Source organism: Rathayibacter sp. AC451 (assembly GCF_979253095.1).
In genome coordinates this window covers 3,177,507-3,406,896 of record NZ_CEEDBD010000001.1, presented here as the reverse complement: position 1 = coordinate 3,406,896, position 229,390 = coordinate 3,177,507, and the positions used below count along the sequence as shown (strand labels likewise).

Genomic DNA, 229,390 nt, shown 5'->3' with positions numbered 1-229,390 from the left:
AAGATCACCCCGGTCGGCGGCGCCTCGAGCTCGAGCAGTCGGCGGCGGACATCGGAGGCGAAGTCCTCCGCCTCCTCGTCGATCCCGTCGAAGAACGACTGCGGCACGCCCTCGGAGCGCAGGTACGCGGCGAGGCGCGTGATCGGGTCCTTCGCGACCCACGAGGCGAGCTCGTCGTCGGTGCGGTACTTCGTCGGGTCGTCGCTCGAGGTGTGCGCGCCGATCCGGTACGTGAGCGCCTCGATGAACTGGGGGCCGCCGCCGGAGCGGGCGTCCTGCAGGTGCTTCGCGGTGACGGCGTAGCTGGCGAGCACGTCGTTGCCGTCGATCTGCACGCCGGGGATGCCGAAGCCGGAGGAGCGGAGGTAGAGCGGGCTGCGCGACTGCGTGGCGACGGGCACCGAGATCGCGTAGTGGTTGTTCTGCAGGAAGAAGACCTGGGGGGTCTGATAGCTCGCAGCGAAGACCATCGCCTCGCTGACGTCGCCCTGGCTGGAGGCGCCGTCGCCGAAGTAGACGACGACCGCGGCGTCCTTCTCGGGATCGCCGGTGGCGGTGGCCCCGTCGAAGGTCAGGCCCATCGCGTAGCCGGTGGAGTGCAGGGCCTGCGAGCCGAGCACGAGCGTGTAGAGGTGGAAGTTGCCGTTCGCGGGATCGGCCGGGTCCCATCCCCCGTGCGTCGTGCCGCGCAGCAGCGCGAGGACGTTCAGCAGGTCGATGCCGCGGATCTTGCCCACGACGTGCTCGCGGTAGGAGGGGAACACGTGGTCCTGCGGGCGCATCGCGAACGCGGAGCCGACCTGCGCGGCCTCCTGGCCGTGGCTGGGCACCCAGAGCCCCAGCTGGCCCTGCCGCTGGAGGTTCGCGGCCTCCCGATCGAACCGGCGGACGACCGCCATCTCGCGGTAGAAGGAGCGGTGCTGCTCCTCGCCGACGCCCTCGAGGAACGGCACGTACTCCTCGGCCGCGGGGGTCGGGGCGAACCGCCCGTCCGCGGTGAGGAACTGGACCGTCGGCGACTGGCTGCTGGTGACTACCACCCGACTAACCTATCCGCCTCGCGGGATGGCCCTGGGGGAGGGTCCCCACAATCTCGGACGCCGCCGAGAGGAGCTTCTCGACAGAGCCGGCCTCCCCGATCGAGACGCGGATGCCCTCGGGCGGGAAGGCGCGCACGACGACTCCTGCGCGCTCGAAGACCGCCGCCGCCCGCTCCGTCTCGTCGCGCGTGTCGAACCAGAGGAAGTTCGCCTGCGAGTCGGGAACGGTCCAGCCCTGCTCCAGGAGGGCCCGCTGCACCTCGTCGCGCTGGGCGATGATGCGGTCGACGCGCTCGAGCAGCTCCTCGCGGTGGCGGAGGGAGGCGACGGCGGCCGTCTCGGCGAAGCGCGTGACCGAGAGCGGGATCGCGGTCGAGCGCGCGGCGTCGAGGATGCGGGGGTGCCCGATCGCGTAGCCGACCCGGAGGCCCGCGAGCCCGTAGGCCTTCGAGAAGGTGCGCGCGATCACGAGGTTGGGGTGGCGGCCGAGCAGCGCCGTGCCGTCGACGGCCCGCTCGTCGTCGACGAACTCGGCGTAGGCCTCGTCGAGGAGGACGAGGACGTCGCGCGGGACGCGCTCGAGGAACGCCTCGACGTCGTCCGCGGTGGCGACGGTGCCCGTGGGGTTGTTGGGGCTGCAGACGATGACGAGCCGCGTGCGCTCCGTCACGGCCTGCGCCATCGCGTCGAGGTCGTGCGTGTCGTCGGCGCGCAGCGGGACGCGCACGCTCGTCGCTCCGGCGGTCGTGACGAGCGAGGGGTACGCCTCGAACGAGCGCCACGCGTAGACGACCTCGTCGCCCGCTCCCGCCGCGGCGCTGATGAGCTGCGCGATCACGGCGACGGAGCCCGCTCCGACGATCACCTCGTCGATCCCGACGCCGTACTCCTCGGCGAGCGCCGTCCTCAGCGCGGTGGCCGCCGCGTCCGGGTAGCGGTTGAAGTCCTGCACCGACTGCACCTCGTGCAGGACGGAGGGCAGCGGATCGAACGGGTTCTCGTTCGACGACAGCTTGAACGCGTCGGCGGCGGCCGCTCGGCCCTGGCGGTAGGCCGGAAGGGCGAGGATCTCGGGGCGGAGGCGGACGGGGGGAGCCGGCTGGTCGGTCACCCGCCCATGGTAGGCGGCGGGCCGCACGAGGACGGGAGGGCACACGCACACCACTGCACCTGCGGCAACCACCCTTCCCGGGGGCGGACTCCCGCTTTGTCCCCCGATAAGGTGCCGTTATGCGGACTCGACGGCGAACCGGACGGAGCCGCCCCGGGCGGCGGCGGCCCTCGCGCGTCGCCGCGGCCGTGACGGCGGGTCTGCTGGCGCTGTCTCTCGCCGCCTGCACTCCCCGCTCCGAGGCTCCGTCGCCGGCCCCCACCGTGCGGGAGACGTCGATCGACGTGGCCCCGCCCGCCGACTTCACGGCGGCGAAGGACCGAGCGACCGCCGTGCGCGACGACGTGCTCGCGCTGCTCGCGGCGACCGACTCGGTGGTCGAGGGCTCGGCTCGTGCCGATCTCCTCGCCGCGGTGCCGGCCCTGAACGCCGCTCTCGCCGGCGTCCGGGCCGAGGCGCTCACGACGGCGGCCGACGAGGCGACGGAGGCAGAGCGCGTCGTCGCCGAGCGGGTCCTGGGCCTGGGCGCCGCGACTCTCGCCTCCGGTGCGGGCTCCGGCGCGCGGCGCTCCGCCCTCCGCGAGGCGGTCGCGCAACTCGAGGCCGCGGTCGCCGCGGGCAGCGGGTTCGCCGCACCCGTGAAGGCGCTGCTCGACGCCCGGAACCCGCTCATCCCGCCCCCGGGCGGCGGGGGCCCTCCCCCGCCCCGTACCACGCGGGCGCCCGCGCCGCCTCCTCCCGCACCGGCGCCCACTCCGGAGCAGCCGGCGCCGGAGCAGCCCGCCCCCGAGCAGCCCGCCCCCGAGCAGCCCGCCCCGGAGCCGCCGCCCGCGACGACCGCTCCCGTGGAGCCCGTGCCGCTGCCGACCGCGCCGCCCGCGCCGCAGCCCGAGCCGACCACGACCCGGCCGCCGCTCCCACCGCTGCCCGACTGCAGCACCGACCCGAGGCTGTGCCCTCCCGTCCCCGTCCCGTCCATCGGCGAGACCGAGCGCTGACCGCCCGTGCGGGCGCGCCCCTCTCGCGGGCCCCGGTGGGGACTGGGAGAGTGGAGTCATGCGCAGACTCCTCCTCGGCCTCCTGACCAACGCCGTCGCGATCTGGCTCACCACGCTGGTGGTGTCGGGCGTGCGCGTCGACCCGTACGAGGAGGGGCCCACCGCCGCGATCCTCACGTACCTCCTGGTGGCGGTGATCTTCGGCGTCGTGAACGCCGTGGTGGGCGGTGTGATCCGAGTGGTCGCCTTCCCCCTGTACCTGCTCACGCTCGGTCTGATCTCGTTCCTGGTCAACGGGCTGCTCCTGCTGCTGACCGCGTGGGTCAGCGGGCTGTTCGGCCTCGGACTCGAGGTGGACGGGTTCTGGTGGGGCGTGCTCGGCGCGCTCGTCCTCGCGATCGTCAACTGGTTCATCGGGCTCCTCGTGCGGCCGCTCGCGCGCTCGCGCGAGAGCTGACCGGCACCGTCGTCAGGCGGACTCCGACCCGCGAGTCCGGGGCCGCGCGCCAGAGCGCGAACAGGGCGGCCCCCGCCGCGGCCGGCCGGGGTTCCGCGTCGAGGCCGCGCGCGGTGGCGAGGTAGGAGTCGAGCGCGTGGGCGGGCACCGCGCCCTCCTGCCGCGTGGCGCCCGGGTCGGACGGGCGCTCGATGAGCACGACGCCCGGCTCGAGCGAGCCCGACCGCCCGAAGCCGGCGAGGGCAGGCACCAGGTCGTCCGAGTGCTCGACGGACACCGTCCGCGTGCCCGCGGGCAGGTCGAGGCCCCGGACGGGGCTGCCGAACGCGACCACGTCGTGGACGTCGTAGCGGCCCGACTGCGCCACGCGCGCGGCGACCAGCCCGCCCTGCGAGTGCGCGACGATCGTGACGGGCGCCCCCGGAGGGATGCCCGCCGCCTCCATCGCCGCGAGCGTCCCCCGCACCGAGGTCCCCGCGCCCCCGCTCATCGCCTCGAGGTTCGCCGCCGCTCCGAACGCCTGCCCCGGATCCCCGCTCCAGTCGGTCGTGCCGGAGACGGCGACCAGCCACTCCGCTCCGTAGCGCTCGATCACGACCTGCGGGCCGTCGGGGTCGCTCGGCGGGACGCGGCCGGCGAGCTCGCCCCAGCCGCGCGGCGGGGCCTGCACCGAGCCGAACGGGAGCGGCGGGGGTGCCGCCTCCTCGACGCGCAGCCGCCGCTCGCCCGGCGCCGGGAGGACGCCGAAGAGCGTCCCGAGCACGACGAGCACCCCGCTCGCCGAGCCGACACCGCTGCCGATGAGGTCCTCGGCCGGCGGCCGACCGAGGACCGCCGCGACCGGCGGGGGCACGAGGAGCACTCCGATCTCGGTGCCGAGCCCGATCGACGAGATCAGGGCGCGGATGCCCTCGACCACCAGGGCGTCGCCCAGGAGTGCCCGCACCAGCTCGTCGCGCTCCCGGGCGAGCGCCGACCGGTCGCCACCCGGGAGGAGCGCCTCCGCCGACCCCTGCACCGCCCCGACGACCGCGCCCACCAGGGCCGCCGCGTCCTCGAGGGCGGTCGGCGAACGGTGCTCCGCCGACTCGACCGCCCGCAGCCCCCAGCTCGTCGCGGCGAGCGCCGGTCCGGCGAGGAGCGGCAGGGCCGACGACTCGGCGCCCGCGTAGGACACGACGGCGAGCCCGAGGCTCCGGCGGAGGGTCCCGGCGTCGGCCTCGAGCAGCCGGAGCCGAGCACCGAGGTGCGCCAGCTCGCCCGCGCGCTCGGGCGAGTGCACCGAGACGACGGGTGCGGCGGCGTCGGCGTCGGCCGCGCAGGCGGCCAGGCCCTCCTCCAGGGCCTCGAGGATCCGGCTCCGCTCCTCGAGCTCGAGAGTCTCGACCCGGGCGGTCACGGCGCTCCCAGTGCCAGTGTCTCGGCTGCCGCCTCCGCCGCCGCGAGGCCCCCGAGGAGCTCCGCGGCCCGCTCGGCGTAGCCCCTCGCCGCCGCGTCCTCCCAGTCGGCGTCGGGCAGGAGTCCGCCGCTCTGCGCCCTCAGCACCCCGACCCTGCTCGCGAGAGCCCGGAGCAGCGCTCCCGCCCCCGTCGCGTCCTGCTCGATCACCGTGCTCGCCTCCGCCCTCCACCCCCGCAGTCCGCCCCCGTGGAGAGCATCGCCGCGCCGCACCGCCGCCGGGACGCAGGAGGGCGGGATCGGGGAGGAGGTCCTGGATCGACCGGGTGTGAGGGAGCCCCTGTGCACCAGAATGAGCGGGTGACCCCCCGCCCCTCGCGCCCTCGGCGTTCGCCGTGTGCTTCGTCTGCACCGGCAATATCTGCCGGTCGCCGATGGCCGAGGCGGTGCTCCGGTCCCTGGCCGAGCGGGCGGGCCTCGCGTCGGCCATCGAGATCTCCTCCGCGGGCACCGGCGAGTGGCACCTCGGCGAGCAGGCCGACCACCGGGCTCTCGACGCCCTGCAGCGCAGGGGCCTCGACGGGGAGCGGCACCGCGCGCAGCTCTTCGATCCGGCGCGGTTCGCCGAGTTCGACCTCGTCGTGGCGCTCGACCAGGGCCACGAGCGGGCGCTGCGCTCGTGGGCGCGCACCGACGTCGACCGGCAGAAGGTGCGCCGACTGCTCGCCTTCGAGCCCGGCCTCTCACCGCAGGGCGACGTGCCCGACCCCTACTATTCCGATGCGGCGGCGTTCGACTCGGTGCTCGCGCTCATCGAGCGGGCCTGCGAGTCGCTCTTCGCCCAGATCGAACCGGGGCTGCGCGGCAACCGCACCGTCCTGACCGAGACAGACTCCCGAGAACCGGAAGGCACCACCGCATGACGCTCCCCCTCCAGCCGCTCAGCCCGCTCGACGGCCGCTACAGCTCCGCCGTCTCCTCGCTCGGCGAGTACCTCTCGGAGGCGGGACTGAACCGCGCGCGCGTGCACGTCGAGGTCGAGTGGCTGCTCGCTCTGACCGATCGCCGCCTCTTCGGCTCCGAGCCGGTCGACGCGGCCGCCGCCGAGGAGCTCCGCCGCCGCGCCCGCGACTTCGGCCAGGCCGAGATCGACGAGCTCGCGACGCTCGAGGCCACCACCCGCCACGACGTGAAGGCCGTGGAGTACCTCGTGCGCCATTGGCTCGCCGACCTGGGCCTGGAGCGCATCGCCGAGCTCACCCACTTCGCCGCCACCAGCGAGGACATCAACAACCTCTCCTACGCGATCGTCGTGCGGCAGGCCGTCGGCGAGATCTGGCAGCCCAAGCTCCGCTCGGTCGTCGACTCCCTCCGCGAGCTCGCCGTGCGCTACCGCGACGAGGCCATGCTCAGCCGCACCCACGGCCAGCCCGCCACGCCCACCACAATGGGGAAGGAGTTCGCGGTCTACGCCTACCGCCTCGAGCGGGTGCTCGCGCAGATCGACGCGACGGAGTACCTGGGCAAGTTCAGCGGAGCGACCGGCACCTTCGCCGCGCACCTCGCGAGCGACCCCGACGTCGACTGGGCGGGACTCGCCGAGGAGTTCGTGACGTCCCTCGGACTCGACTTCAACCCGCTCACCACCCAGATCGAGTCGCACGACTGGCAGGCGGAGCTCTACGGCAAGGCCGCCCACGCGAACCGGATCCTGCACAACATCTGCACCGATGTCTGGACCTACATCTCGATGGGCTACTTCCGGCAGATCCCGCAGGCCGGAGCGACGGGCTCGTCGACCATGCCGCACAAGATCAACCCGATCCGGTTCGAGAACGCCGAGGCCAACCTCGAGCTCTCCAGCGCACTGCTCGACTCGCTCGCGCAGACCCTCGTCACCTCGCGCCTGCAGCGCGACCTCACCGACTCGACGACGCAGCGCAACATCGGGGTCGCCTTCGGCCACTCGCTGCTCGCCCTCGACAACATCGCCCGCGGCCTGCTCGAGATCGACCTCGACCCGCGAGCGCTGGCCGCCGACCTCGACAGCAACTGGGAGGTGCTCGCCGAGGCGATCCAGACCGTGATCCGCGCGGAGGTCACCGCCGGGCGCTCGACGATCACCGACCCGTACGCGATGCTCAAGGACCTGACCCGCGGCAAGCGCCTCGGCGCCGAGGACCTCGCGGCGTTCGTCGGCGCGCTCGACATCGGCGACGCCGCCAAGGCGCGCCTGCTGGCGCTGACCCCCGCCGGCTACACGGGTGCGGCCTCGGCCCTGGTCGACCGCCTGGGCTGAGCTCCGCCGCGGGGCGCGCGACCGCGTGTCGGTCGTCGCGCCTAGCGTCGGGGCATGCCCCGATCCGCCGCCCGCGCCTGCTCGATCGACGGATGCGCCTCCCGGGCCGAGGCGGGCGCCCCCGTGGCGCTCTGCCCGGCCCACCTCGGCCTCGCGCACGACTGGGTGGCGCAGGAGGACGGAGTCGTCGACGCCCTGCCGTCGCCGTGCCCGGTCTGCGGGTCCCGCCTCGGCGTGCGCCTGCCCTCGGCGTGGCTGTGCGCCGCGTGCGAGTGGCGGCACGGCGAGGTGCCGGACGGCGAGCTGGGGCCGCCGCGCGTCGAGGTCGTGTACTACATCCGCTTCGGCGAGCGCCTCAAGATCGGCACGAGCGCCAACCCCCGCCAGCGGCTGCACCGGCTGCGGCACGAGGAGCTGCTGGCGTTCGAGCGGGGCGGCCGCCCGCTCGAGCAGGCCCGGCACGCCCGGTTCGCGGCCGAGCGGCTGGAGCGCACCGAGTGGTTCACGCGGAGTCCTGCGCTCGACCGGCACGTCGAGACCGTGCGGGCCGGCGAGCCCGACCCGTGGGCGCTGCACCGCCGGTGGGTGAGCGAGGCACTGGCGCTGCGCACCTGACCCCTTCCCCCGAGCGGACTCCGCTCACCGGCACCACGCGCCGACCAGCAGCGGTCCCCGGATCTCGCGCAGCCGCTCCAGCACCCGATCGGCCAGCGCCGCGGTGACCGACGACGCCTCCAGGTCGAAGGGGCCGAGCGGAGCGAGCCGCCCCGTGCGCACCCGCAGCACCTCCCAGCCCACCGCCCGCAGCGCGCGATCCTTGCGCCGGTCGGCCTCCTCGCGCTTCCCCACGTGCTCGAGCCCGTGCCGCCCCGTGGAGTCGTACTCGATCGCGACGCGCAGCTCGCCGAGGACGATGTCGGGCCACGCCTCGAGGTGGTCGAAGAACGGGCGCGACAGCCGGACCGCCGTGAGCCCCGCCTCGAACTCGAGCCGCTCGGCCAGCAGAGCCCGCAGGCGCGCCTCGACGGCCGACGCGGGAGGAGGCGCGCACCGGCTCGCGAACGGCTCGCCGACCGCGAGAGCGGGCGTCTTCGTGCAGACGGTCCGGCCGGGGGTCGGGCGGCGCGGAGGCACGGGGGCCGGTGGCGGCGCCTCCTCCCCCGCGAGGCGCATCGGAGCCGCCCGTGGCCCCCGCGGGGCCGCCGCCTCGGCGCACTCAGGGCACCAGGACGACAGGCGCCGCTCGCGCCCGGGGCGCATCCGCTGCTCATCGGGAGTCGCGACGAAGACGTGCCCCGCATCGCAGAGCCAGCAGAGGTAGACGTCGGCGGCCGGCGGGATCTGGCTCAGGACGATGCCCTCGTTGTACTCGGGCCGGTACTGCCGCACGAGCACGGGGTACGACCGCCAGGCCTCGCGGTAGGTGCCGACCGCGTAGGGCACCTCCGCTCCGCGCGAGAAGCGCCGCCTCCGCCACCATCGTCCGATCGGTTCCGCCACGGCGGCACGCTAGCCCGCACCTCCGACACGACGACCGCGGGCGCCGGCGTCAGGCTCCGTGCCCGCGGTCCTGCTCGTCGATGTCGGCGATCTCGGCATCGTCGGGCTTGAAGGTGAGGGAGAACATCGCGATCGCGACGAGCACGACGATGAACGTCACCCCGAACGAGATCAGGCCCACGACGATCTCGCGGGTCGAGAGCAGCACGACGCCGCCGACGAAGAGCGCCATGACGGCCGAGAAGCCGATGAGCTCGAGGGGGCGCAGCCGGTCCTTCCGGGTCGGCTGGAAGGTGCGGGGACCGAGGTCGTCGGAGCCGGGCTCGGGGGTGGGGCCTTCGGGGGCGGTCATCGGTCTCCTCCGGTGGTCGGTGTGGAGGGCGCGACGGCGTCGGAGGCGCCTGCCCACTTGAGCGAGAACGCCGCGATCGCGAGGTAGACCCCGACCATCACGGCGTAGGCCCCGAGGAGCCCGACGGAGACGACGGGGTGCGGCGGGAGGACGGCGAACACCGCTCCGAGCAGGAGGGTGCCGGCCCCGACGACCACGGCGTCGCGTGCGGCGAGCCCGCTGCCGCGGCGGCCCGAGACCAGCTCGAAGGTGCCCGCGACGAGCCCCCAGCCCGAGACGAGCGCGATGAGGAGGAGGAGCGAGGGCACCGGCAGGGCGACGAGCGCGAGCACGCCGGCGAGGAGCGTCACTCCGGCCGCCACGAGGGCGGGCGTGCGGGCGGGGCCGACGGACCGGAGCCCGAGGGCCAGCGACGCGGAGCCGGAGAGGAGCGCGAAGCCCCCGAAGACGGCGAGGCCGAGGGACGGGCTGTGGTCGGGCGAGAAGGTGACCACGCAGCCGGCCGCGGCTGCGACGATCGCGCGGCCGAGCACGAGGAGCCAGGAGCGGCTCGCCCTCTCGGCGGTGTCGGCGGCATCGGCCACGATCGAGCCTCTCTGATGGTGCGGTGGGTCGGAGGTCCGCGGGAGGCGAGCGGACCGAGCGACGCCGCCGGGTCCGACGCAGCGGGACCCGCCCGGGGGGAGGATCGAGAACGCGGACGCTGAAGATTTTACGCGTCCCCGGGCGCGGTGGGCGCCGAGAGGCCGTGGGACGGCCGGATGCTCGGCCATCCCGCAGGCGGAAGGGTGCGGGAGCGCTCCCTCAGAGGTTCGGCGCCGGTCTGTTTCGGCAGCGTAAAAAGACCTGAGCACTCCTGCACGGGCTCGTGCCGTCCGGTCCCCCCTCGCTATCGTGGGGCCGACCCCCTTCCGCGTGCGGTCGCGTCTGTCGCGCCGCCCGCTCCCTCACCCCCTCTGGCGCGGGCCGGATCCCCCCACCGCCCCGCCGCCCCACGAACCCTGGAGTTGATGCCGTGAACGGACTGGATCTCGCGATCCTCGCTCAGCGAGCCCGCGATCTGGCCTTCAGCAAGCTGGTAGCCGGCGGCTTCCACCGCTTCGGCAAGGGGTCGCGCATCTGCCTCCCCTTCCGCATCGGTCCCGGCCACGGCCGCCGCATCTCGATCGGCGACAACGTGCTGATCAGCGCGAACTGCATGCTGATGGTCCCCTCCGACGACGCGCCCACCCCGGCGCTGATCATCGGGAACCGCGTCCGGATGAACATGACCGCCATCACGGCGGTCCAGAGCGTGATCATCGAGGACGGCGTGGGCATCGCCCGCGGCGTCTACATCTCGGACCACTCGCACGGGTTCTCGGACCCCGAGAGATTCATCCGCGACCAGCCGGTCGACCGCATCGCCCCGGTGCGCATCGGCCGCGGCGCGTGGCTGGGCGAGAACGCCGTGATCATGCCGGGCGTGACCGTGGGCCGCGGCGCCGTGATCGGCGCCAACGCCGTCGTCCGCGAGGACGTGCCCGACTACTCCGTCGCCGTCGGGGTCCCGGCGCGCGTCATCCGGACCTTCGCGTGAGGACGCCCCCTGTGAGCGATACCACCGTCGTGCGCGACGTGATCTTCACCTTCTCGTACGAGACCTACACGGACGCGGCGGCGCGGGGCATGATGCGCCCGCCGGACCGGATCCTCAGGACGCTCCGCGAGAGCCCTCAAGTCGGCCGCCTCATCGTCGCCAACCCGTTCCGCTTCCTCCCCACGTCGCTGGCGCGCACGGCGCTGCGCAAGGAGGCGCCCTTCCCCGGGACGCCGCTGGAGGTGCTGCACTCGCCGCTGCGGATGCGCAGGACCGATCCGACCGACATCGCCGGACTCGAGCGCGAGTACGCCGCCTACGACCGCGGCCTCGCGAAGCTCGCGGACGAGCTCGAGATGGTGCGCCCCGTCGTGGTCACCACGAGCCCCGTCGTCGCCGGCTTCGCGCCGTTCGAGTGGGCCGAGCACGTGATGTTCTTCGCCCGCGACGACTGGACCACCTCCACCCGCTGGAAGAGCCACTGGCCGGCGTTCCAGGAGGCGTACCGACGGGTCGCGACGAGCGGCCGCTCCGTCACCGCGGTCTCGCAGGAGATCATCGACCGCATCGCGCCGACCGGGCCGCACGCGGTCGTGCCCAACGGAGTGGCTCCGGAGGAGTGGAGCGGACCGGTGCCCGACGCGCCGGAGTGGCTGCAGCGGATCCCAGGTCCCCGCGCCCTCCACGTGGGCACCCTGGACGACCGCCTGGACGTCGAGGGCATCGTCGCGGTCGCGACGGCGCACCCGGACCTGCAGATCGTCCTGATGGGGCCGCAGCCCGACCCCGGGTACCTCACTCCGCTCGCCCGGTTCGGCAACGTCCACCTGCACCACTCCGTCGGGCGGCGCGAGCTCGTGGCGACGATGCGCAACGTGGAGCTCTGCCTGCTCGCGCACCGGCGCACTCCGCTGACCGAGGCGATGAGCCCCCTCAAGCTCTACGAGTACGTCGCGAGCGGCTGCCCGGTCATCTCCGTCGACCTCCCGCCCATCCACGGCATCAGCGACCGCATCAGGATCGTGCCGACGATGGGCGAGTTCGCCGCCGTGATCGACGAGGCCCTGGCGGCCGGTCGCGCCACCGAGGAGGAGCGGATGGGCTGGGTGAACGCCAACTCGTGGGCTGCGCGCCACACGACGGTCCTCGACATCCTCCTCGACCGCGACGGTGCGCGATCGGGTCACGCGTCCGCAGTGTGACCCGATCGGGTGTGCGGGTAAATCCCCCTAGCGGGGGAGGGAGCCGAGTAGCACATCTCGTCGGGCCCTCTATATCGTGGGGGTGGCATCGCCGCCCGCCCGTCCGATCCGCGTCCCGATGCGCGATCGCACCCCAGGACGAGCGGTCTCCGGACGGCCACCCGCCCGCCAGCGTCGAACCCTGACGTCGCCCCCAGCGAACCCGCCCGACACGGGCACCACCCGAACCCGACCAGTACCGCCCCGCAGCGCAGGCCCACCCCCTGCCCTGAGCGCCGCTCCGGCCCGCGCCGGAACCCCCTCCGGTGGTGCGACGGCTCCGAAGAGAGCAGTGGAGCCCCGGCTCCCGCACACCGCGACACCGCCCCACCCCCGCACTGCCGCCACACACAGCATCCTCCGGACGCCGAGCCCAGCAGGCTCCCCCGGTCAGGAGAAGGGTCCCCATGTCACAGTTCCTGTTCGTCTGCTCCGGTGGAGGGCACCTGAAACAGCTCTTCACGCTGGCGTCCCGCTTCGGCATCGATCCCGCTGACCAGCACTGGGTGACCTTCGACAACGGCCTCAGCCGCTCGCTCCTGGAGGACCGCCGGGTCACGTTCAGCCGCTTCGCCGCTCCGCGCGACGCGATGCCGATCGCGCAGAACGCGCTGATGGCGCACAAGATCCTGAACCGCGGCGACTACTCCGCCGTCTTCAGCACCGGATCCAGCCCCGCCGTCTCCTTCATGCCGGAGGCGTCCCTCCGCGGGATCGAGTGCCACTACATCGAGAGTGCGGCCCGCGCCGACGGCCCCTCGATCACCGGCCGCATCGTCTCGCGCTTCCCGGGGGTCAACACCTACTCGCAGTACCCGGTCTGGGCCGATGAGCGCTGGCAGTTCGGCGGTTCGATCTTCGACGCCTTCACCACCGGGCCGATCCGGCCCGTCGAGACGATCGGCAAGGCCGTCATCTCGGTCGGCACCCAGGACCTCTACCCCTTCGACCGGCTGATCGCCGCCGCCGTGCCGCTCCTGACGGGCGCCGACGTGCTCTGGCAGACGGGTCTGGCCGACGTCTCGTCGTACGGCATCGAGGGCCGCGCCAGCGTGCCCTACCACGAGCTGCAGGAGGCCGTCGAGGAGGCCGACGTCGTCATCGCCCACGCCGGCACGGGAGCGGCCGTCACCGCCATCGAGGCGGGCAAGGTGCCGATCCTGGTGCCGCGACTCGTCGCGCGCGGCGAGCACATCGACGACCACCAGATCCAGATCGCCCGCGAGCTCGACCGTCGCGGACTCGCGATCGCCGCGGCACCGGAGGAGCTCACGCCGGAGCTGCTGCTGCGGGCCGCCAGCGCGACCACCGGCCGCGTCGAGGACGTCGCGCCGTTCCGGTTCACTCCCGGCCGTGCGCGCGCTCGGAAGGGCCGGACGGCACCCGTCCTCGGGAGCCGCGCCGCGACGCGCCAGACGACCACCTGACGCGTCGGGGGCGGCACTCCGCTCCTCCGGCACCCATGACGAACGCCCCCGGCCCGCTCGCAGCGGTCGGGGGCGTTCGACGTGGTGCGGGCGCTCAGCCCGCGTTCGCTAGCAGCGCCGTCCAGGCCGTGTCCGCGATGCGGCCCTGGCCCGCGAGGGACGGATGGAAGTGGTCGACGTCCGAGAGGTCCTCGGGCGTGACGTCGAAGTCGTGCAGCGCTCCGCCGTCGTAGACGCAGTTCGCGACCGCCGCGCACGCCTCGGACAGCGCCGTGTTGTACGCGTCGATGGTGGTGTCGACGTTGGCGCGGCGCGCGACGGACTCGGCGTCGTCGTTCGCGGGCTCGTACAGGAGCGAGTTGCAGTTCGAGCTGCCGCTCCAGCGCTCGACGGCCTCGGGGTTCGTGCGCTCGACCTCGAAGAACGAGAGCAGGTCCGGGATGGAGGACACGAACACGGTCGCCTCCGGGGCTCCCGAGGCGAGGGTGGCGAGGCTGGTGTCCACGGCGGCGCGGAACGCCTCCGGGGTCGTGATCTCGCTGCTGCGCTTGCGGCAGACGTCGTTGGCCCCGATCAGGAACAGCACCAGGTCAGGATCGGCCGCGACGACCTTCTCGGCCTGACGCGGCATCTCGGCCGAGGTCGCGCCCTTGGCGGCCACGTTCTCGATGGTCGGCACCGCGCCGACGGCCTCGCCGGCCCGGCGCGCGATGGAGTCGACCGACTCGTCCTCGCCCGTGGCCCACGAGGCGCTCGGGCAGGGCTTGTTCTGACCGCACGCGGCGACCGCCGCCGTCATGGAGTCGCCCATCGCGACGATCGTGCCCGCCTCGAACGGCAGGGCGCCGGCGGGCGCGGGCCCGCTCGACTCCTCGGGCGCCGGCGACGACGTGCAGCCGGCGAGCAGCGCGGCGGCCACGGCGACCGCGGCGACGAGCCGGAGCGGACGGAGGGAGCGGGTCATGCGGCGCCTCCTTCGGCGGCGGGAGCGGGCGCCGGGGTCTTGGGGCCCTTGGGCTTGGGCTTCCTGACCTGCTTCACGAACGCCAGGATCTGGTCGAGGTCGCGGCGGTACGCGGGGATCAGCATCGCCACGGCCAGCGGCACCAGCGAGGCGAGTCCGCCGACGATCAGGTGCAGGATCGCAGGCAGGTCGGTGTACTGGCCCATCATCCACGCGGCCGCGAACATGAACGGCACCACGAGCACCGGGCGAAGGACCGGCACCACGATGTCGGAGCCCGTGATGAAGGTGCCGCGGATCGCCAGGTAGAAGCCCGGGATGAGCAGGGTCAGGGTCGTGAGGCCGTAGAGCAGCGCGAGACCCTCAACGCCGTTCCACCAGATGCCGACGAAGAACGAGCCGATGACGATCGGGCGGGTGACCACGTAGTACACGAGCTGGCGGTGCACGCGGCCGAGCGAGATGTAGATCCAGCCCTGCACGTTGCCGATGCCCTGCGCGATGCCGGCGATCGACAGCAGCGACAGGATCGTCGCCGAGGCGGTCCACTGCGGGCCGAGCAGGAGCTCGACGAGCGGACCCGACAGGGCGGCGAGGACGCCGAACGTCGGCAGCGTGAGGTAGCCGACGACCAGCAGGGCACCGCGGATGTAGCGGCGGTACCGCTCGCCGTCGTCCTGGAGAGAGGACAGCACCGGCAGCGCGACGCGGCCCAGGGGGCCGTTGAGCTGCTGCAGCGGCAGGAGGAAGAGCGAGTAGGCGCGCGAGTACTGGCCGAGGACGCCGTCGCCGAGCTGGCGGCCGATGATGACGTTGTCGAGGTTGCGGGCCGCGTAGTTGAGCAGCTGAACGCCGAAGATGCTGCCGCCGGTGGTGACCAGCGGGACGACCTCGCGCGCGATGCGCGGACGGCCGAACTTGGGCCGCGCGGCGACCCACAGGGCGATGAAGCGGTAGACGAGCGCCCCGCCCTGGAGCACGATCAGCGACCACACGCCCCAGCCGAGGAACGCCGCGATGATCGAGCCCACGACGCCGACGAGCATCGACATGACGTCGATCTTCGCCATGAGGCCGAAGCGCATCTCCTTCTGCACGCGCGCCTGGAGCGGCATGCAGAGGCTGTTGATGAGCAGGGTCGGCGCGACGGCGAGCGTCAGGACGATCAGTCGGTCCTCGTTGTAGAGGGCGGCGATCAGGGGCGCGCAGGCCGCGATCACGATCGTGCCGACGATCCCGAGGGCGACCGACAGCCACAGCACCGAGCGCCAGACCGTGTCGCTCATCTTCTTCGACTGGATGATCGCGCCGGTGAGGCCGAAGTCGCGGACGAGGTCGGCGACGCCGACGATCGCCGTGACCATCGCGAGCAGACCGAAGTCGCTCGGCGCGAGCAGTCGCGCCAGGACGATGGTCGAGAGCATCTGGATCGCGGTCTTGCCCCACAGGCCGCCGAGGGTCTGCATGACGCCGCGGCTCGCCTTGTGCCCGAGGGAGTCGGGCTTCTTCGGCGGCAGGTTCGGCCCGTCGCCGACGGTGGGCGACTGCGCGATGGCGTCGGTGGCGAGGGTCTCGGTCGTGTGGGCGGTGTCGTCGATCGCCGCCTCGATCTGGTCGTCGGTGGCGCGGGGCCGGGCGGAGGAGCCGCCTGCGGGGGTCGACCCCGTCACGCGCGCGTCGTCTCGTCGCGGTTCCATTCGGGTACGCCTCCTCGAGCGATGATCGACCGGGCCTCGAGGCGCGGTCGCAGATAGCCGTAGCAGTAGATGGGGAAGGCCGGCCACAGAGCGGGCCGGCGCACGACGCGCTTCACCAGCGCGGCGATGCCGCCGCCCGCCGGAGCGGGACGGTCGGGCACCAGGCCGGACGCGGCGAGCTGCGCGTTGCCGATGGCGATGCGCACGGTGCGCTTGATCTGGTTGCGCATGCGGCGCGGAGCCTTGACCGAGAAGGAGCGACCCGCAAGGGTCAGCCGCTCCTCGGGAGCGAACAGCTGCTGCACGAACCGGTCGTCGGCGATGATGTCGGGGAACGCGCCGAAACGGCTCCGCCCCTCCTCGGAGAGGCCGTAGATCCCGGAGCCGACCAGTCCGCTCACGCGGTAGTCGGACAGCTCCCAGATCGAGTAGTGCGCGCGGACGGGCCACGACGCACCCTCGGTGTCCACGTGGAACTCCGGTGCGGCGACGAGCGGTCCGCCGGAGCGGGCCAGCTCGTCGCCCAGCGCGACCAGCGTCTGGGCCGAGACGCTCACGTCGGCGTCCACGTAGATCCGCGGGAACACCGTCGCGAGCTCGTCGGCCGCGTTGAGCCCGGCGGTCTTGGAGGCCGTCGAGGTCTCCGCGACGAGGATCCGGGGATCCACGGCGCGGGCGACCTCGGCGGTGCCGTCGGTGCAGCCGTTCGCTCCGACGACGATCTCGAGGCGCCCCTCGGGATCGCCGTCCACGAGCACCCGGAGGAGCCGTCCGATCACCGCCGCCTCGTCGTGCGCGGGCACGACCACGCTGACGCGCATGCTCACGACTCGATGGGAGCGGGTCTGCGCACCACGTGGTCCGACGAGGGGCCGCCGAGGCGGGGCCCGATCGCGGGTCCGTTCTCGGGCTGCGGCCGGGGCCGGACGAAGGCCGACACGTGCCCCGCGTCCTCGGGTGCCAGGCGCCGGCGCGGAGTGCTCCGCGGCGCCTCCGTGAGCGTCCACGCCCCGATGGCGAGGAAGACCCAGAAGAGCATGAACGCCTGGTAGAAACCGAACGCGTCGTAGAAGTACGCCGCGATCGTGTAGCCGATCAGCAGGATCGCGATGGCGAACGCGAGGCTCGCGTACTGCGGCGTGCTGGTCTTCGTGAACGAGTAGCGGAGCAGCATGATGACCGGCACCAGGAACAGCACCGCCAGTCCGATGACGCCGACGGCGCCCGCGTCCATCAGCGTGCCGAGCCACTGGTTGTCGAGGATGAACGCGTTCTTGTCGTCGCCCACCACGATGCGGCTGCCGACGCCGGTGCCGAAGAACGGGTGCTCGCGCACGATCGCCATCGCCGGCTCGAGGTCGGCGAGGCGGCCCGCTCCGGCCATGCCGGCGGACGTGTACTGCGACGCGATGAGGGCCTCGGGGTCGAGGAACGAGCCGATCATGTCGGTCAGGATCTTCGGGATGACGAGGAAGCCCAGGCCCAGCACGGGGATCGCTCCGAGTGCGAGGTACCCGCCGACCTTCGGCCGCAGGATCAGCGTGATGAGGAACATCACGCCGAGGGTGACGATCGCGGTGCGGGACACCGCGGTCACGACGCCCAGCAGCAGCGCGAGGATCGCGCCGTAGTAGACGATGCGGCGGTTGATCTCGTTCAGCGGCCAGCGCGCCCACTTCGAGAGGTAGACCGCGATCGGGATCATCATCGTGAACATGACCGCCAGAGCGATCGGGTGCTGCGACGAGCCGAAGGAGCGGTAGCCGCCCGCGCGGTACGCCTCCTGCTCGGCGCCGAGGCGCTCGAGCGGGAGGAACTGGTCCAGGCGCGTGAAGATGTTCTGCTGCGTGGCGCGCTCGAGGACCGCGAAGAACGCGACGAGGACGGCCGTCCACACGAGGAAGGTCAGGACCCCCTCGACGAGGTGCTCGCTGCGCATCATCAGACGGGCGACGAAGTACACCGACAGCATCAGCACGTCGGTGACGATCGCACCGGCCACGCCGCTGCCGAGGCCGCCCTCGGCGATGAACTCGACGTTCGCCGCGATCGAGAGCAGGCTCGTGCCCACCCAGATCGCGAGGGCCAGCCGAACGCCGCCGGGCGCCAGACGAACGCCGGGTCGATCAGGAGGGCCACGATCGCCGCGACGACCATCAGCACGATCACGAGCCGGTAGGGCTCGAGAGCGAAGCCGATCGGGATCGGGAGGGAGTAGTACCGCACCGGGATGAACATGATCACGCCGAGCAGCACGATGAACGCGCCGGTCCAGTTGAAGACGAGCTTGCGCGTGAGGTAGAGGAACGAGATCCCGAAGAGGGCGGCTCCCGCGATGAGCGGGTTGAGGTAGTACACCGCCGCCACCGCGACCCCCGCCAGGAGCAGGGTCGCGATGGCCGCTCGGATCGTAAAGGTCCGGCGGACGAGGATCTCGCCCGCGTAGGGGTCGTCGTTGCCCGGGATCGGGAGCGGGGCCCCCTTCACCGGCTTCGTTCTCGTGCTGGTGCTCATCTGAGGAGTCCGCGTCAGGTGGCGCTGCGCTTCCCGGAGGAGGCGAGCTCACCCGCCCCGGCGGGGTTCTCGGTGGCCGAGCCGATGGCACCGGCCGAGCGCTGGCCCTCGGGGGCGCCGGTCAGCGCCGGACCGCGGCGGAAGGACTCGCCGCGACGCGGGCTCTGGCGGTTCGCGGTGACGCGCTCCCGCGAGATGCGGATGTTGTAGAGGATGAACGCGAGGGCGATGAACGCGAGGAACACGCCGATGCCGGTGATGGCGATCGGGATGATCGGGTTCGACCCCTCCTGCTCGACGGCCGTGCCCTGGTCGGTGACCGACAGGGTCACGCGCTGCTCGGGAGCGACTCCCGCGGCGTCCTGCTGGGCGCCCACGTAGGCCTGGAAGATCTGCGACGCGGTCTGCGAGATGAGGACGGCGCGGTCGGGGTCGGTCGACTCGCCGACGATCGAGAGGATCGGGAGGCTGAAGCGGCCCGGGTTCTGCTCGGTGCCGGCCGGCTGAGTGGTGCGGCGGACGGCGCTCAGCGCCTCCGTGTCGGTGAGGGGGCCCATGGCCGCCTCGACCTGCGCGCGGATCTCGGATCCGCTGACGAGGTAGGCGTAGATGACCGCCGTGTTGGTGAGGTCGTTCTGCTGGGCCTCGGACTGGCCCTCGGTGATCGGCTCCCCGGGCTCGATCGCCGCGAACGGGTTCTGCGGGCCACCGCCCAGGAGGATCGTGGTGTCGGAGCGGTACGCGGCCTCAGCGCGCGAGACGACCTCCCCGTCCTTGACGGTGTAGCCGGCCACCATCGCGGCCAGCACGGCGACGACGATGCCGAAGGCGAGGAGCCATTTGTAGCTCCAGAGCACTCGAAGATAAAGGGGGACGGACATCTCGGTCTCGACTTCCAGACGGCGAGGTGTGGGACCTCGGGCGACGCGCCGCGTGCTCGGAGGTTGCACTGCTGCTGCAAACGATGGAGCAACGCCTCCGTCCATCACGGCGGTAATGGCGGAACGGTGTGGTGTGGCTGTCGACGTCTGGAGACGAGGACGGACCTGGTGCGTGTGGCGGATCTGAAGGGTGTCGCACGGGGCGACGGCACCGCACGGGGCGGTACCGGGTGGGCTCGACTCGCGCCGTCCTCCGGGCATGCCTGCAAGGGGGTCGGAACGGGCAGAGAACCGGGACCCCGCGAGTGCGGTGCCCCGACACACTCATTGTGACCATAACCCACCGCACAGCGATGCCGGAAGTATTGCGACTGTGTTAAGTCTGGCCGACGTCCGACCCGCCGAGCCGGGTGCGGACTTGCGTTCCTCTCAGATGGACGAGGATGGTAGTCCTTGTTCATTCCTGAGCGCGCCGCCCTCACGACAGGAGACGCATGGATGATGAGCACCAGTGCTCCATGCCTGCCGCAGACCACCACGACCGCCCAGCGACCCGTGAGGACCGCTCCGCGACCCCTGGCGACGGCGCGGCCGACGCTCGTCCCGTGACGGCCCGCGGTACCGAGCCGACGCTGTCGATCCTCTACTCGTTCCCGCACGCCATCGGCTCGCCGGGGATCGGCTGGACCGCCCTGCACCAGGTGCGGGCCCTGGCCGACGCGGGCCACCGCGTCACCGTGGTCGCCGCCTCGATCGCGGCCCCCCTGGGCCCCGTCGCGCGCGCCGTCACCACGCTGACCGTCGGCGGGGTGCGGCTCCCGCACCGCCTCTTCGGGCGCAGCCGCTCGATCGCGCACCACGACCGCGTCACCGCCCGGATCCTCGCCGAGGGCGAGTACGACGTCGTGCACGGCTGGCCGTGGGGCTCGGCCCGGACGTTCGACGAGGCCGTCCGCCGGGGCGTGCCCTCCGTCCGCGAGGCGCCGAACACCCACACCGCGCACGCCTTCGAGGTGGTCATGGAGGAGTACGAGCGGCTGGGCATCACGCCGCCGCCCGGCTCCCCGCACACGTACAACGCGGTGCGGCTGCGCCGCGAGGAGCGGGAGTGGTCCTCGGCCACCGCGATCCTGGTGCCGTCCGCCTCCGTCGAGCAGACCTTCCTCGAGAAGGGCTTCTCCCCGCGCAAGCTCCTGCGCCACCGCTACGGCGCGCTCGTCGACACCGAGCGCGTGATCGATCCGGATCCGCGGGACGACCCCGACCACGTCTTCACGGCGGTCTACATGGGCCGCATCGAGCCGCGGAAGGGCCTGCTCTACGCGCTGCAGGCGTGGCGCGCCTCCCGGGCGAGCGGCGTCGGGCGCTTCCTCGTCTACGGCGACTTCACCCCCGGGTACCGGGACCGCCTGGCGGGCCTGCTCGATCAGCCCTCGGTCGAGCTGCGCGGCTTCACCCCCGACGCGGCGGGCGTGTTCCTCGAGGCCGACGTGCTGGTGCTGCCGACCATCGAGGAGGGCAGCGCGCTCGTGACCTCCGAGGCGCAGGCGGCCGGCTGCGTGCCGCTCGTCTCCTCCGCCGCGGGGGCGAACCTCGAGGACGGCGTGCAGGGACTCGTGCACGAGCCGCGCGATGTGGAGGCGCTGACCGCGCACCTCGACCTGGTCTCCTCCGATCGCGAGCTGCTGGCGAGGATGCGCCGCGCCGCCCTCGCGAACCGCAGCCAGCTGACCTGGGACCGGGCGAGCATCGACCTCGTCGAGGCCTACCGCGCGGCGATCCGGCTCGTGCAGGACGACTCCGCCCCACCCACCGAGCACCCGAGGAACGACCGCCCGTGAGCCCCAGCGACGTCTCGATCATCCTCTGCACCCGCGAGCGGCCGGACATGCTCCGCGAGGCGCTGGCCGCCATCGCCGCGGGCACCGACCCCGCCGTCGAGGTGATCGTGGTCGACTCCGCCTCGACCGACTCCCGCACCCGTGAGGTCGCCCTCGCCGCGGGCGCGCGCTACGTGCGGACGGACGTGAAGGGCCTCTCGATCGCCCGCAACGTCGGCCTCGCGGCGAGCGAGCGCGCGATCCTCGTCTACACCGACGACGACTGCTCGCCGACTCCGGGCTGGATCGAGGCGCTGATCGACGCGTTCGCCGAGCCTCGGGTCACGGTCGCGACCGGCCGGATGCTCGACCACACGCTCGTCGGCACCGACGTGCCGCCGACCGACCGGATCGTCTACCGCACCGCGGTGAGGGGTCTGGACGCCGGCCACGGCGCGGTGATGGCCTTCCGCCGCAGCACGCTGCTCTCGCTCGGCGGCTTCGACGAGGTGCTCGGCGCGGGCCGGTTCCTCGCCGGAGCGGAGGACCTCGACATCTTCTGCCGGGCGCTCAAGGCGGGCGGCACGGCCGTCTTCGTGCCCGACAGCGTCGTGCTGCACGTCAACACGCGCAATCCGTCCGCCTACCGGCGCCTGATGCGGGGCTACGGACTCGGGCTCGGCGCCCTCGTCGGCAAGTGGTGGCGCCTGTCACCGCTGATCGGCGCGCGCCTGACCGCGACGCTGGCCGTCCGCAGCGGGCGCCGACTCCTCCGCTCGGCGAAGCGCCGAGGACGCGGGGCGCGCGACGAGCTCGCAATGCTCGACGGGATCCTGCGCGGCTACCTCCGCTCCCGCCACCTGCGCCTGTCCGGCTCGGTCTTCGTCGACGAGTTCCCGCCGACCCCCCTCCGGCTGCCCGCCGCCGCGAGCACCGCGCCCGACGCCGGGTGAGCACGACGCGCTCGACCGACCCGACTCCGACCCGCCCGCAGGGAGCCCGATCATGACCCGCACCCCCGTCGATCCGGTCGAGCGCACGCAGAGCCCCTGCGCACGCTCGACGAGAAGTTCGTCAGCAACGCCATCGCGTTCGAGGCCGCCCGCCCCGTCGCGACCATGGTCGTCGAGAGCGCGCCCTTCCGCCGCGAGGACGGCTCGCTCGACCGCGAGCTGGTCCTCACCGCGTGGGAGCGGTTCATCGTCGCCTCGCCGGCGCAGCGCCAGCGCCTCGTGCGGGCGCCCCTGGGCCTCTTCACCCCCTCCTGGGTCTTCGCCGACTCCGTCGACGTGCGCGACCACGTGCGCTTCCACCCCGGGGTCGTCGAGTGGGACCCGCGCCGGACGGAGCTGCTGACCGGCCTCTTCAACGGTCCGATGGACCCGAAGGGCCCGCTCTGGGACATCCTCGTCGTCGAGCTCTCGACCGGGCAGCTGGCGTTCCCGATGCGGATCCAGCACGTGATGGGCGACGGCATGTTCGGCCTGATGCTCTTCACGACCTTCACCGAGGAGAAGCCGTACGACGTCGCGCCGTCGGGCGGGCACCCGCTGTGCTTCCCCGACGATCCCCCGGCTCCGCGCGGGCCGCTGGGCCTCGCGATCGCCGCGCGGCGCACCATCGCCTCGTCCTACGACTCCTTCGCCGACGAGTGGGCGGACTGGAAGCGGAAGCCCCTGAAGAAGCGGCTGCGCCGCGTCGGCGGCCGGCTGATCCGCAGCCCCCGCGACGTGTGGATCCGCCGGTCCGGACTCGTCCAGCGCACCGTGAAGCCCAAGGACGCGGCGATCATCACCGTGCCCGTGCAGGCCGCGAAGGCGGCCGCCCGGGGCGCGGGCGGGACGCTCTCGGACCTCACCGTCGCCCTAGGGCTGCACGCGTTCGCCGCGATGCACCCCGAGCGGAGCGAGATCGCGACCCTCGTGCCCATCTCGCCCCAGCGCGACCGCACGGCCGAGAAGCGCAACCACATCACCATGGCGCGCGTCTCGATCCCCGTCGGCCTCGGCCTGCACGAGAGCATCGCCTCGGTGCACGAGCAGATCCAGCAGGCCAGCATCACCGGCGAGTCCGGGATCACCCGCGGAGTCCGCGACTGGCAGGGCTACGCGTCCTACCTGCCCGTCTTCCTCCGCCCGCGCTACTTCGGGCACGCCCTCGTCGAGGCGTTCACCCTGTGGCCCACCACCGAGCCCTCGGACGAGGCGGCGCTCTTCTCGAGCTCCTACCTCAAGCGCCTCGACTTCGCCGTGCAGGTGAGGGCCGACCTCGATTCCCGCGCCTTCGTCGACTCGGTGGTGCGCTCGCTCCACGAGCTCGGCGTGCCGCCGGTCGACTGGCCCGAGGAGGCGCCCGCGGGCGAGCTCCCCGGCACGACCACCACTCCCTCCTCCGAGAACGGAACGACCCGATGAGCCAGGGCGGCGGACCGCTGCGCACCCTCACCAAGGTGCGCACCTACCTGCAGGCCGTGCGCCTGCTGCACTTCCACGCGTACAGCCACGCCGACCAGGTCCCGCGGCTCACGCGCGGTGCCGACGTGTCGTTCGCGCCGAACGTGTCGTTCCGCAACGCCGAGCGGATCACGATCGGCGCCGGCACCCACATCGGCGAGAACTCGCTCGTGTGGGCCGGCAACGCGACCGGCCGCATCACCTTCGGCGAGAAGTGCCTCCTGGCGCCGAACGTCACGGTCACCGCGTCCAACTACGGCATCGTGCAGGGCACCCCGGTGATGGACCAGGCGAAGGTCGAGCGCGACATCGTCATCGGCCGCGACGTGTGGCTCGGAGCGAACGTGGTCGTCACGGCCGGAGTGACGATCGGCGACGGCGCGATCGTGGGCGCCGGAGCGGTGGTCACCAAGGACCTCCCGGCGAACTGCATCGCGGGCGGCGTCCCCGCCAAGGTCATCGGGCAGCGACCGGAGGCGACCGGTGCCTGAGTCGGCGAGCACGACGGGGTCCGCGAGCGCGACCGCCGTCGACACGAGCCTGGCGATCGTCGTCGTCAGCTACAACACCCGCGAGAAGACGCTCGCGTGCCTGGACTCGATCCCCCGCGGCGACGCTCCGACGCCCCGCACGTGATCGTGGTCGACAACGGCTCCGCCGACGGCAGCGCCGAGGCGATCCGCGCGGCGCACCCCGAGGCCACCGTGATCGAGGCGGGCGACAACCTCGGCTTCGCGCGCGGCGTGAACCGCGGAGTCGCGGCCGCGACCGAGCGCTACGTGCTGCTGCTGAACCCGGACACCCTCGTGCTCGACGGCTCGTTCCGCGCGCTGCTCGACTTCGCCGTCGCGAACCCCCGCTACGGGGTCTACGGCGGACGCACCCTGCGACCGGACGGCGCGGTCGATCCGTCCTCGTGCTGGGGCGCCCCGAGCCTGTGGTCGCTCCTGACCTACGCGACCATGCTCTCCACCGCCTTCCGCGGCAACCCGCTCCTGGATCCGGAGTCGCTCGGCCGCTGGCAGCGCGACACGGTCCGCGAGGTGCCGATCATCACCGGCTGCCTGCTCCTGATGGAGCGCGCGCAGTACGAGCGCGTCGGCCGTCTCGACGAGCGCTTCTTCCTCTACGGCGAGGACGCCGAGTTCTCGATTCGCGCCCGCCGTGCGGGTCTGGCACCCGTGATCGTGCCGACCGCCGTGATCGTGCACGACGTCGGAGCCTCCACGCGCGACGCCGCGACCGAGGGCAACTCGGGCCGCAAGATGTGCATGGTGATGGCCGGCAAGGCCACGATGATCCGTCTCGCCTGGAAGCCGCTGCCCGCCCGCGCGGGCATCGCCCTGCTCCAGGCCGGTGCGCTCGTGCGGACGGTTCTCGAGACGGCGACGCGGCGCAAGCGTCGCGCCTGGACCGAGGTCTGGCAGCGCCGCGCCGACTGGCGCGTGGGGTACCCGGAGGCGGAGCGCACGCTCTTCGGCCGCGTCCCCGGCACCGGTGCGGCCACGGAGGCGGCCCGATGATCGCCGGCGGCACCCGCACCCTCCGCTCGCGGCTGCGCACCCGGCTGCGCGGCCTCCTCACGCCCGAGAGCGCCGTGAGCCGACGCCTCGTCGTCGAGGCGGAGCCCGCGTTCCGCACCCGGTACGCGAACCCCTACAACGCGCGCCTCTACACGGCGATGACGGCCGAGGGAGCGCTCGTGCGCGACCTCTCGTGGTTCCGTTTGCTGACCTCGAAGATCGACATCGTCCACCTGCACTGGCCGGACCTCACGTTCCTCAGCGGGATCCGCCGCTACCGCGTCGTCGCCCGCCTGGTCTTCTTCTTCGGCTTCCTCCGCATCGCCCGGCTCCGCGGCACGCGCCTGATCTGGACCGCGCACAACGTGACCTCGCACGAGGAGCGGGCGACCCCGTTCCTGCGGAACTGGTACCGGCGACTGCTGACCGAGAACCTCGACGCGATCATCTGCCTCTCCCAGGAGGGCGTGTCGGCGATCCGCGTCTCGTACCCGGAGCTCGCCCACGTGCCGGCGTTCGTCACCCCGCACGGGCACTACCGCCACGACTACGACTTCTCGCCGAGCCGCGCCGAGGCGCGCGCGGAGCTCGGGCTCGACCCCGACGCCCGCCTCGTGGTGTCGGTGGGCCAGATCCGGCCGTACAAGAACATCCCGACCCTGATCGAGCAGTTCCGCGCCCGAGAGGACGACGGCACGCTGCTCGCGGTCGCCGGCAATCCGGCGCGCGGACCACTGCGCGGAATGATCGAGGAGGCCGTCGGCGGCGACCCCCGCATCCGCCTGGAGCTCGCGTTCCTCAGCGACGAGCGGATCGCGCTCTGGCTGCGCGCGAGCGACCTCGTCGTGCTGCCCTACTCGGCGATCCAGAACTCGGGATCCGCGATCCTGGCCGTCTCGGCCGACCGCCCCGTCCTCGTCCCGGATCTCGGGTCGATGCACGAGCTGGCGGCCCTCGTGGGTCCGGAGTGGGTGCGCCTCTACCGCGGCACGTTCGACCGCTCGGTCCTCGACGAGGCGCTCGAGTGGCTCGACACGCGTGAGGCCCCCGAGCGGGCCGATCTGGCGGAACTCGAGTGGGACGCCATCGCGCGCTCCACGATCGCGGCGTATCGCCTCGTTCTGGGGGTACGGCCTCGGCGTGTCGGTGCGGGATCGGCCCCTGTTCGTCACGAAGTGGAAACCTCGCGCCGCTAACTTAGGCGCTCGAAGCCCACTTCCACTCCTCCGTCCGGCCCCGAACCGGACGGTCGTCGGCCCTCGCTGCCGACGAGGCGCTCACGACCGCCCGACAGCGGCCCGGCGCATCCTCCCCACCCGATGCACCCGGTGCACGCACGCCCACGACCAGCACGACCAGCACTGACAGCACAGTGCGCAGCCCCCTCCACCGCACGACAGCCACTCGCACCGCCCGCCCGGAACGCAGTGACGCGTACGCCGGGGCCGCACCCTCACCGGGGCGGCCCCGGGCCGCCGAACGATCACGAGGTCCTCCTCGCTCCCCGGGCACCGCCCTCGCCCTCACGAGTCGATCGGACGACACCCATGCCCAGAGCAGCCCACTCCCGAACAGCACTGTCCGGACCCGCCCTGTCCAGAACAGCACCGTCCAGAACCTCCCCGCGCGGATCCCTGAGCGCGGCCCTCCTCGCCCTCGTGGTCCTCGTGGCGGCGCTCGTCACCGCTCCCGCTGCCACCGCGGCGGTGCCCGACCGCTGGACGTCCCCGACCGGCACCGGCACCGCCTGCAGCCAGGCCGCGCCGTGCGCCCTCTCCACCGGCGTGCAGAGCGCCCCCGCGGGCAGCACCGTCCGCCTCACGACCGGCACCTACCCCGACGCGACCCTGCGCGGCGGCAAGGCCACCGCGGCCCAGCCCCTCGTCGTCACCGCCGCTCCCGGGGCCTCGCCCGTGCTCACCCGCGTCAAGAGCTACGTGGCGAACATCGTCTGGTCCGAGATCGCCGTGTCGACCACGTTCTACCTCTACGGCGCGAACCAGAGCATCGAGTCCGCCCACTTCGACGGCGGCGGGCTCTTCGTCCGCAACGACGGCGCGGTCGTCCGCGACTCGCTGTTCGAGAACGGCTCCTCCATCGACGGCATCCAGGTCGGCGGAGCGTCCGACGTGCTGATCGAGGGCAACACCGTCCGCGACTACGACCAGGACAAGAACAACGGCCTCCACGCCGACTGCATCCAGGTGTTCGAGAGCACCGGTGTCACCCTCCGCGGCAACACCCTCTCGAACTGCTACAACGCGGGCATCATCTTCTCGCCGGGCGCCGGGGACGGCATGAGCGACATCACCGTCGAGTCGAACTTCGTGCAGAGCTGCGTCGTCAAGACCGCGCAGTGCCGCGGAGGCTCGGCCGCCGACTTCCGCGAGGTCACGGCCAGCGACCTGCTCATCCGCAACAACACCTTCGTCGACGGATCGCTGCGCGTCGGGGGCGCGACGAACACGGTCTTCGACCGCAACATCGTCAGCTACCTGGCCGCGTGCGACAGCCCGATGACGAACACCATCGTGTCGTCGTGGAACACGAAGCTCTGCAAGGCGCCTGCGCTGCTGAACGCGCAGGGCAACATCCAGGGCAGCCCGCGCTTCGTCTCCGAGGACACCGGCGACCTCCGCCTCGTCGACGGCGACGAGGCGCTCGTCGAGGAGCTGGGGATCCACGGCCCCCGCCGCGCGCGACATCGACGGCTCCGCCTTCTCGCGGAACACTGCCGGAGCCCACGCGGCGAAGGCCGGCGGACCCGCGCCGACCCCCTCGGCGACCGCGACGGCGACCGCCGCCCCGACCGCCTCGCCCACGGCGACCGCGACTCCGACCGCGACCCCGACGCCCACGCCGACCTCGACCGTCCCCGTGCCGGTCCCGACGTCGACCACGCCGATCCCGGCCCCGACCGAGGAGCCCGGAGCGACCGAGCCGCCCGCCGTCGACACCACCGCTCCCGAGGTCGCGATCACGTCGCCCGTCTCGGGTGCGGTGATCCGGGGCATCACCACCGCCACGGTGACCGCGACGGACGACACCGCGGTCACGGCTGTCGCCTTCTACCTCGGCAGCCTGAAGGTCGGCGACGCGACGGCCACGACCGGCACCACCTGGGAGCTGACGACGACCACGGCCGGCCTGCGCGGGACCTTCCCGCTCACCGCCCGGGCGACCGACGCCGCCGGCAACACCGGCATCAGCGCTCCGGTCACCATCACGCTCCGCTAGCGCGGCGTCCCGGCGAACGGCCCGGTCCCCTCCCCTGCGGAGCGGGCCGGGCCGTTCGGCGTCCCCCTCCCACGACCCGCTCCGCCCGTCAAGGTCGAGCGCGCAGCGGAGGCGAGCCGTAGCGTCGGAGTCCCGCGGCCGTTCCGAGGACGCGGCGAGAGAGGCCACTGATGAGCGAGAACGAGCAGACCGGTCCCGTCATGGACGGCGCGGAGGACGCGAGCAACGACGAGAAGCTGAGCGGCCTCGTCGAGCAGGTCGACCACGACCACGGAGCAGAGGGCGCGGGCGCCATGGCCGACGAGCTGCGGGAGCGCGCCGACGAGACCGACACGGAGATCGTCGCCGAGGAGGAGTGACGGCACCGCTCCCGCGCCGCACCCTCAGCGCGGGAGCGCCGCCCTCGCCCGGTGCAGGAACACCGCCGTCATGATCGCGCGGGTGCGCGCGGGGGACGCGTCCAGCGGACCCAGGATGCTCTCGATCCGCTCGAGCCGGTCGTAGAGGGTCTGCCTCCCGATGCCCAGGGCCACCGCGGTGGCGGTCTTGCCGCCCCAGAGCGAGGCGTAGGTCTCGAGCGTCGCCAGCAGGTCGGGCCGCTGGGCGAGGAGGGGGCCGAGGAGGTCCTCGACGAAGTCGTCGGCGGCGGGAGCGTCGCGCAGTGTGCTCGCGAAGCGCTCGAGCCGGTGCTGCCGCGCGTCGACGACGCGGCCCGGGAGCGCCCACTCCCGTACTCCCCGCACCTCGGCGAGCTCCCGCGCGAGCGAGCGCTGATCGCCGATGCCGCTGCCCACGCACACGGGCCCCGCTCCCTCGACCCCCTCCAGGAGCACCGCCCGGGCCGCCTCCATCGCCGCCGCGCTCGCGAAGGGCAGCAGGGCCAGCAGTTCGGTGCCCACGACGCTCAGCACCGGCTCCGACTCGGCCACGGCACGCAGCGCGCCGCGCACCTCCTGCAGCGACCGCTCGTCGTGCCCGGCGTCGGCCGACACCCCGAGGTAGCGCTCGCGCCCGCCGGCGCCGAGTCGCTCGAGGAACGCGTCGACCTGGAGGTCCACCGACGGCGGCTGCTCGGTCGCGGTGAGCACGGCAACGAGCTGGGCCGCGAGGCGCTCGGCGATCGCGGGCGGCCGGTGCCGCAGGACCGCGATCGCGAGCACGTCAGGGGCGCGATCCAGCGCGACGGCGACCGGGTGCACGTCCGCGTCGGCGTGCGCCCGGAGGTAGAGGGTGCCCAGCAGGGAGTCGCCCGCCCGAAGGACGCCCGAGAACGCGCCCGCCGTGCGCGTCGTGTCGACGCCGCGGCCGGGCTCGGCCCGCGCGATCGGCTCGCCGGTCGGCGAGACGAGGGAGGCACTCGCTCCGGTCTCCGCGGCGACGACCTGCAGCAGCTCCTCGACGCCCGCTTCGGCGGCGGCAGCCTCGCCGAGCAGACCGGACAATCTGTCCGCCAGGCGCAGACTCCGGAACTTCTGCTCGGTGAGCGCCGTGTTGATGCTCTCGCACACCTGGACGAAGGGGACGCGGCGGGAGAGCGAGAGCACGGGCAGGCCGTGCTCGAGGGCGGCGGCCACGAGCGGTGCCGGCACGGAGGGGAGCCGGGTCGACAGCTCGATGGCGAGGGCCCCGATCCGAGCCGCGACCAGGGATTCCACGTACCGCCGGCACTCCGCCGGATCCTGCTCGAGCGAGAGGTTCACGCCCTCCATGAGCAGGAGCTCCCCGCCCAGGAGGAGCGGCCCCACGTCGAGCTGCTCGCTCGCGTGCGCCCAGCGGATCAGGGAGCGCTGCGCCTGGGGGCCTCCGGCGACCACGACGGGCAGGGCGGCCGACAGGCGGGGGTCGCGGAGCGCATCCGCGAGCAGGTAGGCCATGCAGAACGTCCTCTCGCGTCACGGCGAATTTACACGGGTGCGCGGCGCGCGAAACCGCTCGGGAGCAGAGTGGGCTCATCCGCCGACCGCGTGCACGCTCCCCCGCCGCCCGGCCCCTCCTGCTCCACCTCACTCCGAGAGGACCCGCCATGAGCACCGACGCCCTGCACGGCACCACCGATTCCGAGGAGGCGCTCGCGCCCCTCCCCGACTCCCGGCGCACCGCCCGGATCGACGGCCAGTTCTGGATCTGGGCCGGGGCGAACATCGCCCCGATCAACTGGGTCCTCGGCGCGCTGGGCGTGAACATGGGCCTGGGCCTCTGGGACACCGTCACCGTGCTCGTGCTCGGCAACGTCGTGGGCATGGCCGTCTTCGGCTTCTTCGTGCTGCTGGGCCAGCGCACCGGCGTGACGGGCATGCTGCTGGGCCGGGCGGTCTTCGGCCGCCGCGGGAACTACGCCCCCGCCGCCGTGCAGGCGGTCGTGGTGATCGGATGGTGCGCCATCAACACCTGGATCGTGCTCGACCTCGTGATCGCCCTGCTCGGCTCGGTGGGTCTGGTCGATCCCGAGGCGTCGAACGTCGGCTGGCGGATCGCCGTCGCGGCCGTGATCATGGCGATCCAGGTCGCGATCTCTTTCCTGGGCTACCGCGCGATCGCCGCGTTCGAGCGCTGGACCGTGCCGCCGACCCTGGTGGTCCTCGCGGTGATGTCGATCGTCGCGTGGTTCTTCCTCGACATCGACTGGTCCTACGCCGGACCCGCCGAGGGCGCTCTGACCGGCGGTGACCGCCTGGCCGCGATGTCCATCGTGATGACCGCCATCGGCATCGGCTGGGGCCTCACCTGGCTCGCCTACGCCGGCGACTACTCCCGCTTCGTCAGCCCGCGCGCCTCGCGGCCCAAGCTCTACTTCGCCAGCGTGCTCGGCCAGTTCATCCCGGTCGTCTGGCTCGGCCTGCTCGGCGCGACGCTCGCGACGAAGAACGGCGGCGTGGACCCGGGCGAGCTCATCGTCGACAACTTCGGCGCCCTCGCGATCCCGGTGCTCCTGCTCGTCGTGCACGGCCCCATCGCCACCAACGTCCTCAACATCTACTCGTTCAGCATGGCCACCCAGGCCCTGGACGTGCGCCTGGGCCGCCGCACCCTGAGCCTGATCGTCGGCGTGCTCGCGTTCGCCGCCTCCGTCTTCTTCGTCTTCCAGGACGACCTGGCGACCACGCTCGACGCCTGGCTGGTCGGACTCGTCGGCTGGGTCGCTCCGTGGGGCGCGATCGTGCTCGTGCACTACGCGGTCTTCGAGAAGCGCGTGCGCTCGTTCGGCCACCTCTTCGCCCCGGTCGGCTCGCCGCTGCTCCCGGACGTGCGCTGGCGAGCCCTGCTCTCGTTCGCGATCGGCGCGACGCTGACCTGGATGTTCATGAACGGCTCGGTGCCGGCGCTGCAGGGCCCGGCCGCGACCGCTCTCGGCGGCATCGACGTCTCGTGGCTGGCGGGAGCCGTCTCGGCCGGTCTGGCCTACCTGCTGCTCGGACGCGGCGACGCCGACGAGTGGGTGCAGCGCCGCGAGGCCCTGGAGCGGTCGCCGCGCGCGGCCGAGCCGGTCCTCGGGTAGCCGGCCCCGTCACTCCGCTCCTCTCTTCTCTCTCCTCCACGATCCGCACCACCGCACCACGAACGGAACCGCCATGCCGCTGCTCATCACCGACGCCTCCGTCATCACCATGGACCCGGTCTCGGGTGCCGTGCCGATCACGGCGAGCATCCGCATCGTCGACGACGTGATCGCCGCGATCGGCCCGGGGCTCGCGCCGGAGCCGGGCGACGAGGTGATCGACGGCCGCGACCGCCTGGTCACCCCCGGCTTCGTCAACGCGCACACCCACTCGTGGGAGTACCTCTACAAGGGGCGCTACGACAACCTGCCGCTCGAGCTGTGGATGCTGCTCTCGTACCCGATCCTGGGCGACAGTCGCGTCGCTCCTGACCTGGTGCGGCTGCGCTCGTCGCTGTTCGCGCTCGAGTCGCTGAAGGCGGGCGTGACGACGCTGGTCGACGACGTGCTCGAGAACCCGGATCAGGACGCGGCGCAGCTGGCCGCGGTGTTCGACGCGTACGACGAGATCGGGATCCGGGCGAACATCTCGGGGCATGTGATCAGCAAGCCCTTCTTCGAGACCATGCCGTTCCTCGAGGAGCTGCTGCCGGCCGACGTCCTCGAGTCGGCGCGGGCGGCGTCGCGGCCGACGACCGACGGGTACCTCGCGTTCAGCCGCGAGGCCTTCGCGACCCAGCACGGACGGGGCGGCGGGCGGCTGCGCTACATGGTCGCCCCCTCCGCGCCCCAGCGGGTCGCGCCCGAGCTGCTGGTCGGAGCGACCGAGCTCGCGCTCGAGCACGGCGCGGAGTGCCACATCCACGTCCTCGAGACGAAGACCCAGCTGGTCACCGGGCAGGAGTCGTACGGGGGCACCCTCGTCGAGTACATGGAGCGGATCGGGGCCCTCTCGCCGAACACCACGTTCGCGCACGGCATCTGGCTCACCGACTCCGACATGGACCGCGTCGCCGCCGCCGGGACCTCGATCTCGCACAACCCGCTCTCGAACCTCAAGCTCGGCTCGGGCATCGCACCCTGGCGCGCCCTGCACGACGCCGGAGTGAACCTGGGCCTGGGCACCGACGGCTGCTCGAGCAGCGACTCCCCGCGGATGCTCGACGTGATCAAGGCCGCGGCGCTGCTGCACAAGGTGACCGACCCCGATCTCGCCTCGTGGCCGACGGTCGCCGAGGTGCTGACGGCGGGCACGATCGGGGGCGCACGGAGCGCCGTTCTCGACGGGGTCACCGGCAGCATCGAGGTGGGCAAGCAGGCCGACCTCGTGCTGTTCGACCTCGAGACGCTGAACTTCACACCGCGCCAGCGCCTCGAGAACCAGCTCGTCTACTCCGAGAACGGCTCGTCGATCGACACGGTCATCGTGGCGGGCCGCGTCGTGGTCTCGGGCGGCGAGTCGACCACCGTCGACGAGAGGGCGCTGCGCGCGGATCTGACGGCGCAGCTGGGCGACATCGTCGCGTGGCAGGACTCGCTCGACGCCACCAACGGGGTGCTCACGGAGCCGTTCCACCGGATGTACGAGAGGGCGATGGCGCGCGAGGCGTCGATCGACCGCTTCAGCGGGCGGCGCCTGGTCTGACGCCGCGACCGGACTCCCACCTCCGGCTCGCAGGAACCCGTTCGGCTCGCAGGAATCCCCGGATCCCGCGAGCCGAACGCCGTTCCGCGAGCCCGGGAGGATCGCGCCGGCCGAGGGCGGCTCGACGGCGCGTGCGCCCGTCCGGATCACCTGCTCGCGGCGCCGCTCCGAGCAGCCACGGCGCGTCCGATCGGCCCGCGCCCCGTCAAGGGGGTCAGCGATCCGGAGGAACGCTCATCGGGAACATGCGTTCGAAGGCCGCGATTATGGTCGCTGCAGAAGCGCCGGAGACGTGTCCGGCCGTTGCCCCAGAGGCCCGACGTCCCCGCAGTGCCGCGGATCGGAGCGGTCCTCCGCCCGACCTCGACGCCCAGAAGGACGCCCCGTGCCGACGACCCCCGCGAGCCGCCGCCCGCACCGCTCAGGTGCGGGGCAGGCCGGCGAAGTTCGCGGCGCTGAGCTCCTGCACGGCGGGCAGCTTCGCGAGGATCGCGGACGAGACGGCGTCGCGGTCCGAGAGGACGCGCTCGAGCGCCTCGCCGACGCGTGTCGCGAGCCCGTCGCCGGGCTCGACGCACAGGTAGGGCAGCTCGAACATGGCCATCAGGCCCTCGACCTTGCCCTGCGTGGCGAGGGTGATCGCGGGCACGCCCTTCATCAGGGACATGATCGCGAGGTGCATGCGACCGGTGACGGTCACGGTGGCGCGCTCGGTGAAGCCGCGCACCTCGGCCGGGCTCAGGACGTCCTCGACGAAGGCGACGCCGGTCGTGTCGGGCAGCGCCGCGTAGACCTTGCGGCAGGCCGCGAGGTCGTCGGGACCGTGCTTGATCACGTGCGGCAGCAGCACGACGGCGAGGCCGCGCGCGCGCAGGCCGCCGATGATCTCGACGTACGCGCCGGTCTGATCGGTGTCGATCAGGCCCGAGACGTTGACGATCGCGATGCCGGCGCTCGTGTCGAGGGCGTCGAGCTCGGTGCTCGCCCGCTCGCTGTCGACGGAGCGGGCCGAGAAGACGATGTCCGCGGAGGCCTGCGCGTCGAGTCCGTCGCGTCGGGCGCGCTCGACCGACAGCGGGTCGCGGAGGAAGAGCGTGGTGCCGGCGCGGTCGGCCGCCCGCAGCTCGGCGAGCGCCGCCGGGTGCGCCTTGCCGTTCCAGCTGAAGCCGAGCACGCGAGTGTCGACGCCCGCGGAGGCGGCGCTGCGCGCGACGACCGCGCGGCTGGTCGAGGCGCGGAAGTTGTAGGCGCCGTCCATGATGTCGGCGCCGACGATCGAGACGGACGCGGTGCCCGGGAGCATCGAGCGGAAGCGGCGGAGGTCGCGCACGAAGCTCGGCAGTCCGCCGTAGAGCAGAGTGCCCAGCGAGACGATCTCGACGCGGTCGGCGTGCTCGGCGGGCACGCGGATGTCGCCCGGGTAGCGGGTGATGACCGTGATCGGACCGGCCACGTTCTCGAGGAACGCGCCGACGAGCGCGGCGTCGCCGATGTTGCCGGCACCGGGGGGCGCGATCAGAATCGCGCGACCCTGGGCCGCGGCCTGCGGAGCGCGGCGCGCCCGGCGCAGGCGGGCGGCGTCGACGAAGACGGCCCGGGCGCCGAGCGACAGCACCGCCGGGCTCTTCAGGAGCGGAGCCGTGCGCTTGCGCACGCCTCCGAGGATCGTCCGGACTCGCGAACCCGTTCCGCTCACAGCACTGCCGTTCCCGGCCCCGTCTCGGAGCCGTCCTCGTCCTACGCCGGTGCGGGCGTTCGCCGCTCCGGTTGGTCCAGGCGGGCGCTCGAGCGCTCGTCCCCCAGGGGTGGTCGACCGCCGGGGACGCTCCCGCCGCGCCCAGTGTACGGAGTCGTCCCCCCTTCGGCCGATACGCCTCGCGGCCACGGCCCCTCCTTCCTTTCCCCGCCCCGAGTCCCCGCTCACACCTTCCCCGATTGGACCCCACGCCCATGACTCGAACGCTCAGCGCGACTCTCGCCGCACTGCTGGTCGTGATCGCCGCGTTCTTCGCGGCCGCGCCCAGCTTCGCGGCGGCGAACCGCTACGCCTCCCCCACCGGGACCAGCACGGTCTGCACCGCCGCCGCGCCCTGCTCACTCGTGACCGCGGTGCAGAACGCCGCCCCCGGCGACACCGTGCTGCTCACCTCCGGCACCTACCCGACGGTGACCATCAAGGCCGGGAAGGCGACCGTCGCCGCTCCCGTCGTCGTCATGCCCGCACCCGGCGCCTCGCCGGTGCTCGGGTCGACGAAGGTCTACGCGGCGAACACGGTGTGGAACGACATCTACTCCCGCAGCACCTTCTACACCTACGGCTCGGGCATCACGGTCGACCGCATGCACATCGACGGCTCCGGCATCTTCGTGCGCAGCGCGAACGTGATCGTGCGGAACTCGACCTTCGAGAACGGCTCGTCGATCGACGGCATCCAGGTCGGCGGCACCACCAACGGCCTGATCGAGAACAACCGGGTCCAGAACTACGACCAGAACATCGACAACGGCCTGCACGCCGACTGCATCCAGGTCTTCGAGAGCACCAAGGTGACGCTGCGCGGCAACGTCCTGAAGAACTGCTACAACGCGGGCATCCAGTTCTCGCCGGGCGCCGGCGACGGGATGAGCGACATCACGGTCGAGTCGAACTTCGTCTCGGGCTGCATCGTCGTCACGGCCGACTGCCGCGGAGGCTCCGTGGCCGACTTCCGCGAGGTCACCGCCAGCAACCTCTACATCCGCAACAACACCTTCGAGAACGGCGCGCTGCGCGTGGGCGGAGCGGCGAACACCGTCTTCGACCGCAACATCGTCAGCTACCTCTCCTCCTGCACCAGCCCGATGACGAACACCATCGTCGAGGCGTGGAACACGAAGCTCTGCAAGACGCCCACGCTGCTGAACCAGCAGGGCAACGTGCAGGGCGCCCCGGCCTTCGTCTCCTCCGCCGCGGGCGACCTGCACGTGCTCGACGGCGCGCAGACCCAGATCCCGGGATGGGGCTCGCTGACCGGCGCCCGCACCGACATCGACGGCCAGACCTTCGGCAGCCGCACCGCGGGCGCCGACCAGGTCGGCGGGACCGTCGCTCCGACGCCCAGCGCCACGCCGACCGCGACCGCGACGCCCACGGCCACCCCCACCGCGACGCCGACCGCGACCCCCGTGCCCACCGCGACCGCGACGCCGACGCCGACCGCGACTCCCGCCCCGACCGCGACTGCGACCGCCACTCCGGCGCCGACCGCCACTCCGGCGCCGACCGCGACGCCGACCACCGCCCCGGTGGCCGACCGCACCGCGCCGACCGTCGCGATCGTGTCGCCGACGTCGGGCGCGTCGGTGTCCGGCACGATCGTGCTGGCCGCGCGCGCCTCGGACAACGTGGGCGTCACCGGAGTGAGCTACTGGGTGGGCACGACGAAGCTCGGCGACGCGACCCTCGCCGCCGACGGCACGTGGCAGCTCCCGGTCAACACCGCGGCGTTCGGAGTGGGCACCTACCCGGTGACCGCCAAGGCGACCGACGCGGCGGGCAACTCCACCACGAGCGCGACGATCGCGCTCAAGCGGGTCTGATCCTCCGCTGAGCACGACGAGGGCCCCGGTGCAGTGCACCGGGGCCCTCGTCGTTCCCGCGGGAGCGGGGTCAGTCGGCGAAGATCTCGCCGACCGGCTCGCGCTTCTCGGCCTGGAAGCGGTCCTCCGCCCGGCCGAGCGCCCAGTAGGCCGACAGCGACAGCGAGCGGCGCTCCAGACCCCAGTCGTCCTGGAGGATCCGCCGCAGCTCCTTCATCGCCCCGCGCTCGCCGTGCGCGAAGACGTCGAGCACCCCGGAGGGACGCGGCTCGGCGCGCACGGCCGCGACGAGCGCCCGCCCCGCCTCGAGCACGCCGCGGTGCAGCCAGCGCAGCTCGACCCCGGCGGGAACGGCGAGCGGCTGCTCATCGGCGGCTCCCGGCACCTCGAGCAGCACCAGCCCGCGCGCGTCGGCGGGCACGGCCTCGAGCGCCGCGGCGATCGCGGGGGAGGGCGGAGTCGTCGCCCAGCAGCAGGTGGAACGCGCCGGGCTCCGCGCTCGGCGCCCACGCGCCTCCGGGCCCGTTGAACGCGAGGCGGTCGCCGGGAGCGGCGGAGGCGGCCCACGGGCCCGCCACCCCGTCGTCGCCGTGCACGACGAAGTCGATCGCGAGGCTCCGCCGGTCGAGGTCGACGGAGCGCACGGTGTAGGTGCGGCGGACGGGCAGGTCCTCGGGGGCGAGGGTCGCCCGGAGCGCGTCGAGGTCGTACGGCGGCTCCACGTCGACGCCGGCACGGGGCAGCAGGAGCTTCACGTACTTGTCGGTCGTGGCGAGCGTCGCGGGATCGGCCTCCGCGGCGAACGCGTCGAAGCCGGGTCCGCCCAGGTGCACGCGCACGAGGTGCTCGGTCAGCCGTTGCGTCCGCAGCACGGTCAGCACGTGCTGGGTGCGGACGGGGCGCTCCCCGCGGGGACGGGTGGGAGCGGTCGGGACGGCGGAGGCGGTGGCGTCGGTCATCCCTCCAGCATGCCCGCCGAGCCCGTGAGCCCTCTAGGGATCGGCGCGGAGCGCGCCACGGGCTCACCCGTCGCCGCCCCGCGCCTGGACGCGGACCGCGACCTGCGACTCGACGCCGAGCGGGCTCCGCGCACGCCCCCGCCCCCGTGTCGAGGCGACTCGCCACCGACTCCGGCCGCGAGTGGACGCGGAACGGTCTGGAGGCGCGTCCCGCAGCCCAGTTCGCGTCCAGTCGGCCCGATCCCGGTCGTGGAGGGACGCGCAGCGGGCCGCTCGCGAAGACGGTGGAGGGCCGTACCCTCGTGCCATGCCTGCGTCCCCGACCTCCGCGACCGCGATGCGCAGCTCCACCCCGCGCCTGCAGCCGGACCGCGTCGTCGTGCCCGACGTGCTCCGCGGCGTCGCGATCGTGGCGATGCTCGTGGCGCACGCGATGCCGCTGCTGCCCGCCGTGTCCGCCTCGCGCTCCGCGAGCTTCGTCGCCGGCAACGTGAACGACCTCGCCTCGCCCCTCTTCGCCCTCGTCATGGGCATGTCGGCGTCGATCGTGCTCGCCCGGCCGGGCGCCTCGCCCGCTCGCGTCCTGGTGCAGAACCTGATCCGCGGGGCAGTCCTCGTGGCGCTGGGCCTGTGGCTCGCCACGTGGGGCAGCTGGATCGCGATCGTGCTCGCGTTCCTCGGGATCGTGCTGGTCGTCGGCACGCCGATCCTCCTGCTGTCCTCGCGGGTCGTGGCCGTCGTCGCCGTGGTGCTCGCGGTCGTCGGAGCGCCGGTGAACACCGCGGTCGCCTCGGCCGTCGACCCCGTCCTGCTCGGGCAGCAGTCGCCCCTCGGCTTCGCGGTCCGCTGGGTCTTCCTCGATCCGCACTACCGCGTGACGAGCCTGCTGCCCTTCTTCCTGCTCGGCGCCCTGCTGCTGCGGCACGGGTTCCGCCGCGACCGGCTCCTCGTCGCCCTCGCCGCCGTCGCACTGCCGGCCTACGCGGTGCGGCCGCTGGTCGAGCGTGCGCTCGGCGTCGACTCCGTGTCGGGCAGCCACGCCGACACGCTGCACGATCTGGGCCTGGTGCTTGCCGCCCACGTCGCCGTCGTGCTTCTCGCGACGGTCCGGTCGCCGCGCGCCCGCCCGATCATCGCCGCCGTGTTCACGCCGTTCCGCGCCGTCGGATCGCTCGCCCTCTCGGTCTACGTGCTGCAGGTGGGCGTCGTGGTCGCCCTGCTCGCCTCGGGCGCGGTGCGCGGGGTGCAGGACCCGGCCGGGGCGCTCCTCCTGGTGCTCGGCGTCTGGGCGGTCGGAGTGCTGTGGTGGCGCTTCGTGGGATCGGGGCCGATCGAGTGGGCGACGCGGCTCGTCACGCGGCTCGCGACCGCGTGGATCCGATGAGGGCCGGCGCGCCGCCGTCTCGGCGATCCTCCTGACGCTCGCGGCGACGACGACGGGCTGCTCGACGAGCGAGCCGGTGCCTGCGGCGACCGCACCCGCGTCGGCCTCGGCGCCTGCGTCCCCGGTCGTGCCGCCGATCGGAGCCGCGCTCGACGCCCTCGAGGCCGAGTACGACGCCCGCATCGGGCTCGTCGCCGTCGACACGGGCGACGAGCGGATCCTCGAGCACCGCGCCGACGAGCGCTTCCGCTTCGCCTCCTCGAGCAAGGCCCTCGCGGCCGGCGCGCTGCTCGCGCGCACCGGGCCCGAGGATCTCGCGCGCGTCGTCACCTGGAGCGACGTCGTCGACCACTCCCCCGTCACGGGCCCGGCGACCGCCTCCGGTCTGCCGCTCGGCGAGGTGGCCGAGGCCGCCGTGCGCGTCAGCGACAACACCGCGCACAACGCGGTGCTCGAAGAGCTCGGCGGTCCGGCCGGACTGCAGGAGGCGCTGCGCGGGCTCGGCGACGACGTCACCCGCGTCGACCGCCTCGAGCCCGAGCTGAACACGAGCACCCCCGACGGGCTCGACACGGGCACGGCGCGCTCCCTCTCCGCGGATCTGCGCGCGCTCCTGCTCGGCGGCGCCCTCGATCCCGACGACCGCGACCTGCTCCGCGAGTGGATGAGCGGCAACGCGACCGGGGACGCGCTCGTGCGAGCGGGCGCACCCGCGGGCTGGACCGTCCTCGACAAGTCCGAGGGGCGGGCGGGCTGCGCACCGACCTCGCCCTCGTCGAGCGGCCGGACGCCGCCCCGATCGTGATCGCGGTGCTGACGGAGCGGGACGATCCCGCCCAGGACTACGACGACGCCCTCGTCGCCCGGGCCGCGGCGATCGCCCTCGACGCGCTGGGCTGACCAGGCTCCCCGGCCCCCGCCGCGCCTACCCTGAACCCGTGCCTTCCGCTCTCGCTCCCGCCGCCGGCCTGTCAGCCTCGGCCGTGCTCCTCTTCGGACTGCGGCTGCCCCTCGCGGGCTACCTCGTGCTGGCCGCGAGCCTGCTGCTCGCCCTGGCGATCGACCGCGTCCTCGCCGTCGACCTCTCCCTCATCGCCGCGGGCCTCGTGATCGTCAGCACGATCTCGGTGGAGGCGAACCTCGACTACCCCAACATGGCGCTGATGGGTGTCGTGCTCTCGGCGGCCGTCGCCGTGCCCTGGGCGATCGACCGGTACGGCACGAAGCGGCGGCTCATCCGGTTCCCGATCCGCACCGGGCAGAAGTGGACGCCGCTGGAGAAGTCGTACCTGCCGGCCGTGGTCGTGCTGGGCTGGATCCTGCTGCCGTTCTACTTCATCCGCTCGGGCGCCTATCTCAACTGGCCGGCGATCCACGCTCCGGACGAGATCGCGCGCCTGTTCGTCGGCGTCGGTTTCGTGGGCATCTGGGACGAGCTGTTCTTCATCTGCGTCGTCTTCGCGGTGCTGCGCCGCCACCTCCCGCTGTGGTGGGCCAACATCCTGCAGGCGGTGGTGTTCGTGTCGTTCCTCTGGGAGCTGGGCTACCGCGAGTGGGCGCCGGCGTTCACGATCCCGTTCGCCCTGCTGCAGGGCTGGATCTTCTCGAAGACGAAGTCGCTGACCTACGTGATCTGCGTGCACCTGCTCTTCGACGTCGTGGTGTTCCTGGCGCTGGTGCACGCCCACAACCGCGACTGGCTGCGCTGGTTCGTGTACTGAGCGAGACCCTTCCGGGGGTGGGCCGCCGCCCAGTGTTACGGCGGACGTCACGCGGCCGACGCGAGGCGACGACGATGCTCCATCATCGTCCCGTGCGCCGACGGCGCCCGCTCCGCACCGTCCCGGAAGGACACCAGGCATGATCCGCCTCGAGCAGCTCACCAAGGCCTACGGGCACGGCGACGCCGCCGTCACCGTGCTCGACCGCCTCGACTTCTCGGTCGCGACGGGCGAGATCTTCGCCGTCGTCGGGCCGAGCGGTGCCGGGAAGAGCACGCTCGCAGCGTGCGTGAACCTGCTCGAGCGCCCCACCTCGGGCTCGGTCGTCGTCAACGGGGACGCCCTCTCGCAGTTGTCCGAGCAGGAGCTGCGCGTCGCCCGCCGTCGCATCGGCACCGTCTTCCAGTCCGACGGGCTCTTCAGCCGCCGGACCGCGGCCCAGAACGTCGCCCTGCCGCTCGAGTACCTCGGAGTCACCGCGGCCGAGACGAAGCGCCGCGTCGCCGAGCTCCTCGACCGCGTCGGGCTCTCGGAGCGCGCCGGCCACTACCCGCACCAGCTCTCAGGCGGCCAGCGCCAGCGTGTCGGCATCGCCCGCGCCCTGGCGCTGCGCCCCAGCGTGCTGCTCTCGGACGAGGCCACCTCGGGCCTGGACCCGGCGTCGACCACCGCGATCACGACGCTCCTCAAGGAGCTGCGCGACGACCTGGGGCTCTCGATCCTCTTCATCACCCACGAGATGGAGACGGTGCGCCAGGTCGCCGACTCCGCCGCCCTGCTCGACCACGGCCGCATCGTGGAGTCGGGGCGCCTCGTCGACCTGCTCCGCGACGCCTCCTCGCCGCTGGGCCTGGCCCTGAACCCGCTGCGACCCGCCGCCGCTCCGGCGCCCGGGCTCACCGAGTGGGTGCTCGGCTACGCGCGCCCCGACGTGCCGGCCGACTGGATCGCGCGGCTCGCCGACTCCGTCGGACCGGTGTCACTGCTGGGCGCCGCGATCGAGACCATTGGCGGGCGGGCCGTGGGCCACGCCACCGTGGCGCTGGACGGCGTCGACGAGCGCCGCCTCGTCGACGCGGCCGGCCTGCTCGGGCTCTCAGTCCGTCCCGCTCCCTCCCGCGGCGCCTCCGCTCCGGTCGCCCTCGCCGAGGAGGTCGCGGCATGAGCGCCCTGCACCTCGACAACCGCGTGCCGATCGCCGAGATCCCCGCCCTCGTCCTGCCCGCGCTCGGCGAGACGCTGATCATGGTCGGCATCGTGATGACGATCGTCGTGCTCGTCGGGATCCCGCTCGGGGCCGCCGTGCACAACCTGGCGCCCGGCGGGCTGTTCGAGAACCGCGCCGCGCACCAGACCCTGAGCTGGGTGATCAGCATCGGCCGCTCGCTGCCGTTCCTGATCCTGATGGCGTCGATCATGCCGTTCACCCGGCTGATCACCGGCACCAACATCGGGATCGCGGCCGCCGTCGTGCCGATGTCGATCGCCGGCATCGCGTTCTTCACCCGCATCGTCGAGAACGCGCTGCGGAGCGTGCCGATCGCGCTCACCCGCGTGGCCCGTGCCTCCGGAGCGTCGCGGCTGCAGGTCATCCGCTCGGCGCAGCTCAGCGAGGCGGTGCCGCAGATCATCGGCGGCCTGACCATCAACACCATCGCGATGATCGAGTACTCGGCCATCGCGGGCACGATCGGAGCCGGCGGCATCGGCTACGTCGCGGTCACCTACGGCTACCAGCGGTTCGACAACACGGTGATGCTCGCGACGATCGTGATCCTGGTCGCCACGGTCGCGCTCGTGCAGCTCATGGGCGACGCCCTCGTGCGCGCCACGACGCCGAGCGCCTCGCGCTCGCGGCGTGCCGAGCGCGTCGCCGTCGCGGTCTGACCGCTCCTCCTCCTCTCCCGCCCGGCCCCCGCCGCGGCGTCCTCCCCCGCGCCCGGCTCCCGCCGCCGCGTCCCTCTCCCGCGCCCGGGCACCGGCGCGCGCACCCCTGGAAGGCACTCCCATGAGCACCGAGAACACCCCCGACAGCACCCGCTCGCCCGAGAGCACGCTCGGCTTCGAGTTGAAGAAGAAGCGCCGCTGGCCCTGGATCGCCGGAGGCACGGCCGTCGTGCTGGCCGCCGGCACGGCGATCGCCGTCCCGCTCCTCTCGCCCTCCGTGTCGGCGAACGAGACCGAGGGAGCGACGCTCTACGTCGCCACCGCCGAGGGCAACGCGTCCGAGCAGGCCCTCGTGCAGTTCATCGCCGACGAGGTCGCGCCGGAGTACGGCATCGAGGTCGAGTTCAAGGGCCTCTCGGACAGCAACACCATCAATCGAGCGGTCAGCGAGGGCGAGGTCGCCGCGACCGTCTACCAGCACAAGCTCTGGCTCGGCCAGGTGCTCGAGTCGAACCCCGACTTCGAGGAGGAGGCCGCGACCCCCGTGTTCCGCTGGGGCTTCGGGCTCTGGAGCGACAAGTACGGCGACGTCTCCGAGATCCCCGACGGCGGCACGATCTCGCTCTACTCCGACCCGGCGAACGAAGCGCAGGGCCTGTGGCTGCTGCAGAGCGCCGGCCTGATCACGCTGAAGCCCGGCACCGAGCCCGGCACGGCGACGCAGAACGACATCGCCGAGAACCCCAAGAACCTGAAGTTCACCCTGCTCGACTTCGCGGCCCAGTCGCGCGCGCTGCCGGACCTCGACGCGGCCGTCGGCTACACCGAGTACTACCTCGCCGCCGACATCCCCATCGAGAAGCAGATCTTCGCTCCGACGGCCCCCGACGACTTCGCCGGGCAGCTCACGATCGGCTCCCGCTACGCCGACACGGAGAACATCAAGAAGCTCGTGCAGGCGTTCCAGGACCCGGCGGTGCAAGAGTTCCTGGCGACCGACGAGACGGTGAAGGGCATCCTGCTGCCGCTCGAGGGCTGACGCGGCCCGTCGGCGGTGGCCGACGGAAGCGGAGGGGCGTCCCGGGAGGGGCGCCCCTCCTGTGTGTCAGAGGTCGCGGGCGAAGCAGAGCGAGAACTCGCCGCCGATGTAGTCGCCGAAGAGCGGGATGCCCGTGTAGCCCTCGCGCTCGTAGAAGCGCACGGCGTCCGGCTGCTTCGTGCCGGTCTCGAGCACGAGGCGCGCCGCTCCGAGCCCGGCGGCCAGCTCCTCGAGCCGGCGGAGGACGAGCGTCGCGACCCCGGTTCCGCGCGCGGACGGATCCACGTACATCCGCTTGACCTCGATCGCATCCGGGCCGAGCACCGACTCGGGCAGGGGGCGCAGGCCTCCACAGGCGCGCGCCACCCCGTCGGCGTCGCGGGCCACGACGAACACGGGCACGTCGGCGGCCGACGGCGGCACTCCCGGCTCGTGATCCGTGCTGCCGTAGCGCTCGTCGAGCTCCACGCGCTGAGCGGCGCGCAGGGCGTCGGCGTCGGGGTGGTCGTAGGGGATCGTCTCGAGCTGCCAGATCATGGAGCCTCCGTTCGGCCTTCACCGTAGCGGGGGCGGACGCGCTCAGGCGGCGGGGAAGGCGCGGCGGACCGCCTCGCGCAGGAAGGCGCGGCGCCGGTCGTGCTCGCGCTGCTCCTCCGCGGCGAACGCGGCGTAGACGTTGCTCACCGGTGACCACGCCATCGACATGGCGATGACCATGGCCATCACGTCGAACGGATCGGCCCCCACGGCGACCCGGCCGTCCGACTGCGCCGAGCGGATCGCCTCGAGCTTGCCCTGCTCGCGATCGCGCGCCTCCGACCCCGCTACCAGGTGCCCGGTGGGCCGGCGCTCGAGCCGGGCCCAGGTGGCGAGCCGGATGAGGTCCGGCCTTACGAGGTACTCGTCGTAGAGGCGCACCGCCCAGCCGGCGAGGTCGGACGGGTCGATCGGCACGACGTCGACGATGAGGTCGAGCGACGCCTCGAAGACCGCGTCGAAGAGCAGCTCCTTGCTCGTGAAGTAGGCGTAGAGCTGCGCCTTGTTCGAGGCCGCGACGGCCGCGATGCGGTCGACGCGCGCTCCCGCGATGCCGTGCTCGGCGAACTCGGCGGTCGCCGCGTCCATGATGCGGCGCCGGGTCGCCTCGCCCTTGCCGGTGGCGGGGATCGGAGTCATGCCCGAGATGCTACCAACCGGTCTGTTCTCTGGACTCTTCCCCTGCTACCATTCCGAGAACAAACCAGTTGGTATTTTCGAGGAGCAGGCATGAGAAGCACCCCGGCCTATACCGTGACGGCCACCGCCCCGGCACCCGTCCGCGCGAGCATCGAGCGGAGGGATCTGCGGCACGACGACGTCGCGATCCGGGTGGACTACTGCGGCGTCTGCCACAGCGACCTGCACGCGCTCCACTCGCTCGACGGCTCCGCCGCTCTCGTCCCGGGGCACGAGCTCGTCGGCACGGTGACCGAGGTCGGATCGGCGGTCAGCCGCTTCGCGGTGGGCGACGCCGTCGCGGTCGGCACGATCGTCGACTCCTGCGGCGAGTGCGACCTGTGCACGGCGGGCCAGGAGAACTTCTGCCGCGAGTTCCCGACCCTCGCGTACGGCGGCGTCGACCGCCGCGACGGCTCGAGCACCCAGGGCGGCTGGTCGCGGGAGCAGGTCGTGCGCGAGGGCTTCGTGCACCGCGCACCGGCCGGACTCGACCCGGCCGCGGTCGCTCCGCTGCTCTGCGCCGGCATCACGGTCTGGGAGCCGCTCCGCAGCCGCGGAGTCGGCCCCGGCATCCGGGTCGCCGTGGTCGGGCTCGGCGGGCTCGGGCACCTCGCCGTCAAGCTGGCCCGCGCGCTCGGCGCCGAGGTGACGGTCTTCACGGGCAGCGCGGGCAAGACCGAGGACGCTCTCGCCCTGGGGGCGACGGACGTCGTCGTGTCGCACGACCCCGACGCGATGGCCGCACAACGCGGACGGTTCGACCTCGTGCTCGACACGATCTCGGCGCCGCACGACGTCGCGCCCTACCTGCACGTGCTGGCCCTCGACGGCGCGCTGAGCGTCCTCGGCGCGCTCGGGCCGGTCACGGTCGAGGTCCTCGACCTGCTGATCGGACGCAAGAGCCTGACCTCCGGCGGCAGCGGCGGGCTGCGCGCGACCCAGGAGCTGCTCGACTTCTGCGGCGAGCACGGCATCACGGCCGACGTCGAGGTGCTGCCGTCGACCGGGATCGCCACGGCGCTGGCGCGGCTGGAGGCGAACGACGTGCGCTACCGCTTCGTCCTGGACCTCGCGGATCTCGACGGAGCGTATCTCGACGGAGTGGATCTCGACGGAGCGGCCTGAGGGCACGCGCGCTGACGAGCGTCAGGTGGCCGCGCATCCCCCGATGAAGTCCGTGGTGATCGTCGCCGTCGACCGGGAGCCCGTGCCGATCGCGTCCCCGGCCGGATCGACGGTTCCCGTGAACTCGAACGGGTTCTGGATGCTCCCCGTCGCACGGAACGTGATCGAGGCGCCCGGAGCAAGGTCGACCGTCAGCTCCCACGCGGAGGTGACGCCGGCCGCCACGAGCTGCACCGCCTCCGCGGGGCTGGGGCTCCACGAGACGAGGCGCCGGGACGAGCCGGTGCTGCTGAGGGCCACCGAGGAGCCGGCGGGGAGGGGGACGTCGCCGGCGGTCAGGACGAAGCCGGCGGTGCGGATGCTCGGGATCGGGCACTGACCCGCCAACCGGAAGGCGCCGAGATCCACGACGGGCGTTTCCGAGGCGGAAGCCGCCGGAGCGGCGACGGCCAGCGTCACGACGGGGAGTGCCCACGCGGAGCGGGAGACGAGGGCGCGGCGGGAGAGGGGCACGCACACCACGCTAGGCGCCCGCCTCCGCCCGGCCGCAGCGGCAGAACCCCCCGAGTAGGGCTCGGTCTGACGCGCGCCCGGCGAGACGCCTGTTCAGGGCGCGGAGGCGCTCGACCCCCTTCTGCGTCTCGCCTCGCGAGGCGAGCTTGCGCCATAATGCGCCTATGAGCAAGAAGATTGACGCGGCCCACCAGGCACTGGTAGCAGCCCTCGACAAGCACGCCCGCCTGGTCTCGGACAAGGAGTCGAGCGCCCGCAAGGTCGAGCGCGCCGGCGCCGAGCTGCGCGCTGCGACCAAGGCCTACGCCGCGCTCGTCTCGGCGCGCACCGGCACCGCGAGCCCCTTCGCCGACCTCGCGGACCCGCGCCTGGACCAGCCGACCATCGCGTCGCTCCGGGCCGAGCGCGATGCGATCGCGAAGCGCCTCGCCAAGCACGAGGCGGCCGAAGCCGAGGCGCTCGCGGGCTGACCCGACCGGCGACTCACGAGTCGCCGTGTGCGTTGCCACAGACCCGACGACTCGCGAGTCGTCGTGTTACGACCGTGTTTCGCGTCCCGTGCGCGACGTCCGTACCGTGGTCCCCGGGATCCGCGTCGACGCGGCGTCGTGCGATCGGAGGCCGGTCGCAGCGCCGGCGGTGATCAGCACCGCCCGCGGTCGCAGCACCGTCCGCGGGAAGCACCGCCCGGATCCTCCCCACGGAAGGATCCACACAGCATGTCCCTGCGCACGACGCTCCTCGCGACCACCGCGATCACCGCCTCCGCCCTCCTCCTCGCCGGCTGCTCCGCCTCGGCGGGCGAGAGCGACACCGTCCGCATCGGCGTCGTCGGCGCGAGCGATCCCTACTGGGCCACCTACGAGGAGGCCGCGGCCGACGCCGGGATCGACGTCGAGATCGTCGACTTCAGCGATTACAACCAGCCCAACCCGGCGCTGAGCGAGGGCGAGATCGACCTCAACCAGTTCCAGCACATCGTCTACCTGGCGCAGTACAACACCTCCGCCGACGAGGACCTCGTGCCGATCGGCGCGACCGCGATCTACCCGCTCGGCCTCTACTCCACGCAGTACGACAGCGTCGAGGACATCCCCGAGGGCTCGACCGTCGCGGTCCCCAACGACGAGAGCAACCAGGCCCGAGGCCTGCTCGTGCTCCAGTCGGCCGGCCTGATCGAGCTGAAGGACGGCGGCAGCATCTTCTCGAGCGTCGACGACGTCGACACCGCGAAGTCTAAGGTCGAGGTGACCGCTCTCGAGGCGTCGCTGACCCCGACCTCGCTGCCGGACGTCGCCGCGGCGATCATCAACAACGATTTCATCGAGAACGCGGGCCTGAGCGCGACCGACGCGATCGCGCAGGACGACCCGAGCGACCCCAACGCGCTGCCCTACGTCAACGTGTTCGCGGCCCGCTCCGAGGACGCCGACAACGAGACGTACCAGGAGCTCGTCGACATCTACCAGAGCACGCAGGCCGTGCTCGACGGAGTGTCCGAGCAGTCCGGCGGCACCGCGATCTTCGTGAAGACGCCGGCCGACGAGCTGGAGGCCTCGCTCGAGACCGTCGAGGCGGACACCGCCGCCCAGGGCTGATCCGCCCTCTCCCCGCGACGGGATCCCCAGCTCCGGCGGGGGATCCCGTCCGTCCGCCGGGACACCGGCTCCCCCGCCCTCACCCCTCGAAGGGAGCGCCGTGCCGCTCATCCGCCTCACCGACGTGAGCAAGGTCTACCCGCCCCTCTCCCGCGGTGCCGCCGCCTCGACGGCGGTCGACCGCGTCAGCCTCGACATCGAGGCCGGCGACGTGCACGGCGTGATCGGCTACTCCGGCGCCGGCAAGAGCACCCTCGCGCGGCTCGTCAACGCGCTCGAGCCCGCCACCTCGGGCAGCATCGAGATCGACGGCCGCGACATCGTCGGCCTGCCCGAGCGGGAGCTGCGCCGCATCCGGCTCGGCATCGGCATGATCTTCCAGCAGTTCAACCTGTTCGGCTCGAAGACGGTGTGGCAGAACGTGGCCTACCCGCTGCAGGTCGCCGGCACGCCGCGCGCCGAGCTCAAGGCCCGCGTCGACGAGATGCTGAGCTTCGTCGGCCTCTCGGACAAGGCGCGCAGCCACCCGGAGCAGCTCTCGGGCGGTCAGAAGCAGCGCGTGGGCATCGCCCGCGCACTCGCAGCCTCGCCCCGCATCCTGCTCGCGGACGAGGCGACCAGCGCGCTCGACCCGGACACAACGGGCGAGGTCCTGGCGCTGCTGCGGCGCATCAACGAGGAGCTCGGCGTCACGATCCTCGTCATCACGCACGAGATGGACGTGATCCAGCAGCTCGCGACGAAGGTCGCCGTGATGGAGGCGGGCCGGATCGTCGAGCGCGGCGACGTGTTCGAGGTGTTCTCGGCGCCGCGCGAACCCGTCACCCGGCGCTTCGTCTCGACCGTGGTCCGCTCGGTGCCCTCCCCCGCCGAGGCGGCCGTGCTGCGGCAGCGCCACCGCGGACGGCTCGTCACGCTGTCGTTCTCGGACGGCTCCGCCTCGCAGGGCGAGGTCTTCGCCGACATCGCGGCGGCCGGCGTGCCGCTCGAGCTGGTCTACGGAGGCATCACCGACGTCCGCGGACGCGCTTTCGGCCACCTCACCGTCGCCCTCGACGCGTCGGACGACGTCGTCGATCCCCTCCTCGCCCGCCTCGGCGCTCGCGTCGCCCTCTCGGAGGTGCCCCGATGAACGCCCTGATCGAACTGCTCCCGGAGCTCGCGAAGGCCACCGGCGAGACGCTCTACATCGTCGCGTTCAGCCTGCTCTTCGGCGGGCTCGGCGGCCTGCTGATCGGCCTCGGCCTCGCTCTGACCCGCGGCGGCGCGCTGTTCGCGAACCGCCTCGTGTACGGACTGCTCAACGTGATCGTCAACGTCTTCCGGCCGATCCCGTTCATCATCTTCATCGCCGCCGCGCAGCCGCTCGCGCGCCTCGTGGTCGGCTCCGGCATCGGCACCGACGCGATCATCTTCTCTCTGTCGCTGGCGGCCGCGTTCGGCATCGGTCGCATCGTCGAGCAGAACCTGCTCACCGTGCAGCCCGGCGTGATCGAGGCCGCGCGCTCGGTCGGAGCGAGCCGACTGCGGATCGTGCGCACGGTGCTGCTCCCCGAGGCGCTCGGCCCGCTGATCCTGGGCTACACCTTCGTCTTCGTCGCCATCGTCGACATGTCGGCGGTCGCCGGCTACATCGGCGCGGGAGGCCTGGGCAACTTCGCGATCCAGTACGGCTACCGGCAGTTCGAGCCGGTCGTGACGTGGGGCGCGGTGCTGGTGATCATCGTGATCGTGCAGCTCGTGCAGCTGCTGGGCAACGTGCTGGCGCGGCGGGTGCTGCGGCGCTGACGGGCAAGCGGAGTGACGGGGCCGGTCCGAGTGCGCGGCCCCGCGCCTCGTAGGCTCGTCGCACCATGACCTCCGCCACCGTCCCGACGATCGTCGCCGTGCTGGTGCTCGCGCTGGTGACGACGACGATCGTGGCCGCGCTGCGACTCGAGCGCCCCGGCGCTCAGGCGCTCGCCATCGCGCGGGCGGCGCTGCAGCTCGGACTGCTCAGCCTCGTGCTGCACGGCATCATCGAGGATGCTCGGCTGGTCTCGGCGTTCCTGGTGCTGATGCTCGTCGCGGCGACGTGGACGGTGCGGAAGCGCGCGGGCCTGGGCCGGAGCGGCCTCCGGACCTCCGTCGTCCTGCTCGCCGCGGCGGGACTCCCGCTCGCGGTCGTCGTCGCGACCGGGGCGGTCGGATCGGAGCCGCGCTACCTGCTCGCGACCGGCGGCATCGTCATCGGCGGCGCGATGACCGCCGCCTCGCTGATGGGGCGGCAGCTGCGGGCCGGCCTCGCCGCAGGCACGGAGGAGGTGGAGGGCTGGCTGGCGCTGGGCGCCACTCCGCGCCGCGCGGCCCTGCGGCTGGTGCGCGCGGCGGCCTCGACGGCTCTGATGCCGGCGACGGACCAGACCCGCACCACCGGCCTCGTCACCCTGCCCGGAGCCTTCGTCGGCGCGGTCTTCGCGGGAGCGTCGCCGCTCGAGGCCGCTCGGTTCCAGCTCGTCGTGCTCGCCGCGGCCCTCGCCGCGGGCGCCGTCGTCGCGGCGACGACCGCCCTGCTGTTCGGCGCCCCGCGGCGGCACCCGGAGTAGGACGTGCGGGCTTCTCGAGGCGCGGGGCTCGATACGCGGCGTGCCGCCGCTACTCGACCAGCAGGGAATGCGCGCCGCTGCACACACGCTCTGCGCCGTCCCCTGCTGATCGAGTAGCCCGCGAAGCGGGCGTATCGAGATCCACCCCCTTGGACACGGGGGTCTCGATACGCGGCGTGCCGCCGCTACTCGACCAGCAGGAATGCGCGCCGCCGCGCCCACGCAATGCGCCGTCCCCTGCTGATCGAGTAGCCCGCGCAACGGGCGTATCGAGATCCACCACCACCGCCGGACGACGGAGGGGCCGGGCCACCGGCGGGGAGCTGCAGCTCCTCCGTCGACGGACCGGCCCCTCGAGGCGCGACCGCTAGTAGCGCGGCTTGCGCTCCGGGCGCTCGGTCGAGCGCGACGGACCGGACGGGCGCCCGCCGCGGTCGGCGCCGGCACGGCTCGGACGGCGGTCGGGCTTCAGCTCGATCAGCTGCCCGCTGATGCGGGTGTCGGCGAGGCGGTCGAGCACGTCCTGAGGCAGGTCGGCCGGCAGCTCGACGATCGAGAAGTCCGGGCGGATGTCGATGTGCCCGAAGTCGCCGCGGTTGAGGCCGCCCTCGTTCGCGAGCGCGCCGACGATCTGGCGGGGCTCGACGCGCTGACGACGGCCCACCTCGATCCGGTAGGAGGCGAGGTTGCTGTTCGCCGGGCGCTGGCGGCGCTCGGGGCGCTCGCCCCGGTCACGGTCGAAGCCCCGGTCGCCGCGATCCCCGCGGTCGCGGTCGGGGCGCGGCTCGCGCTCCTCGCGCTCGCGGCGGGCGAAGCGGGGGTCGTCGGGCGAGAGGAGCAGCGGCTCCTCGCCCTGGGCGACGATCGCGAGGGCCGCGGCGACATCCGACTCGACGACGTCGTGGTGCTCGACGTAGTGGCCGATGATGTCGCGGAAGCGCTGCAGGCGCTCGGAGTCGGCGAGCGCCGAGGTGATCGCGTCGTCGAAGCGCGAGAGGCGCGTGACGTTGACGTCCTCGACGCTGGGCATGCGCATCTCGGTGAGCGGCTGACGGGTGGCCTTCTCGATCGCGGCGAGCAGGCGGCGCTCGCGCGGCGTGACGAAGCTGATCGCCGCTCCGCTGCGCCCCGCACGGCCCGTGCGGCCGATGCGGTGCACGTACGACTCGGTGTCGATCGGGATGTCGTAGTTGACGACGTGGCTGATGCGCTCGACGTCGAGACCGCGGGCGGCGACGTCGGTGGCGACGAGGATGTCGAGCTTGCCCGACTTCAGCTGCTCGACGGTGCGCTCGCGCTGGGCCTGGGCGACGTCTCCGCTGATCGCGGCGGCGGTGTAGCCGCGGGCGCGCAGCTTCTCGGCGAGGGTCTCGGTCTCGCTCTTGGTGCGGACGAAGACGATCATCCCCTCGAAGTTCTCGACCTCGAGGATGCGGGTGAGGGCGTCCACCTTCTGCGGGTACGACACCATCAGGTAGCGCTGGGTGGTGTTGACCGAGGTCGTGGTCTTGTTCTTGACCGTGATCTCCTCGGGCTCCTTGAGGTACTTGCCCGAGATGCGGCGGATCTGCGAGGGCATCGTCGCCGAGAACAGCGCGATCTGCTTCTCGACCGGGGTGTCGGCGAGGATCGTCTCGACGTCCTCCGCGAAGCCCATCTTGAGCATCTCGTCGGCCTCGTCGAGCACCAGGTACTTCAGCGCCGAGAGGTCGAGCGTGCCCTTCTCGAGGTGGTCCATGATGCGGCCGGGCGTGCCGACGACGACGTGGACGCCGCGGCGCAGCGCCGAGAGCTGGGTGCCGTAGCCCTGGCCGCCGTAGACGGGGAGCACGTGCACTCCGCGCAGGGCCGAGGCGTAGCGCTCGAACGCCTCGCACACCTGGAGCGCGAGCTCGCGGGTGGGCGCGAGGACGAGGGCCTGCGGGGTCTTCTGCGAGAGGTCGAGCCGGGAGAGGATCGGCAGCGCGAAGGCGGCCGTCTTGCCGGTGCCGGTCTGGGCGACGCCGAGGACGTCGCGGCCGGAGAGGAGGGACGGGATCGTCGCGGCCTGGATCGCCGAGGGCGTCTCGTAGCCGACCTCCTTCAGAGCCTTGAGGACGGGCTCGCTGAGGCCCAGGTCGGAGAAGGTGAGCGAGCGGGGCTCGTCGGAGGGAGCGGAGGCCGCGGCCGCGGGGGCGGCGGGGGCCTCGGAGGTGGTCTGAGCCTCGGGGGCGTTCTGAGCGTCGGACGCGCTCTGAGCCTCGGGGGCGGTATCGGGTGTTTCGGTTGACGCCATAGGGCAACGGTAGGCCGTCGAGGGCCTCCGCGGTGGCCGCATCGCCCGGATCGGCCCGGATCGTAGCCGATCCGGGCCGTTGTGGAGGCGTTTCGGAGGTCCGCGGCGGGAATCCGGCCCGGCGCGTCAGTAGAACTCGACCGTGTCGACGCGGTTGATCAGCTCCTCGCCGTCGAGGAAGCGGGTCGCGTTCCGCGCGAACAGCTCCGCGATCAGCCGGTCCTCGGCCGCGTTCAGCGCCGCGGTGTGCGGGCTGATCAGAACGCCGGGATGCGTCCACAGCGGGCTGTCCTCGGCCAGCGGCTCCTGCGCGACCACGTCGAGGACCGCACAGCCGACCCGGCCGTCGTCCAGCGCCGCGAGGAGCGCCTCCTCGTCGATCACGGTGCCGCGGCCGACGCTGACGAGCGTCGCTCCCGGACGCAGCGCCTCGAAGAAGCCGGCGCCGACCAGCTTCTCGGTCGCGGAGGTGCCGGGAAGAGTCACGACGACCCCGTCGATCCGCTCGGCCACGTCGGCGATCGCCTCGGGCCGCACGATCTCGTCGACGTGCTCGACGGAGTCCTCGTGCCGGCTCGTGCCGATCACCCGGGCGCCGAGGCCTGTCAGCTTCTGCGCGGTGGCGCGGCCGATCGTGCCGAGCCCCACGATCAGGATCGTCTGCTCCGAGATCAGCCCCATCGTCCAGCGCGCGCCCCACTTCTTCCGGCGCTGCAGCTCCTGCAGCCTCGGCAGCGACTTCGCGCCGGCCAGCAGCCCGAACACCGAGAACTCGGCGAGCGGCTGGGAGTGGACGCCCGCGCTCGTCGAGAACGCGATGCGCTCGAGCGCCTCCGCGTCCAGCCCCGCCGCCTTCACCTGCCCGCCGCCGCCCGCGGGCATCGTCTGCACCCAGCGGAGCGACGGGTTCGCGGCCACGGTGCGCGCGAGGGCCGACGGCGACTCGTCCGGGATCCCGTAGAGCACGTCGGCCGAGTCGACGAGCTCGTCGAACGCCGACTGCTGCTCGGGTGTGCGCTCGAAGCCCGGGTCACCCTGGTGGTCGCCGGGGTGCCGCATGGGCGGGAGCAGGCTCTGGTCGGCGACGACGTCGAGGCGCGGCTCGAGCTCGACGATCCGGGCGATCAGCTCGTCGCTGATCGGGGTGGCGGCGACGACGCGGAGGCGGTCGGAGGTCATGGTGGCCCTTCTGCGGAGTGTGCGGGTCGGACAGGAGAGCGGAAAAGGATCCGGAGCGTCCGTCCTCGACGATGCCATGCCCGGCCCGCTGTCCGTGCCTGCTCCGAGCCGACCCTGCGGTTCCGGAACGGGGTGCGCGCAGAACATCAGCTGAGGAGGGGGGTCTGTCGGCTGTCAGCCGTCGGACCCCTCTCTCCGCTGAGGTTCTGCAGCGCACCCGGCCCGACCCGTCCATGCGCACCGAGCTCCCAGGGCGGCCTCAGACGCGGACGAGGACGTAGAGTCGCCTCAGACCCGCAGATGCGGAACCGCTCCGACCTGAGGATCTCCATGCGCCGCATCCGCCCGCTAGCTGCCCTGTCCGCGGTCGTCCTGGCGGGGTCCCTCGCCGGCTGCAGCGCCCAGGAGGCGCCCGGCACCGTCACCGTCTTCGCCGCCGCCTCGCTCACCGCCGCATTCACCGAGCTCGCCGACGGGTTCGAGGCCGCTCACCCCGGCACCGCGGTCGAGCTCTCGTTCGCCGGCTCCTCCGATCTCGCGACCCAGCTCGAGAACGGCGCCCCCGCCGACGTCCTGGCCACGGCCGACACCGCGACGATGCAGCGGGTGAAGGAGGCGGGGCTGACCTCCGCGGACCCCGTCGCGTTCGCGACGAACACCCTCGAGATCGCCGTGCCGCCGGGCAACCCCGCCGGCGTCCGGACCCTCGCCGACCTCACCCGCGCGGGCGTGGCCGTCGTCGTCTGCGCTCCGCAGGTGCCGTGCGGAGCCGCGGCGGACGCGGTCGAGTCGGCCGCCGGGCTGGCCATCGAACCCGTGAGCGAGGAGTCGTCGGTGACCGACGTGCTCGGCAAGGTGCGTTCGGGCGAGGCGGATGCGGGGCTCGTCTACGTCACCGACGTGCGCACCGCGGGCGACGCGGTCGAGGGAGTCCCCTTCGCCGAGGCGGAGCAGGCCGTCACCACGTACCCGATCGCCCCGCTCACGGAGTCGGAGGCGGCAGCCGCGTTCACGGCGTTCGTCACCGGCGACGAGGGCCGCGCCGTGCTCGACGCCGCCGGCTTCGGCGCTCCCTGATCCGGCGCTCCCCGACCCGGCGCTCCCCGACCAGGCGCTCCCTGAGCGCCCGGACCGGCACCCGCCTCAGCGCAGCAGCCGCCGCCCCAGCGCCACCGCCGCGAGCCCGCCGAGCACCCACGGCCCCGCGACCAGCAGCGGATCCAGCACCTGGTGCCGCACGTCCGAGCGGCCGAGCCGCGACGCGATCGGATGCGCCTTCAGCTCGCTCAGCACGCCGGTCTCGGTGATCGGGTCGTCCGGTCGCAGCGTCGCGAGGGAGCGCAGGTGCGCTCCGGTCGCGTCGACCCGGTCGCCCAGCACCAGCAGCAGCCAGTGCGCCGCGCGCCCCTCGCTGAACCGGTCGTAGGCGTAGCGGCGGATCGCTCCGGAGACCCCGTGCAGCGGCTGCGCGGTGCCGAAGACGGGCGGCAGCTCCTCGTGCTCGATGCTCTTCTCGCGGTATTCCCCCGGATCCATCGGCTCGGGCTTGTGCCAGTGCGCCCCGGTCTCGAGGTCGAAGCGCTCGCGCGGGAACGAGGGCCGGTCGGCCGGGTCGAGATCGGCTCCCCAGCCGGGGATGCGGGCGCGCAGCTCCTCGGCGGTCGGCGGCTGGATCGGCTTGTCGGCGGTGTACGGCACGGTGACCTCCTACGGCACCACGACGGTCTTGATGCAGCCGTCGAGCTTGGACGAGAACAGGTGGTACCCCTCGGCGATGTGCTCGAGCGGGATGCGGTGCGTGATCATGTCGCTGGGCTTCAGGTACCCCGCCCGGATGTGCTCGAGCAGGCGCGGCCACTGGCGCTTCACCGGCGCCTGGTTCATCCGGAGCGTGAGGCCCTTGTTCATCGCGTCGCCGAACTTCACCGCGCTGAAGAGGGGGCCGTAGGCGCCCATCACCGAGATCGTGCCACCCTTGCGCACGCCGTCGATCGCCCAGTTGAGCGCGACGGGCGAGCCGCCCTGCAGCTTGAGCTTGGCCGAGGTGACGTGCTGGATCAGGTTTCCGTCCGCCTCCGCGCCGACCGCGTCGATGACCACGTCGGCACCGAGTCCGCCGGTCGTCTTCTTCAGGTGCACGACGATGTCGTCGTGCTCGAGGTAGTTCACCGTCTCGGCGAGCGCGAACTCGCGAGCCTTGGCGAGCCGGTACTCGAGCTGGTCGACGACGATCACGTGGCCGGCGCCCATGAGCCAGGAGGAGCGGGCGGCGGCGAGGCCGACCGGGCCGGCCCCGAGCACCACGACCGTGTCGCCCTCGACGATGTCGCCGAGCTGCGCGCCGAAGTAGCCGGTCGAGAACGCGTCGGTCAGCAGCAGCGCGTCCTCGTCGGGCAGCCACTCCGGGATCACGCTCGGCCCGACGTCGGCGAAGGGCACGCGCACATACTCGGCCTGCCCGCCGTCGTAGCCGCCGGTCGAGTGCGAGTACCCGTAGATGCCGCCGATGGCCGTGGCGTTCGGATTCACGTTGTGGCAGTTGGAGTAGAGGCCGCGCGCGCAGAAGAAGCACGTGCCGCAGTAGATGTTGAACGGCACCATCACGCGGTCGCCGACCTTCAGGTTCTGCACCGACGAGCCGACCTCGTCGACCACTCCGATGAACTCGTGGCCGAAGGTGTGGCCGATCCTCGTGTCGGGCATGAGCCCGTGGTACAAGTGCAGATCGGAGCCGCAGATCGCGGCGAGCGTCACCCGCACGATCGCGTCGTTCGGGTGCTCGATGCGGGGCCGGTCCTTCTCCTCGACACGGATCTTGTACGGACCCCGGTAGGTCATGGCTCGCATGCGTCCTCCTCCTCGACGCCGACAGCCTCCGTCGTGCTCCCGGCCGGGATGAAGGGGGTTGCCAGTGCCCGGCCCTGAGTGGCCGACGCAGCTCGGATCCGCGTCCGCGGTCGTAGACTCCTCCCCATGCCGCAGATCCGGATCCGTGACGCCGCCGCCGCCCTCGGAGTGAGCGACGACACCCTGCGCCGCTGGATCGACAACGGGGTCCTCGAGAGCACGAAGGACGCCTCCGGGCGCCTGGTCGTCGACGGGCTGGCCGTCGCCGAGCTCGCCCGGGCGAACGCGGTGCTGCCGGAGGATCCGTCGCCCGTCGCACGATCGGCCCGCAACCGCTTCGTCGGCATCGTGACGAGCATCGTGATGGACACGGTGATGGCGCAGGTCGAGCTGCAGTGCGGACCGCACCGGGTGGTGTCGCTGATGAGCAGCGAGGCGGTGCGCGAGCTCGGCCTCGAGCCCGGCTCCCCCGCCACGGCGGTGGTGAAGGCGACCACCGTCATCGTCGAGACGCCGCTGCCCCGCACCTGATGCGCACCGGATCCGCGCCGCCGCGCTGGGTCGTGGCGCTCGCCGCGGTCGGCGCGCTGCTGGTCCTGCTTCCGCTCGTCGCGATCCTCGCGCGGGTGGACTGGCCGCGCTTCGTGCCGCTGATCACCTCCGACTCGTCGGTCGCGGCGCTCCTGCTGAGTCTGCGCACGTCGGCCGTGGCGACCCTCCTGTGCGTGCTGCTCGGTGCGCCGATGGCGCTGGTGCTGGCCCGCACGTCGTTCCCGGGGCAGCGCCTCCTGCGCGCGCTCGTGCTGCTGCCGCTGGTGCTGCCTCCGGTCGTCGGCGGACTCGCGCTGCTCTACACCTTCGGCCGGATGGGCCTGCTGGGCGGCGCGCTCGAGGCGGTGGGCGTGCGCATCGCGTTCTCGACGACCGCCGTGGTGCTCGCGCAGACGTTCGTGGCGCTGCCGTTCCTGGTGCTGAGCCTCGAGGGGGCGCTGCGCAGTGCCGGCGCGCGGTACGAGGCGGTGGCCGCGACGCTCGGAGCCTCGCCGGGCACGGTGCTGCGCCGGGTCACGCTGCCGCTGATCCTGCCCGGGCTGGTGTCCGGCGCGATCCTGTCGTTCGCCCGCGCGCTCGGCGAGTTCGGCGCGACGCTCACCTTCGCCGGGAGTCTCGAGGGCGTGACGCGCACCCTGCCGCTCGAGGTCTACCTGCAGCGCGAGAGCGATCCGGATGCCGCGGTCGCGCTGGCCCTCGTGCTCGTGGTCGTCGCGGTGCTGGTGATCGGCCTGGCGTACGGCCGGCGTCCGACGGGGGCCCGCTCGTGACGCTGCGGTTCGACGCGCAGCTGGCCTCGCGCGGGTTCGACGTGGCGCTGACGGTCGCCGAGGGCGAGACCGTGGCGGTGCTCGGGCCCAACGGCGCCGGCAAGTCGACCCTGGTCGAGCTGCTGGCCGGACTCGTGCGCGCCGATTCGGGCAGCGCGCGACTGGGCGACTCCGTCCTCTTCGACTCGCGCGTCTGGACCCCTCCGCACCGCCGCGGAGTCGCCCTGCTCGCGCAGGATCCGCTGCTGTTCCCGCACCTGAGCGTGCGCGAGAACGCCGCGTTCGGCCCCCGCAGCACCGGTGCCGGCCGAGCGGAGTCGCGCGCCCGCGCCGAGCGCCGCCTCGCGGACGTGGACGCACTCCCCCTCGCCGACCGCCGCCCCGCCACCCTCTCGGGCGGGCAGGCCCAGCGGGTGGCGCTCGCCCGGGCCCTCGCGACGGATCCGCGGCTCCTGCTGCTGGACGAGCCGATGGCGGCGCTCGACGTGCGGGTCGCGCCGGTGCTGCGGCGGATGCTCCGCACCGTGCTCGCCGACCGCACCACGATCCTCGTCACCCACGACGTGCTCGACGCGTGGACCCTCGCCGACCGCGTCGTCGTGCTGCACGAGGGCCGCGTCGTCGAGGAGGGGCCGACCGCCGACGTGCTCGAGCGTCCGCGCACCGCCTTCACCGCCGAGCTGTCCGGGCTGTGCCTCGTGCGCGGCGTCCGCACCTCCGGCGGTCTGCGGATCGAGGACGGGCGCGAGATCGCGGGGTACTCGGAGGCGCCGGTCGGGTCCGCCGTGGCCGCCGCGGTGCCTCCCTCCGCGGTGAGGATCGGCGAAGGCGGGCTGCGGGAGGCGATCGTCGACCTGGAGCCGCGGGGCGACGCCGTGCGGGTGCGCGGGCGGCTGCTCGCGGCGGATGTCACTCCGGCCGAGGCGGCGCGGCGCGAGCTGGCGCCGGGGGTCGAGGTCGGCTTCGTGCTGGAACCGGTGGCGCTGTACGCGGTGTGAGCACTCGTCACGAGCCGCGGAGCGCGGCGACGGGTTCGATGCGGGAGGCGCGGCGCGCGGGGACGCTACCGGCGAGCAGTCCGATGAGGGATCCGAGCAGGGTGCCGCCGAAGGCGACGAGGGGGTCGAGCACGGGTGTCCAGTGCTGGGCGAGCGAGACGGCGAGCACCGCCAGCACACCCGCCGCCGCGCCGAGGAGGCCGCCGAGCAGGCCCAGGACGACCGACTCGACGACGAACTGCTGAGCGATCTGCCTTCGGGTGGCGCCGATCGCCCGCCGGAGGCCGATCTCGCCGATCCGCTCCATGACGGAGAGCGTGGTGACGTTCGCGATGCCGACCCCGCCCGCGAGCAGGACGATCACCGAGAGCACGAGGAGCACGAGATCGACGTCGGCGCGGACCTCCCCGGCGAGATCGGACGCACCGCCGGGTGCGGAGACGGCGAGGGAGTCGGGGACGTCGGGGAGCAGTGCGCGCGGGATCTGCGCCGCGAGCTGCGGCCCTGCGCCGATGCCGATCCTCGCCTGGACCTCGCCGGGAGCGCCGAGCGCGAGGTCGGCGCGCGCCGTGCCGGTGGGCAGGACGACGGCGTCGAGGAGCTCCCCCTCGCGCGCACGTCGTCGAAGACCCCGAGGACCGAGTAGCCGACGCCGTCGATCAGGATCGAGGGCTGCGAGTCGAGCCGCCCGACACCGAGCCGCTCCGCGGCGCGGGAGCCGAGGACGACGACGCGGTCGGCGCGGGCGTCGTGCCCGGAGTCGAACATGCGGCCGACCGTGATCCGCCCCTCGAGGGTCTCGATGAGGGCGGAAGACGCCGCGAAGACCCGGGGCGGGGCGACGGCCGGCGCGGAGGGGTCCTCGACCGGCACGGCGGTGACGCTCGCGCCCTCGCGCAGCGGCACCTCGCCGATCAGGGCCGACTCCTCGACCCCGGCGAGCCGGGAGAGGCGCTCGACGGAGTCCCACGGCAGGCGCGCCGTGGCGACGCTCTCCCCGCCTGCGGTGCGGGCCTCGGCGGGCCGGGCCACGACCTGGGTCGCGGCGAACGCGTCGAAGCGGCGGGCCAGCTGCCCGGCCGTGGTCTGGGCGAAGGCCACGGTGGCGACGAGGGCGCCGACGCCGAGGACAGTGCCGAGGAGGGTCATGACCAGGCGACCGGGTCGGGTGCCGAGATCGGACGTGGCCTCGGCGAGGAGGTCGGCGGCGGTGAAGCGGTCGGCGGGCCGGATCGGGCTCACGAGCGGCGTCGCCGACTCCTGGCTCGACGGGCGCCGTCGCCGCGGGAGGAGCCTGCTCATGCCGTCGCCTCCTGCAGCCGGCCGTCGGTGATGCGCACGCTCCGCGGTGCCCGCCGGGCCACCGCCCGGTCGTGGGTGATGACGACGAGGGTGAGCCCCGTGCTCGTGAGGTCCTCGAAGAGGCGCATGACATCGGTCGTGGTGGAGCCGTCGAGACTGCCGGTGGGCTCGTCGGCGAGGAGCAGCCGCGGCCCGACGACGACGGCACGGGCGACGGCCACCCGCTGGCGCTCCCCTCCCGACAGGGTCGTCGGCAGGGAGCCGAGGCGGTGGCCGAGTCCGACCCGCCGCAGGGCGTCCAGAGCGCGGCTCTCCCGCTCCGCCCGGGGCGTGCCGCTGTAGAGCATGGGGAGCACGACGTTCTCGAGGACGGTGCGCCGGGGCATCAGGTGGAAGGCCTGGAAGACGAATCCGATGCGCTGGGCGCGGACCGCCGCGCGCGCGTCCTCGTCGAGATCCCCCGTGAGGGCTCCGTCGAACCGGTACTCGCCGGCAGTGGGACGGTCGAGGAGCCCGAGGATGTTCAGCATCGTCGACTTGCCCGATCCGCTGGGCCCCACGATCGACACGTAGTCGCCCTCGTCGACGGCGAGGTCGACGCCCTCGAGCGCCCGCACCTCGGGCGGACCGGGGAAGGAGCGGGTGACGCCGCGCAGCTCGATCAGAGGAGTGCTCACCGGCCGACCACGACCAGGTCGCCCTCGGCGAGCGCTCCGTCGGAGGGGGAGACCTCGACAGCCCCGGCCGCGGCGAGCCCGGTCGTCACGGAGACGAGCCGGGTGGTCGCGGCGGGATCGCGCGGGTCCCCGTCCACGACCTCCACGCGGCTCTCTCCCCCGGACCGGCGGAGAGGGCCGCTACGGGAACCGAGAGCACCTCCCCCGCCGTCGCGCCGACCGAGATCACGACCTTCACGTTCGTGCCCTTCACCTGCTCGATCTGCTCGGGCGAGAGCGGATCGGGAGTGAGCGTGATCGTCCAGCGCTCGGCGGGGGTCGCTCCCGGCGCCACCGCCGAGACCGCGGCTCGGTGCAGAGCCCCGTCGGGGAGCTCGAACGAGGCCTCCTGCCCCACGGCGACGAGCCGCGCGTCGGCCTCCGCCGCGGATCCGGAGAGCGCCAGCTGCGCTCCCGACACCGTCATCGCGGCCCCGGAGAGCAGAGCGCCGCGCTTCGCCGCGACCGTGTCCACCCGTCGCGGGAGGTCGGTCAGGAACAGCACCTCACCGGCGGGGAGGGCGGGCAGGACGGACTGCCGGGCGCGCGCGAGGTCCTCTTCTGCCCGGGTCACCTGCGACTGCGCCGACTCGACGGCCGCGCGCTGGACACCCGTGTCGGCGACCGTGCCCAGCTGCGCCCGAGTGAGCTCGGCCAGGGCGAGGGCGTCCTGCAGATCGGCGACCTCGTTCCCGTCCTGGGGGTCGGCGGCGCGCGCGGCGTCGAGCTCGCGGCGGGCACTCGCGACCGCGTTGTCGGCCTCGCGCACCGCGACCGCCGACGGTCCGGCCTGCGCCGCGGACAGCTCCTTCCGAGCCGCCGCCAGAGCCTGCTCCGACGAGGCCACCGCCTCCTCCGCGGCACTGACCACTCCGTCCCCGTCCTCGATCGCCGGCGCCGCGTAGCCCGCCTGGGCGTACAGCTGGACGACCGACTCCGCCGCTGCCTCGTCGAACTCCTCGTCGGTCGGATCTCCCGCGTCCAGCCCGATGCTGCGCATCGCCGTCTTGAACTGCACCACGTCGGGCCCGGAGACCCCGAACCGGAGGGTCCGGTACGCCGGCAGCTCGCCGGGCAGCACGATCACCGGGCGACCCGCGACCTCCAGCGCGATCGACAGGGGCGCGAGCTCCGCGCCCGCCTCGGGCACCCGCCCCGTCACCACGGCGGCCCCCTGGATCGTCGTCGTGTCGACGGTCACCTCGACGGGATCGGCGAACGCGACCTCGCCCCGGAGGGACACGTCGGTGCTGAGGGCGCCGAACCCGACCGGCGCCGTGATGAGCCCGGGAGCCGGGGGCGCCGCACCGGCGGCCGCGTCCTCCGGCGAGACGGCGAACCGGCCGATGACCAGGCCCGCGACCAGGCTCACCAGCGCGGCGGCGGCCACGATCCAGAGGAGGCGGTTCCGCGCCACGACCGCGCCGATCCCGGCGAACCGGCCCGGTCGCCGCGCCTCCCCTTCCTCCTGGTCGTCGACCGTCAGGGAGGCGGGCGCGTCGGGCGTCTCGTGGTCGCCCTGCCCCGGGCGTCCGCGCTCGCGCACTCAGTCCCCCTGCTCGGCGTCGGCCTTCAGGGAGTTCAGCTCCGCCTCGTGGTCGGCGATGAACCGCCGCTCCAGCTCGTCCTGGACCTTCTTCTGCTCGGCGCGGTAGTCGGTCTTCTCGCGGCAGTCGAGATCGGCGAGCGCCAGGGCGATCTCCTTCTCGCCGAGCTTCTCCATCTCCGGGTCCGAGTCCTCGATCGGCTCGTCGGACGCCTCGTGGAACGCGCTCACCTCGGCGTCGACCGAGCTCTGCGCGTCGTACTGGACCGCGAACCCGGGGTGCCCGGCCTCGGTCATGCACGACGACCACTCCGCGTTCAGGTCGGCCAGCTCGGGTGCCGTCTGCAGGCTCGAGTAGAACTCGTTCAGTGCGTCCATCAGCGGCTGGTGCTCGCTCGTACGCACCGGATCCCGGGAGTCGAGCTCGTGCTGGGCGGAGCCGTAGCAGCCGGACGCCGCCCAGTCGTACTCGTACGAGCCGTCCTCGCCGGCCTGCTCCTCCGTCACGGGAGGACCGCTCAGGGCCTCCTCGTACGCCGCCCGCTCGGAGTCGGACAGGCCCGCCGTGTAGTCGGCGTTGAGATCGACGTACTCCTCGTCCGCCTCGTCCGGCGCGTCGCGGCCGGGGTAGTCGACCACTCCGTAGCCGTACTGGGCGACCCACTCGCGATCCTCCGGCTCCCACTCCTCGCTGCCGGCGGAGAGGAAGGCGCCGCTCTGCGGGTTCGGCGTGTAGTCGAACCCCTGCTCCTTCATGCACGCCGCGACGAGGTCCTCACGGGCCCGCTCCTGCTCGGCGAACTCCTCCTGCTGCTGCTCCGGGCTCTGATCGGAGCCATAGAGGGCGCCCAGGTACTCGGTCAGCGGCGACGTCTCCTGCGGCGAGTCAGCGCCGTCCGGCGCGGAACACGCGGTCAGCGCCAGGACGGACGCCAGCGGGAGGAGGACGAGAACGGACAGTCGCCGACGGATCACAGGGGGCCTCTTCTGCTCGGGGGGCGTGGACGGCGAGAACCGTAACCCGCGGTGATCGGCGCGTGTCCCGGTGGCGCGGGACGTCCGTTCGCGGCCCTCCCGCCGTGCCACGCCGCCTCCGAGGGGCGGGATCGCGCCAGGAGACAGCGCTCCCTCGCGCCGAGCGCAAGGGGTCCCCTCGCCCGTGGCCCTTGTCGGACCTGCCGCCTACGGTGAGCACATGACCGACTCCCCCGCGCCCGCCCTGCACCACGACGTGCTCGTCATCGGCGGCGGCAACGCCGGGCTCTCGGTGGCCGGGCGGCTGCGGCGCTACGGAGTGTCGGACGTCGCGGTGATCGAGCCGCGGACGACCCACTACTACCAGCCGATGTTCTCGCACGTCGCCGGCGGCACGGCTCCGGCCTCGAAGGCGACCCGTCCGCAGGGCGAGGTGACGCCGAAGGGCGTGACGTGGATCCGGGACCGCGTCGCCACGATCGATCCCGTCGCCAAGACGGTGACGCTCGAGAGCGGGCGCGCGGTCGGCTACGGCCAGCTCGTGGTGTGCCCGGGCATCCGGAAGGACTGGGACGCGGTGCCCGGCCTCGTCGAGGCGATGGAGTCGCCGGTCGGCATCTCGAACTACGAGTACGAGTACGCCCGGAAGGCGTCGAGCGTGCTGCGCGACGTGCGCTCGGGGACCGTCGTCTTCACGCAGCCCAGCGGGCCGGCCACCTGCTCCGGCGCCTCGCAGAAGCCGATGTACCTGGCGTGCGACTACTGGCGGAAGACCGGGGTGCTCGACGACATCCACGTCGTGCTCGTGGTGCCGACGCCGACCCTGTTCGGCATGCCGCTGATCGACGCCGAGCTCGAGCGCAAGGTCGCCGAGTACGGCATCGAGGTGCACTACGACCGCGAGCTCGTCGAGGTCGACGCCGCCTCGCAGACGATCGAGCTGGCGGGCGAGGACCGCCGCACGGCGCTGCTCGGGCCCGACCACTCGACCTCGCTCGAGGGGCTGGAGGGCGACCACCGCGAGACGCTGGCCTACGACGTGCTGCACGTCGTGCCTCCGCAGTCGGCGCCGCCTTTCCTCGAGGGCTCCGGCCTGACCGACGGCGGCTTCGTCGAGGTCGACCCGCTGACCCTGCGCCACGTCCGCTTCCCGGACGTCTGGTCGCTGGGCGACGCCGCCGCGACGACCAACTCGAAGTCGGGCGGCGCGCTGCGCCCGCAGGCGAAGACGCTGGCGAAGAACCTCGTGGCCGCGCGGAAGGGGAAGCCGCTGCCGATGACCTACAACGGCTACTCCGTCTGCCCGTTCGTCGTCTCGCGGAAGACGGTCGTCTTCGCCGAGTTCGACGACCGCTACCGGCCCCAGCCCACGATCCCGTTCTGGAAGGGGCTCGCGAAGGAGCGTCGGGCGACGTTCCTCGCCGACCGGTTCGTGCTGCCGTGGGTGTACTGGAACCTGATCCTGCAGGGGCGGGCGTGAGCTCGGACGCTCCCACCGCCTCGTCGGCGTACACGACGACGGTGGTGCTGGCCGTCACCGGGCTCGTCCTCGCGCTGTTCCCGGGCTTCGACGTCGCGGGACTCGTGCTGAGCATCCTGGCGTTGCGCCGGAGTCGCCGTGACGGCGGTCCTCGCGGGCTGGCCGTCGCGGGGATCATCGTCGCAGCCGTGACGATCGTGCTGTACACGGCCGGAGTGATCGCGCTGGTCGCGGTGTTCGGGAACCTCTTCGCGACGTGCGCGGAGCTGGGGACGGGCGTGCACGTGGTGGGCGGGGTGACCTACACCTGCTCGTGAGGCGCTGCGAGCGGTCCGTCCGGCAGCACTCCATACTCAGCAGGTGGGTGCGGAGCAACGGGCCGAGTGGCGGGAGCTGCGCCGGGAGCGCGAGCGGTTGCGGGCGCGACTGGTGCGGAAGCCTCTCGATCTCGCCGTGCGTTCGGAGCTCGCGGAGTCGTACCGCTCCGACGACCATCTGGACCAGGCCGGCCGCTGGGGCCTGCTGGTCCCCGACGGGTCCACGGAACTCGAGCGGCGGCTCTTCGCCCGGTCCGTCGCCAGGACGGGCGACGCGACCCGGGAGCGGGTCCAGCGGCTGATCCTGCTGCCCGAGGGCCATCTGGGCGTCGAGGAGCAGGCGCTCGTGGCGTTCGAGCAGCTGCTCGAGGAGGAGCGTGCGCTTCTCGAGCGCGAGAGCGCACAGGTGTCATCGAGCGCGAGCGACGGCCTGATCGGGCAGCTCGAATCCGCCGGCGGCATCATGCTCGGGATCCTGGGCTTCCTCGCCGCACTGACCGCCGTGCTCGCCTCGGTGAACGCGTTCCTCGGAGGGGCCGACGCGCGCATGATCACGCGGGTCGGCTTCCTCCTGATGCTGATACCCCTGTCGATCTGGGCTGCGATCTCGACCGCGGTGCGCCTGTCACGACGTCGTTGGCTCCGAGCGGGGGTGACCGCCGCGATCCTCGTGTGCGCGGTGCTCCTCCTCGTCTGGCTCGGCCCCCAGGAGGACGCCCGCTTCCCCTGGGAGGCGGAATAGCGCCGCACCGTAGGGCGCTTTCTGCTGCTCCGGAGCGCTGAGACCCTCACCCGTTCATCGGACGGAGGTGACAGGACGCAGCTGGAAGGGGAACGGCGCCGCAGCGCCGCCCCCTCCGGTCAGAGCGTCAGTCGGCCATCGACACGCCGGTGAAGTCGATCCACCAGCTCTTGGGCTGCTCGAAGCCCTGAACGCGGTCCGACATCGCCCGCGGTGCGGTGTCGTTGACGACGAACATCCAGGCGGCGTCCTCCGTCACCAGGTGGCCGACCTGTGTGAGCAGGGCGGCGCGCTCGGCGTCGTCGGTGGTGACGAGCGCCTGCTGGTAGAGGGCGTCCGCGTCCGGGTTGCAGTAGCCGAAGAAGTTGCCCTCGCAGCCGAACCAGAAGCCGTTCCAGCTCGACGGCTGCTCCAGGCTGAACGCCTGGTTCGCGGCCTGCCAGCCGGTGTCGCCTTCGCCGAGCTGACCGTACATGCCGGCGAAGTCGACCGGTTCGAGCGTCACGCCGATGCCCACCTCGGCGAGCTGGGCCTGGAGGGCCTCGTTCATCGCCTTCGCCTGCATCGATCCGGAGCCCGCGGTGATGTATCCGACCGTCACGTCGACGCCGTCGGGGTAGCCGGCCTCCGCCAGGAGCGACTTCGCCTTCTCGGGGTCGTAGGAGTAGATGTCGTCGGCTTCGTCGTAGTAGAGGCTGGCCGGGGCGAACATCTGGTAGGCGGGAGACGCGGTGCCGTGGAGGAGGTCCTCGGCGATCGACTCGCGGTCGATGGCGTAGTTCATCGCCTGACGGACGCGGATGTCGTCGAAGGGCTTTTCCTCGGGGAAGAGCTGCCACGACCACTCCCAGTCGAAGGAGTTGCCCGTCGTCACGTAGCCGTCGGCCTCCAGGCTCGCGAAGTCGTCGGGCTGCGCGGCCTCGATCCAGTCGACGCGTCCCGAGCGCAGAGCCGCGGTACGGGCGGCGGGGTCGGGGATGAGCTCGACGCTCAACCGGTCGAGCTCGGGCACCTGGCCCCAGTAGTCGTCGTTGCGGACGAACGAGATCGACTGGTTCTCGGCGAGCGAGTCGAAGACGAACGGCCCGGTGCCGACCGGGTTCTTCGCCTGACCGGCCGCTCCCGACTCCTCCAGGCTCGTGGGGCTCGCGAAGTAGACGTTGTAGAGGTCGGCGAGGAAGAAGGCGAACGGCTGGTTCAGGGTGAACGCGACCGTCATGTCGTCGACCTTCTCGACCGAATCGACGAAGTTCAGCACCGTGTAGTACGTGATCAGGACCGGGTCGTAGTTCGGGTCGGATTCGTCGGTGTACCGGTCGATGTTCGCGATGAGGGCGTCCGCGTTCCAGTCGGTGCCGTCGTGGAACGTCACTCCGCCCTGCAGAGCGAACGTGTAGGTGAGGCCGTCCTCCGAGATCTCCCACGACTCTGCGAGCGCCGGTGCGACGCCGGCGGGCGCATCCGGGTCCGAGACGTCGCGCTTGGTCAGACCCTCGTAGACGAGGTTACCGATCAGGCGCTGGCCCTCGTAGCCGGCCGTGGTGATGGCTCCGGTGTCGAGGCTGGGGAAGGCGGCCATCTGCGAGGCGATGATCAGCTCCTGCTCGTCGGCAGCGCTCGCTCCGCCTCCTGAGCAGCCTGCGAGAGCGAGAGCGGACACGGCGAGTGCGGCGACGAGAGCCAGCGGCCGTCGTCCGATCCGGTGGGTGCGGTGCATGGGACTCCTCGGGGTGGGGGTTCGAATGATGCGGGTTCGAGTGGTGAGTGCGGGTCTAGGAGGTTCGGACGGGGTGCCGCGCCGCGAGGAGCTCGCGCGTGTACGGATCCTGCGGGGACGCCAGGACGTCCGCGGTGGGACCGCTTTCGACGGACCGTCCCCGGTTGAGCACGAGGATGTCGTCGCTCATGTGCTCGACGACGGCGAGGTCGTGGCTGATGAAGAAGAGCGCGACGCCCAGGTCGGCCTGGAGCTCGGCGAAGGTGTTGAGGACCTGCGCCTGAACCGACTTGTCGAGCGCGCTGACCGCCTCGTCCGCGACCAGCACCTCGGGTTCGCCGACGATCGCGCGGGCGATCGCGATGCGCTGCGCCTGACCGCCCGAGAGCTCGTGCGGGAACGCGTGCAGATAGTCGGCGGGCAGCGAGACCCGCGACAGGAGGTCCGCGGCGAGTCCGGACCAGGTGCTCCGAGGAAGTCCGTGCGCTGCCATCTGGAACTCCAGCGTCCGGCGCACGGTCATGCTCGGGTTCAACGCGTGCCGCGGGTCCTGCGGCACCAGCTGGATGCGCCGTCGCGCGGCCCGCAGCGCTCGCCGGTCGAGACCGAAGAGGTCATCGGATCCGAGGCGGACAGTACCGGCGTCCGGAGACATGAGCCGCATGACGATGCGCCCCAGGGTCGACTTGCCGCTGCCCGATTCGCCCACGACTCCGAGCGTGCGCCCCTTCTCCGAGTCGGAAGGAGACTCCGTCCAGGGCGGTGAAGGGACCGAAGCGCTTGACGATGCCCCCTGCAGCCAGAACACTCACAGTGCTCCTCCGTTCGCTTCGGCCACGGCGTGCCCGGGCGCGATGTCGACGAGCGGCCCCCAGTCGCGCCGGTGGCGGATGTCGTCGGGAACGACGGCGAGACCGCCCCGCGGAGCGTCGGCCGACGGCTCCGCGGCGAGAAGGGCCCTCGTGTACGGGTGCGCCGGCGCTCCGAGCACCTGCGCGGCGAACCCGAGTTCGACGATCCGGCCTCCGAGCATCACGGCGACGCGGTCCTCCGGCTGGGAGGCGATGAGCGCGGCGATGCCCACGTCGTGGGTGATGAAGAGGATCGCGGTTCCCAGCCGGGCGCGCAGCCCGTCGAGCAGGCGCACGACTCCCACCCCCACCGAGGCGTCGAGGGCGCTCGAGGGCTCGTCGGCGACGATCAGTTCGGGATCGCAGCAGATGGCGATCGCGATGGCGACCCGCTGCCGCATCCCTCCGGAGACCTCGTGCGGGTAGGCGCGCAGGACGCGCTCGGGGTCCGAGATGCTCACGAGTTCGAGCAGTTCGGCCGCCCGCAGCCGCGCCGCGGCCCTGTCGGCGACCGCGCCGTGCTGGAGCAGCGTCTCGGTGATCTGACCGCCGATCCGCCGCATGGGGTCGAGCGAGCTGTTCGGGTCCTGAGGGACGACGCCGATGCGCTCGCCGTGCAGCGCGCGCAGGGACGGTCGGGACGCGTGGAGCAGATCGACACCGTCGAACACTGCGGAACCGCTCACCTGCGCGGACCGTGGCGCCATGCCCGTGATCGTCCGAGCGAAGACGGTCTTCCCGCTGCCGGATTCGCCCAGCAGAACGGTGACCTGCGAACGTTCGAGGCCGAGCCCGACAGAGTCGACGACGGTGGCACGTCCGCGGGCGGCCCGGAACGACACCGAGACGCCGGTCGCGTCGAGCACGAGAGGGACCGTGGTGGGCAGACTGCCGCCCATGGCCGGGCTGCTGATCGTCATGAGTCGGACTCCCGTCCGCTGAGGGCGTCGCGGAGTCCGTCCCCGACGAGCGGGAAGAGCATCGACAGCGCCAGGATCACGACGACGGGTGTCACCGCGAGAGTGGGGTCGGTGTAGATCGCGGCCTGCATCTCCTGCAGGATCGAGCCGAGCTCCGGAGTCGGCGAGGGCACGCCCAGGCCGAGGAACCCGAGTCCGCCGGCGATCGCGATGTTCGCCCCGACCAGCGAGGTCGAGTAGGCCAGCACGGCGGGGAGCACGACCGGGACGATCTGCCGGAGGAGGATCGCTCCGGGACCGGCTCCGCTCGCTCGCGCGGAGAGCACGAAGTCGAGCTCCCGGATCCGCGACACCTCGGTCTCGGCGATCCTCGCGACAGGCGCGATCCAGACGAGCGTCAGGGCGAGCACGAGGGTGCCGAGACCGATGCCCAGGGTGATCGCGAGCAGGAGGGAGAGCAGCACGCCCGGGAACGCGAACAGGATGTCGACTCCGCGCATCAGCACGGTGTTGAGCACCTTGCCGCCCAGACCGGCGAGCGTGCCGATCGCCAGACCGATGAGGGTGGCGATGACGATCGGCAGCACGCCCGCCACGAGCGAGATGCGCGTGCCGTAGACGAGCCGACTGAGCATGTCGCGGCCCTGGGAGTCGGTCCCGAGGACGTGCGCGTCGGAGAAGAACGGCAGGAGCCGCTCTGAGAGCGATCCGGCGAGCGGATCGGCGAAGGGCAGGATCGGCGCGGCGACGGCCACGAGGACGATCAGGCCGAGCACACCGAGCGCGATCTGCGAGCGGACCGGCAGACGGCTGAGCAGCGATCGTCGCCGGAACCGCACCACGAGGGCCGGAGCGGTCGCGGCGGCGCGGGTCGCGGTCATGCGCGGGCCACCCGGATGCGCGGGTCGATCAGTGCATTGACCACGTCGGCGAGGAGGAGGACCAGGACGAAGACGATCGCCACGACGAGCGAGACCGCCTGGATGAGCGTGTAGTCCCTGAGCGCGACCGACTGGACGACGAGGACCCCGACTCCGGGGAGGCTGAAGATGTTCTCGACGAAGAGCGCTCCGCCGAGCATCGAGCCGACCTGGATCCCCAGGACGGTGATCATCGGCGGCAGCGCGTTGTGGTGCGCGTGCACCGCGATCCGGGCGGGCGAGAGTCCTCGGGCCCGCAACGACGGGAGCAGGTCGGTCGACTGCAGGGTCGACAGCGACGTCTTCAACGATCGGGCCATCTGGGCTCCCGGGGCGAGGGCCAGCGCGGTGGCCGGCAGGGCGAGGTGGAGCAGGACGTCGGCAGGTCCTCCGTCGCCCCGCGTGCTGAGGCCGCCGGCGGGGAACACCGGCGCGAGGACCGCGAAGAAGAGCAGGAGGAGCAACGCGACGGTGTACTGGGGTGCCGAGAGGAAGAAGGCCTCGACTCCGTCGACGACGCGCCGGAGGACGCGCGACGGCGAGGTCGCGAGGTTGCCCATGACCAGGGCGATGGCGATCGCGAGCACGCTCGCGACGCCGCCCAGCAGGAGCGTCGTGGTGAGCGCCGGGCCCAGGATCTCGCCGACCGGGCGGCCCTGGCTGTAGGAGTAGCCCAGCTCACCCCGGACGAGCTGTCCGAGCCAGAGGACGAACTGGACGGGGACGGGCTGATCCAGCCCCATGACCGCTCGCAGCTCCTCGCGCTCCTCGGGACTGCTGTCGGTGCCCAGGATCGTCAGGGCCGGGTCGCCCGGGATCGCCCGGACGGCGAAGAAGACCACCGCGGCGACGAAGAGCGCAGTGACCGCGGTGAGGAGCAGGCGTGCGCCGATGAACCGCAGCAACCTGGCATGTCGGGTTTTGTACTCCATAATTGGAAGAGTATCGGGACTACTGTTTCGGACGTATTTCGATTCCGTGAATGCAAGAGGACGACCGTCTGCTCGACAGTCCGCCGCCCGCCGGGTCGTGATACTCAGAATCAGTAGTCCGCGATCGGATTACTCTGGACCCGCGGTCGAGGACGACCGCCCCCTCTCGAAGGAGGCCCCTTGGCTCTACGACACGCGATCCTCGCCGCGCTCTCGCGCGGCGTCCCCCGCACCGGCTACGAACTGAACACGAGCTTCACCGACGACGCCGACCGCGCCTGGCACGCGAGCCCGTCGCAGGTGTACTCGGAACTGACGAAGCTCGAGGGCAAGGGTCTGATCCGGATCAGCGAGCGCACCGAGCGGGGCAGGACCAGCTACGCGATCACCGATGCAGGCCTCGACGAACTGCGCCGCTGGCTCGTCCACGACGAGCCCGACCACAGCATCCGCGACGACTCGATGCTCCGGCTCGTGACCCTGTGGGTGCTCGACGACACGACAGCGGGCTATCTCATCGACGCGGAGGTCTCGTACCAGCGCAAGAGGCAGCTCAGCCTGTCGCACCTGCTCGAGACGTGGGACGCCGTGCGCGAGGACTCCCGAGTCTGGCGGAACAGGCGCGCGCTCTACACGCTGTGGCTCGCCCAGACCGAGTTGACCCTCGGCTGGCTCGACGGCCTGCGTGACGTCCTCCGCAGCAACGAGCCGGTCCCGGCCGTGCTCGAGCGCCACTGGCCGGCGCACCGGTCGACCGATCGGGTCTGACCGGGTCGGTGCGGCCGGCCGCGGCGGCACCTCCGAAGGCGGAGAGGTTCAGACCGCCGCGTTCTCGGGCCGGCCGTAGTGCGGCGTGGTGAGGTGACGGTCCCAGGGCGCATCCGGCGCGAGCAGCTCGCGCCACGGTGCGACCTCGGCGTAGAGCACCCGCAGGGCGTCGAGGCCGTTGACGTGGAGGGCTCGCCCGTCGGTCGAGACGGCGTCCTCCGGCACGGCGACGTCGTAGTTCTTCATCAGCGCGGTGCGCGACGTCGTCTCGACGCAGACGTTGGTCTGCAGTCCGGCGACGACCAGGCGCTGCGCGCCGAGATTGCGGAGGATGTTGTCGAGCTCGGTTCCGAAGAACGCGTCCCAGCGCAGCTTCTGAATGATGATGTCCCCCTGCTGCGGCGCCACGGCGTCCAGGATCTCTGACGCCCAGCCCTCAGGACGAGTGTCGACCGCCGCCGAGACGTCGGGCAGGGTCGCGAGCAGGCGCCTCATGCTGGGCGTCATGTCGGCGCCGTCCGGGCGGCTCACCTGCCGCGTGTAGATCACGGGGACGCCCTGCGCCCGCGCCTCGGCGAGGAGCGCGGCGCACTCCGCGACGACGCGATCGAACTCCCAGATCGGCGGCCAGCCGTAGAGGTCGCGGCGGTCCTGCTCCAGGTACATGTTCTGCATGTCGACCATGACGACAGCGGTCCGAGTGCTCATCGGTCCTCCTTCTCGGGATCTCTCGATCCGTTACTTCTTTTTATACTCCAATAATGGTCTACTGTACTGGTGTTACAGCTTCATTTCGGTCGGAGGACGAGTGCCACATCCCGCGAAGAGCACGGACTCCCGTCGCCGTTGGGCGACGTTCAGCGTTCTGGCCGCCACCGCTGCACTGACGATCCTCGACGTCTCCAAGGTCGGCGTGGCCCTGCCCGCCATCCAGGAGTCGACCGGCGGGTCCGGGAGCACCGTCCAGGTCATGCTCGTGGGCTACACGATCGCCTACGCCGCCTTCCTGCTCCCCTCCGGCCGGATCGGCGACGTGCTCCCCCGCTCGACGGTGTTCCTGGTCGGAGGCCTGGCCTTCGTCGGCGCGAGCGTCGTCTGCGCGCTCGCGCCCGACATCACGTGGCTCGTCACCGGCCGCATCATCCAGGGAGCCGGGGCGGGGATCCTGATGCCGCAGGTCCTCGGCCTCATCCAGCGGCTGTTCCCCGCCGAGGAGCGCACCCGGCCCCTCGCCACCCTCGCCGCGATCCTCTCGGCGACCTCCCTCTTCGGGCCTGTGCTCGCGGGCGTGGTGATGCAGCTCGTCGGTACCGTCGAGGCGTGGCGCGCGCTCTTCTGGATCAACGTCGCGGTCGGCGTCGTGGTGCTGCCCCTCGCTGCCGTCCTCGTGCGGGATCCGGGTGGCGAGCGGCGTTCCGGCTTCGACGGCGTCGGCGTCGCGCTGCTCGTGCCCGCGGTCGTACTGACCATCGCTCCGCTCAGCGCTGTCTCCGAGGCGAACCCGCCGTCGATCTGGACGGCCGGACTCATCACCGCCGGGGTGGGTTTCACGACGCTCTTCGTCCTGCACCTCCGCCGCCGAACCGCCTCGGGACGTCAGGCGCTCGTCGACCCCGGCCTGTTCCGATTCGCGCATCTGGTCCCCGGCGTCGTCGTCTCGGGGTTCCTGCACGCGGCGGGCACCGCCGGAACCCTCATCATCACCATCGGCCTGCAGCAGCTCGCAGGCCTCACTCCCCTGGAGACCGCGCTCTGGATGCTGCCCGCGGCCCTCGCGGCGCTCGCCGGGTCGTGGATCGCCGCGCGCCTCCCCTTCGACACCGGCTACCGGGTCATCGCCTGGGGCGCCGGACTCGGCGCCGTCGGACTCGCACTGGTCGCGACCGCGTTCGGCGTCGCCCCCGCGGCCGCCCTGCCCCTCGCGGTCTGCGCCGTGCTCGTGGTCAACACCTTCGGAGTCGCCGTCGCCGCACCCGCCAACCAGGCGCGCGTGCTCGTCGAGGTCCCGGACTACCGCTCGAGCGTCGCCGGCTCGATGATCCAGTTCTCGCAACGGGTGGGGTCGGCGATCGGGATGGCCCTCGCGCTGATGCTCTACTACGGGGTGGGCGGGACCGAGACCATCGCAGGGCGTCCCACCCTCGGTGCGACGCTCGCCGTACTCCTCACCGCAGGATTCCTCCTCGCCGCGACCGCGATCGCACTGGCCGACCGGTCGCGTCGACCGCAGCCCCGCCCGTCGGCCTCGATACGGCACCCCGCCGAGGCCGCACGGGTCAGGTGATCGCCCGCCCGTCGCCAGTCCAGCGGCACCGTTGGGCGTTTTCTGCTGCTCCGGAGCGCTGAGAGCAGCGAAAGCGTCCGATGGCGGCGAGGAACGCGTGCGGAGGAGCGACCGCAGGGGGCTAGCCCTCCGCGCCGACCCGCGCGGCAGGCGCAGCGGGCACCGTCGCACGCCGGAAGCCGTGCACCGTCAGGTACACGCCGAGGAACAGCTCCCACGCGATCTCGGGCAGTGTCAGCAGGCCCGACCAGACCGAGGTCTGCTCGTAGGCGCCGAAGAGGACGGCGAGGCCCGAGAGCGACATCAGCGGGCCGCCCAGGAGGCCGAGGAGCGCGACCGGCCGCGGCACGAGGTGCGCGCGGTGGAGGAGGAACCCCAGCAGCAGGCCGTTGCCGAGGCCGACGACGAAGCCGGGGCCGAGGAGGAAGGTCGCGTCGTGGACCGCGACCAGCGCCTGGGCGACGGCCCGGGAGGAGTCGGCGTCGGCTCCCGCCTGCGCCTGCCGCAGCTCGACGACCGAGACGACAGCGAGGAGGCCGACGACGATCAGGGCGCACTCCATGATCCGCGCGACGACGTAGGCGAGGGCGGCGGTCTCGTGGTGCCGGCGGAGGACGGGGTAGAGGACGAGCGCCGTGCCGAGGTTGGTGATCACGAGGACGATCTCGCAGACCACTCCGATGAGCACGCGGGTGTCGGCGCCGGGTCCGAGCACGTTGTCGGGGTCGGTGAGGAGCGGCAGATAGAGCACGGCTCCGGCGATGGCCGAGGCGAAGGTGAGGAGGAAGAGGACGCCCGTGAGGCGGGCGGTCCGATCGACGGAGGGCATGGGAGTCCTGTTCCCGGTGGCGAGGCCGACTCGTAGTGTACGGCGTACACCTTCGATCTGGAGGCTAGGTGTAGGGCGTACACTTCGTCAAGAGGCGACGGGAGGAACGCGTGCCCGAGCAGACACCGCAGACCCCCGACGACCGCGCCTGAACCGCGAGACGGTCCTGCGCGCCGGAGTGGAGCTCGCCGACGAGGTCGGGATCGACGGCTTCACGATGCGCACGCTCGCCGAGCGGCTCGAGGTCGTCCCCATGGCCCTCTACAAGCACGTGCAGAACCGCGAGCACCTGCTCGACGGCATGGTCGACCTGGTCTGGAGCGAGGTCGCCCTGCCCGATGCGGCGCGCGGCTGGAAGCCGGCGATGCGCGAGCGCGCCGCGTCCCTCCGCGCCGCCCTGACCCGGCACCGCTGGGCCGTCGGGCTGATGGAGGCGCACGGGCGGCCGGGATCCGAGAACCTGCGCCAGCACGACGCGATGATGGGGTGCCTGCGCGAGAGCGGCTTCTCGTTCCGCACGACCGTCCACGTCACGTCGCTCCTGGACGCGTACGTGTACGGCTTCGCCCTGCAGCAGAAGACGCTCTCGTTCGAGACCCCGGAGGAGTCGGCGGAGGCCGCGGCCGCCACGCACCGCTCCCAGCCGGCCGAGGCCGCGGCGCTGTACCCGTACCTGGTGGAGGTCGTCGTCGAGCTGGCCCGCGAGGGCTACGACTACGACGCCGAGTTCGAGACCGGGCTCGACGTGCTGCTCGACGGGGTCGAGGTGCTGCGGGCGGAGTGGCGGTCGGAGGCGGACCGGTCGGAGCCCGTCCGCCCCTGACGACGTCCGTCCTCAGCGCCCCTGGTCCGGCAGCGCCGCCGTGCCGGTCGCGCGCAGCCGGTCCTTCACGTCCTTTGGGAACTGCGGGCGGCCGTAGAAGTAGCCCTGCGCCCGCTCCGCCTGCAGCGATGCCAGCAGGTCGTGCGCCGTGCGGGTCTCGACGCCCTCGACGATCGAGCCCATGTCCAGATCCGAGACCAGGGCGATCATGGAGCGCAGGATCGTGGAGTGCCGGGGGTTCTGCTCGTCGGCGAGGAACACGCGGTCGATCTTCACGATGCTCAGCGGAACCGTCAGCAGTGCCGCGGCCGCCGCATGCTCCTGGCCGTAGTCGTCGAGCGCGATCGCGATGCCCTCCTCCGTCAGCAGCCGCACCCGGTCGACGACGTCGGCGTCGACGTGGCCGATCGAGGCCTCGGTGAGCTCGAGGCAGAGCTGGATGCCGAGATCGGACGTGCGCAGGGCGCGGACGTGGTCGACGACCTCGTCGCGCAGGAGCTGCTCGGCCTCGATGTTGACGCTGAGGAACGACACCGACGCGTCGATCTCGCGGAACTCGAGCATCGAGGCGACGGCGCGGTCGACGATCTGCACCGTCAGCCGGTCGAGCAGCCCGAGGGAGCGCGCGACGTCGACGAGGGTCAGCGGGCTCAGCGGCGTGCCGTCGCGGCGGGTGAACCGGGCGAGGGCCTCGAAGCCGAGGATGCGGCGCTCGGCGACGTCGATGACCGGCTGGAACGCGACCTCCACCGCCCCCTCCTGCACCGCCGCGCGGATCTCGGACACCAGGTCGGCGCCGTCCGCGTCTCCCGCCCCGCCCCGGCGCTCCTGCTTGGACGCGTACATCCGCTCGTCGGCCTCCTGCATGGTGCGGTCGAAGCTGCCGCCGTCGACGGCGACCGGAGCGCCGATGCTGATGCGCGGGTGGAGCGTGACGCCGCCGACAAGCAGGGGCTGCTCGACGGCGCGCGTGATGCGGAGGGTGACGGAGGCCGCCGTGGCGGAGTCGAGGAGCACGGCGAACTCGTCACCGCCGATGCGCGCGACGACGTCGTCGCTGCGCACGCTCTCGCGGATCCGGCGGCCGACCTCCTCGAGGACGACGTTGCCGGTGGAGTGGCCGTAGGTGTCGTTCACGGCCTTGAACGCGTCGAGGTCCATGAAGAGCATCGCGCGGCGCGACGGGTCGGGGAGCGCGTCGAACTCCTCGTACAGACCGCGGAGGTTCGTCAGCCCGGTCAGCGTGTCGGTCGTCGCGGCGTCGCGCAGGGCTCGCGTGGTGCGGCGGTCGTGGAGCGCCTGGGTGGCGATGTGCGCGAGGGCCAGCAGCGTCCGGTGCTCGAGCGGCGAGAAGCCGTCGGAGTCGGGGCGGCGCGTGAGGACGACGTGGCGGACGCCCGCGCCCGGCGCCGTCACGGGCGCCGACAGCTCGAAGGTCCGGCCCGGCTGCTCCGAGAGGCGGATGCTCGCGGAGGGGATCGCCGAGCGAGCCGCCGCCTGGAGCGTCGCGAAGATCGCCGCCTGGTCGCCCCACGGCAGCGCGAGCGACGCCTCGACGAGTCCGTCGAGCTTGCGCTCCACGCGCGTTCGGCGCAGCTGCTGGCTGACGACGGCGATCGCGAGCGCCACGATCAGCAGCGTGTTCGCCGAGCGGATGTCGAGCCCCACCCCCAGCTCGATCCGCTCGATCCCGGAGGAGAGCCGGGCGCCGTAGGCGAGCGCGACCAGTCCGACGTTCAGGGCGAGCACCACAGCGACGCGGTCCGGGCGCAGGGTCGGAGTCGGAGCATCCGGGACCTCGGCGAGCGTCAGCCGCGCCTGCAGGTACTCCGCCCCGATCGACAGCGCGCCGTACGCGAGCACCGCGGGCACCGCCGCGAGCACCGGCCACCACCCGGTGCCCGGGAAGAGGGAGAGCACCAGGAGGAACGCGCCGCCCGAGAGGCTCGCGAGCCCGGTGAGGTAGGCGATCACCGTCCAGGGCCGTCGCCGGAGCAGCAGGAACACCACCAGCGCCAGGACCCAGAGCAGCAGGGCGCGGGGGTGGGGGACGTCCTGCGCGACGAACGCGAGGACCGAGACTCCGACTCCGAACGTCACCGTGCCGATGCCGGAGGAGAGCTCGAGCCGGAACGACGCCGTGATCCACAGGGCCGCGAGCAGCAGGGCGAAGGGCGGCACCAGCGCCGGCAGGGCGGTGGCGTTGGGCACGAGCAGAACGAGGGTGAGGAGGAGTCCCGCGGCGCCGACTCCGAGGCGGAGGGCGCGGACCCGCCCGGAGAGGCGGGCGGGGGTGCCCTCCGGCAGCACGATCGCGTCGCCTGCGCTCAGTGCGTCACTCACTCGACCCCCCGGGCGTCCCGCCGAGGCGCGGGTCCTCCCACTCTCGCAGACGAGTGCGACGGACCGGACCCCGAGTGCGGGATCCGGACGGCGGGCGCCGTTCAGCCGATCGTGCGGGACGCACTCGTCTTCGACGCGGTCGTGTACCCGGTCTTCGCGCCGGTCACCCGCACGGTGAGCGCCTTGCCCCTGTCGGCGGCGACCGGCGTGTAGGTCGCGGCCGTCGCTCCCGAGATCGCGGTGCCCGCCCGGAGCCACTGGTACGTGAGCACGACGGGCGCCGGTCCCCACGTGCCCGGGACCGCGGTCAGCCTCGAGCCGACCGCCGCGGTGCCGGTGATCGTCGGAGTGGGTGCGGTGAGCGTGCCCGCTACGACCGTCCTCGCGGCACTCGCCTTCGCGACGGTGGTGTAGCCGGCCTTGGTGCCGGTCACCGTGACGCTGATCGCCGCGCCGCGGTCGCCCGCGACCGGGACGTACGTCGATCCGGTGGCGCCCGTGATCACCGTGGTGCCGCGCTTCCACTGGTATGCGTAGGCCACCGGCGCGGGGGCCCACGCTCCGGGCACCGCGGTGAGCGTCGCTCCGACCGCGGCCGTGCCGGTGATCGTCGGAGTCGCGCTCGTGAGCGTCCCGACTGCGACGGCCGCTATGGTGGCGCTGGTCTTGGTCGCGGGCGAGTAGCCGGGCTTCGTGCTCGTCACCGAGACGGTGATCGTGGCGCCGGCGTCGGAGCCGGTGAGCACGTAGGTCGACTTCGTCGCGCCCACGATGTACGTGCCGCCGTTCCTCTTCCACTGGTACGCGAGGGTCGTCCCCGCGTCCCAGGTGCCCGCGTTCGCGGTGAGGGTCGATCCGACCTTGAGCGTGCCGGTGACGGTGGGGGTCGGCATCAGCGTCTGCAGTGCCGGCGTCACGGTCGAGGCGGCGCTGGTCCTCACCACCGGGGTGAGGCCGGACTTCGAGCCGGTGACCGAGACCGTGAGGCTCGCGCCGGCATCCGCGGCGACCAGCGTGTAGGTCGAGGCGGTCGCTCCGGTGATCGCGGCACCACCGCGCTTCCACTGATAGGCCAGGGCGACGGGAGCGGGCGACCATGGGCCGGGGTTCGCCGTGACCGTCCTCCCCACCTGCACGGTGCCCGTGATGGTCGGAGTCGGGCCCGTGATCGCCGTCGTCGTGCCGTTGGTGACGGCCGCGGTGGTCGCGCTCGTCTTGGTTGCGGGCGCGTAGCCGGGCTTGGTGCTCGTCACCGAGACGGTGATCGTGGCGCCCAGATCGGTCGACTTCAGCACGTAGGTGCTGCCGGTCGCGCCGACGAGGTAGGTGCCGCCGTTCTTCTTCCACTGGTAGGCGAGAGTCGTGCCCGCGTCCCAGGTGCCCGGGTTCGCGGTGAGCGTCGAGCCGACGGTGGTGCTGCCGGTGATGGTGGGGGTGGGCATGAGGGTCTGGAGCGGGGCGGGGACGGTCCTGGGGGCGCTGGTGCGCTGGACGGAGCCGTAGCCCGAGCGGTAGGCGTCGACCGTGACGGTGATCGCGGTGCCGCGATCGGCCTCGGTCACCACGTAGGACGTGCTGTAGCCGGAGGGGATGTGCTCGCCGTTGCGCTTCCAGGAGTAGTTGAAGACCTCGGGAGTCGGCGTCCACGTCCCGGTCTGCACAGTCAGGGTCTGCCCGACGGCCGCAGTACCGGCGATGGTCGGAGTCGGCGCAGCGCTGAACCGGAGGTACGGCACGACGAGGGGCGCGCTGTCCACGGTGCGGTCGGCGTAGCCGGTCTTGCGGCCGGTGACCGAGACGGAGACGGAGCCGCCCGCGTGCTCCGTCGTCGGCACGAAGGTCTGCCCCGTCGCGCCCGGGATCGGGTAGCCGCTGCTGTCCTTCCACTGATAGCTCAGGGCGACGGGTGCGGGACCCCAGGTGCCGGCATTCGCGGTGAGCGTCGCCCCGACACCCGCGGTGCCTGTGATCGTCGGAGTCGCGGACGCGAGGGTGCCGACGTTCAAGACCTTGAGAACGAAGTCGCCCTCCTTCCAGCCATCGCCGCCCACCTGGATGAAGTAGGTCCTCCCCGCCGTGGCGCTGAAGGTCGTCTTCGCGTTCGCGCGGATGAAGGGATCGCCGCCGAACTGCATGCTCGGGCCGATGGGGGTGCAGCCGATCGCACCGGTGGGCGCGGAACCGTCCGACGCCCATACCACGCCGACCGAATCGACGAAGCTGTCACGGAGGTCGACCAGGACGGAGCCCGTGGTCGTCGCGGTGAAGCGGTGCCAGATGCTTCCCATCAGCACGCTGTCCCCGCCGTCGCAGCTGTAGGAGGGCTCGCCCCAGTTCGAGTCGACCTTGATCGTCGAACCGGAGACGGTGGCGGGCAGCGCGGGAATCGCGACGGCGTCCGCGGGCGTCGTGCCGGAGACCGGAGCGCTGGCGGTGATCCGCAACTGGACCTTCTGGTCGTCCGTCACCGGTGCACCGTCGTAGAAGTCCCCCACCTGGAAGAGGTACGTCGTTCCGGCCTCCGCCTGCACGTGGTTCTCGCCGCGGTACTCGGTGTCGGTGCAGCTGATGCGCGCGAGCTCGTCGATCGGTCCGGCCTCATAGCTGATGACGTTCGTGTCGTGACCGGCGATCTGGCCGGAGAAGGTCAGCGTCTGACGGGCCGTGGAGGTGTAGGGAGAACCAGACCGACGTGACGACATCGGTGAAGTACTCGCTGTAGTCGGGATCGGTCGTCCGGCAGGTCCCTGGCTCCCCCCGGTTCGAGAGTCGCTCCGGCGTAGGGAAGCCCGGACCCGTAATACGGGAGCGAGGCGATCGTCGTCGCGTTCGCGAGGTCGTCGTTCGCAGGCGGAGCGACGGCGGCGAGCGCCTCCGGAGCGGCCAGTCGACTCTGCGCAGCCGGAGCCGGCGGGGCCCAGTCGTCGGGGTGGGCGACCCCGCCGATCTCGATCGGGTGGGCCGGGTCGGCGGTGGCCGGACCCGCGGACGCGGTGGCCGTCGGGACGAGAGCGGCCCCCAGCGCCAGGGAGGCGGTGAGGGCGAGGGACAGCAGGCGACTACGCATCATCGAGTGGACTCCGGGTGAGAGCGAGGTGGGACGCCGACCACGTCAGGTACCGGGTCGATCCGTGTCCCCCATCGTGGTCGCGTCCTCGGGCCTAGCAAAGGTCCAGTTCGGGGGTAGCCCCCGTAGGGGTTTCAGTGACGCTGACGATTCCGCGGTGATTCGGCGCACGACAGGGTTGCGGAGGCCGAGAACACCCCCTCCGAGGGAGAGCAGTTCTGCTCGGCGGGGGATTCTCGAGCGCGGGACGCGCCCCTCCGAGTGGACGCGGAACGGGCCCGGTGCGCGTCCGGAGCACGGTGAGCGCCCGATCACGGCGGCGCGACGAGCGTCAGGCGCGCTGCAGCGGCAGACGGGCGGCGAGCCGCGCCCCGCCGGCGGACGACGGCGACAGCTCGAGCGTTCCTCCGTACACGGCGAACTGGCGCGACAGGCGGTCGAGGCCGCTCCACTCCGGGTCACCGCCGAGCCCGCGGCCGTCGTCGTCGAGTCGCACGATCACGGCCGGGCGGGCGGCCGCGCAGTCGACGTCCAGGCTCAGGCGCACCGCGCTCGCGCCGCCGTGCTTCAGGGCGTTGGTCAGTGCCTCCTCGACGGTGCGCACGAGCAGGACGCGCTGATCCAGCGGGACGCCGCGCTCCTCGACCTCGAGGTAGCGGTCGTCGATGTCGAGGTCGACCGCGATCTCGACCGGCAGGCGGGCGAAGAGGTCGCGGACCGCCGGCACCAGGCCGTGCTCGATGTCGACGGGGTAGAGCGCGCCGCTCGCGGCCCGCACCTCGCGCTCGCGCAGCTCGTCCAGGCGCGCGGCGATCCCGAGGAGGCGCTCGCGATCGGCGGATGCCTCCGCCACGGCCTGCAGCTCGGCGGTCAGGACCACGAGCGTGTTCTGGAGTCGACCGTGCAGGTTCTGCGCCACCTCGCGCCGCACGCGCAGCTCCTCCTTCTGCAGCGCCTGCACGGCCTGGACCGCCTGGAGGAGCACGCGGGCGTGCTCGCGCTCCTTCTCGCGGACGCGGCGCGCGGTCCGGACGAACAGCAGACCGAAGCCGGTCACCAGGCCGAACACCATCGCTCCGACGACCAGCTCGACGACCAGCGCGTCGAGGGCGGCGAGCGGGTACACGCCGGCGATCACCTGCAGCGTGCAGCGCGCGAGCGCCACGCCGAACGCGACGGCGAGAGCCGCGAGGACGCGGGGGCGGCGCTCGAAGCGCTCGGGCCTGAGGACCGAGAGCACCAGCACCGCGACCGCGACCGCCGTGACGTTGACCAGCACCCGCACGACCACGTCCAGGACCGGCCCGCCCTCCACGCCGCGGGTCGTCTGCGAGAGCATGCCGAGCGCGAAGACCGCCTGCAGCGCCGCGAGGATCGAGAGCACCGTGCCCAGCAGCGCGACGACTCCGACCAGGATCCGGTTGTCCTGACGGACGTCCGCGGGCGTCCGGCGCGTGTCGTCGACGAGGGTCATGCGGTGTGCTCGAGGAACTGCAGTGTCGCCTCGACGCGCGGGTTGCGGGTGCCGTCGGAGCGCAGCCCCAGTCCGGCGTAGAGGGCGTTGACGTGGTTGTCGACCGAGCGGACGGCGATGCCCAGCCGCTCGGCGATCGCCGCGTTGGTCAGACCGGCCGAGAGCCAGGTGAGCACCTCGTACTGGCGGCGGCTGAGCGCGGCGACGGGCGAGTTGCGGCGGGCCGTGCGGGCGGCGACGAGCGCCGGATCGAGGACCGTGCGGCCGTCGGAGGTGGCGCGGATCGCGGTCAGCAGCGCCGGCGTCGAGAGCGAGGACGTCTTCGAGAGGTAGCTCCAGCCGCGTGCCTCCGACCGGTCCAGTCGGAGGAAGCGGTGCATGGCGTCGACGGCCGAGAGCAGGACGAGGGCGAGCTCGGGGTTGCCGGCGCGCAGCTCGCGGCCCAGCTCGATGCCGTCGCCGTCGCCGAGCTCGATGTCGAGGATCGCGACGTCGAGGGCGGCGGGCCGCAGCTTCTCGCGCGCCTCGGCGACCGATCCCGCCTCGACGACGCTGCGCACCCCCGGCACCGTCCGGAGCATCGTGGTCAGCATCTGCCGGAAGAGAGGCTGGTCGTCGACGACGGCCAACCTGGAGATCTCGCACGCCCCCCACGGATGTCACGGGAACATCCTCGCCCATCCCGCGCCCTGCTTCGTCACCCGTTCCAGGGTTGCGGACGGCCGCCGCGGGCCGGGTGCGGTCGTCCGGCGACCGGCTGCCAACCTGGGAGGACCCCTCCGGGCGCTGCAGGAGGGCCGCCGCCCGGCCGGTGTCGACTCGTGGATCGGTGCTCGCGCGACCCGGGCCCGGAGGCGGTGCCTACGCCTGGACGAGCGCCGCCGCCGCAGCGAGACCGAGCACGGTCGCGACGAGCGCCACCGCCCAGGTGCCCAGGCCGTACGCGAGCCCGGCAGCCCACCGCCGCTCGAGGAGCATCCGCGCCGCCTCGACGCTCGCGGTGCTGAAGGTGGTGAATCCGCCCAGGAACCCCGTGCCCACGAGTGTGCGCCACTGCTCGTCGACGGCGCCCGAGAGCGCCAGTCCCGCGAGGATCCCGAGCAGGAGGGAGCCGATCACGTTGATCGCGGAGGTGCCGACGGGCCAGCGCGCGGGAACGAGCGAGCGCGCGACTCCGTCGATCGCGAAGCGGGCCGCGGAGCCGACGCCGCCCGCGAGTGCGACGCCCAGGAAGAGGGCGGGCGGAGTCACTCCGCCGCCTCCGTCGACCGGAGCCGACCCGCCAGGGCGATGCCGAGGACCGCCGCGCCTGTCCCCAGGACGAGGGTGATCGCGGCGACGAGCGCGGCCTCGCCGACGCGGCCCGTCTCGAGCAGCGAGACGGTGTCGAGCGAGAAGGTGCTGTAGGTGGTGAATCCGCCGAGCACGCCCGTGCCCAGGAGCAGGCGCAGGGTGCGGCGGCGGCCCTCGTCGGGTCCGCGCCGGGCGAGCGACTCGAGCAGCACGCCGAGCAGGAAGGCGCCGACGAGGTTCACCGCGATCGTGGCGATCGGCAGCGCGGCCACCGGCGGCAGGGCGAGCGCCATCGCGTACCGGCCGGCGGTCCCGACGGAGCCGCCCGCCGCGACGACGAGGAGGGGACCCGGGCGCAGATGCAGCGGCCGCGTCACTCCGCCAGGTCCCACGGCGCCGGGCGCGAGGCGTCGCGCTCGGCACGGGGCACCACCATCACGGGGCGGTGCTGGCGGTGCGCGAGGTGCACGGCCACGCTGCCGCTGAGGAACTCGGCGATGCTGGCGAGGACGCCCGCGTCGCGGGTGCCGACCACGATCATCCGCGCGTCGGTCTGCTCGGCGACGTCGCTCAGCGCGAGCGCGGGCTCGCCCTCGGACACGCGGAACTCGTGCTCGACGCCGTCGAGGACGGACTCGACCTCGTGCACGAGGCTCGGCGGGGCCGACGGGCGGGCGGGGCCGGAGTCGGTGACGACCCCGACGGGGATGCCGCCGGTCATCGGATCGACGTAGTCGCCGACGAGATAGGGGTCGGGGGCGACGTAGAGCACGAGGAGCGGCGCGCGGAGCTCGCGGGCGAAGCGCGCAGCCGTGCGGAGGACCTCGGGCCGCTGGCCCTCGACGACGCCGACGAGGACGGGCCCGGTGGGGGTGGATTCGGTCATGGACGGCTCCTTCCCTTGCCCGTCCATCCTGGCACCGGCACCGACCCGGTGGGCCGTGATCCTTTCGTTATCAGCGACCCCGGGATTAGACTCGCTCCTCGCCGGTGCCCGACCGGCCCCGCAGGCGTCCCGACGCCCCGCGGATCGACCTGTCAGAGGAGTGCGCGCGCGTGACGAACCCCGACGTTCCCGAGTCCACGGAGCGTCGCGACGGCTCGACCGCCCTGCCCACCCGGCGTGAGGCGCGTGCGGCGGAGGCCGCTGCTGCTGCGGCTGCGGTCACCCCCGCTGCCGCCACCCCCGCTCCCGCCACCCCCGCTCCGATCGCCCCCTCCCCTGCCGCCCGGGCCCGCTCGGCCGCTCCCGCACGCCCGTCGACCCCCGCCCGCCCCGCCTCGAGCACCCCCTCGCTCAGCCGGCGCGCACTCGGCTTCGCGACGTTCTCGATCGTCGGCGGCCTCGTCGCCACCACGGCCATCCCCGCCTACGGCGCCCGGTCGACCGGTGCGGCCACCGGAGGCGGCGCCGTCGCGGACCGGACGGGCCTGCAGAACCTCACCGTCTCCTCCGAAGCGGCCGGCCAGACCGCGGTGCGCGACGCCTTCGCCGCGCCGACGCAGGCGCAGCTGGACGAGGCGAGCCGCCAGGCGGCCGTGCTCTCGAGCTCGAACGGCGGCGAGTTCACCACCGTGCAGACGCGCGCCGTCGGCGACGACTACCCGTGGCCGTACGAGACCATCGACGACGACGGCGGCGGACTCTCCCCGCTGGGCTACTACTACCGCGAGTGCGTCGACTTCGTCGCCTGGCGCCTCAACCGGGACGCCGGCGCGACCGCGGCCCCGTGGACGTACACGTGGGGGAACATCACCCCGATGGGCGGCAGCGCGTGGGAGTGGCCCGACAACTGGGCCGCCAAGGGCTGGGCCACGAGCAGCGTGCCGATCGCGGGCTGCGTCGCGTGGTGGACCTACAACCACGTCTCGTACGTGCAGAAGGTGAACGACGACGGCACCGTGCTCCTCGAGGAGTACAACTACGGCGGCAGGCACAGCTACGTGACGCGCACGTTCCCGACCGCGCAGGTGCCGCTCTTCCTGTACCCGCCGGCGCTGTAGCCCCGGGGGCGCCTTCGAGACGCCAGTCCGGTACGCCTCGGAAGGCGTGCCGCGGACCGGACAGGCATCTCGCGATCAGCGCAGCAGGGTCAGGAGCGCCTCGAAAGCCGGGGTGCGCGGGTCGACGAGGTCGAAGTGGTCGGCTCCGGGCAGTTCCAGCAGCCGCGCCCTCGGGTGCCTCGCGGCGTAGGCGCGGCTGAGCGCGATCGGCACGTCGGAGTCGGCGTCGCCGTGCACGAGCGCCACCGGGACCGGCGGGGTCGGCTGCCGCAGCGGGTCGGCCGCCGCGAGCGGCTCCACGCCGAGGAGCTCGCCGACGGCGTCGTCGCTGAGGTGCAGATCGGCGGCGGCCTGCAGGTCGACGACTCCGGCGAGCGCCACCACGGCGCGCACGGACGGCGACGGATGGGCGGCCTGCGACCACACGGCCAGCTGCCCACCGGCGGAGTGGCCGACCAGGACGGCCCGCGGGTCGCCGCCGAGCAGGACGGGCAGCGCCGCGAGGAGCGCGCGGACGTCGTCGCCCGTGCCCGGCCAGCCGCCGCCGGGATCGCCGACTCGCCGGTACTCCGGCAGCAGCACGTCGTGACCGCGGTCGGCGAGCGCCGCGGCGAGCGGACGCAGATGGGCGCGGTCCCAGCGGGCGCGCCAGAATCCGCCGTGCACCAGGACGACGGCGCCGCGCTCGGGAGCCGTCGGGCGGTAGCGGTCCGCGATCTGCTGCGGCGCGGGTCCGTAGCTCAGCACGGCGTCGGGATCGCGGGCCTCGAGATCGAGCAGATCGGTCACGGTCGCACTCTAGGGCGCCGAGTCGCGACAGGACCGGGGAGGACCACCCCGGATCGCCCCCGCCTCACGGAGGATGGACGGGTGACCGACACCGATCCGATCCTGCCGCGCCGCGTCCTGCCGAGCATCGGAGTCGGCGCCGTCGCCGCCGTGCTCGGCCTGCTCCCCTGGGTCGTCACCGGCATGCGACTGCCGCTGCAGAACCTCTGGGCGACCGAGACGACGGCGATGCCGTTCGCGCTCCTGCCCTTCAGCCAGTACGCGCTGACGCTGATCGTCGCGGTGCTCGTGACCGGCTGGGCGCTCGCCGGCCTCGCCGCGCGCCTCGGGCGGGCGCGGGGGGTGCATCCGGGAGCCGCCGCACTCGGCGTCGCCGTCGTGCAGCTGATCGCGCTCGTGCAGACCGCGGTCGTGGTCGCGGGCGGACTCGCGGAGGGGACGGCCTCGGACGTCTACCTGGCCGCCCTGGTCAGCGGCTCGGTCGCCGCGATCGCCGTCGGCGCGGTCGTGCTGCTGCTGATCGCCACGGCGCCCCGCCCCGGAGCCGCGATCGGGACCTCGCTCGCTGCGGTGGCCGCGGGGAGCTGGGTCACGGGCCTCGTCGCTCCGCTCAGCTCGGGAGGAACCGGTGTGGACCTGACGCTGCTCGACCTGGTGCAGTGGCTGCCCGGGATCCTCGCCGGGGCGGGTCTCGCGTGGTGCGGTCTCACCTCCATCGGCCGGGTCGCCGCGTGGGTGGTGAGCCTGGCCGTCCTCTGGATCGGGCCGACCCTCTTCACGGCGGTGTCGGCGGCGGCCGGCTCGAGGGTGCTCGCGCAGTACCCGCTCGAGATGCTCGACTACGGGCAGCAGGTGTTCCGCACCGCGCTGCTCCTGCCGGCCGTGTCGCTCCGCACGCCGATCACCGCGCTCGTGGTGGGTGCCGTGGGCTTCGTGGTGCTGAGCGCGGTGGAGCGGCGTCGCTCGCAGGCGACCTCGCTGATCGAGTAGCCCTCGGAGAGAGCGTATCGAGATCGACGCCCTTTCCGGACGAGGGTCTCGATACGCCCCTGCGGGGCTGCTCGACCAGCAGAGCGGTTCTCAGGACTCGAACCAGCCCCGGGGGTGGTGGTCGGCCGTCAGCGGCGTGCGCACCCGGGTCGGGCGCGCCCAGCGGACCGCGTTCGCCAGCACCCGCTTGATGTCGGGGTGGTGGTAGACGGGGTAGTCCTGGTCGCCGGGCGAGAAGTAGAACACCTTCCCGAGACCTCGCGTGTAGGTGACTCCCGAGCGGAACACCTCGCCGCCGGTGAACGTCGAGAGGAACACCGTCTCCTCCGGCACCGGGATGTCGAAGTACTCGCCGTACATCTCCTGCTGCGGGATCACGATCGGGCTCGGAACGCCCTGCGCGATCGGATGCGTCGGCGCGATGGTCCAGACCAGCTCCCGGTCCTGGTCGTTGCGCCACTTCAGCGAGCACGTCGTGCCCATCAGCGCCTGGAAGATCTTGGAGTAGTGGCCGGAGTGCAGCACCAGGATCCCCATCCCCTCCTGCACGTGCCGCAGCACGCGCTGCACCACCTCGTCCGACACCTCGCCGTGCGCGATGTGGCCCCACCACAGGAGCACGTCGGTGCGCGCGAGCGCCTCCTCGCTCAGTCCGTGCTCGGGCTCGGGGAGCGTCGCGGTGCGCACCGCGACCTGGTCGCCGAGCGACTCGGCGAGGCCGTCGGCGATCACGCGATGGATGCCCTCGGGGTAGTGCTTCATCACGGTCTCGTCGCCGCGGGTCTCGTGGCGGAACTCGTTCCAGACCAGGACCTCGACGGGACCGGTCGGAGTGGTCGCGGTGGTCGTCTCGGAGAGCGCTCACGCGACCTCCACCTCCTTCTTCTCGGCCGCCGAGCGGTAGATCGCGTCGATCACGCGGCTGCGGTGCAGCGCGTACTCGCCGTAGTGGCCGGAGTAGCGGGGCTCGCCGGCCGCGATCTCGGCTCCCGACGCGATCGCGTCGAGGAACTCGGCGATCACCGAGCGGTGGTGGCCCGACGGCACCGGGATGCTGGGGCGCGAGGTGGTCGGTGCGCCGGCGACCTCGGAGTAGAGCGTGACGGTGCCCTCGGTCGCGTAGTCGGCGACGTGGAGGCGGGCGCCGCCCGCGGATCCGAGGAGCTCGACCTCGATGTCCTCGTCGACCTTGGAGTAGCTGGCCCAGGAGGCGTCGAGCTGGAGGCTGCGCCCGTTGTCCAGACGCAGGAGCGCGCTGGAGAAGTCCTCCACCTCGAAGGCGTGGGTGCCGGTCGCGGCGACTCCGTACGGGCGGCCGCCGCGTCCGGAGCGCCCGATCTCGCCGTACGCGACGGCCGAGACGCTGGTCACCCGCGGCTCGTCGAGCAGGTGCAGGGCGATGTCGAGCACGTGCGAGCCGAGGTCGATCAGCGGACCGCCGCCGGCCAGCGCCTTGCTCGTGAACCAGGAGCCGATGCCGGGGATGCCGGTGCGCCGCTGCCAGCTGGCACGGGCGTGGTAGACGTCGCCGAGCGGAGCGTCGTCGAGGTAGCGGCGCAGATAGGCGACATCCGCGCGGCGGCGGTGGTTGTAGGCGATCTCGAGCACGCGGTCGGCCGCCCGCGCGGCCTCGACCATCTCGGCGGCGAGGTCGGCGGTGGTCGCGAGCGGCTTCTCGCAGAAGACGTGCTTGCCGCTCTCGAGCGCGGCGACCGCGATGGGGTGGTGCAGGTGGTTCGGCACTCCGATCGAGACGACGTCGAGGTCGTCGCGGGCGACGAGGTCCTCCCAGTCGGAGTAGAGGTCGGGGACGTCGCGCGTCGCGCCGAGTTCGCGCAGGCGCGCCTCCTCCTGACCGGCGAGGGCGACGACCCGCGCCCCCGGCAGGGCCTGGAAGGCGTCGAGATGGGTGGTGCCGGCGAAGCCGAGGCCGACGACGCCGACCCGGAGCTCGGGGGTGATCTCTGTCATGCCCGAAGCCTAGTCGAATTGATTCGAGCGCTGGATAAACTCCGTGCGGCAGGCGGAGGAACGACGAGGGTCCGGGGCATGGCGCCGCGGAGGCCCGCGAGCGGACACGGGAGGGGTCCTCAGGGCGGGGCAGGGCCCGTCCCGAGTCCACTCGCGGACCGCCGACGCGGCGAGTGGGCGCGCGATGGGGTCTGCGGAACGAGCAGGGGCCGGTTCGCGTCCACTCGCCCGGCCCCTGCTGATCGAGTAGGTCGCGGAGCGGCCGTACCGAGATCTGCGCGACCTGGGCACGGGGGTCTCGACTCGCGGCCTGCGGCCGCTACTCGACCAGCAGGGTCGGCGGCGGCTGCTCGACCAGCAGGAGGGGCGGAGCCCGCTACTCGACCAGCAGGAGGCCCGCTACGCGTCCGAGCGCAGCAGGCGCACCGCGATGTACTGGCGGCCCGGCAGGTCGATGCGGAAGCGGCCCGAGTACGTGCCCGGCAGCCGCTCCACCGCCATGCCCCACGTGTCGATCACGTCGACGGTGTACGAGACGTCGGGCTCGAGCAGGAAGCGGCGGTAGGTCGGCCGGTCGAAGCCGAAGTAGTACAGGTAGTACTCGCCCTCGACGCCTGCGCGGGGGATGTCCCAGTCGAGCGGGATCGGCTCGAGCCCCGCGGACGGCCCCTCCTCGAGGATGCGATCGAGGAACGCGATGCGAGACGGGCTCGTGCCGCGCAGCTCCCCGCCCTTCGCCCACCAGAGCACGTCGTCGGGGTGCACGTACGTCTCGCCGTGGCCCACGTAGCCGCCGCGCAGCGCCCCCTCCCAGAAGCGGCGCACCAGCTCCTCGCCGGTGATGTTGCCCCAGCCCTGGTCGATGTCGCCCTCGTAGGCGCACTCGTCGATCACGACGGGCTTGCCCCAGCGGCGCCACTCCGTCGTCATCTCGGCGGTCTTGTAGACGTCCTGGCGCTGGATGCTCGCGTGCGTGATCCAGGGCCGGGAGTAGTCGTAGAAGTCGCGGCAGTTGTGGATCGACAGCAGGTGCCGCGAGGGGTCGTCGGCCGTGACGATCCGCGCGAGGCGCTCCCAGTCCTCCTCCGTCTTCTCGAACAGGAGGTCGTACTCGTTGGCGAGCGACCACCAGACGTTCGCGTAGGACGCGAGCCGTGCCACGGCGTACCGCACGTAGCGGTCGTCGGCGACGGCGTCCATGGTCGAGAAGCCCCACCGGTCGTAGGCGTGGAAGAGGATCAGGTCGGCCTCGATGCCGACCTCCCCCAGCTGCTCGACGCGCCGCTCGAGGTGCGCCCAGAACTCCGGCGACGGCCGCTGCCAGTCGAAGCCCTGCTCCGGCGAGCCCTCGAACGGGTAGCGCTCGGGCTCGTTCTCGTTGAAGAGGTACGACTTGGGGAACACGCACATGCGGATCTTGGTGAAGGGCGCCTCGGCGAGGGTCGCGAGCGTGCGCTCCTCGAGCTCGTCGCCCTGGTGCGTCCACGCGTAGGCGGTGGTGCCGATCGGCCGGTGGCGGGTGCCGTCGGCGTGCGCGAAGTGGAAGGACCCCGCGACGCGCACCGGTCCGTGCCGGCCGTCCCGAGCAGCGGTCACCGACACCGAGCCGGTGACGCCGTCGAGCGAGCGGGCGCTGCTGGAGGTGGTCCAGGCGTACTCCCCCACGGCCTCGGGCATCCAGCGCAGGCGGTACACCCCGTCGCCGTCGTAGAACCCCGGCACCCGGACCGAGCCGTCGGGGCCGTCGATCATCGCCGACAGCTCCACGTCGACGAACGGGTTGCCGTGCGACGGGCCGCGCAGCTCGAGCTCGAAGCGCTCGAAGACCGGCACCGACGCCGGTGCGAGCACCGCGGCCGACCCGAGCGGGATCTCCGCCCCCTCGTACGACGCGGAGGGCGGGACGAAGAGCTCCTGCTCGCGGAGGGGAGCGGGCTCCTCGGTGGGGATCGCCGCGATCTCGGCGAGGAGGGCCTCGCGAGCGGCCTCGTCGAGCGACTCCTCCGTGTCGACGACGAGGCCGATCGGATAGCTGTGCAGGGTGTGCAGGATCGACGAGCGCACCAGGCCCGGGAGGTGGCGCTCGACGACGGCGTGCCCGCGGGGGTCGTGCAGGACCTCGTACAGGCGCGTGGCCCGCGAGAAGCGCTCGGTGGTGGTGGCGTGCGGCACGGTCAGCCCTTCACGGCGCCGGCGAAGGCACCCTCGACGAAGTAGCGCTGGAACATCAGGTAGACGATCAGCACGGGGAACACGGACATGATGGTGAAGGCGTTCAGCGGCCCGTAGGAGCTGGTGAACTGCGATTGGAAGCCCTGCAGCGCGAGCGGGATCGTCCACGAGTCCTGGCTCTGCAGGAGCGCCAGAGCGATGGAGTACTCGTTCCAGGTCGAGACGAAGTCGAGGATGAACAGCGCGGCCAGGGCGGGACGGGCCAGCGGCAGGATGATCGTCAGGAACAGGCGCCAGTTGCCGGCTCCGTCGATCCGCGCGCTCTCGTCGATCTCCTCCGGGATCTGACGGAAGAAGCCGTACAGGATGAAGGTCTGGTACGGCAGCCCGAACGCGATGTACGGCAGGATGATGCCGACGTTGGTGCTGAGCAGTCCCAGGCCGTTGATGACCTGGAAGAGCGGGGCGATGGCGACCTGGATCGGCACCATGGCGCCGAGGGCGATGATCCCCATCAGCAGGCGCTGACGGCGGAACCTCATGCGGGCCAGAGCGAAGGCGGCGGCCGCGGAGATGAACAGGCCCACGGGGACCTTGATCAGGGCGATGATCAGGCTGTTCCCGCCGGCGGTCAGCAGGTTGCCCCGGTCCAGCGCCTCGACGTAGTTGCCGAAGTCCGGCGACCACGGCGGGACGAACGCCGGGGTGCTGAAGATGTCGGCCTCGCTCTTGAGCGAGGTGAACACCATGAAGATCAGCGGCACGGCCCAGATCAGGACCGCGAAGACGAGGCCGATCCAGAGACCGGCTCGGACGAAGTCGCGGCCGCCGACGGGGCGCCGTTCGCGTTTCGGCGCCGCGACGAGTCCGGGGGCGCTGGTCGGGATGCTCGTGACGCTCATGAGTTCTTCTCCTGACGTGCCGTCCAGACCATGTACGGGACGACGATGACGAGGGTGATCACGAGCAGGACCGTGGCGATCGCGTTGCCCTGCCCGTACTCGTGGTTGTTGAAGGACTGCTGGAACGACCAGAGCGCGAGCACCTGCGTCTGCTGCGCGGGGCCGCCTCCGGTCATGCCGACGATCAGGTCGAAGACCTTGATCGAGTTGATGATCGTGAGGACCACGACGATGACCGTCGTGGGCCGCAGCGCCGGCAGCGTGACGTTGCGGAACACCTGCCACGCGTTGGCGCCGTCGAGCCGGGCGGCCTCGACGTGGTCGGGCGAGACGCTCTGCAGGCCGGCGAGGAAGAGCACCATGTTCGTGCCCGCGATCTGCCAGACGAACGCCGCGAAGATCGAGTAGAGCGCCAGGTTCTTGTCGCCCAGCCACTGCACCTCGGCGAGCCAGGGCAGGTCGAACAGCTGCGCGAGGTTCACCCCGACGCCGTAGTTCGGGTTGTACATCCAGCGCCACATGTTCGCGATGGCGATCGGAGCGAGGACGCCCGGGATGTAGAACAGCGAGCGGAAGGCGTTGCGCCCGAAGAGCGGGCGGTTGAGCGCCAGGGCCATCACGAGGCCCAGGCCCACCGGGATGAGCAGCGACAGCACGACCCAGATGAGGGTGTTCGAGAAGGCGGTCCAGAAGACGGGGTCCTGGGTGAAGATGCGGACGTAGTTCTGGAAGCCCACGAAGACCTGGGGAGCGCCCTGGAAGCCGGTCCATTCGAAGAAGCTGAGCCGCACGGACTCGAGCGAGGGGCCGACCACGAAGACGAGGTAGGCGGCGAGCGCCGGAGCCAGGAACGGCAGGGCGGCGAGGAAGCCGGTGCCGCCGAGGCGGGCGAGCGTCCGGCGCCGCTTCGGGCGGGGTGGCTCGGACCTCGTCGGCCGGGGGCGGGCGGGGGTGGATGTCGTCATGTCGGACCTCTCGGGCGTCTCGGACACGGGATCACGGGGGCGCCTCGCAGCGCGGGTCGGGCGGAGGAGGCGCGCTGCCGCCTCCGCCCGCTGCGTCACTGCTGGTCGAGGAACTTCTGGAACTCGGCGCCGGCGTCGGCCGGGTCGAGCTCGCCCGTCGCGACCAGGTTCTGGATGCGCCAGTACTCGGTGGTCTGCGACTGGGAGAGGTTCTGGTCGTTGTTCATGTAGACGCCGGTGGCCGCCTCCACGATCGGGGTCCACGAGGCGTCGAACTCGCTCTGGTCCTCGGCCTGCACGTCGACGTTGACCGAGCGGCTGCCGAAGGTCGCGATGAACTTCTGCTGCGCCTCGGGCGAGGTGAGGTAGTCGAGGAACTTCGCGGCCTCGTCGGGGTGCTCGGAGTTCGCCGAGATGTAGTTGTTCTCGTTGAAGCCGTAGATGCGCTCGGTGCCGGTCGGGAAGGCGAAGATGCCCACCGAGTCCTCGCTCATGCCGTTGTCGCGGATCTGCTGGTTGAACCAGTCGCCCTCGATCGCCATCGCCGCCTTGCCGCTGAAGAACAGCGAGCTCGACTCGTCGTTGTTGATCGAGATGAAGCCCGGGTTCACGTAGTCGGCGGTCCAGGTCGCGAACTCGGTGAAGGTGTCGGTGACGCAGGACTCCTCCGACCAGTCGGCCTCACCCGTGACGAGCGCCTGGTAGCCGTCGGCTCCGCACTGGGTCTCGAGCAGGCTGTCCAGCAGGCGCATGACGTGCCAGTTGACGGTGCCGCCGAACTCGAAGGGCGTGATCCCGGCCGCCTTGAGCGCCGCCGCGTCCTCGACGAGCTCGTCGTAGCTGGTGGGAGCCGCGTCGATGCCCGCCTCGGCGAAGAGGTCCTTGTTGTAGAAGACGGCCTCGGTGCGCTGGGTGTAGGGCACCCCGTCGTAGCCGCCGTACTGGGTGACGGTCGAGAGGGTGGTCTCGGAGAAGCGGTCGGCCCAGCCGTACTCGTCGTAGTACTCCTCGAGGTCCAGGCTCGCCCCGGCGTCGATGAACTCGCCGCCGAGGCCCGGTCCGGCCCACGAGAAGAAGACGTCGGGAGCGCCGCTGGTGCCCAGCGTCGTGCGGAGGGCGTCCTTGTGCGCGTCGACGGCCCGCTGCTCCACCTTCACGGTGATGTCGGGGTTGGCCGCCTCGAAGTCGGCGACGATCTCGTCGATCGTCGCGTTGGCGGAGTCGGCGGACTCGGTGAGCTTGAACCAGGTGATCTCGGTGGATCCGTCACCGGCGCCGCCGCCGGCGGAGCATCCGGTGAGGCCGGCCAGGAGGAGGGCACCCGTCACGAAGGCGACGGATCGAGGCAGAGCACGCATCTTCGCGTCCTTTCACTGCGCGACACCGCGGCGATGCGACGTCGACGTCTGGTCCGCCCCGAGCACGATTCGCATCGGCCCAGGCGGTGGATGGGAGATACGTTATCGATAACACATTCGGTCGGCAAGCAGTCCAACCGGTTGACCGGTCACGATCGGATAACGGCTCCGGGACTCGTAGAGTGGGCCGCGGACGAAGCGGAGGGGGTGCCGATGCCTGGAGACGCCTCCTCCCGCGCGCGGCCGAGCATGGCCGACGTCGGACGCCGCGCCGAGGTCTCGGCCCAGACCGTCTCGCGCTTCTTCACCGGCGGCTACGTCGCCCCCGCGACCCGCGAGCGGATCGAGTCGGCCATCGCCGCGCTCGGCTACCGCCACAACCGCGTCGCCCGCAACCTGCGGGTGCAGAGCACCGACACCATCGGCTTCCTGGCGATGGGACCCCTCAACTACGGCAACGCCGAGCTGCTCACCGGAGTGAGCCGCGCCGCCCGCGCTACCGGCCTCTCGCTGATCACCGCGCTCCTGGACACGGATCCCGGGGTGCCGAGCTCGCCCGAGGAGGTGCGGCACGCGGTCGACAAGCTGCTCTCGTTCCAGGTCGACGGCATCATCGTCGGCACGCCGTACGAGGGCCTGGACGAGCTGCTCGACTACATCGCCACGTCGGTCCCCGTCGTGACCCGCTCCGAGCACGACAACGCCTCCGTCGACTCGACCTCCGCCGACTCGTTCGGCGCCGGCTACCTGGGGACGCGCCACCTGCTCGAGCTCGGGCACCGCCGGATCCTGCACCTCGCGGGTCCGCGCGACCGCAACGAGGCGGTCGAGCGGGAGCGCGGGTACCGGGCGGCGCTCGAGGAGGCGGGCGTCCCCGCGCTCGAGGTGCTGCGCTGCCGCGAGTGGGACGCGGGATCGGGCGCCGAGCACGCCCGGACCGTGGACCCGGAGTCGTTCACGGCAGTGTCGGCGGCCAACGACCAGATCGCGCTGGGATTCCTGCAGACGATGGCGGAGCGCGGCCGGATCGCGCCCGACGACTACTCGATCGTGGGCGTCGACGACATGCCCGACTCCGAGTACTTCTCGCCGCCGCTCACCACGATGCACCTCGACCACCAGGCGCTCGGCGAGACGGCGCTGCGGATGCTCGCGGAGCGGATCCGCACGGGCGAGCGCCAGCAGCGCACCTCGGTGTCGGCGCGGCTGGTGGTGCGGCGCTCGACGCGGCGGCTCGCGCGCTGACGGGGCGTGCTGCTGATCGAGCGGTGCGCGCAGCTCCCCTCACCTGCTGATCGAGCAGCCCGCGCAGCGGGCGTATCGAGATCCACCCCCGCTGGACACGAGGGTCTCGATACGCGGCGTGCCGCCGCTACTCGACCAGCGGAAGGGGGCGAAGGGGCAGTCGAGTCGACGCGAAACGGGGTCCGCAGAGCACGCGGGGCCCGTCACGAGTCCAGTCGCGGCCTGCAGGTGCGACGACTGGACGCGAAGCGGGGTCCGACGGATGCGCGCGACCCTGCTCGCGACGACTCGCGCCGCGAGCGACGCCCCCCTCTGCTGATCGAGTAGTCCGCGGAGCGGACGTATCGAGATCCACCCCCGCCGGGCACGGGGGTCTCGATCCGCGGCCTGCGGCCGCTACTCGACCAGCGGAGGGGGGGTCACGGCGGTGGCAGCATGGGGGAATGGGCGCACCCGGGAACGCGATCGACGACGACGAGGTGCTGCGGCGGCTGCCGAAGACGGAGCTGCACTGCCACTTCGCCTCCACCATGAGCGCGGCGCACCTGATCGCGTCGGCCGACCGGTACGGGGTCGAGCTGCCGTCCACCGATCCGGCGACGCTGTTCGACTTCGCGGACCTGCAGGAGTTCCTCGTCGCCTTCCGCGCCGCGCACCGGGTGCTGCGGACTCCGGCCGACCTCGCCACCGTCGCCTACGACGGAGTCCGCGCGGCGGCGGCGCAGGGTCTCCGCTACCGCGAGTACGCGATCAATCCGCAGTACTTCGCCGACGCGCACTACCTGGGCCGGGACGGCCTCGGCTACGCCGACGTGCTCGATCCGATCCTCGACGGGCTGAGGGCCGCCGAGGTCGACCTCGGAGTGGGCTTCCGGATGGTCGTGGCCGTCAACCGGAGGGAGTCGGCGAGCAGCGCCGTCGAGCTCGTCGAGACGGTGGGCCGCCACCCGCGCGAGGAGGTCGTCGCCCTCGGCATGGACGATCTGACGCCCGAAGGCACGGAGGATCCCGGCCGGTTCCGCGAGGCGTTCGCGCTCGCGCGCCGCTCGGGTCTCGCCCTCACCGCCCACGTCGGCGAGACGGACCGGTCCGAGCCCGACTCCGTCCGGATCGCGCTGGACGTGCTGCAGGTCGACCGCATCGACCACGGCTACCGGATCCTCGACGACCCGGCGCTGGTCGAACGGGCGCGAGATTCCGGCATCGGATTCACCACGACCCCGATCTCGACGACGATCTGCTCGGGCTGGACGCTCGATCCGGAGCACCGGATCGCGGCGATGGTGCGCGCCGGACTCCGGGTCACGGTGTCGACGGACGACGCGGTGTTCTTCCGCACCGACATTGTCCGCGAGTACCGCGAGGCCCTCCCAGCGCTGGGCCTCGGGATCGAGGACGCCTGCACGATCGCACGGAACGGAGTGGAGGCGGCGTTCCTCCCTCCGGAGCAGAAGGCGCGGCTGCGGGAAGAGTTCGATGCGGCGATCGCGGGGCTGCTGGGCGAGCGCGAAGGCGACTCGAAGCGCCCCGACCCGCAGAAGTAAGGCTCAGCGCAGCCGATCCGTCGCATCAGCGCGGATCGAGCCCCTCAGCCTTGGTTCTGCTGACGATCCAGCGGCAGGCGTGCCAGCAGGTCCGCGTGCCCGCGCACCCGCACGGCGTCGACGCCCGCGTCGTCGTCGAGCGAGATCAGCAGGATCTCGAGCCCGCGCCAGAAGGCCACGATCTCGCGGGCGAGCACGGGCACGTCCTCGGGCGTCACGCCCGACTCGGCGAGCGCCCGGCGCAGCTCCGGCTGCAGGAATTCGTCGAAGCGGCCGCGCATCGCCCGCCACTCCTCGGCCTGCTCGAACGCGGCGAGCCCGAAGACCTGGAAGAACAGGCGCAGGTACGGGCGGTTGCCGGCCGACGCGAGCGCCTCCCACGCGCGGTCGAGCCGCTCGGCGAGCGGGCGCCCGGGCACGAGCAGCTCGTCGGCCGCGCGCCGCATGTCGGGGAAGCGCCGCGCGGCGGCGACGAGCGCCTCGGACAGCAGCTCGGCGCGGGAGCCGAAGTAGTACAGCAGCATGCGGTTGTTGGAGTCGGCCGCGCGGGCCAGGGCGCGCAGCGAGACGTTCGCCACGCCGTGCTCCAGGATGTGGTCGACGATGCTCTCGAGCAGCAGCGCGCGCCTCGTCGAAGCGGTCGTCATCGCGTCGCTCCCCTCGGCCGGACCCGCGTCAGCGTATCGGCAAGGGGGACGCGGGCGTCGAGCCGTGGTGTATCCATGTGCAGGAGCACGACGCAGCACCGGAGGGGGACGCGATGGCACCGCCTCGCAGGAAGGCCACGCTCGTGGCCGTCGCCGAGCGCGCCGGAGTGTCGCTGAAGACCGCGTCGAACGTCGTCAACGGCACCGGCCGCATGGCCGACGAGACCCGCCAGCGCGTGCGGGCAGCGGTGGACGAGCTGGGCTACACCGTCAACGTCGCCGCGAGGAACCTCACGCGCGGGCGCACCGACTCCGTCACCCTCGCGGTCCCCACGCTCAGGGCCGCCTACCTGGCCGAACTGGCCGAGGTCGTCGTCGACACCGCGCGCCGGAGGGATCTCGTCGTCTACGTGACGACGTATCCGGACGAGGGCCGCACCGGCTCGCGCAGGCTGCTGCAGCAGTTCAACTCGCAGCTCACCGACGGCCTGCTGCTCTCGCTGTCGGAGCACGAGACGCTCGATCGCGAGGCGCTGGACGTGCCGTACCCGCTCGTCTGCCTCGGCTCGCGGAACACCTACGGTCTGACCGATCGGGTGACCACGGACGACGTCGACGACGCCCGCACCGCCACCGCGCACCTGCTCGAGCGGGGCAGCACGTCGATCGCGGTGGTGGGCGCGCACGTGCCGTTCGACGCCGCGAGCATCGGAGCCGCCCGCGAGGGCAACGCGGAGCTGCGGCTGCGCGGCGTGCTCGAGGAGGTGCGGGCGTCGGGACGCGTGCTGGATCCGCGGCTGGTCGGCGTCTCGGGCTACGACTGGACGATCGGCTCGGGGTTCCGCGTGACGCGCGACCTCGTCGAGTCGGGGATCCCGTTCGACGGCCTGGTGTGCCTGAACGACGGCCTCGCCATCGGAGCGGTCTCGGCCCTGCGCGAGGGCGGGCTGCGGATCCCCGAGGACGTCCAGGTCATCGGCTTCGACGACGTCGAGGAGTCGGCGTACCTGAATCCGCCCCTCACGACGATGGACTCGCGGATCGCGTGGATCGCCGAGACGGCGCTGGACCGGCTGATCGCCCGCATCGACCGCGAGGCGGGGCCGACGACGACCGACTACGGCCACTCGCGGGTCATCGAGCGCGCCACGACGAGGCCCGGCGGAAAACGCTTCTTGCGGTCGGAGCATCCCGCGGTCTAGATTCGCCCCCGTGGTACAGCGCTGTACCACGCAGGACCTGCGATGACGGAGGACTCCCTTGACCCGCTCGATCGACCGATCGACCACCCGCCCGGCGACGAGCCCGGCGCTCCGATGGCGGAACGGCGTCCTCGCCGCCGCTCGGGCCTCCCAGCCCGACCACCCGGTGATCTCCGCTCCCGCTGCGATGATCCTCGCCGTCGCCGGTGCTTCCGCCGCGGACTCCCCCGCCGCTGCGCTCCCCCTCTCTGCGGCCGCCGGCGCCTCACGCGCCCTTCCGCAGCCGCTGCGCTGACCTCCTCACCGCTCGCGCTCGGACCCCCGAGCGCGCTCCCTGCCGTCCCCGGACGGGGCGGATCCCACCCCGATCCGCCCGTTCCGACGGCCTCCACGACCCGCCAGACACCCTGCACCCACCACCAGCACCTGCATCACAGACAAGGAACAGACACCGTGCGAACTCTCTCCAAGAAGGTCACGACCGCCGTCGCCGTCGCCCTCCCGCTCGCCCTCGCCCTGACGGCCTGCTCCGGCGGAGGCTCGTCCTCCGGCGGCGACGGCGGAGGGGACGGGGACAACACCCTGACCGTCTGGGCCTGGGACCCGGCGTTCAACATCGCCGCGCTCGAGGAGGCCGAGAAGATCTACCAGAAGGACAACCCCGACTTCTCGCTCGACATCATCGAGACGCCGTGGGAGGACCTGCAGCCCAAGCTCACGACCCTCGCCCAGTCGCGGCAGTACGAGGAGCTGCCCGACATCTTCCTCATGCAGAACAACGCGTTCCAGAAGAACGCGCTCAACTACCCCGAGATCTTCAGCGAGATCTCGACCGACGCCGTCGACTTCTCGGAGTTCCCCGAGGCCGTCACCGCGTACTCCACCGTCGACGGCGTGAACTACGGCGTCCCGTTCGACTCCGGCACCGCGGTCACCGCGCTGCGCACCGACGTCCTCGAGGCGGCCGGGTACACCGTCGCCGACTTCACCGACATCACCTGGGACGAGTTCCTGACCAAGGGCAAGGATGTCCTCGCGAAGACCGGCTCGCCGCTGCTGTCGGGCCAGGCGGGCTCCGCCGACATGATCATGATGATGCTGCAGAGCGCGGGAGCGAGCCTCTTCGACGACGAGGGCATGCCCACGATCAGCGACAACGACGCGCTGCTCAGCGCAATCGACACCTACAAGCAGCTCGTCGAGTCGGGCGTCTTCGTCGAGGTCAACTCGTGGGACGAGTACCTCGGCACCTTCGTGAACGGCTCGGTCGGCGGCACGATCAACGGCATCTGGATCGTCGGATCCATCCAGGCGGCCGAGGACCAGGCCGGCAAGTGGCAGGTCACCAACGTCCCGTCGCTCGACAGCGTCGACGGTGCGACCAACTACACCGCCAACGGCGGATCGTCGTGGACGATCAGCTCGAACGCCGACGTCGACCTCGCGACCGACTTCCTCGCGTCGACCTTCGCCGGCTCGACCGAGCTGTACGACACGATCCTCCCGGCCACCGGCGCCGTCGCCAACTGGCTCCCCGCCGCGTCCTCGGCCGCGTACGAGCAGCCCAGCGAGTACTTCGGCGGACAGCCGATCTTCTCGGAGGTCGCGCAGTTCGGCGCCGAGGTGCCCAGCAACAACACCGGTGCGTACTACTACGAGGGCCGCGACTCCGTCAGCGCGGCGATCACGCAGATCATCGGAGGCGCCGACCCGGCCAAGGCGCTCGAGGAGGCGCAGGCGAACGTCGAGTTCGCGATGAGCTGACCGCAAGGGCCTGCTGAACACGATCCCGCGTGCTCCGCTCGTCCTGATCGCACGATCTGCGGCGTCGCGAATCTCGTCCAATGCCCCGCATTGGCCTTCGATCCGCTCCTTGCAGCTCGCACGATCAGGCCGTGCTCGCGACGGCGGTCTCGTGTCCAGCAGGCCCTCGGCCGGGCCGGGGCGCGAGCCCCGGCCCGGCCCCCTCTCCCCCTCCTCCTGCAGATTGCGAGCACCCCGTGACGACCTCCGCGCCACCGCGCACCCGACCCCGCACTCCTCCGCAGAGGCAGCGCGACTCCCGCCGACCCGTGAGGATGACCGGCGAGCGCCGCCGCAGCCTCACCGGCTGGGCGTTCCTCCTGCCGGCCTCGCTGCTGATCCTGCTGGTCAGCTTCCTGCCGATGGCGCAGGCGTTCCTGCTCTCGCTGCAGACCGGACGCGGCGCGAACCTCTCGTTCGCGCAGCCCTTCTGGCTCAACTACGAGCGGCTGCTGCAGGACGAGATCTTCCGCCTGACGCTGCAGAACACCTTCATCTACCTGCTCATCCAGGTGCCGGTGATGCTGATCATGGCGCTGGTGCTCGCCAACCTGCTCAACGACCGCACGCTGAAGTACAAGACCTTCTGGCGCACCGCGATCTTCCTGCCCTGCGCCGTCTCACTCGTCGCGTACTCGCTGGTGTTCCGCACGATCTTCGCGAACGACGGCTTCGTCAACGACGTGCTGCTGGGAATCGGCCTGATCGACGGCCCGATCAACTGGCTCGGCAACCCCGAGACCGCGCGCTTCGTCATCATCCTCGGACTGCTCTGGCGCTGGACCGGCTACAACATGGTCTTCTACCTGGCGGCCCTGCAGAACGTCGACTACTCGAGCATCGAGGCGGCGAAGATGGACGGCGCGAGCTCGCTGCAGACCTTCTTCCACGTCACGATCCCGCAGCTGAAGCCGATCATCCTGCTCACCGCGATCATGTCGACGAACGGCACCCTGCAGCTCTTCGACGAGTCGTGGGCGCTGACCCGGGGCGGACCGGCGTACACGACCATGTCGATGTCGCACTACCTCTACGAGGTCTCGTTCCTCAAGAACCCGAACTTCGGCTACGCGTCGGCACTGTCCTACGTGATCCTCATCCTCGTCGCGGTCCTCGCGTTCGCCCAGCTGAAAGTCGGTGACAAGCGTGACTGACCCCGCCCGCACCCTCCCCGTGACGGACCCCGTCCTCTCGCTCCCCGAGACGGAGTCCTCTGGGCCCACGACCCCGCCCAAGCGCTCGGTCCCGGTGGCCTCGCGCCTGCGCGCGGTGCCGAAGTACGCGTTCCTGACGGTCTTCGCGATCTTCTCGATCTTCCCGCTGTACTTCATGGCCGTCTCGGCGACCAACACCAGCCAGGACGTGCTCGACTCGCGGATGCTGCCCGGCACGCAGCTGTTCGAGAACTTCGCCAAGCTCTCGGGGCTGCAGGACGTCGGCGGAGCGATGTGGAACTCCGCCACCGTCGCCATCGGCACCACGATCCTCGCCCTGATCGTCTGCTCGATCGCCGGCTACGGCTTCGAGGTCTTCCACTCGCGGGGCAAGGACCTCGTGATGGCGATCCTCCTGATCGCGATCATGATCCCGTTCGCGGCGACCATGATCCCGCTCTTCCAGGTCTTCGCCGAGGTCGGGATGGTCAACTCGCTCGCCGCGGTCATCATCCCGGCGATCTCGACCCCGTTCCTGATCCTGCTGTTCCGCCAGGCGTCGCGCTCGTTCCCCTACGAGATCATCGAGGCCGCCCGGATCGACGGAGTGAGCGAGCTGGGCATCTTCGCCCGCATCTACCTGCCGTCGATGAAGTCGACCTACGCGGCCGCCGCCGTCATCACCTTCATGACCGCCTGGAACAACTTCCTCTGGCCCAAGGTGATCCTGGTCAACAACGACTTCCAGACCATGCCGATGCTGATCTCGAACCTCGCCGCCGGGTACGTGACCGACTACGGAGTGCTGATGCTGGCCGTGCTGCTGGCCTCGGTGCCGACGATGGTCGTCTTCATGATCCTGCAGCGCTCGTTCGCCGAGGGCATCACGGGGGCGATCAAGTGAGCCTCGCGCACGAGGCTCGGCCCGCCGCCCCGGCCGCCCCGGGCTTCGACCCCTCGCGGCTGTCCGACCCGGGCTACTTCGCCGAGAACCGGCGCCCGCCCCACTCCGATCACCGCTGGTTCCGGTCGGTGGACGAGGCCGCGACGGGCGTCAGCTCGTTCGAGCAGTCGCTGAACGGGCTCTGGCGGATCCACTACTCGCCCGACCTCGCGGGCACGGTCCCCGGGTTCGAGCAGCCGGACTTCGACGCTGCCGGCTGGGACACCATCCCGGTCCCCGCGCACATCCAGCTGCACGGCTACGACCGCCCGCAGTACGTGAACACGCAGTACCCGTGGGACGGGCACGAGGACCTCGCGCCCGGGCAGGCTCCGCAGCGCTTCAATCCAGTCGCGTCGTACCGGACGGTGTTCACCCTCGACGCGCCGCCGGCGCCGGGCGAGCGGATCGCGCTGGACGTGCGCGGCGCCGAGAGCGCCATCGCGCTCTGGCTGAACGGCCGCTGGCTCGGCTTCTCGGCCGACAGCTTCTCGCCGGCCGAGTTCGACCTCACCGAGCTGCTGGTCGCGGGCGAGAACGTGCTCGCCGCACAGGTGGTCAAGTGGAGCGCCGGATCGTGGCTCGAGGACCAGGACTTCTTCCGCTTCTCGGGGATCTTCCGCGACGTTGTGCTGCTGCGCCGGCCGCGGACGCACCTCGAGGACCTGCGCGTGAGCACTCTCGTCGAGGACGGGTCGGCCGAGATCGTCGTCGAGCCGAGCCTCGACGGCGAGGGCACGGCGGTCGTCGAGCTCGAGGGAGTCGGAGTGCTGCGGCAGGACGAGGACGGGCGCCACCGCATCCGGCTGGCCGACCCGCGGCTGTGGAGCCCCGAGGACCCGCACCTGCACCGCCTCGTCGTGCGCGTGCACGATGCGGAGGGCGCCGAGACGGAGGTGGTGCCGCAGTCGGTGGGCCTCCGCCGCTTCGCGATCGAGGACGGAGTGCTGAAGCTCAACGGCCGCCGCGTCGTGTTCTTCGGAGTGAACCGGCACGAGTTCGGCGCGAACGGGCGCGTCGTCACGCGCGAGCAGACCGAGGAGGATCTGCGGATCCTCAAGCGCGCGGGCGTGAACGCGATCCGCACCAGCCACTACCCCAACAACTCCTTCTTCTACGAGCTCGCCGACGAGTACGGGTTCCTGGTGGTCGACGAGATGAACCTCGAGACGCACGGGGTGTGGGACCGGGTCCGCTACCTCGATGCTCCGCTCGAGGACGCGGTGCCGGGCGACGACGGCCGCTGGGCCGCCGCGCTGCGCGACCGCGCGACGAGCCTCGTCGAGCGCGACAAGAACCACCCGAGCGTGGTGATGTGGTCGCTGGGCAACGAGTCGTTCGGCGGCAGTGTGCTGCGCGACCTGGCGGACTGGTTCCGCGAGGTCGACGACCGCCCCGTGCACTACGAGGGCGTGCACTGGGACTCCCGCTACCCCGACACGACCGACGTCGTCAGCCAGATGTACACGCCGGCCGCCGAGGTCGAGGAGTACCTGCGCGAGCACCGCGACAAGCCGTTCGTGCTGTGCGAGTACGCGCACGCCATGGGCAACTCCTTCGGCGCGGTCGACCGCTACCTCGACCTGGCCGACCGCGAGCCGCTGTTCCAGGGCGGTTTCATCTGGGACTTCGCGGACCAGGCGATCGCGATGGTCGACCGGCACGGCGTGCCCTTCTTCGGCTACGGGGGCGACCACGGCGAGGCGCCGCACGACGGCGACTTCAGCGGCAACGGCATCCTGTTCGCCGACCGCGCGCCGACGCCGAAGCTGCAGGAGGTCGCGTTCCTCTACCAGCCGTTCCGGATCGAGATGACCCAGGAGGGGATCGCGATCGAGAACCGACTGCTGTCGACTCCGTCGTCGGACTTCGACGCGGTCGTCGTGCTGCGGCGCGAGGGCCGCGTGCTGGCCGAGCAGACGCTCGAGACCGCGGTGCAGCCGGGTGAGCGCGGGGTCCTCGCGAGCCCGGTGCCGGTGCCCGAGCTGCCGGGCGAGTACACGCTCGACGTCGAGCTGCGGCTGGCGTCGTCGACGCGCTGGGCCCCGGCCGGGCACGTCGTGGCCCGCGGCCAGCGCGTGCTCGAGGTGAAGGGTCGACCGCACCCCGAGCGGCACCCGCGGCCCGAGGTCGTCGAGGGCACGCACAACGTGGGCGTGCGCGGCGAGGGCTTCAGCGTCCTCTTCTCGCACCTGCACGGCGGACTGCAGTCGTACCGCTGGGGCGGCGGGCCGGAGGGCGGGCGCGAGCTGCTCGACTCGATGCCGATGCCGTCGTTCTGGCACGCGCCCACGTCGAACGAGCGCGGCTGGGGTGGTCCGTTCGAGGACGGCCAGTGGCTGCTCGCGAGCCGGTACGCCCGTGCGGCGGGCGGGGCGCTGCGGACCGCGCGCGTCTCCTCCGACGACTCGGCCGTCACCGTGGGCTTCACCTACGAGCTGCCGACGACGCCGCGCACCACCTGCGACGTCGACTACCGGGTGACCGGCGACGGGCGGATCGAGGTGACCGTCGCGATGGACGTGCCGGACGGCCTGCCGGATCTGCCCGAGTTCGGGATGCAGTGGACGACGGGCGCCGACGCGCACCGCCTCCGCTGGTACGGCGACGGACCCGACGAGTGCTACTCCGACCGCCGCCTCGGCGCGCGACTGGACGTCTGGGAGAGCGACGTGGCGCGGGAGCTGACCCCTTACCTCAAACCCCAGGAGTCGGGCAGCCGCACCGGGGTGCGCTGGGCCGAGGTGACCGGCGACGACGGCTGGGGGTTGCGTCTCGACTGCGACGGCGGGATGGAGTTCTCGGCGCTGCACTGGACCCCGTTCGAGGTCGAGAACGCGCGGCACCCGAACGAGCTGCCGCCCGTGCAGCGCACGGTGCTGCGGCCGGCGCTGGTGCGGCGCGGAGTGGCGGGCGACGACTCCTGGGGTGCGCGGACGCATCCGGAGTACCTGGTGCGGCCGCGCGACGGCCGTCTGGAGTTCCGCTTCGGAGTGTCGGGGGTGTCGGGAGGCTGACGCGCGGCCCTCGCTCCGCTACGGTGAACCGACTGGTTCAGATCGCCGCTCGTCCCTCAGGGACGGGCGGCGATCGCCGTACTCGACGAAGGGATGCGCATGCCGAAGAGGATCGTTCTGGGAGTGTTCGAGGCGGGGACCCCGCACGTCGGCGGCACCATCAGCTGGTCGCACGAGCGCAGCCGCGACGGCGACTTCCGCGACATCGAGTACTGGATGCGCATGGCGCGGCTGCTGGACGACGCCGGCTTCGACTTCCTCTTCTTCGCGGGCGGCTCCTTCGGCTACTCCTCCCGCCGCGGCGAGCTCTCGACGACGCTCATCGAGGCGGGCATGACCTTCGCGCTCGACGGGGCGTACATCATCCCCGCCCTCGCGGTCGTGACGGAGCGGCTGAACTTCGTGGTCACCTCGACCACCGGAGCCGATCACCCACTGCACGCGGTGCGCAAGTTCTCGACGCTGGACCACGTGACGCGCGGCCGCATCGGCTGGAACATCGTCACCGGCGCCTCCCAGAACACGATGGCCGCGATGCTCGGCCAGCCGATGGTGCCGCACGACGAGCGCTACCGGGCGGCGCAGGAGTACGTCGACGTGACGTACTCGTTCTGGGAGGGCGGGCTCGACGACGACGTCATCGTGCTCGACCACGAGAACGGGGTCTTCGCGGATCCGACCCGGATCCGTCCGGTGTCGTTCGAGGGCGAGTTCTACCGCTCCGAGGGGTACCACACGCTGCCGCCGTCGCCGCAGCGCTCTCCCCTGCTGTTCCAGGCGGGCACCTCTCCCGTGGGCCGGGCGTTCGCGGCGAAGAACGCGGAGTGCGTGTTCGTGCAGGGATCGACGTACGCGAAGGTGGCGTCGGACATCGCGGACATCCGTCGACGGGCCGCCGAGAACGGGCGCGACCCGGCGTCGCTCAAGGTGATGGTGGGGGTGACGGTCGTGGTCGGCGAGACCTCGGAGGACGCGGCGCGGCTCCGGGCCGAGTTCGACGCGCTGCAGACCGACGAGCTGGCCGCCCACTACTACGCGGGCAACACCGGAGTGGACCTGCTGCAGTACGACCCCGACCGCACGCTCGCCGAGCAGCTCGTGCTCGACGACCAGGCGGGGCAGATGGGCACGAGCAACATCGAGCGGTTCCTCCGCCGCCCGGACGGCACGGCGCCGACGGTGCGCGAGATCCTCGACGAGCTCAAGGGCAAGGGCACCCGCGGCTTCGCGGTGACGGGCTCGCCCACCGAGGTGGCCGACGAGCTCGAGCGGATGATGGACGAGACCGACCTCGACGGGATCATGCTCGAGGCGGTGTTCGGCATCGCATCGCTCTCGGACTTCGTGACCCTGGTGCAGCCGGAGCTGCGCCGCCGCGGCCGCCTCGACCCGGAGCCGGTCGGCGCGACCTTCCGCGAGCGCATGCTCGGCACGGGTCCGCACCTGGCTCCCGAGCACCACGCGGCGTCCTTCCGGCCGGCGGGCGCCGAGTAGTCCTGTCCGCAACCGAGGTCGGGAGTGGCCGCTGACGGTCTTCCGGCCCGCGCAGCCGCTCCCGACCTCGGTTGCGAACGCCTCGACCCGCACAACGAAGGCTGAGAGGGTCGATCCTCGCGAGAATCGCCGGATCGGGCCGATGAGCCTTGCTTGCGCGGGTCCGTCACCGGCCTCCTGCCGGGTGGACCGCGCAGAACCTCGGCCGGGAGCGCGGCCCGGCCAGCATGCCGCCCGACGGCCACTCCTGGCCGAGGTTCCGACCGCGGAAGCGGTGCAAGCGGGGTCAGCTGACGCGGATGAGGGTGCGCTGCCAGCCGGAGGAGCCGTCGGGGGCGATGGGGGCGCGCTCCTCGATCTGGAGCTCGCCGTTGGCGTCCGTCGCTCGGACGGCGACGTAGTGCGAGCCGGACTCGGCCTGCCAGTCGACGTACCACTGCACCCAGGTGTCGGTGTTGACCGGGGTCGAGAGGGTGGCGGGCTGCCAGTCGCCGTTGTCGATGCTGACCTCGACCTTGTCGATGCCGACGGTCTGGGCCCACGCCATGCCGGCGATCTTGGTCGGGCCGGCGGGGATGGCCGCGTCGATCCGGGGGGTGTCGATGCGGGCCGACATCTTGATCGGCGCCTCGGCGGAGTAGCCGCGCGGCGTCCAGTAGGCCTCGTCCGCGGCGAAGGTGGTCACCTTCAGCTCGGTCAGCCACTTGGTCGCCGAGACGTAGCCGTAGAGGCCGGGCACGACCATCCGCACCGGGAAGCCGTGCTCCAGGGGCAGAGGCTCGCCGTTCATCGCGACAGCGAGGATCGCGTCGAGACCGTCGTCGGTGAGGGCACCGAGCGGTGTGCTCGCGGTGTAGCCGTCGACGCTCCGGGACAGCACCATGTCGGCGCCGGACTGCACGCCCGCACGGGCGAGCACGTCGCGGATCGGGACTCCGAGCCACTTCGCGTTGCCGACCAGGTTGCCGCCGACCTCGTTCGAGACGCAGGTCAGAGTCACACCGTACTCGTCCAGGCCCATGTCGAGGAGGTCCTGGAAGCTCATCACGACCTCCTCGTCGACCATGCCGGTGATGGTCAGGGTCCAGGTCGACGGATCGATGCTGGGCACGGTCAGTGCGGTGTCGACGCGGTAGAAGTCGGCGTTGGGCGTGTAGAGCGGCGAGAGGCCGTCGATGTCGAGCTCGGCGCCGGCGGGCACGGTGAGAGTGGTGCGCGGACTGGGCAGGCGCAGGGCCTCCCGGACGCCGGCGATGGTGGAGGTGGCGGCGCTGACGACGCGGGCTCCGGCGCCCACGACCACGGCGCCGACGGCGGCGATCAGCGAGACGCGGAGGAAGCCGCGGCGCTCGAGGCCGGCGGAGTGCGCCGGGACCCGGCCCTGCGCCTCCGCGGCGCGGGCCGAGCGCCAGCGGCGCAGACGCGAGGTGAGCAGGTGCAGCACGACGATCGCGACGACGAGGCCGACGACGGTCGGCACGGCCGAGAGCGGAGTCGCTCCGGCGCGGGTGACGATGGCGGCGATCGAGAGGACGCCGGCGAGCACGAGGATCAGCTGGCCGAGCGGCGGGCGGATCAGCTGCAGCACTCCGGCGAGCGCCGAGGCGACGAGGACCGCCACTCCGATCCCGGCGAGCAGGAAGATCTTGTCGTTCTCGCCGAACGTCGTGATCGCGAACTCCTTGAGGGGCCGCGGCACGATGTCGACGACGAAGGAGCCGAGCGCGAGGACGGGGCTGGCCGTCCGGGCGACGGCGAGGGCGACCAGCTCGGCGACCGCGAGGAGGACACCGGCGGTGACGACTCCTGCGAGGGCGGCGAGAAGGAGGAATCGCCTCTGGCGCACGGGTCCCGCTGTCTCGTTCATAGGTGCAGTTTTCGCCCCTGACCTGCCCGTTCGCCGGGTACCCCTGGTTTGGTCACCCGGACCCCGATCCTGTAACGGTTCGGTAACGCTTCACCCGCATCCGCCGGGGATCAGCACCAGTCGAGCGACGCGCCCGCCAGCACCTGATCGGACGCACCCGTCTCGACGTCGATCAGCACCGAGCGGTCGACCACGGTCGATCCGGCGGGGGCGGTGAGCGCCGTCAGGTACTGGCCGTTCGGCGACAGGCAGGTCGCGACGAGGGTCGCGCCCTCGGCCGGGCGGAAGAGCTCGCGCTCGGCGTAGCCGTCGAAGAGGACCACGGCGCTCGACACGTCGAAGGCGCCTCCGGAGCGGTCCGTGACGGTCCGCAGGTAGGAGGAGCCGTCGAGCAGCCGCTCCTCGCTCGACGCCGCACCGTCCGCCCGGGCAGGCAGATCGAGCGGAGCCGTGCGGCCGGTGCGCAGATCCACCACCGCTCCCCCGCCGGGGTCCGACACCACCAGATCGGACGTGCCGGGCACGAACCCGCGCAACTCCGCGTGCTCGCCGAGGACGGTCGGCGCCTCCGCGCCGGCGTCCACGCGCAGGAGCACGCCGTCCTCCGTGAGCGCCGCGAGCGACGTCGATCCGGGCTCGAAGGCCCACTGCGCGATGGTGAGCGGGGCGCCGTCCTCCCCGGCGACGACGGCGGGCTCCGCCTGGGGGTCCGAGACGTCGAGCGTCCGCAGCACCGGTCCGTCGGCCGTCTCGACGGTGTAGCCGATGCGGGGTGCGGAGGAGGAGCCGCGGATCTCGATCGGCACCGAGGGGATCGGGACGGTGCGCCGGGCGCCGGTGACCACGTCGACCGTCTCGAGGAGCACCGTGCCGCCCTCCTCCACCACCGCGGCCAGCACCGTGCCGCTCACGGCGTAGGCCGACACGGAGCTCGACTCGACGAGCACCCGCTCCTCGCCGCCGTCGAGCGGCCGGCCCGTGATGCGATCCGGCCCGTCGGCCGAGGTCTCGAGCGCGAGGATCTCGGGCTCGGCCGTCGTGAACCGCGTCACGAGATCCGACGTCGTTCCGGTGCGGGAGCGGACGTCGGCGATCGACACCGTGTACTCGGTGCCGTAGCGCAGCAGCTCGGTGAAGGCGATGGTGATCTCGGAGCCCACCACCGTCACCTCGGACCCGGCCGCCGGCTCGATCGAGACGCGCTCGGCCACCGAGCCGTCCACCGGCCGGTCGAGCCGCAGGCGCAGCCGCGCCCCGTCGCGCTCGACCACGCCGACGGGGCTCACCTGGACGCTCGTCACCTGCGGTCCCTGGCGCGTGGTCGCCACCGTCAGCGAGGCCACGAGGAGCAGCAGCACCCCCACCGCCGAGCGCAGCACGAGCCGGTAGCGGCGCATCGGCCGGTCCATCGGAGGGGCGCCGTCGGTCGGACGGGGCTCAGTAGACATAGGGCATCGCCGGTTCCGCGATCGGAGTGAGGACATCGGGATCCAGCACGATCGACTCGGCGCTGGTCGCGCTCGGGTTGGTCGCGAACCCGCCGGAGACCTCGAGCCAGGAGTCGACCTCGTACTCCTGCTGCCAGCCCGGCCGGTGCACGGGCACGCCCACCGGCTGCGCGTCGACGGCGCAGCAGGTGACCACGAACCTCGCGACGTAGAACACGTTCTCGGGGTCGTCCTCGTCGGGAGTCACGAAGCCGCTCACCGTGGCCGAGCGGCCCGCGAAGAACTGCTCCGGCTCGCCCTGCGCCAGCAGCGCCGCCCAGTCCTTCACCGAGTAGTCGGCGTACTCGCCGGTCGGCTCGGACGCCTCGATCGCGCCGGTGTTCATCTGCCGGGAGCTCGCCGTGGCGGTGGTCAGCGTCGCCGGCGGCAGCACGAGCAGGGCCACGAGGGCGCCGAGAACGACCGCCGAGCCGCCGACCGCGACGAGGGCGGAGCGGCCCCGGCGGGAGCGGCCGGGCGCCTCGCCCGCTCCGTCGTGCCCGTCGTGCCCGTCGTGCCCGTCGTGCCCGTCGTGCCCCTGCCCGCCCGGCCGCACGACCGCCGTGGCCACCACCACCAGCACCGCCGCGATCACCGCGAGCACGGTCGTGAAGACGAAGTACCGCGGATGGATGTAGAGCCCGAGCCGGCCGGTCGCCGCCAGCCACAGGGTCGCCGCGAGCGCGATCAGACTGAGGACCACGCCCTGCCAGCGCTGCACGAGGCCGGCGAACGCGTCCACGCGCCCGCCCTCACGCGGCAAGGTTCACCGCCAAGCCGAGTGCCGCGGCGCAGAGCGCCACGAGTGCGGTGAGCAGCACCAGCGCCCCCGCTGTGAACGTCGTGCGCAGCAGCGCCAGCATCTTGATGTCGATCATGGGCCCGAAGACGAGGAACGCCACGATCGCGCCGGGCAGGAACGTGCCGCCGAAGGAGAGCACGAAGAACGCGTCGACGTTCGAGCAGACCGAGATGACGAACGCGAGCACCATCAGGGCCAGCACCGACCAGAGCGGATCCGCGCCCAGCGTCGTGAGCAGGTCGCGCGAGACGCCGACCTGGATCAGCCCCGCGATCGCGGCTCCGACGAACAGCGCGGGGAGCATCGCGCTCGTCTCGTCCGCCAGCGTCGAGAGCCCCCGGCGCACCCGGGTCGCTCCCGAGCCGCGCGCCGCGTCGCCCGCGGCGCAGACCGCGCGGAAGACGGGGGTGAGCAGCTCGGTCGGCCGCGGGTGCAGGCTGAGCAGCCACCCGACGAGGTTGGCGATCACGAAGCCGCCGACCACCCGCGAGACGAGGATCCCGTCGGCCCAGCCGAAGGCCTGGTACGTCGTCACGACGGTGATCGGGTTCAGGATCGGCGCGGCGAGCAGGAAGGTCACCGACTCCGACACGCTCAGCCCCTTCGCGACCAGGCCGCGCGCGAGCGGCACGTTGCCGCACTCGCACACCGGCAGCAGCACGCCCAGGAGCGAGATCACGATCCTCCGCGGCAGAGCCCGCCGGGGCAGGACCCGCAGCAGGACGCGCTCGGGGACCCAGAGCTGCACCGCGATCGACAGCAGGATGCCGAGGAAGACGAACGGCAGCGACTCGATCACGATGCTGATCGACAGCGTCGCGAAGTCGCGCGCCGTGTCGGCGAGCGCCGCCTCGGGCGGGGCGACGACGCGCAGCACGAGGAACGCGGTCAGGAGGCCCGCGCCGACGAGCATCCGGGGCGGCCGGGCCCTGGTCCCCGCCCCCGGCGGCGGCGCGGTCAGAACGGTCATCGGCTCCTCCTCGGGACGACGGGCGGGACGGACGGCGGCCGCCGGAGGTGCTCCCCCGACGGCCGCCGTTGTTCAGTGCTGTGCGCTCAGCAGGTGCGCGCGGTGTACGGCGCCGGTGTCGACGTGGTCACGGGCGACCCGTTGACCGTGCCGGTCGCGGTGACCGTCGCGGTGCCGGCGGGGATCGACGCGGCGCGGGTCGTGAACGAGTGCGTCACCGTCTTCCCCGGAGCGACTCCCGTGAACGCCTTCGACCCGAAGGACGAGGCGATGGTCAGACCCGTCGCGACCGTCGAGTCGTTGCGCGCCGTCACGGTCAGCACGACCTTGCCCGAGATGCAGCGCGACGACGTGCTCACCGTGGTCTTCAGCGCCGGGGCGCTCTCCCTCACGATGGCCAGCCGGTACGTCGCCGTGGTGGTGTGGTCCTGGGCGGCGGAGGTGATCACGACGTTCGTGGTCCCCGTCGCGGCCAGGCGCACCGTGCGCAGCTCGGTGTCGTCGATCAGCACGCCGTCCACGCGGACCAGTCCGCTCGCGACGGCCGGGTCGAGGTCGAGCGAGACGCTCGTCGTCGAGGCCGGCACCGTCAGCGTGTAGTCGCGCACACCGGTCGCCAGCGCCGGAGCGAGGGTCCCGACGTCCGACGTCATCTTCGCGAGCTCGGCGTTCGTGCCGAACGAGGTCGACTCGGTCGTGTAGACGCCGAAGACGCCGCCGACGTTGCTCGTCGTGTTGATGCCCTGGAAGCGCACGGTCACGACCGGCACCTTCTGGCCCTTCGCGTCGAGCACGTAGTTGCCGGCGAGGTCGCGCTTGTAGCCGTCCCGCGCGGCGATCCCGTCGAGGACCGCCTTGGGGATCTCGTCGTACTGGATGTACCAGTTCGTCGATCCGGCCGCGCCCGAGACCACCTCGGTCTTGAGCTTCACGCCGTTGAGGAGGACGTCGAAGGTGCGCCCCGCGTCGCCGCCGTAGTAGCGGACACCGAGGTAGTTCTTCGGCAGCGTCGGGTCGACGATCATGTCGTACTGGAACCACGCCTCGGGCGAGCGCTCGCCGTCACGGTAACCCTCTCCCCGCCAGGTCCCGACGCTCGAGCGGTTGTACTTGTAGTTCTTGTCGGCCTCGCTGTTGTTGTTGTCGAACGAGGTGAGCGAGTCGATCGTCGTCTCGTCGGTGCGCAGCTGCTGCTTCTCCTTGAGGATCAGCGCCTGCGCCTCCGGGGAGTCGGGGGCGATCAGCGTGAGGTACGTCGCGTACCGGGCGTCGTAGAGGCTGTAGTACGGCTCGAAGACGCGGGCCGCGGAGGCGGCGTCGACGTTCTTCATGCCGAACCGCATGGTCTCCATGCCGTTGTTGTTCACGGCGTCGGGCAGGCGCACCAGGTTGTCCCGGATGCCGGCCTTCCAGGCGTTCGCGTCGGCGACGGTCACGCTGGCGTTGACCGACTTGTCGGCGACGCCCATCTGCACGAGCACGCCCGCGGGGTAGGAGGCCTCGACGTTGTTCCGGTTCAGCTCGGTCGCGAGCAGCACGGGCCCGTACTTGAAGGCCGCGAAGTTCGCGTTCTCGGTCTCGGCCGAGACGGTCACCTTCGCCGGGAGCTTCCAGGTGAGGGTGTCGCCGGCGGCGACGGGGACGACGACGTAGCCGCCCTCGGTGATCGAGGCGATGCTGCGCGGTGCTCCGTTCACGGTGAGGGTGGGTGCTCCGTCGACCCACGACGGGATGCGCAGGCGCACGGTCGTGCCCTCGGCGACGGCGCCGCCGTCGAGGCCCGCGATCGAGTACGTCGCGGTGTCGGTGTCGGGGATGTCGGCCGTCTGCGTGAGCTTCAGGTTCGACGCCTGCGAGCTGAGGACGGAGGAGCGGAAGAGGTTCACGTAGACCGTGCGCTCGCCCTCGAAGTAGATCGAGTCGCCGAGCTTGGTGAAGCTCTCGATGCCCGATCCGTGGTCGCACCAGAACTCGTCCTGCTCCTTGCCGAAGACCTTGGCGTAGCCGGCGGTCTGGGGCTGGAAGTAGGTGACCATGCCGGTCTCGGGGTTCTGCGAGGCGAGGATGCCGTTGATGTACGCGTCCTCGTAGAAGTCGGCGTACTTGACGTCCTTCGTCACCTGGAACAGCGCCCGGGAGAGCTTGAGCATGTTGTAGATGTTGCAGCCCTCGGACGTCGAGTTCTCGCCGTATCCGGAGGTGCGGCCGCTCGTCGCGTACTGGTACAGCGTGCCCGGGGCGTGGAAGTGCTCGGACTCGCTGTTGCCGCCGTTGGCGTAGGTGTGCGTCTCGTCGACCATGCGGAAGAAGTTCTCCGCGGCTCGGCGGTACATGCCGAGGTCGGCCTTCTCGGCGTCGGTCAGCGTGGCGTACAGCGCCGGGTCGTCGGTGAACACCGTGTAGCGCTTGAGCGCGCCGATCAGCTTGGGGATCGTCGTGTTCGCGTGGAGTCCGTTGAGCACGTCCTCGTTGTTCGCGAGGCGCTCGAACAGGGCCTTCTCGTCGAAGTACTCGGCCGCGCGCTTGTGCTCGGACTTTCCGGTGAGCTCGAAGAGCTTGTAGAGCGCCTCGTTCATCCCGCCGTACTCGGTGCGCAGGAGCAGCGTCGGGTCGGCCTGGCGGCCGCCCCAGTTGCGGATCCAGGTGCCGAAGCCGTCGGCGACCGTGAGGGCCTTGGCCGACACGTCGCGGGGCGCGTACTTCTGGGCGTCGAGGAGGCCCGCGAGCACCTTGTGCAGGTTGTAGAACGGCACGAGCAGTCCGTCGGCGCCCGACGGGAGGTACGACACGGGGAACGGCGAGACGTAGCCCGCGTTGGTCGGGTCCTTGAGGGCGTAGGCGTCCTGGACCTTCTTGAGGCCGTCCACCGAGGCGGTCAGCTTGGCGAGCAGGGACGCCTTCGTGGTCGGGTCCTCGGCGGTCGAGTAGGCCTGCGAGAGCGCCGAGACGTAGTGGCCGAAGAAGTGGCCCTGGAAGCGGACGTTGCTGTCGCGCTCCCATCCGCCGTATCCGGACGTCGTCGTGGGGGCGAGGCCGGCCTCGCGGTAGAAGGAGTAGAGGAAGCGCTCGGGGTCGAGGCTGAGCAGGTACTCGACGGTCTGCTTCTCGCCGTTCTCGAGGTAGGGGTCCTCGACGTCGACGTCGGAGAGACCGGCCTCGAGCAGGTAGATCGAGCTCTCGAGGCCCTCGGGGAGGACCTGGACCGTGAAGGTCTTCGTCACCGGCACGCTGCCACCGTAGCTCGCCGAGCCGGTGAGGGTCACGGAGGAGGGGGTGGAGCCGGTGGGAGGAGTGACGACCGCGTTGCCGCCGTCGATCGCGATCCGCGCGGGGTCCGAGGAGGTCCACGAGAACGTGGAGCCCTTGGCCCCGGTGGTCGGAACCGGGAAGTCGAGGACGGTGCTGGAGGGCAGCGCGACCGCGTCGAGGTCGCTCTTCGCGACCGCGGCGGCGTCGAAGGAGGGGTTCCCCGCCTTGGTGAGCGTCACGACGTCGGTCGTCGTGGCGACTCCGTTGTAGAGGACGTACTCGTCGAGCAGGCCGCGCAGGTGCGCGCCGTTGTACTGCGGGCCGTTGAAGCCGATGGTCTTGGTCGACGTGCCCTCGGAGCCGAGGACGCCGGTCGCGGAGGTGGAGGGCGCGGTCTTGACCGCGCTGGGCTGCTTGACGCCGTTGCGGTAGAAGGCGACCTGCTTGGTGGCCTTGTCGTAGGTGGCGACGACGTGGGTCCAGGTGTTGGTCGGGAAGAAGGAGGCGCGCGGGGACTCGACGGCGACCTTGTAGGGCTGCCCGCTCGAGGGGCCGATCGAGAGCGCGAGCGGAGTGCCGTCGCCCTCGGAGGTGAGGTACCAGCCGTCGGAGTTGTAGGCCGTCTTGTTCCAGGTGAAGACCTGCTCGCCGGTCATCGCGACGCTCGGGTTGTACCAGAACGAGACCGTGAGGTCGGCGGGCTGGAGGGCGGCCGAGGTGCCCAGGCTCACGGCGTTGGAGCCGTCGAAGGCGAAGGCCTGCCCGGAGAGGCCGGGGGCGTAGCCCGCGGTGCCCTTCTGCATGCCCGTGGGGGTGCTGCGGCCGCTCGTGTCGGTCAGGCTGCCGTCGAAGGGCAGCTCGAGCACCTTCTTCGCGTCGAGCGAGGTGCTCGGAGCGGCGTTCGCGGGCGCTCCGACCGACAGGAGTCCTGCGGTGAGCGCCATCACCGCCGCGACTGCGATCGGTGTCCGTCGTCTGGTCGTCATTCGTGGTGCCTCTCGTCGTTGAGATCGTCGTCCGGGCCCCGGGGGAGGCGTCGCGGACGGGGATGAGCCGAATGTTACCGTTAACAATTACTTTTCGGTGAGGTTTCGGCGGACGGGCTGAGGGGGCTCGAACAATGCGCGGCGGGGCGGGCGGATCTCGATACGCCCGCTGCGCGGGCTACTCGATCAGCAGAGGCCACCCCCTGCTGGTCGAGTAGCCCCGCAGGGGCGTATCGAGACCCGCCGGACCCGCCGCGTCAGGCCACGCGCTTCTCCAGCGCCGCCCGGAGGTACGGCGCCGTGCGGCTGCCGTCGGCTCGGGCGATCTCCTCGGGCGCGCCCGTCGCGACGATCGTCCCGCCGGCCCGCCCCGCTCCGGGGCCGAGGTCGATCACGTGGTCGGCGTCGGCGACGATGCGCATGTCGTGCTCCACGACGATCACGGTGTTGCCCGCATCGACGAGGCGCTGCAGGTGCTCCATCAGCCGGTCCGCGTCGGCTGGGTGCAGTCCCGACGTCGGCTCGTCGAGCAGGTAGAGCGTGTCGCCCCGCTGGGCGCGGCGCAGCTCCGAGGCGAGCTTCACCCGCTGCGCCTCGCCGCCCGAGAGCTCCGGGGCCGGCTGGCCCAGCGAGACGTAGCCGAGTCCGACATCGATGAGCGCGTCGAGGTGCCGGGCGACCTCGGTCTCCCCCGCGAACGCCTCCCGGGCCGCCGTGACGCTCAGGGCGAGCACATCGGCGATGCTCCGCCCGTCGAGCGTCACCTCGAGCGTCTCGGGGTTGTAGCGCGTGCCGCCGCAGGTGGTGCACGGCGCCTGCACGGTGGGCAGGAACAGCAGCTCCACCTCCATCACGCCCTCGCCCTTGCAGACCGGGCAGCGGCCGCTGGGCAGGTTGAACGAGAAGCGGCTCGCGCCGAAGCGGCGGCGCTTCGCCTCCGGAGTGGCCGCGAACAGCGCGCGCACCCGGTCGAACAGCCCGGTGTAGGTCGCGACGTTGGAGCGGGAGGTGCGGCCGATCGGGGCCTGCCCGACCTGCACGACGCGACGGAGGCGCTCCGCGGGCCCGGACGCCGCCCCCTGCGTCACCTCGGCGGCCCGGTCGAGCAGCGGATCCTCTCCCGAGCGCTCCTCCGACTCGGCCGGCGGGTCCCCGGCGAGGTCGGAACGCAGGCTCGCGCGCAGCAGATCCGGCAGTGCCTGGTTCACCAGGGTCGACTTGCCCGAGCCGGAGACGCCGGTCACGGCCGTGAGGGCGCCGACCGGGAACGAGACCGCGAGGTCGCGCAGGTTGTTGCGGGTGACTCCGACCAGGTCGATCGACAGCTCGGACGCCCGGCGCTCGCGCAGCGGAGGGACGGCCCCCGGGAACAGGTAGCGGCGCGTGAGGGAGTCGGACGCGTCGCGGAGCCCGTCGAGCGGACCGGAGTAGACGACGCAGCCGCCACCGGTCCCCGCGGCGGGGCCGATGTCGACGATCCAGTCGGCCTCGCGGATCACGTCGAGCGAGTGCTCGACGAAGAAGACCGTGTTGCCGGTGGCGCGGAGCGTGCGGAGGATGCCGAGCAGCGCCTCCGTGTCGGCGGGGTGCAGGCCGGCCGAGGGCTCGTCGAGGACGAACACGACGCCGAACAGGCGCGAGAGCACCTGGGTGGCCAGGCGCATCCGCTGCAGCTCGCCCGAGGACAGGGTCGGCGTCGACCGGTCGAGCGAGAGGTAGCCGAGGCCGAGGTCGATGATCGGCGACATGCGGGCGAGGAGGTCGGCGACGAGACGCTGCGCCGCGAGCCGGGTCTCGGGGGCGAGGACGCGCGCGCCGGTGGGCGTCCAGCCGGGCTCGAGCACGCGCTGGAGGAGGACCTGCAGGTCCTCGAGCGGCAGGGCGGCGAGCTCGGTGATGTCGCGGTCCTCGAAGGTGACGGCGAGCGCCTCGGGCTTCAGCTTGCGGCCGTGGCAGGTGCCGCACGCGACGCTGACGAGGAACTCGGCCGCGCGCTCGCGCATCCGGGCGCTCTTGGAGCCGGCGAAGGTGTCGAGGACGTAGCGCCGCACCCCCAGGAACGTGCTCATGTACCGCGGTTCGACTCCGGCGGCGACGGCGGCGCGCACCTCGGCCGGCCCGCGATCGGTGAAGACGGGGACCTGCGGCGACTCGTCGGTGTGCAGGATCCAGTCGCGGTCCTCCGGAGCGAGCGTGCGCCACGGCACGTCGATGTCGTAGCCGAGCGAGATGAGGCTGTCGCGCAGCTGCTTGCCGTGCCAGGCGGTGGGCCAGGCGGTGAGGGCGCCGTCGCGGATGGTGAGGGAGTCGTCGGGCACCATCAGCTCGTCGGGCACGTCGTAGACCCGGCCGATGCCGTGGCAGGTCGGGCAGGCTCCCTGGACGGTGTTGGCCGAGAAGTCCTCCGCGAGGAGCATCGGCGCCCCCTCCGGATACGTGCCGACGCGCGAGAAGACCATGCGCACGACGCTCGAGAGCGTGGTGGCGCTGCCGAGCGTGGAGCGGGCCGATCCGCCGGTGCGGCGCTGCGGGAGGGCGACGGCGGGCGGGAGTCCGTCGATCGAGTCGACGTCGGGAACGCCGACCTGGTCGATCAGCCGCCTGGCGTAGGGGGCGACCGACTCGAAGTAGCGGCGCTGGGCCTCGGCGTAGAGGGTGCCGAACGCGAGCGAGCTCTTCCCCGATCCCGAGACGCCGGTGAAGGCGACGAGGGCGTCGCGCGGGAGGTCGACGTCGACGCTCTGCAGGTTGTTCTCGCGGGCGCCGCGCACGCGCACCCGGTCGAGGGCGGAGGGGGACGTCGTTCCGGGGGCGGGCATCCGCTCAGCATTCCACCCCCCGATGGGCGCCCGCCGAGCGAGGCGGCGGGGTGCGGGGGATCTCGATACGGCCGCGAGCGGCCTACTCGATCAGCACGACGGCCCGAGTCCGGCCTGCAGCCGGAGTCCGTCGAGCAGCAGGTCGAGCCCGGAGCGGAAGACGTCGAGGTCGTCGTGCGTGGCCATCTCGTCCGCGACCTGATGCGCGAACGGGAACTCCTCGGGATCGAGCGCACGCCAGCGGTCGGCGAACTGCGCCAGGAACTCCAGTCGGCCCAGTCCGCTCTCGAGGAACTCCTTCGGCGGCGGCTGCGCGAGGTCGATCGCGACACCCACGACGTAGCTCACGATCGACGACGCCGCGTGGAAGCGCTGCCGGGGCGTCAGGTCCAGCCGCATCAGCTGCTGGCCGATCCGCTCATGCATCGCCATCGAATTGGGCTGCAGCCCGTTGTTGCGGAGCATGAACTGGCCGAACCACGGCCTGCGGACGAACTCGTCGAAGAGCGCGAGGGCCAGGGCGCGCAGGTTCGCCACGGGGTCGGGGCCGTGGGTGAGCGGCTCGCCGTCCTCGAGGACCCGGCCCATCACCTCCTCGGTCGCCAGGTCGAGCAGCTCGTCGCGGCTCGCCACGTACCAGTAGATGCTCGCGACTCCTCCGCCGAGCCGCGCCGCCAGCGCCCGGAAGGTCAGCGCCGGCTCCCCCGATTCGTCGAGGATCGCGATCGCCTCGGCGAGCACCGTGTCGAGCGAGTGGGACGCCCGCTGGCGACCCCGCGCACGGGCGGGAGCCGCACCGGTGCGCGCGGTCTTCTCGGATCGATCTGCAGGCATGTGTTGCATGTTATCGAACGTCGTTCTATGTTATCGAACGTCGTCCGATACTCGTACGGCGTTCGATTGGAAGGTCCCCATGAGCACCCTCGCCGTCACGCCCACCAAGCCCCCCGTCTACACCTCGTTGCGCGCCGCAGCGCTCCCCCTGGCCGCGCTCTGCCTGGCCTTCTTCGTCGAGATGGTCGACAACACGCTGCTCTCCATCGCCCTGCCCACGATCGGCCGGTCGCTCGACAGCGGCACGGCCGGGCTGCAATGGGTGACGGGCGCCTACTCCCTCACCTTCGGCGGCCTGCTGCTGATCGCCGGCTCGGCCGCCGACCGGTTCGGCCGCCGCCGGGTGCTGCTGAGCGGCCTCGCGGCCTTCGGCCTGATCAGCCTCGCCGTCGTCCTCGTCGCCGACATCGGCCAGCTCATCGCCCTGCGGGCGCTGCTCGGCGGCGCCGCAGCAGCCATGGCCCCGGTCACGATGTCGCTGATCTTCCGCCTCTTCGAGGACGCGACGCTGCGCATGCGCGCGATCACGATCGTGATGATCGTCGGCATGTCCGGATTCGTGCTGGGCCCGATCCTGGGCGGCTCGGTCCTCAGCCACCTCAGCTGGCAGTGGCTCCTGATCGTCAACGCGCCGATCGCCCTCCTCGCCTGGATCGGCGTCCGCGTCGGCGTGCAGGCCGACCGGCGCGCGGATCTCACCTCCGAGCGGCTCGACCTCCCCGGCGCCGCCCTGACCGTCGCGGCCATCGGGCTCGGCTGCTACACCCTCACCAGTGGCGTCCAGGACGGCTGGCTCTCGCTCGCCACCCTCGCCTGCGCCCTCGGCACAGTCGCCGCGATCGTCGGCTTCATCGTCCGGGAGCGGCGCGCGGCCTCGCCGATGATCGACCTCGCGCTCTTCCGGACCGGACCGGTCCGAGGCGCGGCGCTCACCCAGCTCGCGGCCTCGATCGCCTTCGCGAGCGTTTTGTTCGGCCTGATCCTGCACTTCCAGTACGCGTACGGCTGGAGCCCGATGCAGGCCGGCATCGCGAACCTGCCGATCATCGTCACCATGATCGCCGCGACGCCGATCGCCGAGCGGCTCGCCTCGCACCTCGGCCACCGCCTCGCCTGCCTCGTCGGCACTGTCCTGCTCGTCGGCTCGCTCCTCGGCACGGCCTGGGCGGTGGACCACGGCTACCTCGCGATCGCCGCGATGATGATCCTCCTGACGATCGGCCTGCGGACGATTATGACCATCTGCGCGGTCGCCCTCATCGAGGCGATGGACGAGAACCGCACCTCGATCGGCGCCGCCCTCAACGACACCTCCCAGGAGGTCGGCACCAGCATCGGCACGGCCGTCGTCGGCACCCTCATCGCCGCGCTGGTCACGAAGACGCTCCCGTCGGGCGCCTGGAGCTCCGACCTCGTCCAGACCTTCTTCGCCGGCGAGCGGATCGCCTACGTGGCCGTCGCCGTCCTCGTCGGCCTGATCGCGACGATCGGCTCGCTCTCGCTCACCGACTCGCGAGTCACGGAGGAGCCCGCGCCGTCCGAGACCGACCGCACCGCGGAGTGACCCCGGCGGGCGGCAGCGTGTCCGGATCCGCCGTTGACTCCCGCAGGTCGAGCAGGCGCGCAGCGGCGTATCGGGACCCGCGGACACCGGAAGTACAGCGGACGTCGATCTCGATACGGCCGCTCCGCGGCCTACTCGATCAGCAGGGAGCGAGCGGCCGACTCGATCAGCAGGGAGCGAGCGGACTGCTCGATCAGCAGAGAGCGAGCGGACTGCTCGATCAGCAGAGAGCGAGCGGACTGCTCGATCAGCAGAGAGCGAGCGGACTGCTCGATCAGCAGCTCCTGCTGGTCGAGTAGCCGTGCAACGGCGTATCGAGACCCGCATCCACCAGAAGTACAGCGGACGCGGATCTCGATACGGCCGCTCCGCGGCCTACTCGATCAGCAGAGAGCGAGCGGACTGCTCGATCAGCAGGCAGCGCTCAGCAGCGGCGGGCCGCGTAGGGCGCGTCGAGGACGGTGGAGGAGCCTCCGACGGTCACGGTCGCGCTCAGCGAGCCCGCCGCGACCGACGCCGCACGGGTGGTGAACGCGTGGGTCGCGCTCGCTCCGGGAGCCGCGGTCAGCACCGGCGACGTGCCCCAGGCCGAGCGCAGCACGACGCTCGCGGGCGCGGGTCCCGTGTTCTTCACCACTCCGCTCACCACGACCTTGCCGCCGATGCAGCGCGTCGAGGCGGTGAGCGTCGCCGACACGGCCGGCGCCTGCACGACGACCGTCGCCGTGACGCGCACCGCGGTCGAGCTCGACAGCACCTTGCCGGTCGCGTTCCACGCCGTCGATCCGCCGGCGCCCACCCACTGGTTCTCGTTCGCACCGATCGTGCGGACGACTCCGGTCACGGGGTAGCGACCCGGGGTCGACGTGCGCACCGAGGACGTGTCCCAGGTGATCGGCTGCGACGCCGTGCCGCGGCCGTAGGCGAGGACCACGTCGGTCCGGGCGGGCAGCGCGGCGGCGACCGCGTCGGCGGCAGCCTCGGAGGCGACGCTCACGTCGCCCAGATCGGCGCGCACGGCCGACGCCGCATCCGCTTTCCGCACCTCGTCGTACTGCCCCGCGGTCAGCGACACGATGCCGCCGTGCTTGGTCGACGGGGCCATCGAGAAGCCGGGATCCGTGAGCTGGGTCCAGCCCGCATCGAGGTCCGTGGTGACCATCGGCCGGTAGCCGGTCGAGGGGATCACGTCGACGTAGAGGTACCAGCGGTCCTCGTCGTGGTCCTTGAACACCGCGGGCCCTTCGACTCCGCCCGCGTTGCCGCCGGTCCAGACCGCTCCGATCCGGTCCTGGATCGGGGTCCAGGACGCGCTCGGGAGCCACCACTGGGAGGCGGTCGTCGACTCCATGTAGATGCCGCGGCCCGTGCCGTTGTCCTTCGAGATGCGGTACGTCGTGCCGCCGTCCTGGATCAGCGTGGTGTCGATGACGTCGGCTCCGGTGTCGACGAAGGTGCCGCCGTAGGAGTAGGTCTCCTGGGTGAAGTCGGTCGTCGAGCCCCAGAGGATCCGCGACTTCCCCGTACCCGGAGTGTGCGCGGCCGTCGGGTACACCGTCGAGGACCAGTAGAGGACGAACGAGCCGTTGCCCTGCCCGTCGAAGTCGTCGACCCAGGTCGCCTCGGGCGCCCACATCATGCCGGCCTCGAGGGCCCGCTGCCCAGCGTCGTCGAGCGACACGTCGAACCGGCGCAGGTCGCTCCACGACACGAGGTCCGTGGACTCCCAGACGTTCATCGTCACGCTGCCCTGGGTGGTCCAGTAGCACCAGGAGGTGCAGGAGCCGGTGCCGCTGTCGCCGCCGAAGACCCGGAGGTCAGTGGCGATGATGTAGTACTTCTTCGTCTCGGGGTTGTAGGTGAGGTACGGGTCGCGGACGCCGGTCGTGCCGAGGTCGGAGGCGAGGATCGGCTTGCCGCCGTTCAGCGGGTCCCACTTCTCGGGGTCGTCGCCGCGCGAGACGTCGAGGTAGATCTTCTCGGCGTAGCCCTGCGCGTCCTCGAGGAAGTGGACCATCAGGTAGCCGTAGGGGGTGTCGACGCCGACCTGGGGGGCGACGGTGACGGCGACCTGACGGGTGGCGGCGACTCCGCGGATGCTCGCCGTCGCGGTCAGCGTCGTGGTGCGCGCCTGCTGGCCGGCCGCCGGTCGGTCGGCGCTCAGGGTGCGGCCGTCGGCGGCGATCCGCAGGGCGGGGTCGCTGGAGCTCCAGGTCACCGCTCCCCCGTAGTCGGGCAGGTTCGTGGTCGAGTCGTCGACGGTCAGCGGAGCGACTCCGTCGAGCACCGCGGCGGCGAGCGGTGCGAAGGTGCTCGCGTGCAGCTGCGCGTCGGCGGTCGAGACCGAGGCGACCTCGGCTCCGGTGAGCGCCCGGTCGTAGACGCGGAACGTCGACACCTCGCCCTTGTAGAAGGGGTCGGGGTAAGGCGCGCGGCCGATCGTGTTGAGCGACTGGTCCGTCACCGAGGACGGACGCAGCGCGGTCGGGGCCGAGGCCACCCGCTCGCCGTCGACGAAGAAGGAGATCGTGCCGGCGCCGCCGTCGATCACCGAGGTGAGGCTGTACCAGCGGTCGGCGGCGATGCCCGAGGCGCCGCGCGCGTTGTTCTCGGCCCCGCCTCCGTTCGTCGTGATCGCCGTGCGGACGCGGTCGCGGACCGACGCGAACCAGTACTGGCTCGTGCTGTCGCTGCCGATGTTCCAGAGGAAGTGGAAGGTCGAGAGCATCGACGCGTCGGCGCGGGTCTCGACCGTGACGGTCGCCGAGGAGCGGCCGGTCAGCAGGTCGTCGGGCAGCTCGACCCAGGGCGCGGCGCTCGTCTTGGCGCCGCCGGGCAGACGGAGCGACGTGCCGGTCCACAGGGAGTCGGTCCCGTTCACGACGCGCGCGGGCCCCACGGCCGAGGCCGCCGTGTTGGGCACGCTCGCGCCCGTCGCCTGGGTGAAGCGGTACTCCGCGAGCAGTCCCGACTGCGGGATCTGCGAGGGCTCCGCGGCGGCGGCCGGGGGGACGACGAGGCCCGAGAGCAGCACCGCCCCCAGGCCGAGCGTCGCGAGGGCGGCGCGCAGCGGTGCGCGCCTGGTGGTGGTGGGCATGGTGTGCTCCTTCGCACGAGGGGGATCTCGAGACGGCCGCTGCGCGGCCTGCTCGATCAGCAGGGAGAGCCGCTGGTCGAGTAGCCGCGGAGCGGCGTATCGAGACCCACGTAGTCCAGAGGACGGTGATCTCGATACGGCCGCTGCGCGGCCTACTCGATCAGCAGAGGGAGAGGAGGCGGTTCCCTCCCCCGCTGGTCGAGTAGCCGCCGCAGGCGGCGTATCGAGACCCACGTAGTCCAGAGGACGGGGATCTCGATACGGCCGCTGCGCGGCCTACTCGATCAGCAGAGGGAGAGCGGCGCGGCCTAGCCGCAGGTCAGCGCCGGGTACCCGGACTGCACCGTCGCCGTGCGCCCGGAGTCGTCGATCCCGGCCGCCGTGACCGTGGTCGAGCCGGCCGGCAGAGCCGCCTGGCGCGTCGTGAAGCTCGCCGTCGCGGTCTTCCCGCCGCCCAGCGCCGACAGGGTCTTCGTCCCGGACGCCGAGGCGACAGTGACGTCCGCGGGCAGGTCGTCGGAGTTGCGGACCGTGGTGGTCAGCACCGCCTTGCTCGAGATGCACCGCGCCGTGGTGGTCGCCGTGACCGTGAGCGCCGTCGTCGACTCCGGAGCGCCGACCGAGAGGCGGTAGCGCTGGCAATCGTTGTTCAGCACGTCCCACTGGCCGATCAACGTCCCGTCCTGCGCCGAGCAGTTGAACAGGTCGAGCGCCTTGCCGCTGTGCACGGCGCGCAGCTCGACGGTGCCGTCGTTCGCCGGACGCAGGCGCCAGGCGCTCCCGGTGACGCCGCACGCGCCCTGCGTGACGGTCGCGCCGTTCGCGGTGGAGCCTCCGGTGACCGCGAGGCACTTGCCCGCGGCGGTGACCGGGTGCATCTCGACGTCGCCCGCGCCGGTCGGCGTGAACGTGACGCGCTGGCAGGCGGCGCCGGTCCACTCCCGCTGCTGCAGGGCCGCACCGTCGGCGGTCGAGCAGTTCGGCAGGTCGAACGTCTTGCCGGTGGCGAGCGAGCTCACGGCGACCGCTCCGGAGGGTCGCAGCGACCACTCCTGCGCGGCCGCACCCGACGCGGTCGCCTGCCGCACCGAGGTGCCCGACGCCTCGAGCAGTCGGCCGCTCGTGCGCGAGGTCAGCGTCGAGTACCCGCCAGTCCCCGGGTTCACGCTCCACTGCTGGCAGCCGGTCGCGAGCCACGAGGACTGCTGCATCGCGGCGCCCGAGGTGGTCGAGCAGCCGACCGCCCCGAGGGCCTTGCCGCTGCTGGCGTTCACGATGCGCACGAAGCCGTCGCCCGTGCTGTCGAGCTTCCAGTTCGCCCGCGGGGTCGAGCAGGAGCCCTGCACGACGGCGGCTCCGTCGCCGCTCGCGGTCGGCGAGACGGTCGCGCACTGGCCGGTGCTGCGGCTGACGAGCTGCCACGGGGCACCCTCGACGCGGGCCGTGATCGGCGCGTTCTCGCCGCTCGGGACGGGGATCTGCGCGCTGGTGCCGAGCGGAGTCCCGAAGTCGGGCTCGCCCTCGGCGGTCCAGTCGACGATGTGCGCGCGGGCCGAGCGCTGGCGGCTGCAGCCGTCGTTCGGGCCGGGGTTCGCGTGGTACAGGTTCCAGGTCTCGGTGCCGTCGGGCGAGTCGAAGAAGTCGTTGTGCCCGGTGCCGAACTCGCCGTTGGCCTTCGAGAAGACCGGCCCGTCGCTCTTGGTCCAGGAGGAGGCGAGCACGGGGTCGCCGGTGCCGTCGTACTCGAGGGTGCCGAGCTGGTAGTCCTCGGTGCCGCAGAAGCTGGCCGAGTAGACGATCCAGGTGCGGCCGTCCTTCTGCAGCGGGATCGGACCCTCATTCACGGGGATCCCGATCGTCTCCCACGGCTCGACGGGCTGCGAGAGCACGTTCAGCGGGCCGGTCGCGGTCCACGGGTCGGACATCTTCGCGATGAAGTTGCTCTGCAGCCGGTTCGGCTCGGGCGTGAAGGCCGACCAGGTGATGTAGAGCTCGCCGTTCAGCTCGAGGTACGCACCGTCGATGTTCCAGTCGTCGGTCGGGATCGGGCGGCCCTTGTAGGTGTAGGGGCCCATGGGGTCGTCGCCGGCGCTCTCGATGACCTGCAGGTGCTGGCGATCGAAGTTCCCGGCGGTGCCCATCGTGTACATGAGGTACCAGCGGGGCCCGTTCGGCCCGTTCAGGCGCTGCAGCTCCGGAGCCCACATGTTGGCGTTCCGGCCGGGGTCGGTGTCGGTGTAGACGGTGACCGGAGTGGTCGTGCCCAGGCCCGCGAGCGTGGGCGACTTGCGCATCACGACGCGGTTGTCCCACGTCGTGGCGACCATGTAGTAGTTGCCGTCGTGGAACTCGATCGTCGGGTCGGCGGTGTCCGGCTCGATCGGATTGGTGAAGGTCGGCTCGCCGATCGCGGCGGCCGGCGAGGCGGCGAGCAGCGGCAGTGCCACGACGCTCGCGAGCAGGATCAGGAGCCCGGCGGTCAGACGCCGGCGGACGGACGTCAGCACGCGGCCACCTCCCGCGGACAGGTGCTCGGGCGGAACGGGGCAGCGCTCATGGGTGACTCCATCGTCGAGAAGGCGCGATCACGACGGCCCGATCGGAGGGCCGCGGCTCGCTGAGGCGGATCGTCAGGGGCCTCCGGCTGGCGGGATCGACGTCGTCGTCGACGCGTCTCCCGGTGCGGAGTCCCGGCGTTGTTCACGGTAACAGCGGTGCGCGCGGCGGGTCAATGGGGGTGGGGAGAGCACGCGAACGGCCCGCGACACCTGGAGGAGGTGGTCGCGGGCCGATCGATGGTGGAGAGCCGGTCAGCGCGTCGCGCGGGAGCGGCTCACGTGCGTCAGAGGGTCTGCGCGAACGGGTCGAAGTCGACCGGTACCGCGGGCACCGGCGCCGACAGCGTGCTGCCGACCGCGACGAATTCACCGCTCTCGGCCGACTCCTGCGCCGAGAGCATGACGTCCAGCACGTGGAAGCCGAGCTCGCCCGTGGCCACGTGCGGACGGTCCTCGGCGATGGCGCGGACCATGTCGAGCAGCCCGAGACCGCGGCCGACGACCGTGCCCTCCTGCTCGACCTCGGTCCACTCCTGCTCGCCCCAGGCGCCGTCGGCGATCGAGGTCGGGGCCTTCACGAACGCCGTCCGGCCCTCGAACTGGTTCGGGTCGGGGATCACGAGGGACCCCTCCGTGCCGTGGATCTCGAAGACGCCGTGGCGCTCGAGCGCCGAGTCGAAGCTCAGCAGGCTCGACGCCTGCTGGCCCGCGGCGAACGAAGTCAGCACCTGCAGCGACGTGGGCACCTCGACGGGGAACGTCGTGCCGGCGTCGGGACCGGAGCGGATGATGCGCTCCTCGAGCTTCTTGCGCCCGAGGGCCGCCACCCGCTCGACCGGTCCGAAGAGGCTGACGAGGCCGGTGAAGTAGTACGGACCCATGTCGAGCAGCGGGCCGGCGCCCTGGGCGAAGAGGAACGCCGGGCTCGGGTGCCAGAGGTCCGGTCCGACGGTCTGGAACGTGGTGGAGGCGAACATCGGCTCGCCGATGACGCCCTGGGCGATCGCGCGCTTCGCGGTCTGGAAGCCCGGGCCCAGGACGGTGTCCGGCGCGGAGCCGATCCGGAGGCCCTTCTCCGCGGCGTCCTGCAGCAGCTGCGCGGCGGCGGCCCGGTCGAGGCCGAGCGGCTTCTCGCTCCAGACGTGCTTGCCGGCGGCGATCGCGGCGGCCGAGACCTCGATGTGGGCGGCGGGGATCGTCAGATTGACGACGACCTGCACATCGGGGTGCGCGAGGACGTCCTCGGCCGAGCCCCACGCGGGGATGCCGTGCTTCTCGGCCTGGCTCTTCGCCCGGTCGAGGATCAGGTCGCCGACGACGAGCACCTCGACGTCCGGGAACGAGGCCAGGTTCTCGAGGTACGTGTCGCTGATGACTCCGACGCCGATGACGCCGATGCCGATGGGGCCGCTCATGCCGCGTACCCGCCCTTCACGAGGAAGTCGTAGCTCGCCTGGATGTCCGCGAACACGTCGCCGGGGGCGTTGTCGTACTCGATGACGGCGTACTCGATCGACCCTTCGCCCGCCTTCAGCGCCTCGACGAGCGGCACGTCGCCCTCGCCGGGGCGGCGCTGGTCGAGGGTGTCCGAGCCGAACGCGGCGGCGCCCGGAGCGAACGGGTTCTCGGCCGGAGCGACGCCGTCCTTGACGTGCACGGCGACCAGGCGCGAGCCCAGCGTCGAGACCAGCGCGGCGACGTCCTGGCCGCCGGTCAGCGCCCAGAACAGGTCGAGCTCGATCTCGACGCGCTCGTCGGTGATGGAGATGAAGCGCTCGTACGCGGTCTGCCCGTCGAAGGAGGCGATGAACTCCTGCGCGTGGTTGTGGTAGCCGACCTTCAGGCCGAAGGTGGCGGCGATCTCGGCGGCCGTGTTCAGGCGGTCGGCGATGTCGGCGACGCCGTCCTCGGTCAGCCAGCGCTCGACCGGGACGAAGGGATCGATGACGGTCCGGATGCCGATCTGCGCGGCCGCCTCGAAGACGACCTCGGGCGCGGGCGTCGGGATCGATCCGTCCGGGGTCCACAGCTCGTCCGAGAGCAGCGGGGCGTGCCCGGTCGGAGAGGCGAGACCGCTCGCGTCGAGGGCGGCGCGGATCTCGGCGGGGCGGCCCACGAAGTCGAACGCCTCGACGTTCCGGAGGCCGATGGCCGCGAGCTTGTCGAGCGACCCGTGCGGGTCCTCGGAGAACTGCTCGGCCAGCGTGTACAGCTGGACGGAAGCCAGGGGAAGGGTCATGGTCTCTATCGCTTTCGTTCGGAGGGTGGAGCAGCTGGAGAGGGAGGGCCGGTCGTCGCGTGCGTCCCGGGTGCGGCGGTCGTCGCGCACCGGGTGCGGATCGATGTCGTCCTTCCCGGTCTACCGCACTTTCTTGATCGGGAAGATGACGATCGCTCCGATGACCGCCGCGATCGCGCAGACGGAGAACCAGAGGGCGTAGTTGTTGCCGGTCGGATCGCTCACGTAGACCAGGATCCCGCCGACCAGCGGAGCGAGCGTCTGCGGCAGGGCGTTGGCGATGTTGAACACGCCGAGGTCCTTCCCGGAGTCGTCCGGGTTGGGCAGCACGTCGACGACGAGCGCCAGGTCGACGCCCACGTAGATGCCGTAGGCGAGGCCCAGCATCGCCTCGAGGACGTAGAAGGCGCCGACGTCCTGCACGAAGATCAGGGCGAACGTGCCGATCGCGAACAGGGCCGTCGAGCTCCAGACGAACACCTTGCGGCGCCCGATCCGGTCGGACAGCCAGCCGGCGAAGTAGCTGGCCGCGATGAGCGCCACGGTGTAGATGAGCACGCTGGTGGTGATGACCGCGGGGATGTCCCTCTCCTCGACTCCGATGTGGTTGAGGAGGTAGAAGAAGCGGAAGGTCGTGAAGCCGAAGCTCGCGAAGGTGATCAGGAAGCGCGACCACCAGGCCAGCGCGTAGTCGGGGTTCTTCACCGGGCTGACCCAGAAGGTCTCGGCCCAGTCGCGCAGGGTCGCCCTCGGCGGGGCGACGGGCAGCCGCTTGTCGGGCAGCACGACGGCGAAGACGACCATCACGACGATTGCCAGGATCGACGGCGCCACGAACATGACGAGCAGCTGGTCGACGAAGGCCTGCGCCACGTAGGTGCCGCCGAGGATGCCGACGTTCTGCGCGATGCCGAGCGCGGCGGTGACCTTGCCGCGCTGGAACCGGGGCACCTGGTCGGCGATCGTGGCGATGAAGGGCGCGAGCGTCATGTTCGCGCCGAGCTGCGCGAGCGACCAGCCGATCGTCGCGACGAGCAGCGTCGGAGCGAGCGCCATGATGGCGAACGCGGCGGTCATGATGACCGTGCCGGTCACGATCCAGACGCGGCGCCGCCCGAGGCGGCTGGTCGTGCGGTCCGAGAGCCGGCCGAAGACGACGTTGGCGATGGTCGCGAACAGGGCGCCGAACCCGCCGAGCACCGCGGCCGCTCCGGTGGCGCCGTCCTGCGCGATCTCGCCCGCGTCGACGAGCGACTGGATCTTCAGGCCGATGCCGACGATCGCCGGCCCGAGCAGGGCGATGAAGAAGACGAGCTGCGCGGCGAGCAGCCAGAAGACGTAGCCCTTCTTCGCAGGCTCCGTCGGTTCGGGGAACCAGGCGTGGTTCCGCACTGTCGCCGTGGACGTCGTCATGCCCGAGGGCATTCCCGCCGCGGATCCGCTGGAAGTGGTCATGTCCGGTTCCTCTCACCGTCGAGTGCCGACGCCGCGGAGGATCAGGATGCAAAACCTAGCAGCGTGCGGTTTTGAGTATCCCGGGCCGAGGGCTCGTTCGCAAGAGGACGCCGAGAGAGGAACGCGGCCTTCCCCGGGCCGATGGGGGTGCGGATGCGACGACGGCGATCGTGAGGACCGTCGGCTCAGGCCTCCGTGCTGCGCGGAAGGCTCCCCGACCGAGCGGTCACGCCGGGATCCTCCCGCAGCGGGGCTCGCGCCGACGACGGTCGGAGCCGACCCGGCTCCGACTCGACCGCCGGACCCGGATCCGCTGCTCCCGCCGCGATCAGCGGCCCGCGAGCGACCCTCCGATCCCGCCGACGGAGAAGTACCGGTTGAGGAAGGCGAACATGATCACCGGCGGCAGCATCATCACGACGGCGACGGCCATGACGGATCCCCAGTCGGTCGCGTTCTGCTGGAAGAAGGACTGCACGCCCATCGGCAGAGTGAAGGTGTCCGTCGAGCGCAGGAAGACGATCGCCACGAGGTAGTCGTTCCAGGCGAGCAAGAACGTGAAGATCGCGGTCGAGAGAATCCCGGGGAGGGAGTTGCGCAGGACGACGCGGATGAAGCCGCCGAAGACCGAGGCGCCGTCGATCCAGGCCGCTTCCTCGAGCGACATAGGGATGGTGTCGAAGTAGGCCGCCATCATCCACGTGGCGACCGACATCGCGGATCCGACGTAGATGATCGTGATGCCGACGAGGTTGTCGACCAGGCCGAAGTTCGCGAACAGGATGAACAGCGGCACCACCGAGGTGATGACCGGCAGCGACTGCACGACGAACAGCAGCAGCGAGTAGCCGGAGACGAGCTTGCTGCGCCCGCGCGAGAGCACGTAGCCGGCGGGAGCCGCGACTGCGACCGAGATCAGCACCGAGGCCAGCGTCACGGCGACCGAGTTCCCCAGCCAGGTGAGGGTGGCGGTCGTGGTGAAGACGTAGGTGAAGTTCTCGAGGGTGAAGCCGGTTCCGCTCGAGTAGGTTCCCGGTCGGACGGAGAGGATGAGCGTCACGATGATCGGGATGAGGATGATCGCGGTGACGACGAGCAGCAGCGCGAAGCGCCCCCACTTGCCGCGGTCACCTTGCGCAACGGCGGCCTTCTGCCGGCGTGCGGGCGACGGCGCTGCGCGCACGTTCTCGTGCAGGATCGACGTGCTCATTCGATGGCCGACTTTCTGATCTGGCGGTAGAGGACGACGGAGACGATGACGAGGGTGATCGTCATGAGGAAGGCGATCGCGACCCCGGGTCCTGTCTGGAAGTCCTGGAAGACCCTCCGGTACGCGAGGACGACGAGCGAGGTCGTCGCGTCGACCGGGCCACCGCCGGTGAGCAGGTAGATGGTCGGGAAGTCGTTGACGCAGAAGATCGTCATGAGGATCCAGGAGATGTACGTCGACCGGGCGATCAGCGGAAGCGTCATCAGCCGGAACTGCTGCCACTTCGAGGCACCGTCCATCCCCGATGCCTCGTAGACGTTCCCGTCCACAGCCGCCAGCGACGCGGACGTCATCAGCATCATGAACGGGAACGACACCCACACCTTGAAGACGCACACCATCACCGCCGCGAGTGCGGGATCGGCGAGGAAGAGGGGCGTCCCCCAGCCGAGTGCCCGGAAGATCGCGGGGACCGGGGAGTCCGGCGTCGCGACCAGGTAGTTCCAGGCGGTCGCCGAGACGACCACCGGGATGATCCAGGGGAGCAGGAGCAGGACCTTGAAAGTGCCGGCGCCTGGGACCCGCGTCCGCAGCAGGAGCGCGAGGGCCAGCCCGATGACCCACGACCCGAAGACGCCGACCACGGTGAAGACCAGCGTGAAGCCGGCCGCCTTCCAGAACGAGGGCGCCTGGAGCACGTCGGTGAAGTTCGCGAGGCCGACGAAGTCCCCCGTGGCGATCAGGGAGCCGTTGTGCACGGACTGGATCCCGGCGTAGACCACGGGGTAGGCGTTGATCAGCAGGAGCAGGAACACCGACGGTGCGACCAGGAGTACCAGGGTCAGCGCTCCGCGGGAGCGGCGGCGCCGCGGGCGGAGGGGCTGGGAGGCCCCCGCCCGCTCGCGCCGACGCCGGTCGCCGCTCGTTTGAGCGATGACGTGATGCTGGTGGAGGTCATCGTGCTCGCCTACAGCTCGCCGAGCGAGGCACCCAGTGCTTCGAGGGCGACCTGCGGGTCGGTCTGTCCGGCGAGCATGGTCTGCGCGAAGGCGCGCAGACCCTGGCCGCCGTCGATGGACGCGAGTCGCGCGTCGACGAACGAGGACCGGGCGGCGTAGGTCTTGGCGACCGGCTGCCAGTCGTTGATGATCTTCGTCTTCTCGGTGTCCGCCTGGAACTCCGGGAGAGCGGTGAGCGACTTGAGGATGGGCAGGTTCGACTGGAGGTTCTGCTGGAACAGCGGCGTCATGTTCTTGATCCAGTAGGTGAGGAACTCCTCCGATCCCTCCTGGGAGGGGGTGTTCGCGTACATCATCAGGTTGTTCACGAACTGGAGCGTGCCCTGCTCGCCGCTGGGCGAGGCCATCGGCTCGGCGACGACCACGTCGGCGTTCGTGTCGCCGAGGGTCGCGTTCAGCCCCGGGGTGTTGATGCCCATCGCGATCGTGCCGTTCGCCCACTGCGCGGTCAGGTTGTCGGTCGAGTAGCTCGGCGAAGCGGGGTCGATGATGCCCTCCAGCGAGAGCTGGCGGACGAACTCCATCGCCTGGATGTTGCGCTCGTTCACGACGTCGAGCTCGCCGTCGGGGTTGTAGAGACCACCGCCGTTGTTGATCATCATCACGAGCATGCTGTGCAGGCCGATGTTGTTGTTCGCGCCCGCTCCGCTGCCGAAGGCGTAGTGGCCCTGCGCCTTGAGCGCCTGGGCGACGGTGAAGTACTCGTCCCACGTCGTCGGGACGGTGAGGCCGTTCTCGTCGAAGATGCGCTTGTTGTACCACCAGACGCGCATGTCGAGAGCGGAGGGGATCGCCGCGTAGCCGTCGGGGGTGTTGAGACTCTCGACGGTCCCGGGGAGGAAGTCGTCGTAGGTGCCGTCGGCCTTGAACTTCTCGAGCAGATCGTCGGCGTAGGCGATCGCACCCTGCTCGGCGAACTGGAACGCCTGGAAGCCGCCGCCCGTGGACACTGCCGGGCCGGTCCTGGACGCGATGGCCGACGAGAACGTCTGCGAGAAGTTCGACCACTGGATCACCTGGTACTCGGCGGCGGGGAGAGAACCGCTCGGAGCGTAGGACTCGGTGAGTCGCTGAGCGGCCGTGCTGTACTCCGCCGGCCCCCAGGGCATGTCCCAGAACTTCAGGGCATCGGAGGACGAGCTCCCGCCGCCGGACGAGCACGCAGCGAGGGTCGCGAGGGCCGCAGCGCCTCCGGCGACCCCGAGGAAGCCGCGGCGCGAGAAGGCCGAGCTCTGGAAGATGTGTGTTTGCGTCATTGCAATGTCTCCTTGAGTGAGGGGTCGGTGGAAGGCGCGGGGGGCGCGGGTCGGAGCTGGAGCGAGGCGACGACGCGCAGATCCGCCGCGAAGTCCTCGAGGTCACTGGAGGACCCCGCCGTCCGCACGAGATCGACCAGACGGCGCCAGCTAGACCGGTGGGAGGTCTCGTAGCGAGTCGGGAGCACGGTCTGGCCGGTCGGAGTCGTGATCGTCGCCCGGAGCGGCCGAGCCGCCTCGGGCGAGGGGATGCGGGCGTCGACGATCGCGTCGGCACCGACGGCTCGGAGGGAGGCGGATCCTGGGACGGCGTCGGTCACGGTGCAGGTGAGGAGGACGGCGCGACCTGTGCGCAGGCGGCCCCGGACGGTGTATCCGTGCGAGGTGCTGAGCAGGACGACGGCGGACTCGAGCGGCGCGTGCGCGGTGCGGACGAGGGCGAGCTGCTCGAGCAGGGCGTGTCGGAGAGCCGTAGCGGGGGGCACGACGACGCGGGCCTCGAGGAGGGCGCGTGCGTCGAAGCCGATCAGAGCGGACCTGACCTGATGGACACCGGGGTTCCCGGCGAGAGGACGGTCGAGCACGACCGGGAGATCGAGAGCGAGCAGCGGACGGACGTCCTCCGCGACGGGATCGACGACCAGCACGCCTCGAGCGCCGACGTCGCGAGCTCGGAGGACCTCGGCGGTCCATCCCGATGAGCCGTCCACCGCGATCAGGTCCACAGCTCCGCGGCCGAAGGCCAGCGAGACCGGGAGGGACGCGACGACGGCCTCGACCGCTCCCGTCTGGCGCGCAGCACCAGCGGCGGTGAGAGACAGGGCGGTCATACGAGGATCCCCTCCCCCGCCCGGACGCGATCGCCGGCACGGCGAGCGATCTCCAGAGCGAAGCGGAGGTCGTCGATCAACGCGTCCAGCGCGATCCGAGGCGGGGCGCCGTCCACCGCGAGCGCGATCTCGCGCCACTCGCCTTCATAGCCGTTGTGATCAGCGGGAAGGAAGGTCTGCACGACGCCGCCCCGCACGACGGAGGCGGTCCCCGAGCCTGCCTGGACATAGGAGGGAGTGAACTCGATCTCAGCGATCGTGTCGTCGCCGATCGCGGTCAGACGCCAGTCGGGGGCCCAGTTGTCGCTCATCAGCGCATGCAGCTCGATCTGCACCTCGCCTGCCGTCAGCACGATGAGGTAGCCGAACGGCTCCAGCAGCTCGGCCGAGTGCACCGCGATGTCGTCCCAGCCGGGGCCGACCAGTGCGCGGATCAGCGGGAGATCGTGGATCGCGAGACCCATCACCCCGCCCACGAGGTCCTCAGCCGCCTCCTCGGGAGTCCGGATCGAGCCGCCTCCCCCCGTTTCGGGTCGGCCTTCCACCTCGGTGGCGACGTCCTCGAAGCGCGGGTTCGGCGGCAGGACGATCGACGATCGGAGGGTGTGCACGTCACCTACGGCGAGGCGGTCCGACACCGCGAGCCACGCGGGATCGTAGGCGTGCATCGCGCCGACCAGGATCGGCACGCCCGTCTCCGCGCTCACGGCGGCGATCCGCTCCGCCTCCTCGCTCGTCATTGCGAACGGCTTCTCGCAGAGGACCGCCTTCTTCCCGGCGCGGCACGCGGCGATCACCTGCTGGGCGTGGAACCGATGCGGGGAGCAGATGGCCACGACCTCGACCGCGGGGTCGGACAGGAGCTGCTCCACGTCGGTCGTCCAGGCCGCGCCCACTCGAGACGCCACGGCGCGGGCGACCTCGGCGCTCACGTCCATGACGCGCACCACCCGGAAGGTCTCGGTGAGGCGCGCGAGCGCCGGGAGGTGGATCGCCTGCGTGACGGGGCCGGCGCCGAGGATCCCGACGCCGATCACGTGCGGACTCCGTCGACGCGTTCGAGCCCGACGCACGGGCTCGGCGACGGCGCGAGGTCGCTCCTGGGTCTCGGCATCGGTTCTCCTCGTCGTCGAGCGCGCCGGTCGAAAGTTGATCGACCGGTCACGTTTCATGAAACATACATCTGCGTTCAGGTTTAAGCAACGACCGAATACACTGACTGCGGAGGCAGCCGATGACATCGCGTGAGGACCGGGGAACGAAGCCGAGAGGGCCCTACAAGAACGGGCTCAGACGCCGCCGCGAGATCGTCGAAGCGGCGACGGTGGTCTTCGGGCAGTACGGCTACCACGGCGGATCCCTGCGCACCATCGCCGAGATGGTGGGGACGACCCCGGCGACCCTGGTGAGCTACTTCACGAGCAAGGAGCTGCTCCTGGTCGCGGTGCTCGAGAACTGGAACGTCGTCAGCTCGCAGTCCGAGGGCGAGCGAGGGCTCGACTACTTCCGGGCGAACATCCCGCTCATGCGGTACCACGTGGCGCATCCCGGCCTGATCCAGCTGTTCCTCACGATGTCCACCGAGGCGACGCAGGAGGACCACCCGGCACGGCCCTTCATGCGCGCACGCCAGCAGCGCACCCACCGCGTCATGACCGGCGAGCTCCAGCGCCTCGTGGACGACGGGACGGTGGGTCCGCTCTCCCCCGGTCTCATCGAACGCGAGGTCAGGCTGATGATCGGCGTGCTCGACGGCGTCGAGCTCGGCTGGCTCGTCGATCCGGGGATCGACCTCGAAGGCGTCGTCCGCCACCACATCGACGGGGCCATCGCACGGTGGAGCGGTCGCTCCCTGGACGACGTGCGCGACGAGACCGACGCCTACCTGGCAGCGAGAGCTGCGCGGAGCCGGTCCGAGACGGCCGAGGTCCAGGTCGGCTGAGCCCCTCCCGACAGCGGGCCACGGCCTCCTCGGCGCCCCGTCCGCTGCGCTCGGCGCCGCGACCGGGCCGGCGGACGGCGGGCACCGCGCAGTCCTACTCCGCGACCTCGACCGTGAACACCACGTCGTCGGGCAGACTCCGGTGCACCGACAGGTCGGACGTCACCTCGCCCATGAGCGTCAGCGTCGGCACCGAGCTCGTCTCCTCGTAGATGATCGTGAGGCTGTCGGCCGGGTTGTAGTAGACGATGTCGCCCGGCTGGACGTCGGTGAAGAACGGGCCGGTCTCGGTGAGGGGCGCGTCGAGCTCGGTGATGTACTCGATGCCGAGGTTGCGGAACCAGGGCAGCTGCGCGGGGAGCATCGCGAGGAGGTCCTGTGAGACCCGGCTGTCGTTCAGCACAGCCGTGACGACCTCGTCCCCCGCGGTCAGGGTGATCGCGGTCGACCCCGCAGGAGCGTCGGCAGCGGGAGTCGTCGCAGCGGAAGCGGGCTCGGTGGGCGTCGTCGCGTCGGGAGTCGTCGCGCCCGGGCTGGTCGCGGTGGTCGGAGTGGACAGGATGCCGGCCCCCTCGTCCGTCGATCCGGTCGAGCAGGCGGAGAGCAGGGCGACGACTGCGGTCGCGGCGAGGACGGCGGTGATTCTTCTCATGCCACCAGTCGATCCGCACCGCCGGATCCCAGCCAGTCCCGCCCGTGAGGTGCCCCGGCGGGACCCTGCTGCGGGGGGTTAACGGGAGGGACCCCCTCCCGGCCGCCCTGGCGCGTAGCGTCGCTGCCATGGACAGCCACGCCGAGATCAGCGAGTTCCTCACGTCCAGACGCGCCAGGCTCACGCCCGAGGCGGCGGGGCTCCCCGACTTCGGCGGGCGCCGGCGCGTGCCCGGCCTGCGCCGCGAGGAGGTGGCGCTGCTCGCCGGGATGAGCTCGGAGTACTACAAACGCCTCGAACGCGGCAATGCCGCAGGGGTCTCCGAGTCGGTCCTCCAGGGCATCAGCCGGGCCCTGCAGCTGACCGAGGCCGAGCACGAGCACCTCCTCGATCTGGTGCGCGCGGCGAACTCGATCGCGCACCCGATGCAGCGCCGGGCGGCACCGCGGACCACCCGCGTCCGCTCCTCCGTCCAGCAGATGGTCGACGCGATGTCGACCGTGCCGGTCTACGTGCAGAACGGACGGCTGGACTGCGTCCTGACGAACCGGCTCGGCCGCGCGGTGTTCTCGGAGATGTTCGCCGACCAGCAGGCGCCGATGAACGCGGCGCGCTTCGGCTTCCTCGACCCGCGTGCCGAGACGTTCTACCGCGACCTCGCCGACTCGCGACGGCAGTCCGTCGCACTCCTGCGCCGCGAAGCCGGGCGGGACCCCTCCGACCGGCGGCTCACCGCGCTGATCGGCGAGCTCTCGACCCGCAGCGAGACCTTCCGCGGCATCTGGTCCGCACACGACGTCAAGGAGCACCGGACGGGCGTGAAGCGCCTACACCACCCGCTGGTCGGCGACCTGGACCTCGCGTTCGAGTCGATGGACCTCGCCTCGGAGCGCGGCCTGCAGATGATCGTGTTCTCGGCGGCGCCCGGGAGCGCGTCGCACGACGCGCTCACCCTGCTCGGCAGCTGGGCCGGAGAGAGCGATCCCGTCGGCCTCGCCGACACCGCCGCCGGATCGAGCAGAGCGGCGCTCTGATCCGACGGCGGGCGTCTCACGCCGTCTCGGGGAAGTACCCGCCCGCCGGGCCGCGGACGGCGCTCGCGATCAGCTCGGCCGCGCGCTCCCTCGACACCGGGACGACCGGCGCCGCGAGGAGCCAGGCGAGCAGCTCGTCGAACGGCAGCGTCTCCGCCGGCCAGGCCGGCATGTACGGGTCGCAGTAGATCGGGGTCCCGGGCTCGCTGCGCCAGCTCTCCGCGAGACCGCCGGTGTCGAGCGCGTCGTAGCCGAGGGCATCGAGGATCTCCGTGGCCCGCGCCTTCGCTGCGGCGTCCTCCCCCGCGATCGGCAGGGTGCTGCGCTCGGGATCTCCCGCTGCGCGAGCTCCGTTGCCGAGGCTCGCGAAGGTGATGCTGTTGAACGCCTTCACGACGGAGGAGTCGGCCAGGTGCGCCTGGACGAGCTCGCTGGCCGTCGACTCCCGGCCGTCCAGCGCGGCGATCCGGCCGTCGCGCTGCGGGTAGTAGTTCGTGGTGTCCAGCACGATCCTGCCGGCGAGGGCGTCGGCGGGCAGGTCGGTGTGCGCGATGAGCGGGATCGCCGCGATCACCACGTCGGCCTGCTCCGCCGTCTCCCGCACGGTGGCCGCGCGAGCGCGGGGCCCGAGCTGCTCGACGAGTGCGGCGAGGCTCTCGGGCCCGCGGGAGTTGCTGAGGACGACGTCCAGGCCGGCGGAGATCGCGAGACGCGCGAGCGTGCCGCCGATCGCTCCGGAGCCGATGATGCCGAGGGGTGTGCTCATGGTGGTGTCCTTCGTGATGCGGGTCGTCGTGCGGAGTCGCCGGATCAGGCGTCGTGCGAGAGCGACTCGGAGAGCTCCCGGTGCGCGTCGATCTGCTGCTGGACCAGGGCCTGCTTCTGCTCGATCGACGCCGCCGCGTCCGCTCCCGCGACGAAGCGCAGGGGGAGGTCGCCGGAGTCGGAGAGGGTCACGATCGCGCGCGCCAGCTTCGCGGGGTCGCCGGGCTGCTGCCCGTTCATGCCGGAGAAGGCGGCGAGGGTCTGCTCGGTCGCCTCCGCGTAGTCGTCGATCGCGATCTCGGGGTGGATCGTCGAGGACCCCTCCACGAGCAGGTCGGTCCGGAAGAAGCCGGGCACGACGGACATCGTCGAGACGCCGAACTGCGCGACCTCGGGCTGGAGGGACTCCATCCAGCCCTCGAGCGCGAACTTGGAGGCGGCGTACGCCGAGGTGAACCCGCCCCCGACCAGGCCGGCGGTCGAGGTGACCGTGATGATCCGCCCCGACCGCTGTGCGCGGAGGAGGGGCAGGACGGCGCGGGTGACCGAGAGGGCTCCGAAGAAGTTCGTCTCGAACTGCGCGCGCATCTGGGTGTCGCTGAGGGTCTCGAAGAAGCCGGCGTAGAAGTTGCCCGCGTTGTTGACGAGCACGTCCACGCGGCCGAAGCGCTCGACGGCCGCCGCGACGGCCTTCTCGGCGGCGGCGGGATCGGTGATGTCGAGGGCGACTGCGAGGAGGTTCTCGTGCTCGCCGATCGCGGTGCGCACGCGGTCGGCGTCGCGACCGGTCGCGACCACCTCGTGCCCTGCGGCGAGGGCGGCGCGGGCGAGATCGACGCCCAGTCCTCGTCCTGCTCCGGTGATGAACCAGACGTTCGTGTCAGCCATGCTCGTGTGTCCTTCCGTGCGGGCCCGACCGGGGGTCGGCCGGGCGCTGAGGCCAGTCAACGAGGGGCGCGACGGGTCGAGACAGACCCGCTCGTGAGGGTCACCAGCAGGGTCCCCCTGGAACCGACGCCCTGCCGTAGCGTCAGGGCATGGACGCCGCCGCCGAGATCCGCGAGTTCCTCACCACGAGGCGCGCCCGACTGACGCCGGCGCAGGCCGGCCTCCCCGATTACGGCGGTCGGCGGCGCGTTCCCGGGCTGCGCCGCGAGGAGGTCGCCCTCCTCGCGGGGATGAGCGTCGAGTACTACGTCCGCTTCGAGCGCGGGAACGCGCTCGGCGTCTCCGTCGAGATCCTCGACGGGATCGCCCGGGCGCTGCAGCTCGACGCCGCCGAGCGACGGCACCTCGACGACCTCGTGCGGGCCGCGACGGAGGGGGCCCGATCGTCCCGGCGCCGCGCACCGGCGCACGAGCAGCGGGTCGGACCCGGTGTGCAGCGGCTCCTCGACGCGATGACGGGGGTTCCGGCACTGGTGCAGAACGGGCGGATGGACGTCGTCGCGATCAACGCGCTGGGGCGCGCGCTGTTCACGGGGCTGGACGCCCGACCGGGCCGGCCGGCGAACTTCGCGCGATTCCTGTTCCTGGACCTCCGGGCGCGCGACTTCTACCGCGACTGGGACGACTCCGCCAGGCAGATCGTCTCGCTGCTGCGCGCCGAGAGCGGCCGCTCCCCGCGGGACGGCGTCCTGGTCGCGCTGATCGAGGAGCTCCGGGCCGAGAGCGTCGAATTCGGCGGCCTCTGGGCACAGCACGACGTCGACGAGCACGGCACAGGGGCGAAGCGCCTGCGCCACCCGGATGTCGGCGACCTCGACCTCGGCTACGAGGCGCTGCAGCTCACCGGGGATCCGGGCCTGCTGCTCCTGGGCTGGACCGCCGAGCCCGGCAGCGCCTCGGACGACGCTCTGCGGCTCCTCGGCAGCCTGACGGCGACCAGCGCCTCCGCCAGCCGCTGACCCCTCACACGCTCGCTCCCCTCCCTCCGCGTGCGGGCGACCGCGTCCCGCCGAGTCAGAGCGGCTCGCCCGGCGCCGGGGCCGCGGCCCAGCTCGCCAGCAGCCGCAGGCTCTCGGCCGACCGCGAGCCCGGGGCGGCGGAGTAGGCGGCGAGGAGCAGCCCGCGAGCGCTCGTGAGCTCCAGCACCTCACGGTCGAGGTCGAGGTCGCCCACCACCGCGTGGCGCAGCAGCGTCGGCCCTGCGGCGTGCTCGCCGACCTCGCGGGAGGCCCAGAGCCGGCGGAAGCACTCGCTGCGCGTCGAGAGCTCGCCGACCAGGTCGGTCAGCGAGCGGTCGAACGGACGCCGGTCGGCCTCCGCCCGCAGCAGAGCGGCGCACTGCCGCGCGATCCGGTCCCGGTCGCGGAAGAAGACCGGGGCGCGCTCGTCGAGGAAGACGAAGCGTCCGAGATTCGGCCCGGGGCGCTCGAGGGCGGCCGAGAACAGGGCGGCCCCCAGGGCGTTGGTGCCGACCACGTCCAGGCGTCCGTTCTGCACGAGCGCGGGCACGTCGCCCATCGCGTCGAGCAGCTGCTGCACCAGCGGCCGCAGACCGACGGGTCGGGGTGCCGCTCGACGACGCCGGGGCGGCTCGCCCCCGTTGGCGGTGCGGACCAGCTCGAAGAGCCGGTCCCGATCCGGGTCGTCCAGCTGCAGCGCCCGGCAGAGTCCGTCCAGGACGTCCTCCGAGACCCGCCCGACGCGGCCCCGTTCGAGGCGGAGGTAGTACTCGACGCTCAGGCCGGCGAGGAGGGCGACCTCCTCGCGGCGCAGACCGGGGACCCGCCGTCGACCGCCGAAGTCCGGCAGTCCCGCCTGCTCCGGCGAGAGCCGGGTGCGGCGCGAGACCAGGAAGTCCCTGATCTGGATCGGAGTGTCCATGCCGTCGACCGTACGGGCGCCCCGGACGGTCAGAGGGGCCCCGCTGGTGACCCTTCCGGCAGGGACTCCCACCTTCTCGAGCGCCCGGCGGAGAGTGGAGGCGGTCGGCAGGAGCCGGCCCCGTCCCGGCCCGCTCCCCGCACGCCGGCACCGACAGGAAGGACTCACCCATGACCTCCACCCTCACCGGAACCGTCGCCGTCGTCACCGGCGCCTCCAGCGGAATCGGCCGCGCCACCGCCCGCGCACTCGCCGCGGAGGGCGCCTCGGTCGCCGTCCTGGCCCGGAGGAAGGACCGCCTCGACGAGCTCGTCGCCGAGATCGAGGGCCTGGGCGGCACCGCGCTCGCCCTCCCGGCAGACATCGCCGACCGCGCGCAGGTCGACGCCGCGATCGCGACCGTCGTCGAGCGCTTCGGCCGCCTCGACGTGCTCGTCAACAACGCCGGCCTCATGCTGCTGGGCCCCGTCGCCGGCACCGACGTCGAGGAGTGGGAGCGGATGATCGCGATCAACCAGCTCGGCCTGCTCTACACGACGAAGGCGGCCCTCCCCCACCTCCTGGCGGCTGCCGAGGACGACCTGCGCGGTGTCGCGGACATCGTCAACATCTCCTCCATCGCCGGGCGACAGGCCTGGGCCGACTTCGCCGCGTACTCCATGACGAAGTTCGGCGTGTCCGGCTTCAGCGAGGCGCTGCGCCAGGAGGTCACGAAGAAGAACGTGCGCGTCGGACTGCTGCAGCCCGGTGCCGTGGCGACCGAGCTGGTCGCGCAGAACAGCGATCAGATCCAGGAGCAGCTCGCCGCCTCCGACGCGGAGGCGATCCCGGAGCGGCTCCAGCCCGAGGACATCGCCGAGAGCATCCTCTACATGGTCACCCGGAACCGCCGCTCCTCCATCGCCGAGCTGTGGGCCATGCCCACCTCGCAGGCCTGACCTCGAACGGACCCGACAGCATGAAGAACGCACACCTCGGAGGCCTCCGCGTCTCCCGCATCGGCCTCGGCGCCATGACCATGGCCGGCACCTACACGACCGGCGGCGGCCTCGACGACGGCGAGTCGATCCGGACGATCCACCGCGCCCTCGACCTCGGCGTCACCCACATCGACACCGCCGAGATCTACGGACCGTTCCACAGCGAGGAGCTGGTGGGCCGCGCCCTCCGCGGCCGCCGCGACAACGTCGTCGTCGCCACCAAGTTCGGACTCGTCTCGCACTCCGGCGGCGGCCCCGGCACCATCGACAGCAGCGCCGCCAACGTCCGCGCAGCCGTCGAGGGATCCCTCCGGCGCCTGGGCACGGACCACATCGACCTCTACTACCAGCACCGGGTCGACCGCAGCACGCCGATCGAGGAGACCGCGGGAGCCGTCGCCGCGCTGATCGCCGAGGGCAAGGTGCTGCACTTCGGCCTCTCGGAGGCCTCGCCCGAGACGATCCGCCGCGCGCACGCCGTGCAGCCCGTCTCGGCGCTGCAGACCGAGTACTCGCTGTGGACCCGGGACGTGGAGGACGAGATCCTGCCGCTGCTGCGCGAGCTGGGCATCGGCTTCGTCCCCTACTCGCCGCTGGGCCACGGGCTGCTCACCGGGCAGCTGCGCTCGGCCGCCGACCTCCCCGACGGCGACTGGAGGAAGTCCAACCCGCGCTTCACCGGCGAGAACTTCGAGCGCAACCTCGCGCTGGCCGACGAGGTCAGGGCCATCGGAGCCGAGATCGGCGCGACTCCCGCTCAGACGGCGCTCGCCTGGATCCTCACCCGCGGCGACGACATCGCACCGATCCCGGGCACCCGTCGGGTCGCTCGCGTCGAGGAGAACACCGCGGCCGACGCGGTCGAGCTCACTCCGGAGCAGATCACCCGCCTCGAGGAGCTCGAGCCCGCCGCGGGCGCCCGTCACGACGATGCCAACATGGCCTCGATCGACGGCTGAGCGCACGGCCTCCCGCAGACGACGAAGGACGGCCGCCGGGAACCCGACGGCCGTCCTTCCGCGCCCGACCCGAACGGGCGCGGCTGCTCTCACCGCATCACGGGCGCCACTGCTGGTTGGTCCCTCCGTTGCAGGTCCACTGGTTCAGGGCCGCACCGCTGACGGTCGAGCGGTTCTGCACCTCGAGGCAGAGGCCGCTGTGCGCGTTCCGGTAGGTCGAGGTCCCGTCGGCGGCGACGGTGCGCGTCCAGAGCTGGTTGGCTCCGCCGTTGCAGGAGTACTGCGTGGCGGCGGCGCCGTTCTGGGTGCTGAAGCCGTAGACCTCGAGGCACTTGCTGCTGTTCGCGTTCACCAGCGCCACGTTCGTCCCGCGCGGGACAACCCGCCACTGCTGGTTGGCGCCGCCGTTGCAGGTCCACTGGTTCACGGCGGCCCGGTCGCTCTGGCTCGCGCCGAGGACGTCGGCGCAGAGACCGCTGTTCGCGTTCACGAGCCGGGCGTTGCCGGCGAGCTGCCCCTGGGGCACGAGCCGCCACTCCTGCGACTGGTCGGCGACCGAGGCCTGGAGCGTTGCCGGAGATCCTGCCGAGGCCGCCGTGAGGAACAGCGACGTGTTCTGCCGCGACTGGAGCCGGACGTGGGTGCCGTCGACCTGCACGATGTTCCACTGCCCCTCGGCGCGGTCGTCGATCCACTGGCCGATCCTCTGGCCTGTCGTGGCATTGCCGGTCCACACGGTCGCCGCGCGCCCGCCCGCCTTGTTGAGCAGGGTCGTGCCGCCGGCCGGCTTGGCGGTGAGGTGCCAGAGCTGGGTGGCGGGGTTCGCGGCGGAGTCGGCCGCCTCCGCGCGCACGTCCGGCTGGTCGCCGTTGCCGATCACGGCGTCGGTGGTGTTCGAGTTCGTTCCGAGCACCTGCCCGGTTCGTCGGTTGACCAGCTGGTAGTACTCGCCCGCCGAGCGGCCGAAGTCGACATCGGCGTGACGGATCACCGGCTGCTCGGTCGGTCCGCCCCAGGCCGACTGCAGGATGAGAACGCGGCCCGTCTCGCTGTCGTACTGGAGGTTGCGGCTGTAGCCGCCGCCGAGGGGCGTCTGGTACTCGGTCCAGCGGCCGAAGCTCGCGCCGTCGTTCACCCAGACGTTGCCGCTGCCGGCCGCGTTGTAGGCGATCCGCCCGTCGGGCAGGTGCATCAGCACCGGGCTGCCGCCGGTCGACAGCGGCCTGGAGCCCGGGGTGACCGGGAGCTGGCTGATGTCCGTGCCGTCCGGGTCGCCGTCGGCGAAGAACCGCTCGGGATCGTCCGCGATCTTGTACCGGACGTTGTCGCCGCCGCCGAAGTACTCGAAGGTCATGATCCACTTGCCGTCGTTCGTGGGAGCGACGGTGGTCATGCCGGGGCGCGCGAATCCGATGTGCTGCCGGCCGTCGAACGAGAAGCTCGGACCCGAGACGTCCACGACGGGAGCGCTCCAGGACGCCGAGCGGCCGTCCCACGTCTTGTGAGCGAGGATCTGGCTCTGGTCGTCGCGCCCCGTCGCGTTGTCGGAGGTGCCGATCGGCACACCCGTCGCGCGGTCGTAGTCGAGGTAGTCGTTCTCGTCCGAGTAGTAGGCGAGGAGCTTCCCCTGGTGCACGCGCAGGTGCGGCTCCCACAGGGGATCCTGCTGGCGCGTGGCGTTCGCCTGCGAGACGTTGCGGCCGCCGGCACCGGCACTGCCGCCCTGCCAGCCGCCCGCGGCGACGATGTTGACGAACCGCCAGTCGGCGCCCTCGTTGGTGCTCGCGTAGAGGGCGATCGACACATCGCGGCGGTCGCCGTCGTTGTCGGGCACCCACGCGGGGTTCGCCGCCTTCTGCTCGCGGTAGAACTCGTCCTCGCCCGACACGACGGTCGCCAGGAGGAGGGTGCCGGCGGCGATGTCCCCGACGGTCTCGGGCATGACGTAGAAGTAGGGGTTGGTCCAGTTGCTCGAGTACTTGTCCATGGCCGGGTCACTCGAGAGCTCGGCGGGCGAGCCGAGCTCGGTCAGCGGCTGCCACGTGTCGCCGTTGTCGTCGCTCTTGTAGATCGGCATCTTCTCGCCGATCGCGCCGCCGATGGAGTCCGGTGCCGGGTAGTCGACGACGGTCGCCTTCTCGAACGCGGCGACGATCCGCCCGCTCGGCAGCTGGACCGACTTCGGGTACACGATGCAGTTGCCGCGCCCCTTCAGGCACGGCTCGTTCCCGAGCTCGTAGACGACGCCTCCCTGCGGCGTGTACGCCTGGGCCGTGATCGCCGGGCCCGCGAGCAGCGCGGCGGCGACCGCCACGGCTCCGAGCAGCATCCCGGAGCGCCGGGACTTCGTGGTGAACCTCATCGTTCTCGTTCCTTCGGTCGTGGCTGGCGGACGAAGCGGAGCTCGAGTCGTCGCCGGCCCGGTCCTCGCCCCTGAGTCCCTCTGCCGCGCGATGTTGTCGATCACTTCGCGGGGCTTTCGTCGATGTTATCGACAACAGCGCGGGTGAGCGCAAGCCTTCGCGGCACACTGGTTCGGCATCGGCCCGCGGGGCGGCGGCGGAGGGGGAAGTCCATGGCGGAGGAATCGGCACCGGCACGCGAGACCGGTCGCCAGGCGACGATCTACGACGTGGCCCGCGTCGCAGGCGTCTCGCACCAGACCGTCACCCGCTTCCTGCAGGGCTTCGAGGGCATCCGTCCCGCCACCCGCTCCCGCGTCGAGGCGGCACTGGCCGAGCTCGACTACCGACCCAACCTCACCGCGCGCTCGCTGCGCGCCCGCCGTTCGCACCGCATCGGCGCCCTCACCCACGAGATCGACCAGGTCGGGCCGAGCAAGATCCTGCAGGGAGCGAGCACCGCCGCCCGCGAGGCCGGCTACGTGCTCGACATCGTCTCGCTCGACATGGGCGACTCCACCGCGATCGAGGAGGCGCTCGACCTCGTCACGCAGCACGAGCTCGCGGGAGTGCTCGCCCTCGCGTCGACCGACGAGATGACGCGCGCCTTCCGCACCACCCGCTTCCGCGTCCCGGCGCACCTGGCCGTCGAGGAGGACGACGACGCGACCCGCTCACCGTCGCAGCTGACGACCCAGGGATTCCCGGCCCTCGTCGCGCACCTCGCCGACCTCGGGCACCGCGAGATCCTGCACCTGGCAGGCCCCTCCGCCTGGTCGGCCGCCCGCAACCGCCGCAGGGCCTACGAGGCCGCCGTCGCGCAGCACGGCCTGCACTCGACCGGCGTCCTCGAGGGCGACTGGTCGGCGCGCTCCGGCTACGAGCTCATCCGCGCTCTGCCGGACGTCCACGCCACCGCGATCGTGGCGGCGAACGACCAGATGGCGCTCGGCGCGATCCTCGCCCTCGCGGACCGCGGACTGCGGGTGCCCGAGGACGTCAGCGTCACCGGAGTCGACGACATCCCCGAGGCCGCGTACTTCGGACCCCCGCTGACCACGCTCCGCGTCGACTTCCCGGGCCAGGGCCGCTCGGCGCTGGCCGAACTGCTCGCGCTGATCGACGGGACCGTCGCCGCACCGCACGTGACGCTCGCCGCCGAGCTCGTGCAGCGGCGCTCCTCCGGACCCGCTCCCCACTGACCCCGGGCCCTCACGCCCGCCGTCGCGCCGGACCGGAGGAGGAGCGGAGCACCAGCGTGGGGCGCGGCCCCTCGGCGCCGAACTCCGCGGCCGGGTCGTCGATCCGAGCCAGCAGCGCCCGGAGCGCCTCCCGTCCCTGAGCGTCGAAGTCCAGCCGGACGGTGGTCAGCGCGGGCGTGAAGTACGCCGCCTCGGGAGTGTCGTCGACCCCGGTCACGCTGATGTCGCCGGGCACGCGGACACCGCGGGCGTCGAGGGCGTGCAGAGCACCGAGGGCCATCTGGTCGTTGGCCGCGAGGATCGCCGTCGGCAGGTCCTCGAGGGCGGCGACCGCCTCGTGGCCCGAGCGCGCCGACCAGTCCCCGTGCAGGATCCTCGCGGGCGGCAGACCGTGGCGCTCGAGAGCGGCGTGCACGGCGCGCAGCCGGTTCCTCGCCGCCGACCAGGTCTCGGGGCCCGCGATGTGCACGAACTCCTCGTGCCCGAGCCCGACGAGGTGGTCCACGAGCGCTCCGATCCCGGAGTCGGGCCCCTCCCCGTCCGCCTCCGCCTCCGCGGCGATGACCACCGGCACCCCGAAACCGGTGTGCTCGAGCACGTCCCGCACGCTGTCCGTCGAGGCGAACGCCAGCAGTCCCGCGAGATCGTGCCGGGTCAGCAGCTGGAGTGCGCTCTGCACCTCCGCGGTGTCGGCCATGTCGAGGGTCACGACGTCCAGGAGGTACCCCGCCTCGCGGGCCGCCGTCGTCGCGGCCTGGATGATCCGGTTCGGCCCGACCTGGTCCACCGCGTGCGTCAGGGCACCTATCCGCATCGACCGGCCCGAGATGAGCGCACGGGCCGTGAGATTCGGCCGGTAGTGCACGGTCGTCAGGGCGGCCTCGATCTTCTCCTTCGTCGAGGCGCGCATGTCGAGCCCGCGCATGTAGCGGCTCACCGAGGCGTGCGAGACGCCGGCCACCCGGGCGACGTCGTAGATCGTGCCGGTCGTGGGCGCGGGGTCGCTCGTCATGGGGTCCTCATCGGCTCGGTCTTGCTTTTCCCAATGTTGTCGATCACAATCGCTCCTGCCAACTGTTATCGAGAACAGTTCACCACGATGGAGTGCTTCACGTCATGACCGCCGCCCCGCAGTCCCTCCCGCCGCAGATCCTGCTCGGCGTCGCCTACTACCCCGAGTACCACGTCACGGACCGCCTGATCGAGGACCTCGACCTGATGGTCGCGGCCGGCATCACGGTGATCCGGGTGGGCGAGTCCGTCTGGTCGACGTGGGAGCCCAGCGACGGCCGCTTCGAGCTCGAGTGGATGCAGCGGGTGCTCAACGAGGCCCACGAGCGCGGCATCCGGGTGATCCTCGGCACCCCCACCTATGCCGTGCCGCCGTGGCTGCAGACCGCGTACCCCGAGATCGCCGGCGAGCGGCGCACGGGCGAGCGCATCGCCTGGGGCGCCCGCCAGGAGGTCGACTACTCGCACCCCGCGTTCCGCTTCCACGCCGAGCGCGTGATCCGCCGCATCATCGGCCGCTACGCCTCGCACCCCGCGATCATCGGCTACCAGGTCGACAACGAGCCGGGCCTGGAGCTGTTGCACAACCACGGCGTGTTCACCGGCTTCGTGCGCAGCCTCCGCGAGCAGTACGGCGACGTCGAGACCCTGAACCGCGAGTGGGGCCTCACCTACTGGTCCCACCGCATCGACGACTGGAGCGAGCTCTGGCGTCCCGACGGCAACACCTTCCCGCAGTACGACCTCGCGTGGCGCCGCTACCAGTCGGCGGTCACGACCGACTTCATCTCGTGGCAGGCCGGCCTCGTCCGCGAGTACTCCCGCGAGGACCAGTTCGTCACCACCTGCCTCCAGTACCCGCGCCGCGGCGTCGACGAGCGCGCGGTGTTCGAGGCGCTCGACATCGCCGCCGGCAACCCCTACTACGGCATGCAGGACCACCTCGAGATCGGGGTCGAGCACGAGCACCCGAACTACTGGACGACCTCCGGAGTCCCGGGCCTGCTCCGCCAGGCCGACCGCCTCTACGCCTCGCGCCAGCAGCGCTACCTGGTCACCGAGACGAACGCGCAGGCGATCGACACGGCCGACAACAACCTCCCGCCCTACCCGGGCCAGCTGCGCCAGTCGGCCCTCGCGTTCGTCTCGCGCGGCGCCGCGATGATCGAGTACTGGCACTGGCACACGCTGCCCTTCGGCGCCGAGACCTACTGGGGCGGGGTCCTCCCCCACAGCCTCGTCCCGGGCCGCGTCTACTCCGAGGTCTCGACGATCGGACGCGACCTCGCCGCCCTCGGCGACGCGCTCGAGGGCTACGTCCCGGATGCGGACGCCGCCGTGCTCTGGTCGACCTCGAGCCGGTACGCGCTGCAGTTCATGCCTCCGCTCTCGCGCGACGGCCGGCCCGACGAGGAGTCCTACGAGCGGATCGTCGACTCCTTCTCGCGGGGGATCGTCGACGCCGGCGGGCAGTCGCGCTTCCTCCACGTCGAGCAGGCGCGCGACCTCGGCGCCGCGGAGCTCGCGCGCCGCTTCCCCGTGATCGTCGCCGCCGCGCTCTACGTCTGCACCGACGACGACCTCGAGCTGCTGCGCGACTACGCCGCGCTAGGCGGGCACCTCGTCCTGGGTCCGCGCACCGCCTACGGCGACGACGAGGCGCGAGCCCGCATCGAGCGGGCACCCGCCCGCCTCGCGGGACCGGCGCAGGTCGGCTACGAGGAGTTCAGCACCGTGAGCACGCCCGTCCGCGTGACGGGTTCCGCAGCCCTGCCGCTGTCGTCCGCGGCGCACGCCACCCTGTGGATCGACGGACTCCGCTCGACGGGGGCGGTGACGCTCGCGACCTACGAGCACCCGCGGTTCGGCGACTTCCCGGCCGTGACCACCGCGCGCTACGGCCGTGGCGACCTCACGGTCGTCGGGACGATCCCGGACCCGGAGCTCGCCCGGGAGGTCGTGCGCTTCGCACTCCCGGAGCCCGACGCCGTCGTCACGGCGGAGGACCGCGCGGTGACGGTGTCCTCGGGCACCGCCTCCGGATCGCGGTTCACCTTCGTCTTCAACTGGGGCTGGACCCCCCGCACCGCGACGCTGCGGCGAGCGGCGGTCGACGCGCTCTCCGGAGCGGAGCTCGACGCCGGGACGAGCGTCGACCTGGAGCCCTGGGACGTCCGGGTGCTCCGCACCGAGGCAGAGGAGACCGGCCGATGACCACCATGATGGAGCGCCTCGGGACGACCGACGCGCGGCGGCGGCAGTCGCCTCCGACACCCGCGCGTGCGACGCGCGACTGGCGCGGGTGGCAGTTCGTCGGCCCGTTCGCCGCCGTGTTCGTGCTCGTGTTCCTCGCCCCGCTGGCCTACGCGCTCTGGCTGAGCCTGTTCCAGAACCGGATCATCGGCGGCAACAGCTTCGTCGGCCTCGACAACTACGTCGCGGTGCTCTCGGATCCGCAGTTCTGGGACGGCTTCGTCCGGGTCGTAATCGTGCTCCTCGTGCAGGTGCCGGTCATGCTGCTCCTCTCGCTGATCGCGGCCCTCGCCATCGACAGCGCGCGGCTCTACGCGTCGGGGCTGTTCCGGATGGTGATCTTCCTGCCCTACGCGGTGCCGGCCGTCGTCGCCGTGCTGATCTGGGGCTTCCTCTACGGCAACAACTTCGGGCTCACGGCCAACATCAACGACCTGCTCGGGGCCGAGGTGCTGCGACCGCTCTCGAGCCAGTGGATCCTCGCCTCGATCGGCAACATCGTCACCTGGGAGTACATCGGCTACAACATGCTGATCTTCTACTCCGCCCTGAAGACGATCCCCGCCGAGCTCTACGAGGCCGCCGAGATCGACGGGGCCCGGGGCTTCCAGGTCATCACCGCGATCAAGCTGCCCGCCGCCCGCGGCGCGATCGTCATCGCGACGATCTTCTCGATCATCGGCAGCTTCCAGCTCTTCAACGAGCCCAACGTGCTGAAGCCGCTGGCCGAGAACGTGATCTCGTCCTACTTCACTCCGAACATGTACGCCTACAACCTCTCGTTCGCCGGCCAGCAGTTCAACACCGCGGCCACGGTCGCCATCGTCATGGGCGTCATCACCGCCACGATCGCCTACGTCGTGCAGCTGCGCGGCAGCCGGAAGGAAGACCAGTGAGCACCACCCTCCGCACCCTGAACCCGCGGGTCCGCCGCGCCGGCTCGATCAGCCGGCCCCGCAAGTCCGTCGCGCTGACGCTCGTCATGCTGGCGTTCCTCCTCTACGCGCTCGTGCCGCTGCTCTGGCTCGTCATCAACGCGTCGAAGACGCAGGCCGACCTCTTCAGCTCCTTCGGACTCGGCTTCGGCGACAGCTTCGTGCTGGGCGAGAACATCGTCGCGACGTTCGCCTACGACGACGGCATCTTCCTCCGCTGGCTCGGCAACACGCTGCTCTACGTGGTCGTCGGCGCGGGCGGAGCGACTCTGCTCGCCACCCTCGGCGGCTACGGTCTCGCGAAGTTCCGGTTCCCGGGCAAGAAGGCCTATTTCGCGGTCGTGCTGGGCGCGGTCGCCGTGCCGGGCACCGCGCTGGCCGTGCCGACGTTCCTGCTCTTCAGCCAGCTGGGCCTGACGAACACGCCGTGGGCGATCATCCTGCCGTCGCTGATCACGCCGTTCGGGCTGTACCTGGTCTGGGTCTACACGATCGACTCCGTTCCGACCGAGCTGCTCGAGGCCGCCCGGCTGGACGGCGCGACCGAGATGCGCACGTTCTTCACCATCTCGCTGAAGCTGTTGACCCCCGGAGTCGTGACCGTCGCGCTGTTCTCGGTGGTCGCCACCTGGAACAACTACTTCCTGCCCCTGATCATGCTCAGCGACCCGACCTGGTACCCGCTCACCGTGGGTCTGAACCAGTGGAGCTCGCAGGCCAGCGGCGTCTCGGCCGAGCCGATCTACAACCTCGTCATCACCGGCTCCCTGATCACGATCGTCCCGATCGTCGTGATCTTCCTGTTCCTCCAGCGCTTCTGGCAGTCGGGCCTGAGCGCCGGAAGCGTCAAGGGCTGACCCCCCGGTCCGCCCCGCGCACCTGCACCACCCTCCCGCACAGCACTCCCTCCCCACCACGAAGAAGTGAAAGGACCACCATGTTCGAACTCCGCCGAGGCACCCGGAGCCGCGTGCTCGCCGGGCTCGTCGTCGCCGGCATCTCCGCGATGTCCCTCGTCTCCTGCAGCTCCGACTCCGGAACCGGATCCGCCTCCTCTGGGTCGGCCGCCGACCTCGACGCCGCCCTCGAGCGCGGCGGCGAGCTCACCTACTGGACCTGGACGCCCACCGGCGCCGACCAGGCCGCCGCCTTCATGGAGGAGTACCCGAACGTCGAGGTCGAGGTCGTCAACGCCGGCACCGCGACGGACGAGTACACCAAGCTGCAGAACGCGATCAAGGCCGGCTCGGGCGCCCCCGACGTCGCCCAGATCGAGTACTACGCGATGCAGCAGTTCGCCCTGTCGGACGGCCTGCTCGACCTGACGCCCTACGGGCTCGCGGACCTCGAGGAGGACTACACCGCGTCGACGTGGAGCGCCGTCAACCTCAACGGCGGCCTCTACGGCCTCCCGCAGGACTCGGGCCCCATGGTGATGCTCTACAACCAGGCGATCTTCGACCAGTACGGCCTCGCCGTGCCCACCACCTGGGACGAGTACATCGCCGAGGCCGCGAAGCTCACCGCCGCCGACCCGTCGAAGTTCATCACCAACGACGCCGGCGACCCCGGCTTCGCCGACCCGCTGATCTGGCAGGCGGGCGGGCAGCCCTTCACGACCGACGGCACGAACGTCACCATCGACCTGCAGGACGAGGGCTCGAAGAAGTGGGCCGACACGTGGAACGAGCTCCACGAGCCCGGCCTGCTCTCGCCGATCCCGACCTGGTCGGACGACTGGTTCACGGCGCTGGGCAACGGCACGATCGCCACGCTGATCACCGGCGCCTGGATGCCCGGCATCCTCGAGGGCTCCGTGCCCGACGGAGCCGGTGACTGGCGCGTCGCGCCGCTGCCCAGCTACGACGGCTCGGCGGCCACCGCCGAGAACGGCGGCAGCGCGCAGTCGGTCATCGAGCAGACCGATGACCCGGCCCTCGCGGCGGCCTTCCTCCGCTGGCTGAACAACTCCGACGAGAGCATCGGCGTGTTCCTGGACGGCGGCGGATTCCCCTCCACCACCGCTCAGCTGAACGACGACGAGTTCCTGAACGCGACCCCCGAGTACTTCGGCGGCCAGGAGATCAACAAGGTCCTCGTCGACGCCTCCGAGAACGTGGTCGAGGGCTTCGAGTACCTGCCCTTCCAGGTCTACGCGAACAGCGTGTTCCCGGACACCGTCGGCCAGGCCTACGCGAACGGGACCGACCTCAACGCCGGCCTCGAGGCGTGGCAGGAGAACCTCGTGACCTACGGCGCCTCGCAGGGCTTCACCGTCAACGAGTAGCCGCGCTGACGCACGTCGACGCCCCCCTCTCCGCCCGATCGGCGGGCAGGGGGGCGTTCCCACTCCACCACCACCCTTCTTCGAGGGCCCGGTCAGCGGAGCTTCCGTTCATCCGGGCCGCAGACAACCCCTTGACGGATAGCGTCACGGCTGTAGCCGCGGAGCGCTCGTCCAGCAGCTGCAGCCGTGTCCGGCCGAGGCGACGTGCACCGTCGTCGCAGAGGCCTCCTGCGGCGGCAGCAGCGCTCCGACCACCGCTGCTCCCCGCACCATCAGCCCGGAACGCAGCGACGCGTGCAGCCGCGGCACCTCCCTTGTGGAGGGGCCCGGTCCGTGGAGTGTCGAGGCGCCCGCCGCGACGTGCTCCGGGCGCCCCGTCCCCGCAGCACGAGCCGATCGGAAGTCACCCATGGCCAGAGCCACCCCGTCCAACACCCTGCCGCCGCCCGTCCCGAGCGCGGACGCCTTCTCCCTCGGCACCGCGGGTCGCGCGAAGACCACCCTGCTGCGGGCCCTGGCGCTCACCGCCGCGGTGACGATCGCCGTGACGGGTCTGTCCCTCCAGGGCGCTCCGGCCGCCTCGGCCGCCGAGACCGCCTTCGGGCCCGACGGCACGCACTACCCGTCCGACACCCCCGACATCCGCTCCGGGTTCGAGGGCTTCACGGTCGTCGACGTCGCCGCGTCGGGCCCCGCGATCCGCCGGGCGCTCGACGCCCTGAAGCCGGCCGAGATCGCGGCGGGAGCCGTCATCAGGGTCGCTCCCGGGCACATCTCCGACCTGTCCGCGGTCAGCGGCTACCGCAACACCGGCGCCACCAAGGTGCTGGTCACGGCGCGCGACGGCTTCCAGTCGGTCACCGGCGGCGACTGGGCCCTCCGGGCGGTCACCGGCATCACGCTCCTGCGCTTCGACATCGACTCGCTCGATGTGAAGGGCGCCACCCACTCCTCCTTCGCCCGACTGCGCATCAACGAGAACTGGATCGGCCTCGCCGCCTCCGCGAACGTCCCCGTGCGCGACGTCGAGCTCATCGAGGTCGTCGTGCCGCAGTCCATGGTGAAGAGCGGCGACACCGCCCAGATCAAGGCCTTCGCTCCCAACGTGATGAGCGACGTGCTGGTCGAGGGCGCGTACCTCGCCCCGTCCTACTACGTCGACGCGCTGTACGGCGGATCCAACCCGGCGCGACCCCACACCGACACCCTCCAGATCGAGGGCGGCGGAGTGACCGGCCAGGTGACCCTCCGCGACACCGTCGTGTTCAGCTCGAACAACAGCGCCGTCATCATCGGCGGAGTGCGCAACGTCGCGTTCGAGGAGTCGCTCGTCGTCGGCGGCAGCACCACCGTGCAGCGCTACCCCTTCCTGCGGGGCGGCGCCGGAGCCGCGGGGGCGATCAACGGACCGGGCAGCCTCAGTGCCGTCCAGGGCTCGGGCGGCGGCAACGTCGACGCCTCCGACTCGACCCTCATCGGCTCCCTCCAGCCCGTGTGGGACAGCGTCGTGAACACGCGCACGAACATGGCCGGCAAGACGGCGAGGACGGGCGGCTTCACCGTCGACCCGACCCTCTCCTCGACGACCGCCGCCGGTCTCGACGCGATGAGCACGCCGCCCACCACGGCGTACCTCGCCGCGATCTGGGACGACATCGAGGAGCCGAGCACTCCCGAGCCGACCCCGGAGCCGACCGTCGAGCCCACTCCGGCCCCCTCGCCCGAGATCACCCCGGAGCCGACTCCGACCGGGACGCCGACCGAGGCCCCGACCGCGACGCCGACGCCCTCGCCGACCGCTCCCGGGAACGAGGCGCCCGCCGAGGAGGAGGAGCCCGACGAGCCCGCCGCACCGGTCGCCGACACCACGGCGCCGACCGTCGCGATCACCTCGCCGCTGCCCGGCGCCGTCCTGAGCGGCACGACGACCGCCACCGTCAGCGCCACCGACGACACCGAGGTGACCGGCGTGGCGTTCTACATCGGCAGCCTCAAGGTCGGCGACGGCGTCCGGACCACCGGGTCGACCTGGTCGCTGACCACGAGCACGGGAGGCATGCGGGGCACCTTCCCGCTGACCGCCCGGGCGACCGACGCCGCGGGCAACACCACGGCGAGCGCTCCCGTGACCGTGACGCTCAAGTAGCGTCCGCTCTCCCCGACGGGCCGGCCCTCCACCTCGGAGGAGCCGGCCCGTCGTTCATCCGGGGGTGCCGGTCGGCGACGGAGAGGGGCATCGGGTCCTCCTGACGGCGGGATCGGTGGACGGCGGTATCGGGTGATGGCGGGATCGGTCGACGGGATCGGTCGACACGTCGCCGCGATCGTTCCTGGACAGTGTGCGCGGCTCGCCGGACGCGCTCCAGAGGGTTGCGCTCCGCGACACTCGCCCCACGGGCGGGCGCGGGAGCATACTCCCCTGCTCTCGCGCGCTGTCAATGGGCGTTCGCTCGACGGCCATTGTGCCTAGCGTCGGACGCGAGGTCGGCCACCCCGGCCCTCCTCGACCGCCCCCAACCGGTACTCGAGAAGCAAGGAAGTCCCATGATCGACACCACCGCTATCGACAGCATCTACGGCTCGAACGTCTACGGATCGGACGGCGACAAGATCGGCTCCGTCGAGCAGGTCTATCTCGCCGACGACACCGGAACCCCCGTCTGGGCCACCGTCCGCACCGGTCTCTTCGGCACCAAGGAGTCGTTCGTCCCACTCGAGGGCGCCTCGTTCGACGGCGACCGCCTGACCGTCTCCTACGACAAGTCCTTCGTCAAGGACGCGCCGCGCATCGACGCCGACGGCGCCCTCACCGAGGAGGAGGAGGCCGAGCTGTACCGCTACTACAACCTCTCCGGCGCCGCCTCCTACTCCGGCTCGGGCAACGTCGACAGCTCGGCCGGCTACACCGACGGCACGACCGGCACCGGCACCACCGGAGTCGACACGAACGTCGGACGCGACACCTCCGGGCCGACCACCGACGACGCGATGACCCGCTCCGAGGAGCAGCTGCACGTGGGCACCGAGCAGGTCACCACCGGCCGCGCCCGCCTGCGCAAGCACATCGTCACCGAGCGCGAGAGCGTCACCGTCCCCGTCTCGCACGACGAGGTCCGGGTCGTCCGCGAGCCGATCACCGACGCGAACGTCGACTCGGCCACCGCCGGACCCGACCTCAGCGAGGAGGAGCACGAGGTCGTCCTCACCGAGGACCGCGTCGTCGCCGCGAAGGAGACGGTCCCCGTCGAGCGCGTCTCGCTCGGCACCGAGACGGTCACCGAGCAGCAGCAGGTGACCGAGGACGTCCGCCACGAGGAGATCGAGGTCGACGACGACGGCACCACCACGCGCCGCGACCGCGACGGTCTCTGATCCACCCCGCCGGCGGCGGGACCCCCCACCCGCCGCCGGCACCCCGACCCCCTGCGCTCGTGAGGAGCCCCGTGCCCGACAGCCGATCCTCGACCGACCTCCCCCCGGACGACAGCGTGAGCGTGATCCGCTCGGAGGAGCGGCTCAGCGCGACGACCGTCCGCACCGCCACCGAGAGGGTGCGGATCCGCAAGGTCGTCGTCACCGACGAGCGCACGATCACGGTGCAGCTGCGCCGCGAGGAGCTCGTGATCGAGCGCGAGCCGCTCGACGCCCCCCATCAGGCCGACGACTCCGAGCCGCCCGCGCCGATCACGCTCGTGCTCCACGCCGAGCAGCCGGTCCTCACCACCCGCATCGTGCCGACCGAGCGCGTGAGCGTGCTCGTCGACCGGATCGTGCAGATGCGGACCGTGACCGACTCCGTCGACAAGGAGCGCGTCGACGTGCAGACTTCGATCCGCGACCGGCTCGACGGCGACGCGGAGTAGCACCGCCGCTGGCCCGCCCGGGCGCACCGCCGGGGCTCCGCCGTGCGATCTGCAGGGGATCCTCCGCCCACCCCACCGCTCGATCCGGCGGCGAGCGCCTTCCCGCGCGGATCACCTGCAGACCGTGCGAGCACCTGCAGACCGCGCGAGCACCCGCAGACCGCGCGGCTACGGTGGCCGGATGACCCGCACCGAGACCCGCACCCCGTGACGCCCGACAGCTGGTGGGGCGTCGCCCTCGCCGTGCTCGGCGGCCTCGCGCTGGTCTGGTGCGCCCTGCTCGCCGTCCTCTGGATCCAGCAGAGGCGGATGGGCCGCTCGGTCGACTGGCGGGAGGCGCTGCGCCTCGTCCCCGACGTCGTGCGCCTGCTCCGCGCGCTCATCCGGGACGGCACCGTTCCGCGCTCCGTCCGCTGGTCGCTGATCGGGCTGCTGGGCTACCTGCTCCTCCCGATCGATCTGATCCCCGACGTGATCCCGGTGCTGGGGATCGCCGACGACGTGATCGTCGTCGCCCTCGTGCTGCGCTTCGCGATCCGCCGCTCGGGCACCGACGCGATCCGCCGGCACTGGAGCGGGACCCCGGAGGGACTCGCGGGCGTGCTCGCGCTCGCCAGGCCCTAGCTGCTCGGCTCCTCGTCCCCGCGGTGCGCCAGCAGCACCACGATGCGCCGCAGGTGCAGCGCGACGAGCACACCGGGCCCGAGCGCGCTCCCCGCCGCCACCGAGCGCTCGTCGACCGCCTGCACGAGGATCCTGACCGCGCGGACCGCCTCGCCGAGCCGGCGGTGCGCCTCCGGGGTCTCGTCGCCGTGCCGGTCGATCGCGTCGCCGACGGCCCGGCAGGCCTCGGCGAGCGGATGCGTGAGCTCGGCGTCGAACCGCAGGGCGCCCGGCCGGTCCCACATCGTGTCGGCGAGCGCCGCCGTCAGGTCGCGCACGTGGAAGAGGATCGTGTCGAGCGCGGCCAGCCGGGCGTGGTCCGAGCCGGAGTCGCGGCGGTGCAGCAGTGCGCGCGGGTTGCCCTTGCGGCTCTCGTCCGCCTCGACCAGAGCGGCGCGCACGTCCTCCGACGTCGCGGCCAGCTCCTTCCCCGTGCTCGCCCACGACGACTGCTCGGGCGGCCACGGCTCGGCGAGCGCGACGGCCGTGTCGCGCAGCACCCCCGCGAGCCGCTCCTGGAACTCGTCGACGCGCGCCGACGCCGCCTCGCTCGTCAGCCCGGGCACCACGACCAGGTTCACGAGCAGCCCGACGACGACTCCGACCGCCATCTGCACCAGGTAGCCGAGCGAGTAGTCCTCGGCCCGCGCCCCGCCGATGATCAGCACGAACAGCGCCGCCATCGGCACGTACTCCTTGCCGGCGCCGAACCAGCCCGTGCCCGAGACGAGCACGCCGATCCCGACGATCAGCGGGATCGTCCACCAGGTCGGCCCGACCGTCGCGACCACCAGCGCGGCCAGACCGATCCCGGTCGCCAGCCCGGCGAGCGTCTGCAGGCCGGTGCGGGCCGAGCCCATCAGCGTGGGGTACATGCTGACGAGCGCCCCGAGCGGCGCGTAGTAGGGGTACTGCTCGGCCACCCCGGGCACGTGCGGCGCGATCGCCCAGGCGAGGCCGACCGCGACGGCGGTCTTCGCGGCGAGCAGGAGTCGCGGCCCGGCCGTCGCGGCCCGCCACGCCTGCACAGGTCGAGAGGTCATCAGGGGACCCTACGCGAGCGACCCGGGGTAGCGTCGAGGGGTGGAGACGGAGCACGGCGAGGAGCCAGAGGTCGCGGCCGATCACCTGGCTGCGGACCTGCAGTACACCCGTGGCGGCCGGCTCCGAGGACTCCTCGACGCCGCGCTGGGCGGCGGCGTAATCACCGTGTTCGATCTCGTCGTCACCCGCCTGGACACGGGCGGCGTCGTCATCCGCACCGCGGCCGACATCGGCGATCCCCACGACCTGCTCGGTCTGGTGCGGCTCGACCTCGAGACGACGACCACCGCGGAGTTCCTCGAGAAGTGGGGCCCGGGGTGAGTCGGAGGCCCGCGATCCTCGTCCCCGCCCTCGGCGTCCTGCTGCTGACCGCCGGAGTCGTCGTCGCGCTGGCGACTCCGCGCGAGATCTCGTTCGGTTGGTTCGCCTACGCCCCGCTGTCGGACAGCCTCTTCCCGCCGCCGGGGACGCTCCTCGTGCGCTGGGAGCAGCTCGTCGCCGCGGCGCTCGCCGTCCTCGGTCTGCTCGTGCTCGCGTTCTGGGCGGGCACTCGGTGGGCGTCGCGCGGCGGACGCCGTCGCAACGAAGGCTGAACGGCTCAGGATCCACGGATCTCGCGCGGAACGCCCGCTGAGCCTCGCTTCTGCAGGCCCGGAGCGCCGCCCTCAGCTCTCGACGACGGGCAGCTCCGCGCTCGCCACCACAGCGCCGCCGGTCGCGACGATCTCGACGGCGGCCACCGACTCGCGCAGCACCGCCGCGTTCATCTCGCAGTCGATCTCGACCGCGCTGCCGAGGAACGACCCCGAGGCCAGGCGCTCGCCCGAGTCGGTCACCAGGACGAGGTCGAAGCTCTCCCCCGCGGTGAAGCCGGAGGCGCGCAGCACGGTCTCGGTGCCCCAGGTGTGGGCGATGACGGAGCCCTCGACATCGATCGCCGACGACTCCTCGAAGGCGATCGTCTCGACCGCGCCGAGCGTCCCGGGCGGACCCGCGACGGGTCGCTCCTCCGTGCCCTGCAGCGCCGTCGCGCCGAGGGCGCCGATCGCGACGCACGCCGCAGCCGCTCCCACGGCGAGGGCCGCGCGGCGGACGCGGTCGCGCGTCGGCGGCTGGTCCGCGAGGCCGAGCACCCGCGAGCGGAGCGCGGCCGGGGCCTCCGGCTCCTCCCACCCGCCGATCGCTCCGAGGCCCTCGAGCACGACTCCGAAGGAGGCGAGCTCGCGATCGATCGCGGGGTCCTCGGACCGCAGGCGGTCGAGCTCGGCCGCCTCGCCCGCGGACAGCTCGCCCGCGAGAGCCGCGGCGATCAGCTCCTCGCGGCGTCCGCCGGACTGCTCGGTGCCTGTCATGGTCGCTCCTGGTCGGTCGGGTCGGTCGAATCGATGCCGTCGGGCGCCGCGAGGTGGTCGCGGAGCGCCCGCAGCGCGTAGAAGGCGCGGGTGCGCAGGGTCGCCACCGGCACCCCGGTCGCCGCGGACAGCTCGGAGTAGCTCTCGCCGCGGAGGTGGATCGCGACCACGACGGCGCGGTGCGGCTCCGACAGCCGCGCGAGCGCCTCCGCCATCGCGAGCGGATCGAGGGGGTCGCGCTCGTCGCCGGGGACGTCCTCGAGCACGTCCGCCGCGACCAGGCGGGGCAGCCGCTGCATCGAGCGGTGGACGTCGACGACGACGTTCCGCGCGATCGCGAACAACCAGGTGCGCAGGCTGCCGCGCTCGGGCGAGTAGCTCGCCTGCGAGCGCCACGCCCTCAGGAACGTCTCCTGCACGCAGTCCTCGGCGAGTCCGCGGTCGCGCAGCGCGTTCACCGCGAAGCCGAGCAGGGCCGAGCCGTGCGCGTCGAAGGCCTCGGCGAGGTCGAAGCCGGTCCCGGGTCGGAGTCGGGCGACCGGGGCGGGCGCGCGATCGCGGTCGCGGGAGGACCGGGTCATCGCGGGCTCCTCGTGTCGTCGCGCCAGTGGTGCCGCGGATGCCATCGGCACCTCCTCGATCGCGGACCGGTCGGTCCGTCGAGGGAGGTACGTCACTTCAGGACGCGGCGTTCATCCGGAGCGGATCCCGAGTCTACGAAGGATCCCTGAGCCGGATGCACGCCCGCCCGGCTCCGTCCGGGCCAGCCGCGCGATTGGACACGCCCCTCCCTCTCCGGCATCCTGAACGTCATCACGAGACCCGGACCCGTCTCGCCTCCAGCTCCCGGACGACGGCGGACCCCCGCGTCTCCGAGATCGGGACGGGCCTCAGGGTCGAGCACGCGTTTCGGGTACGCCGCTCCGACCGGGCCGTCCCCGGGCGGGGTCGTCCAGGGTCGACCCCGCCCCCCACCCGACGGAGTCAGCGTCGGCGCGCGAACAGCCCGAGGCTGTACGCCAGGAGCAGCAGCGCCATCACTGCTCCGGACGCGACCGCCAGCGCCTCGGCGGCGCCCGTCACCAGCCCGAGCGCACCGAGCACGACGAGCAGCCCGCCCAGCAGCGCGAACATGCGCTCGTGGAACGCCCACGAGAACGGCAGGAAGTGCAGTCCCACGACCAGCGCGATCAGGGCGGGGCGCAGCTCGCCGGCACCCGCCCCCTCGAGCAGGCGCGTGCCTGCGGCGATCAGCGCCAGCTCCCCGGCGACGCACGCGAGGTAGACGGCGATGCCGACGCGGCTCGGAGGGACGAACGGACCGAGATCCCGGGGGCGCACGAAGAGGAACCAGAGCGTCGCGGCGATCACCGCCACCACCCCCACCCGGACGACGAGCGGCAGCGGCCCGGCGGGCGTGTACGAGAAGACGAACACCGCCGCACCGGCCAGCCCGATCAGGGCCCCCGTGCGGCGCGGGTCGGCGAAGACGGGAGGAGCGGTCATCCGGCGAGCCTCGCAGACGCCCGGGCGAGGCGGTAGGCCGGACCGCGCCGCCCTCCGGCGTCCGACCCGGCTGCTACCGTCCTCGACCATGACCCGCATCGCCCTCGAGGGCATCACCCTGCTCGCCGACGACGTGCAGGGGCTCGCCGCCTTCTTCGAGCGCGCGCTGAGCTTCGCCGTCGTCGTGCGGGAGGAGTCGTACGTGCAGCTCGAGAACGAGGGCGTCCGCCTCGCCGTCTTCCACCGCGCCGGTCTCGGCGCGCACACCCGCGACCACCCCTCCTTCCGCGCACCGCGTGGCGGCCAGGCCGTGGAGCTCAACTTCGAGTGCGCGAGCGCGGCCGAGCTCCCGGAGGAGTTCGCCGCGATCGTCGCCGCCGGAGCCGTCGCGATCGCCGAACCGGTGCGTCAGGACTGGGGCCACCTCACCGGCTTCTTCGCCGATCCGGAGGGCAACATCCACTCGCTCTTCGCGGTCCTCCCGTCCGAGGGCTGACGCCTCACCCCGCGTGCCGCCCGCGGCGCCTCGCCGACCCGGGCCGCTCGACGAGCAGCAGCTGCAGCGCCAGCATCGCCAGCACCAGCAGGACGATCACCGGGAGCTCGGCGAACGACCGGGGCTCCTTCTCGAACGTGATCGACGCGGTCGCGCCGCGCTCACCGGAGGGCGCCACGGTCACCACCGTGTGCCCGGGCGACGCCGACACGCTCACCGCCGCATCGGCTCCTCCGACCGTGCCGAAGGTGTCGCGCGCGAGGTCGACGGTCACGGGCGCGGTCAGCCCCGCGGCGCCGCCGCCGAGCTGCGCCGGATCGCTCACCGTCACGGTCATCGTCCGCTCGTCCTCGTGCACGCTGACGAGCGCGCGGCCGTCGATCTCGCCCCAGGTCCGGCCGTCGGCGACGATCCGCTGGGGCTCGTCGCTCCACGTCACCGCGCTCACGGTCCCGCTCGAGCCGTCCCGGACCGCGCCGAGCTGCGCGGTGCTCGCCAGCACGTCGACGTCCGGGTCGAGCGCGTACGCCGCCGTCGCCGCCTCGTCGCTGCCGGGCAGCACGGTCCAGGCGTAGCCCGCGTCCGTCGGGTCGGTGCCGTGGTCGAGGGTCAGCGTGTCGAAGCGGGCGGCCGCCGGGGAGCGGTCCTCGCCCGACCACTCTCCCGACCGGGTCTCGTCGAGGGCGGTGACGGACGCCGGCTCGGGGAACACGTACCCGACCGACTCGCCCGATCCGGTGATCGACGCCCAGCGGGCGGTCGTCGTCGACGAGGAGCCCGCGGCCACCGGAGCACCGTCGACCCGCAGGACCGCGTCCTCGCCCAGCGCGCGGCGGGAGTCCACGGTCGTCTCCACGCGCCGCGGCGCGCCGTCCCAGCCCGTGCCGGTCATCCCCGTCGACGTGATCCCGGAGCCCAGCGCCACGATCTCGTCGTCGAACGCGAACCACGCCTTCTGCGCGACGAGGCCGGTCGCCGGATCGCGGTGCACGAAGGCGGCGACTCCCGCCTCGGACGCCGTCGCGATGCTCCCGGCCGCGGATCCGGGGACGGTCTCGTTCCCGCCGTCTCCGGGCGCGCGCACGATCGTGTCCTCGGTCGTGCCCGGCACCCGGTAGGGGTCCGCCGTGGCCCAGTAGCCGCCGTCGTACTGCTCGGCGGACCCGGAGTAGAGGTACGTCGCCCCGTTCCCGGTGCTCCACCCCGTCCCGTTCTCCCCGCTCAGGGTCTCGAACCCGGCGATGCGCTCGCTCGACATCCCGACCGCGAAGGCCCAGTCGTCGGTGCTGCGGACGAAGCGGTCCATGCCGGTGAAGGACACCGCGCCCGATCCGATCGGGGCCGGCTCGATCGCCGCGTCCTGGAGCACCAGCCGCGCGCGGACCACATCGGCCACTCCGCCCTGGGACTCGACGGTCGCGGCGCGGTCGCCGGCGCACTCGAGCCACGACTTCGCGAGGGCGCGCAGCCTCGACTGCAGAGCGGGCCCGGCGCTGTCGGCCAGCCGGAGCACGGCCGCCTGCACCCGCACCCCCGCCTCGGTGTCCTCCTGGTCGGCGCGGGCGATCTCCCGCCCGCGGACCGTCGACATCAGGGCTCCGCACCACGTCACGGGTCCGAACGCGTCCAGGACGCGATCGTGGATCGTCGACCCGTCCTGGCCGCGGATCGAGAAGGGCGAGCCGTCGAGCACCGAGTGCAGCTCGGCGAGCGTCTCGAGCATCGAGAGGCCGTAGCCCCCGGTGTACGCGAACACGCCGTGCTGCACGAACGAGCCGTCGGCGTGGAAGCCGTCACCGCCCGCAGCCGTCCGCAGCGCCGGCGCGACGGCCTCCACGGCCTCGCCGATCCGGTCCGCCTGCCCGAGCAGCACTGAGCGCAGCGCGAGCACCGAGGCGGACCAGACCCGGTTCGCCCCCGTGCGCTGGACGGAGTCCGAGAAGTGCGCGGCCGCCCCGAGGTACGCCCGCTCCTGCTCGTCCGAGAGGTCGTCGTGCAGCAGGGCCACGAGGTGGTTGAGCTCCCTCGGCACGCCGATCTCGGCCTGCCACCAGTTCGAGTCCGCGACGGTGCCCTCGTTGTAGCGGGTCGCGTGCAGCCGGTCGGCAGTGGCGACGACGTCCCGGATCAGCGCCCGGTCCTCGAAGAGGGACGAGCCGGGGGTCTTCACCGCCCGCGCCAGCACCACCAGGCGCTGGTACGCCCGCCACACCTCGATCATCGACTCCCCCGTCGAGAGGTCGGCCCACGGCTCGGTGCCCGCGGGGTCCAGCGCGGCCCGGTACGAGCGCGCCTGCTCGGCCACCCGTTCCGCCGCCGCCGACAGGTCGCCCACGGCGTCGCTCCCGGGCACCGTCCCGACGAGGCCCGCGACGATCCGCTCGCGCATGGCGTCGAGGTCGACGACCGGAGCGGACGCCGCCGGAGCGGGCGCCGCGGCCGCCGTCGTCGGCGCGAGGGCGAGCACGAGGAGGCCGGCCAGCACCGCCGCGACCGCTCGACGCGCGAGGGACCGGACGGGGTGGAGAGGAGTGCGAGCAGACATGGATCATCCCGGTGACGCCGCCGCGGTCGCCCTCGGGGGCGCGGACCTCGGTGCCCGCGGGCTGCGACGGCGCGTGCGTTCCGAGGGTATGCCGCTTCCACCGCGGGAGCGACTCGGACCCGCCTGCGCGAGGATCGACTCCGTGACCGTGTCGTTCGAGTGCCGCACCCGCTCCTCCCGCTCGCCCGCCGAGCTCTTCGACCTCGCCCGCGACATCGGCGTGCACACGGCCTCGCAGGCCGCCGCCGGCGAGCGGGCGGTGGGCGGAGTCGTCACCGGCCTGATCGGACCGGGCGAGGAGGTGACGTGGCGGGCCCGCCACTTCGGCCTCCCGTTCTCGCTCACGAGCCGCGTCACCGCGTTCGACGCCCCGCACCGCTTCGTCGACGAGCAGGTCCGCGGTCCCTTCGCCCGCTTCCGCCACGAGCACCTCTTCGAGGCGGACGGAGCAGGCTGCGTCATGACCGACCGGATCGAGTTCACCGCGCCGCTCGGCCCCCTCGGCCGGCTCGTCGAGCACACCGTCCTCGCGCGCCACCTGCGCCGCCTCATCGAGGAGCGCGGCCGCTTCCTCGCCGGGTCCGGCTGAGCGCGGGGCGCAGCCCGCACCCCCCGTCCGGAGCCGCCGTGAGAGCGCGACCCCGCCCTGCCGCTCCCCGCCGCACCGCCTGACTATGCTTGTCAGCACCTACGACCCGCGAGCCCTCGCCGGTCGCGGGCTCGCGACTCCGATGCCCGGGGACCGGAGGGGGTGCACATGGCCGACCGGCCCAACCTGCGCCACGTCGCCGCCGTCGCGGGCGTCTCGCACATGACGGTGTCGCGGGTGCTGAGCGGTCATCCCAACATCAAGGAGTCGACCCGGCAGAAGGTCCTCGAGGCGGTCGACGAGCTCAACTACCGGCCCAACATCGCGGCGCGCTCGCTGGTCACCCAGCGCACCGACCGCATCGGCGTGATGGTCGAGAGCGGAGCCGAGTTCGGCCCCTCGAGCACGCTGCGGGCGATCGAGCGCGCGGCCCGCGAGAAGGGCTACTCCATCACCTCGGTGGCCCTGCGCAGCGACGCCGACATGACGGCGGTCGACGCGATCAACCACCTCACCGGACTCGGGATCGACGCGCTCTGCGTCATCGCCCCGCGCTCCTCCTCCGTCGCGACGCTGCGCACCGTCCGGATCGGCGTGCCGACCCTGGTGGTCAAGTCCGACAAGGACCCCAACTTCCTCACCGTCTCGGTCGACCAGCAGGGCGGCATGGCCCAGGCGGTCGACCACCTCGCCTCGCTCGGGCACCGCGACGTGCTGCACATGTCCGGCCCCCTCGACTGGCTCGACGCGCGCGCCAGGGAGCGCGCCTTCCACACCCGCGCGAAGGCGTGGGGCATGCACGAGCGGCCGATCGTCGTGGGCGACTGGACCCCCGACTCCGGCTACGACTTCGCCACGAGCCTGCGCTCGGTCCCCGACTTCACCGCCATGGTCGTCGCGAACGACGAGATGGCGCTCGGAGTGATCCACGGCCTGGTCTCGCGCGGCATCCGGGTGCCCGAGGACGTCAGCATCGTGGGCTTCGACGACCTGCCGACCGCGCGGCACTTCCTCCCTCCGCTCACCACGGTGAAGCAGGACTTCGACAAGCTCGGCTCGACCGTCGCCGAGGTGATCCACGCCCGCATCCGCGGCCAGGAGATCCCGCAGCGCACGCGGATCCCCACCGAGCTGGTCGTGCGCGAGTCGACGGCGCCGCCCCGGTCGTGACCCTTCCGGGACCACCCCGGTCCCCGTGCTCGCGTATCATCGGCGGCACCCATCAGCGTCGAGGCAGGCACTCGCGCGCGACACGAACCGAGGGCGGCACGTGGCAGTTCAGTCGAGGACGACGGAGCGCGGAGCCGTTCCCGTGGTCGAGATGTCGGGCATCACCGTGTCGTTCGCGTCCGGACCGGCCCTCGAGGACGTGCGCTTCCGCCTGTTCCCCGGCGAGATCCACGGCCTCATGGGCGAGAACGGCGCCGGCAAGTCGACGCTGATCAAGACCCTGACCGGCATCCACCGGCCCGAGGCCGGCGTGATCGTGATCGACGGGGTGGAGCGCAGCTTCACCGGCCCCGCCGACGCGAAATCCGCCGGCATCACCGCGGTGTTCCAGGACGAGCGGCTGACCGACAACCTCAGCATCGGCGAGAACATGATGATCGGCCACGAGATCCGCGGCCGCTTCGGCATCTCGTGGTCGCGCACCCATCAGCGCGCCGCCGAGATGCTCGGCGAGCTCGGCCTCGGCGATCTCGATCCGCGGCTCCCCCTCCGCTCGCTCTCGCCGGCAATCCGCCAGCTCGTCGCGATCAGCCGCGCCATGGTCGACCGGCCGCGCGTGCTCGTGCTCGACGAGCCCACCTCGAGCCTGGACCTCGGCGACGTCGCCCGTCTCTTCGCGGTGCTGCGGCGGCTGCGCGACGGAGGCGTCGCGATCCTCTTCGTGTCGCACTTCCTCGAGCAGGTCCTCACGCTGAGCGACCGCCTCACCGTGCTGCGCGACGGCAGCACCGTCGGCGAGTACCCGGCGCACTCCATGGACCGCGCCGAGCTGATCGCCAAGATGATCGGCAAGGACATCGACGCGCTGCGGCAGATCGGCTCCGACCGCCGCGAGCACCGCCGCCAGCCCAGCGGCCCGCCGATCTACCGGGCGTTCGGCCTCGGCCGCCGCGGAGCCGTCGCCCCGACCGATCTGGAGCTGCACCGCGGCGAGATCGTCGGCTTCGCGGGTCTGCGCGGCTCCGGGCGCACCGAGCTGGCGTCGCTGCTCAGCGGCGTCGACCGCGCCGACACCGGCCGCGTGCTGATCGACGGCGAGCCGGCGCTGATCACCGACCCGGGCTCCGGCCTGCGCAACCGCATCGCCCACTCGAGCGAGAACCGCCGCGAGGACGGCATCATCGGCGACCTCTCCCTCCGCGACAACATCGTGCTCGGCATCCAGGCGCTGCGCGGCTGGGCCCACCCCCTCTCAGCGGCCGAGACCGACGACCTCGTCTCGACGTACATCGAGGCGCTCAACATCACGCCGGCCGACCCGGACCTCCCGGTCAAGTACCTCTCCGGAGGCAACCAGCAGAAGGTGGTCCTGGCGCGCTGGCTCGCGACCCGGCCGCGGCTGCTCGTGCTCGACGAGCCCGCCCGCGGCATCGACGTGGCCTCGAAGGTCGAGATCCAGGCCCACATCTCGCAGCTCGCCAAGGAGGGCGTCTCGGTCGTCTACATCTCCTCGGAGCTCGAGGAGGTGGTGCGCCTCAGCGACCGCATCGTCGTGTTCAAGGACCGCGAGAAGATCGGCGAGGTCAGCAACGGCCCGTGGCTGACGGTCGACACGATCGTCGAGATGATCGCGGCCGACGCGGAGCCGGACGCGGACGAGGACGACGGGTACTGAGGCGGGATCCTCCCCTCACTGCGCAGGGTCGCACGGTGATCCGCCATGCCGCAGCGCGCTCGAGCGATGACGGCGCGACCGACTGCAGGCGGAGCTGCGCATCGCACCGCCGTCCTCGGCGGAGCCCGCACAACCGGCTTCGAGAGGGTACAGAGCGGTGGGGCTCGCCGCTCCGCGCGACGTAATTCTGTATACCGATCTGACCGGACACCCAGTGGCGGCGCCGCAGATGGCCCATATTAACGGGGCTGCCAGAAGATGTAGCATGGTTGAAACTTGCCGGAACAGCATTTGGGATACAAACGAGGAGTCCTCGCGGTGACCACCACTCTGGAGCCGCCTCACCCCTCGCCCTGCTGGGAGCTACACATGACTGCTGTATCCCGCACCACCGCTCCGCCCGCTTCAGGCCACACGGTCGCCTCCGTCCTCGACTCCATCGGCTTCACCCGTGCGCAGTTCTGGGTGTTCCTGCTGATCCTGGCCGGGGAGTTCTTCAACACGCTCGAGCAGAACTCGGTGGGCGCCATGGGCAGCCACATCAAGGAGACGCTGCAGATCGGCGACATCCAGCTCACGACGATCAACACCGCCACGGTCATCGGCGGACTGATCGGCCGTGTGCTCGCCGGCTACCTCGCCGACCGCTACGGCCGCCGCTTCTCGCTCAGCCTCAACCTGCTGATCTACACGCTCGGCGGCCTGATCAGCGCCCTCGCGATGAACTACGAGATGCTGCTGGTCAGCCGGCTCATCGTCGGCATCGGCATCGGCGGCGAGTTCATGATCGGCCTCGTCATGCTGTCCGAGATGGTCTCCACCCGCTTCCGCGGCACCGCGATCGGCGCCGTCAACGTCGGCGCCGGTGGGCTGGGCAACTTCCTCTCCTACGGTCTCTTCCTCCTGCTGCTCGGACCGCTGGAGACGCCCCTGGGCGGGCCGGACACGGTCTGGCGCTGGTCGTTCGTGATCCTGGCCGTCCCCGCACTGCTGGTGGTCTTCTACCGCCGCAAGCTGCCGGAGACGCCGCGCTGGCTGCTCTCGCAGGGTCGCACGGAGGATGCCAACCGCTCGCTCGCGATCCTCTCCTCGAACTCGCTCACCCCTACCGGCGCCCGTCCGCCGATCGAGCTGACGCAGGCGGATCTGCCGCCCGTGCAGATGTCCGCCTCCCCCGCCGCGGTCTTCAGCCGTCCCGTGATCCGCCGCACCGCCGCCCTCGGCGTCGCGTCGTGGATGGCTTTCGGCTCGCAGGTGACGCTGAACTTCCTGATGCCCACCCTGCTCGTCGAGCGCGGCTACTCCGTCTCGGAGAGCCTGCTCTACACGATGATCATGAACATCGGATCGCTCCTCGGAGCCACGACTGCCGCCCTCATCGCCGGCCGCGTCGGACGGCGCACCGCAGTGGGCGCCGCAGGAGTGCTGGGGTGTCTCACCGCGCTCGCCTTCGCCGGCTTCGGCAACGGCACCGGGGCGATCCTGGTGCTCGGCGTCCTCTTCCAGTTCTTCACCATGGTCACCAACACCACTCTCGCGACGTGGACCGCGGAGATCTTCCCGACCGCGATCCGCGCCTCCGGAGCCTCGATCGTGAACGGCATCGGCAACATCGCCGGTGCGGTCATGCCGTTCCTCGCTGTCGCACTGTACGGCTCGTTCGCCTTCGCCGGCGTCTTCGGACTCGCCGCCGTGATGTATGCGGTGCTGGTGGTCGCCTCCCGATTCGCCCCGGAGACACGGGGGCGCTCGCTCGAGGACGTCAACGAGAACGCCATCGCCGCCGCCCACTGACCCACACACGCCCCCGGCGCTCCGGCGCCGGGGGCGCGAACCCACAAGGAGCACCATGGACACCCTCACCGTCTCGGCCACCGCCAACGGACTCAACTACCTCCCCGAGTACGTCGCCGACGTCGGCGGCCTCTTCGCCGACCGAGGTCTCTCCGTCACCGCCACGGCGCGCGATCCCTGGACCGGCGTGCTCGACGACCTCGATTCCGGCGCAGCGGACCTCGCCCTCGGCGGTCTCTGGGTGCCCGGGATGTACGCAGGCACGAGTCGGGAGCTGACCGTCGTCGGTCAGCTCAACCACCGCTTCCCCATGACGATCGTCGCCCGCGACGCGCCCGGCCCCGTCGGACTCGACTGGCTCGCCGGCAAGGTGGCCCTCGCCCCGGGCGCCGGTGGCAGCGCGCCGTACGAGTACACCGCCGGCCTGATCCGCGAGGCCGGGCTCGACTCCTCGGCGACCCGCTGGGCCCGCGACCTGTCGACGGCCATGATGCTGGAGCTCTACCGCGGCGGCCTCGGGGACGCGATCGTGCTCGACCTGCTCTCGGCGAAGGAGCTGGTCGCGTCAGGGGGAGGTCGGATCGTGTTCCAGCACCTCGACACGGGCGTGATGCCCAACAGCGTCTACTACACCCGCACCGAGCGGGTCGCGGAGCTCGCCGACCGCACCGAGCGCTTCGTCGACGCGATCGAGACGGCCATGCAGAAGATCACCGCGGGCGAGGCGGGGCCCGAGATCGACGCGGTGCTCGCCGCTCGCTGGCCCGACCGGGATCCGGTGCTGCTGCGCGAAGCGGCCGACGAGATGGCGGCGGGCGGTGTCTGGGACACCACCGTCATCGACGAGGCCGCCTCCGACAGGTGGATGAGGATCCTCGCCGAGGCGGGCCTCGTCACCAGGGCACCCTCGCTCGCGGAGCTCACCGGGACCGCCGTGGTCGGCGCCCGCTGATGACGCTCGTCCTCGCCTCCGAGCAGATCGCCGCACTGCTCCCCGCTGTCGACGTCCTCGGGACCGTCGAGCAGGTGTTCGCCGACCTGGGGTCCGGGATTCTGAGTCAGCCGGCCCCGACAGCACTCCCTGGGGAGGACGACGGACTCGTCCTCCCCATGGCGGCCCGCTCGGACGCCCTCGGACTCGCCGCCGTCAAGCTCATGGCGGACCTGCCTGCGAATGCGGCACGGGGACTCCCCACTCAGCGCTCGACCATCCTGGTCACCTCCCTGCAGACCGGCGAGTGCGTCGCAGTGCTGGACGGTGCGCTGATCACGCGGGCCCGCACCGCCGCTGCATCGGCGGTCGCCACGCGGCACCTCGGGAGGACGGGCAGCCGGATCCTCGGGCTCGTCGGCGCCGGCAACCTGGCCGTCGAGCACGTTCGATCACTGAGCGCGGTCATGGACGTCGACGAGATCGTCGTCTGGTCGAGGTCGGAGGCGACGCTCGACCGGTTCTCGGAGGCGGTCGGGCGGCCGGTGACGCTCGCCGGGTCTCCTCAGGTCGTGGCCGAGCGCTGCGATGTGCTCTGCACGCTCACGCCCTCGATCGACCCGATCGTGCGCGGAGAGTGGCTCCACCCCGGTGAGCACGTGAATGCCGTCGGCGCCCGGCCCCGACCGGAGCATCGCGAGCTCGATTCGGCGGCGATGACGATCGGGACTCTCGTCGTCGACAGTGCGGCGACCGCCCGCGCCAAGTCGGGCGATCTCGTCCGCGCGACCGCCGAGGGCGCGATCGACCCGGTCGCCGAGCTGCGCGAGCTCGGCGACGTCGTCGTCGGAACCGCTCCGGGCCGCACGAGCGTCGAGGAGATCACCGTCTTCGACTCTGTCGGCCTCGCCGCCCAGGACCTCGCCGTCGCGGCAGCACTGATCGACCTCGCGCGCCTGCGCGACGTCGGCACCGAGATCCGCCTCTCGCCCGCGGCGGTGATGGTCTGATGCGCATCGCCGTCGTCAACTGCAACACCACCGAGTCCATGACCGAGACGGCCGCGGCGCGTGCCTGGCTCGCCGTGGGGCCCGGCACCGAGATCGTCCCGGTCACCCCGAGCTGGGGAGTCGCCTCGGCCGAGGGCTGGTACGACAGCTTCCTGAGCGCCGCGGCCGTCCTGCACACCCTCGAGCGCCTCCCCGCCGACATCGACGGCGTCGTGATGGCGGGCTTCGGCGAGCACGGCCGCGAGGGGGCCCGGGAGCTGCTCGACGTCCCCGTCGTCGACATCACCGAGGCCTCCGCGCACCTCGCCATGCTGCTCGGCCGTCGCTACGGAGTGGTCACCACCGTTCGCCGCGCGGTCGGGCAGATCGAGGACAGCCTCACCACCGCCGGACTGATCGCGCACTGCGCTGCGATCGAGGACACCGGGCTGGGCGTCCTCGAGCTCGACGTCGACCCGGAGGCTACCCTCGAGGCGTTCGTGGCCGCGGGCGTGCGCGCCGTCGCCCGCGGCGCCGAGGTGATCTGCCTCGGCTGCGCGGGGATGGCGGGACTCGAGGAGCACGTCAGCGCACGCCTGCCCGTGCCGGTCGTGGACGGTGTCGCCGCCGCGGCCGCCCTCGTCGAGACACTGGTCCGCCACCGTCTGGGCACCAGCCGGATCGACAGTTACGCCCGTCCTCTTCCGAAGGCGCGGAGCTGGCCGGGCGGGTGAGCGTGTTGAATGGAGCGGCCGTCGCTAGGAGGACCCCCATGACCCTCGTCACCCCCGAGGAATCCTTGGCGAGCCAGACCTACCGGTCGCTCCGGAAGCGGATCATCCTCGGCCACTATCCGCAGGGCTCGCGACTCGTCGAAGCGTCGCTCGCCGCCGATCTGCACGTCTCGCGCCTCCCCGTCCGGGAGGCCGTCCCGCAGCTCGCCAACGAGGGCTTCGTGCGCATGTCCCCCCGCCGTTCGACCCGCGTCGCCCAGTGGAGCGAGGAGGACGTGGTCGAGCTCTTCGACGTCCGCCTCAGCCTCGAGACGCTCGCCGCGCGTCTCGCGGCCCGCGCGGTCGCGGCCGGCGCGTCCCTCCAGCCCCTGCTCGAGGCGATCGAGGCCGAGCACCGCGCGCTCGACAGCGAGGACTGGCTCGACGTCGCCGAGACCTCCACCGTCGTGCACGAGGCCGTCGTCGAAGTCGCCGGGAGCGCCCTCCTCGCCTCGCTGATGCGCGCGGTCACGGGCAGGATGACGTGGCTCTTCTACCTCACCAGCGCCCGTGACCAGCGACAGCAGTCGGACGAGCACCACGGTCTCCTCGAGGCGATCCGGTCGGGCAACGACCGCCTCGCGGAGTCCATCGCCTTCACGCACATCGAGAAGGGACGGGCTCCCTCGCTGCTGATGCTGCAGAAGTCCTGACCTCCGCCGGGATCGCGGATCGGAGGGCCGACCCGCAGTCCCCCCTCCTCCCCAGGGTGCCCGCGTCCGATCCGTCCCCCGCTCACCGCCGGGCGGACGAGGATGTCGGTGGTCGCGTGTTGACTCGTGGACATGAGAGAAACTCGAGAAGACGATCCCTCCGAGTCGGCGCTCGCGGAGGTGAGGGAGCGCGGTGATCGCGCCGGCGCGCTCGCGCGCTCCGCGGCACCGGTCCTGCTGGCGGCGGCCGAGGAGCTGCACGCGGGGTACCGGGCGGCACTCGCACACCCGGAGGCGTTCGCCCGGGGCCTGTCGCGCAGCGAGACCGACGAGCTGGTGGAGCGGTCGATCCGAGCGGAGTTCGCAGTCGCACTGGGCGTGTCCGAGCGGGTCGCGTCGCGCGAGCTCGACGAGGCGCAGCTGCTGGTCGAGGAGCTGCCGTGCACGCGGGCCGCGCTGGCCGCAGCGCTCATCCGCTGGGAGGCGGGGCGGCTGATCTGCGCCGTCGCGCAGACCCTGCCCTCCTCCTCCCGGGCGGTCTTCGACGAGCGGGCGGCGGGGCTCGCCGTCTCGATGACCCCCACTCAGCTGCGCCGCGCCGTCGCACGGCTCCGCGAGGAGGTGCACGAGGAGCCCCTCGAGCGGCGGCACGTCCGCGCTCGCGAGGACAGGGCGGTCTGGATCGTGCCCGAGGTCGACGGCATGGCGACCCTGTGCGCGCTCCTCCCGGCACCGGTCGCGCTGGGCGCGTTCGCCCGCCTGGATCGCATCGCACGGACCCTCCGCGACGGCGCCCCCGGGAGCGACGTCCGGCACGCCGACGCCGGCGCGGAGACTGACGAGCGCACGCTCTCGCAGCTGCGGGCCGACGCGCTCGCCGATCTGCTCTGCGACGGCGACGTCTCCGGCACCGCCCCGACCGAGGAGGGGGTCGTCGCCTCACGCGCCTTCGTGCCGGGGGTGCGCGCCGAGGTGCGCCTCACGATCGCCGCGAGCACCGCCGCGGGCCTCGACGACGCTCCGGCCGACCTCGACGGCTACGGACCGATCTCCGCCCGTGCTGCGCGGGAGCTGGTGGGCACGGCGGCCTCCTTCACCCGGGTCCTGGTCGATCCGGTGTCCGGCGGTGTCGCGTCCGTCGGCCGCACCCACCGGGTCCCGCCCGCTCGGATGCGGCTCCACCTGCAGCTGAGGGATCGGACGTGCCGATTCCCGGGCTGCACCCGCTCCGCCGCCACCGCCGAGGCCGACCACACGATCGAATGGCGCCACGGCGGCGAGACCGCGCTCGACAACCTCGCGTCGCTCTGCGTCGCCCACCACCACGTCCGCCACGGCGACCGCTGGACCTACGTCCTGCATCCCGACGGCACCGCCGACTGGACCACTCCCACCGGACGGCGCGTGACCACCCGTCCGGCCCCGGTCCCCGGCGCCGCTCGCGCGTTCTCGGGCGGACCGAGGTTCGAGGACGCCCCGCCGCCGTTCTGACCGGTCGACCCCCGCGACGGCGAGGCGCGACGGCGAGGCGCGACGACGGAGAGAGGCGGCCACGCGAGGCGAGGCGACGGAGGGGCGGCGAGAGGCGGCAGCGGAAAAGCGGCGAGGGGCGGTGGCAGTGAGAGGCGGCGGCGGCGAAGCGGCGAGGGGCGGTGGCGGAGAGAGGCGGTGAGGCGCCGCCGCGGAGAGACGCGGCGAGACGCGGCGGCGGAATCCAGGGGCGAAGTGCGGCAGCGCGACCCGGCAGCGGGGCGCAGGGGTGCAGCGGCGCCGTCGGGAGGAGCGAGCCCGCCGCACCGGGGTACCGGATCGTTACACGGCAGCGCGAGGACGCTGTTGCGTCACAAGTTTTGTTCACGGTAACATCCGAGCAGAGGACGCGATCACTCGGCGTCCACAGCACATCCTGCACTCACTGCACCTCGGGCCGCTAGGCCCGACCACCACCGGGCCTTCGCGCCCACCCCATCCCGGGCGCTCTTCGGCGCGCCCGCGGTCTCAAGGAGGAGACACATGTCCACGAAGAGGCGTATCGGCCAGTTCCTGGGTTTCGCAGCGGTCGGCGCGATGGCGTTCGGCCTCGCAGGCTGCTCCGGCGGCGACTCGGAGGCGGGAGCCGGCGGCGAGGGCGACCTGACCACCATCGGATTCGTGGCCGTCGGCCCCGAGGGCGCGTGGCGCCAGGCGAACGAGACCAACATCGAGGACACGTTCACCGAGGAGGCCGGCTACGAGCTCAAGTACGCCCCCGCCACCAACGGCGACCAGAAGTCCCAGATCGACTCCTTCACGTCGTTCGTCGACGAGGGCGTCGACATCATCCTGCTGTCGGCCACCGAGGGCTCCGGCTGGGAGGACTCGCTCGAGCGCGCTCAGGAGGCCGAGATCCCGGTCATCCTGATCGACCGCGGCATCGAGCCGGACGACTCCGACCTCTACGTCACCCGCATCGCGCCCGACAACATCGCGGTCAGCACCTCGGTCGCCGACTGGGCCACCACGACCTTCCCCGACGGCGCGAACTACTTCACGCTCGAGGGCCCCGCGGGCGTCTCGGTCGTCAACGAGCGCAACGAGGGCTGGGACGAGGTCATCGGCGCCGACTCGAAGTTCGTGAAGCTCGGCGCGCAGACCGCCAACTGGTCGACCGAAGAGGCGAAGAGCGTCTTCGAGACCGTCCTGAAGTCGAACAACAACGACGTCCAGCTCGTCTTCGCCCAGAACGACGAGATGGGCCTCGGCGCCGTCCAGGCCGTCCAGGAGGCCGGCCTCACCCCCGGCACCGACGTCAAGATCGCCACGATCGACGGCACCAAGAACGCGCTGCAGGCCCTGGCCGACGGCGAGCTCAGCTTCGTCGCCGAGTACAACCCGTTGTTCGGCGAGACCGCCCTCGACGCCGTCGAGAAGACGCTGGCCGGCGAGACCGTCGAGTCCTCCATCGTCGTCCCGAGCGAGACCTTCGACTCGCCCGAGGTGGCCGCCGAGGTCCTGCCCGACCGCAAGTTCTAGGGCCCGACCGCAGCCCTAGGGCTCACACCCTCCCCCTGCGGAACACGCGGGGCCCGGACGATCTCCGGGCCCCGCGTCTCCGTCCCTCGGCGTCACCGCTTCCGGTCCGCCCTGCTCGAGAACGGAAGGACGCGACATGACAGGCTCGCCTCCGATCGTCGAGATGAAGAACATCTCGATCAGCTTCCCCGGTGTCAAAGCGCTCGACGGCGTCGACTTCCGCCTCTTCCCGGGCGAGGTCCACACGCTCATGGGCGAGAACGGCGCCGGCAAGTCCACGCTCATCAAGGCCCTGACCGGCGTCTACCGCATCGACAGCGGCGAGATCCTGGTCGGCGGCTCCCCCAAGCGCCTCGGCGGCACCGCCGACGCGCAGGCGGCCGGCATCTCGACGGTGTACCAGGAGGTGAACCTGGTCACGAACCTCTCCATCGGCGAGAACGTAATGCTCGGCTACGAGGTCCGCGGCCCCTTCGGCATCAACTGGAAGGCCACGCACGCGGCGGCGAAGGTCGCCCTCGGCAAGCTCGGGCTCGACCACCTCAACACGCGCCAGTCGCTCTCCTCGCTCTCGATCGCGATGCAGCAGCTGGTCGCGATCAGCCGCTCGACGGTGAGCGACTCGAAGGTCCTCATCCTCGACGAGCCGACCTCGAGCCTGGACGCGAACGAGGTCGAGAACCTCTTCACCGTCATCCGGCGCCTGCGGGCCGAGGGCGTCGCGATCCTCTTCGTCTCGCACTTCCTCGACCAGGTGTACGCGATCAGCGACCGCCTGACCGTGCTGCGCAACGGCACCTTCATCGGCGAGTACCTCACGCCCGATCTCGACCGCACCTCGCTCATCTCGAAGATGATCGGCAAGGACATCGCGGCGCTGCGCTCCCTCGACTCCGAGCGCGAGAACAGCGACCACCTCTACCGCGACGCGCCGCTCTACACGGCCAAGGGGATCGGCCGGAAGGGCTCGATCGAGCCCACCGACCTCACCCTGCACCGCGGAGAGGTCGTCGGATTCGCCGGGCTCCTCGGCTCCGGCCGGACCGAGCTCGCGCGCCTGATCTACGGCGTCGACAAGCCCGAGACGGGCGAGATCACGCTGCACGGCAAGAAGATCGACGTGCCGACGCCCACCGCGGGCCTCGCGCACAAGATCGCGTTCTCGAGCGAGAACCGCCGCGACGAGGGAATCATCCGCGACCTCTCGGTCCGCGAGAACCTGATCCTCGCGGTCCAGGCCAAGCGCGGCTGGGCCCGTCCCCTCTCCAAGAAGGAGAAGGACGACATCGTCGCGAAGTACCTGGTCGAGCTCAACGTCCGCCCGGCCGACCCCGATCGCCCGATCAGCAAGCTCTCCGGTGGCAACCAGCAGAAGGTCCTCCTGGGCCGCTGGCTCGCCACGCACCCCGAGATCCTCATCCTGGACGAGCCCACCCGCGGCATCGACGTCGGCGCCAAGGCCGAGATCCAGGAGAAGGTCGTCGCGCTCGCCGGCGAGGGCGTCGCCGTGATCTTCATCTCCTCCGAGCTCGACGAGGTGGTCCGCCTGAGCGACCGCATCATCGTGCTCAAGGATCACCGGGTCATCGCCGAGATCCTCAACGGACCCGCGGTGACAGCGGAGTCCATCGTCACTACCATCGCCGCAGAGGGAGTCGTCGACGAGGACGTCGTCGTTCTCGAAGGCGCCACGCAGGAGGCCGCATCATGAGCAGCGACACCCGAGCCGGCAGGACCTCGTTCCTGACCGGCCTCATCCGGAGGCAGTGGTTCTGGGGAGCGGTCGCGATCGTCCTCCTCCTGCTGATCAACGTCGTCAAGGACCCGGGCTACCTCGCGGTCTCGATGAGCCCCACCACCGGCTACCTCGTCGGCAACGTCATCGACATCGCCCGAGCGGCGGCTCCGATCCTCATGATCGCCGTCGGCATGTGCCTGGTCGTCGCGACCGGCGGCATCGACCTCTCGGTCGGCTCGATCATGGTCGTCGCCGGAGCCGTCTCGATGGAGTTCCTGAACGCCCAGGGCGCTCCCGACTCCCTCGGCGCCGCGGCCGCCGCCTTCGGCCTCGCGCTGCTCGTCAGCGCAGTGCTCGGAGCGGTCAACGGCGTGCTCGTCTCGGTGGTGGGCCTCCAGCCCTTCATCAGCACGCTCGTCGTGATGCTCGCCGGCCGCGGTCTCGCCAAGGTGATCACCGGCGGCCAGAACACCGCCGCCACCAACGAGCCGTTCCGCTGGCTCGCCAACGGCTACGTCTTCGGCCTCCCGGTCGTCTTCCTCCTGGCGATCGCCATCGTCGTCGCGGTCGGCCTCCTGGTCCGCCGCAGCGCGCTGGGCCTCATGATCGAGGCCATCGGCATGGACGCCAAGGCCGCCCGCCTCGCGGGCATCAACCGCCGCGGCCTCCTCCTCACCGCCTACATCAGCAGCGGCGTGCTGGCCGGAGTGGCGGGCGTGTTCGCCACCGCGAGCGTCATGACCGTCGACACCTCCCGCACCGGGTACCAGCTCGAGCTCGACGCGATCCTCGCGGTCGTCATCGGCGGCACGTCGCTCGCGGGCGGCAAGTTCAACATCGCCGGAGCCGCGGTCGGAGCGATCCTGATCGCGACCCTCGACAAGACCGTGGTCTTCCTCGGCGTCTCCTCCTCCGCGACGCCGGCCTTCAAGGCGATCGTGATCGTCGCTCTCTGCCTCCTGCAGTCCGAGCGCGTCCGCTCCGCCTTCTCCCACCGTCGCGAAGCGCGTCGTCGCGCCCCGCAGAAAGAGGCGATCCCCGCATGAGCGCCCTGCTGACCCGCTCCGCCCCTCCGGCGAGCTCCGAGCGCACGAGCGCCCGGTCCTTCTTCAGCCAGCACCTCGACAAGCTGCCGACCCTCGCGGCGCTCGTCATCTTCGTCGGCATGATCGTCTACGGCGAGGCGGCCTACGGCCGGATCCTCCAGGCGAGCACGCTGTCGAACCTCCTGGTCAACAACGCGCACCTGATCATCCTCGCGGTGGGGCTCACCTTCGTGATCCTGACCGGGGGCATCGACCTCTCGGTCGGCGCCGTGATCGCCTTCAGCAGCGTCAGCGGCGTGCTGCTGATCAACGCCGGCTGGAACCCCTGGATCGTCATGGTCCTGATGATCGTCATCGGCTCCGCGTTCGGCCTGATCTCGGGCATCCTGATCCAGTACTTCGACGTCCAGCCGTTCATCGCGACGCTGGCGATGATGTTCCTGGCGCGGGGGCTCGCCTCGATGCTGAGCACCGTGCCCGAGCGCCTCCCCGAGGACTCGGCGGTGCTCTCGCTCGCGACGCCGATCAAGCTGATCGACGGGCCCAAGGTCAACGACTTCGTCATCAGCCCGGGCGTCGTCATCGCGCTGCTCGTCGTGGCCGGGGCGTTCTTCGTCCTGCACCGCACGCGGCTCGGCCGCACGGTCTACGCGATGGGCGGCTCCGAGCAGTCGGCGGCGCTCATGGGCCTCCCGGTCCTGCGGACCAAGCTCTCGATCTACGTGATCAGCGGCACGCTCGCCGGTCTCGCCGGAGTGGTCTACACGGCCCGCCTCGGCAGCGCCCAGAACATCACCGGCACCGGATGGGAGCTCGACGCGATCGCGGCGACCGTCATCGGCGGCACGCTGCTGACCGGAGGCGTCGGCTTCGTGCTCGGCTCGGTCGTCGGCGCGCTGGTCCTGGGTTTGATGAACGTCCTGATCACCCGCGACGGCGGCATCCCGCCCGAGGCGACCACGATCATCACCGGCGGCATCCTCCTCGTGTTCGTCCTCCTGCAGCGCGCCGTGATGCGGCGCAGCAGGACGTAGCGCGCACCCTCCACGCACCGACTCCGACGGCACCCTCGAGCCCCTCACGGGTCCGGGGGTGCCGTTCGTCGTTGTGCTGCGAGCGCTGCGGATTAGAGTGCGCCGGAGGTGCCCGCACCCCTTCACGTTGACGTCAACATCGTGTTACCGTGAACACGCCGACGTGTGTCGGCCCCCTCCACTCAGCAATGGTGCCGACCTAGGAGCAAGCGCGATGAAGCCCTTCCTACGACCCCTCGTCATGGCGACAGCCGTGGCCCTGGCGGTCCCCCTCCTCTCCTCGCCGCCCGCCCAGGCCGCCGCGAACCCCGAGAACCTCGTCCTGCGCTACCAGCTGACCGAGACCAGCGGCACCGTCGCCGTCGACAGCTCGGGCAGGAACCGCAACGGCACGATCGTCGGCGGAGCGACCCCGGGCGGCGACGCGGGCCTGCGGCTCGACGGCACCGACGACCACGTGAAGCTGCCCGACGACGTCCTCGCCGGGCTGAACTCGATCACCGTCAGCACCGAGGTGCTGGTGCGTCCCGAGCAGACGGGCAACTACTTCGTCTACGGGCTCGGCACCGCCGCGACGAGCAACTCCGGCGCCGGCTACCTCGCCACCCTGGCCGACAACCGGTACCGCACCACGATCACGCCGAGCAACTGGCAGGGTGAGCAGAACGTCGAGACCGCGTCGCCGCTCTCCCGCGGCGTCTGGAAGACCCTCACCTACACGCTCGACGATGCGAGCGACACCGCGCGCCTCTACCTCGACGGCAGCCAGGTCGCCGTGAAGACGGGAGTCACCACGACCCCCGCCTCGATCGGCGGCGGCACGACCACCGCGAACTTCATCGGCCGCTCCAACTACGCCGCCGACCGCACGCTCGCCGGCAGCGTGCGCGACTTCCGCATCTACGACAACGCGCTCACCGCCGCCGAGGTCGCCGCCCTGCAGCCGACCGCGGCGACGAAGGCCGCCCGCGACGCGTCCGCGCTGGCGCTCGGCGACCTCTCGGCCGTCCAGGCGAACCTCGCACTGCCCACGACGGGCGCCAACGGATCCACGATCACGTGGGCCTCGAGCGCTCCGCAGACGATCTCGACGAGCGGAGTCGTCACCCGGCCCGCCGCCTCCGCGGGCAACGCGACCGTCACCCTGACCGCGACGATCACGAGCGGCTCCGAGTCGCGCACGAAGGCGTTCACCGCCACCGTGCTCTCGCAGGCCGGCGACCAGCAGGTCGTCGACGCGGCCGCCGCCGGCCTCGCGATCCCGGACCTCGGCGACGTGCGCGGCAACATCACGATCCCCGCGGCTCCCGCCGGCACGTCGATCAGCTGGACCTCCAGCGACCCGGCCGTGATCTCGACCACCGGAGTCGTCACCCGCCAGTCCGCCGACCGCACCGTCACGCTCCGCGCCACGGTCACCAAGAACTCGGCCACCGCCACGCGCGACCTCGTCGCCACCGTGCGCGCCTCGAAGGAGCTCGGCGCTCTCGAGGGCTACGCCTTCGCGTACTTCACCGGCAACAGCGTCGAGGGCGAGAACATCTTCTTCGCCGCGAGCAAGGGCAACGACGCCCTGGCCTGGGACGAGCTCAACGGCGGGCAGCCGACGCTGACCTCGACGTTCGGCGAGAAGGGCCTGCGCGACCCGTTCCTCCTCCGCTCTCCCGAGGGCGACACCTTCTACCTGATCGCGACCGACCTCTCCATCGGCCGCAACGGCGACTGGGACCGCTCGCAGCGCCAGGGCAGCCGCTACCTCGAGGTCTGGGAGTCGCACGACCTCGTGAACTGGTCCGAGCAGCGCCACGTGCTGGTCTCGCCCGAGACCGCCGGCAACACCTGGGCGCCCGAGGCGCACTGGGACGCGAGCATCGGCGCGTACGTCGTCTACTGGGCCTCGAAGCTCTACGCCGAGAACGACCCGAACCACACCGGCAACGTGAACAACGTCATGATGTACGCCACCACCCGCGATTTCACGACCTTCAGCACCCCGCAGGTCTGGCAGAACACCTCGCGCATCGACTCCACGGTGCTCGAGCAGAACGGCACCTTCCACCGCTTCACGAAGGACGAGGGCGCGAGCGGCACCGGCTGCTCCGACATCATCCAGGAGAAGTCGACGTCGCTCCGCGCGCCGCTCACCGGCTGGACCACCGTCGACAGCTGCATCGGCCGCGACGCCGGCACCGGCGCCGTCGAGGGCCCCACCGCCTTCGCCGCCAACCCCGGCGACGTCAACGGGCAGAAGAACTACCTCTTCGTCGACGAGTACGGCGGACGCGGCTACATCCCGCTGCAGACCGCCGACCTGAACGCGCCGAACTGGCAGGTCGCCCCGGACTACGACCTCCCCGCGAGCCCGCGCCACGGCACGGTGCTCCCGGTGACGGCCACCGAGCTCGCCGCGCTGCGTGCGGCCGAGCCCGCCGGACCGACCCCGGTCACCGCGAACGCGGCCGGCGAGATCCTCCGCTACTCCTTCGACAACGGCTCGGGCACGACGCTCGAGGACGTCTCGGGCAACGACCGCGACGGCACGATCGTCGGCGGCGCGGCCTGGAGGTCCGGCGCCCTCGCGTTCGACGGCGTCGACGACCACGTCGACCTGCCGGACGACGTCCTGGCCGGAGTCGAGGACATCACGATCGAGGCCGAGGTGAAGATCGACCCCGCCCAGGGCACGCCGTACTTCCTCTACGGACTCGGCAACTCGTCGAACAACGCCGGCGACGGCTACCTGTTCACCACGGGCAACGCGTACCGCACGAGCATCGCCTCCGGGAACTACACGACCGAGCAGACCGCGAGCTCCGGCTCGAACCTGCCCCGCGGGCAGTGGGCGAAGCTGACCTACACGCTCTCGAACGGCACCGCCACGATCTACCTGAACGGGGCGAAGGTCGCGACGAAGACCGGAGTCACCACCGTGCCGGCGGACCTCGGCGGCGGACGCACCACGGCGAACCACCTCGGCCGCTCGCTCTACGGCGGCGACAAGCTCTTCACAGGCGAGTACCGCGAGTTCGCGCTCTGGAACCGCGCCCTCACCGAGAGCGAGGTGCTGACCCGCTCCGGGTCGGCCGACCAGATCGCCGGAGTCTCGCTCACCACGCCCGACGTGCTGAAGGTCGCTCCGATCGTCGACTCGGCCGCTCGGACCGTCACCTTCGCGGTGAAGCCCGGCACCGACCGCTCGAAGCTGGCCCCGACGTTCACCACGGCGACCGGCACGACCGCCTCCCCCGCCTCCGGGACCGTGCGCGACCTTCGCACGCCCGTCACCTACACACTGACGGCGGCGGGTGGCGCGACCGCGACCTGGACGATGAAGGCCATCGAGATGAAGAGCCCGGTCATCCCGGGTCTCTACGCCGATCCCAACATCGCGGCGTTCGGCGACACCTTCTACATCTACGCGACGTCCGACGGCTTCCCCGGCTGGGGCGGGAAGACCTTCTACGTCTGGTCGTCCAAGAACCTCGTGGACTGGACGCGCTCCGCGCAGCCGATCCTCACCCTCGACGGCGCGAACGGGAACGTCCCGTGGGCCGTGGGCAACGCCTGGGCGCCGACGATCACCGAGAAGGGCGGGAAGTACTACTTCTACTTCTCGGGCCACAACGCGTCGCTCGACCGCAAGACGATCGGAGTGGCCGTCGCCGACAGCCCCGTCGGCCCGTTCACCGCGCAGCCCACCGCGATGATCACCAACGGCGAGTCCGTGACGTCCGGTCAGGCCATCGACCCGGCCGCGTTCACCGACCCCGCCACCGGCAAGAGCTACCTCTTCTGGGGCAACGGATCGCCCGTCTACGGCGAGCTCTCGGACGACATGCTCTCGATCAAGGCGGGCACCATCAAGCGGATGAGCGGCCTGACCGACTACCGCGAGGGCAGCTTCGTCAACTACCGCCAGGGGCTGTACCACCTCACGTACTCGATCGACGACACCGGATCCGAGAACTACAAGGTGGGCTACGCGACCTCGACGAGCGTCGACGGCCCGTGGACCTACCGCGGTGTGATCCTCGAGAAGAACCCGGCGCTGGGGATCCTCGCCACCGGTCACAACTCGATCGTCAACGTCCCCGGCACGGACGACTGGTACATCGCCTACCACCGCTTCGCCATCCCGGGCGGAGACGGCCAGCACCGCGAGACCACGATCGACCGTGTCACCTTCGACGCGACGACCGGGCTGATGCAGAAGGTGACGCCGACCCTCGAGAGTGTGCCCGCGCAGACGATCACCGACCCGGCGCCGCTGCGAGCGGCGATCACCGGAGCGGCGACCGTCGGCAGCACGCTGACCGCGACCGCCTCCTCCCCCTGGACCGCCACGGCGTACCAGTGGAAGCGCGGCGGGGTGGACATCGCCGGCGCGACCGCGTCGTCGTACGTCCTCACCGCCGCCGACCGCGGCACCGTGGTCTCGGTCGCGGTGACGGCCACGAAGCCCGGCTGGTCGCCGGCCACGGCGACGGCGCAGACCAGCGCGGTCACCGGCACAGCCGGGATCGTCGGGGCGACGACCACGACCAGCACCCGCTGCGTCGCGGGGAAGATCGTGGTCACCGTGACCGCGACCAACCCGAACGCCTTCCCGGTGAAGACGACGATCACCACGGCCCACGGCTCCAAGTCCTTCGCCGAGGTCGGCGCCGGGAAGACCGTCACGGCGGCCTTCACCGCCCGCACGGCGAGCGTCCCTGCCGGTGAGGCCACCACCACCTCGACGGCGTTCGTCGCGGGCAAGCCCGCCTCGGCGACCACCACGACCCCCACCTCCGCGGCCAGCTGCGGCTGACCACGGGATCCGACCGACACACAGAACCGCGGCGGCGACGGCGCCGCCGCGGAGAACGGAGAACACCCGCAATGAACACCCGATCGCTCCTGATCCGCACCACCGCCGGCCTCGCCGGTGGCCTGCTCCTGCTCGGCACCGCCGGGACCGCGATGGCGGCCGAACTCGAGTACGGCAACGACGACGTCGACGTCAACGTCGACATCGCCCCTCTGCCCGGAGGAGGCGCGCTCTCGATGACCGTCGCCGGCACCTCCGCAGAACTGGTCGAGAGCGGCTCCACCGCCGTGATCCGCCAGTTCACCGGCACCCTCCCCACCGTCACGGTGACCGACACCCGCGATCCCGCCGACATCCCCGCCACCCCCGGCTGGTACGTCGTCGGAACCGCGTCCGACTTCACCAACGCCGAGGGCGACGTCATCGGCGCCGAGAACCTCGGCTGGCAGCCGAACGTCATCGACGGAGGCGACACCGGACTCGTCGCCGAGGGCGACCGCGTCGACACCGCGATCGACGAGGGCCCGAACAACGTCGGCCTCGTCGACAAGGAGCTCCTGTTCCTCACGAACGAGTCCGCGGAGGTGGCTCCCACCGGGCCTTTCACCGCGAACGCCGACCTGTTCCTCCGCACCGAGCCCACCGTCGAAGCCGGCGAGTACTCCTCCACCCTCACCCTGTCGCTCTTCGAGTGACCCGTGGGAGGCGCGGCCGGGCATCCGCTCGGCCGCGCCTCCTGTTCTGCACGTGACATCCTGGGATTCTCATGACCGATCAGCGACGATCCTCCCGTCGGCCGCGCGCCGCGCTCCTCGCCCTCCTCGCGCTGGCCCTCGCCGTGCCGACGCTGGCCGCGGCTCCGCCCGCCTCCGCCGAGACCGCCGGCGACGTCTCCTGGGCCATGCGCCCCGCCTCCGGCGGCGAGGCGGACAAGCGCTCGTGGATCGAGCTCGAGCTCGATCCGGGCGCCGAGGTGCAGGAGGAGGCCGCGGTCAGCAATCTCAGCGCTCAGACGGTCACCTTCCGCATCACCGCGGCCGACGGCTACTTCACCGACACCGGCCGCTTCAGCATGCTCCCGTCCTCGGAGCCCTCCGTCGAGGCGGGCACCTGGATCGACGCTCCCGAGTCCGTCACGGTCGACCCGGGCGCGACGGCCGTCGTCCCCTTCACCGTCACCGTTCCCGAGGACGCCGAGCCGGGCGATCACGCCGCCGGCATCGCCGCCTCGATCACCTCCGTCGGCACCGAGGAGGGCGGCGCCTCCGTGGGCGTCGAGAGCCGGGTCGGCTTCCGCGTGATGACCCGCGTGAGCGGAGAGGTCTCCCCCGGCGTCGCCGTCGAGAACGTGCGGAGCGACTACCGCCTCGACTGGAACCCGCTGCACCCCGGCTCCGTGGCCGTCGACGCCGAGATCGTCAACACGGGCAACGTCCGGCTGCTGCTCGACGGCACGGTGAGCGCCGGCGGCGCCTCCGCCCCGCTCGTGCCCGAGGAGGGCACGCAGCAGGAGCTGCTCCCGGGAGACCGCCGCACGGTCTCGGTCGTGCTCGACGGCGTCTGGCCGCTCTTCGCGGTCGGAGTCGACTTCACCGTCGCCCCGACGGTCGTCACCCCATCGGAGGAGCTCGTGGAGATCGCCCCGGTCTCGCAGTCGGCGACCGTGACGGCGATCCCCGTGCCGCAGCTCCTCTCGCTGCTCGGCGTGCTGCTGATCCTCGGCGCCCTGTTCGCCGGCCGCCTCCGCTCGCGCCGCCGCGTCGCGGAGCTCGTCCGCGAGGCCAAGGAGGAGGGCCTGCGCGAGGGCGCGCTGAGCACGAAGGCGTGAGCGCCGAGACATGAGCACCGAAGACGATGCCCGGCGGATCGCGCTCGCGCTGCCCGGCGTCCAGGAGCGCACCTCCTACGGCACGCCCGCCTGGTACGCCGGTCGCTCGATCTTCGCGCGACTGCTCGAGACGCCCGGCGACCTGCTCTGCTGGTGCGCCGATCTCGCCGAGCGCGAGGCGCTGCTGCACCGCGACCCGGAGACGTTCACGACGACTCCGCACTACGACGGGCACGCGAGCGTGATCGTCCGGCTGGAGAGCATTTCGGTCGGGGACCTCGAGCAGGTGCTGCACGAGGCGTTCCGCGCCCGCGCCCCGAAGAGGCTGCTCGCCGACCTCTGAGGGCGGCGTCCTCGCACGAGAGGTCGCCGGCCGCTAGGCGCGGTCGGGTGTGGCGTGTGCCTCCATCACGGCGTGCGCGAGATCGATCGGGACGCCCAGCGGATGCGTCGTGAGCGGCACCGCCAGCCGCTGCCGGTGCGGCCCGACCGCGACGGAGACCGTGGCCTCCTCACCGTCCCGGACCACCGATGTGTAGTGCAGACCGGGCACCTCCTCCGCCATGTTGCTCTCGAGGAGGGCGAGGTCGTAGAGCAGGATCCGCCAGTGCCCGTGCACGGAGGCGTCCGGGTAGCTCGACCAGCTCCTCTCGCTGACGGGCCGGAGATCCAGGTGCGGACGGAGCACCCGGTAGAGCCCGTCGGCGCTGATGAAGGCCGGAACGTCGACGGATCGTCGCGAGGCGAGGGCGAGCCCGGTCGAGTCGTCGGTGAAGGTGATGCCCTCGACGAGGATGCAGCCCTCGACCTGGGAGTCCTCCAGCCGCGTCAGCTCGGCGAGGAGGTCGCCGCGGAACGTCGCACCGCGGGGAAGAGAGGGAACAGCTGACACCTGTGGTGCTCCGATCATCGGTGACCGCCGCCTGCACCGGACGAGGGACGATCCGCCCCACGGTACGGGGTGGCCGCGCCCGGCCGCCTGCGCCGCGGGCCGGTCGGCGCGAGACGACGCGGGCTGTCCGCCACCTGTCGGCGGGCTGTTGACCCCTGCGAAAGGGGTCGCCTAGGCTGGCCGGACCGCCAGGGAAAACGCATTCCAGCACCCTGGTCCATCGATGCCGAGGGATTCAATGCCGAATTCGTTCCTACGTCCGCGCGCGACCTCGTCCGGTCACGCTCCTTCCCGGCGGGCGGTGCGCTCCGGCGTCTGCCTCGCCCTCGTCGCCGGCGTCTCGCTCGCCGCGGCGATCCCCGCCTCGGCCGCGCCGCTCGACGCCGCGTCCGGCAACCCCGTCCTCACCGCGCAGCTCGAGGACCTCGACCGCGGCGTCGTGGCGCTCGCCTCGCCCGACGGAGGGGTCTTCGTCAGCTGGCGCCTGCTGGCGACCGAGGTCACCGGCTCCTCCGACAGCGGCATGGTCGGCGCCGATTTCGCCGTCTTCCGCGGAGCGGAGAAGGTCGGAGTCGTCACCGACAGCACCAACCTGCACGATGCCGACGGCGCTCCAGGCGACGAGTACCGCGTCGTGCCGATCGTCGACGGCGAGCCGGGCGAGCCCAGCGCGCCCGCCACCGCGTCGGCCGATGCCTTCGAGACCCTGCCGCTGCAGAAGCCCGCCGACGGGGTCACTCCGGCCGGCGAGGCGTACACCTACAGCGCCAACGACATGAGCGTCGGCGACATGGACGGCGACGGCGACTACGAGTACGTCGTGAAGTGGTACCCCTCGAACGCCAAGGACGTCTCGCAGAAGGGCTACACCGGGAGCACCTACCTCGACACCTACGAGGCCGACGGCACACTGCTGCACCGCATCGACCTGGGCGTCAACATCCGCTCGGGTGCGCACTACACGCAGTTCATGGTGTCCGACTTCGACGGCGACGGCCGCTCCGAGATCATGACCAAGACGGCACCCGGCACCCGCGTGCTGCCCGGTGGCGACGCCTCCGAGGCCGAGTCGATCACTCTGCTGCCCGAGGACGTCGCGGCCGGCGTCACCGCCGACGACGACTACCGGATGTCCGCCGCCGACTACCGCGAGCACCTCGTCGGGGTCTTCCAGGGCTGGGGCGAGCGCGAGGAGGTGACGAGCGGGCAGTGGCCCGCCACCCTCGAGGAGGCGTTCGGCACCGCTCCGACGCACGAGTACCCGCTCGACCGCGCCGGCGCCGAAGAGCTCGTCGACTACTTCATCGACGTCTACGCACCCAGCCGCAGCGACCGCAACGACCTCACCACCTTCGAGGGCTTCGTGCTCACCGGGCCCGAGTACCTCACCGTGTTCGACGGCGAGACCGGAGCCGAGCTCGAGACCGCGGCCTACGAGCCGGGTCGCGGGGACGACGGCCTGCTCTGGGGCGACTACGCGATGTCGCGCATCGAGCCGGGCAACCGCGTCGACCGCTTCCTCGCGGGAGTCGCGTCGTTCGACGGCGAGACCCAGTCGGCCGTCTTCGCCCGCGGCTACTACACGCGCGCCGTCGTCGTCGCTTACGACTGGGACGGCCGCGAGCTGACCCAGCGCTGGAAGGCCGACAGCGGCCACGTGCCGATGACGAACCCCTTCAACGACGGCCCGCACGGCCGCGAGGGCACGAGCGAGGAGTGGGGCCGCCTGACCACGCAGGGCTTCCACTCGCTCAGCGCGGCCGATGTCGACGGCGACGGGCGCCAGGAGATCGTCTACGGCTCCGCCACCCTCGACGACGACGGCAGCCTGCTCTACAGCTCCTACGACACGCTGCCCGAGGGCAGCGCCGACCCGGGCGTCGAGGCCAAGCTCGGCCACGGCGACGCGATGCACGTCACCGACATCGATCCCGCGAACCCCGGTCTCGAGATCTTCACGGTGCACGAGGGCGGCGCCTACGCCCCCTACGGCTACGCAATGCGCGACGCCGCCACCGGCGAGCTGCTCTTCGGCGGCTACACCGGCAAGGACACCGGTCGCGGCATGATCGGCGACATCGACCCCGCCCTGCCGGGCCAGGAGGTCTGGGCGGTCGGCGAGTTCTCGAGCAGCGGCGAGCCGCTCTCGGACACGCAGCCGGGCACCAACCAGAGCATCCGCTGGGCGGCCGACGTGACCACGCAGATCGTCGCGAGCACGACGATGCAGGACGCCACTCCGGTCACCCCGACGATCGTCACGGGCGACGGCGAGGTGCTGCTCTCGGCCGAGGGCACCGTCACCAACAACGGCACCAAGGGCAACCCGTCGCTGGTCGCGGACGTGCTCGGCGACTGGCGCGAGGAGCTCCTGCTGCCGACCGCCGACTCGAGCGCGATCCGCGTCTACTCGAGCACCGAGGTCACCGACCGCAAGCTGACCACGCTCATGCACGACCCGCAGTACCGGGTCGAGGTCGCGCGCCAGAACACGGCGTACAACCAGCCGTCGTACACCTCGTACGGCCTGGCGAGCGACATCGACTGGTCGACCGTGCCGGTGCTCGCGCAGCCGGGGACCCCGGGGCCGACTCCGGAGCCGACGACCGCGCCGACCACGGAGCCCACCACCGCGCCGACTCCCGGACCGACCGCGGAGCCGACTCCCGAGCCGACGGCGACCGCGCCGGCGCCCGCTCCCGCTCCCGCTCCCGCTCCCGGTGAGCCGACCGCCGCTCCGACGCACACCGCGGCGCCCGGCGCCTCCGGCGGATCGCACTCCGGCACGGGCTCGGGCACCGGTCTGGCCTCGACGGGCGTCGACCTGTCGCTCCTCCCGGCCGGGGTGCTCGCGCTCCTGCTCGGCGGTGCGGCCCTGCTGGTGCACTCCCGCCGCCGCTCCTCGAGCACGGACTGACACCGTGCCCCAGATCGGCATCCGCGACGTCGCCGCCCGCGCCGGCGTCTCGGTGACCACCGCCTCGTACGCGCTGAACCGCCCCGAGCGGGTCTCCAGCGCGGCGATGGCGGCGGTCGCCGACGCGGTCGCCGAGCTGGGGTACATCCCGAACGTGGCGGCGCGGCAGCTGCGGGCGGGCAAGAGCATGGCGGTCGGAATGGCCGTCGTGAACCTGGGCAACCCGTTCTACGCCGAGCTCGCGCTCGGGGCGGAGCACGGCGCCGAGGAGGCGGGCTACTCCCTCGTCCTCGGCGCCACCCAGGACTCGGCCGCGCGCGAGCTGCGCTACCTCGACCTCTTCGCCCGCCAGCGGGTCGACGGGGTGCTGCTCGCTCCGATCGCCTCCTCGCTCGACCACCTCGACGCGTTCGCGCAGCGGGGCGTGCCGGTCGTGCTGGTCGACCAGGTCGACCCGCGGGGCAGGCTGCTGTCGGTCGCGCTCGACGACGTCCTGGGCGGCCGGACGGCGGCCGAGCACCTGCTCGCGAGCGGGTGCCGACGCCTGCTGTTCCTCGGCGGGACCTTCCGGATCCCCCAGGTGCGCGACCGCTTCGAGGGGTTCGTCGAGGCGGTCCGGCCCTCCAGTGCCGCGTTCTCCTCGATCGAGACGGTGTCGATGGGCCCCGGGCTCGGACGCGAGCTGGGCGAGCGGATCCTGGCGATGCCCGCCGACGAGCGGCCCGACGGGATCTTCGCGGCCAACGACGAGCTCGCGCTGGGCGTCATGCAGAGCCTGGTCCGCGGCGGAGTCTCGATCCCGGGCGAGATCGCGATCGTCGGCTACGACGACATCCCGTTCGCCGACGCGGCCGTCGTGCCGCTGACCTCGGTGCGCCAGCCCACCCACCGCATGGGCGAGTGCGCGGCCCAGCTGCTGATCGCGGCGATCCGCGGCGACGCGGACGTGCGGTCGGCGGGCTTCGAGCCCGAGCTGATCGTGCGGGCGTCGACGCGCGCGGTGCGCTGACGCGCACCTCCGCCGCCACCACCCCTCCGAGCGGGCTCGCCGACCTGCCAGGATCGCCGGGCGACCTCTCCCACCGCGACCACCGCGGATCCGCCTCCCCGCACCCTCGAGGAGCTCGGCGCGGGCGTCTGCACCGGTGGCGTGGTCGCACGCCGACGAGCGGCCCCGCGTCCTCCTCGCGACGCGAGCGGATCGAGCGCTGGGCGACGCTCGCGATCTGCCTGCCGGTGGTCGCGGGTGCTCTGGCACTGCTCGCCGTCGGCCGCGCCCGCTGGGCGGCCGCGCTCTGCGGGCTGATCCTGGGCGGGGTGCTCTGGTACCTCCTCCGACGCGCGTCCCGACTGACGGAGCGTCGGCTCAGCGCGCTCCTGCCCGCAGCGGTGCTGTTCTCGGCCCGAGATCACGAGTCGACGAGCGACACGGGGGCGAAGGACCTCACCGACCGTCTCGAGACGCAGGCTCCGCGCTCTGCGTCCTCGATGTACTACGTGCTCTCCGTGAACGACGAGCGGATCGCGGTGTGGACCGACGAGAACCCGCCGCGGCCGCTGGACTTCCTGCTCGTCTCCCCCACGCTCCTGTTCTGGCCCACGCTCCTGTTCTGGCCCACGCTCCTGTTCTGGCCCACGCTCCTGTTCTGGCCCACGCTCCTGTTCTGGCGCGGGCCGCGTACGAGCGCGCGGTCGTGGCCGCCGCCGAGATCACGGCGCGGCTGCCCGGCTGACCCCCGCCGCACGACGTGGCAGGATGCGACGGTGCGCATCCTCGTCCCCGTCGACCGTCCCTGGGAGATCGTGGGCGGCAGTGAGGACGACGGACGGCTGACGGACGTGTCGGTCGCGTTCGACGGCGTCGTGCTGCGGACCATGGAGCGCACCGGGACGCGGTGGGTGCGCGGCGTCGTCCTGGGGACCCGCACGGATCGCGTGAGCACCGCGACGCTGGCCGTCGAGGGCCTGCTGTTCGAGACGACGGTGTTCGCCGGGTCCCGGGCCGAGAACCGCGCGACGATGGAGGCGGTCTCGACGCGGTCGACGACGCTCGCCGCGACCGGAGGCGACTGGGAGCCGCTCGACGTCGACGGCACGACGTTCGCGCTGTCGGCGATCCGCTTCGACGCGGGCTTCGCGGCGAGCGCCGACCTCGGGCCGCGCGTCCTCGCCGCGTGGAGCGCCGATGCCTCCGTGCAGCTGCCCGCGCTGACGCTGGTCGACGCGCCGGTCTGAGCGCGAGCGCGCGGGACGGGCAAGTGACCCAGCGGCGGGGACACGCGGTCACGACGACGAGGACTAACGTCGGGCTCGCCGGCTCCCCGACGTCGCGCGATCACCTGGGATCGCCGCGGACGCACCGTCGGCACCCGAGCGGATCAGGGCCGATCCGCCCGATCGAGCTCGACGTCTGGACCGACCGTGACAGCTGCGCGCACCGCCCTCGCCATCCTCCTCGCGCCCGTGCTGCTGGCGGGAGTCCTCTCGGCCGCCGCGCCCGCTGCCGCGGCGGCACCGCTGCCCGCCTCCTCGACGATCCTGTCGTCGACGGCCCTGGCGACCGACTACTACCGCCCGATGATCACTCTCGCGCCTCCGCTGAGCCTCCCCGGCTGGTCGTGGGCGACCTTCGCGCAGGGCGAGAACGCGCTCTACGCCCAGACCCGCGAGCCGGCCTACCTCGCGGACGGCATGACCTGGGGAGGCCTCACCTCGTGGAAGATCTCGACCTCCGGACTGGATCCCGACGACCTCAAGGCCGGCCAGGTCCACCACTCCCTCAACGCCTCCGATCCGCGCGCCTCGCTGACCTCGATGGACGCCCGGATGGCGCAGGGCCTGGCGACCCTCCCGATCGACCAGTACGACTGGTCGGACGCGCACTTCATGGGCCTCGCCAACTGGGCCTACTGGTCGAAGCGCACGGGCGACCCGGCCTACCTCGACAAGATGGACGCCCTCTACCGGTGGTCGCGCGACGAAGGCGGTCTGAGCGACCGCTGCGCGGGTGCAGCGGTCCCGCAGCCCGGGCTCTTCGACGCCGCGGAGGGACTCTGGTACCGGGACTGCCGGTACGTCGGCGCCACCGACTCCAGCGGCGGCAAGGTCTTCTGGGGACGCGGCAACGCCTGGGTGATGGCCGGCATGGCCGACGTGATCGCAGCGCTGCCCGCCGGAGACTCCCGCGCCGATCCCTACGAGGACATGCTGCGGACGATGGCCGCCCGCATGGTCGGGCTGCAGGGTTCGGACGGACTCTGGCGATCGAGCCTGCTGAACACCGCCCTCTTCCCTGCTCCCGAGACCAGCGTCACCGCGCTCACCGCCTACGCCCTCGCCGCCGGGATCTCGTCCGGGACCCTCGACCGGGCGACGTACCTGCCGTCCGTCACCCGGGCGTGGGAGGGACTGACCACCGTCTCGCTGCAGCCGAGCGGTTTCGTGAGCGGCTGCCAGGCCGTCGGGTTCCAGCCCGCGCGGAACTACACGGCCGCCGCTCCCCGGACCGCGCCGACAGCCGCCTCGACCGGCACTCTGCTCACCGACTCGCCCCCTTCTGCGTGGGAGCGTTCCTGCTCGCCGGGAGCGCGATCGCGGCGCTTAACCCGGGAACGACGCCGACGCCGACACCGACGCCGACGCCGACGCCCACTGCGACCGCGACGGCGACGGCCGCACCCAGCGCCACGCCCTCGGCCACCCCGACGTCGACCGCGCCCGCAGCGCCGGACACCGTCAAGCCGAAGGTCGTCCTGCTCGCTCCGCAGGCGAACGCGACGGTGTCGGGCACGGTCGCACTCACCGCGACGGCGACCGATGCCTCCGGTATCCACAGCATGAGCTTCTACCTCGGCTCGACGGCGATCGGGCGAGGCGTCCCTGGCGCGAACGGCAGCTACACCTACTCGTTCGACTCGAGGGCGTACGCCGACGGCTCGTACCAGATGACCGCCAAGGCGAAGGATCCCGCCCGCAACACGGGTGTCAGCCCGACCGTCCGCTTCACCATCGCCAACGCGGCTCCCACCGCCACGCCGACGCCGACCCGCACACCGACCGCCACGCCCACGCCCACCCGCACGCCGACCGCCACGCCCACGCCGACGCCGACTCTCACGCCCCGGCCGACCGCCACGCCGGCTCCCGGCACCAACGGACCCGGGCGGTACCAGAACACGTCCTCCGCCGTCGCGTACTCGGGCACGTGGACGGCTCTGAGCGCCTCCGCCGACGACGGAGGCGGCTCCGCCTACAGCTCCGAGTCCACCGCATCGGCGACGCTGACGTTCACCGGGACCGGAGTGCAGTGGATCAGCCGGCTCTCGCCGTCCGGTGGGATCAACGAGGTCTTCGTCGACGGCGTGAAGGTCGCCCGGATCGACCGGTACAGCAGCACGACGAAGTACCGGCAGACGGTGTGGACCAGTGCCGCACTGCCCGCCGGAGTGCACACCGTCTCGATCCGGAGCACCGCCGACCGCAATCCCGCGGCCCGGGGACGGACCCTGCTCCTGGACGCGTTCCTGGTCACCGGCTGAGCGCCGGAGCGCACTACTGGTACGTGACCAGGTCCGGCAGCGGCGACACCTCCGCCATGGTCTGGGCGGGGGTGAGCATCGGCAGGTCCTCGTCGTAGAAGTTCTTCCAGCCCCAGGCGAAGTCCTCCGGAGCGTCGCGGTGCAGCGCGTTCCAGGTGGCCTGCTTGTCCGGCTGCGCCCCCTGGCCGTCGACGTGCACGAGGAACTCGAGCTCGGGGCGGTCGCGGCGGATGCTCGAGCGGTCCTGCAGCATCGACGAGCGGAACTGGTGCAGCACGAGCATCTTCGGCGGGAGCCCGGCGTCGCGCACGAGGTCGGCGAGCCACGTCGTGACGCTGTCGACCTCGGCGGCCGAGACGCGGCCGATCTGCACGAGCGGCACCTCGTCGGGGGCGAGCCGCCACTCGGGATCCAGGGCGAGGCCCACGTTCGGCAGCCGCAGGAGCTCCTCGTAGGCGCGGGCCTGCGTCAGGAAGTCGGAGCGGCCCGGCTGCAGGTCGAGCACGACGTACATGCCGGCCGCCGCCGCCGCGTCGATGTAGGGGCGGATGCCGTCGGGCGGCAGCTCGTTGGAGTAGTCGCCGTCGCCGCCCGCACTGCCCGCCGCGACCGTCGTGATGATCTCGAGGCTCGGCACGACCTGCAGCGGAGTGAGCGCGCGGTACGGCTCGGCGACGGTCGCGGCGCGCTCGATGGTCGCCTCCAGGCCCTGCTCGCCGAGGATCCCGAGCACCGGGGCGCCCGGAGTGCCGTAGATCGCGACGAACAGGTGCCCGCCGAACAGGCGCTGCCCGCCGCCCGGCAGCTGCCAGCCGGTCGCGGCGGCCCGGAGGGACCACTCCGGCGCGGTCTGCGCGGCGAGCCCGGCACCCAGCAGCAGGGTCGCCGTCGGGGCGGCCTCGGCCACGGCCGTGACCGCGGCTCCCGAGGCGAGGAGGTCGGCGCCCTCGACGAGCGTCACCGGCACCCCGGCGGCGCGGGCCGTCGCGAGCGCGGGCACGTCGGCGTCGACCGGCTGCGCGAGCGCGAGGACGCCGGTGAGCGGCTCCGCTCGCTCGGGCACGGCGCCGAAGGGCGGCTCGGCCGACGGACCGGGAGCGAACCCGGCGAGGTCGGCGATCGCGAGAGCCGACACCTCGACTCCGGTGGCCTCGGCGATCGCCTCGGGCGTCGCCTCGGTCTGCACGGTCTCGATGTCCGCGGGTGCCGCGACCGAGCCGACGGCGACCACCCGCGAGGTGCCCAGGCGAGCGAGCTCGGCGTCGAGCGGCCCCGGCCCGGGGAAGCGGAGGCGGTCGTGGACGCCGCGGCCGGCGCCACCAGCAGCGGCACGCCCCACGTGATCGCGAGCTGCGCGGCGAGGACCACCGACGTCGGCGCCTCCTCGACGACGACGACCAGCGGGGCGCTCGTGAACAATGCGGCGCTGGTCGCGGCGGCATCCGCGGCGAGCACGACGGGCCCGGCGGGCGCCGCGGTCGTGGTCCGAGGGCGCTGAGCGGTGTCGGACGGCTGCCGCTCGCCGCCGTCGGCGCCGGGGGTGCAGGCGCTCAGCAGCGGCAGGACCGGCAGCGCGGTCAGGCCGAGCACGATGCCGCGCCGCGACAGCGCGCCTCTCGTGCGGGTGCGACGGGCGTCGGATGACATGGCGGTTCCCTCCGGTCCGAGCCGGGCGGCTCGTCAGCGCTCCCCTCTACTCTCGCAGGAGGGTGCGGCAGAGCCGCGCAGGCTCGGACCGGACGGCGCCGGGTCGTGCCTAGACCGTGCGCGGCGCCTTGGCGAGGTTCGCCTCGAGCTCCGCGCTCGACTGGCGCACGCCGTACGCGGGGCGGTCGCGCTCGACGCGCCACGACTCCGACAGCGGAGTGACGGTCACGGTGTCGAAGCCGAGCCGGTCGTAGAGGTCGGTCACGAAGTGCAGCGCCTCGGGGTAGTCGCTCGACGCGACGAGCGCGCGGCGCTGCGGGTCGCCCGCGGGGAAGCCGTCGGTCGTGATGTCGGCGGCCATGATGTGGTTGAACGCCTTCACGATCTTCGACTCCGGCAGGTGCGCCTGCGCCATCTCGGCCGTCGTGGTCTCGCCGCGGTCGAGCGCCTCGATGCGCCCGTCGCGCTCGAAGTAGTAGTTGTTCGTGTCGAGCACGATCTTGCCCGCGAGCGGCGCGACCGGCACCTGGTCGAGGTTCTTCAGCGGCACCGTCACGACGGCGACGTCCGCCGCCTCGGCGGCCTCCTGCGCGGTCGCGGCGCGCGCCTTCGGGCCGAGCTCCGCGATGAGGTCCGCGAGGGTCTCGGGTCCGCGGGAGTTCGCGATCACCACGTCGTCGCCCTGGCCGATGACCGCGCGGGCGATCTGGCTGCCGATGTTGCCTGCTCCGATGATTCCGTAAGTCGTCATACGGGCTTCAACGCGCAGGGTCCGGAGGTGTTCCCGATCCCGGGGATCTTCCACCCGGCACCCAGGGTCAGCGCGAGCGGGCCTCCGCCGACAGCCGCACGGCCAGTGCCGCGAACACCAGGCAGCCCAGCGCCGGCACCACGAGCGGAGCGAGCTGCCACGCCGACACGACGGTCATCAGCAGCCCTCCGGCCAGCAGAGCGGAGCCGCGCACGTCGCGCACCGAGCGCCGCGCCGCCGCGCGGACGAGCGCCCCCCAGCGCTCCCCCGGCTCCCAGTCGGTGGCGGCGACGAGCACCACGACCGCGATCGCGGCGAGCAGCAGGGTGCAGACGACCGCGACCGCGACTCCGCCGGGCAGCACGCCCGACGAGATCAGCACGAGGTCGGCTCCGAGCACCAGCGCGGCCAGCGCGACACCCGCGCCCACCGGCAGCGCCCGGACGAATCCGGCACGCACATCGGCCCACACCAGCGCGAGCCCGGTCGCCTCGGCCAGCACGAAGCGGCGGAGGTGGCGGATGCCCACGGCCAGCGCGAGCGGGATCGTGACGACCCCCAGGGAGACGACCGCGACGATCAGCCCCGTGAACAGGACCTCCGCGAGGAGGGCGAAGCGGTCGGCGGCGCCGGGCCAGCGCAGCCCGCTGCCGTCGGCCGCCGCGCGCCGGGCCGATGCCGTCGCGCGCGAGCGCCGCTTCGACTCCCTCGCTGGAGCGTCATGTCAGCCCTTCAGACCCTGCGTCGCGACCCCGTCGACGAGGAAGCGCTGGAAGATGATGAAGAAGATCAGCACCGGGAGCAGCGCCAGCACCGAGACGGCGATCGTCGCTCCGTAGTCGGACGCCGAGGTCTGGTCGTTGTAGACGCGCAGCGCCAGCGGCAGCGGCTGCTTGTCGGGGGTGTTCAGGTAGAGCAGCGGGCCGAGGAAGTCGTTCCAGCTCCAGATGAACGCGAAGATCGACGACGTGATCAGCGCGGGGCGGATCAGCGGGATCGTGATCGAGCCGAAGATCCGGACGTGGCCGGCCCCGTCGATCCGCGCGGCCTCGTCGAGCTCGCGGGGCAGGTTGCGGATGAACTGCACCATCAGGAAGACGAAGAACGCCTCGGTCGCCAGGAACTTCCCGATCAGCAGCGGCCAGTAGGTGTCCATCATGCCGAGCGTGCGGAAGATCGTGTACTGCGGGATCAGCAGCACGTGCATCGGCAGCAGCAGCGTGCCGATCATCAGCGCGAAGTAGAGCGGACGGCCGCGGAAGTCGAGCCGCGCGAAGGCGTAGGCCGCCATCGACGACGAGATCACGACTCCGATGACCGACCCGACCGCGAGGATCGTGGAGTTGAGGAAGAACTGCCAGAGCGGAACTCCTCCACCCCTGCGAAGACCTTCACGAAGTTGTCGATCGTGGGGTTCTGCGGCAGGAGCGAGGTCTGACCGCCGAACTCGCTGTTCGGCTTGAAGGCCGCGGCGCCCATCCAGACCAGCGGGTAGAGGACGATCGCTGTCAGGGCGATCATCGCGACGATCCAGACGATCGTCGCCGGCTTCGGGCGCTTGCGGGCGGGGCGCCTGCGCGGCGCCGGCTCGGTCAGCACCTGGGTGTCGGCCGAGGGCAGGGTGGTGTCGAACGTGGTCATCGCGTGTCTCCCGAGTAGTGCACCCAGCTCTTCTGAGTCTTGAAGAGGACGAAGGCGAGGATCCCGACGAACAGCAGGAGGACCCAGGCCATCGCGGACGCGTAGCCCATCTGGTTGTTCGTGAACGCACGGGTGTAGAGGTACACCGTGTAGAAGTTGGTCGCTCCGGCGGGGCCGCCGGTGCCGTTGCCGATGATGTACGCCGAGGCGAAGACCTGGAACGCGTTGATCATCTCGAGCAGCAGGTTGAAGAAGATGACCGGCGAGAGCATCGGCAGGGTGACGCTCTTGAACTTGCGCCAGGGTCCCGCGCCGTCCATCATCGCGGCCTCGTAGAGCTCGGCCGGGACCTGCTTGAGACCGGCCAGGAAGATGACCATCGGGGCGCCGAACTGCCACACCGCGAGGATGATCATCATCGGCAGGATGAGGGCCGGCACGCCGACCCAGCCGCCGAAGTCCATGCCGAAGACCTGCAGGCCGGAGTCGACGGGGCCGTCGGTCGAGAACATCGCGCGCCAGACGATCGCGATGCTGACGCTCGCGCCGATCAGCGACGGAGCGTAGAAGGCCGAGCGGAAGAATCCGGTGCCCTTGGCGGAGTAGTTGAGCAGCATCGCGACGAGCAGCGCCGCCGCGAGCTTGACCGGCGTCCCGATGAACACGTACGCGAGGGTCAGCTGCACCGACTGGAGGAACTTCGGGTCGCCGATCAGGCGCTCGAAGTTGGCCAGGCCGACCCACTCCGGCGCCGTGAAGAGGTTGTAGTCCGTGAAGGCGAAGTAGAGGGACATCAGCATCGGGCCGAGCGTGAGCCCGACGAAGCCGATGAGCCAGGGGGACAGGAAGGCGTATCCGGCCAGGGTGTCCCTCTTCGGGCGGCGCCGCGGCCCGTCACCGGCCGGACGAGGAGTGCTCGTCCGGCCGGCGGTGGGCGCGACGCGACCGGCTGCGGCGGTGCCGCTCGGGGTCGACGTCGTCGTCATGAGAGATGCCTTTCCTGGCCGTCTAGGGGATCAGTTGTCGAGCGTGACGGCGGTCTCGTCGAAGAACTGCTGGACCGCCTCGTCGACGCTCACGGCGCCGAGGCCGAGGCTGGTGCCGAGGTCGAGGAAGTTCGCCTCGATGGCGCCGTAGCCGGCGACCGGAGCGGCCGGGGCCTCTCCGATGCGGTCCGAGACCGACTCGAGGTAGTCCGCGACCTGCTTGTCGGGGCCCTCGAGGTTCGCGCCCTCGAGCTGCGCCGACGAGGCCGGGATGCCGAGCGTGGCGCCGAAGATCTCGCCGACCTCGGGGCTGTTGATGAGGAAGTCGAGGAACGTCGCCGCGGCCTCGGGGTGCTCGGTGGCCGAGGAGATCGCCTGCATCAGGCCGACCTTCTGGTAGAGGTCCTTCGACCCCTCGTCCGCGGTGGGCGGAGCGGTCATGACGATCTCGGAGGCTCCCGAGTCGCCGATGTAGCCGCCGAGGAAGTTGCTCCAGCTCATCTCGCTGGAGGCGATGCCGGCGCCGAAGCCGGACTTGGGCAGCAGCTCCTGGAGGCGCGCGGCCGGCACACCGGTCGTGGTGCGCATCTCGTCGCCCTGCTCCCAGAACGCCGCGAGGTCGTCCTCGGAGAAGCCGAGCTCGCCGTCCTCGGTGAACAGCTCCTTGCCCTCGGCGCGCAGCTGCAGCTCGAAGTTCTGGATGCGGCCGGTGTAGTCGGTGCCGCCGTACACGGCGCCGCCGGTCTTCTCGGTGACGTCCGCGACGTAGGCCGCGTAGTCCTCCCAGCTCCCGCCGCCCGCGTAGGGCTCGAGGCCGTTCGCGGTGAGGAGGTCCTGGTTCTGGAAGACCGCCCAGGCGCTGTAGCCGGTGGGGATCGCGTAGGTCGCGCCGTCGAGCTCGCCGGTCGCGAGGAGGTCCTCCGAGATGGTGCTCTCGTCGACGACGCCGCCGAAGTACTCGCTGAGGTCGCCCAGAAGGCCGTTGTCGCCGTACTGGCGGAGGTAGGTGTAGTCGAACTGCATCACGTCGGGGAGTCCGCCGCCGGCGGCCTCGGTCTGGCGCTTCTCCCAGTAGCCGGGGTAGTCCGTGAAGGTGGAGTTGATCGTGATGTTCGGGTACTCCTCCTCGAACAGCGCGATGGCCTGGTCGTAGCGGGCGGCCCGGTCGTCGTTGCCCCAGAAGGTGTAGTCGAGCGTGATCTCCTCGTCGGGGTCGACGGTGGAGGAGCCGGAGGCACCCCCTCCGGAGCATGCCGTCAGGCTGATCGCGGCGGCGGCGGCGATCGCCGCGGCGGCGAGTCGTGTGCGCTTGGTGCTGAACATCATCGTCCTCTCGTGAACTTCCTCGTTCCAGTCCCGGAGCATTCGAGGAGAACCTACCCGACATCTGTCGGGGGTTCGCATCGGCATGTGAAACGTTCCGGGAAAGCGTTTGCCCTACGATAGGTTCGATATCGGATGGACGTCAAGTAGCGGATCCGCGGCACCGTCGCCGCACCGCGGAAGGAGACCCCGATGCCCCAGTTCGACCTGCCCCTCGAGCTCCTCGAGGAGTACGCGCCCGAACTCGCAGAGCCCGAGGGCTTCGCGGAGTTCTGGCGCAGCACCGTGGCCGAGGCCCGCGCCCTCGCGACCGAGCCCGTCCTCGAGCAGGTCGACGCCGGATTCCCGCTGCTGGACACCTTCGACGTCACGTTCTCGGGCTGGGGCGGCCACCCCATCCGCGCCTGGCTGATCCTCCCGCGCGGCATCGAGGGGCCCCTCCCCGCCCTCGTGAGCTACATCGGCTACGGCGGCGGGCGCGGGCACCTCACCGAGTGGACCACCATGAGCGCCGCCGGCTACGCGCACTTCGTGATGGACACCCGCGGCCAGGGCACCGGGCACCGCACCGGCGACACCCCCGACCCCGTCGGCAGCGGACCGCACGCCAACGGCTTCATGACCCAGGGCATCGCCTCGCCCGAGGAGTACTACTACCGTCGCATCTTCACCGACGCGGTGCGCGCGCTCGACGTGCTGCGGGCGCACCCGGCCGTCGATCCGTCGCGCGTCGCGATCTCGGGCGGCAGCCAGGGCGGCGGCATCTGCCTCGCCGTTGCGGGCATCCTCGGGATGCTCGACGAGTCGGACTCCGCGCAGGCCGCGATCATCGACGTGCCGTTCCTCAGCCACATGCGCCACGCCACGCGGATCATCGACACGATGCCCTACGGCGAGATCGTGAAGTACCTGCGGATCCACCGCGGCTCCGAGGAGCGCGTCTTCGCCACCCTCGCCTACTTCGACGGCACGTCCTTCGCCCCGCGCGCGCGGATCCCCGCGATGTTCTCGGTGGGCCTCCTCGACGACATCTGCCCGCCCTCGACGGTCTACGCCTCCTACAACCGCTACACCGGCCCGCGCGAGATGCGGATCTACCCGTACAACGGGCACGAGCAGGGCGAGGCGTTCCAGATCGCGGAGCACATCGCGTTCCTCGGGCGTCAGCTGGGCTGAGGGTCAGGGGGACGCCCGGAGCCGCATCGCAGCGCCGATCCGCTCCTCCAGATCCGAGAGCTCGAGGAGGACGTCGGTGGCGACCCACGCCTGATCGCGAGTCCTCTCGGTGAGCGGGAGGAGGACTCCGGCGTCGACGAGCTGCTTCACGGCGGAGCCGACGCTGGACGCCGCCCGACCGGTGATCGCCCGTGCGCGCACCGTCGTCAGGACGGGGTCGTCGAGGAGCGCGTCGAGCAGGAGCGCCGCCGAGCTCGCTGCGCGCGGAGCGACCTCCCGAGCCCAGAGATCGGGGAGCCGCTCGATCTGCTCGGCGGTGCGGCCCGCCTCCTCCGCTGCGACGAGACCCGCGGTCGCGAGCTCCTGGACGAACGGGGCGAGGGATCCCTGGCGGTACTCGTTCACCAGCGAGAAGTACCGCGATCGCCGAGCCGCGAGCGCGGACGCGATCGGCACGACGACCACGGTCGTCAGACCCCGTCGGCGCAGGATCGCGGTGATCAGCGCCCGGCCGATCCTCCCGTTCCCGTCGGTGAAGGGATGCACCGACTCGAACTGCGCGTGGGCGACGGCCGCCTGGACGATCGGGTCGACGTCGTCCCTGTTGGCGAAGGCGAGCAGATCCGTCATGTACTCGGGCACGGTCCCCGGAGGCGGAGGGACGTGGATCGCGCCGCGGGGCGAGTAGTCGCTCCCGCCGATCCAGTTCTGCATCGTCCGGTAGGCGCCCGCGTACCGTCCGTCCATCGGATCGTCCGCGAGGAGCGTCCCGTGCGCCGCGAGCAGGGCCTCCTCCTCGATCGCGCCGGAGCGGCCCGCACGGTCGACCATCGTCGTCAGCGCCTCCGTCGCGGCCACCATCGACAGCGCTCCCGCGTTCGCACGACTGCCGACCGTCGCCCGCGCGTAGTCCTCCAGGGACGCGTCGACCCGCTCGATCCGCGACGACGAGACGGCCTCCGTGCGCAGCAGGAGCCGGCCGAGTGCTCCGAGACGGGTCCCGTGCCGGGCGTCGAGACCGATGATGGCCCGACGCGCCGCGTCGAGCTCCTGCTGCAGCTCGACTCCGGCGTCCCAGGTCAGCCCGGCGAGGAGCGGCGGGAGCGAGACGACGACCTCGGACAGCGTCCTGTCCGCGCGCGATCCGGCGCGAGCGGCCTGCCGCCACGGCCGCGTCTCGTATCGATGCGCGGGCCACTCGGTCGTCAGTGCCATGGACACGCCCTCTCACAACCCGAACCATCGCGGGAGATGATTCGGGTTGACTCTACAACCCGAATTATCTCGGGCGATGATTCGGGTTGTGGACGCGCCACCGACGCCCGACACTCGTCGTTGTATGACGCCCCGCGTCGGGCACCAGCCGAGTCCTCCGGAGCGTCGGGCACTATCGTGCCCATGACCCGCCAGATCCGCTTCAACGCCTTCGACATGAACTGCGTCGCCCACCAGTCCTCCGGCATGTGGCGCCACCCCCAGGACCAGTCCTGGCGCTACAAGGACCTCTCGTACTGGACGGAGCTCGCGAAGCTCCTCGAGCGCGGAACCTTCGACGGCATCTTCATCGCCGACGTCCTCGGCACCTACGACGTGTACGGAGGCTCCAACGAGGCCGCCATCCGCCACGGCGCGCAGGTCCCCGTCAACGACCCGATCCTGCTCGTGTCGGCGATGGCCGCCGCGACCGAGCACCTCGGCTTCGGCATCACCGCCGGCACCGCCTACGAGCACCCGTACCCGTTCGCGCGCCGCATGTCGACGCTCGACCACCTGACCAAGGGCCGCGTCGGCTGGAACGTCGTCACCGGCTACCTGCCCAGCGCCGCCCGCAACATGGGCCACGAGGACCAGCTCGAGCACGACGACCGCTACGACGTGGCCGACGAGTACCTCGAGGTGCTCTACAAGCTGTGGGAGGGCTCCTGGGAGGACGACGCGGTCATCCGCGACCGCGACTCCGGAGTCTTCACCGACCCGTCGAAGGTGCACGAGATCGGGCACCGCGGCAAGAACTTCACCGTGCCCGGCATCCACCTCTCGGAGCCGTCGCTGCAGCGCACCCCGGTGATCTACCAGGCCGGGGCGTCGCCGCGCGGCATCCGCTTCGCGGCGGGCAACGCGGAGGCGATCTTCGTCGCGTCCTCGACGAAGGCCGGCCTGAAGGCCACGGTCTCGAGGATCCGCGACGCGCTCGAAGCCGCGGGCCGCGACCGCTACTCCGCCAAGATCTACACGCTGCTGACGATCATCACCGCCGAGACGAGCGAGGCCGCGCACGAGAAGCACCGCGACTTCCTCTCGTACACGAGCGAGGAGGGCGCGCTGGTCTTCATGTCGGGCTGGATGGGCATCGACCTCTCGCAGTACGACCTCGACGAGCCGATCGGCAACGTGAAGAGCAACGCGATCCAGTCGGCCGTCGCCAACTTCCAGGAGGCGAACGAGGACGGCAGCGAGTGGAAGGTCCGCGACATCGCCAAGCTCAGCGTGATCGGCGGACTCGGCCCGTTCGTCGTCGGCTCGCCGACGGAGGTGGCGGACCACCTGCAGGAGTGGGTCGAGGACACCGACGTCGACGGCTTCAACCTCGCCTACGCGATCACGCCGGGCACCTTCGAGGACGTCGTGGAGTTCATCGTGCCGGAGCTGCGCCGCCGCGGCGCGTACCCCGACGAGTACGTCGAGGGGAGCCTCCGCAACAAGCTGCACGGGCGCGGCGACCGCCTGCCGTCCGAGCACCTGGGCGCGGGCTTCCGGTACCGGGCGGCGACCCCGGCCTGACCTCCGGGATCACCTCCGGCTCGCGAGAACCCGCGAGCCGGAGGTCTCCCCCGAGCCCGGGGCGCCTCAGTCCGCGTCGCAGCGCAGCACTCCCGCGTCGACCCGCAGCACCGCCGCGCGCACGTGGCTGCGGCGCCGCGAGCGGTCGGCCGGCGCATCGGCCAGCTCGACCCCGTCCCACCCCGGATGGGTGAAGTACACGATCAGCGCCGACTCCGCGTCGAGCGGCACGACGTCGGCGTGGCGCCCCACCACCGGACGCCCGTCGAGCCGCTCCGGCGCCGTCAGGATCAGCCCCTGCCGCTCCCAGCCGCCGACCCCGTTTCGCGAGGAGTGCACGGCCAGCCCGCGCCACTCGTCGGTGATCATCCAGTAGCGCCCGCCGAGCACGAACACCTTCGGCCCCTCGTGCGGCCGGCCGCCGATCGCAAGCCCCTCGACGCGCCACGACTCCGGATCGAACGGGTCGTCCGACACCGCCGCCCACGTCGTCGAGTCCTGCTCCTCGTCCTTGTACCAGAGCCGCCAACGGCCGTCGCCGCACCGGGCGATCGCCGCGTCGATGACCCGGTCCGAGCCGACGTCGATCGTGCCCAGGCGCCGCCACGAGACCAGGTCGTCGCTCGCGAACTGCACGAGCGAGGCGCGGCCGGTCCAGTCCGGGCGCACGCCCTCGATCCAGCTCAGCGTCATCAGGTAGCGGCCGTCGATCCGCACGATGTCGGGCGCCCACTGCGTCGACGGATCCGGGGCGCCGGCGGGATCGAGGCCGTCGACCGTGCCCGCGTACCGCCACGACGCGCCGTCCGCCGACTCCGCGACTCCGATGCGCGTGCCGTGCACCCACTCGACGCCCGGCAGATCGAGGGCGGCCCGGCGCTGCGTGTAGAACAGGCGCCACGAGCCGTCGGGCGCCGGCACGACGACGGGGTCGGTCGGGCCGTCGAGCAGCGGATCCTCGTAGGGGGTGCTGAAGGCGTCGGGGCGCAGCGCCGTCACCAGGCGGCCCCGATCGCGGCGGCCTCGAGCTCGCCGTCGGCGACGAGAACCTGCCAGCGCCAGCGCGCCGAGGAGGCGGGCGGCAGGGTCCAGACCTCGTGGAAGAACGGCGCGGCGCACAGCATCGGCGTGCCCTCGCTGCGCACGAACCACGGAGTCGGCGCCACCGGGTTCTCGGGATCGGCGCGCATCGCGACGGTGACGCCCGCGCCGACCAGCGCGAGCCACTCCTCCGATCGGCCCATCGCCTCGTCGCTCTCGCCGTGCGGAGCGAGCACGCGGGCGCCCTCGAGGCGCGGTGCGGCACGGAGGAACAGCCCGCCGTAGCCCGCACCCGGCCGCCCGGCCGTGGTCGGCGAGCCGAAGCCGAGCGGACGGTCGGTCAGCGACGTCCACTCGCTGACGATCTCGAGCAGCGTCGCCGTCGAGCCCTCGTGCACACTCAAGCGTCGCTCCTCCTCGAGGAACCGCCGGCCGTGCGCGTCGTACCAGCCCAGGCGCAGGCGCACCGAGTCGTGCTCGCGGGTCACCGACTCGACGAGCTGCGAGCCGTTGTTGTCGAGCTGCCGGTAGCCGTCGCCGGTGACCCAGGTGACGCCGCCCCAGAGGTTGATCTCGTCGGGGTCGTCGCCGACGCGGATGTTCGACACCGCGAGGGAGAGGCCGTGGTGCCAGTCGTGATCCGGCGGGCGCAGGTCCGAGACAACCACGCCGGAGGGGGTGCGCAGCGGATGCACGAAGGGCCGCGGCGACTCGACGTGGCGCGGTGCGTCCTCCGCGAGCACGAGCGTCCCGAGGCCGGCGGCGAGCTCGACGGCGCTCACGGACGCTGGTCCTGCACGGCGGCGCGCATCGGGCCGCGGAGGGCGGGATCGGCCAGCTCGTCGATCCGCACCGGGCCGCCGCGGCTGCTCGAGAGGTACAGCGCCGCGACGATCTCGAGCGAGCGGGCCGGTCCGGAGGCGACGTCCGGCAGCGGTCCACCGGTCGCGATCGCGTCGTAGACGGCGTCGAGGTACGGCGCATGGCCGCTCGGCACGTCCTCGCCGTCGGGGAACGCCCAGGCCTCCGCCTCCTCGGGCGCGACCTCGCGCGACGGGGTGATGCGCCAGTGGGTGCGGCCGTGGCCGTAGAGGTGCTCGACCTCGATCGTGGCGCGCTCGGTGTCGAGGCGGATCGCGCTGACCTCGCGCGGCGAGACCGCCGACGTGAGCACCGAGGCGACGGCTCCCGAGGCGAACCGGAGCACGCCGGTCGAGACGTCCTCGGTCTCGATGTCGCGCGCCTCGCGCCAGGCCTGGCCGGTCACCTCGACCACGTCGCCGACGAGGTGCGCGAGCAGGTCGATCTGGTGGATGCCGTGGCCGAGCGTGGTGCCGCCGCCCTCCGACTCCCAGGTGCCGCGCCAGGGAACGGCGAAGTAGGCGGGGTCGCGGTACCAGAGGGTGTCGCAGCGGGCGACGAGCACCCGGCCGAGCACTCCGGAGTCGAGCAGCCGCTTCACGTGCGCGGCGGCGGTGCCGGTGCGCTGCTGGAAGACCACGGCGAGGAGGCGACCGGCGGCGTCGGCCGCGGCCGACATCCGATCGACCTCGGCGAGCGAGAGCGCCGGCGGCTTCTCGACGACGACGTGCGCGTCCCGCGCGAAGGCCGCCTCGGCCTGGGCCGCGTGGACCGCGGGCGGGGTGCAGAGGTGCACGACGTCGATCTCGGGGAGGTCGTCGATGCTCGTGCCGTGCGCGGCGATGCCGTAGCGCTCGGCGAACTCGGCGGCGCGGGCCGGATCGGTGTCGACGGCCGCGACGATCCGCACGTCGGCGCGGGTGGCGAGGGCCTGCGCGTGGAGGTGGGCGACCGCGCCCGTCCCGACGAGGGCGGCGCGGAGGAGGGGTGCGGCGGTCATGGCGTCCTAGCGGCGATCGACGGTGATGCGGAGTCCCGATGCTACCCGGGATCATCGGCCGGTGGAAAGCGCATTCCCACTGCGCCCGGACAGCTGAGGGCCGGGGCGGCGTTCACAACGAAGGAAGGATTCACGTCCGCCGCTCGGATCACGCGGATCCCGGGGGGCTCTCCCGCATCCTTCCTTCGTTGTGAACGCGTCGAGCGGTCAGCCCGGGAACGCCTCCGTGTACAGCGCCGCGAGCTCGGGCGAGTCCTCGCCGCTCAGCCCGCACGTCGAGATCACGCCGTCGCGGGTGGCGAGCAGATAGGTCGTCCCCTCGTCGAACCGCAGCGGCTCGCCGTCGATCGCCGTGCCGCCGCCCTGCGTGGCGGTGACCGTGTCGCCGACGTCGCCGTGCAGCACGTCGAGGACCGACAGGGTGACGACGTCGCCGTCGATCCCGGTCGCCTCGGCGCGGAAGGCGGTGTCGGAGTCGGCGATCGCCTCGGCGGTGACCACGGCGCACATCGCGCTGAGGCCGCTGCCGGCCGGCGGCTGGTCGAGGCGGGTCGGCGCGGTACCGGGGCCGAGCGCGAGGGTCAGCGCGACGGCGGCGGCCGCGAGCCCTCCGGCGAGCGCGCCGAGTCCGGCGAAGAGGGGCGCCCGGCGACGGGCGGCCGGGCGGGCGGGAGTGATGGCGGGCTTCTGGGTCATGGCGTCCTCCGCGATGGCGTGCTGGGCGAGTCGGGCGAGCTGGTCGTCGCGCAGGGGCGCGAGCGACGAGGCGGGGTCGGCGGCGCGGATCAGCCGGCGCAGCTCCTGCGCGTCAGGATCGGTCATCGTCCGCTCCCCTCCTCTTCCCCTGCATGTCCGGCGGCGCCGCCGGTCTTACTCCAGAGAGCCGCGAATCTGGCGCGGGCCCGGTGCAGCCGCACCGAGACGGCGCCCGGAGTCGCTCCGAGGACCTGCGCGATCTCGCGGGGCGCGAGCTCCTCCCACACCGAGAGCCGGAGCAGCTCGGCGTCGGCGGGCGTCAGCTGCGCGAGCACGCGCGAGACGGCGTCGGCGGTGCCGTCGTCGACCTCGGGCCACGCCTCGCGCGGCGGATCGACGACCAGGATGCGGTGCGCCAGCCTGTCCTGCCGGCGGCGGCCTCGCTCGGCGTTGGCGAGCTGCAGGCGCGCGACCCCGATCGCCCAGGCGATCTCCTCCTCGGGCACGGCGTCGATCCGCCGCCAGAGCACGATCATCGTCTCGGACAGGACGTCGTCGGCCGTCGCCTCGTCGGTCCGGCGGCGGAGGTAGCGGCGCACCGGATCCGCGGTCCGGGCCACGAGCGCCTCGAACCGCTCTCGTCGCTCGTCATCGGGAGGCATCTGCACAGTCTTCCCTGTCCGGCGCGGGCGGGCTCCTTACCGGAGTCGACGACACCCCGCTCCGCTGGTCGAGTAGCCCCGCAGGGGCGTACCGAGACCCGCAGGGGCGTACCGAGACCCGAGCTGCCCGGGAGAACGGCACACTGCCGCATCCTCAGCGCACGGGGATCTCGAGACGCCCGCGGGGCGGGCTGCTCGATCAGCACGCGGGCCCGGACGCACGAGCACCCCGCCGCAGTGCGCGACGGGGTGCTCGGAGTGCGTGGAGCCGGGGCTCAGCTCTCGAAGGTGGCGTCGAGGGTGATCTCGACTCCGGTCAGCGCCTTCGAGACCGGGCACGTGGCCTTGGCCTCGTCGGCCGCCTTGAGGAAAGCGGCCTCGTCGATGCCGGAGACCTCTCCGCTGACGACGAGGTGGATCCCGGTCAGCTTGAAGCCGCCCGCGGAGTCCGGGCCGAGCGAGACGTCGGCGCGGACGTCGAGGGCCTCGACGGTGCCGCCGGCCTGCCCGAGCACGGCCGAGAACTGCATGGCGTAGCAGGCGGAGTGCGCGGCGCCGAGGAGCTCCTCGGGGCTGGTGGCGCCGTTGGCGTCGTCAGCGGCGCGCTTGGGGAACGAGACGTCGTAGGTGCCGAGCTTCGAGCTCGAGAGCTCGACCTGGCCCTCGCCGGTCTCGAGCGAGCCGTTCCAGGCGGTGCGTGCAGAACGAGTGGGCATGGTTCCTCCTCAAGAAGACGGGGAGAGCAGTAGAACGACCGTTCTCCCCTGGTGACACGAGCCTACGAGCCCGTGCACTCCACTGCAACCATCCCCCGGAACGCACAGCGAGATGCCGGTTCGGTACGCCTCCCCCGGCGTGTCGCGCACCGGAGTGGCATCTCGCGGATCAGTGCAGGACCTTGAGCCCGATCACGCACGCCACGATGCCGAACACCAGCAGCGTGCGCACGAGCGAGAAGCCCTCGCCGCCGAAGAACATGCCGTACAGCACGGTCAGCGAGGCCCCGATCCCGACCCACACCGCGTAGGCGGTGCCGGTGGGCAGCTCGCGCATCGCGTAGGCGAGCCCGGCCATGCTGGCCACCACCGCGACGCCGAAGACGGCGGTCGGGCCCACGCGGGTGAAGCCCTCCGACCTGCCGAGGGCGGTGGCCCACACGGCTTCGAGGACTCCCGAGACGACGAGGACGATCCAGGACATGACGACTCCTATCGAGTCAGTCCTGTCGCTGTCCGGGTACTGCTCCCTCGTCCGGTCGCCGTCATCGGCTGTCCCCCATTCTGGCAAGCCTCGCTGAGCGGACCGTGTGCAGTCAGCGCGGCTGCGCCGGGTTGGTCGGCACTCCGTGCGACGGCGGGTTGATAGGCGGCCCGGAGGTCGCGGGCGACACCGGCGACCCGGTGGACCCCTGCGACGTCTCGGGCAGCGACTCCGGAACGCGGCCGGCGGGCTCGGCGCCCTCGCGGAGCTGAACGAGCCGCGAGCGGAGGATCGTGGTGATCGGCGCGCGGTCCCCGTGCGCCTCCTCGTAGCTCAGCAGGGCGGTGACGCCGTCCTCGTCCAGGGGGCGGATGCGCTCGGCGATCGTGCCGAGCGGGATGTCGTTCCAGTCGGGCAGCGGCAGCTCCTCGCGGGAGGGTTCGGTCGACATGGTGCTCCTTCCGTTCCCGACCATCCCAGCGGCTCCGACGGCGCGGCCCCAGGGGCTTGACCCCTGCTCAGGAGCCGAGCCGTCCCGTCAGCCGCCGGTGGAACCCCGTGCTGCGCTCGTCCAGCCCCTCGATCGACACGGTCGCGCCGTGGTCGCGGTACTTCGTCTCGATCGAGTCGAGCGCCGCGACGGTCGAGGCGTCCCAGATCTGCGCGTGCCGGAGGTCGACCACCACGTGCGCGGGGTCGTCGGCGTAGGCGAAGCGGTCGACCAGGTCGTTGCTGCTGCCGAAGAAGAGCGGACCGGTGACGTCGTAGCGCACCGACCCGCCGTCCTCCGCGACGACGCGCTCGACCGCGATCACGTGGGCGACCCGGCGGGCGAACAGGATCATGGCCAGCACCACTCCCACCAGCACGCCGAGCGCGAGGTTGTCGGTCGCCACCACGACGACCACCGTGACCACCATCACGAGCGTCTCCGGGAGCGGCATCCTCCGCAGCGTCGACGGACGGAGGCTGTGCCAGTCGACCGTCGTGATCGCCACGACCATCATCACCGCGGCGAGCGCCACCATCGGGATCCGCCCCATCAGCGAGCTCAGCCCGGTCACGAGCGCCAGGAGGAACACGCCCGCGACGATCGTCGAGAGGCGGGTGCGCGCGCGCCCCGTCTTCACGTTCAGCACGGTCTGCCCGATCATCGCGCAGCCCGCGATGCCGCCATAGAAGCCCGCGAGGATGTTCGAGACGCCCAGCGCCCACGACTCGCGGCCCTTGTGCGACGGGGTGTCCGTCATCTCGTCGACGAGCTTCGCCGTCAGCAGGGTCTCCATGAGCCCCACGAACGCCACGCTCAGCGCGGTCGGCAGGATCAGCTGCAGCGTCTCGAGCGTGAGCGGCACCAGGAACGGGGTGATGCCGGGCAGCTGGCCGGTGAGCGGACCCTCGTCGGCGACGTCCGGCACGACGAGCCCGGCGACGATCACCGCGGTGGTCACCACCACGATCGCGACGAGCGGAGCCGGCACCGCCCGCGTGAAGCGCGGCAGCACCAGGATGATCGCGATCGTCACCGCGAAGAGCACGTACGCGACCCACGGCACCCCGATCACGTGCGGCACCTGCGCGAGGAAGATCAGGATCCCCAGCGCGTTGACGAAGCCGATCATCACCGAGCGCGGGATGAACCGCATCAGCCGCGCGAGGCCCGCGAGTCCGAACACGATCTGGATCACTCCCGCCAGGATCACGGTCGGCAGCACGTACTGCACCCCGTTCTCGCTCACGAGCGGGGCGATGACGAGCGCGACGGATCCGGCCGCCGCCGTGATCACTCCGGGCCGCCCGCCGAGGATCGACATGGTGAGCGCGAGCACGATCGACGAGACCAGGCTGACCATCGGATCCACGCCCGCGACCACCGAGAACGAGATCACCTCGGGCACGAGGGCGAGTGTCGTCACCATGCCGGCGAGCACCTCGCGCGACAGCTGCCGCGGCGAGCGCAGCGCGTCGAGCACGGTGACGGCCCGGTGCACGGGCTGGGGGCGGGCGGGAACGGCCATGGGGTGGCTCCGGGGCGGGTCGGCTCTGTCGAGCGGTTGTCGAGGGAGGAGCGCCACATCGCGCGGGGACCGCTCGGGCCGTGCCGGAGAATGGGGGCGGGGAGCGGATCGACTGCAAACCTACCGCAGCGTGAGGGTTGCGGACACCCGGGACGAGCGGAGCGGTGCATGACGGACGAGCGGACGGCCGAGGAGGTCGAGGCGACCCTGCGCATCGGCGAGCTCGCCGACCGCTCCTCGATGTCGCTGCGCACCCTCCGCCACTACGACGAGGTCGGGCTGCTGCGGCCGAGTGGGCGCACGGTCGGCGGGTTCCGCCTCTACACCGAGCGCGACGTCGACCGCCTGCTGCTCATCCGGCGGATGAAGCCGCTGGGCTTCTCGCTCGACGCGATGGCCGAGCTGCTGCGCGTCGCCGACAGCCTCGAGAGCGCAGCCACCCCGGAGGAGGCGGCCGGGATCCGCACGCGCCTCGACGCCTTCATCGCCGACGCCGCCGCCCGCCGAGCGAAGCTCGAGGAGCAGCTGGCGATGGCCGACGAGTTCCTGGCGCTGCTGCGCGCGCTAGCCGCACGCCGTCGCCGGGAGGGCGGATCTCGGGACGCCCGCTGCGCGGGCTACTCGATCAGCAAGGTGCCTGCTGGTCGAGTAGCCGCGCAGCGGCGTATCGGTGATTGCCTTGGTGGTGTCGCGGGGTTCTGACTCGATCGCGTATCTGACGCCTAGCCGGGCTGTCTTGGTCTCGAATTGTCGAACCCCGCGACACCGTTTGAAGCGTCCGGTCGGCGGTCATTACTTGATAGAAGCCTGACCGACCTGTGGTCTCATCACCGATTTGTCTGTCCACTGATCGGACGCGTGACCCTTGGAAGGGACGTGTCCAGCATGACAACAAACACCGTTCAAGCGCAGTCCGTCCGCGAGATCGTCGCGGGCATCGACACCCATCAGGACAGCCACCACGTCGCGGTCCTCGACTCGGCCGGCCGCCTCGTGGCCGATCATTATCGTAAGCCAGAGCCTCATCACGACTCAGCTGTCGAGCGCAGCAACTCTGCGGAGCACCATGTCAACCTCTGCGCGAGAAAACGTTTCGCGGGCGAAAGACCGGTGAATAGCCCACCCCTCGACGAACGCATCAATGGACGCGCTGGTCACGGGATCGAAATGCTGCTCCAGCTGCGCGCGGACACGAAGAAGCCACGTGCGAGACAACTCATGAACCGCGGGATCATGGGATGCCAACGAGTACATCTCATACAGCGCTGTCATCGACTCGGCGCCGACGTAGTCGCTGTCGAAGATCAGATCGGCCAGGATGCGAATGCAGGATTCTCGATCGCGCGCGCCGCTGAGAGCGGATTCGAGTTGCGCCGACATCGACTCCATGAGCGAGCGGAAAGCTTCACGTCGGAGGATCTCGAGTGACGCGAAGTAGTACGTGACCGACCCGAGCGGGACCTCCGCGGCTTCGGCGATCAGTCGGTGTGTCGTGTGGTGCACACCGTGCTCGATGATCACGCGAAGGGTGGCCCCGATGATGACTTGGGGTCGTGTCGAGTCCGAGACCGCTGCCACCATCTGCATTCCTCTCGATCGTCGCCTCGTTCTGTCTAGCAGCCGTTGAACCAGATGAGGCATGTACATTTGTACACGGATTCGTCTGTACAGATGTACACGCCAGGGAGGACACTCGTGATCGCCGCCACCTTTCGTCGCCGTCGGGCGCTGTTCGCGCTCTTCCTCGTTCCAGGATTGGGTCTCGCATCATGGGTGACCCGGACACCCGATATACGGGATCGACTCGGCGCGACGACTGCCGAGATGGGTTTGATCCTCTTCGGACTCTCGATCGGCTCAATGCTCGGCATCCTGTGTTCCGGGCCACTCGTCTCGCGATGGGGAGCGCGCGTGGTCATCACGGCGGGCGTCAGCAGCATCGCCCTCAGCATGGTGATGATCGGCGTCGCCACGTTGGTGGGATCACCGCTCCTGGCCGCGATCGGGCTCGGTCTCTTCGGCCTCGGGATGGGCGGAGGCGAGGTCGCAATGAACGTCGAAGGGGCGGAGATCGAGTCCCTCCTCGGTCGGTCGGTGCTTCCCGCGCTTCATGGGTTCTTCAGCCTGGGAACGGTTATCGGAGCGGCCGCCGGAATCGTCTTCACAGCGTTCGATGTACCGGTCGTCCTTCACCTCGCTCTGGTCGCGGTGGTGGGATCGGTCCTCCTATCGATGACGATCGCCCATATTCCGCGTGTCGATCGAGCGGTGGCCGGCCGCGGCGACGCTCAGGATGCTTCTTCCCGCGAGGGTGTTCGGCTGCTCCGCGATCCCGTTCTCCTGGTGATCGGCGGAGTCGTGCTGGCCATGGCTATCACTGAAGGCTCCGCCAACGACTGGCTGCCCCTCCTAATGGTCGATGGTCACGGCTTCGACGCCGCACTGGGCTCCGCCATCTACGCGATCTTCTCGCTGTCGATGATGGTCGCGCGCTTCTTGGGAGGGAGGCTCGTTGAACGGTACGGGCGCTCCGCGATTCTGACGTACAGTGCGCTGGCCGCCGCAGCCGGGCTCATCCTCATCATCTTCGTCGATGATCAGATCGTTGCGGGAGCGTCGGTCATCCTTTGGGGACTTGGCGTCGCCCTCGGTTTCCCGGTCGCGCTGTCCGCCGCCGGCGACTCAGGCCCTGGCCAGGCCCAGCGTGTTGCAGTGACCGCCACGATCGGATACGTGGCTTTTCTCGTCGGTCCGCCGCTTCTCGGATTCATCGGAGAAGCGGCCGGACTGCGCACAGCGCTCCTGGTCCCCCTTGCGCTGGTTGTGGTCGGTGCCGCCCTCTCCCGGCTGGTCCCGCGCGGTGAGGCCGACAATGAGGCAGCTGTCGACGACCGATCCGTCCAGCCGCACCGCTAGAAGCGCCTGATTCCGGCCCATGTCGACGATCCTGCACCCGTCCCGACACTGTAGTTCGGTGTCGCGACGACCTCGAGCACTGCTGCACGACACCGGCGCTCGGCGCGCTCGCGGGCCTTACCCGCGCGGGGCACGACCAAGGCTTGGTGTGTCTCGACCGTCACTACGACAGGAAAATCCGGTCTAGCACGAAGGCCGGTGCTGCAGATTCGGTGGGGGTCGCGCACGCGCTGGCCCTGAAAGGCGCCGAACCCGAACTCCTCAATATCCTCGACGTGGAGTCGCTCCTCGTTCCCGACCGCCTCATTTTCGTCGGTTGATCCCGCAGAGAGCACCGACAGGGAAACGGCACAGGTCACCGAGCAGCGACTGCGGCGCATCATCACCCAGGCCGACCTCCTCGCGGCGCCCGTCGACGCTGCGACCACCGCGTGGGATGGGATCGGCGAGGGAGACATACCTCGTGCACGTCGACGTCGGCGTGCACGACTTCATGGACGCGCCGATCGCGGACAGCACGGCCGGGCGCAGCTCCGTCGCGACGACAACACAACTCACGACGGCCCTCACCGCACTGCTGCGCGACGTCGACTGCCAAGTGCTTTCGATCGGCACGCCCAACCCCGACCACGCCCGTTTCGACGCCGATGCGCTCCACCGGCTCACCCGAGCCATCGTCGCGGGACTGACCGGCTGACCATGGCTGAAGCAGAGAACCCGAAGGCTGTCACATCGTCGGCGCCCAGCCGCGAAGTGACAGTCTGGGGCTGCGCCGATAAGACGTTTCGAGGTGATCACGGCGCGTCGACGGCGCAGCCGCCGCTCACGCCGCGCTTCGGGCGGTCACGGGCGCGAGAGGACTCCCGCTTCCTGCGCCGCGATCTGCAGTGCTAACAGCTTCGAATAGAACCGTCCGTGCTCGATGCTGAGAGAGATCGCGAACCAAAGCCCGTCGAACCCGGAGCCGCGCCAGAGCCGACCGTATTCGCCGTCCTCGCTGACGTGAGCGAATTCGCCGAGCTCGTCCGCGATTGGATCGCCGAGAAGCTGCCGCGCAGCGGCCGTCGGTGGCTGGTACCCCGTCGCGAACACAACGAGGTCGGCTTGGACGGAGCGACCGTCATCGAGCGTGACACCCGTCGAGTCGAATCCGGTGACACTGCCGTGATCGAGCTTGATTGAGCCGTCCGCGATGAGGTCGGATGCACCGGCGTTGTAGTAGTAGCCGGTCGCGTTCGACCCGAAGATCAGGCCGAGGACACCCTGCCCTCCGGGTCCCTCGCTCAGCTCGAATCCCGCCTTCGTCAGCGCGTCGAGCATGTCGCGATCGAGTGCGTTCGCTTCTGCGAGTTGGCCGGCTCCGTAGGAGGGGAGATGTCCGAACGGCACAGCGGCATTGATCAGGTCGCCCTGATCGAGGGTGTACTTGCCGCTGGTGTGGGTCGCATGCATGACCTTGTGGAAGGTGGATGCGTTGAAGACAACCGTGCCGGAGCGCTGGATCATGGTCACCTCCACACCGTGCTCGGCGAGGTCCTGTGCGATGTCGTGGCCGCTGACGCCGCTGCCAACGACGACGACGCGCTTGCCGACCCACGGCTCGCTCCCGCGGTAGTCGACAGCGTGGATGACCTCGCCGGCGAACTCCGCCTGCCCGGGGAAGTCGGGGCGATTGGGCGCGCCGTTCATGCCGGTCGCGAGAACGAGATGGCGCGGGTTGAGGTGCCGCGTCGAGCCGTCCGCGCGGACGACGTCGATTGCCCATGTCTCGGTCCCGACGTCGAAATGCGCGTTCTGCACCGATGATCCCGTCCATACGGGCAGATCGAGCAGCGTGGCGTAGCTCTCCAGGAAGTCCGCAAGCTTGTCCTTCGGGGTGAACCGGGTCCAGGTCGAGGGGAAAGGCAAGTACGGGAGCTGGTCCGCCAAAACGGGCGTGTGCAGAGCGAGGGAGGAGTAGCGCTTGCGCCAGTTGTCGCCGACGCGATGATTGCTCTCGACGACCAACGCGGGGATGCCGAGCGCGCGCAAGCGCGCGGCAATCATCAGACCGTTGTGGCCGGCTCCCACGATGACCACCGTCGGATCATCCGTCGCGAACTCGTGGTCGAGCGACTCGTTCCAGCTGAGCCGGTTCGGGACGGGTCCGTGCTCTCGGCCCGCGGGACGGAGCTCGTCGATCAGCTCAGGGTGGCTGTCGAAGGCGGTGAGCGAGAGGATGAGCGTTCCGGCGCGCCAGACCCCGTCGTCGTCGAGGCCGAGCTGGAGGTACCCCGCCCCGGCTCCGGTCGCCGTCTTGAAGTGCAGGAAAGTGGCGATTGTCTCAGCGCCCCCGCTCGCCTCGCGGATGATGGGAGCAGCCGGGCGGATGCCGATCTGCAGCGGACTCGTGCTGTCGCTGCCGGTCAGCAGCGTCGCGACGTCGTGGCGTCCGACGGCGTTGCGGAAGTCCCAGGAGAGGGCGAGCAGGTCGCGGGCAGTGCACTCGTTTTGGAACAGGGACTTCATCGTCTCATGGTCACAGGACGTCAGTGTCGCGCCGAGCGTCTCGATCCATTCGGTGAGGATGCGGGCGCCGTCGTCGACCCCGGAGACGGCCGAGAACGAATCGTTCAAGGCGCTCGTCGTCACTGCGTCAGTCATTGGGGGACTCCTTCGGATCGTCGAATCTCGGGCTAAGGAACGGCGTCATTTCTGGCCGCGTCCTGACCGTTGTCCAGAGTCCTCCGGATACCCGGGTCGCAACGTCCCATTTTGAGACAGGCCGGTATTCAGTCGTCGGCGGGTAATTCCGCAACGGTAAAGGCGATCCGAGGGATCTCCGCGACTGCGCAGCGGATCAGGGATACAACCCGCGCAGGAGGTGCGCCTCCGCGACGCGTTGCACGGCCAGGGCCGTTGCTGACGCTCGAAGCGTCTCGCCGCGCGTGGCCGCGTCGGCGACGACGCGCTGCCACGCCTCGATCATCCGGGTCCGCAGTCTCGCTTCTACTTGGTCTCCGCCCCACCAGTAGGCCTGATTGGCCTGCACCCACTCGAAGTAGGACACGATCACCCCACCCGCGTTGGCGAGGATGTCTGGTACGACGAGCACTCCTCGATCGCGCAGGATCACGTCAGCGGCCGCCGTCGTGGGGCCGTTCGCACCCTCGACGATGAGCTTGGCCCGGATGGCACGCGCATTGTTCGTGTGGATCACACCTTCGACGGCCGCAGGAACGAGCAGGTCCACATCCTGTAGGAGCAGCTCGTCCCGGTCGAGGAAGTCGGCTTCGCCGAACCCGACGACGCTGCCGGTGCTTCGTACGTGCGTTATGAGTTCGTCGATATCCAGCCCTCGATCCGCACGAATTGCACCGTACTGGTCGCTTACCGCAGTCACCCGGACTCCGGCTTGATGCAGGAACAGGGCGACGTCGGCGCCGACCTTCCCGAACCCCTGTACCGCAGCGGAGGATCGGTCTGCCCGCAGCCCGACATGTTCCAACGCGGCGAGGGCGATGTGGGTCACCCCGCGACTGGTCGCGCTGGCTCGACCGAGGGAGCCGCCCAGTGAGATTGGCTTGCCAGTGACGACGCCGGGACTGGTGTACCCCTTGCGACGGAGTAAGTGTCCATCATCCAGGCCATGGTCTTTTCGTCCGTCCCGATGTCCGGCGCCGGGATGTCGCGTTCTGGACCGATGATCGGCAGGATCTCGCTGGTGTACCGCCGCGTCACGCGCTCGAGTTCGGCCATCGAATGCCGGCGTGGATCGATAGCGATGCCACCCTTGGCGCCGCCGTAGGGCACATCGACGAGCGCGCACTTCCACGTCATCCACATCGCCAGGGCGCGAATCTCATCGAGATCTACATGAGGTGAATACCGCAGACCGCCCTTCGCGGGTCCGCGGGAGAAATTGTGCTGCACCCGGTGCCCCAGGAACACGAGGATCTCGCCGTCGTCGGATCGCAGCGGGACAGAGACGGTCATCTCGCGCCGCGGAGTGGCGAGTATTCGGAGCAACCCCTGGTCGTAACCCAGGAGGTGCACAGCTGCGGTGAGCTGGCTTTGGGCATCGCCCAGAGGCCCTAGAGCCTGGACCGCGTGATTCAGCAGGGCGGCATCGGACATCACTGTGCCGTGTATCCGCCGTCGACGAGGAGGTCAGCGCCCGTCACGTAGCTCGCTTCGTCGCTCGCCAGGAAGAGCACACCATAGCTGACCTCGATCGCCTGCGCGCCTCGCTTCATCGGGGTGGCCGCGGCGAACTCTCGGTTGGATTCGTCACCCTCCTCCTGCGCCATGTGCGTCATGACGAGGCCCGGCGAGATCGAGTTCACGCGCACGCCGCGGGCGGCGTACTCCATCGCCGCGGCGCGCGTCATCATCTTCACCGCGCCCTTGGATGCTTGATATGAGAAGCCGCCAGGATTGCCGACCGTGCCGTTGATCGAGCACGTGTTCACGATGGATCCGCCGCCGTCGCGCTCGATGACGGGCGCGAGGTGCTTGAGTCCGAGGAAGACGCCCTGCTGGTTGATGGCGACCATCCGCTGCCATGCCGACACGTCCTCGTCCTGCACCGACTTCTGCGAACCGACGATACCGGCGTTGTTCAGCAAGATGTCGACGCGGCCCCATCGGGCCAACGCCTCGTCGACCACATCCTTCCAGTCCGACTCTTCGGCGACGTTCATGTGCCGATAGTGCACGTCGTATCCCTCGGCGCGCAGCTCGGACGCGACGGCCTCCCCTGCCTCGTCGAGAACGTCGGTCATCAGAATCCGCGCTCCCTCGCTTGCGAAGAGTCGCGTGTGCGATTCGCCCTGGCCCCGGGCAGCTCCCGTGACGATGGTCACCTTGTCTTGTACTCGACCCATCTCGGTCTCCGTTCTGTTGTTATGCCGCGACCGTTCGACGCGTCTGTCGATTATCGAGCGCGGTCCCCGGGCTCTTGTGTGTCACATCCGGACAGTGCAGCGGGGGCGTCGAGGGGAACGCGGAGCCGCTGGAAATTGAATGGAAAAGGGGTGAGCGACATGGCGGGTCGACTGACGGGGAAGTGGCGATCGTGACCGGAGCCGGGTACGGGCAGGGCAGAGCGACGGCCCTCGCGCTTCTGCATGCCGTCTCCCGCGTGACGGCCGCCGACATCGCCGAGCGCGGTCGCGCCTCGCTGGCGTTGAAGCCAGAGCCGACGGTCTTCGACGTCAGCCGACCGGACCAGGTGCAGTGATTAGTCGCGAGGACAAAGGAGATCTTCGGCGGGCTGCATGCGATGTTGAACTGCACCGGACACCTCCGAGCCGCCTCCGTCCTGGAAGTGACGGAGGCCCTGCTTGATGCCATCATCGACATCAGACCTCAGAACCATGTTCTACGGTTGCAGGTACGCAATCCCTGCGCTCATACCCAGCGGTGGCGGATCGATCGTCAACTGGGACTCCATCAACTCACTCGTCGCCGAGCCGGAGATCCCGGCACGCTCCCTGACCAAGGGTGCCGTTCAGATAATCATCAAATCGGTCGCTCTAGAGCACGCCGCCGACGATATCCGCACGAACTGACTATGCGCTGGCGGGGGTGAAGACGCCGATGGTGGATGCATTCTTTGATCATTCCTCTTACGACGACGAGGCGGCCCCGTCCACCCGTCAGCCCCTCGGCCTGGTCGTCTCGGATCGCCGATGTGGCGGTGTTCCTCATCCTGGACGAGCGGCGGAAGATGACGGGCAGCGCCGTCGTCGTCGACGCGGGTTTCACCGCTCGCTGACAGGCAATGCGGTGGGCTGTCCCGGTATAGGACAGTCGGCCGCACGGCGTCGGCGTTTGACTCGTCGGCATGGTCGATAACTTGCCCCCCACAGTCGTCCGCGCGTCGGAGGACCGACACGCCCGCCTCACGGCAGCCGGACTCCCTCTCCTCGCGGGAGGGCACGGTCGCGCCGCGTATCACGTCGGCTCTCCTTCGCCCTACGCGGCTCGCGGCGAGGGGTGGCGGCTCTGGGACGAGACGGGTCGGGAGTTCATCGACGCGAACGGCAATTTCACGACTCTCATCCACGGCAACGCTCATCCACAGATCGTCGAGGCCGCGGAGCGGGCGATCCGCAGTGGCGCGTCGTGGGGCATCCCGAACGTCGATGAGTGGGAGCTCGCGGACCTCCTGCTGACGCGGCTGCCCGAACTCGATCAGATCCGTTTCACCAACTCCGGCACGGAAGCCGTGATGGCCGCGATACGCATCGCGCGGGCGATTACCGGCCGCTCCGACCTCATCATGACCAAAGACGGCTATCACGGCTCCTCCGACGTCGCACTGTCGACCTCGGGGCCGATGCTCGGTGTGCCCTCCGTCGTGTCCGACCAGGTCTCCCTCCTGCCTGTCAACGACATCGAGTCGTTGCAGCGCCTGTTCGCGGAAGGTCCGCGACGGTACGCGGCGATCGTTCTCGATCTGCTCCCGAACAAGGCGGGACTCATCGAATTGGATCGCGAGTTCGTCGCGGAGGCACGCCGACTCGCGACCGAGAATGGAACGCTGCTAATCATCGACGAGGTGATCAGCATCCGACTAGGAGCGCACGGCCTCAGCGGCGATTACGGCCTGACCCCCGACCTGCTGGCCACGGGCAAGCTCATCGGGGGCGGATTCCCCGTGGGCGCTGTCGCCGGCCGCGCCGAATTCATGAGTGCTCTAGACCCCCGCCACCCGGACGAGATCCCACTGTCAGGGACATTCTCCGGCAATCCCGTCGCGATGGCCGCGGGTTCGGCTGCAGTGCGTCTTCTGACCGGGGACGAGATCACAAGGCTCAACGCTCTCGGCAATATGGCTCGCCTTGAGGCGAGCTACCGCCTACAGGACTCGGGCTGGGAGCTGCGCGGAAGCGGATCGCTTTACCGCCCTTTCCCGCGCGGCGAACGCAAGGTACCCGCTGCGACGCAGCAAGCCCTCTGGTGGGCGGCGTACGACCGCGGACTGCTCCTCTCATCCGCCAATCTGGTCGCCCTGTCGACTCCGATGACGGGCGACGTTGTCGCGGACCTGACTGATCGGCTCGTCGCAGCCGTCATCGAGATCGCGGAGGCGACGGCATGAGACTCGTGACTTACCGTCAGGACGGAACGTGGCGAGCGGGCGCGATCATCGCCGAGCACGTCTACGACATCGCTCGCGCCGTGGCACATCCGGATGAACCGCAATCCGCTTTCTCGATGCGACAGCTGCTCACCGAGCGCGGCGCGGATCTCGGCGGGCTCGCCACTGTCGTGGAGAGCGCCGTTCAGGCAGGGCTTGACGCCGAGGTACGGCTCGAGGATGCGCAGCTGAGTTCACCAGTTCCCGACCCGGCCAAGGTGCTTTGCATCGGTCTGAACTACAAAGATCATGTGGCCGAGACCGGCCGCGCACTCCCGCAGTACCCGGACGTTTTCGCAAAGTTCTCGACGAGCTTGTGCGGTCCGCGTGATCTCATCGGCGGGCTGGCGTTCACACGCCAACTCGACTTCGAGGGCGAACTGGCGGTCGTGATCGGTCGGACCGCTCGGGGCGTCGCGGTTGAGGATGCGCTGAGCTACGTCGCGGGCGCAATGATACTTAACGACGTCACCGCGCGTGATCTGCAATATCGGGGCACCCAGTGGCTGATGGGCAAAGCGGTTGACGGTTCCACGCCGAGCGGACCCGCTCTCGTCACGCTCGACGAGGTGGGTGATGTTCAGGACCTGGAACTCACGACGCAGGTGAACGGCGTCGAGATGCAGCACTCCAACACCATGAACATGATCTTCCCCGTGGCGGAGATCATCGCGTACCTGTCGCAGACCATCACATTGGAACCCGGTGACGTGATCGCCACTGGAACACCGGAGGGGATCGGGGCAAAGCGGACGCCGCCGATCTGGCTGAACGTCGGCGACACGATCACGATTTCCATCGCCCGTGTCGGGACCCTGTCGAACGAAGTCGGTCCCGCTCAAGCATGACTTGTCCCATTACGGGACACTCCGCCCGTCGGACGCGAACGTACCTTTGTCACAAGTCGGATCGGCCACGCCCGTGGCGATCCTCGAGCTAGGAGATCCCTTTCAGTATGACCGACGCCGACCAGACAGCCTTCGCGACCCGGATCATCGCTCAGCGCGAGAAGCCGGCCGTTATCGTCCCCCATGTCGTGAATGGCGTCGAGCGCTTCGACGGGGCCCTTCTCGAGCGGGAGGATCCGAGCGCTCCCGGCACCATCGTCAGCGGATGCCACGACGCACCGGCCTCCCTGGTGAACGCTGCCGTGCAGGGCAGCCGCGCCGCACAGAAGCAGTGGGCCAAGATCCCCCTTTCCGAGCGCATCAAGCACGTGCGGCGGGCGATCCCCTTCGTCGAGTCCCGCGTCGAAGAATGGGCGGTCCGTGTTGCGATCGAGGTGGGCAAGCCCTACGCAGCGGCGCGCGCCGAGGGCGCCGAAGTCCTGGCGTTCCTGCACCAGTACACCGAGTACGCCGAGGCACCGGGCGCGTTCGAGGACGAGCGCCTGCCGAACGAGGGCGGCATCGCCGCAGACTCCGTCCTCAAGCCGTACGGCGTGTTCGGAGCCATCACTCCGTTCAACTACCCGATCGTCCAGGCCGCGGGCCCCGTCATCGCGGGCATCCTCGCCGGTAACGGTGTGGTCGTGAAGACGGCCCACCATGGGCCGTGGTCAGGACACGCCGTCGCCGAGTTCGTCGCCGAGATGGACCTCCCGGTCGGACTTGTCAACATCATTCACGGCGCCGATGAGCCGGGTCGCGCACTCGCCGCGTCCGACATCGACGGCATCTGTTTCACCGGATCCGTCGGCGTCGGTCAGGCCATTCTCCGCGAATTCGCGCAGGGCGACTACTACCGTCCCGTCATCGCCGAAATGGGCGGCAAGAACCCGGTCATCGTTACGGACTCCGCCGATCTCGAGCTCGCGGCCGACGGTATTGTCTTTTCCGCGTTCGACCTCAGCGGCCAGAAGTGCAGTGCGCTCTCCCGCGTCCTGGTGACCCCCGGCGCGCACGAGCGCCTCGCGACCCTGATCGCGGAGCGCGTCGCGCGACTGCAAATGACCGACCCCACCCGACCCGACGCATTCGGAGGGCCCGTCGTCTCGCCGGAAGCCGTAGCGCGACACGGCGCCCTCGTGGCCGAGGCGACCGACGCGCAGTTCCGGATTACGACGGGCATCGCGGGAGGCGAGGGCTACTTCGTTCCCGCCGTCGTGGTCGACGGAGTACCGGCGGATCACCGGCTCGCCAACGTCGAGCACTTCCTCCCCTTCCTCACCATCAGCGAGGTCGCGGACTTCGAGGCCGGTCTCGAGGCCGCAAACAAGACCACAATGGGTCTGACCGCCGGCGTCTACACCGGAGACCGTGCCGAGGCAGAGGAGTTCCTCGACGCGATCGAGGCCGGATGTGTCAACGTAAACGTACCCGGGCACGCCACCACCGGATGGTGGCCGGGCCCGCAGACCTTCGGCGGCTGGAAGGCCAGCGGCACCACAGGCGTCCAGACCGGAGGGAAGTGGTACTTCCAGCTGTTCGCGCGCCAGCAGGCGCGTAAGCTTCCCTCTGAACTCGGCTCCCTGCTGACGTACTAAGCGGCTGGTCGGAGGACGCCATGAGCTTGACCGGAGACATCTGGACCCAAGACTCACAGGCGCGAGTTGGATCTCTGTCGAACGCGACGATTCTCTCTCTCCGTGAACGCTTCCTCGCCGACCCGGCAGGAACCGACCTGAGCGTTCTCCGACCCGTCATCGCTCGATCCTGGCAGCGCAGCCTCTCCTGGAAGGTGCTCTCGGCGCCGACAGCGCTTGCATCCACCTCAGATCCTCGCGTCGACGAGCAGCTCCTGCTCGCCGCCGAACCGGTACTCACCGAACTCGAGGGTGTGTGTGTAGACGTCGGCGGATCCGTCGTGTTGACGGACTCCGACGGAACCCTCGCAGTAATCCGCGGGCACGCGAAGGAGATGCGCCGGGCTGAGCAACTCTTCCCGCTAGTCGGGGCCAAGATGGCGGAGGACG

Annotated in this window: 204 protein-coding genes, 4 pseudogenes and 1 riboswitch (2 of these 209 only partly in view); of the genes and pseudogenes, 107 read left to right on the top strand and 101 right to left on the bottom strand. The window is 71.7% G+C overall.

All coding sequences use genetic code 11. From position 1 onward, the window contains the following. Positions 1-1,040, bottom strand: partial view of a thiamine pyrophosphate-dependent dehydrogenase E1 component subunit alpha gene (locus AC0CID_RS16230; protein ID WP_465227639.1) — the 5' portion only. 94 nt of this gene lie to the left of the window's left edge; the window shows 1,040 of its 1,134 coding nt (coding positions 1-1,040); it begins with the start codon at positions 1,038-1,040; its stop codon lies beyond the left edge, outside the window. A gap of 4 nt (positions 1,041-1,044) precedes the next feature. Beyond that, complete coding sequence (hisC, locus tag AC0CID_RS16225; protein ID WP_465227638.1) at positions 1,045-2,151, bottom strand: histidinol-phosphate transaminase; 1,107 nt, start codon at positions 2,149-2,151, stop codon at positions 1,045-1,047. A 119-nt stretch (positions 2,152-2,270) separates the two neighbouring features. Here hisC and AC0CID_RS16220 point away from each other — a divergent pair, with 119 nt between their 5' ends. Both AC0CID_RS16220 and AC0CID_RS16215 read left to right on the top strand, forming a co-directional pair. Continuing rightward, a complete protein-coding gene (locus AC0CID_RS16220; protein ID WP_465227637.1) occupies positions 2,271-3,149 on the top strand; it encodes a hypothetical protein in 879 nt (292 codons plus the stop codon). Between the two features lie 58 nt (positions 3,150-3,207). After that, the gene (locus AC0CID_RS16215) at positions 3,208-3,606 is read left to right on the top strand and encodes a phage holin family protein (protein ID WP_465227636.1); all 399 of its coding nucleotides are present in this window, start codon (positions 3,208-3,210) and stop codon (positions 3,604-3,606) included. Here AC0CID_RS16215 and AC0CID_RS16210 read toward each other — a convergent pair. Together AC0CID_RS16210 and AC0CID_RS16205 are read right to left on the bottom strand one after the other, a co-directional pair. Next, a complete protein-coding gene (locus AC0CID_RS16210) occupies positions 3,560-5,005 on the bottom strand; it encodes an alpha/beta hydrolase (protein ID WP_465227635.1) in 1,446 nt (481 codons plus the stop codon). The genes AC0CID_RS16215 and AC0CID_RS16210 overlap by 47 nt on opposite strands. Beyond that, on the bottom strand, positions 5,002-5,214 hold the full coding sequence (locus AC0CID_RS16205; protein ID WP_465227634.1) for a hypothetical protein: 213 nt from the start codon (positions 5,212-5,214) through the stop codon (positions 5,002-5,004). The genes AC0CID_RS16210 and AC0CID_RS16205 overlap by 4 nt, the downstream gene beginning before the upstream one ends. A gap of 185 nt (positions 5,215-5,399) precedes the next feature. On the opposite strand from AC0CID_RS16205, the gene AC0CID_RS16200 reads away from it, so the two are divergent. The 3 genes from AC0CID_RS16200 to AC0CID_RS16190 are packed head-to-tail and all read left to right on the top strand — an operon-like array spanning position 5,400 to position 7,918. Next, positions 5,400-5,927, top strand: coding sequence for a low molecular weight protein-tyrosine-phosphatase (locus tag AC0CID_RS16200; RefSeq protein WP_465227633.1), 528 nt, complete (start codon positions 5,400-5,402; stop codon positions 5,925-5,927). Beyond that, the gene (gene purB, locus AC0CID_RS16195) at positions 5,924-7,303 is read left to right on the top strand and encodes an adenylosuccinate lyase (protein ID WP_465227632.1); all 1,380 of its coding nucleotides are present in this window, start codon (positions 5,924-5,926) and stop codon (positions 7,301-7,303) included. Before AC0CID_RS16200 ends, purB begins: the two co-directional genes overlap by 4 nt. A gap of 54 nt (positions 7,304-7,357) precedes the next feature. Beyond that, positions 7,358-7,918, top strand: a complete 561-nt coding sequence (locus tag AC0CID_RS16190; protein WP_465227631.1) for a GIY-YIG nuclease family protein — start codon at positions 7,358-7,360, stop codon at positions 7,916-7,918. A 24-nt stretch (positions 7,919-7,942) separates the two neighbouring features. On the opposite strand, the gene AC0CID_RS16185 is transcribed toward AC0CID_RS16190, so the two are convergent. Genes AC0CID_RS16185 through AC0CID_RS16175 form a run of 3 tightly spaced genes read right to left on the bottom strand, consistent with a single transcriptional unit; the run spans position 7,943 to position 9,739 of the window. After that, positions 7,943-8,803: a PDDEXK family nuclease gene (locus AC0CID_RS16185; RefSeq protein ID WP_207408047.1), complete on the bottom strand. Its 861-nt coding sequence runs from the start codon at positions 8,801-8,803 to the stop codon at positions 7,943-7,945. 49 nt (positions 8,804-8,852) lie between these two features. Further along, the gene (locus tag AC0CID_RS16180; RefSeq protein WP_465227630.1) at positions 8,853-9,155 is read right to left on the bottom strand and encodes a hypothetical protein; all 303 of its coding nucleotides are present in this window, start codon (positions 9,153-9,155) and stop codon (positions 8,853-8,855) included. Next, on the bottom strand, positions 9,152-9,739 hold the full coding sequence (locus tag AC0CID_RS16175; protein WP_465227629.1) for a hypothetical protein: 588 nt from the start codon (positions 9,737-9,739) through the stop codon (positions 9,152-9,154). The genes AC0CID_RS16180 and AC0CID_RS16175 overlap by 4 nt, the downstream gene beginning before the upstream one ends. Positions 9,740-10,170: 431 nt before the next feature. Between AC0CID_RS16175 and AC0CID_RS16170 the strand changes: the two genes are divergently transcribed. From AC0CID_RS16170 to AC0CID_RS16160, 3 genes are all read left to right on the top strand, one after another. Further along, the gene (locus tag AC0CID_RS16170) at positions 10,171-10,734 is read left to right on the top strand and encodes an acyltransferase (RefSeq protein WP_465227628.1); all 564 of its coding nucleotides are present in this window, start codon (positions 10,171-10,173) and stop codon (positions 10,732-10,734) included. Between the two features lie 11 nt (positions 10,735-10,745). After that, a complete protein-coding gene (locus AC0CID_RS16165; RefSeq protein WP_465227627.1) occupies positions 10,746-11,936 on the top strand; it encodes a glycosyltransferase family protein in 1,191 nt (396 codons plus the stop codon). 446 nt (positions 11,937-12,382) lie between these two features. Continuing rightward, positions 12,383-13,402 carry a glycosyltransferase gene (locus AC0CID_RS16160; protein ID WP_465227626.1) on the top strand — a complete coding sequence of 340 codons (1,020 nt, stop codon included), beginning with the start codon at positions 12,383-12,385 and terminating at the stop codon, positions 13,400-13,402. 94 nt (positions 13,403-13,496) lie between these two features. Here the strand turns inward: AC0CID_RS16160 and AC0CID_RS16155 are convergent, their stop codons facing one another. From AC0CID_RS16155 to AC0CID_RS16130, 6 genes are read right to left on the bottom strand one after another with little or no spacing between them, the layout of a single operon-like run. Continuing rightward, a complete protein-coding gene (locus tag AC0CID_RS16155; RefSeq protein WP_465227625.1) occupies positions 13,497-14,366 on the bottom strand; it encodes an SGNH/GDSL hydrolase family protein in 870 nt (289 codons plus the stop codon). Continuing rightward, positions 14,363-16,063, bottom strand: a complete 1,701-nt coding sequence (locus AC0CID_RS16150; protein WP_465227624.1) for a lipopolysaccharide biosynthesis protein — start codon at positions 16,061-16,063, stop codon at positions 14,363-14,365. Before AC0CID_RS16150 ends, AC0CID_RS16155 begins: the two co-directional genes overlap by 4 nt. Further along, a complete protein-coding gene (locus tag AC0CID_RS16145) occupies positions 16,033-16,884 on the bottom strand; it encodes a glycosyltransferase (RefSeq protein WP_465228120.1) in 852 nt (283 codons plus the stop codon). Before AC0CID_RS16145 ends, AC0CID_RS16150 begins: the two co-directional genes overlap by 31 nt. A 2-nt stretch (positions 16,885-16,886) precedes the next feature. Beyond that, a complete protein-coding gene (locus tag AC0CID_RS16140; RefSeq protein ID WP_465227623.1) occupies positions 16,887-18,134 on the bottom strand; it encodes an O-antigen ligase family protein in 1,248 nt (415 codons plus the stop codon). Then, positions 18,035-18,577, bottom strand: coding sequence for a hypothetical protein (locus AC0CID_RS16135; RefSeq protein WP_465227622.1), 543 nt, complete (start codon positions 18,575-18,577; stop codon positions 18,035-18,037). The genes AC0CID_RS16140 and AC0CID_RS16135 overlap by 100 nt, the downstream gene beginning before the upstream one ends. Before the next feature lie 14 nt (positions 18,578-18,591). Beyond that, positions 18,592-19,458, bottom strand: a complete 867-nt coding sequence (locus AC0CID_RS16130) for a YveK family protein (protein ID WP_465227621.1) — start codon at positions 19,456-19,458, stop codon at positions 18,592-18,594. Between the two features lie 605 nt (positions 19,459-20,063). Between AC0CID_RS16130 and AC0CID_RS16125 the strand changes: the two genes are divergently transcribed. The 10 genes and pseudogenes from AC0CID_RS16125 (at position 20,064) to AC0CID_RS16080 (ending at position 28,850) form a co-directional block, all read left to right on the top strand. Then, a complete protein-coding gene (locus AC0CID_RS16125; RefSeq protein WP_465227620.1) occupies positions 20,064-21,299 on the top strand; it encodes a glycosyltransferase family 4 protein in 1,236 nt (411 codons plus the stop codon). Then, complete coding sequence (locus AC0CID_RS16120; RefSeq protein ID WP_465227619.1) at positions 21,296-22,231, top strand: glycosyltransferase family 2 protein; 936 nt, start codon at positions 21,296-21,298, stop codon at positions 22,229-22,231. Before AC0CID_RS16125 ends, AC0CID_RS16120 begins: the two co-directional genes overlap by 4 nt. Before the next feature lie 165 nt (positions 22,232-22,396). Continuing rightward, on the top strand, positions 22,397-23,692 hold the full coding sequence (locus AC0CID_RS16115; protein ID WP_465227618.1) for a wax ester/triacylglycerol synthase domain-containing protein: 1,296 nt from the start codon (positions 22,397-22,399) through the stop codon (positions 23,690-23,692). Beyond that, positions 23,689-24,222 (top strand): acyltransferase, encoded by a 534-nt coding sequence (locus tag AC0CID_RS16110; RefSeq protein WP_465227617.1) that lies wholly within the window; start codon positions 23,689-23,691, stop codon positions 24,220-24,222. The genes AC0CID_RS16115 and AC0CID_RS16110 overlap by 4 nt, the downstream gene beginning before the upstream one ends. Continuing rightward, complete coding sequence (locus AC0CID_RS16105) at positions 24,215-24,367, top strand: hypothetical protein (protein WP_465227616.1); 153 nt, start codon at positions 24,215-24,217, stop codon at positions 24,365-24,367. The genes AC0CID_RS16110 and AC0CID_RS16105 overlap by 8 nt, the downstream gene beginning before the upstream one ends. Next, positions 24,364-25,254, top strand: coding sequence for a glycosyltransferase family 2 protein (locus AC0CID_RS16100; RefSeq protein ID WP_465227615.1), 891 nt, complete (start codon positions 24,364-24,366; stop codon positions 25,252-25,254). Before AC0CID_RS16105 ends, AC0CID_RS16100 begins: the two co-directional genes overlap by 4 nt. Next, a complete protein-coding gene (locus AC0CID_RS16095) occupies positions 25,251-26,450 on the top strand; it encodes a glycosyltransferase (RefSeq protein WP_465227614.1) in 1,200 nt (399 codons plus the stop codon). The genes AC0CID_RS16100 and AC0CID_RS16095 overlap by 4 nt, the downstream gene beginning before the upstream one ends. A gap of 123 nt (positions 26,451-26,573) precedes the next feature. Further along, positions 26,574-27,719: pseudogene (locus tag AC0CID_RS16090) on the top strand (right-handed parallel beta-helix repeat-containing protein); the annotation flags it as partial. Positions 27,720-28,131: 412 nt separating this feature from the next. Continuing rightward, complete coding sequence (locus AC0CID_RS16085; protein ID WP_465228119.1) at positions 28,132-28,491, top strand: Ig-like domain-containing protein; 360 nt, start codon at positions 28,132-28,134, stop codon at positions 28,489-28,491. Positions 28,492-28,661: 170 nt separating this feature from the next. Further along, entirely contained in the window at positions 28,662-28,850 is a 189-nt protein-coding gene (locus AC0CID_RS16080) for a hypothetical protein (RefSeq protein ID WP_465227613.1), read from the top strand. Between the two features lie 24 nt (positions 28,851-28,874). On the opposite strand, the gene AC0CID_RS16075 is transcribed toward AC0CID_RS16080, so the two are convergent. Then, positions 28,875-30,365, bottom strand: coding sequence for a PucR family transcriptional regulator ligand-binding domain-containing protein (locus tag AC0CID_RS16075; RefSeq protein WP_465227612.1), 1,491 nt, complete (start codon positions 30,363-30,365; stop codon positions 28,875-28,877). Positions 30,366-30,514: 149 nt separating this feature from the next. Between AC0CID_RS16075 and AC0CID_RS16070 the strand changes: the two genes are divergently transcribed. Both AC0CID_RS16070 and AC0CID_RS16065 read left to right on the top strand, forming a co-directional pair. Continuing rightward, the gene (locus AC0CID_RS16070) at positions 30,515-31,987 is read left to right on the top strand and encodes a purine-cytosine permease family protein (protein WP_207407868.1); all 1,473 of its coding nucleotides are present in this window, start codon (positions 30,515-30,517) and stop codon (positions 31,985-31,987) included. 73 nt (positions 31,988-32,060) lie between these two features. Continuing rightward, positions 32,061-33,572: an amidohydrolase family protein gene (locus AC0CID_RS16065; protein ID WP_465227611.1), complete on the top strand. Its 1,512-nt coding sequence runs from the start codon at positions 32,061-32,063 to the stop codon at positions 33,570-33,572. A gap of 421 nt (positions 33,573-33,993) precedes the next feature. On the opposite strand, the gene AC0CID_RS16060 is transcribed toward AC0CID_RS16065, so the two are convergent. Continuing rightward, positions 33,994-35,226 (bottom strand): polysaccharide pyruvyl transferase family protein, encoded by a 1,233-nt coding sequence (locus AC0CID_RS16060; RefSeq protein WP_207407870.1) that lies wholly within the window; start codon positions 35,224-35,226, stop codon positions 33,994-33,996. 296 nt (positions 35,227-35,522) lie between these two features. Here AC0CID_RS16060 and AC0CID_RS16055 point away from each other — a divergent pair, with 296 nt between their 5' ends. Continuing rightward, entirely contained in the window at positions 35,523-37,151 is a 1,629-nt protein-coding gene (locus AC0CID_RS16055) for an Ig-like domain-containing protein (protein ID WP_465227610.1), read from the top strand. 70 nt (positions 37,152-37,221) lie between these two features. On the opposite strand, the gene AC0CID_RS16050 is transcribed toward AC0CID_RS16055, so the two are convergent. Continuing rightward, on the bottom strand, positions 37,222-37,572 hold the full coding sequence (locus AC0CID_RS16050; protein WP_465227609.1) for a siderophore-interacting protein: 351 nt from the start codon (positions 37,570-37,572) through the stop codon (positions 37,222-37,224). After that, the gene (locus tag AC0CID_RS16045) at positions 37,517-38,110 is read right to left on the bottom strand and encodes a siderophore-interacting protein (RefSeq protein ID WP_465227608.1); all 594 of its coding nucleotides are present in this window, start codon (positions 38,108-38,110) and stop codon (positions 37,517-37,519) included. Before AC0CID_RS16045 ends, AC0CID_RS16050 begins: the two co-directional genes overlap by 56 nt. A 307-nt stretch (positions 38,111-38,417) precedes the next feature. Here AC0CID_RS16045 and AC0CID_RS16040 point away from each other — a divergent pair, with 307 nt between their 5' ends. The 6 genes from AC0CID_RS16040 to AC0CID_RS16015 all read left to right on the top strand — a co-directional run bounded on the left by AC0CID_RS16040 (position 38,418) and on the right by AC0CID_RS16015 (position 44,141). Next, a complete protein-coding gene (locus AC0CID_RS16040; protein WP_465227607.1) occupies positions 38,418-39,494 on the top strand; it encodes a DUF418 domain-containing protein in 1,077 nt (358 codons plus the stop codon). A gap of 76 nt (positions 39,495-39,570) precedes the next feature. Then, positions 39,571-40,299 (top strand): serine hydrolase, encoded by a 729-nt coding sequence (locus AC0CID_RS16035; protein ID WP_465227606.1) that lies wholly within the window; start codon positions 39,571-39,573, stop codon positions 40,297-40,299. A 133-nt stretch (positions 40,300-40,432) separates the two neighbouring features. After that, complete coding sequence (locus AC0CID_RS16030; protein WP_465227605.1) at positions 40,433-41,215, top strand: CPBP family intramembrane glutamic endopeptidase; 783 nt, start codon at positions 40,433-40,435, stop codon at positions 41,213-41,215. A gap of 139 nt (positions 41,216-41,354) precedes the next feature. Then, positions 41,355-42,380 carry a methionine ABC transporter ATP-binding protein gene (locus tag AC0CID_RS16025; protein ID WP_465227604.1) on the top strand — a complete coding sequence of 342 codons (1,026 nt, stop codon included), beginning with the start codon at positions 41,355-41,357 and terminating at the stop codon, positions 42,378-42,380. Then, entirely contained in the window at positions 42,377-43,102 is a 726-nt protein-coding gene (locus AC0CID_RS16020) for a methionine ABC transporter permease (protein ID WP_465227603.1), read from the top strand. Before AC0CID_RS16025 ends, AC0CID_RS16020 begins: the two co-directional genes overlap by 4 nt. Positions 43,103-43,223: 121 nt before the next feature. After that, complete coding sequence (locus tag AC0CID_RS16015) at positions 43,224-44,141, top strand: MetQ/NlpA family ABC transporter substrate-binding protein (protein ID WP_465227602.1); 918 nt, start codon at positions 43,224-43,226, stop codon at positions 44,139-44,141. Between the two features lie 66 nt (positions 44,142-44,207). Here the strand turns inward: AC0CID_RS16015 and AC0CID_RS16010 are convergent, their stop codons facing one another. Beyond that, positions 44,208-44,678, bottom strand: coding sequence for a GNAT family N-acetyltransferase (locus AC0CID_RS16010; protein ID WP_465227601.1), 471 nt, complete (start codon positions 44,676-44,678; stop codon positions 44,208-44,210). Between the two features lie 42 nt (positions 44,679-44,720). Then, on the bottom strand, positions 44,721-45,317 hold the full coding sequence (locus tag AC0CID_RS16005; RefSeq protein ID WP_465227600.1) for a TetR/AcrR family transcriptional regulator: 597 nt from the start codon (positions 45,315-45,317) through the stop codon (positions 44,721-44,723). A 90-nt stretch (positions 45,318-45,407) separates the two neighbouring features. Here AC0CID_RS16005 and AC0CID_RS16000 point away from each other — a divergent pair, with 90 nt between their 5' ends. Beyond that, positions 45,408-46,484 (top strand): NAD(P)-dependent alcohol dehydrogenase, encoded by a 1,077-nt coding sequence (locus AC0CID_RS16000; RefSeq protein ID WP_465227599.1) that lies wholly within the window; start codon positions 45,408-45,410, stop codon positions 46,482-46,484. A 21-nt stretch (positions 46,485-46,505) separates the two neighbouring features. On the opposite strand, the gene AC0CID_RS15995 is transcribed toward AC0CID_RS16000, so the two are convergent. Continuing rightward, a complete protein-coding gene (locus tag AC0CID_RS15995) occupies positions 46,506-46,997 on the bottom strand; it encodes a hypothetical protein (protein WP_465227598.1) in 492 nt (163 codons plus the stop codon). 164 nt (positions 46,998-47,161) lie between these two features. On the opposite strand from AC0CID_RS15995, the gene AC0CID_RS15990 reads away from it, so the two are divergent. From AC0CID_RS15990 to AC0CID_RS15970, 5 genes are all read left to right on the top strand, one after another. Then, positions 47,162-47,467, top strand: a complete 306-nt coding sequence (locus AC0CID_RS15990; RefSeq protein WP_251945541.1) for a hypothetical protein — start codon at positions 47,162-47,164, stop codon at positions 47,465-47,467. A 249-nt stretch (positions 47,468-47,716) separates the two neighbouring features. Next, positions 47,717-48,595 carry a MetQ/NlpA family ABC transporter substrate-binding protein gene (locus tag AC0CID_RS15985; protein ID WP_465227597.1) on the top strand — a complete coding sequence of 293 codons (879 nt, stop codon included), beginning with the start codon at positions 47,717-47,719 and terminating at the stop codon, positions 48,593-48,595. Between the two features lie 100 nt (positions 48,596-48,695). Next, positions 48,696-49,727 (top strand): methionine ABC transporter ATP-binding protein, encoded by a 1,032-nt coding sequence (locus AC0CID_RS15980; RefSeq protein WP_465227596.1) that lies wholly within the window; start codon positions 48,696-48,698, stop codon positions 49,725-49,727. Further along, positions 49,724-50,383, top strand: a complete 660-nt coding sequence (locus AC0CID_RS15975) for a methionine ABC transporter permease (protein ID WP_465227595.1) — start codon at positions 49,724-49,726, stop codon at positions 50,381-50,383. The genes AC0CID_RS15980 and AC0CID_RS15975 overlap by 4 nt, the downstream gene beginning before the upstream one ends. A gap of 65 nt (positions 50,384-50,448) precedes the next feature. Beyond that, positions 50,449-51,180 carry an ABC transporter permease gene (locus AC0CID_RS15970; RefSeq protein ID WP_465227594.1) on the top strand — a complete coding sequence of 244 codons (732 nt, stop codon included), beginning with the start codon at positions 50,449-50,451 and terminating at the stop codon, positions 51,178-51,180. 367 nt (positions 51,181-51,547) lie between these two features. Here the strand turns inward: AC0CID_RS15970 and AC0CID_RS15965 are convergent, their stop codons facing one another. After that, the gene (locus AC0CID_RS15965) at positions 51,548-53,455 is read right to left on the bottom strand and encodes a DEAD/DEAH box helicase (protein ID WP_465227593.1); all 1,908 of its coding nucleotides are present in this window, start codon (positions 53,453-53,455) and stop codon (positions 51,548-51,550) included. Positions 53,456-53,581: 126 nt separating this feature from the next. Then, positions 53,582-54,634: a D-2-hydroxyacid dehydrogenase gene (locus tag AC0CID_RS15960; protein WP_465227592.1), complete on the bottom strand. Its 1,053-nt coding sequence runs from the start codon at positions 54,632-54,634 to the stop codon at positions 53,582-53,584. Positions 54,635-54,964: 330 nt separating this feature from the next. On the opposite strand from AC0CID_RS15960, the gene modA reads away from it, so the two are divergent. Next, positions 54,965-55,711, top strand: a complete 747-nt coding sequence (gene modA, locus AC0CID_RS15955; protein ID WP_465227591.1) for a molybdate ABC transporter substrate-binding protein — start codon at positions 54,965-54,967, stop codon at positions 55,709-55,711. A gap of 66 nt (positions 55,712-55,777) precedes the next feature. On the opposite strand, the gene AC0CID_RS15950 is transcribed toward modA, so the two are convergent. Continuing rightward, positions 55,778-56,332, bottom strand: a complete 555-nt coding sequence (locus tag AC0CID_RS15950; protein ID WP_465227590.1) for a hypothetical protein — start codon at positions 56,330-56,332, stop codon at positions 55,778-55,780. A gap of 9 nt (positions 56,333-56,341) precedes the next feature. Further along, the gene (locus AC0CID_RS15945; protein ID WP_465227589.1) at positions 56,342-57,481 is read right to left on the bottom strand and encodes a zinc-dependent alcohol dehydrogenase; all 1,140 of its coding nucleotides are present in this window, start codon (positions 57,479-57,481) and stop codon (positions 56,342-56,344) included. Between the two features lie 126 nt (positions 57,482-57,607). On the opposite strand from AC0CID_RS15945, the gene AC0CID_RS15940 reads away from it, so the two are divergent. From AC0CID_RS15940 to AC0CID_RS15930, 3 genes are read left to right on the top strand one after another with little or no spacing between them, the layout of a single operon-like run. After that, a complete protein-coding gene (locus AC0CID_RS15940; protein WP_465227588.1) occupies positions 57,608-58,012 on the top strand; it encodes a TOBE domain-containing protein in 405 nt (134 codons plus the stop codon). Beyond that, positions 58,012-58,803: an ABC transporter permease gene (locus AC0CID_RS15935; RefSeq protein WP_465227587.1), complete on the top strand. Its 792-nt coding sequence runs from the start codon at positions 58,012-58,014 to the stop codon at positions 58,801-58,803. The genes AC0CID_RS15940 and AC0CID_RS15935 overlap by 1 nt, the downstream gene beginning before the upstream one ends. Beyond that, positions 58,800-59,801 carry a sulfate/molybdate ABC transporter ATP-binding protein gene (locus AC0CID_RS15930; RefSeq protein ID WP_465227586.1) on the top strand — a complete coding sequence of 334 codons (1,002 nt, stop codon included), beginning with the start codon at positions 58,800-58,802 and terminating at the stop codon, positions 59,799-59,801. The genes AC0CID_RS15935 and AC0CID_RS15930 overlap by 4 nt, the downstream gene beginning before the upstream one ends. 7 nt (positions 59,802-59,808) lie before the next feature. On the opposite strand, the gene AC0CID_RS15925 is transcribed toward AC0CID_RS15930, so the two are convergent. The 5 genes from AC0CID_RS15925 to AC0CID_RS15905 all read right to left on the bottom strand — a co-directional run bounded on the left by AC0CID_RS15925 (position 59,809) and on the right by AC0CID_RS15905 (position 64,340). Beyond that, entirely contained in the window at positions 59,809-60,174 is a 366-nt protein-coding gene (locus AC0CID_RS15925) for an ABC transporter permease (protein ID WP_465227585.1), read from the bottom strand. Further along, positions 60,162-61,103 carry an ABC transporter permease gene (locus AC0CID_RS15920; RefSeq protein WP_465227584.1) on the bottom strand — a complete coding sequence of 314 codons (942 nt, stop codon included), beginning with the start codon at positions 61,101-61,103 and terminating at the stop codon, positions 60,162-60,164. The genes AC0CID_RS15925 and AC0CID_RS15920 overlap by 13 nt, the downstream gene beginning before the upstream one ends. Further along, positions 61,100-61,780 (bottom strand): ABC transporter ATP-binding protein, encoded by a 681-nt coding sequence (locus tag AC0CID_RS15915; protein ID WP_465227583.1) that lies wholly within the window; start codon positions 61,778-61,780, stop codon positions 61,100-61,102. Before AC0CID_RS15915 ends, AC0CID_RS15920 begins: the two co-directional genes overlap by 4 nt. A gap of 85 nt (positions 61,781-61,865) precedes the next feature. Further along, a complete protein-coding gene (locus tag AC0CID_RS15910; protein ID WP_465227582.1) occupies positions 61,866-63,365 on the bottom strand; it encodes an efflux RND transporter periplasmic adaptor subunit in 1,500 nt (499 codons plus the stop codon). Further along, positions 63,366-64,340, bottom strand: a complete 975-nt coding sequence (locus AC0CID_RS15905) for a hypothetical protein (RefSeq protein WP_465227581.1) — start codon at positions 64,338-64,340, stop codon at positions 63,366-63,368. 220 nt (positions 64,341-64,560) lie between these two features. Here AC0CID_RS15905 and AC0CID_RS15900 point away from each other — a divergent pair, with 220 nt between their 5' ends. From AC0CID_RS15900 to AC0CID_RS15890, 3 genes are read left to right on the top strand one after another with little or no spacing between them, the layout of a single operon-like run. Continuing rightward, positions 64,561-65,820: an NAD(P)/FAD-dependent oxidoreductase gene (locus tag AC0CID_RS15900; protein WP_465227580.1), complete on the top strand. Its 1,260-nt coding sequence runs from the start codon at positions 64,561-64,563 to the stop codon at positions 65,818-65,820. Next, positions 65,817-66,137 carry a hypothetical protein gene (locus tag AC0CID_RS15895; protein WP_465227579.1) on the top strand — a complete coding sequence of 107 codons (321 nt, stop codon included), beginning with the start codon at positions 65,817-65,819 and terminating at the stop codon, positions 66,135-66,137. Before AC0CID_RS15900 ends, AC0CID_RS15895 begins: the two co-directional genes overlap by 4 nt. A gap of 43 nt (positions 66,138-66,180) precedes the next feature. Next, positions 66,181-66,879, top strand: a complete 699-nt coding sequence (locus AC0CID_RS15890; protein ID WP_465227578.1) for a DUF6584 family protein — start codon at positions 66,181-66,183, stop codon at positions 66,877-66,879. A gap of 127 nt (positions 66,880-67,006) precedes the next feature. Here AC0CID_RS15890 and AC0CID_RS15885 read toward each other — a convergent pair whose 3' ends face one another. From AC0CID_RS15885 to AC0CID_RS15865, 5 genes are all read right to left on the bottom strand, one after another. Continuing rightward, positions 67,007-68,596, bottom strand: coding sequence for an ABC transporter substrate-binding protein (locus AC0CID_RS15885; protein WP_465227577.1), 1,590 nt, complete (start codon positions 68,594-68,596; stop codon positions 67,007-67,009). A 55-nt stretch (positions 68,597-68,651) separates the two neighbouring features. Beyond that, positions 68,652-69,305 (bottom strand): ABC transporter ATP-binding protein, encoded by a 654-nt coding sequence (locus tag AC0CID_RS15880; RefSeq protein ID WP_465227576.1) that lies wholly within the window; start codon positions 69,303-69,305, stop codon positions 68,652-68,654. A 99-nt stretch (positions 69,306-69,404) separates the two neighbouring features. Continuing rightward, a complete protein-coding gene (locus AC0CID_RS15875) occupies positions 69,405-70,367 on the bottom strand; it encodes an ABC transporter ATP-binding protein (RefSeq protein ID WP_465227575.1) in 963 nt (320 codons plus the stop codon). After that, positions 70,364-71,248, bottom strand: coding sequence for an ABC transporter permease (locus AC0CID_RS15870; RefSeq protein ID WP_465227574.1), 885 nt, complete (start codon positions 71,246-71,248; stop codon positions 70,364-70,366). Before AC0CID_RS15870 ends, AC0CID_RS15875 begins: the two co-directional genes overlap by 4 nt. Further along, the gene (locus tag AC0CID_RS15865) at positions 71,245-72,219 is read right to left on the bottom strand and encodes an ABC transporter permease (RefSeq protein ID WP_465227573.1); all 975 of its coding nucleotides are present in this window, start codon (positions 72,217-72,219) and stop codon (positions 71,245-71,247) included. The genes AC0CID_RS15870 and AC0CID_RS15865 overlap by 4 nt, the downstream gene beginning before the upstream one ends. Before the next feature lie 180 nt (positions 72,220-72,399). Here AC0CID_RS15865 and AC0CID_RS15860 point away from each other — a divergent pair, with 180 nt between their 5' ends. Next, positions 72,400-72,987, top strand: a complete 588-nt coding sequence (locus AC0CID_RS15860; protein WP_465227572.1) for a PadR family transcriptional regulator — start codon at positions 72,400-72,402, stop codon at positions 72,985-72,987. Between the two features lie 48 nt (positions 72,988-73,035). Here the strand turns inward: AC0CID_RS15860 and AC0CID_RS15855 are convergent, their stop codons facing one another. Further along, positions 73,036-73,695: a cysteine hydrolase family protein gene (locus tag AC0CID_RS15855; RefSeq protein ID WP_465227571.1), complete on the bottom strand. Its 660-nt coding sequence runs from the start codon at positions 73,693-73,695 to the stop codon at positions 73,036-73,038. Between the two features lie 100 nt (positions 73,696-73,795). Between AC0CID_RS15855 and AC0CID_RS15850 the strand changes: the two genes are divergently transcribed. Next, on the top strand, positions 73,796-75,271 hold the full coding sequence (locus AC0CID_RS15850) for an MFS transporter (RefSeq protein ID WP_465227570.1): 1,476 nt from the start codon (positions 73,796-73,798) through the stop codon (positions 75,269-75,271). 121 nt (positions 75,272-75,392) lie between these two features. Here the strand turns inward: AC0CID_RS15850 and AC0CID_RS15845 are convergent, their stop codons facing one another. After that, positions 75,393-76,100 (bottom strand): DUF4386 domain-containing protein, encoded by a 708-nt coding sequence (locus AC0CID_RS15845; protein WP_465227569.1) that lies wholly within the window; start codon positions 76,098-76,100, stop codon positions 75,393-75,395. Between the two features lie 178 nt (positions 76,101-76,278). On the opposite strand from AC0CID_RS15845, the gene AC0CID_RS15840 reads away from it, so the two are divergent. Then, positions 76,279-76,923 carry a TetR/AcrR family transcriptional regulator gene (locus tag AC0CID_RS15840; protein WP_465227568.1) on the top strand — a complete coding sequence of 215 codons (645 nt, stop codon included), beginning with the start codon at positions 76,279-76,281 and terminating at the stop codon, positions 76,921-76,923. A gap of 12 nt (positions 76,924-76,935) precedes the next feature. Here the strand turns inward: AC0CID_RS15840 and AC0CID_RS15835 are convergent, their stop codons facing one another. The 7 genes from AC0CID_RS15835 to AC0CID_RS15805 all read right to left on the bottom strand — a co-directional run bounded on the left by AC0CID_RS15835 (position 76,936) and on the right by AC0CID_RS15805 (position 85,986). Continuing rightward, positions 76,936-79,266: an EAL domain-containing protein gene (locus tag AC0CID_RS15835; protein ID WP_465227567.1), complete on the bottom strand. Its 2,331-nt coding sequence runs from the start codon at positions 79,264-79,266 to the stop codon at positions 76,936-76,938. A gap of 101 nt (positions 79,267-79,367) precedes the next feature. Beyond that, positions 79,368-81,968, bottom strand: a complete 2,601-nt coding sequence (locus tag AC0CID_RS15830) for a hypothetical protein (protein WP_465227566.1) — start codon at positions 81,966-81,968, stop codon at positions 79,368-79,370. A gap of 696 nt (positions 81,969-82,664) precedes the next feature. Then, positions 82,665-83,807: a sensor histidine kinase gene (locus AC0CID_RS15825; protein WP_465227565.1), complete on the bottom strand. Its 1,143-nt coding sequence runs from the start codon at positions 83,805-83,807 to the stop codon at positions 82,665-82,667. Next, positions 83,804-84,436, bottom strand: coding sequence for a response regulator (locus AC0CID_RS15820; RefSeq protein ID WP_465227564.1), 633 nt, complete (start codon positions 84,434-84,436; stop codon positions 83,804-83,806). Before AC0CID_RS15820 ends, AC0CID_RS15825 begins: the two co-directional genes overlap by 4 nt. Before the next feature lie 232 nt (positions 84,437-84,668). Then, on the bottom strand, positions 84,669-85,058 hold the full coding sequence (gene crcB / locus AC0CID_RS15815; protein ID WP_465227563.1) for a fluoride efflux transporter CrcB: 390 nt from the start codon (positions 85,056-85,058) through the stop codon (positions 84,669-84,671). Further along, positions 85,055-85,477, bottom strand: a complete 423-nt coding sequence (crcB, locus tag AC0CID_RS15810; protein ID WP_465227562.1) for a fluoride efflux transporter CrcB — start codon at positions 85,475-85,477, stop codon at positions 85,055-85,057. Before crcB (AC0CID_RS15810) ends, crcB (AC0CID_RS15815) begins: the two co-directional genes overlap by 4 nt. Then, complete coding sequence (locus AC0CID_RS15805) at positions 85,474-85,986, bottom strand: universal stress protein (RefSeq protein ID WP_465227561.1); 513 nt, start codon at positions 85,984-85,986, stop codon at positions 85,474-85,476. The genes crcB (AC0CID_RS15810) and AC0CID_RS15805 overlap by 4 nt, the downstream gene beginning before the upstream one ends. 170 nt (positions 85,987-86,156) lie before the next feature. Between AC0CID_RS15805 and AC0CID_RS15800 the strand changes: the two genes are divergently transcribed. Beyond that, on the top strand, positions 86,157-87,104 hold the full coding sequence (locus AC0CID_RS15800) for a CHAP domain-containing protein (protein WP_465227560.1): 948 nt from the start codon (positions 86,157-86,159) through the stop codon (positions 87,102-87,104). Between the two features lie 75 nt (positions 87,105-87,179). Here AC0CID_RS15800 and AC0CID_RS15795 read toward each other — a convergent pair whose 3' ends face one another. Continuing rightward, the gene (locus AC0CID_RS15795; protein WP_465227559.1) at positions 87,180-87,893 is read right to left on the bottom strand and encodes an alpha/beta hydrolase family protein; all 714 of its coding nucleotides are present in this window, start codon (positions 87,891-87,893) and stop codon (positions 87,180-87,182) included. Between the two features lie 81 nt (positions 87,894-87,974). Here AC0CID_RS15795 and AC0CID_RS15790 point away from each other — a divergent pair, with 81 nt between their 5' ends. Then, complete coding sequence (locus tag AC0CID_RS15790) at positions 87,975-88,883, top strand: hypothetical protein (protein WP_465227558.1); 909 nt, start codon at positions 87,975-87,977, stop codon at positions 88,881-88,883. Between the two features lie 90 nt (positions 88,884-88,973). On the opposite strand, the gene AC0CID_RS15785 is transcribed toward AC0CID_RS15790, so the two are convergent. The 6 genes from AC0CID_RS15785 to AC0CID_RS15760 all read right to left on the bottom strand — a co-directional run bounded on the left by AC0CID_RS15785 (position 88,974) and on the right by AC0CID_RS15760 (position 96,251). Next, positions 88,974-89,693: a ThuA domain-containing protein gene (locus AC0CID_RS15785; protein ID WP_465228118.1), complete on the bottom strand. Its 720-nt coding sequence runs from the start codon at positions 89,691-89,693 to the stop codon at positions 88,974-88,976. Positions 89,694-89,744: 51 nt separating this feature from the next. Continuing rightward, positions 89,745-90,854 carry a Gfo/Idh/MocA family protein gene (locus tag AC0CID_RS15780; protein ID WP_207407951.1) on the bottom strand — a complete coding sequence of 370 codons (1,110 nt, stop codon included), beginning with the start codon at positions 90,852-90,854 and terminating at the stop codon, positions 89,745-89,747. Positions 90,855-91,253: 399 nt separating this feature from the next. Beyond that, positions 91,254-93,026: a DUF5605 domain-containing protein gene (locus tag AC0CID_RS15775; protein ID WP_465227557.1), complete on the bottom strand. Its 1,773-nt coding sequence runs from the start codon at positions 93,024-93,026 to the stop codon at positions 91,254-91,256. A gap of 2 nt (positions 93,027-93,028) precedes the next feature. Further along, positions 93,029-93,928, bottom strand: a complete 900-nt coding sequence (locus tag AC0CID_RS15770) for a carbohydrate ABC transporter permease (RefSeq protein ID WP_207407953.1) — start codon at positions 93,926-93,928, stop codon at positions 93,029-93,031. After that, positions 93,925-94,893, bottom strand: a complete 969-nt coding sequence (locus tag AC0CID_RS15765) for a carbohydrate ABC transporter permease (RefSeq protein ID WP_465227556.1) — start codon at positions 94,891-94,893, stop codon at positions 93,925-93,927. Before AC0CID_RS15765 ends, AC0CID_RS15770 begins: the two co-directional genes overlap by 4 nt. Positions 94,894-94,988: 95 nt before the next feature. Next, positions 94,989-96,251, bottom strand: a complete 1,263-nt coding sequence (locus tag AC0CID_RS15760) for an ABC transporter substrate-binding protein (RefSeq protein WP_465227555.1) — start codon at positions 96,249-96,251, stop codon at positions 94,989-94,991. A 213-nt stretch (positions 96,252-96,464) separates the two neighbouring features. Between AC0CID_RS15760 and AC0CID_RS15755 the strand changes: the two genes are divergently transcribed. After that, positions 96,465-97,496 carry a LacI family DNA-binding transcriptional regulator gene (locus AC0CID_RS15755; protein ID WP_465227554.1) on the top strand — a complete coding sequence of 344 codons (1,032 nt, stop codon included), beginning with the start codon at positions 96,465-96,467 and terminating at the stop codon, positions 97,494-97,496. A gap of 443 nt (positions 97,497-97,939) precedes the next feature. After that, entirely contained in the window at positions 97,940-99,040 is a 1,101-nt protein-coding gene (add, locus tag AC0CID_RS15750) for an adenosine deaminase (RefSeq protein WP_465227553.1), read from the top strand. A 44-nt stretch (positions 99,041-99,084) separates the two neighbouring features. Here the strand turns inward: add and AC0CID_RS15745 are convergent, their stop codons facing one another. Beyond that, positions 99,085-99,687: a TetR family transcriptional regulator gene (locus tag AC0CID_RS15745; protein WP_465227552.1), complete on the bottom strand. Its 603-nt coding sequence runs from the start codon at positions 99,685-99,687 to the stop codon at positions 99,085-99,087. A gap of 113 nt (positions 99,688-99,800) precedes the next feature. Between AC0CID_RS15745 and AC0CID_RS15740 the strand changes: the two genes are divergently transcribed. From AC0CID_RS15740 to AC0CID_RS15710, 7 genes are all read left to right on the top strand, one after another. Continuing rightward, complete coding sequence (locus tag AC0CID_RS15740; protein ID WP_465227551.1) at positions 99,801-100,889, top strand: LacI family DNA-binding transcriptional regulator; 1,089 nt, start codon at positions 99,801-99,803, stop codon at positions 100,887-100,889. A 58-nt stretch (positions 100,890-100,947) separates the two neighbouring features. Next, on the top strand, positions 100,948-101,184 hold the full coding sequence (locus tag AC0CID_RS15735) for a hypothetical protein (protein ID WP_465227550.1): 237 nt from the start codon (positions 100,948-100,950) through the stop codon (positions 101,182-101,184). 158 nt (positions 101,185-101,342) lie between these two features. Continuing rightward, positions 101,343-102,653, top strand: coding sequence for an extracellular solute-binding protein (locus AC0CID_RS15730; protein WP_465227549.1), 1,311 nt, complete (start codon positions 101,343-101,345; stop codon positions 102,651-102,653). Positions 102,654-102,967: 314 nt separating this feature from the next. Beyond that, the gene (locus AC0CID_RS15725; RefSeq protein WP_465227548.1) at positions 102,968-103,846 is read left to right on the top strand and encodes a carbohydrate ABC transporter permease; all 879 of its coding nucleotides are present in this window, start codon (positions 102,968-102,970) and stop codon (positions 103,844-103,846) included. Continuing rightward, positions 103,839-104,750, top strand: a complete 912-nt coding sequence (locus tag AC0CID_RS15720) for a carbohydrate ABC transporter permease (protein WP_465227547.1) — start codon at positions 103,839-103,841, stop codon at positions 104,748-104,750. The genes AC0CID_RS15725 and AC0CID_RS15720 overlap by 8 nt, the downstream gene beginning before the upstream one ends. Next, positions 104,747-107,806 carry a beta-galactosidase, LacZ type gene (gene lacZ, locus AC0CID_RS15715; protein ID WP_465227546.1) on the top strand — a complete coding sequence of 1,020 codons (3,060 nt, stop codon included), beginning with the start codon at positions 104,747-104,749 and terminating at the stop codon, positions 107,804-107,806. Before AC0CID_RS15720 ends, lacZ begins: the two co-directional genes overlap by 4 nt. 99 nt (positions 107,807-107,905) lie before the next feature. Beyond that, entirely contained in the window at positions 107,906-109,300 is a 1,395-nt protein-coding gene (locus AC0CID_RS15710) for an NtaA/DmoA family FMN-dependent monooxygenase (RefSeq protein ID WP_465227545.1), read from the top strand. A gap of 286 nt (positions 109,301-109,586) precedes the next feature. Here the strand turns inward: AC0CID_RS15710 and AC0CID_RS15705 are convergent, their stop codons facing one another. The 7 genes from AC0CID_RS15705 to AC0CID_RS15675 all read right to left on the bottom strand — a co-directional run bounded on the left by AC0CID_RS15705 (position 109,587) and on the right by AC0CID_RS15675 (position 122,314). Further along, positions 109,587-111,167 (bottom strand): molybdopterin-dependent oxidoreductase, encoded by a 1,581-nt coding sequence (locus AC0CID_RS15705; protein ID WP_465227544.1) that lies wholly within the window; start codon positions 111,165-111,167, stop codon positions 109,587-109,589. Positions 111,168-111,277: 110 nt separating this feature from the next. After that, the gene (locus tag AC0CID_RS15700; RefSeq protein WP_465227543.1) at positions 111,278-112,615 is read right to left on the bottom strand and encodes a hypothetical protein; all 1,338 of its coding nucleotides are present in this window, start codon (positions 112,613-112,615) and stop codon (positions 111,278-111,280) included. Next, positions 112,605-113,396 (bottom strand): TIGR03943 family putative permease subunit, encoded by a 792-nt coding sequence (locus AC0CID_RS15695; protein ID WP_465227542.1) that lies wholly within the window; start codon positions 113,394-113,396, stop codon positions 112,605-112,607. Before AC0CID_RS15695 ends, AC0CID_RS15700 begins: the two co-directional genes overlap by 11 nt. 10 nt (positions 113,397-113,406) lie before the next feature. Beyond that, positions 113,407-114,426: a permease gene (locus tag AC0CID_RS15690; protein WP_465227541.1), complete on the bottom strand. Its 1,020-nt coding sequence runs from the start codon at positions 114,424-114,426 to the stop codon at positions 113,407-113,409. A gap of 86 nt (positions 114,427-114,512) precedes the next feature. Continuing rightward, positions 114,513-118,661: a beta-L-arabinofuranosidase domain-containing protein gene (locus AC0CID_RS15685; RefSeq protein ID WP_465227540.1), complete on the bottom strand. Its 4,149-nt coding sequence runs from the start codon at positions 118,659-118,661 to the stop codon at positions 114,513-114,515. Positions 118,662-118,918: 257 nt separating this feature from the next. Next, positions 118,919-121,480 carry an excinuclease ABC subunit UvrA gene (locus AC0CID_RS15680; RefSeq protein WP_465227539.1) on the bottom strand — a complete coding sequence of 854 codons (2,562 nt, stop codon included), beginning with the start codon at positions 121,478-121,480 and terminating at the stop codon, positions 118,919-118,921. 90 nt (positions 121,481-121,570) lie between these two features. Next, positions 121,571-122,314 (bottom strand): TetR/AcrR family transcriptional regulator, encoded by a 744-nt coding sequence (locus AC0CID_RS15675; protein WP_465227538.1) that lies wholly within the window; start codon positions 122,312-122,314, stop codon positions 121,571-121,573. Between the two features lie 79 nt (positions 122,315-122,393). Here AC0CID_RS15675 and AC0CID_RS15670 point away from each other — a divergent pair, with 79 nt between their 5' ends. Beyond that, positions 122,394-123,878 (top strand): MFS transporter, encoded by a 1,485-nt coding sequence (locus AC0CID_RS15670; protein WP_465227537.1) that lies wholly within the window; start codon positions 122,394-122,396, stop codon positions 123,876-123,878. Between the two features lie 424 nt (positions 123,879-124,302). On the opposite strand, the gene AC0CID_RS15665 is transcribed toward AC0CID_RS15670, so the two are convergent. The 10 genes from AC0CID_RS15665 to AC0CID_RS15620 all read right to left on the bottom strand — a co-directional run bounded on the left by AC0CID_RS15665 (position 124,303) and on the right by AC0CID_RS15620 (position 138,579). Then, positions 124,303-126,975 carry a LamG-like jellyroll fold domain-containing protein gene (locus tag AC0CID_RS15665; protein ID WP_465227536.1) on the bottom strand — a complete coding sequence of 891 codons (2,673 nt, stop codon included), beginning with the start codon at positions 126,973-126,975 and terminating at the stop codon, positions 124,303-124,305. A gap of 308 nt (positions 126,976-127,283) precedes the next feature. Next, positions 127,284-129,482, bottom strand: a complete 2,199-nt coding sequence (locus AC0CID_RS15660) for a family 43 glycosylhydrolase (RefSeq protein ID WP_465227535.1) — start codon at positions 129,480-129,482, stop codon at positions 127,284-127,286. A gap of 335 nt (positions 129,483-129,817) precedes the next feature. Next, positions 129,818-130,948: a Gfo/Idh/MocA family protein gene (locus AC0CID_RS15655; RefSeq protein ID WP_465227534.1), complete on the bottom strand. Its 1,131-nt coding sequence runs from the start codon at positions 130,946-130,948 to the stop codon at positions 129,818-129,820. Then, positions 130,945-131,772, bottom strand: coding sequence for a sugar phosphate isomerase/epimerase family protein (locus AC0CID_RS15650; RefSeq protein WP_465227533.1), 828 nt, complete (start codon positions 131,770-131,772; stop codon positions 130,945-130,947). Before AC0CID_RS15650 ends, AC0CID_RS15655 begins: the two co-directional genes overlap by 4 nt. Positions 131,773-131,892: 120 nt before the next feature. Continuing rightward, positions 131,893-133,227: an MFS transporter gene (locus tag AC0CID_RS15645; RefSeq protein ID WP_465227532.1), complete on the bottom strand. Its 1,335-nt coding sequence runs from the start codon at positions 133,225-133,227 to the stop codon at positions 131,893-131,895. Between the two features lie 328 nt (positions 133,228-133,555). Next, entirely contained in the window at positions 133,556-134,437 is an 882-nt protein-coding gene (locus AC0CID_RS15640) for a carbohydrate ABC transporter permease (protein WP_465227531.1), read from the bottom strand. Then, the gene (locus AC0CID_RS15635; protein ID WP_465227530.1) at positions 134,434-135,252 is read right to left on the bottom strand and encodes a carbohydrate ABC transporter permease; all 819 of its coding nucleotides are present in this window, start codon (positions 135,250-135,252) and stop codon (positions 134,434-134,436) included. Before AC0CID_RS15635 ends, AC0CID_RS15640 begins: the two co-directional genes overlap by 4 nt. A 152-nt stretch (positions 135,253-135,404) precedes the next feature. Next, a complete protein-coding gene (locus AC0CID_RS15630; protein ID WP_465227529.1) occupies positions 135,405-136,712 on the bottom strand; it encodes an ABC transporter substrate-binding protein in 1,308 nt (435 codons plus the stop codon). Then, positions 136,709-137,542: a hypothetical protein gene (locus tag AC0CID_RS15625; protein ID WP_465227528.1), complete on the bottom strand. Its 834-nt coding sequence runs from the start codon at positions 137,540-137,542 to the stop codon at positions 136,709-136,711. Before AC0CID_RS15625 ends, AC0CID_RS15630 begins: the two co-directional genes overlap by 4 nt. Next, a complete protein-coding gene (locus AC0CID_RS15620; protein WP_465227527.1) occupies positions 137,539-138,579 on the bottom strand; it encodes a Gfo/Idh/MocA family protein in 1,041 nt (346 codons plus the stop codon). The genes AC0CID_RS15625 and AC0CID_RS15620 overlap by 4 nt, the downstream gene beginning before the upstream one ends. Before the next feature lie 197 nt (positions 138,580-138,776). Here AC0CID_RS15620 and AC0CID_RS15615 point away from each other — a divergent pair, with 197 nt between their 5' ends. Next, positions 138,777-139,484: a TetR/AcrR family transcriptional regulator gene (locus AC0CID_RS15615; RefSeq protein ID WP_465227526.1), complete on the top strand. Its 708-nt coding sequence runs from the start codon at positions 138,777-138,779 to the stop codon at positions 139,482-139,484. A gap of 94 nt (positions 139,485-139,578) precedes the next feature. Here AC0CID_RS15615 and AC0CID_RS15610 read toward each other — a convergent pair whose 3' ends face one another. Then, positions 139,579-140,136, bottom strand: a complete 558-nt coding sequence (locus AC0CID_RS15610) for a cyclophilin-like fold protein (RefSeq protein WP_465227525.1) — start codon at positions 140,134-140,136, stop codon at positions 139,579-139,581. A gap of 128 nt (positions 140,137-140,264) precedes the next feature. On the opposite strand from AC0CID_RS15610, the gene AC0CID_RS15605 reads away from it, so the two are divergent. Further along, positions 140,265-141,170: a helix-turn-helix domain-containing protein gene (locus tag AC0CID_RS15605; RefSeq protein ID WP_465227524.1), complete on the top strand. Its 906-nt coding sequence runs from the start codon at positions 140,265-140,267 to the stop codon at positions 141,168-141,170. Positions 141,171-141,186: 16 nt separating this feature from the next. On the opposite strand, the gene AC0CID_RS15600 is transcribed toward AC0CID_RS15605, so the two are convergent. Both AC0CID_RS15600 and AC0CID_RS15595 read right to left on the bottom strand, forming a co-directional pair. Further along, on the bottom strand, positions 141,187-141,954 hold the full coding sequence (locus AC0CID_RS15600; protein WP_465228117.1) for an NADPH-dependent F420 reductase: 768 nt from the start codon (positions 141,952-141,954) through the stop codon (positions 141,187-141,189). Positions 141,955-141,980: 26 nt separating this feature from the next. After that, positions 141,981-142,823 carry an SDR family NAD(P)-dependent oxidoreductase gene (locus AC0CID_RS15595; protein WP_465227523.1) on the bottom strand — a complete coding sequence of 281 codons (843 nt, stop codon included), beginning with the start codon at positions 142,821-142,823 and terminating at the stop codon, positions 141,981-141,983. Between the two features lie 149 nt (positions 142,824-142,972). On the opposite strand from AC0CID_RS15595, the gene AC0CID_RS15590 reads away from it, so the two are divergent. After that, positions 142,973-143,842 (top strand): helix-turn-helix domain-containing protein, encoded by an 870-nt coding sequence (locus tag AC0CID_RS15590; RefSeq protein WP_465227522.1) that lies wholly within the window; start codon positions 142,973-142,975, stop codon positions 143,840-143,842. 55 nt (positions 143,843-143,897) lie between these two features. Here AC0CID_RS15590 and AC0CID_RS15585 read toward each other — a convergent pair whose 3' ends face one another. Then, a complete protein-coding gene (locus AC0CID_RS15585; protein ID WP_465227521.1) occupies positions 143,898-144,764 on the bottom strand; it encodes a helix-turn-helix transcriptional regulator in 867 nt (288 codons plus the stop codon). A gap of 170 nt (positions 144,765-144,934) precedes the next feature. Here AC0CID_RS15585 and AC0CID_RS15580 point away from each other — a divergent pair, with 170 nt between their 5' ends. Further along, entirely contained in the window at positions 144,935-145,702 is a 768-nt protein-coding gene (locus tag AC0CID_RS15580; RefSeq protein WP_207407200.1) for an SDR family oxidoreductase, read from the top strand. Positions 145,703-145,722: 20 nt separating this feature from the next. Beyond that, positions 145,723-146,703 (top strand): aldo/keto reductase, encoded by a 981-nt coding sequence (locus AC0CID_RS15575; RefSeq protein ID WP_465227520.1) that lies wholly within the window; start codon positions 145,723-145,725, stop codon positions 146,701-146,703. A 97-nt stretch (positions 146,704-146,800) separates the two neighbouring features. Here AC0CID_RS15575 and AC0CID_RS15570 read toward each other — a convergent pair whose 3' ends face one another. Beyond that, positions 146,801-149,065 carry an RICIN domain-containing protein gene (locus AC0CID_RS15570; RefSeq protein ID WP_465227519.1) on the bottom strand — a complete coding sequence of 755 codons (2,265 nt, stop codon included), beginning with the start codon at positions 149,063-149,065 and terminating at the stop codon, positions 146,801-146,803. Positions 149,066-149,278: 213 nt separating this feature from the next. Between AC0CID_RS15570 and AC0CID_RS15565 the strand changes: the two genes are divergently transcribed. Next, positions 149,279-150,307 carry a LacI family DNA-binding transcriptional regulator gene (locus AC0CID_RS15565; protein WP_465227518.1) on the top strand — a complete coding sequence of 343 codons (1,029 nt, stop codon included), beginning with the start codon at positions 149,279-149,281 and terminating at the stop codon, positions 150,305-150,307. A 10-nt stretch (positions 150,308-150,317) separates the two neighbouring features. On the opposite strand, the gene AC0CID_RS15560 is transcribed toward AC0CID_RS15565, so the two are convergent. Continuing rightward, positions 150,318-151,319, bottom strand: coding sequence for a LacI family DNA-binding transcriptional regulator (locus AC0CID_RS15560; protein WP_465227517.1), 1,002 nt, complete (start codon positions 151,317-151,319; stop codon positions 150,318-150,320). Between the two features lie 104 nt (positions 151,320-151,423). Between AC0CID_RS15560 and AC0CID_RS15555 the strand changes: the two genes are divergently transcribed. From AC0CID_RS15555 to AC0CID_RS15520, 8 genes are all read left to right on the top strand, one after another. Continuing rightward, positions 151,424-153,532 carry a beta-galactosidase gene (locus AC0CID_RS15555; RefSeq protein WP_465227516.1) on the top strand — a complete coding sequence of 703 codons (2,109 nt, stop codon included), beginning with the start codon at positions 151,424-151,426 and terminating at the stop codon, positions 153,530-153,532. Positions 153,533-153,537: 5 nt separating this feature from the next. Further along, entirely contained in the window at positions 153,538-154,467 is a 930-nt protein-coding gene (locus AC0CID_RS15550; RefSeq protein WP_465228116.1) for a carbohydrate ABC transporter permease, read from the top strand. 86 nt (positions 154,468-154,553) lie between these two features. After that, entirely contained in the window at positions 154,554-155,363 is an 810-nt protein-coding gene (locus AC0CID_RS15545) for a carbohydrate ABC transporter permease (RefSeq protein WP_094742671.1), read from the top strand. 80 nt (positions 155,364-155,443) lie between these two features. After that, a complete protein-coding gene (locus AC0CID_RS15540) occupies positions 155,444-156,793 on the top strand; it encodes an ABC transporter substrate-binding protein (RefSeq protein WP_465227515.1) in 1,350 nt (449 codons plus the stop codon). 409 nt (positions 156,794-157,202) lie between these two features. Next, positions 157,203-158,939, top strand: a complete 1,737-nt coding sequence (locus AC0CID_RS15535) for an Ig-like domain-containing protein (protein WP_465227514.1) — start codon at positions 157,203-157,205, stop codon at positions 158,937-158,939. Between the two features lie 398 nt (positions 158,940-159,337). Beyond that, positions 159,338-160,165 carry a DUF2382 domain-containing protein gene (locus AC0CID_RS15530; RefSeq protein WP_465227513.1) on the top strand — a complete coding sequence of 276 codons (828 nt, stop codon included), beginning with the start codon at positions 159,338-159,340 and terminating at the stop codon, positions 160,163-160,165. Between the two features lie 71 nt (positions 160,166-160,236). Beyond that, positions 160,237-160,656 (top strand): YsnF/AvaK domain-containing protein, encoded by a 420-nt coding sequence (locus tag AC0CID_RS15525; RefSeq protein WP_465227512.1) that lies wholly within the window; start codon positions 160,237-160,239, stop codon positions 160,654-160,656. Between the two features lie 207 nt (positions 160,657-160,863). Beyond that, entirely contained in the window at positions 160,864-161,280 is a 417-nt protein-coding gene (locus AC0CID_RS15520) for a YkvA family protein (protein ID WP_465227511.1), read from the top strand. Here AC0CID_RS15520 and AC0CID_RS15515 read toward each other — a convergent pair. Next, entirely contained in the window at positions 161,277-162,362 is a 1,086-nt protein-coding gene (locus AC0CID_RS15515; protein ID WP_465227510.1) for an FUSC family protein, read from the bottom strand. The genes AC0CID_RS15520 and AC0CID_RS15515 overlap by 4 nt on opposite strands. Before the next feature lie 40 nt (positions 162,363-162,402). Between AC0CID_RS15515 and AC0CID_RS15510 the strand changes: the two genes are divergently transcribed. Then, positions 162,403-162,684: a hypothetical protein gene (locus AC0CID_RS15510; protein WP_465227509.1), complete on the top strand. Its 282-nt coding sequence runs from the start codon at positions 162,403-162,405 to the stop codon at positions 162,682-162,684. After that, positions 162,681-162,956, top strand: coding sequence for a hypothetical protein (locus AC0CID_RS15505; RefSeq protein ID WP_465227508.1), 276 nt, complete (start codon positions 162,681-162,683; stop codon positions 162,954-162,956). The genes AC0CID_RS15510 and AC0CID_RS15505 overlap by 4 nt, the downstream gene beginning before the upstream one ends. Before the next feature lie 72 nt (positions 162,957-163,028). On the opposite strand, the gene AC0CID_RS15500 is transcribed toward AC0CID_RS15505, so the two are convergent. The 3 genes from AC0CID_RS15500 to AC0CID_RS15490 form a co-directional block, all read right to left on the bottom strand. Further along, the gene (locus AC0CID_RS15500; RefSeq protein WP_465227507.1) at positions 163,029-163,715 is read right to left on the bottom strand and encodes an anti-sigma factor; all 687 of its coding nucleotides are present in this window, start codon (positions 163,713-163,715) and stop codon (positions 163,029-163,031) included. Beyond that, positions 163,712-164,296 carry an RNA polymerase sigma factor gene (locus AC0CID_RS15495; protein ID WP_465227506.1) on the bottom strand — a complete coding sequence of 195 codons (585 nt, stop codon included), beginning with the start codon at positions 164,294-164,296 and terminating at the stop codon, positions 163,712-163,714. The genes AC0CID_RS15500 and AC0CID_RS15495 overlap by 4 nt, the downstream gene beginning before the upstream one ends. 403 nt (positions 164,297-164,699) lie before the next feature. Then, positions 164,700-165,221: a DUF7010 family protein gene (locus tag AC0CID_RS15490; protein ID WP_465227505.1), complete on the bottom strand. Its 522-nt coding sequence runs from the start codon at positions 165,219-165,221 to the stop codon at positions 164,700-164,702. Positions 165,222-165,309: 88 nt separating this feature from the next. Between AC0CID_RS15490 and AC0CID_RS15485 the strand changes: the two genes are divergently transcribed. Further along, positions 165,310-165,717 (top strand): VOC family protein, encoded by a 408-nt coding sequence (locus AC0CID_RS15485; protein WP_465227504.1) that lies wholly within the window; start codon positions 165,310-165,312, stop codon positions 165,715-165,717. A 4-nt stretch (positions 165,718-165,721) separates the two neighbouring features. Here AC0CID_RS15485 and AC0CID_RS15480 read toward each other — a convergent pair whose 3' ends face one another. After that, complete coding sequence (locus tag AC0CID_RS15480; RefSeq protein ID WP_465227503.1) at positions 165,722-168,262, bottom strand: polysaccharide lyase 8 family protein; 2,541 nt, start codon at positions 168,260-168,262, stop codon at positions 165,722-165,724. A 142-nt stretch (positions 168,263-168,404) separates the two neighbouring features. On the opposite strand from AC0CID_RS15480, the gene AC0CID_RS15475 reads away from it, so the two are divergent. The 17 genes from AC0CID_RS15475 (at position 168,405) to AC0CID_RS15395 (ending at position 190,647) form a co-directional block, all read left to right on the top strand. Continuing rightward, the gene (locus tag AC0CID_RS15475; RefSeq protein WP_465227502.1) at positions 168,405-168,851 is read left to right on the top strand and encodes an SRPBCC family protein; all 447 of its coding nucleotides are present in this window, start codon (positions 168,405-168,407) and stop codon (positions 168,849-168,851) included. 168 nt (positions 168,852-169,019) lie between these two features. After that, positions 169,020-170,021: a LacI family DNA-binding transcriptional regulator gene (locus AC0CID_RS15470; protein WP_207405680.1), complete on the top strand. Its 1,002-nt coding sequence runs from the start codon at positions 169,020-169,022 to the stop codon at positions 170,019-170,021. Positions 170,022-170,172: 151 nt separating this feature from the next. Continuing rightward, positions 170,173-171,696 (top strand): sugar ABC transporter ATP-binding protein, encoded by a 1,524-nt coding sequence (locus AC0CID_RS15465; RefSeq protein ID WP_465228115.1) that lies wholly within the window; start codon positions 170,173-170,175, stop codon positions 171,694-171,696. Between the two features lie 369 nt (positions 171,697-172,065). Further along, entirely contained in the window at positions 172,066-173,490 is a 1,425-nt protein-coding gene (locus AC0CID_RS15460) for an MFS transporter (RefSeq protein ID WP_465227501.1), read from the top strand. Between the two features lie 55 nt (positions 173,491-173,545). Next, positions 173,546-174,442 carry an ABC transporter substrate-binding protein gene (locus tag AC0CID_RS15455; protein WP_465227500.1) on the top strand — a complete coding sequence of 299 codons (897 nt, stop codon included), beginning with the start codon at positions 173,546-173,548 and terminating at the stop codon, positions 174,440-174,442. After that, on the top strand, positions 174,442-175,431 hold the full coding sequence (locus AC0CID_RS15450; protein ID WP_465227499.1) for an ornithine cyclodeaminase family protein: 990 nt from the start codon (positions 174,442-174,444) through the stop codon (positions 175,429-175,431). The genes AC0CID_RS15455 and AC0CID_RS15450 overlap by 1 nt, the downstream gene beginning before the upstream one ends. Continuing rightward, complete coding sequence (locus AC0CID_RS15445) at positions 175,431-176,144, top strand: aspartate/glutamate racemase family protein (RefSeq protein ID WP_465227498.1); 714 nt, start codon at positions 175,431-175,433, stop codon at positions 176,142-176,144. Before AC0CID_RS15450 ends, AC0CID_RS15445 begins: the two co-directional genes overlap by 1 nt. 38 nt (positions 176,145-176,182) lie before the next feature. After that, entirely contained in the window at positions 176,183-176,836 is a 654-nt protein-coding gene (locus tag AC0CID_RS15440) for a GntR family transcriptional regulator (protein ID WP_465227497.1), read from the top strand. 132 nt (positions 176,837-176,968) lie between these two features. Beyond that, complete coding sequence (locus AC0CID_RS15435; RefSeq protein ID WP_465227496.1) at positions 176,969-178,327, top strand: HNH endonuclease signature motif containing protein; 1,359 nt, start codon at positions 176,969-176,971, stop codon at positions 178,325-178,327. Between the two features lie 522 nt (positions 178,328-178,849). Then, positions 178,850-179,848: an ABC transporter substrate-binding protein gene (locus AC0CID_RS15430; RefSeq protein ID WP_207405665.1), complete on the top strand. Its 999-nt coding sequence runs from the start codon at positions 178,850-178,852 to the stop codon at positions 179,846-179,848. Between the two features lie 136 nt (positions 179,849-179,984). Then, on the top strand, positions 179,985-181,559 hold the full coding sequence (locus tag AC0CID_RS15425) for a sugar ABC transporter ATP-binding protein (RefSeq protein ID WP_465227495.1): 1,575 nt from the start codon (positions 179,985-179,987) through the stop codon (positions 181,557-181,559). Further along, positions 181,556-182,632: an ABC transporter permease gene (locus AC0CID_RS15420; RefSeq protein ID WP_465227494.1), complete on the top strand. Its 1,077-nt coding sequence runs from the start codon at positions 181,556-181,558 to the stop codon at positions 182,630-182,632. Before AC0CID_RS15425 ends, AC0CID_RS15420 begins: the two co-directional genes overlap by 4 nt. After that, positions 182,629-183,666: an ABC transporter permease subunit gene (locus AC0CID_RS15415; protein WP_207405658.1), complete on the top strand. Its 1,038-nt coding sequence runs from the start codon at positions 182,629-182,631 to the stop codon at positions 183,664-183,666. The genes AC0CID_RS15420 and AC0CID_RS15415 overlap by 4 nt, the downstream gene beginning before the upstream one ends. A 214-nt stretch (positions 183,667-183,880) precedes the next feature. Beyond that, on the top strand, positions 183,881-188,476 hold the full coding sequence (locus tag AC0CID_RS15410; protein WP_465227493.1) for a family 43 glycosylhydrolase: 4,596 nt from the start codon (positions 183,881-183,883) through the stop codon (positions 188,474-188,476). Between the two features lie 71 nt (positions 188,477-188,547). After that, positions 188,548-189,171 carry a hypothetical protein gene (locus AC0CID_RS15405; RefSeq protein ID WP_207405656.1) on the top strand — a complete coding sequence of 208 codons (624 nt, stop codon included), beginning with the start codon at positions 188,548-188,550 and terminating at the stop codon, positions 189,169-189,171. 71 nt (positions 189,172-189,242) lie between these two features. After that, entirely contained in the window at positions 189,243-190,304 is a 1,062-nt protein-coding gene (locus AC0CID_RS15400) for a hypothetical protein (protein ID WP_465227492.1), read from the top strand. Positions 190,305-190,314: 10 nt separating this feature from the next. After that, positions 190,315-190,647, top strand: a complete 333-nt coding sequence (locus tag AC0CID_RS15395) for an MmcQ/YjbR family DNA-binding protein (protein ID WP_465227491.1) — start codon at positions 190,315-190,317, stop codon at positions 190,645-190,647. Between the two features lie 33 nt (positions 190,648-190,680). Here the strand turns inward: AC0CID_RS15395 and AC0CID_RS15390 are convergent, their stop codons facing one another. Then, positions 190,681-191,196 carry a hypothetical protein gene (locus AC0CID_RS15390; protein ID WP_465227490.1) on the bottom strand — a complete coding sequence of 172 codons (516 nt, stop codon included), beginning with the start codon at positions 191,194-191,196 and terminating at the stop codon, positions 190,681-190,683. 301 nt (positions 191,197-191,497) lie between these two features. Between AC0CID_RS15390 and AC0CID_RS15385 the strand changes: the two genes are divergently transcribed. The 5 genes from AC0CID_RS15385 (at position 191,498) to AC0CID_RS15365 (ending at position 198,651) form a co-directional block, all read left to right on the top strand. After that, positions 191,498-194,113 (top strand): rhamnogalacturonan lyase, encoded by a 2,616-nt coding sequence (locus tag AC0CID_RS15385; protein WP_465227489.1) that lies wholly within the window; start codon positions 191,498-191,500, stop codon positions 194,111-194,113. Positions 194,114-194,117: 4 nt separating this feature from the next. Further along, entirely contained in the window at positions 194,118-195,122 is a 1,005-nt protein-coding gene (locus AC0CID_RS15380) for a LacI family DNA-binding transcriptional regulator (RefSeq protein WP_307786161.1), read from the top strand. Positions 195,123-195,349: 227 nt separating this feature from the next. Beyond that, entirely contained in the window at positions 195,350-196,348 is a 999-nt protein-coding gene (locus tag AC0CID_RS15375; RefSeq protein ID WP_465227488.1) for a hypothetical protein, read from the top strand. A gap of 186 nt (positions 196,349-196,534) precedes the next feature. Then, positions 196,535-197,953 carry a glycoside hydrolase family 88 protein gene (locus AC0CID_RS15370; protein ID WP_465227487.1) on the top strand — a complete coding sequence of 473 codons (1,419 nt, stop codon included), beginning with the start codon at positions 196,535-196,537 and terminating at the stop codon, positions 197,951-197,953. Then, a complete protein-coding gene (locus AC0CID_RS15365) occupies positions 197,893-198,651 on the top strand; it encodes an Ig-like domain-containing protein (RefSeq protein ID WP_465227486.1) in 759 nt (252 codons plus the stop codon). The genes AC0CID_RS15370 and AC0CID_RS15365 overlap by 61 nt, the downstream gene beginning before the upstream one ends. A gap of 13 nt (positions 198,652-198,664) precedes the next feature. On the opposite strand, the gene AC0CID_RS15360 is transcribed toward AC0CID_RS15365, so the two are convergent. After that, complete coding sequence (locus tag AC0CID_RS15360) at positions 198,665-199,882, bottom strand: hypothetical protein (RefSeq protein WP_465227485.1); 1,218 nt, start codon at positions 199,880-199,882, stop codon at positions 198,665-198,667. Positions 199,883-199,948: 66 nt separating this feature from the next. Between AC0CID_RS15360 and AC0CID_RS15355 the strand changes: the two genes are divergently transcribed. Then, the gene (locus tag AC0CID_RS15355) at positions 199,949-200,149 is read left to right on the top strand and encodes a hypothetical protein (protein ID WP_465227484.1); all 201 of its coding nucleotides are present in this window, start codon (positions 199,949-199,951) and stop codon (positions 200,147-200,149) included. A 258-nt stretch (positions 200,150-200,407) separates the two neighbouring features. Here the strand turns inward: AC0CID_RS15355 and AC0CID_RS15350 are convergent, their stop codons facing one another. The 5 genes and pseudogenes from AC0CID_RS15350 to AC0CID_RS15330 all read right to left on the bottom strand — a co-directional run bounded on the left by AC0CID_RS15350 (position 200,408) and on the right by AC0CID_RS15330 (position 205,002). Further along, complete coding sequence (locus AC0CID_RS15350) at positions 200,408-201,067, bottom strand: NADPH-dependent F420 reductase (RefSeq protein WP_465228114.1); 660 nt, start codon at positions 201,065-201,067, stop codon at positions 200,408-200,410. A 49-nt stretch (positions 201,068-201,116) separates the two neighbouring features. Beyond that, positions 201,117-201,578, bottom strand: a complete 462-nt coding sequence (locus AC0CID_RS15345; RefSeq protein ID WP_465227483.1) for a Poxvirus protein I5 — start codon at positions 201,576-201,578, stop codon at positions 201,117-201,119. 195 nt (positions 201,579-201,773) lie between these two features. Next, positions 201,774-202,690, bottom strand: a pseudogene (locus AC0CID_RS15340) (carbohydrate ABC transporter permease). Next, positions 202,687-203,676, bottom strand: coding sequence for a carbohydrate ABC transporter permease (locus AC0CID_RS15335; RefSeq protein WP_251944290.1), 990 nt, complete (start codon positions 203,674-203,676; stop codon positions 202,687-202,689). The pseudogene AC0CID_RS15340 and the gene AC0CID_RS15335 overlap by 4 nt, the downstream one beginning before the upstream one ends. A 30-nt stretch (positions 203,677-203,706) precedes the next feature. Then, complete coding sequence (locus AC0CID_RS15330; protein ID WP_465227482.1) at positions 203,707-205,002, bottom strand: ABC transporter substrate-binding protein; 1,296 nt, start codon at positions 205,000-205,002, stop codon at positions 203,707-203,709. A 189-nt stretch (positions 205,003-205,191) separates the two neighbouring features. Between AC0CID_RS15330 and AC0CID_RS15325 the strand changes: the two genes are divergently transcribed. Beyond that, positions 205,192-206,175 carry an acetylxylan esterase gene (locus AC0CID_RS15325; protein ID WP_465227481.1) on the top strand — a complete coding sequence of 328 codons (984 nt, stop codon included), beginning with the start codon at positions 205,192-205,194 and terminating at the stop codon, positions 206,173-206,175. A 3-nt stretch (positions 206,176-206,178) separates the two neighbouring features. Here AC0CID_RS15325 and AC0CID_RS15320 read toward each other — a convergent pair whose 3' ends face one another. Next, complete coding sequence (locus AC0CID_RS15320) at positions 206,179-207,390, bottom strand: Fic family protein (protein ID WP_465227480.1); 1,212 nt, start codon at positions 207,388-207,390, stop codon at positions 206,179-206,181. Positions 207,391-207,573: 183 nt separating this feature from the next. Here AC0CID_RS15320 and AC0CID_RS15315 point away from each other — a divergent pair, with 183 nt between their 5' ends. Then, positions 207,574-208,956 (top strand): LLM class flavin-dependent oxidoreductase, encoded by a 1,383-nt coding sequence (locus AC0CID_RS15315; protein WP_465227479.1) that lies wholly within the window; start codon positions 207,574-207,576, stop codon positions 208,954-208,956. A 66-nt stretch (positions 208,957-209,022) separates the two neighbouring features. Here the strand turns inward: AC0CID_RS15315 and AC0CID_RS15310 are convergent, their stop codons facing one another. From AC0CID_RS15310 to AC0CID_RS15270, 9 genes are all read right to left on the bottom strand, one after another. Then, entirely contained in the window at positions 209,023-209,955 is a 933-nt protein-coding gene (locus tag AC0CID_RS15310) for a family 43 glycosylhydrolase (RefSeq protein ID WP_465227478.1), read from the bottom strand. After that, positions 209,952-210,779, bottom strand: a complete 828-nt coding sequence (locus tag AC0CID_RS15305; RefSeq protein ID WP_465227477.1) for a DUF6807 domain-containing protein — start codon at positions 210,777-210,779, stop codon at positions 209,952-209,954. The genes AC0CID_RS15310 and AC0CID_RS15305 overlap by 4 nt, the downstream gene beginning before the upstream one ends. Continuing rightward, entirely contained in the window at positions 210,776-211,858 is a 1,083-nt protein-coding gene (locus AC0CID_RS15300) for a Gfo/Idh/MocA family protein (protein WP_465227476.1), read from the bottom strand. Before AC0CID_RS15300 ends, AC0CID_RS15305 begins: the two co-directional genes overlap by 4 nt. A gap of 207 nt (positions 211,859-212,065) precedes the next feature. Beyond that, the gene (locus tag AC0CID_RS15295) at positions 212,066-212,680 is read right to left on the bottom strand and encodes a hypothetical protein (RefSeq protein WP_465227475.1); all 615 of its coding nucleotides are present in this window, start codon (positions 212,678-212,680) and stop codon (positions 212,066-212,068) included. Beyond that, the gene (locus AC0CID_RS15290) at positions 212,677-213,216 is read right to left on the bottom strand and encodes an RNA polymerase sigma factor (protein ID WP_465227474.1); all 540 of its coding nucleotides are present in this window, start codon (positions 213,214-213,216) and stop codon (positions 212,677-212,679) included. The genes AC0CID_RS15295 and AC0CID_RS15290 overlap by 4 nt, the downstream gene beginning before the upstream one ends. A 275-nt stretch (positions 213,217-213,491) precedes the next feature. Beyond that, positions 213,492-213,932, bottom strand: a complete 441-nt coding sequence (locus AC0CID_RS15285) for an OsmC family peroxiredoxin (protein WP_077222948.1) — start codon at positions 213,930-213,932, stop codon at positions 213,492-213,494. A 169-nt stretch (positions 213,933-214,101) separates the two neighbouring features. Next, a complete protein-coding gene (locus AC0CID_RS15280) occupies positions 214,102-214,416 on the bottom strand; it encodes a DMT family transporter (RefSeq protein ID WP_465227473.1) in 315 nt (104 codons plus the stop codon). Positions 214,417-214,426: 10 nt separating this feature from the next. Next, positions 214,427-214,490, bottom strand: a riboswitch (guanidine-III (ykkC-III) riboswitch). 38 nt (positions 214,491-214,528) lie between these two features. Next, positions 214,529-214,867 (bottom strand): DUF8129 domain-containing protein, encoded by a 339-nt coding sequence (locus tag AC0CID_RS15275; protein WP_465227472.1) that lies wholly within the window; start codon positions 214,865-214,867, stop codon positions 214,529-214,531. Between the two features lie 67 nt (positions 214,868-214,934). Then, positions 214,935-216,434, bottom strand: a complete 1,500-nt coding sequence (locus AC0CID_RS15270; RefSeq protein ID WP_465227471.1) for a SulP family inorganic anion transporter — start codon at positions 216,432-216,434, stop codon at positions 214,935-214,937. Positions 216,435-216,602: 168 nt separating this feature from the next. Between AC0CID_RS15270 and AC0CID_RS15265 the strand changes: the two are divergent. Then, positions 216,603-216,998: pseudogene (locus AC0CID_RS15265) on the top strand (MerR family transcriptional regulator); the annotation flags it as partial. 468 nt (positions 216,999-217,466) lie between these two features. Here AC0CID_RS15265 and AC0CID_RS15260 read toward each other — a convergent pair. Further along, the gene (locus AC0CID_RS15260; RefSeq protein ID WP_465227470.1) at positions 217,467-218,015 is read right to left on the bottom strand and encodes a TetR/AcrR family transcriptional regulator; all 549 of its coding nucleotides are present in this window, start codon (positions 218,013-218,015) and stop codon (positions 217,467-217,469) included. Positions 218,016-218,129: 114 nt separating this feature from the next. Between AC0CID_RS15260 and AC0CID_RS15255 the strand changes: the two genes are divergently transcribed. Continuing rightward, positions 218,130-219,350 carry an MFS transporter gene (locus tag AC0CID_RS15255; protein ID WP_465227469.1) on the top strand — a complete coding sequence of 407 codons (1,221 nt, stop codon included), beginning with the start codon at positions 218,130-218,132 and terminating at the stop codon, positions 219,348-219,350. Here AC0CID_RS15255 and AC0CID_RS15250 read toward each other — a convergent pair. Next, positions 219,347-219,736, bottom strand: a complete 390-nt coding sequence (locus AC0CID_RS15250; protein ID WP_465227468.1) for a hypothetical protein — start codon at positions 219,734-219,736, stop codon at positions 219,347-219,349. The two genes, AC0CID_RS15255 and AC0CID_RS15250, sit on opposite strands and share 4 nt — an antisense overlap. Before the next feature lie 77 nt (positions 219,737-219,813). On the opposite strand from AC0CID_RS15250, the gene AC0CID_RS15245 reads away from it, so the two are divergent. Further along, positions 219,814-220,047, top strand: a complete 234-nt coding sequence (locus AC0CID_RS15245; RefSeq protein WP_465227467.1) for a hypothetical protein — start codon at positions 219,814-219,816, stop codon at positions 220,045-220,047. A gap of 146 nt (positions 220,048-220,193) precedes the next feature. Here the strand turns inward: AC0CID_RS15245 and AC0CID_RS15240 are convergent, their stop codons facing one another. The 3 genes and pseudogenes from AC0CID_RS15240 to AC0CID_RS15230 form a co-directional block, all read right to left on the bottom strand. Further along, positions 220,194-221,993 (bottom strand): FAD-dependent oxidoreductase, encoded by a 1,800-nt coding sequence (locus AC0CID_RS15240; protein WP_465227466.1) that lies wholly within the window; start codon positions 221,991-221,993, stop codon positions 220,194-220,196. A gap of 196 nt (positions 221,994-222,189) precedes the next feature. Further along, a pseudogene (locus tag AC0CID_RS15235) lies at positions 222,190-223,466 on the bottom strand (Glu/Leu/Phe/Val family dehydrogenase). Beyond that, positions 223,466-224,215: an SDR family NAD(P)-dependent oxidoreductase gene (locus tag AC0CID_RS15230; protein WP_465227465.1), complete on the bottom strand. Its 750-nt coding sequence runs from the start codon at positions 224,213-224,215 to the stop codon at positions 223,466-223,468. The pseudogene AC0CID_RS15235 and the gene AC0CID_RS15230 overlap by 1 nt, the downstream one beginning before the upstream one ends. Before the next feature lie 182 nt (positions 224,216-224,397). On the opposite strand from AC0CID_RS15230, the gene AC0CID_RS15225 reads away from it, so the two are divergent. The 7 genes from AC0CID_RS15225 to AC0CID_RS15195 form a co-directional block, all read left to right on the top strand. Next, complete coding sequence (locus tag AC0CID_RS15225; protein ID WP_465227464.1) at positions 224,398-224,571, top strand: hypothetical protein; 174 nt, start codon at positions 224,398-224,400, stop codon at positions 224,569-224,571. Between the two features lie 106 nt (positions 224,572-224,677). Further along, entirely contained in the window at positions 224,678-224,902 is a 225-nt protein-coding gene (locus AC0CID_RS15220) for an SDR family oxidoreductase (protein WP_465227463.1), read from the top strand. Positions 224,903-224,946: 44 nt separating this feature from the next. Next, positions 224,947-225,108: a hypothetical protein gene (locus AC0CID_RS15215; protein WP_465227462.1), complete on the top strand. Its 162-nt coding sequence runs from the start codon at positions 224,947-224,949 to the stop codon at positions 225,106-225,108. Positions 225,109-225,177: 69 nt separating this feature from the next. Continuing rightward, positions 225,178-226,437: an aminotransferase class III-fold pyridoxal phosphate-dependent enzyme gene (locus tag AC0CID_RS15210; RefSeq protein ID WP_465227461.1), complete on the top strand. Its 1,260-nt coding sequence runs from the start codon at positions 225,178-225,180 to the stop codon at positions 226,435-226,437. Further along, positions 226,434-227,324: a fumarylacetoacetate hydrolase family protein gene (locus tag AC0CID_RS15205; RefSeq protein ID WP_465227460.1), complete on the top strand. Its 891-nt coding sequence runs from the start codon at positions 226,434-226,436 to the stop codon at positions 227,322-227,324. The genes AC0CID_RS15210 and AC0CID_RS15205 overlap by 4 nt, the downstream gene beginning before the upstream one ends. Positions 227,325-227,431: 107 nt before the next feature. Further along, the gene (locus tag AC0CID_RS15200) at positions 227,432-228,961 is read left to right on the top strand and encodes an aldehyde dehydrogenase family protein (RefSeq protein ID WP_465227459.1); all 1,530 of its coding nucleotides are present in this window, start codon (positions 227,432-227,434) and stop codon (positions 228,959-228,961) included. A gap of 20 nt (positions 228,962-228,981) precedes the next feature. Continuing rightward, positions 228,982-229,390, top strand: partial view of a sigma-54-dependent Fis family transcriptional regulator gene (locus AC0CID_RS15195; RefSeq protein ID WP_465227458.1) — the 5' end (the start) only. 1,421 nt of this gene lie beyond the right edge of the window; 409 of the gene's 1,830 nt are visible here — the first part of the coding sequence; it begins with the start codon at positions 228,982-228,984; its stop codon lies off the right edge, out of view.

Bases quoted from the DNA above. Each gene is read 5' to 3' on its own strand.
- AC0CID_RS16220 (WP_465227637.1), top strand. From the start codon at position 2,271: ATGCGGACTCGACGGCGAACCGGACGGAGCCGCCCCGGGCGGCGGCGG.
- AC0CID_RS16215 (WP_465227636.1), top strand. From the start codon at position 3,208: ATGCGCAGACTCCTCCTCGGCCTCCTGACCAACGCCGTCGCGATCTGG.
- purB (WP_465227632.1), top strand. From the start codon at position 5,924: ATGACGCTCCCCCTCCAGCCGCTCAGCCCGCTCGACGGCCGCTACAGC.
- AC0CID_RS16190 (WP_465227631.1), top strand. From the start codon at position 7,358: ATGCCCCGATCCGCCGCCCGCGCCTGCTCGATCGACGGATGCGCCTCC.
- AC0CID_RS16180 (WP_465227630.1), bottom strand. From the start codon at position 9,155: ATGACCGCCCCCGAAGGCCCCACCCCCGAGCCCGGCTCCGACGACCTC.
- AC0CID_RS16160 (WP_465227626.1), top strand. From the start codon at position 12,383: ATGTCACAGTTCCTGTTCGTCTGCTCCGGTGGAGGGCACCTGAAACAG.
- AC0CID_RS16155 (WP_465227625.1), bottom strand. From the start codon at position 14,366: ATGACCCGCTCCCTCCGTCCGCTCCGGCTCGTCGCCGCGGTCGCCGTG.
- AC0CID_RS16150 (WP_465227624.1), bottom strand. From the start codon at position 16,063: ATGGAACCGCGACGAGACGACGCGCGCGTGACGGGGTCGACCCCCGCA.
- AC0CID_RS16145 (WP_465228120.1), bottom strand. From the start codon at position 16,884: ATGCGCGTCAGCGTGGTCGTGCCCGCGCACGACGAGGCGGCGGTGATC.
- AC0CID_RS16135 (WP_465227622.1), bottom strand. From the start codon at position 18,577: ATGAGCACCAGCACGAGAACGAAGCCGGTGAAGGGGGCCCCGCTCCCG.
- AC0CID_RS16130 (WP_465227621.1), bottom strand. From the start codon at position 19,458: ATGTCCGTCCCCCTTTATCTTCGAGTGCTCTGGAGCTACAAATGGCTC.
- AC0CID_RS16115 (WP_465227618.1), top strand. From the start codon at position 22,397: ATGGTCGTCGAGAGCGCGCCCTTCCGCCGCGAGGACGGCTCGCTCGAC.
- AC0CID_RS16110 (WP_465227617.1), top strand. From the start codon at position 23,689: ATGAGCCAGGGCGGCGGACCGCTGCGCACCCTCACCAAGGTGCGCACC.
- AC0CID_RS16095 (WP_465227614.1), top strand. From the start codon at position 25,251: ATGATCGCCGGCGGCACCCGCACCCTCCGCTCGCGGCTGCGCACCCGG.
- AC0CID_RS16080 (WP_465227613.1), top strand. From the start codon at position 28,662: ATGAGCGAGAACGAGCAGACCGGTCCCGTCATGGACGGCGCGGAGGAC.
- AC0CID_RS16075 (WP_465227612.1), bottom strand. From the start codon at position 30,365: ATGGCCTACCTGCTCGCGGATGCGCTCCGCGACCCCCGCCTGTCGGCC.
- AC0CID_RS16070 (WP_207407868.1), top strand. From the start codon at position 30,515: ATGAGCACCGACGCCCTGCACGGCACCACCGATTCCGAGGAGGCGCTC.
- AC0CID_RS16065 (WP_465227611.1), top strand. From the start codon at position 32,061: ATGCCGCTGCTCATCACCGACGCCTCCGTCATCACCATGGACCCGGTC.
- AC0CID_RS16055 (WP_465227610.1), top strand. From the start codon at position 35,523: ATGACTCGAACGCTCAGCGCGACTCTCGCCGCACTGCTGGTCGTGATC.
- AC0CID_RS16045 (WP_465227608.1), bottom strand. From the start codon at position 38,110: ATGACCGACGCCACCGCCTCCGCCGTCCCGACCGCTCCCACCCGTCCC.
- AC0CID_RS16040 (WP_465227607.1), top strand. From the start codon at position 38,418: ATGCCTGCGTCCCCGACCTCCGCGACCGCGATGCGCAGCTCCACCCCG.
- AC0CID_RS16025 (WP_465227604.1), top strand. From the start codon at position 41,355: ATGATCCGCCTCGAGCAGCTCACCAAGGCCTACGGGCACGGCGACGCC.
- AC0CID_RS16020 (WP_465227603.1), top strand. From the start codon at position 42,377: ATGAGCGCCCTGCACCTCGACAACCGCGTGCCGATCGCCGAGATCCCC.
- AC0CID_RS16015 (WP_465227602.1), top strand. From the start codon at position 43,224: ATGAGCACCGAGAACACCCCCGACAGCACCCGCTCGCCCGAGAGCACG.
- AC0CID_RS16010 (WP_465227601.1), bottom strand. From the start codon at position 44,678: ATGATCTGGCAGCTCGAGACGATCCCCTACGACCACCCCGACGCCGAC.
- AC0CID_RS16005 (WP_465227600.1), bottom strand. From the start codon at position 45,317: ATGACTCCGATCCCCGCCACCGGCAAGGGCGAGGCGACCCGGCGCCGC.
- AC0CID_RS16000 (WP_465227599.1), top strand. From the start codon at position 45,408: ATGAGAAGCACCCCGGCCTATACCGTGACGGCCACCGCCCCGGCACCC.
- AC0CID_RS15990 (WP_251945541.1), top strand. From the start codon at position 47,162: ATGAGCAAGAAGATTGACGCGGCCCACCAGGCACTGGTAGCAGCCCTC.
- AC0CID_RS15985 (WP_465227597.1), top strand. From the start codon at position 47,717: ATGTCCCTGCGCACGACGCTCCTCGCGACCACCGCGATCACCGCCTCC.
- AC0CID_RS15975 (WP_465227595.1), top strand. From the start codon at position 49,724: ATGAACGCCCTGATCGAACTGCTCCCGGAGCTCGCGAAGGCCACCGGC.
- AC0CID_RS15970 (WP_465227594.1), top strand. From the start codon at position 50,449: ATGACCTCCGCCACCGTCCCGACGATCGTCGCCGTGCTGGTGCTCGCG.
- AC0CID_RS15965 (WP_465227593.1), bottom strand. From the start codon at position 53,455: ATGGCGTCAACCGAAACACCCGATACCGCCCCCGAGGCTCAGAGCGCG.
- AC0CID_RS15960 (WP_465227592.1), bottom strand. From the start codon at position 54,634: ATGACCTCCGACCGCCTCCGCGTCGTCGCCGCCACCCCGATCAGCGAC.
- modA (WP_465227591.1), top strand. From the start codon at position 54,965: ATGCGCCGCATCCGCCCGCTAGCTGCCCTGTCCGCGGTCGTCCTGGCG.
- AC0CID_RS15945 (WP_465227589.1), bottom strand. From the start codon at position 57,481: ATGCGAGCCATGACCTACCGGGGTCCGTACAAGATCCGTGTCGAGGAG.
- AC0CID_RS15940 (WP_465227588.1), top strand. From the start codon at position 57,608: ATGCCGCAGATCCGGATCCGTGACGCCGCCGCCGCCCTCGGAGTGAGC.
- AC0CID_RS15935 (WP_465227587.1), top strand. From the start codon at position 58,012: ATGCGCACCGGATCCGCGCCGCCGCGCTGGGTCGTGGCGCTCGCCGCG.
- AC0CID_RS15920 (WP_465227584.1), bottom strand. From the start codon at position 61,103: ATGAGCAGGCTCCTCCCGCGGCGACGGCGCCCGTCGAGCCAGGAGTCG.
- AC0CID_RS15900 (WP_465227580.1), top strand. From the start codon at position 64,561: ATGACCGACTCCCCCGCGCCCGCCCTGCACCACGACGTGCTCGTCATC.
- AC0CID_RS15885 (WP_465227577.1), bottom strand. From the start codon at position 68,596: ATGCACCGCACCCACCGGATCGGACGACGGCCGCTGGCTCTCGTCGCC.
- AC0CID_RS15875 (WP_465227575.1), bottom strand. From the start codon at position 70,367: ATGACGATCAGCAGCCCGGCCATGGGCGGCAGTCTGCCCACCACGGTC.
- AC0CID_RS15870 (WP_465227574.1), bottom strand. From the start codon at position 71,248: ATGACCGCGACCCGCGCCGCCGCGACCGCTCCGGCCCTCGTGGTGCGG.
- AC0CID_RS15865 (WP_465227573.1), bottom strand. From the start codon at position 72,219: ATGGAGTACAAAACCCGACATGCCAGGTTGCTGCGGTTCATCGGCGCA.
- AC0CID_RS15855 (WP_465227571.1), bottom strand. From the start codon at position 73,695: ATGAGCACTCGGACCGCTGTCGTCATGGTCGACATGCAGAACATGTAC.
- AC0CID_RS15845 (WP_465227569.1), bottom strand. From the start codon at position 76,100: ATGCCCTCCGTCGATCGGACCGCCCGCCTCACGGGCGTCCTCTTCCTC.
- AC0CID_RS15830 (WP_465227566.1), bottom strand. From the start codon at position 81,968: ATGTCGTCACGTCGGTCTGGTTCTCCCTACACCTCCACGGCCCGTCAG.
- AC0CID_RS15825 (WP_465227565.1), bottom strand. From the start codon at position 83,807: ATGACCCTCGTCGACGACACGCGCCGGACGCCCGCGGACGTCCGTCAG.
- AC0CID_RS15805 (WP_465227561.1), bottom strand. From the start codon at position 85,986: ATGACCGAATCCACCCCCACCGGGCCCGTCCTCGTCGGCGTCGTCGAG.
- AC0CID_RS15780 (WP_207407951.1), bottom strand. From the start codon at position 90,854: ATGACAGAGATCACCCCCGAGCTCCGGGTCGGCGTCGTCGGCCTCGGC.
- AC0CID_RS15770 (WP_207407953.1), bottom strand. From the start codon at position 93,928: ATGAGCGTCACGAGCATCCCGACCAGCGCCCCCGGACTCGTCGCGGCG.
- AC0CID_RS15765 (WP_465227556.1), bottom strand. From the start codon at position 94,893: ATGACGACATCCACCCCCGCCCGCCCCCGGCCGACGAGGTCCGAGCCA.
- AC0CID_RS15760 (WP_465227555.1), bottom strand. From the start codon at position 96,251: ATGCGTGCTCTGCCTCGATCCGTCGCCTTCGTGACGGGTGCCCTCCTC.
- AC0CID_RS15755 (WP_465227554.1), top strand. From the start codon at position 96,465: ATGCCTGGAGACGCCTCCTCCCGCGCGCGGCCGAGCATGGCCGACGTC.
- add (WP_465227553.1), top strand. From the start codon at position 97,940: ATGGGCGCACCCGGGAACGCGATCGACGACGACGAGGTGCTGCGGCGG.
- AC0CID_RS15745 (WP_465227552.1), bottom strand. From the start codon at position 99,687: ATGACGACCGCTTCGACGAGGCGCGCGCTGCTGCTCGAGAGCATCGTC.
- AC0CID_RS15740 (WP_465227551.1), top strand. From the start codon at position 99,801: ATGGCACCGCCTCGCAGGAAGGCCACGCTCGTGGCCGTCGCCGAGCGC.
- AC0CID_RS15725 (WP_465227548.1), top strand. From the start codon at position 102,968: ATGACCGGCGAGCGCCGCCGCAGCCTCACCGGCTGGGCGTTCCTCCTG.
- AC0CID_RS15710 (WP_465227545.1), top strand. From the start codon at position 107,906: ATGCCGAAGAGGATCGTTCTGGGAGTGTTCGAGGCGGGGACCCCGCAC.
- AC0CID_RS15705 (WP_465227544.1), bottom strand. From the start codon at position 111,167: ATGAACGAGACAGCGGGACCCGTGCGCCAGAGGCGATTCCTCCTTCTC.
- AC0CID_RS15700 (WP_465227543.1), bottom strand. From the start codon at position 112,615: ATGTCTACTGAGCCCCGTCCGACCGACGGCGCCCCTCCGATGGACCGG.
- AC0CID_RS15690 (WP_465227541.1), bottom strand. From the start codon at position 114,426: ATGACCGTTCTGACCGCGCCGCCGCCGGGGGCGGGGACCAGGGCCCGG.
- AC0CID_RS15685 (WP_465227540.1), bottom strand. From the start codon at position 118,661: ATGACGACCAGACGACGGACACCGATCGCAGTCGCGGCGGTGATGGCG.
- AC0CID_RS15680 (WP_465227539.1), bottom strand. From the start codon at position 121,480: ATGCCCGCCCCCGGAACGACGTCCCCCTCCGCCCTCGACCGGGTGCGC.
- AC0CID_RS15675 (WP_465227538.1), bottom strand. From the start codon at position 122,314: ATGCCTGCAGATCGATCCGAGAAGACCGCGCGCACCGGTGCGGCTCCC.
- AC0CID_RS15670 (WP_465227537.1), top strand. From the start codon at position 122,394: ATGAGCACCCTCGCCGTCACGCCCACCAAGCCCCCCGTCTACACCTCG.
- AC0CID_RS15665 (WP_465227536.1), bottom strand. From the start codon at position 126,975: ATGCCCACCACCACCAGGCGCGCACCGCTGCGCGCCGCCCTCGCGACG.
- AC0CID_RS15655 (WP_465227534.1), bottom strand. From the start codon at position 130,948: ATGAGCGGCCCCATCGGCATCGGCGTCATCGGCGTCGGAGTCATCAGC.
- AC0CID_RS15650 (WP_465227533.1), bottom strand. From the start codon at position 131,772: ATGACCCTTCCCCTGGCTTCCGTCCAGCTGTACACGCTGGCCGAGCAG.
- AC0CID_RS15645 (WP_465227532.1), bottom strand. From the start codon at position 133,227: ATGACCACTTCCAGCGGATCCGCGGCGGGAATGCCCTCGGGCATGACG.
- AC0CID_RS15640 (WP_465227531.1), bottom strand. From the start codon at position 134,437: ATGAGCACGTCGATCCTGCACGAGAACGTGCGCGCAGCGCCGTCGCCC.
- AC0CID_RS15630 (WP_465227529.1), bottom strand. From the start codon at position 136,712: ATGACGCAAACACACATCTTCCAGAGCTCGGCCTTCTCGCGCCGCGGC.
- AC0CID_RS15625 (WP_465227528.1), bottom strand. From the start codon at position 137,542: ATGACCGCCCTGTCTCTCACCGCCGCTGGTGCTGCGCGCCAGACGGGA.
- AC0CID_RS15615 (WP_465227526.1), top strand. From the start codon at position 138,777: ATGACATCGCGTGAGGACCGGGGAACGAAGCCGAGAGGGCCCTACAAG.
- AC0CID_RS15610 (WP_465227525.1), bottom strand. From the start codon at position 140,136: ATGAGAAGAATCACCGCCGTCCTCGCCGCGACCGCAGTCGTCGCCCTG.
- AC0CID_RS15605 (WP_465227524.1), top strand. From the start codon at position 140,265: ATGGACAGCCACGCCGAGATCAGCGAGTTCCTCACGTCCAGACGCGCC.
- AC0CID_RS15595 (WP_465227523.1), bottom strand. From the start codon at position 142,823: ATGGCTGACACGAACGTCTGGTTCATCACCGGAGCAGGACGAGGACTG.
- AC0CID_RS15590 (WP_465227522.1), top strand. From the start codon at position 142,973: ATGGACGCCGCCGCCGAGATCCGCGAGTTCCTCACCACGAGGCGCGCC.
- AC0CID_RS15585 (WP_465227521.1), bottom strand. From the start codon at position 144,764: ATGGACACTCCGATCCAGATCAGGGACTTCCTGGTCTCGCGCCGCACC.
- AC0CID_RS15580 (WP_207407200.1), top strand. From the start codon at position 144,935: ATGACCTCCACCCTCACCGGAACCGTCGCCGTCGTCACCGGCGCCTCC.
- AC0CID_RS15575 (WP_465227520.1), top strand. From the start codon at position 145,723: ATGAAGAACGCACACCTCGGAGGCCTCCGCGTCTCCCGCATCGGCCTC.
- AC0CID_RS15570 (WP_465227519.1), bottom strand. From the start codon at position 149,065: ATGAGGTTCACCACGAAGTCCCGGCGCTCCGGGATGCTGCTCGGAGCC.
- AC0CID_RS15565 (WP_465227518.1), top strand. From the start codon at position 149,279: ATGGCGGAGGAATCGGCACCGGCACGCGAGACCGGTCGCCAGGCGACG.
- AC0CID_RS15560 (WP_465227517.1), bottom strand. From the start codon at position 151,319: ATGACGAGCGACCCCGCGCCCACGACCGGCACGATCTACGACGTCGCC.
- AC0CID_RS15555 (WP_465227516.1), top strand. From the start codon at position 151,424: ATGACCGCCGCCCCGCAGTCCCTCCCGCCGCAGATCCTGCTCGGCGTC.
- AC0CID_RS15550 (WP_465228116.1), top strand. From the start codon at position 153,538: ATGATGGAGCGCCTCGGGACGACCGACGCGCGGCGGCGGCAGTCGCCT.
- AC0CID_RS15545 (WP_094742671.1), top strand. From the start codon at position 154,554: ATGCTGGCGTTCCTCCTCTACGCGCTCGTGCCGCTGCTCTGGCTCGTC.
- AC0CID_RS15540 (WP_465227515.1), top strand. From the start codon at position 155,444: ATGTTCGAACTCCGCCGAGGCACCCGGAGCCGCGTGCTCGCCGGGCTC.
- AC0CID_RS15535 (WP_465227514.1), top strand. From the start codon at position 157,203: ATGGCCAGAGCCACCCCGTCCAACACCCTGCCGCCGCCCGTCCCGAGC.
- AC0CID_RS15530 (WP_465227513.1), top strand. From the start codon at position 159,338: ATGATCGACACCACCGCTATCGACAGCATCTACGGCTCGAACGTCTAC.
- AC0CID_RS15515 (WP_465227510.1), bottom strand. From the start codon at position 162,362: ATGACCTCTCGACCTGTGCAGGCGTGGCGGGCCGCGACGGCCGGGCCG.
- AC0CID_RS15500 (WP_465227507.1), bottom strand. From the start codon at position 163,715: ATGACAGGCACCGAGCAGTCCGGCGGACGCCGCGAGGAGCTGATCGCC.
- AC0CID_RS15495 (WP_465227506.1), bottom strand. From the start codon at position 164,296: ATGACCCGGTCCTCCCGCGACCGCGATCGCGCGCCCGCCCCGGTCGCC.
- AC0CID_RS15490 (WP_465227505.1), bottom strand. From the start codon at position 165,221: ATGACCGCTCCTCCCGTCTTCGCCGACCCGCGCCGCACGGGGGCCCTG.
- AC0CID_RS15485 (WP_465227504.1), top strand. From the start codon at position 165,310: ATGACCCGCATCGCCCTCGAGGGCATCACCCTGCTCGCCGACGACGTG.
- AC0CID_RS15480 (WP_465227503.1), bottom strand. From the start codon at position 168,262: ATGTCTGCTCGCACTCCTCTCCACCCCGTCCGGTCCCTCGCGCGTCGA.
- AC0CID_RS15470 (WP_207405680.1), top strand. From the start codon at position 169,020: ATGGCCGACCGGCCCAACCTGCGCCACGTCGCCGCCGTCGCGGGCGTC.
- AC0CID_RS15465 (WP_465228115.1), top strand. From the start codon at position 170,173: ATGTCGGGCATCACCGTGTCGTTCGCGTCCGGACCGGCCCTCGAGGAC.
- AC0CID_RS15460 (WP_465227501.1), top strand. From the start codon at position 172,066: ATGACTGCTGTATCCCGCACCACCGCTCCGCCCGCTTCAGGCCACACG.
- AC0CID_RS15455 (WP_465227500.1), top strand. From the start codon at position 173,546: ATGGACACCCTCACCGTCTCGGCCACCGCCAACGGACTCAACTACCTC.
- AC0CID_RS15450 (WP_465227499.1), top strand. From the start codon at position 174,442: ATGACGCTCGTCCTCGCCTCCGAGCAGATCGCCGCACTGCTCCCCGCT.
- AC0CID_RS15445 (WP_465227498.1), top strand. From the start codon at position 175,431: ATGCGCATCGCCGTCGTCAACTGCAACACCACCGAGTCCATGACCGAG.
- AC0CID_RS15440 (WP_465227497.1), top strand. From the start codon at position 176,183: ATGACCCTCGTCACCCCCGAGGAATCCTTGGCGAGCCAGACCTACCGG.
- AC0CID_RS15435 (WP_465227496.1), top strand. From the start codon at position 176,969: ATGAGAGAAACTCGAGAAGACGATCCCTCCGAGTCGGCGCTCGCGGAG.
- AC0CID_RS15430 (WP_207405665.1), top strand. From the start codon at position 178,850: ATGTCCACGAAGAGGCGTATCGGCCAGTTCCTGGGTTTCGCAGCGGTC.
- AC0CID_RS15425 (WP_465227495.1), top strand. From the start codon at position 179,985: ATGACAGGCTCGCCTCCGATCGTCGAGATGAAGAACATCTCGATCAGC.
- AC0CID_RS15420 (WP_465227494.1), top strand. From the start codon at position 181,556: ATGAGCAGCGACACCCGAGCCGGCAGGACCTCGTTCCTGACCGGCCTC.
- AC0CID_RS15415 (WP_207405658.1), top strand. From the start codon at position 182,629: ATGAGCGCCCTGCTGACCCGCTCCGCCCCTCCGGCGAGCTCCGAGCGC.
- AC0CID_RS15410 (WP_465227493.1), top strand. From the start codon at position 183,881: ATGAAGCCCTTCCTACGACCCCTCGTCATGGCGACAGCCGTGGCCCTG.
- AC0CID_RS15405 (WP_207405656.1), top strand. From the start codon at position 188,548: ATGAACACCCGATCGCTCCTGATCCGCACCACCGCCGGCCTCGCCGGT.
- AC0CID_RS15400 (WP_465227492.1), top strand. From the start codon at position 189,243: ATGACCGATCAGCGACGATCCTCCCGTCGGCCGCGCGCCGCGCTCCTC.
- AC0CID_RS15395 (WP_465227491.1), top strand. From the start codon at position 190,315: ATGAGCACCGAAGACGATGCCCGGCGGATCGCGCTCGCGCTGCCCGGC.
- AC0CID_RS15335 (WP_251944290.1), bottom strand. From the start codon at position 203,676: ATGACGACGACGTCGACCCCGAGCGGCACCGCCGCAGCCGGTCGCGTC.
- AC0CID_RS15330 (WP_465227482.1), bottom strand. From the start codon at position 205,002: ATGATGTTCAGCACCAAGCGCACACGACTCGCCGCCGCGGCGATCGCC.
- AC0CID_RS15325 (WP_465227481.1), top strand. From the start codon at position 205,192: ATGCCCCAGTTCGACCTGCCCCTCGAGCTCCTCGAGGAGTACGCGCCC.
- AC0CID_RS15320 (WP_465227480.1), bottom strand. From the start codon at position 207,390: ATGGCACTGACGACCGAGTGGCCCGCGCATCGATACGAGACGCGGCCG.
- AC0CID_RS15315 (WP_465227479.1), top strand. From the start codon at position 207,574: ATGACCCGCCAGATCCGCTTCAACGCCTTCGACATGAACTGCGTCGCC.
- AC0CID_RS15300 (WP_465227476.1), bottom strand. From the start codon at position 211,858: ATGACCGCCGCACCCCTCCTCCGCGCCGCCCTCGTCGGGACGGGCGCG.
- AC0CID_RS15295 (WP_465227475.1), bottom strand. From the start codon at position 212,680: ATGACCGATCCTGACGCGCAGGAGCTGCGCCGGCTGATCCGCGCCGCC.
- AC0CID_RS15290 (WP_465227474.1), bottom strand. From the start codon at position 213,216: ATGCCTCCCGATGACGAGCGACGAGAGCGGTTCGAGGCGCTCGTGGCC.
- AC0CID_RS15285 (WP_077222948.1), bottom strand. From the start codon at position 213,932: ATGCCCACTCGTTCTGCACGCACCGCCTGGAACGGCTCGCTCGAGACC.
- AC0CID_RS15280 (WP_465227473.1), bottom strand. From the start codon at position 214,416: ATGTCCTGGATCGTCCTCGTCGTCTCGGGAGTCCTCGAAGCCGTGTGG.
- AC0CID_RS15275 (WP_465227472.1), bottom strand. From the start codon at position 214,867: ATGTCGACCGAACCCTCCCGCGAGGAGCTGCCGCTGCCCGACTGGAAC.
- AC0CID_RS15270 (WP_465227471.1), bottom strand. From the start codon at position 216,434: ATGGCCGTTCCCGCCCGCCCCCAGCCCGTGCACCGGGCCGTCACCGTG.
- AC0CID_RS15260 (WP_465227470.1), bottom strand. From the start codon at position 218,015: ATGGTGGCAGCGGTCTCGGACTCGACACGACCCCAAGTCATCATCGGG.
- AC0CID_RS15240 (WP_465227466.1), bottom strand. From the start codon at position 221,993: ATGACTGACGCAGTGACGACGAGCGCCTTGAACGATTCGTTCTCGGCC.
- AC0CID_RS15230 (WP_465227465.1), bottom strand. From the start codon at position 224,215: ATGGGTCGAGTACAAGACAAGGTGACCATCGTCACGGGAGCTGCCCGG.
- AC0CID_RS15220 (WP_465227463.1), top strand. From the start codon at position 224,678: ATGCCATCATCGACATCAGACCTCAGAACCATGTTCTACGGTTGCAGG.
- AC0CID_RS15210 (WP_465227461.1), top strand. From the start codon at position 225,178: ATGGTCGATAACTTGCCCCCCACAGTCGTCCGCGCGTCGGAGGACCGA.
- AC0CID_RS15205 (WP_465227460.1), top strand. From the start codon at position 226,434: ATGAGACTCGTGACTTACCGTCAGGACGGAACGTGGCGAGCGGGCGCG.
- AC0CID_RS15200 (WP_465227459.1), top strand. From the start codon at position 227,432: ATGACCGACGCCGACCAGACAGCCTTCGCGACCCGGATCATCGCTCAG.